Origin of the sequence: Pseudomonas laurylsulfatiphila, from assembly GCF_002934665.1 — a bacterium.
GTDB lineage: Bacteria > Pseudomonadota > Gammaproteobacteria > Pseudomonadales > Pseudomonadaceae > Aquipseudomonas > Aquipseudomonas laurylsulfatiphila.
The window spans coordinates 57,672-286,314 of record NZ_NIRS01000003.1 but is presented as its reverse complement, the minus strand read 5'-3'; the positions used below and the strand labels follow the sequence as shown (position 1 = coordinate 286,314).

Below are 228,643 nucleotides of genomic sequence, written 5' to 3'. Positions count from 1 at the left end.
GGGTGTTGCACCTGCATGCGGCCTTGCGTTGCCCTGAGCTGTATCGCGGGGTGGTGATGCTCGACTCGCCAGTGCTGACCCGAGCCGATCAATGGGTCATACGTGCGGCCAAACGCTTCGGTTTCATCGACCGCCTGACGCCGGCCGGCCGTACCCTGGGCCGCCGTGAAGAGTTCGCCGACCTGGAAAGCGCCCGGAAATACTTTGCCGGTAAAACCCTGTTTCGCGGTTTCGACCCCGAATGCTTCGATGCCTACCTGCAACACGGCTTGCACCAGGTCGGCGACAAACTGCGCCTGCGGTTCGACCCGGCAACCGAAATCAGCATCTATCGCGGCGTGCCGCACACCAGCCCGGGCAGCACCCGCAAGTTGCAAGTGCCGCTGGCGGTGGTTCGCGGGCACAACAGCCGCGTGGTGATGCGCCATCACGCCAGTTCGGTCGACCGCCTGCCGTTGGGTGAGTCGTTGACCATGCCCGGTGGCCACATGTTTCCGCTCGAACGTCCCCTTGATACCGCCCAAATGCTCAAAGGCCTGTTCCATCGCTGGGGCGGCCGTCGACAACAGGATTGCGCATGAGCCACGCCGTCGAAGAAGTTCGCCTGAGCCTGCCGCACATCGAGCTGGCGGCACATCTGTTCGGTCCTGAAGACGGTTTGCCGGTCATTGCCCTGCACGGCTGGCTGGATAACGCCAACAGCTTTGCCCGTCTGGCCCCCAAACTCAAAGGCCTGCGCATCATCGCGTTGGACATGGCCGGTCACGGTCATTCCGGGCATCGCCCGCCGGGAGCCGGTTACGCTATGTGGGACTATGCCCACGATGTGCTGCAGGTCGCCGAACAGCTTGGCCTGAAGAAATTTGCGCTGATGGGACATTCGATGGGCGCCATCGCTTCGCTGATCATCGCCGGGTCGATGCCCGAGCGGGTCACCCACCTGGCGTTGATCGACGGCATCATTCCTCCGACAGACAAGGGTGAAAACGCTGCCGAGCGCATGGGCATGGCCCTGCAGGCGCAACTGGATCTGCGGGAGAAGCGCAAACCGGTTTACGACACCCTCGACCGTGCCATCGAAGCACGCATGAAGGGCCTGGTGGCGGTCAGCCGCGAGGCCGCGGAACTGCTGGCGCAGCGTGGTCTGATGCCGGTATCGGGTGGTTATACCTGGCGCACCGACAATCGCCTCACGTTGCCATCGCCACTGCGCCTGACCACCGAACAGGCTATGGCCTTCGTCCAGCGGGTCAAATGTCCTGCAACGCTGGTGGTCGCTGCCGACGGCATGCTCGCCAAACACCCCGAGTTGCTGGAGCGTCTACCCTTTAGCCGGGAACAGATGCCAGGCGGCCACCATTTGCACCTGAATGACGAGTCCGGTGCCGATCTTGTCGCAGACTGTTTCAATCGGTTTTTCGCCATTCCTTGACTTGCGCCGGGCAACTGTCGAGGCTTGGCGGGTTGAAAAGGGAGACAACCATGATAGATCTCTACACCGCTGCGACCCCGAATGGCCACAAGGTCTCTATCGTGCTCGAGGAACTCGGCCTGCCCTACAGGGTGCATGCCTTGAGTTTCGACAAGAAGGAGCAGAAGTCCGCGGACTTCCTCAAGATCAACCCCAATGGCCGGATTCCGGCGATTGTCGACCGCGCCAACGGCGATTTCGCCGTGTTCGAGTCCGGCGCCATCCTGATTTACCTCGCTGAACTGACCGGCAAACTGATGCCGAGCGACCCAAAGGGACGCTCGCTGGTGTTGCAGTGGCTGATGTTCCAGATGGGGGGCATCGGCCCGATGCAGGGCCAGGCCAACGTGTTCTTCCGCTACTTTCCGGAGAAACTCCAGGGCGCCATCGACCGCTATCAGCACGAGACCCGTCGCCTCTACGAAGTGCTCGACACGCGTTTGCAAGGCGTGGAGTTCCTCGCCGGCGAATACAGCATTGCGGACATCGCCACCTTTCCGTGGGTGCGCGGTTACGAGTGGTCGGGCGTCTCGGTGGAGGGCTTGACGGCGTTGCAACGCTGGATGGCAACCCTGGAGGCACGGCCGGCGGTGCAGCGTGGTCTGCAGGTACCGCAACGCGCCGATGAAGCCAGTGTCATCAAGGGCGCCCAGGCCATGCTGATCCGATGAGTCTATCCATGCGTTCATTCAGTTTGCTGGCGCTGTGCAGTTTCAGTCCCTTGTTGTTCGCCGCCGATGTTCCGGGCAGTCAGGACCTGCCGATAGTGCCGCGCATGGTCGACGCCCAGATTGTCGACTATCGCCCCGCCGCCGAACTGGAGCGGATCTATCCCTTGGGCTCGATCCGCAAGATCAGTGGCCAGTTGCGTTTCGACGGTCAGGTCAGTGCCCGCGGCAACGTCACTTCGGTGACCTACGAGTTGCCAGCGGAGCATTCATCCATCGAGGCGTTCACCGCTGCCCGCGAGGCTTTGCAACAGCAGGACGCCGGGCTGCTCTTTTGGTGCCAGGCACGCGATTGCGGCGAAAGCAGCCTCTGGGCCAATGAAGTCTTCGGCAACGCCAAGCTGTACGGGGCCGACGATCAACAAGCCTATTTGCTGCTGCGACTTGCCGCGCCACGGGATAACACGCTCGTCGCGCTGTACAGCATCACCCGCGGTAATCGCAAAGCCTACCTGCATGTCGAGCAGTTCGACGCTTCGGCACCGCTGGGTGAGTTGTTGCCGACCTCCGCGACTTTGCTACGTGAACTCAAGAGCACGGGCGAGCTTGATTTTTCCAGGCTCAACAGCGCACCTGACGAGACCTGGCTGCGCCTGATTTCTCGCGGACTGAATCTGGACACCACCTTGCGGGTCAGTATTTCCGGAGCGAACGCCGAAGCCTGGCGTCAGGCACTGATTGCCCAGGGCGTGCGTGCCGCGCGAATGGAAACCGGCAGTGCCGAAGGCTCTGGCCTGCACATCGAGCTATTGCGGTAGGCTGTACCGGGCGAGCGTGCACGCTGCGTTCGCCTACTCTTTTGCTGACTGATATTTTCGGGATTTTCGATGATCAATAACGATCGCCTGTTGGTGCAGATCCTGCTCGTGGTGCTGTTCGGCGCGAGCTTCTGGGTGATGGCGCCGTTCTGGTCGGCGATGTTCTGGGGCGCAGTCCTGGCATTCGCCAGTTGGCCGCTGATGCGCTTGCTGACCCGTTGGCTCAATGGCCGCGAGTCTCTGGCGGCGGCATTGCTGACGCTGGGCTGGATGGTGCTGGTCGCGGCACCGCTGGTGTGGCTGGGTTTCAACCTCGCCGATCACGTGCGTGATGCCACCGCATTCATCAAGGATGCACAGGTCGAGGGGCTGCCCGAAGCACCGCTCTGGCTGGGTTCGATTCCCCTGGTGGGCGAGCGGCTGGTCGGACTCTGGAACAGCATCGATGAGCAGGGCGCGGCGATGATGGTGTCGCTCAAGCCTTATCTGGGGCAGATGGGTAACTGGTTGCTGGCGCGCAGCGCGCAGATTGGCGGCGGTATTCTCGAACTGACCCTGAGCATCGTCTTCGTGTTCTTTTTCTATCGTGACGGACCGCGCCTGGCGGCGTTTGTGCACACATTGCTGGAACGGCTGATCGATCAACGGGCCGGCTACTACATTGAACTGGTGGCAGGCACGGTACAGCGGGTGGTGAACGGTGTGATCGGCACAGCAGCGGCTCAGGCGATCCTGGCGCTGATCGGGTTCCTGATTGCCGGCGTACCGGGTGCGCTGGTGCTCGGCATCGTGACCTTCATGCTCAGCCTGATCCCGATGGGCCCGCCGCTGGTGTGGATTCCGGCGACCGCGTGGCTGGCCTGGAAAGGCGAGTACGGAATGGCCATATTCCTCGGCATCTGGGGCACATTCGTTATCAGCGGTGTCGACAACGTGCTCAAGCCATACCTGATCAGCCGTGGCGGTAACCTGCCGCTGGTCATCGTGCTGCTTGGGGTGTTTGGCGGGTTGATTGCCTTTGGCTTTATCGGCCTGTTCATCGGCCCGACATTGCTGGCGGTGGCCTATAGCCTGTTGATTGACTGGAGCAAGACTCAGGCACGGGCTGAGGATCGCCTGCCCTGAAGTTCCAGGGGCCGTCGTCCATTGAACCGCTGAGGGGTAGTGGGCTTTTTTTTGGTCCTTCGCGGAATCCCGGGGGAACACAGATAACGAAACATCTGTAGGAGCGAGCTTGCTCCGGGCGGCGTTCCGACGAAAAAACTGAGAGCACCGCGGGGTGTCATGCTCCCCGCATCATCGTTGACCTCCATCGCGAGCAAGCTCGCTCCTACAGAAGGGCCGGTGGGGGTATCAGGTACGCGGCAGGCGAATCACGGCCGTCAGGCCGCCACCTGGCGTCTCTTCCAACGTTAACTGGCCGCCCATTCGTTGCGCCGCCTCGCGGGCAATGGTCATGCCCAGGCCAACGCCGCCGGAATTGCGATTGCGTGAGCCTTCAAGGCGAAAGAAAGGTTCGAACACCGCTTCACGCTGTTCGGCGGCAATACCCGGCCCATGGTCGATGACCCGGATCACCAGCTGTTCACGATGGTCTTCCAGGGTGATCAGCGCCTGCCCGGCATAGCGCAGGGCGTTGTCCATCAGGTTGTTGATGCAGGAGCGCAGGGCCATCGGCTGCACTTGCAGCGGGGCACAGTGACCGCTGGCCCGGACGTCTGCGCCCTGGTCCTGGGCATTTTCACTCAGGGACTCCACCAGCGCCTGCACGTCCATCCACTGTGGAGCTTCACTGGTACGTTGTTCATGCAGGTAGGTGAGGGTGGCGTCGAGCATGTTGATCATGTCGTCGAGGTCCTGGCGCATCTGGCCTTGCAGCTTGTCGTCGTTGATTTTCTCCAGCCGCAGCTTGAGGCGCGACAGCGGCGTGCGCAGGTCGTGGGACACGGCGCCGAGCATGCGCGAGCGCTGCTTGACCTGTTCAAGGATGCGCCGCTGCATTTTGTTGAAAGTGTGCGCTGCTAGCCGCGCTTCCCGTGGTCCCGATTCTTCCAGCGGCGGGCTGTCGAGGTTTTCGCTCAAGCGCTCGGCTGCGTCGCTCAGGCGCTGGATTGGCCGGCTCAGCAGTTTGGCGCCGTACCAGGCGGCAATGATCAGCGAGACCAATTGAAAGGTCAGCGGCACCAGGGGGCCGCCGAACCACGGCCGTGGCGGCCGCTTCTCGAAGCGTGGGTCCAGTGGCGGGCGTGGTCCTTCCAGGCCTTCGGAAAACTCCGGTGGAGGCGGCGGCGCTGGCGGACCGTAATGATGAAACCAGGCAAAGGCCAGCAGGTGCGCGAGGATAATCGCCAGCAACAACACGCCAAAGAGGCGGCCGAACAGGGTATCGAAGCGCCCGCGCATCAGCCGATGTCTCGGGCATCGAACAGGTAACCCTCGCCACGAACGGTCTTGATCAACTGCGGTGCCTTGGGATCGTCGCCGAGTTTCTGGCGCAGGCGCGACACCAGCAGGTCGATGCTGCGGTCAAAGGCTTCAATCGAACGACCGCGGGCGGCATCCAGCAGTTGTTCACGGCTGAGCACCCGGCGCGGACGTTCGATAAACACCCAGAGCAGGCGGAATTCGGCATTGGACAGCGGTACCACCAGGCCATCGTCGGCAATCAGTTGCCGCAGCACGCTGTTCAGGCGCCAATTGTCGAAGCGAATGTTCGCCCGCTGTTCGCTGCGGTCATCGCGCACCCGACGCAGGATGGTCTGGATTCGTGCCACCAGTTCGCGGGGCTCGAACGGCTTGGCCATGTAGTCGTCGGCACCCAGTTCGAGGCCGATGATCCGGTCGGTGGGTTCACAGCGAGCGGTGAGCATCAGGATCGGGATATCCGACTCGGCGCGCAGCCAGCGGCATAGCGACAGGCCGTCTTCGCCTGGCAGCATCAGGTCGAGTACCACCACGTCGAAATGCTCCGCCTGCATCGCCTGGCGCATCGCGGCGCCATCGGTGACGCCGCTGGCGTGGATGTTGAACCGGGCCAGGTAGTCGATCATCAATTCGCGGATCGGCACGTCATCGTCGACGATCAGGGCGCGAATGCTCCAGCGTTTGTCATCACCGGGCGTCTTTTGGTCGTCATTCACGGGTGCTTGGGTGTTGTGCATGCGTGCGTTCATCTGCCAGGTAGGCTGCCAACCACAAAGATAGGCTGCGAGGTTGTGGTTCCAGCATAGGCGTCCGGCCCAGAGGCGGGAAGTGCTGTTGCAGGGACCTGTTGCGGTTGCCGAGGGTAGCCGCCCCGGGTGTTGCGGGCGTGTCGTGTGTGTATCGAACTCGACACAATGGCCTCGGGGGCTAGTCTTGCTTGAGCCGTCTCGACGATTTACCGATCATCGGGTCCCGCAGCGGCGCTGGTTCCGCTACAATGCGCGCCGATTTCGACTTGCCTGAGAGCCCACTCATGTCCGCCTGCCAGACTCCTATCATCGTCGCCCTGGATTTCCCTACCCGTGACGCCGCACTGAAGCTGGCCGATCAATTGGACCCGAAGCTGTGCCGGGTCAAAGTCGGTAAAGAACTCTTCACCAGCTGCGCTTCGGAAATCGTCGGCACCCTGCGCGACAAGGGTTTCGAAGTGTTCCTGGACCTCAAGTTCCACGACATCCCGAACACCACCGCAATGGCCGTCAAGGCCGCTGCGGAAATGGGCGTGTGGATGGTCAACGTACATTGCTCCGGCGGCCTGCGCATGATGGCCGCGTGCCGTGAAGTGCTGGATCAACGCAACGGTCCCAAACCACTGCTGATTGGCGTGACCGTGTTGACCAGCATGGAGCGTGAAGATCTGGCGGGTATCGGTCTGGACATCGAGCCGCAAGAGCAGGTCCTGCGCCTCGCCGCCCTGGCGGAAAAAGCCGGGATGGACGGCCTGGTATGCTCGGCCCTGGAAGCCCAGGCGCTGAAATCGGCACATCCGTCGCTGCAACTGGTGACCCCAGGGATTCGTCCGGCGGGCAGTGCCCAGGACGATCAGCGTCGTATCCTCACCCCGCGTCAGGCACTGGATGCCGGTTCCGACTATCTGGTGATCGGCCGTCCGATCAGCCAGGCGGCGGATCCAGCGAAGGCGTTGGCCGATGTAGTGGCCGAACTGGTGTAACCGCCCACTCTGTAGGAGCCAGCTTGCCGGCGATTGCATCACCACGGTTTACCTGAGTAACCGCGGTGTCTGCATCGCTGGCAAGCCAGCTCCTACAAGGGCCGCGTCAAACCTTCAGCACCAGCTTCCCGAAATTCTCGCCGTTGAACAATTTCATCAGCGTCTCCGGGAACGTCTCCAGCCCTTCGACGATGTCTTCCTTGCTCTTGAGCTGCCCCTTGGCCATCCAGCCGGCCATTTCCTGGGCGGCGCTGGCGTATTGGGCGGCGTAGTCCATCACCACAAAACCTTCCATGCGTGCGCGGTTGACCAGCAGCGACAGGTAATTGGCCGGCCCCTTGACCGCTTCCTTGTTGTTGTACTGGCTGATGGCACCGCAAATCACCACCCGCGCCTTCATGTTCAGGCGGCTCAACACCGCATCGAGAATGTCGCCACCCACATTATCGAAATACACGTCGACACCTTTCGGGCACTCGCGCTTGAGGCCGGCGAGGACGTCTTCGCTCTTGTAGTCGATAGCACCGTCGAAACCCAGTTCATCGATCAGGAACTTGCACTTGTCCGCGCCGCCGGCGATGCCAACCACCCGGCAGCCTTTGATCTTGGCGATCTGCCCGGCAATGCTGCCCACGGCGCCCGCCGCACCCGAGAGCACCACGGTGTCACCGGCCTTCGGCGCGCCGACGTCGAGCAGGGCGAAGTACGCCGTCATCCCGGTCATGCCCAGTGCTGACAGGTAACGTGGCAGCGGTGCCAGTTTCGGATCGACCTTGTAGAAGCCTCGCGGCTCGCCGAGGAAAAAATCCTGCACCCCGAGGGCGCCGTTTACGTAGTCCCCGACCGCGAAGCCCGGATTGTTCGACGCGATGACTTTGCCCACACCCAAGGCGCGCATGACTTCGCCGAGTCCGACCGGCGGGATGTAGGACTTGCCCTCGTTCATCCAGCCGCGCATGGCCGGGTCCAGGGACAGGTATTGGTTTTCGACCAGGATCTGGCCCGCCGCCGGCTCGCCGACCGGTACTTCCTGGTAGGTGAATGTCTCGCGGGTCGCCGCGCCAACCGGACGTTTGGCGAGCAGGAATTGGCGATTGGTCTGGGAGGTCATGACAGGCACTCAAGATGAATGAAGCTTTGTTGATAGCCGGTCAGCGCCGATGCCGCAAGTTCGGCTGATGCGGCGAATGCAGGTTGATCCAGTGCAGTGATAGTTGGTACGGCAGTTCCATCACTACAACTCATGGGCGCCCAACTGGAGTCCTGATAGTGCTGCCGCGTTCAGCACCTCCATGGCTAGACTGGTCCTGCGCGATTCCCCGCTTACTTCTCTTCGAGGACATAACAATGAGCATGACGTTTTCCGGCCAGGTGGTTGTGGTGACAGGCGGGGCGGCCGGTATTGGCCGCGCGACCGCCCAGGCATTTGCCGCCGAGGGCGTTAAGGTCGTAGTGGCCGATATGGACACGGCGGGCGGCGAGGGCACGGTGGCGCTGATTCGTGCGGCCGGTGGCGAGGCGACCTTCGTGCGCTGCAACGTTACCCTGGAAAGCGATGTTAAAAATCTGATGGAGGAGGTGATCAATACTTACGGTCGCCTCGACTATGCCTTCAACAATGCCGGCATCGAAATCGAGAAAGGCAAGCTGGCCGAAGGTTCGCTCGACGAGTTCGACGCGATCATGGGCGTCAACGTCAAAGGCGTCTGGCTGTGCATGAAATACCAGTTGCCGTTGCTGCTGGCGCAAGGGGGCGGCGCGATCGTCAATACGGCGTCGGTGGCGGGCCTGGGGGCAGCGCCGAAAATGAGCATCTACGCAGCCTCCAAACATGCGGTGATCGGCCTGACCAAATCGGCGGCCATTGAGTACGCCAAGAAAAAGATCCGGGTCAACGCCGTGTGCCCGGCGGTGATCGACACCGACATGTTCCGTCGCGCTTATGAAGCCGACCCGAAAAAAGCCGAATTCGCCAACGCCATGCACCCGGTCGGTCGCATCGGCAAGGTCGAGGAAATCGCCAGCGCGGTGCTGTATCTGTGCAGCGATGGCGCGGCCTTCACCACAGGGCACTCATTGGCCGTGGACGGTGGCGTAACAGCGTTCTGAAGCAATGCATCGCTACCAAGGAAAAGTTGCAACCTGTGGGAGCGAGCCTGCTCGCGAAGAGGGCGTATCAGTCGAAATTAATATCGGCTGACACACCGCTTTCGCGAGCAAGCTCGCTCCCACAGTTTTTGGTTCCGGGCTGGGCAATGTGTTTCAAATAATTAGATCGAATGGTTTTGGCGGCGTTGTCGCACATGCCTTCGAACCCTCCTGTGATTAACTGCTTCCGGCAAAATCAACAGGAGTTTGCTTGCTCATGGAGTTGAGAATCGACCGACAGGCGCTGGTGCCCGTCGTACAGCAAATTGTTGACGCGCTGTCCTGCTGGCTCCATTCCAGCGGGGTATCGCCCGGTACGCGCCTGCCTTCGGTGCGACAGATTGCGCGGATCAATTTGCTCAGTCAGTCAAGCGTCGTTCAGGCCTGTGAACGCCTGGTGACGCAGGGGATGCTGGTGTCAGGTCATGGGGCCGGCTATACAGTCGCCGACCCGGTATTGGTCACGAACGCAAGGCACGAGCCTGCATGGTTTGAGGGGGCCGAACCCGAGTACGGGCCGTGGTCGGGTGAGTTGAGGCTCGGCTGTGGCGGGCTGCCTGAAAGCTGGCGCGAGACCGACGATCTGATCTACGCGATCCGGCAAGTCAGTCGTACCGATACGGCCAGTCTGTTCAACTACAGCACGCCGTTGGGTTTGCCAGCCTTGCGGCAACAGATACTCAAGCGCCTCAGGCAACTGGACATCCCGGTACAGGACAATCGGATCATGACCACCGCGGGTGCCAGTCAGGGACTCGACCTGATTGTGCGGACACTGTTCAAGGCCGGTGATTGTGTGGTCGTGGAGGAGTCCCGGTTATCCGGAGTTGTTCGATCTGCTCAGGCTGCACGGCATCCACATGGTCGAGGTGCCGCGAACACCGCGCGGGCCGGACGTGGACGTGCTCGAATCGGTGTTGGTCAAGCACCGGCCTCAAGGGCTGCTCATCAATAGCTTCTTTCATAACCCGACCGGCAGCAACCTTTCACCCGGGGTGGCGCGTCGCGTGCTGCAACTGGCCAGGGCCTTTGGCGTGCAGGTGATCGAGGACGACGTTTATGCGGATTTGCGCAGCGGTCCCGGTACGCGACTGGCTGCGCTGGACGACAACGTGATCTACGTGGGCAGCTATTCCAAGACCCTCAGCAGTTCCTTGCGGGTCGGTTTCGTGGTGGCCGATTGCGCAGTCATTACGCGTCTGGCCGAGGTCAAGATGATCTCTGGCATGGGCGCCTCACGGTTTTGCGAGTCGGTGCTGGCGTGCCTGTTGGCGAACGGCGCCTACGGCAAAATGGTGCAACGTCAGCGCCAACGCTTGAACAACGACCGGCTGGCGGCGTTGCAAATGCTTGAGGATGCCGAATGGGAAGTCTTCGGCAAACCGGCGGGAGGCCTGTTTATCTGGGCGCGATCACGAATGTCCGACTACGATCAGGTGCTGGCCCGGGCACGGCGTCTGGGTGTGGTGATGTCATCGAAGACCGCCTTTAACGCCTCGGGTGGGGCCAGTGACTGGCAGCGTATCAATGTGGCCTATGCCTGCGACCCACGTGCCCGTGCGTTCTTTCAAGCCACTGCTCGGGATCGACCTCAAGCGTTCTGAAAGCGACGTTGGCGTAGCTTTTTGCCATTATTCCTGCGCCAGAGCCTTGTGTTGCCACTGGCCCGTTGCGAATCTGCGTCTACAGACTTTGGCAGGGGACTAAGTGCAATGAATTCGGCCGTGCAAGGACGTTTTGCCAACCTCGGTATGGCGAAAAAACTGGGTGTCGGGTTTGTCCTGGTGCTGTTGTTGACTGCACTGGTGGCGGGCATTGGCGTGTGGTCCCTGCAAACCATCAGTCAGCGCTTCGACGGGCTCAAGCAAATGTCATCGCTCAACAGCGGTTTGCTCAAGGTACGGCTGCTGGAGCAGGAATATGCCTTGCACGGCAATCCGAAAACCGTCGATGCCTTGCACGAGGGCGTCGATGGCTTGATCGCTCTGGCCGGCCAGCTCAAGGCCGCGTCGGCGGCCAATGTGCCGGTGATGAATGATGTCGAACAGTCTTTGGGTGCCTATCGCAAGGCCTTCGACGAGTTTGTCTCGCTCACCCAGGCCAAGGACCTGGCGCTGGAAATGGCCAGTTGGTCGGTGTCCAGCGTGGCCAATAATCTTGATGTATTGCAATCCGGGCTCGCCGATGACGGCGCTTATACGCTGAAAGATTCCGAAGGCAAGGACGGTGCACAGTTCATCGAGCAGGCCGGTCAGGTCAGCCAGGTTTCACGCTTGATGCTGCAAGCCATGAATGAAGCGCGCGTACGCCTGGATCAAAGCCGCAAAGGCGACGACAGCGCCGGGCAGGGCAAGATCGAACAGGCCAGTCAGGCATTGGCCCAGGCCGAGCAGCTCAAGACCACGGTCAAGGACGAGGGTTACCAGACCGTCCTCAACGAGGTGACGGGTCATATCGCCGGTTTCAGTGACAAGCTCGCCGAGTACACCGGCCTGCTGGAACAGGAAAAAACCGTTTATCAACAGTTGCACCAACGCGCAGCCCAAGTGGTTGAGCGGGTGGATCAGGCTTATGTCGCTGAAGACCAGGCGATGCAGGCCGAACTGAAAAAGAACTCGATGCTGATCTTTGGCTCCTCCGCTCTGGCGTTGCTGGTCGGGCTGGTTGCTGCGTGGTTCATCACCCGGTTGATCGTGGCGCCGCTGCGCAGTGTGATCCAGGTGGCGCAGCAGATTGCCTCAGGGGATTTGAGTGCAACCATTGACGTGACCCGTCGTGACGAAATTGGCCAGTTGATGCAGGCCATGCAACAAATGGCCGCGGGGCTCAGCCATATCGTCAGCGGCTTGCAGTCGGGTATCGAGCAGTTGGCCACTTCCGCACAATCGCTGTCGGCAGTGACTGAACAGACCAATCTCGAAGTCAGTACGCAGAAGGAGGAAACCGAACAGGTCGCCACTGCGATGAATCAGATGACGGCCACGGTGCATGATGTCGCGCGCAACGCAGAGGAAGCAGCCCTGGCGGCGCAAACGGCTGACGGCAAGGTTGAAAGTGGTCAGCAGGTGGTGCGCCAGAGCATGGCGCGGATCGAGCAGTTGGCGGACTCGGCCAACTCGGCCAGTTCGAGCATTGAAAGCCTGAGTGCGGAAATCCAGAACATCGGTACGGTCTTGAGTGTGATCAAAAGCGTGGCGGAGCAGACCAACCTGCTGGCATTGAACGCGGCGATCGAGGCGGCCCGGGCGGGTGAGCAGGGCAGGGGCTTTGCGGTGGTGGCCGATGAAGTGCGTGCGCTGGCCAGGCGAACCCAGCAATCGACCGAGGAAATCGAACGCCTGGTCAGCGCTTTGCGCTCGGCGGCGCAGTCGTCGGTGCAGCAGATCCAGAGCAGTGGTGAGTTGGTGAAGCTGGCGGTCAGCGATGCTTTGCAGACCGAGAGCGCACTGGGAAGTATTGCGGCGGCGGTATCGTTGATCCAGCAGATGAACCAGCAGATCGCCGCGGCGGCCGAGGAACAGAGTTCGGTGGCCGAAGAGATCAACCGCAGTGTCACCAGTATTCGCGCCAGTGCCGATCAATCATCGCTGGCGATGCAGGGCAATGCCGCCTCCAGCATCGAGTTGGCGCAACTGGGGGTTGAGCTGAAGGGGATGGTGGGGCATTTCAGGCTTTGAAGTGATTATCTGGATACACGGATAGCGCAATACCTGTAGGAGCCGGCTTGCCGGCGATGGACTCGAGTGCACCGCGTTTATCCGGTTCATACGCGTTATCGTTAACGACCATCGCCGGCAAGCCGGCTCCTACCGTTTCCCAGGAATGCGTGAAGAACAAAAAAAAGCCACCTTGCGGTGGCTTTTCTGTTTTCGCTGATCAGTCGTAGATCACTTTCTTTTTCCAGTCCGCGTCAGCTTCGACGTCTTTGAGGCCTTCGGTCAATTGGTTGACCTCGCCTTCGACCGGCGCAATGCGATCCATGACCTGGTCATTGGCGCGGGCCAGGAGTTTTTCCAGGTATTGCAGTTGCTCGGCGTAGACCTGTGGTTCCTGTTGCTTGCGCAGGTATTGCACGCCGCGCTCGAATGCCAGTCGAGCCTGCCCCGGCTGATTCTGTTGCAGGGAGTGCTGGCCGAGGTTGTTAAAGAACTCGATGTGCAGCAGCACCAGGATGTGGCGCACTTCACGAATCCAGCGCTTGGCTTCGTTGGGGGGGAGGAAGCCGTCCTGTGCTGCGCGGGTGATTTGCCCGTGCAGGGCTTCGAGCAGGAAACGTACATCCTTGGCCTTGGCTTCGGTCTGGATCGGTGCCGGCGGATTGTTGACCGGGATCGATTCACCCTGGCCGACAAGGGCCTCCAGTTCGGCGATCCGTGCCTTGAGGTTGGCGCTGGATTTTTCCAGGTTGAGCAGGCGCTGGCAGACGTTCAGTTCCAGGCGGGCCAACAACAGTTTGAGTGCCGGGGTCATCAACTGGCCGGGGAAAGTCTCGGTGATTTCTCCGCAGCGACGCAGACGATCATTGAGTTCAATCTTGGTACGGGCCTTTTCCAGCTTGTTGTTTTCCACCACATGGTTCATGTAGCCAATGGCGATCAACAGGGCGATCCCGGCTACAACTAGCAGGGTGATCATGAGTGGCGTCACCGGTAAGACCTCTTTTTAGGGTACGCATGCGAGTCTAGTGGCTTGGCATTTGAGCGCCTAGGCCCGTATGACGGGATGGATCGGACATGCCTGCGCCTATATCGGCCGCAGCCTCGCTTCTATAAATGGTGGCACGCGATATACAGATTGCCATCACTGGAGGACTATAACGTCTTGGCGGGTGCCAGAATATAGGCGTCAAACACCGGGCAGCGGAAAAACCGCAATGGCGTCTAAAAGCAGGGCGAAGTCATTGATTTAAATAAATTTATATCAGGGGGTTGACGACCTCTCAATCCATCCATAGAATGCGCGCCACTTGCAGCGTAAAGCACACAGCGAAACGAAGCAGGGAGTGAATGTTGTAGTGTGTCCCCTTCGTCTAGTGGCCTAGGACACCGCCCTTTCACGGCGGTAACAGGGGTTCGAGTCCCCTAGGGGACGCCAATGCGGGAATAGCTCAGTTGGTAGAGCACGACCTTGCCAAGGTCGGGGTCGCGAGTTCGAGTCTCGTTTCCCGCTCCAATTTTAAACAGCGTTGCCTTCGGGCAGGGCTGAGTGAAACCAGAACCAAGTCTTCGGATGCGGATCTGGGCACCGAAACACACACCATGTGTTCCGGGCAGCGTGTCCCCTTCGTCTAGTGGCCTAGGACACCGCCCTTTCACGGCGGTAACAGGGGTTCGAGTCCCCTAGGGGACGCCATTTGCGGGAATAGCTCAGTTGGTAGAGCACGACCTTGCCAAGGTCGGGGTCGCGAGTTCGAGTCTCGTTTCCCGCTCCATATTTAACGAAAACGCCGCTCATTGAGCGGCGTTTTTGTTTGTCCCTGATTTATGGTCAAAGCAAAAAAGGCCCGCCAGTCTGACGACTGGGCGGGCCTTTTGCGTTCCGGGCAATGCTTGCATCGATAGAGTCAGGCGCCCCTCACGAACGCCCAGTGCTCAGTCCACGTGATAGTGGACGGACAGCGTGCCTTTTTTCTTCGAAAGGGAGGCGATGGTGACCGCGCCCAAATCCTTCAAGCTGCGTACATGGGTACCACCACAACCGTAGGCGGGCAGTTCACCGAAGCCGATTTCCCGGGCGCCTTCGCGCAGTGAGGTCAGGCGCGGCAGGTCGTGGTCGATCCACTGCCCGATGCCATGCTCGATGACCTGGGCCTCGACGTCCTGCGCTGAATTGCCCGGCTGAAATTGCACACGGCCTTCACCGGGCCAGTGATGCGCCTTGATCGGCATCCAGCCCATGGCCTGGACAAAGTGGCCGATCAAATGACCAGCCGAATGCATGCGCGTGTTGAACCGCCGGCGTTGTTCGTCGACGCGGATTGGCGTCATTCCGGTTTTTACCGGCTGGTCGACAAAATGAATGATTCGCTCGGGATCCTGAACCACGCGCAGTACCTGGCTTTCGCCGATCCAGCCAGTGTCGCAAGGCTGTCCACCGCCTTGGGGGTGGAACAGGGTCGCGCGCAAGACCACGGCAAACTCGTTTTCGTGGGGGGTGCATTCCATGACTTCCACGTTGGCCTTGAGCTCATCACTATGGAAAAAAAGGCGCAGCGTCATATTCCGGGCTCGTATTTGGTAATCAGTTACTATTATAGAAAGCCTGTAAATACGTGATAATCCGGGCAAACATCAAAGGACTGTTGCGTTGTGAGCATAAATCTTCCCCTGCCGCTGCTCGGTGAAATGGCGATTTTCGTCAAGGTTGTCGAGACGGGCAGTTTCTCCGAGGCCGCTCGTCAGTTGGGCTCCTCACCCTCGGCGGTCAGTCGGAGCATTTCGCGCCTGGAGAAGGCGCTCGCCACCCGGTTGCTGCAACGAACCACGCGCAAGTTGCGTCTGAGCGACGGTGGCGAGGAGGTGTTCAAGCGGTGCCAGGAAATGGTCAATGCCGCGCGGTCAGTGATGGAAATCAGTGGTCAGTTCACCGATGAACCCGAGGGGCTGGTGCGTATTAGCGTGCCGAAAGCGGTGGGCCGAATCGTGATTCACCCGCACATGCCGGAGTTCTTGCGGCGTTATCCCAAGGTGGATGTGGAGCTGTTGCTTGAGGACCGCCAGGTCGATTTGATCGACGATCATGTCGACCTGGCGATTCGCATCACCGATCGGCCGCCTGCGGGTCTGGTGGGGCGGCAATTGCTGACCATCGATCATATGCTCTGCGCCACTCCGCAGTATCTGGCCGAGCACGGGACGCCGACTCATCCCCATGACTTGCTCAATCACAGTTGCATTTACCTGGGCGAAACACCCAGCGACGCACGCTGGAAATTCAAGAAAGGCAGCAAGACGGTAACCGTGGGTGTGCGCGGGCGATATGCCGCCAATCACACCGGTGTACGTTATGGCGCGGTGTTGCAGCACATCGGCATTGGCAGCCTGCCGTATTTCACGGCGCGCCATGCCCTGGAGAAGGGGTTGATGGTGCAAGTGCTGCCGGACTGGACCTTTCTGGCGTCCTACCACGGCGGCGCCTGGTTGCTGCATTCGCCAACCCGGTACCTGCCGCCCAAGCTACGGGTGTTGATCGATTACCTGGTGGAGTGTCTGGCGAAGGAGCCGACGCTGGGCAACCCGGGTCGGTCGTATGGTCCGGGCTGGTCGCCATCGGAGTATGAACTGCCGGAGAGTGACGGCTTGTTTTGAAGGTCGAAACAAAGGATCGCAGCCTTCGGCAGCTCCTACAGGTACATCCGACACCTTGTAGGAGCGCTGCGATCTTTTGCAGATCAGTGCTTGCTGTCCTGGTTCGACAAGGCCAGCAGCTGCTTTTCCTGGTTCCAGTCGAAAGGCTCGTCGTTCTGTTCGGCTTCGAAGCGACGCTCTTCCAGGGCCTGGTACAGGTCGATTTCATCATCGGGCATGTAATGCAGGCAGTCACCGGCGAAATACCACAGCAGGTCGCGCGGCACCAGGTGCGCGATTTGCGGATAGCGAGTGATGACCTGGCACAGAATGTCCTGGCCCAGGTACTGGCTTTCGATCGGGTCGACAGGCAGTAACGCCAGCAGCTCGTCGAAGCGCTCAAGGAACAAGGCATGGCTTTCGTCGGGAACCTGCTCGGCCTCACCTACGGCGACCAGGATGCTGCGCAGGTGGTCGAGTAAAACGAGATGATCGGCAACGATGTTGGACACGAGATAAGTCCTCAAGAGCAAAACGGGCGCGGGAGTATAAAGCGCCCGCGCCCGTTTTTACATGTTTGAAGGGATCAGCGGACTTTTCCCCCGGCCAGTGCCAAAGCCTCCTGGTCAAAGTCATCGACATCGATCACCTTGCGCCGGGCCGCTTCGGCTTCACGCAGGGTCTGCGCTTCCACCGGCTGCAACACGCCAGCCTCGAGCGCGGCATCGATCAGCGACTCGCCGGCCAGCGGTTTGACCTGGCCGCTCTTGAGTGCCACATGCAGCTTTTTCTGCAGCGGCTGAGCGGCGCTCAACAGGTTGCAGGCGTGTTGCAAGGCGCCGACCGGATCGTCGCTCGCCTGAGGGCGATAGCAACCCAGGAGCAATTCCTCCAGGGCGGGGTCGCCCTTGGCGCGACCAATCAAGGCAGCGACTTCGGCAGCGAGTTTGTCCGAGGGGCCTTTGTGACGGCGACCGAACGGGAACACGATGACCCGCAACAGGCAGGCCACGACTTTGTTCGGGAAGTTGTTCAACAGCTCATCCATGGCCCGTTCCGCCTGCCCCAGGCTTTCTTCCATGGCCCAGCTCACTAGTGGCGTCATGTACTCCGGTGTGTCGAGATCGTGATAGCGCTTGAGTGCGGCAGAGGCCAGGTAAAGGTTGCTCAGTACGTCACCCAGCCGTGCGGACAGGCGTTCCCGGCGTTTCAGTGCGCCGCCCAGCAACATCATGCTGAGGTCGGCGAGCAGGGCGAAAGCAGCTGCCTGACGATTGAGGGCGCGGAAGTATCCCTGGCTGAGTTTGTCGCCCGGGGTGTGTTCAAGGTGCCCGAAACCGAGATTCAGCACCAGCGTACTGGCGGCGTTGCCCACGGCAAAACCGATGTGCTTGAGCAGCAGGCCATCGAACTCTCTGAGCGCCTGATCCTTGTCTTCATGGCCGGCAAGGGCCATTTCCTTGAGCACGAAGGGATGGCAGCGGATCGCGCCCTGGCCGAAGATCATCAGGTTGCGCGAGAGAATGTTCGCACCTTCCACCGTGATAAAAATCGGCGCGCCGTTCCATTTGCGGCCCAGGTAATTGTTCGGCCCCATGATGATTGCCTTGCCGCCGTGGACATCCATGGCATCGCTGATGCAGTCGCGGCCGCGCTCGGTCAGGTGGTACTTGAGAATCGCCGACAGCACCGACGGTTTCTCGCCCAGGTCGACCGCATTGGCGGTCAGCATGCGGGCGGCATCCATCATCCAGGCGTTGCCGCCAATGCGGGCCATGGCTTCCTGGATGCCCTCGAATGCGGCAATCGGTACATTGAACTGCTCACGAATCTGCGCGTATTGGCCCGTCACCAGGCTGGTGAACTTGGCCATGCCGGTGCCCACCGCCGGCAGGGAAATCGAACGCCCCACCGACAGGCAATTCATCAGCATCATCCAGCCCTTGCCGAGCATTTCCTGGCCGCCAATGAGGAACTCCAGCGGGACGAACACGTCCTTGCCCGAGTTCGGGCCATTCATGAACGCGGCACCCAACGGCAGATGCCGGCGGCCGATCTCGACACCGGCGGTGTCGGTCGGAATCAGCGCCAGGCTGATGCCCAGGTCTTCCTTGTCGCCCAGCAGGTGATCCGGGTCATAGGCCTTAAAAGCCAGGCCGAGGAGGGTAGCCACCGGGCCGAGGGTGATGTAACGCTTTTCCCAGTTCAGGCGCAGGCCGAGAACCTCCTGGCCTTCCCATTCACCTTTGCAGATTACCCCGGAGTCCGGCATGCCGCCCGCGTCGGAGCCGGCCAGCGGACCGGTAAGGGCAAAGCACGGGATGTCGTCGCCGCGTGCCAGGCGTGGCAGGTAATGATTGCGTTGTTCGTCGGTGCCGTAGTGCAGCAACAATTCGGCCGGGCCGAGGGAGTTGGGGACCATCACGGTGGAGGCGAGGTCGCCGCTGTGGCTCGCCAGTTTCATCGCCACTTGCGAGTGGGCATAGGCAGAGAAGCCTTTGCCGCCAAACTCCTTGGGGATGATCAGGGCGAAAAAACCGTTGTCCTTGATGAACGCCCAGGCTTCGGGCGGCAGGTCCATGGTTTGACCGAGCTGCCATTCATTGACCATGGCGCAGAGCGTTTCGGTCGGCCCGTCGATGAAAGCCTGTTCTTCTTCGTTCAATTGCGCTTTGGGATAGGACAGCAGTTTGCTCCAGTCCGGACGGCCACTGAACAGCTCTCCGTCCCACCACACCGTACCGGCGTCGATGGCATCGCGTTCGGTTTGCGACATCGGCGGCAGGGTTTTCTGGAACCAGATGAACATCGGCGCGCTGAACAATTTGCGACGCAGGTCGGGCAGCAGCAAGGGCGCGGCGACGGCAGCGATCAATACCCAGAAAACCAGCAGCAACCAGCCCGGTGCGCGGCTGAAAGCGCCCATGGCCACGACATAGGCGGCCACGATGACCAGGGCGGGCAGCGGGGCGATGCGACGGTGGGCCAGAAAAGCAATACCGACCAGCAGAACCAGTATCCACAACAGCAGCATATTTATTCCTCCGTGAAACCAGGGCGAACCAGCCCTCAGAGCTTAGACGGCATCCGCAAAACAGGTGGGTGGTCACCCAGGTTGATTTTCGTGTGCCAGATGGGCCGCACGCGTGGGAAAAACCTTCATTGAACGAGCGGCAAAGCGCCCATATTTGGCCGAAACGTCGTTATCTCTGTGCTGAAGCTCTCGCTAGACTCGGGGCTTCCCCAGGAGATTATTCTCATGCACGAGTACCTGAGTCCCGGCCGCTTCATCGATAGTGACCATCCGTCCGTGGTGGAGTTCGCCGAAAAACACCGTGGTGCCAGTCGCGATCCGCTTGAGCAGGCGATCAGTCTTTATTACGCCGTGCGCGAAGCGGTGCGCTACAACCCGTACACCTTCAGTCGCGATCCGCAGACCCTGCGCGGCAGTCATGCATTGGCGACCGGGGAGAGTTACTGCGTGCCCAAGGCCACGTTGCTGGCAGGTTGCGCGCGGCATTGCGGGATTCCCGCGCGGATCGGCCTGGCGGATGTGCGCAATCATTTGTCGACGCCTCGGCTGCTTGAATTGCTCAAGAGCGACATGTTCGCCATGCACGGCTACACCGAGTTTTACTTGCAGGGTCGCTGGATCAAGGCGACGCCGGCGTTCAACCGCAAACTTTGCGAGCTGTTCAATGTGGCGCCGCTGGAATTCGACGGGATCAACGACAGCGTTTTTCATCCCTTCAACCGCGATGGTGCGAAGCTGATGGAGTACCTCGTCGATCACGGCCAGTTCGCCGACGTCCCTGAAGCGTTCTTTTTCGAACACCTGGAAAAATGCTATCCGCATCTGTTCGGTGAGCAACTGCAACCGCTGTTGGGTGACATGCAGAGCGATTTGAGTCGCACCTGATCCGGCGTATGCTGCCTGCCCACTTACCAAAAAAGAGGCGGTCATGCTGAAGATCTGGGGTCGGAAAAACTCGTCGAATGTGAGAAAGCCATTGTGGGCCGCCGAAGAACTGGGCCTGGCCTACGAGGCTATCGATGCCGGTGGCGCCTTTGGTGTCGTCGATACACCCGAGTACCGCGCGATGAACCCCAACGGTCGGGTGCCGGTGATCGAGGACGATGGTTTCGTGTTGTGGGAATCCAACGCCATCGTGCGTTACCTGATGGCCCGCCACGCCGCCGACACGGCCTGGTACCCCGCGGATCTGCAAGCCCGTGCCAGCGCCGACAAATGGATGGACTGGACCACCTCAAGCTTTGCCGGCCCGTTCCGTACCGTGTTCTGGGGCGTGCTGCGTACCCCGGCAGACCAGCAGGACTGGCCCGCCATCAAGGCGGCGATCAAGGAGTGCGACACGCTGCTGGCGATGGCCGACCAGGCGTTGGCGAACACGCCTTACCTGTCCGGAGACGAGATCGGCATGGGTGATATTCCCCTGGGCAGTTTCATTTATGCCTGGTTCGAGATGCCGATCGAGCGTGCACCACAACCGCATCTGCAGGCCTGGTACGCGCGGCTGAAACAGCGTCCGGCGTATCAAAAGGCGGTCATGACCGCGTTGACTTAATACTCACTATCGACACGCTTGACTGTACTTGTGTGGCGGTGACAAGCACCATTGTGCCAAGTTGTTGCGGTTGTATTGTTCGCCGCCGCCCATACTTATCCCTTTCTTCCCTTCTTGGTGCGTAAATCAGATATGAGTTCCGCTCTGTCCATCCGGCAGCTAACCAAAACCTACGGCAACGGTTTCCAGGCCCTGAGTGGTATCGATCTGGAAGTCGCCGAAGGTGACTTTTTCGCCTTGCTCGGCCCCAACGGCGCCGGCAAATCCACGACCATCGGCATTCTCTCGACCCTGGTGAACAAGACCAGCGGTACGGTGAATATCTTCGGTCACGACCTGGACAAAAATCCTGCGCAGCTCAAGCGCTCCATCGGCGTGGTGCCTCAGGAATTCAACTTCAACCAGTTCGAAAAGACCTTCGACATCGTCGTGACCCAGGCCGGCTACTACGGCATCCCGGCGAAAATCGCCAAGGAACGCGCCGAACAGTACCTGACCCAGCTGGGCCTTTGGGACAAGAAGGACGTGCCGTCGCGTTCACTGTCCGGTGGCATGAAGCGTCGCCTGATGATCGCCCGCGCGCTGGTTCATGAACCGCGCCTGCTGATCCTCGACGAACCGACGGCCGGGGTGGACATCGAGCTGCGTCGCTCGATGTGGAGCTTCCTCACCGAGCTGAACCAGAAAGGCATCACCATCATCCTCACCACCCATTACCTGGAAGAGGCTGAGCAGTTGTGCCGCAACATCGGCATCATCGACCACGGCACCATCGTCGAGAACACCAGCATGCGTCAGTTGCTCAGCCAACTGCATGTCGAAACCTTTCTGCTGGACCTCAAGGGCGACCTGCCCGCCGCGCCTCAGTTGCTCGGCTACCCGTCCCGGCTGATCGACAGCCACACCCTGGAAGTCCAGGTGGAAAAGTCCATGGGCATCACCGCGCTGTTCACCCAGCTGGCGCAGCAGAACATCGAAGTGCTGAGCCTGCGTAACAAAACCAATCGCCTCGAGGAGTTGTTCGTGTCCCTGGTGGAGAAAAATCTGTCGAAGGTGGCGGTATGAGTTCCGAGTTGCGCCCCAACCTCATTGCCCTCAACACCATCGTTTACCGTGAAGTCCGGCGTTTCACCCGGATCTGGCCGCAGACCCTGCTGCCGCCGGCCATCACCATGGTCCTGTACTTCGTGATCTTCGGTAACCTGATCGGCCGGCAAATCGGCGACATGGGTGGCTTCACCTACATGGAGTACATCGTGCCGGGGCTGATCATGATGTCGGTGATCACCAACTCCTACGGCAACGTGGTGTCGAGTTTCTTCGGCAGCAAATTCCAGCGTTCCATCGAAGAGCTGATGGTCTCGCCGCTGTCGCCGCACACCATCCTGATCGGCTACACCCTGGGCGGCGTGCTGCGTGGGTTGATGGTGGGGATCATCGTGACCCTGCTGTCGCTGTTCTTCACCCATTTGCAGGTGCATCACCTGGGTGTGACCATTCTGGTGGTGGTGCTGACGGCGACCATCTTCTCGCTGCTGGGCTTTATCAACGCCGTGTTTGCGCGCAACTTCGATGATATTTCGATCATTCCGACTTTCGTGCTGACGCCACTGACCTACCTGGGCGGGGTCTTCTACTCGATCACCTTGCTGCCGCCGTTCTGGCAGACCGTATCGCTGGCCAACCCGGTGCTGCACATGGTCAACGCATTCCGTTACGGCATTCTTGGTGTATCGGATATCCGCATCAGTGTGGCCATCGCTTTCATGCTGGTGGCGACCGTAGTGCTGTATATCGGTTGTGCACGGTTGCTGGTCAGCGGTCGCGGGATGCGTACCTGAGGGATACCGCGTCGTCTGTATCGCGGGCAAGCCCGCTCCCACACTGGATCTATGTAGCACTGAAAATCCCAGTGGGAGCGGGCTTGCTCCGGGCGGCGTTCCGACGATGGCGTCAGTCCAGGCACCGCATAAAAAACGGCCTCCCACAGTGGAGGCCGTTTTGCATTTTCACATTCGGCTCTTCTTGCGCCGCTTCCATTGCCTGGCCACCCACCAGCGCCAATACGTCATCACCATGAAGTAGGACAGCGCACCGAGTGCCAGCCCCGTCACCACCGAACCCAACAGAAACGGTTGCCACAAGGTCGAGATTTCGCCCCTGATCCATTCCCAGGTCAGTGAGTCCGGCAACTGCCGGGCGGGGACGTCCATCAGCCAGGCGCCGGTCTGGTAGGTGCAAAAGAACACGGCAGGCATGGTGATCGGGTTGGTCAGCCAGACCAGGCTCACGGCGATCGGCATGTTGCCGCGCACGATAATGGCGAGGATGGCCGCCAGGAGCATTTGCAACGGGATTGGCAGGAACGCCGCGAACAAACCCACGGCCATGGCGCGGGCCACGGAGTGGCGATTGAGGTGCCACAGGTTCGGGTCATGCAGCAGCGTGCCGAGAAAGCGTAAGGACTTGTGTTCCCTGATGCTCATCGGGTCTGGCATGTAACGTTTGAATAAGCGCCGGGGCATAAGGCTTCTCGGTCGGTCAGGGTGGCAAGTATGTCTGGATTCTATGAACTGCCCATTCAGACTTTGTGACAATTGATAACGGCGTCCGCGCGACGGACGGGCTAAGCCTTGGAGGGGACTCTCAAGGACGGGCTTATGCGCACAGGGATGATGGCGTTGGCGCTGGGTCTGCTGACTTTGCGTTTTTTACCGGCGTTGCCGCCGGTCTGGTTGTGGCTGGCGATGCCGGTGGCGGGTTTGATGTTGTTGCCATTCAGGACGTATCCGGTGGCGTTTTACCTGTTCGGTTTGAGTTGGGCCTGCGCGAATGCGCAGTGGGCGCTGGATGACCGGTTGCCGCCGGCGCTGGACGGAGAAACCCGCTGGGTCGAAGGACGGGTCACTGGCTTGCCCCGGCATGACGACGGTGTCGTGCGTTTCGAATTGACCGACATCCAGTCCCGGCGTACCCGGCTGCCGCGGCAAATGCGCCTGTCCTGGTACGGCGGGCCGCCGGTGAACAGTGGTGAGCGCTGGCGTCTGGCAGTCAAATTGAAGCGCCCGGTCGGACTCCTCAATCCGCAGGCGTTCGATTACCAGGCCTGGTTGCTGGCACAACACATCGGGGCGACCGGGACGGTCAAGCAGGGCGATCGCCTTGCGCCAGCCCAATGGGCCTGGCGCGATGGCATCCGCCAGCGTTTGCAAGCGGTGGATGCGCAGGGGCGAGGCGGCGCGTTGACGGCGTTGGTGCTCGGGGACGGTGCCGGGCTGAGTCGCGAAGACTGGCAGGTATTGCAGGACACCGGCACGGTGCATCTGTTGGTGATTTCCGGGCAACACATCGGCTTGCTGGCGGGCGTCGTGTATCTGCTGATTGCCGGCCTGGCCCGCCTTGGGTTATGGCCGAACTGGCTGCCATGGTTGCCTTGGGCGTGTAGCCTGGCATTCGCCGCGGCGCTCGGTTACGGGATGCTGGCCGGATTCGGGGTGCCGGTGCGACGAGCCTGCCTGATGCTTGGCCTGGTGTTGTTGTGGCGTCTGCGGTTTCGTCATCTCGGTGCATGGTGGCCTCTATTGCTGGCACTCTGCGGCATTTTGCTGCTGGAGCCGCTGGCGAGTCTCCAACCTGGTTTCTGGCTGTCTTTCGCGGCCGTGGCCGTCTTGATATTGACCTTCGGCGGCCGGTTGGGCCCCTGGCGATGGTGGCAAACCTGGACCCGTGCCCAGTGGCTGATTGCAATCGGACTGTGCCCGTTACTGTTGATATTGGGATTGCCGATCAGCCTAAGCGGTCCGGCAGCCAATTTGCTGGCGGTGCCGTGGATCAGTCTGCTGGTGTTGCCACCGGCCTTGCTCGGGACATTGCTGTTGCCGGTGCCCTACGTGGGCGAGGGCGTGTTGTGGCTGGCGGGCGGTTTGATCGGTGGGTTGTTCCGGGTCCTGGCGGTGTTGGCCGAGGTGCTACCTGCGTGGGTGCCGGAAGCGATTCCTTTGGGGGTATGGAGCCTCGGCGCGCTGGGCGCTTTTCTACTGCTGTTGCCGCGTGGCGTTCCGCTGCGCCCGTTGGGTTGGCCTCTGCTGCTGTTGCTGGTATTCCCGCCCCGGTCAATGGTGCCGGAAGGCATCGCTGAAGTCTGGCAGCTGGACGTGGGGCAGGGGTTGGCTATTCTGGTGCGCACCCGGCATCACACCTTGCTGTATGACGCCGGACCGCGATTCGGTGAGCTCGACCAGGGGGAGCGGGTAGTGCTGCCGGCATTGCGCAAACTGGGGGTGAAGGGCCTGGACCTGATGCTGATCAGTCACGCACATGCCGATCATGCCGGCGGTGCCGGGGCGATTGCCCAGGGCTTGCCGGTGAAACAGGTGGTCAGTGGTGAACCGTCAGACTTGCCTGTGGAGTTGCAGGCCGGGCGTTGTGAGAGTGGCCGACAATGGACCTGGGATGAAGTCGATTTCCAGCTTTGGCACTGGCCATCGGCCAGCGACAGCAACCAGAACTCCTGTGTCTTGCTGATCGAGGCCAATGGCGAACGGTTGCTGTTGAGTGGTGACATCGATGCCGCCGCCGAAAGAGCCCTGCTGGACAGTCCATTGGCCCTGCCCACCGATTGGCTGCAGGCGCCACACCACGGCAGTCGCAGTTCGTCGTCAAACGCCCTGCTGGATGTCCTGCAACCTAAAGGGGCGCTGATCTCCCGCGGCCAGGGCAATTCGTTTGGCCATCCGCATCCCACGGTCATCGCGCGTTATCAAAAACGCGGGATGGCGATCTACGACAGCGTCGAACAGGGTGCCATTCGTCTGCAACTGGGGCGCTTCGAGCCGCCGTGGTCGATGCGCCAGGAACGGCGTTTCTGGCGCGATCCGCCGGCCCCGAACCCATAACCGAGCGTTATCAAAGCCCGACCGGTTGCGACATCACGGTCTTCGGTGCGCCCACCCCCTATGTTAGAGTGGCGCACTTTTTCGAGGGGACTGTCACTGTGTGGGAATTGGTCAAATCCGGCGGCTGGATGATGCTGCCGATCATTCTGAGCTCCATCGTGGCCATGGCCATCGTCGCCGAACGTCTCTGGACACTGCGCGCCAGCCGCGTGACCCCGGAGCACTTGCTCGGGCAGGTCTGGGTCTGGATCAAGGACAAACAGCTCAATAAGGAAAAACTCAAGGAACTGCGCGCCAACTCCCCGTTGGGCGAGATCCTGGCGGCCGGCCTGGCCAACTCAAAACATGGTCGCGAGATCATGAAGGAGTGTATCGAAGAGGCCGCAGCCCGGGTGATCCACGAGCTGGAGCGCTACATCAACGCTCTGGGCACCATCGCCGCCATGGCGCCGTTGCTGGGTCTGCTGGGTACTGTGTTGGGCATGATCGATATCTTCAGTTCGTTCATGGGCACGGGCATGATGACCAACGCCGCCGTGCTGGCCGGCGGTATTTCCAAAGCCTTGATTACCACGGCTTCGGGGTTGATCGTCGGTATCCCGGCGGTGTTCTTTCACCGGTTTCTGCAACGGCGCATCGATGAACTCGTCGTGGGCATGGAACAGGAGGCGATCAAGCTGGTTGAAGTGGTGCAGGGCGACCGTGACGTTGATCTGGCCGAGGGCAAAGCGTGAAATTCCGCCGCAAGCAACGGGAGAACGTGGACATCAACCTCGTGTCGCTGATCGACGTGGTGTTTGTCCTGCTGCTGTTTTTCGTCGTGACTACCACCTTTACCCGTGAGACCCAGCTGCGCGTCGATCTGCCGGAAGCCGTCAGCGGCGCGCCGGCCGATGATCAGAGCAAGCCGCTGGACATCGCCATCAGCGCCGACGGCGTGTTCTCGGTGAACAACCAGATCCTGCCGAAAAGCGACCTGGCCTCGCTGATGGACGCGCTGCAAAAAGAAGCCAACGGCGACACCAACCGGCCGCTGTCCATCAGTGCTGACGGCAAGACTCAGCATCAGTCCGTGGTGACGGCCATGGATGCCGCCGGCAAACTCGGCTTCAGTCACTTGCGCATGACCACCATCGAGGCGGCGCCTCCCGCGCCCTGATGGCCATGTCCGATCGATTGCTCGCCGCGTGGTACGCAGGTCATCCGGCCCTGAAGCTGTTGCAGCCACTGGAATGGCTGTACCGCCGCGTGGTCATGAACAAGCGCAAGCGCTTTCTGGCGGGTGAGGGCGAGATCTATCAGCCGCCGGTGCCGTTGATCGTGGTTGGCAACATCACCGTTGGCGGTACCGGCAAAACGCCGCTGATTCTGTGGATGATCCAGCATTGTCAGCGCAGCGGCCTGCGGGTCGGCGTGGTCAGCCGCGGCTATGGCGCCAAACCGCCGCAGTTGCCGTGGCGGGTCGAGGCCGAGCAGAGCGCCGACGTCGCCGGTGACGAGCCGCTGCTGATTGTCCAGCGCACGGGCGTACCGCTGATGATCGACCCCAATCGCAGCAACGCCGTCAAAGCCTTGCTGGCCAGTGAGCCGCTGGACCTGATCCTGTCGGACGACGGCATGCAGCACTACCGCATGGCTCGCGACCTCGAGCTGGTGCTGATCGACGCCGCCCGCGGCCTGGGCAACCGCCGTTGCCTGCCCGCCGGGCCGTTGCGCGAACCGGTCGAGCGCCTGCAAAGCGTCGACGCGGTCCTCTACAACGGTGCCGCATCCGACCGCGACGATGGCTTTGCCTTTCAATTGCAACCCACCGCGCTGGTCAATCTGCGCAGCGGCGAACGCCGTCCCCTCGATCATTTTCCCGCCGGCCAGGCCCTGCACGCGGTGGCCGGTATCGGCAATCCGCAACGTTTCTTCAAGACCCTCGAAACGCTACACTGGCAGCCTGTTCCACATGCGTTTGCCGACCACGCCGAATACAGCGTGCAGGCTTTGAATTTCACGCCGTCATTGCCGTTGGTGATGACGGAAAAAGACGCGGTGAAATGCCGTGCCTTTGCCGCCGCCGATTGGTGGTATCTGGCGGTCGATGCCGTGCCGTCGCCGGCCTTCGTGGCCTGGTTCGACACACAGTTGATGCGCCTGCTGCCGGATCGTTTGTTGCCTTAACTCCGTTTTTTCCAGGGAATGCTCATGGACACCAAATTGCTCGACATCCTCGCTTGCCCGGTCTGCAAAGGCCCGCTCAAGCTCAGCGCCGACAAGACCGAGCTGATCAGCAAGGGCGCCGGCCTGGCCTACCCGATTCGCGACGGCATCCCGGTGATGCTCGAGTCGGAAGCGCGCACCCTGACCACCGATGAGCGTCTGGATAAATGACCACCGCCTTTACCGTTGTCATTCCATCGCGTTATGCCTCCACCCGCCTGCCAGGCAAGCCGCTGCTGCTGATCGCCGGCAAGCCGATGATCCAGCACGTCTGGGAACAGGCGAGCAAAAGCAGCGCCGGGCGGGTGGTGGTTGCCACTGACGACGCGCGCATCGTCGAGGCCTGCAATGGCTTCGGTGCCGAAGTGGTGCTGACCCGTGAAGATCACAATTCCGGCACCGATCGCCTGGCCGAAGTCGCGATGAAGCTGGGCCTGGCGTCCGATGCCATCGTCGTCAACGTCCAGGGCGACGAGCCGCTGATCCCGCCGAGCGTGATCGATCAGGTGGCCGCCAATCTGGCGGCCCACGCTGAAGCACGCATGGCCACGCTGGCCGAGCCGATTGAAGACGCGGACACCCTGTTCAATCCCAACGTGGTCAAGGTCGTCAGCGACCTCAATGGCCTGGCGCTGACGTTCAGTCGCTCCACCTTGCCCTGGGCGCGGGATGCATTTGCCGTGAACCCTGAGCAGTTGCCGGAAGGTGTGCCGTATCGCCGCCATATCGGCATCTATGCCTACCGTGCCGGTTTCCTGCAGGATTTCGTCAACTGGGGTCCATGCTGGCTGGAAAACACCGAGTGCCTGGAACAGCTGCGTGCCCTGTGGCACGGCGTGCGGATCCACGTGGCCGACGCCTTGATCGCGCCGCCGGCTGGCGTCGATACCGCCGAAGACCTTGAGCGCGTTCGTCGCCTGCTGGAGGCGTGATGCGCGTTTTGTTCGTGTGCCTGGGCAACATCTGCCGTTCTCCCACGGCCGAAGGCGTGCTGCGGCACAAACTGCGCGAAGCGGGACTGGCCGATCAGGTTGAGGTCGCTTCCGCCGGCACCGGTGACTGGCATGTCGGCAAGGCGCCGGACAAGCGCAGCCAGGCCGCGGCAAAGCTGCGCGGTTACGACTTGTCGGCCCAGCGCGCCCGGCAAGTCAGCCGTGCCGATTTTGCCACCTACGATCTGATCCTCGCGATGGACAACAGCAACCTGCGCAACCTCAAGGCCTTGCAGCCCGTGAAGGGCAAGGCCGAGCTGGATCTGTTCCTGCGCCGTTACCAGTCGCCAATCGATGAAGTGCCGGACCCGTACTACGACGGCGAGCAAGGCTTCGAGCAGGTGTTGGACTTGATCGAGCGCGCCAGTGATTTGCTGGTGATTGAATTGAAGGGACGGTTATGAGTTTGCAGGTTCAATCGCAGGTATCGCTCAAGCCGTTCAACAGCTTTGGCGTGGATGTCCAGGCCCGGCTGTTTGCCGAGGCCCATAGCGACGCCGATGTGCGGGAAGCCCTGGCCTACGGGCTGGAACACAAGGTCCCGGTACTGGTAATCGGCGGTGGCAGCAACCTGCTGCTGACGGCGGATATCGATTCGCTGGTGCTGCGCATGGCCACTCGCGGGATTCGCGTGCTGAGCGATGACGGCGGCAAAGTGGTGATCGAGGCCGAGGCGGGCGAACCCTGGCATCCCTTTGTGCAACACACCCTGGCGCTTGGGTTGTCCGGCCTGGAAAACCTCAGCCTGATTCCCGGCACCGTGGGTGCTGCACCGATGCAGAACATCGGCGCCTACGGGGTCGAGATCAAGGACGTGTTCGCGGGCCTGACCGCCCTCGATCGCCAGAGCGGCGAACTGCGCGACTTCAGCCTGGCGCAGTGCAACTTCGCTTACCGCGACAGCCTGTTCAAGCAGGAACCGGGGCGCTGGTTGATCCTGCGTGTGCGTTTCGCCCTCGACCGTGCCGCGCATTTGCATCTGGAGTACGGCCCGGTGCGTCAGCGCTTGACCGAACAAGGTATCGACCATCCGACCGCCAGCGATGTCAGCCGGGCCATTTGCAGCATCCGCAACGAGAAACTCCCGGACCCGGCCGTACTCGGCAATGCCGGCAGTTTCTTCAAGAACCCTTTGGTGTCAGCGGCGCTGGCTGCACGGCTCAAGGGCGAATACCCGGATCTGGTGGCCTATGCGCAACCCGACGGGCAGATGAAACTGGCCGCTGGCTGGTTGATCGAGCGGGCAGGCTGGAAAGGTTTTCGCGATGCCGACGCAGGTGTTCACAAGCTGCAGGCGCTGGTGCTGGTCAACTATGGCGGGGCAACGGGCCTGCAACTGCTGAACCTGGCGCAGCGCATCCAGAAAGACATTTCAGAACGTTTTCATGTCGACCTGGAAATGGAACCGAACCGGTATTGAGCTAAGCTTTCAGGACAGATCAAAAAGCCCTGCACGATGTTTATTGTGCAGGGCTTTTTTGTTAATGCTCGGTTAACTTAGTCAGCTAACGATGCACACTCTTGCTCCACCAAAGGCCCGGTGCAGACCGTTTGCGTCCGCACAAGAGAGCCGATTAGCCTGAGTCGATCTGCGTGCGACCCACCGTGATCCAGTGGCAGATTGCTCGACCCCATCACTCAAGATCCATGCGGGCGTGCCCATGATTACCCTGAAACTCAATGGTCAAGACCATCAACTCGACGTCACCGAGGACATGCCGCTGCTCTGGGCGATCCGCGACGTAGCCGGTTACAACGGCACCAAATTCGGCTGCGGCATGGGCCTGTGCGGGGCCTGCACCATTCATATCGAAGGGGCTCCGGCACGCAGTTGCATCACGCCCATCGGTTCCGTCGTCGGTCAGAATGTCAGCACCATTGACAACTTGCATGCCGATCCAATCGGTAAAGTCGTCCAGCAAGCCTGGCTCGACACGGCGGTCGCCCAGTGCGGTTTCTGCCAGGGTGGGCAAATCATGTCGGCGACAGCGCTGCTCAAGACCCACCCGAACCCCAGCGACGAGCAGATTGAAGAAGCGATGGTCGGCAACATCTGCCGCTGCGGCACCTACAACCGCATCAAGACCGCCATCCGCCAGGCCTCCACTCACCTGAAGGAGGCCAAGGCATGAGCCGCTTACCGAGTGATTTCACCCTGAGCAATCTGAGCCAGCTCAGTCGCCGTGGCTTTCTCAAAGGCGTGGGCGCCACCAGTGCGCTGGTACTGGCGGCGAGTTGGGGCTGGCAAGACGCTTTTGCCGAAGAAAAAGACAAGAAGTTCGGCGCTGACGGCATGCCCCACGGCTGGGTCGACGATCCGAAAGTCTATGTGAGCATCGCCGCCGATGGCACGGTGACTGTGATCTGCAACCGCTCGGAAATGGGGCAGGGCGTGCGTACCAGCCTGACCATGGTGGTGGCTGATGAGCTGGAAGCCGATTGGGCGCGGGTCAAGGTACAGCAGGCCCCGGGCGATGAAGCACGTTTCGGCAACCAGGACACCGACGGCTCACGCAGCATGCGCCACTGGTACGAACCGATGCGTCGTTGCGGGGCTGCTGCACGCGCCATGCTGGAGCAGGCCGCCGCTGACCAGTGGAAAGTGTCGGTGGGCGAGTGCCATGCGCAACTGCATAAAGTCATCCATAAACCCTCGGGCCGCGAACTGGATTATGGTGCGCTCGCCGCCGCTGCAAGCGCTTTGGCCGTACCGGCCCGTGACGGCCTGAGGCTCAAACAGCCTTCGGAATTCCGTTACATCGGCAAGGAGGGCACCAAGGCCATCGACGGTGAAGACATCGTCAACGGCCGTGCGGTGTACGGTGCCGATGTGCATTTCGACGGCATGCTGTACGCGACCATTGCCCGACCCACGGTGTATGGCGGCAAAGTCAAAAGTTTCGACGGTAGCGCGGCGATGAAAGTCCCCGGCGTGGTCAAGGTGCTGCAGATCGAAAGCCGTCCGTTGCCTTCGGAGTTCCAGCCTCTGGGTGGCATCGCCGTGGTGGCGAGCAATACCTGGGCGGCGATCAAGGGCCGCGAGGCACTGAAAATTGAGTGGGATGACGGCCCCAACGCCAGCTACGACTCGATCGCCTATCGCAAGGAGCTCGAAGCAGCCTCGCTCAAGCCTGGCAAGGTGGTGCGCAACACCGGCAACATCGACGAGGCCATGAGCAGCGCCGACAGTACGCTGGAAGCCTCTTACTACTTGCCGCATTTGTCACAGTCGCCGATGGAACCGATGGTCGCCATTGCGCGGTTCAAGGACGGTGCGTGCGAGGCCTGGGGGCCAAGCCAGGCACCGCAGGTCACCCGGGAACGGATTGGTGAACGCCTGGGGCTGCCGTTCGACAGCGTCACGTTCAACGTGACCTTGCTGGGTGGCGGGTTCGGGCGCAAGTCCAAGCCTGACTTCATCATCGAAGCCGCGATCCTCGCCAAGGAATTCCCCGGCAAAGCGGTGCGGGTGCAATGGACCCGCGAAGACGACATTCATTGTTCCTACTTCCACACCGTATCGGCTGAATACCTCAAGGCCGGCCTGAACAAGGACGGTCTGCCGTCCGGCTGGTTGCACCGTACGGTCGCGCCGAGCATCACGGCGTTGTTTGCGCCGGGCATGAACCATGAGGCGGCGTTCGAACTGGGCATGGGCTTCACCAACATGGCGTATGCGATCCCCAACATTCGCCTGGAAAACCCCGAGGCCACGGTGCATACCCGCGTCGGCTGGTATCGCTCGGTGTCGAACATTCCCCATGGCTTCGCGATCCAGAGTTTTATCGATGAGCTGGCGCACAAGGCCGGAGAAGACCCGCTGAAGTACCAGATCAGATTGCTCGGCCCGGACCGTCAGATCGATCCGCGCACCTTGAGCGAAGAGTGGAACTACGGTGAATCCCCCGAGCGCTATCCGATCGACACCGCGCGCCTGCGCACGGTACTGGAGACCGCCGCTAAAGCCGCGGGTTGGGGGCGTGAGCTGCCCAAGGGGCGCGGCCTGGGCCTGGCGGTGCATTACAGCTTCGTGACCTATGTGGCGGCGGTGATCGAGGTAGAGGTCAAAGGCGACGGTACGCTGGTGGTTCACAAGGCCGACATCGCCGTCGATTGCGGACCGCAGATCAATCCCGAGCGGATTCGTGCGCAATTCGAGGGCGCCTGCGTCATGGGCCTGGGTAATGCGGTGCTCGGGGAAATCAGTTTCAAGGACGGCAAGGTCCAGCAGGATAACTTCCACATGTACGAAGTGGCGCGCATGTCCCTGGCGCCGAAAGAGGTGGCGGTGCATCTGGTGACGCCGCCGGGTGAAGTGCCATTGGGCGGAGTCGGTGAACCGGGTGTGCCACCGATTGCGCCGGCCCTGTGCAATGCGATCTTTGCTGCCACCGGCAAACGCATCCGCAACCTGCCGGTTCGTTATCAGTTGTCGGGCTGGCAGCAGGCCGGAGCCTGATGGACAGCGCCGACCTGAACGTCCTGCGCAGTGTGCTGCAATGGCAGCGCGATGGTCAGCGGGTGGTGTTGTACAGCGTGGTCGAAACCTGGGGCACTGCGCCCCGGGCACCCGGCGCCATGCTGGCCCTGCGTGAAGACGGCGTGGTGATTGGTTCGGTTTCCGGCGGGTGTGTCGAGGATGACTTGATCGCCCGGCTGCACGACGGCCGTCTCGCACTGGACGGGCCGCCGGTGCAGCTGATCACGTACGGTGTGACCCGCGAGGAAGCCGCACGTTTCGGCTTGCCCTGCGGCGGCACCTTGCGCTTGACCGAGGAGCGCATCGACGATGGGGATTGGGTCGAGCAACTGCTGGCCCGATGTGAGGCCCATGAAATCGTTGCGCGTGAACTGAACCTGTCCACCGGCGAAGTGCTTTTGCAGCCGGCCAATAAAGCTGACGTCTTGACGTTCGACGGTCAGACCTTGCGGGCGATCTATGGACCGCGCTGGCGCTTGCTGTTGATCGGCGCGGGGCAACTGTCGCGCTATGTCGCGGAAATGGCCCGCCTTCTGGATTTTGAGGTGCTGATTTGCGATCCGCGCAGTGAGTTCGTCTATGGCTGGGAAGAGCAGCACGGACGATTCGTCTCGGGCATGCCGGATGAGGCGGTGTTGAATATCCAGACCGATGAACGCACGGCCATCGTGGCCTTGACCCATGATCCGCGCCTGGACGACATGGCGCTGCTCACGGCCCTGGATTCCAGAGCCTTTTACGTTGGAGCGCTGGGGTCGCGGGTCAACAGCCAGAAGCGCCGGGAAAACCTGGCTCAACTGGGTTTGTCGCAACCGGCGATTGACCGTTTGCATGGTCCGATCGGCTTGCACATCGGCAGTCATAATCCAGCGGAAATTGCCTTGTCGCTCATGGCGGAAATCGTGGCGGTCAAAAATGGCGTCGAACTGAAACAGAAGAAAGTCTTGCGGGAGAAGGTATGAGCGAGTCCATTGGCGTCGTCGTACTGGCGGCGGGGCAGGGCAGCCGGTTTCGTCAGGTGGCGGGCGCCGAAAAGGATAAGTTGGTGGCCGATTGCACCGGGCGTGACGGCGTGGTGCGGTCCGTCATCGAGCACACATTGGTCAACCTGCCGGTCGCCCTGCACGAGCGCGTGCTGGTGACGACCGCTGACCGCCCACAGGTGATTCGCATGGCGCAGGCCTATGGCTGCGAGATTGTGCTGATCGAATCGACTGGCATGGGCGACAGCATTGCCGCCGGGGTCGCTGCCTGCAAACAACTCGATGGCTGGCTGATGGTGCTGGGGGATATGCCGTTCATCCGGCCGTCCAGTATCGAGCAAGTGGTGGCGGGTATTGGCGATGACAGTATCAGTGTGCCCGTACAGGGCGGTAAGTATGGGCATCCGGTCGGGTTTGGGCGGGACTTCGCAGCGGGGTTGATGGCGCTATCGGGGGATCGTGGCGCGAAACCACTGTTTGCCCAAGGGCGGGTGGTTGAAGTGGCTGTGGATGATCCAGGTGTGTTGTGGGATGTGGATGTGCCTGAGGCACTAACCTTCAGGCCAGCATAGGTCCTTGTGGGAGCGAGCTTGCTCGCGATAGCGGTGGATCAGCTAGCACCAATGTTGAATATCATTCCGATATCGCGAGCAAGCTCGCTCCCACAGGGGATTGGGGGATATTCAGGGATATAAAAAAGCCCCGCCTGGGTTCACCAGGCGGGGCTTTTTAGTGGCCGATGGAATCAGGCGAGAGGTTTAGTCTCGTGCTCTTTTTCCAGGGCTTGCTCGTGTTGCTCTACCGCGTCCTGAACGGAGCGTGGCGCTTCGTGGATCACCGACTCAGCCGGCTCGGCAACCACTTCGGCGGCCGGGGCAGGCGCTTCTTCAACCGCTTCAACCGGAGCCGCAGCGGCAGCCAGTTCAGCTTCCTTCTGCAGACGCTCGGCTTCACGCTTGCGACGACGCACTTCACGTGGGTCGTTAGGAGCACGGCCACTTGGCGTCAGGGCGCTGACAGGAGCGGCTTCGACGACCGGCGCAGGTGCTTGGGCAACGACCGGAGCTTCAACAACAGGAGCTTCAACAACAGGAGCTTCAACCTCCGGCGCTGGAGCCGGTTCCGCGGCGGCAACCACCGGCTCGGAAACCATGGCCTCAGCCACTTCGGCTTCAGCGGCTGGTGCAGCTGTTTCAGCGACGGCTGGCTCGGCCACCCAGTTGAACGCCGTTTGCTCTTCACGCACTTCGCGAACGGTTTCAGTCACGGTCTCGACGACAGCTTCTGCAACTACGGCAGGTGCTTCAACCACTGGAGCCGGCTCGGCAGCCGCTTCAACGGCAGGCTGAACTTCTGGTGCTGGCGCCACTTCGACTTCCGGCGAGGCGGTGACTTCAACCGGCGTGGTCGCTTCAACGACTGGCGCTTCAACCGGAGCTGTTTCCAGGGTCGCGGCAGTGGCGCGTTCGGCTTGCACATTGGCTTCAGCTTCGGCTGGAGCGCTGATCACGCTGCTGGCAACGGCTGCGGTGACAGCCAGGCCGGCGGCCAGATCGGCAGTGCTTGGCGCTTCAGCGTTTTCGCCGGACTCGGACTCTTCCGAACCTTCGATCACGTTGCCGTTGGCGTCACGCTGACGCTCGCGACGGTTGCTGCGACGACGCTGGCCACGGGAACGGCGGCGTGGACGATCGCCTTCGGCGTTTTCCTGACCCTCTTCCTGCAGTTGCTCTTCGTTGGTGGTCAGTTCTTCTTCGGCAGCGGCGGCGGCAGCTTGTTCGGCACGAGGCTGACGCTCTTCACGCGGTGGGCGTGGAGCACGCTCTTCACGTGGCGGGCGAGCCGGACGCTCTTCTGCGGTAGCGGCGGCGGCCGGAGCAGTTGGAGCAGCCGGAGCAGCATCCAGAGGCTCGCGCAGTTCACGCACGCGTTCTTCACGCTCGCCACGTGGCTTGCGATCTTCACGCGGAGCGCGCGGCGCACGTTCTTCACGAGGCGCGCGTGGTGCGCGTTCTTCGCGAGCTACTGCCGGCGTTTCTTCACGGGTCTCGCGAGGCTCGCGCACTTCGCGTGGCTGACGCTCTTCACGCGGAGCACGCTCTTCACGAGGCTTGCGCTCTTCATCGCGGCGACCGTTACGGTTGCGGCTCTGCTGGCGACCGTTGCGACGCTCTTCGTTGCGGGCCGGACGCTCGGCGGCTGGCTTTTCAACCACAACCGGCGCGACAGGCTCTTCCTTGGTGGCGAACAGGCTCACCAGCGACTTCACCAGGCCTTTGAACAGGCTTGGCTCAGGCACGGCGGCAGGAGCCGGGGCTGGAGCGGCAACTTCGGTCGGAACCGGAGCGTTGGCGCGGGCCGGAGCGGTCTTGACCGCGGCTTCCTGGCGAACCAGGGTGCGGGTCGCAGCGGCTGGCTGGACTTCTTCGACTTCGGCAGCGGCAGCGGCGATTTCGTAGCTGGACTGGTTGGTCGCCGCTTCCGGGCTGTCATCACGCAGGCGTTGCACTTCGAAGTGCGGCGTCTCGAGGTGATCGTTCGGCAGGATGACGATGCGGGCGCGGGTGCGCAGTTCGATCTTGGTGATCGAGTTGCGTTTTTCGTTGAGCAGGAACGCGGCCACCGGGATCGGCACTTGTGCACGAACTTCGGCGGTACGGTCTTTCAGGGCTTCTTCTTCGATCAGGCGCAGGATCGCCAGGGACAGCGATTCAACGTCACGGATGATGCCGGTGCCGTTGCAACGCGGGCAGACGATGCCGCTGCTTTCGCCCAGGGACGGACGCAGGCGCTGACGGGACATTTCCAGCAGGCCGAAGCGCGAGATGCGACCGACTTGCACGCGAGCGCGGTCGGCTTCCAGGCATTCGCGGACTTTCTCTTCCACGGCGCGCTGGTTCTTGGCAGGGGTCATGTCGATGAAGTCGATGACGATCAGGCCGCCGATGTCGCGCAGGCGCAACTGACGGGCGATTTCTTCGGCCGCTTCAAGGTTGGTCTGCAGTGCGGTTTCTTCGATGTCGCTGCCTTTGGTGGCGCGCGCCGAGTTGATGTCGATGGACACCAGGGCTTCGGTCGGATCGATCACGATGGAGCCGCCGGAAGGCAGTTCGACGACGCGCTGGAAAGCGGTTTCGATCTGGCTTTCGATCTGGAAACGGTTGAACAGCGGAACGCTGTCTTCGTACAGCTTGATCTTGCTGGCGTACTGCGGCATCACCTGGCGGATGAAGGTCAGGGCTTCGTCCTGGGCTTCAACGCTGTCGATCAGCACTTCGCCGATGTCCTGGCGCAGGTAGTCGCGGATCGCGCGGATGATCACGTTGCTTTCCTGGTAGATCAGGAACGGTGCGGCGCGGTCCAGCGAGGCTTCCTTGATGGCGGTCCACAGTTGCAGCAGGTAGTCGAGGTCCCACTGCATTTCTTCGCTGCTGCGGCCAAGGCCGGCAGTGCGCACGATCAGGCCCATGTCGGCCGGGGCAACCAGGCCGTTCAGGGCTTCACGCAGTTCGTTGCGCTCTTCGCCTTCGATGCGACGGGAGATACCGCCGGCACGCGGGTTGTTCGGCATCAGCACCAGGTAACGACCGGCCAGGCTGATGAAGGTGGTCAGGGCGGCGCCCTTGTTGCCACGTTCTTCTTTTTCGACCTGAACGATGACTTCCTGGCCTTCGCTCAGGACGTCCTTGATGTTGACGCGACCTTCCGGGGCTTTCTTGAAGTATTCGCGGGAGATTTCTTTGAGGGGCAGGAAGCCGTGGCGCTCAGAGCCGAAATCGACAAAGGCAGCCTCGAGGCTTGGTTCGATGCGAGTAATCCGGCCTTTATAGATGTTGGCCTTCTTCTGCTCGCGTGCACCGGATTCGATGTCCAGGTCGTAGAGGCGCTGGCCATCTACCAGTGCAACACGCAACTCTTCGGGTTGAGTTGCGTTAATCAGCATTCTTTTCATGTAGTACCGTCGGTTTCCGGGCTGCCGGAAACGGCGTTCGGCACACACGACTTCTCACGGTCGGTGTCAGGTGCGTCGGGAGTGGTTGGCCATTTCCCGTGTCCAGCGAAGTCCGGCCAATGTGGGCCTTCATCGCGACGTACGCGTCCTGCTTGCTGTGGCTACTTAAGCACTCAGTCAGGAGGAGGAATCAACCAGCGGCTGTGGACGAGATGAAGCGTCTTGAGAAAGCCTGTTGCTACACAGTCCGGCGGTTGTGCATCTCCACCCTACACGTATCCCTGATAATTCGGGTGCTGCCGCGCGCAGAATCCGCAGCGGGTTGGCATTTACCGTGAGCTCCGAAAGGGGAGGTCACGCATCATGGCTAATTTAGGCGTTGTTTCCGATGCCTTCGCTCGGGGTCATTCGCAGCTGACTGCACTTTGTGAACTGGCCGTGAATATGGCTCGCAAAACGAGTGGAAAACTCTGCTTTGTGGCGTGATTCAGGCCTCATGTCACCTGCGCTCGTTACACCTGCAAACTCCACCGTTACGTAGCGAAAGCCCCGTAGGACGGCCTCGCGTCCTGGTGAATTGCGTTGGTCAGGGCCGGTTTTTGACCGTTGGTCCGCTGTCCAGGCCGCTTTTGGCGGCGTTCGCGACTATAGCAGCAATGATTAAGTGCTTCAATTCCATAAAAAATTGTTATCATCCGCGGCATGACGACGACTACCCCCCCGACTCCAGGCGTACAACTGCTTGAGGTCTCGCCGGAATATGCCGGCCAACGTATTGATAATTTCCTTCTCGCCCGGCTCAAAGGCGTGCCCAAGACCTTGATTTACCGCATTTTGCGTAAGGGCGAAGTGCGCGTGAACAAGGGTCGGATCAAGCCCGAGTACAAGCTGCAGGCGGGCGATATCGTGCGCGTGCCGCCGGTTCGCGTGCCTGAGCGCGACGAGCCGGTGCCACTGGCACAAGGCCTGCTGCAGCGGCTCGAAGCCTCGATTGTCTTCGAAGACAAGGCCCTGATCGTGATCAACAAGCCCGCCGGCATTGCGGTTCACGGCGGTAGCGGCCTGACGTTCGGGGTGATCGAAGCCTTTCGTCAGTTGCGCCCCGATTGCAAGGAGCTCGAACTGGTTCACCGTCTCGACCGTGACACCTCCGGCCTTTTGATGATTGCCAAGAAGCGCAGCATGTTGCGTCACTTGCACACCGCGTTGCGCGGTGATGGCGTCGACAAGCGCTACATGGCGCTGGTTCGCGGTAACTGGGCGAGCTCGATCAAGCAAGTCCGTGCGTCGCTGGGCAAGAGCAATCTGCGCTCCGGCGAGCGCATGGTCGAGGTCGACGAGGAGGAGGGCAAGGAGTCCGTGACCGTGTTCAAGGTCCTGCGCCGCTTCGGCGACTTTGCCACTCTGATCGAAGCCAAGCCGATTACCGGCCGGACTCACCAGATCCGCGTGCATACCTTGCACGCCGGGCATTGCATCGCTGGCGACACCAAGTACGGCGACGAAGGTTTCAGCAAGGAAATCCGCGATCTGGGCGGCAAACGCCTGTTCCTGCATGCCTACATGCTCACCGTGCCGTTGCCTGATGGCGGCGAGCTGAAGTTGCAGGCGCCGGTCGACGAGATGTGGGCCAAGACTGTGGAGCGATTGAGTGCGCCCATCTGATTACAAGCTGCTGATCTTCGATTGGGACGGCACGCTGGCCGATTCCATTGGCCGGATTGTCGAGGCGATGCATGTTGCCTCCCGGCGCTCCGGTTTTGAACAGCGCGACGATTTTGCCGTCAAGGGCATCATCGGCCTGGGCTTGCCGGAAGCGATCCGCACCCTGTACCCCGAGATCGATGACGCCGAATTGATCGCGTTTCGCGAACACTACGCCGAACATTACATTGCGTCGGAGGCCGTGCCTTCGCCGTTGTTCGAGGGTGTGGTCGAGTCGCTCGAGGCATTTCGTGCCGAGGGTTATCATCTGGCTGTGGCGACCGGCAAGGCCCGTCGCGGGCTGGATCGGGTGCTGAGGTCTCATGGCTGGGAGGATTACTTCGATATCACCCGTGCCGCCGACGAGACCGCCAGCAAGCCCCATCCGCTGATGCTCGAGCAAATTCTCGCGCATTGCGAGGTGCGCCCGGAGCAGGCATTGATGGTTGGTGATTCGTCCTTTGATTTGCAGATGGCACGCAACGCCGGCATGGGGTCGGTGGCCGTAAGCTATGGCGCTCAATCGATTGATGCGTTGAAGTTGTATGAGCCACGACTGGCCATCGACCGTTTTTCAGAATTGCACGCCTGGCTGAGTCAGCAGGCTTAACCAGTTGTTTTTGGGGTGGACGGCATGACCGACGAATGGAAGGCACCTGCCAAGGCGAGCGCAGAGAGCGGTGACGACAAAAGCTGGAAGCTGCTGGAGAAGACGCTGCTGGCCAGTGTGCAGGAGCAGCGTCGATCCCGTCGCTGGGGAATATTCTTCAAGTTGCTGACGTTCTTGTATCTTTTCGGCGCTATTGCACTGTTTTCGCCGCTGATGGATATGGAGAAGGCCGCTACCCTGAGTGCCAATTACACGGCATTGATCGATGTGACAGGCATGATTGCCGACAAGGAGCCGGCCAGCGCAGACAATATCGTTGGCAGCCTGCGCGCGGCTTTCGAGGACAAGAAGGTCAAGGGTGTCATCCTGCGCATCAACAGCCCGGGCGGCAGTCCGGTGCAGTCGGGTTATGTCTATGACGAGATCCGTCGCCTGCGCGGCCTGCACCCGGATACCAAGCTGTATGCGGTCATTTCCGACTTGGGGGCTTCCGGTGCTTACTACATCGCCAGCGCGGCGGATCAGATCTACGCCGACAAGGCGAGCCTGGTCGGCTCCATCGGTGTGACGGCGGCCGGTTACGGCTTTGTCGGCACCATGGAGAAGCTGGGTGTCGAGCGTCGCACTTACACCTCGGGCGAGCACAAGTCGTTCCTCGATCCATTCCAGCCACAGAAGCCGGAAGAAACCGCGTTCTGGCAGGGTGTGCTCGATACGACCCACCAGCAGTTCATCAACAGCGTCAAGCAAGGGCGCGGCGATCGCTTGAAGGACAAGGAGCATCCGGAGCTGTTCTCCGGCCTGGTCTGGTCCGGCGAGCAGGCGCTGCCGCTGGGATTGATCGATGGGCTGGGCAATGCCAGTTCGGTTGCGCGGGATGTGATCGGCGAGAAAGAGCTGGTGGACTTTACCGTTCAGGAGTCGCCATTCGATCGTTTCTCGAAGAAGCTCGGTGCCAGCGTGGCTGAGCATCTGGCGATGTGGATGGGGTTTAACGGTCCGTCGTTGCGTTAAGTCGGCTTTAAGGTCAAAAGATCGCAGCCTGCGGCAGCTCCTACACAGATCGCCTGTAGGAGCTGCCGAAGGCTGCGATCTTTTGCTTTCAGGGTATTTGCAAGCCTTCGGCCAATAGCATGTCGATCAGGCGAATCAACGGCAGGCCGATCAGGCTGGTGGCGTCAGGACCCTCGGTGCTGCGAAACAGGCTGACACCCAGGCCTTCGGCCTTGAAGCTGCCTGCGCAATCGTAGGGCTGCTCGGCGTGCAGGTAGCGCTCGATGCGGGGCGCGTCGAGTGTGCGCATGTGTACGGTGAACGGCACGCAATCGACCTGGCAGCGCCCTGTCTGGCTGTTGAGCAAGGCCAGGCCGGTCAGGAATGTCACGCTGGCGCCGCTGGCGGCCAGCAGTTGTTCGCGGGCTTTTTCGAAGGTGTGGGGCTTGCCGATTATCCGCTCTCCCAGCACGGCGACCTGGTCGGAGCCGATTATCAGATGAGCGGTATGGCTGACGGCCAGGGCGCGTGCTTTCTCTTCAGCAAGGCGCCTGACCAGCGCGATGGCGGATTCGCCGGGGCGATGGCTTTCGTCGATATCCGGTGAACTGCAGGTGAATGGCAGTTGCAGGCGGGCCAGCAATTCCCGGCGATAGACCGAGCCGGAAGCGAGTAATAAAGGCAGCATGCGCATCTCCATAAGGCAGGTGCGAATTCTAGCGAGGCTTCCAAGTGACGGACAGGGCTGAATTTCCTTTGACATGGGCGGGTGCATCCCTATAATGCTGCGCCTATGTTGAATGACCCGATTCCACCTCACGTTGACCCGCGCAAATTGGCTGATCGTGGCACCACCCTTCAAGGTGAAATGCTGCTGGCCGATTTGGAGAGACTCTGCGACCCGCTTTCCGACAATGTCGGTACGGTGCAGGCTAAATTCGTTTTTGAACGAGATGAACGTAAATCTGTGGTCATCCACAGCTTTATCGACACTGAAGTCAAAATGGTTTGCCAGCGTTGTCTTGAGCTGGTCACCCTGCCGATCCATAGCGAATGCAGTTACGCTGTGGTGAAGGAGGGTGCGAATACCCAGTCGTTGCCGAAAGGTTATGACGTGCTGGAACTGGGCGAAGATCCTTTGGATCTGCAGTCACTGATCGAGGAGGAGCTTCTGCTCGCCTTGCCCATTGTGCCTGCTCATCATCCGGAAGAATGCCAGCAGCCGGCGGGAGCAGATGAGCCCGAACCGAGCGAGGACGAGGTAACGCGGTCCAACCCGTTCAGTGTATTGGCGCAGTTAAAGCGTGACCCAAACGTTTAGGAGTTAATCAATTATGGCTGTTCAGCAGAACAAAAAATCCCGCTCTGCCCGTGACATGCGCCGTTCGCACGACGCTCTCGAGGCTAGCACCCTGTCTGTAGAAAAAACCACCGGTGAAGTTCACCTGCGTCACCACGTATCGCCAGAAGGCGTATACCGTGGCCGTAAAGTGATCGACAAGGGCGCTGACGAGTAATCACTTGTCCGCTCAAGTCATCGCGATTGACGCAATGGGCGGGGACTTCGGTCCCCGCAGCATTGTCCAGGCCAGTCTTGCTTGCCTGTCCGCTACACCCTCGCTGCACCTGACCCTCGTCGGTCAACCCTCCCTACTTGAAGAATTGATCGCTGGCCATTCGGCTGTGGATCGCGCGCGCCTGTCGATTACTCCGGCGAGCGAAGTCATCGGCATGGACGAAAAACCCGCCCAGGCCTTGCGAGGCAAGCCCGACTCATCGATGCGCGTGGCCCTTGAGTTGCTGCGCGACGGTAAAGTCCAGGCCTGTGTCAGTGCCGGCAATACCGGGGCGCTGATGGCGTTGTCGCGCTTCGTGCTCAAGACCCTGCCGGGCATTGACCGTCCGGCCATGGTGGCGGCAATCCCGACACAGAAGGGTTACTGCCAATTGCTCGACCTGGGCGCCAACGTCGATTGCAGTGCCGAACATCTGTTGCAGTTTGCCGTGATGGGCTCGGTGGCGGCGGAAACGCTGGGCATTAGCCGTCCACGGGTGGCGTTGCTGAACATCGGCACCGAAGACATCAAGGGCAATCAGCAGGTCAAGCTGGCGGCGACTTTGTTGCAAGGTGCCCGGGGCATCAATTACATCGGCTTTATCGAGGGCGACGGTTTGTACCGTGGCGAAGCGGATGTGGTGGTGTGTGACGGTTTTGTCGGCAACATCCTGCTCAAATCCAGCGAAGGCCTGGCGACCATGATTGCCGGGCGCATCGAGGCGTTGTTCAAGAAGAACCTGGCCTCACGTGCGATCGGCGCACTGGCACTGCCGTTGATGAAGCGTCTGCAGGCCGATCTGGCGCCCGCCCGGCATAACGGCGCGAGCTTTCTCGGCTTGCAGGGGATTGTGGTGAAGAGCCACGGTTCTGCCGGGGTCCAGGGTTTCCAAAGCGCCATTTCGCGCGCCATGATCGAGATTCAGGAGAATCTTCCCGAGCGCCTGCACGGTCGTCTGGAGGATTTGTTGCTTTAGGCGTTTTCGTCGGACAATGCTTAAATGTGACCGCTTGGTTCGATGGGCCATCCAACTGTCAGTTTCTTGCGTCCCCAAAGCGGGGCGCCAATTCTCCGACGACAAGATCATTAGGGGCTTGTTACATGTCTGCTTCCCTCGCATTCGTCTTCCCGGGACAGGGTTCGCAGTCCCTCGGCATGCTGGCCGAGCTGGGCGCACAACACCCGGTTGTCCTTGAAACATTCAAAGAAGCTTCCGATGCACTGGGTTACGACCTGTGGGCACTGACCCAGCAAGGGCCGGAAGAGCAACTCAATCAAACCGATAAAACCCAACCGGCCATTCTGACCGCCTCGATCGCCCTGTGGCGTCTGTGGCTGGCCGATGGTGGTGCGCGTCCGGCCTACGTCGCCGGGCACAGCCTGGGTGAATACAGCGCGCTGGTGGCAGCGGGCAGCCTGAGCCTGGGCGACGCGGTGAAACTCGTCGAGCGTCGTGGCCAGCTGATGCAGGAAGCCGTCCCGGCCGGGCAGGGCGGCATGGCCGCCATCCTCGGCCTGGACGATGCCGACGTACTGGCAGCCTGTGCCGAAGCGGCGCAAGGCGAAGTGGTCAGTGCGGTGAACTTCAACTCCCCGGGCCAGGTGGTCATCGCCGGTGCCAAGGCTGCGGTTGAGCGCGCCATCGAAGGCTGCAAGGCGCGTGGTGCCAAGCGCGCCATGCCGCTGCCGGTCAGCGTACCGTCCCACTGCGAGCTGATGCGTCCGGCTGCCGAGCGTTTCGCCGAATCGATCGCCGCGATCAACTGGCAGGCGCCACAGATTCCTGTGGTCCAGAACGTCAGCGCCGAAGTGCCGGCCGATCTGGAAACCCTCAAGCGTGATCTGCTCGAACAGCTGTACAAGCCCGTACGCTGGGTCGAATCTGTACAGGCGCTGGCTGCCAGAGGCGCGACCAATCTGGTCGAGTGCGGCCCGGGCAAAGTGCTGGCCGGTCTGAACAAGCGTTGCGCCGAAGGCGTATCGACATCCAACCTCAATACCCCAGACGCTTTCGCTGCCGCCCGTGCAGCGTTGGCCTGAATCAGGAGAAGCTTGCATGAGTCTGCAAGGTAAAGTTGCACTGGTCACCGGTGCAAGCCGTGGCATCGGCCAGGCTATCGCCCTGGAACTGGGTCGTCAGGGCGCCATCGTTGTCGGTACCGCGACTTCCGCGTCGGGTGCCGAGCGTATTGCCGCGACCCTGAAGGAAAACGGTATTCAAGGCACCGGCCTGGAACTCAATGTCACCAGTGACGAGTCCGTGGCGGCGGTCCTGGCGAGCATCCAGGAGCAGTTCGGTGCGCCGGCGATCCTGGTCAACAATGCCGGTATCACCCGCGATAACCTGATGATGCGCATGAAAGACGACGAGTGGCACGACGTTGTCGATACCAACCTGAACAGTCTGTTCCGCCTGTCCAAGGGCGTTTTGCGTGGCATGACCAAAGCCCGTTGGGGCCGAATTATCAGTATTGGTTCGGTTGTGGGTGCCATGGGCAACGCAGGCCAAGTAAACTACGCTGCCGCCAAGGCCGGTCTGGAAGGTTTCAGCCGTGCATTGGCGCGTGAAGTCGGTTCGCGTGCGATTACGGTAAACTCGGTGGCCCCAGGGTTCATCGATACTGATATGACCCGTGAACTGCCCGAGGCGCAGCGTGAAGCCTTGCAGTCGCAGATTCCGCTGGGTCGTCTGGGGCAAGCTCAAGAGATCGCGTCCGTGGTCGCTTTTCTTGCGTCGGACGGTGCGGCTTACGTTACCGGAGCTACAATCCCGGTGAACGGCGGGATGTACATGTAATTCAAATGTGACGGATTGCTTCAAAAAAATGTCATACGAGCTGTCTAAAATCCGTTATAAAGCTGCAATCTATTTATAGGCAGAGGGTCACCGGGTTCGAGGAGTGAAGCTTTCAGTTGAAAAGCTGAAAAGCCTTTCTATACACTTACCCACTGGCCAGCTGCCTGAATTTGTCCATTAGGAGTGAAAACAAGGTATGAGCACCATCGAAGAGCGCGTCAAGAAAATCGTTGCTGAGCAACTGGGCGTTAAAGAAGAAGAAGTGGTCAACACTGCTTCCTTCGTTGAAGACCTGGGTGCCGACTCCCTTGACACCGTTGAGCTGGTGATGGCTCTGGAAGAGGAATTCGAGACCGAAATCCCTGACGAAGAAGCCGAGAAGATCACTACTGTACAAGCTGCAATCGACTACGTTACTAGCCACCAGGCGTAATAGTTTGTAATCGTTGCTCGCTGTCATGGAAAAACCGCACTGCCATCATGGCGTGCGGTTTTTTCTTTAGGCCTGATGCAAAGTCGTCATTTGAAAAAAGGAGAGTGCTGTGTCGCGTAGACGCGTCGTAGTCACCGGTATGGGTATGTTGTCGCCACTGGGCACGGATGTGCCGAGCAGCTGGCAGGGCATTCTGGCTGGCCGCAGTGGCATTGGTCTGATCGAACACACCGACCTTTCTGCCTATTCCACCCGTTTTGGCGGCTCGGTAAAGGACTTCAATGTCGAGGAATACCTGTCGGTCAAGGAAGCCCGCAAGCTCGACCTGTTCATTCAATACGGTCTGGCCGCAGGTTTTCAGGCGGTGCGCAACGCCGGTCTGGAAGTCACTGACGCCAACCGCGAACGCATCGGCGTGGCCATGGGATCGGGTATTGGCGGACTGACCAATATCGAAGAAACCAGCCGCACCCTGCACGAGACCGGCCCACGACGGATTTCCCCATTCTTCGTGCCAGGCTCGATCATCAATATGATTTCCGGTTTCCTGTCGATCCATCTGGGGGCACAGGGACCTAACTACGCCATCGCCACGGCCTGTACCACTGGTACCCACTGCATTGGCATGGCAGCCCGCAACATCATGTACGACGAAGCCGACGTGATGATTGCCGGCGGCGCCGAGATGGCGGCCTGCGGCCTGGGCATGGGCGGCTTCGGTGCCTCCCGCGCGCTGTCGACCCGCAACGACGAGCCGACCCGCGCCAGCCGTCCATGGGACAAGGGCCGCGACGGCTTCGTGCTGTCCAATGGTGCCGGTGCGCTGGTTCTGGAAGAACTGGAACACGCCAAGGCCCGTGGTGCGACCATCTACGCCGAGCTGATCGGCTTCGGTACCAGTGGCGACGCCTACCACATGACCTCGCCGCCAGCCGATGGCGCGGGTGCTGCCCGCTGCATCACCAATGCGCTGCGCGATGCGAAGATCAATGGCGATCAAGTGCAGTACATCAACGCCCACGGCACGTCGACTCCCGCAGGCGATCTCGCTGAAGTCAATGCGATCAAGTCGGTGTTCGGCGAGCATGCCTACAAGCTGGCCGTCAGTTCCACCAAGTCCATGACCGGTCACCTGCTGGGTGCGGCGGGCGCGGTCGAGGCGATCTTCAGCGTGCTGGCGATCAACAGCCAGGTAGCGCCGCCGACCATCAACCTTGATGAGCCGGATGAAGGCTGCGATCTCGATTTCGTGCCGCACACCGCGCGCAACATGGATATCGATGTGGTCGTGTCCAACTCCTTCGGTTTTGGCGGTACCAACGGCTCGCTGGTGTTCCGCCGGTTCGCAGGCTGATGGACAGCTGGGTCGACGGTCAGCCGGCTGACGCTCTGTCGCTGAAGGATCGCGGCCTGGCTTATGGCGATGGTCTGTTCGAGACCATCGCCGTGTGCAACGGGCAGCCCGTGTTGCTGGAGCGGCATCTGTCGCGTCTGGCGGATGGTTGTTCGCGTCTGGCGCTTGCTGCCGATCAGGAATTGATCCGCAGCGAACTGCTGGCCTACGCCGCCGCATTGGGTGACGGGGTGCTTAAGCTCATTCTCACCCGCGGCGACGGTCTGCGCGGTTACGCTCCCGATCCTTCGGCCCAGGCCCGACGCATTCTGCAAGGCAATCCACCTGCAACCTATGCTGCCGCGCATGGCGAGCAGGGTGTTCGTCTGTTTCCTTGCTCCACCCGATTGTCCAGGCAGCCATTATTGGCCGGCCTCAAGCACCTCAATCGACTGGAACAAGTCCTCGCCCGTGCCGAATGGCAGGACACCGAGCATGCCGAAGGCTTGATGCTCGATCAGGCCGGACGCGTGATCGAAGGCGTGTTCAGCAATCTGTTCCTGGTGCGTGACGGTGTGCTCATCACGGCTGATCTCAAGCGCTGCGGCGTGGCCGGCGTGATGCGTGCCGAACTATTGTTCCAGGCCAAGTCGCTGGGAATCCCCACGCAAATTACCGATATCCCCCTCGAACAGCTGCAATGGGCCGACGAAGTCTTTGTCTGCAACAGCGTGTATGGTATCTGGCCGGTGCGTGCCTATGCTGCTCTTCACTGGCCGGTTGGGCCGCTCACCCGTAAACTCCAAACCATTGCCCGTGTGCTACTGGATGCTTGATACGTGAGACGTAAACTCTTGCTGCTGCTGGAAACCGGAGTGGTTCTGGCAGGGCTGCTGATGGGTGCTTCAGCCTGGAAAATTCATTCGGCGCTGGTACAGCCGCTGAACATTGCCCAGGAACAATTGCTGGATGTGCCCAAGGGCACCACGCCGACCCGCACCTTCTACCGACTCGAAGCCAATGGCGTCATCAAGGATGCCTTCTGGCTGCGTGTATATTGGCGCTTCAATCTCGCCAAACAACCCCTGCACAGCGGTGAATACCGCATGAAGCCGGGCATGACCGTCGAAGGCCTGATTGACCTGTGGAAACGCGGGGAAATGGTTCAGTACAGCTTGACCCTGGTCGAAGGCTGGAATTTCCGCCAGGTTCGCGCAGCGCTGGCCAAGGAAGAGAAACTCGATCATGGCCTCGACGGTTTGAGCGATAGCCAGGTCATGGACAAGCTCGGCCACACCGGGATTTTTCCGGAAGGGCGCTTCTTCCCTGACACCTATCGTTACGTGCGCGGCATGTCCGATATCGAGCTGCTTAAAACCGCCTACGACCGCCTCGACGAAGTACTCGCCAATGAATGGGAGCAGCGCGCCGCAGATGCGCCGTACACCGAACCCTATCAAGCGCTGATCATGGCCTCGCTGGTCGAGAAGGAGACTGGCGTACCACAGGAGCGCGGGCAAATTGCTGGCGTGTTTGTACGGCGGATGGCGATGGGCATGCTGCTGCAGACCGATCCGACGGTGATCTACGGCCTCGGCGACCGCTACAGCGGCAAGCTGACCCGGGCTCACCTCAAGGAATCGACGCCCTATAACACCTACATGAATGCGGGCCTGCCACCGACGCCGATTTCCATGGTCGGTCGCGAAGCCATCCATGCGGCGCTCAATCCGGTGGAGGGCAACAGCCTCTACTTCGTGGCGCGCGGTGATGGCACTCACGTGTTCTCCGATGACCTGGATGCCCACAACAATGCCGTGAAGGAGTTCCAGCTCAAGCGTCGCGCCGATTACCGCTCCAGCCCGGCGCCCACTGCCACGCCAGAGACTGCGCCGACCCAGACTGAGCAAAACGGTACGCAGGAGGCCAAGGCTTCGCAGGAGTTGGCACCGATCCCGGCCGCTTCACCGAACACCGCTCCCGAGGCGCTGCCGCAAGTGCCGGCGCAAGATCCTGCGCCAGCTCCTGAAACACCGGAACCCGATGCAAGCGCACCGAAAAGCCCGCAATGACTCTGACTAAGGACTGCCTGTGACTGGCTTGTTTATTACTCTGGAAGGCCCGGAAGGCGCCGGCAAGAGCACCAATCGCGAATACCTGGCCGAGCGCCTGCGCGCCGCCGGCATCGAGGTGGTGCTGACCCGCGAGCCTGGGGGCACGCCGTTGGCCGAGCGCATCCGTGAGGTGTTGTTGGCTCCCGTCGACGAAGTCATGAACCCGGATACCGAGTTGCTGTTGGTGTTTGCGGCGCGCGCCCAGCACCTGGCTGAAGTGATTCGCCCGGCGCTGGCCCGCGGTGCCGTGGTCTTGTGTGATCGTTTTACCGATTCGACTTATGCCTACCAGGGCGGCGGCCGTGGCTTGTCGCTTGAGCGCATCGCGGCTCTGGAAACCTTCGTTCAAGGCGATCTGCGCCCGGACCTGACACTGATTTTCGATCTGCCTGTCGAGGTCGGCCTGGCCCGCGCCAGCGCACGTGGCCGCCTGGATCGCTTCGAACTTGAAGGCCGGACCTTTTTCGATGCCGTACGCCATGCGTTCCTCACGCGGGCCAAGGCGGATCCGGCGCGTTATGTGCTGGTCGATGCGGCCCAACCGTTGGCACAGGTTCAGCAATCGCTGGATGCCTTGTTGCCGCGCCTGCTGGAGTTGAACCGTGGCTGAGGCCTATCCGTGGCAGGAAAACCTCTGGCAGCACCTGGCGGGTCGCGCGCAGCATGCGCACGCCTACCTGCTGCATGGCCCGGCCGGGATCGGCAAGCGGGCACTGGCCGAGCGCCTGATGGCCAGCTTGCTGTGCCAGCGCCCGACGGCGCTGGAGGCTTGCGGCGAATGCAAATCCTGTCTGCTGCTGAAGGCTGGCAGCCACCCGGATAACTACATCCTTGAACCGGAGGAAGCCGACAAGGCGATCAAGGTCGATCAGGTTCGCGATCTGGTCGGTTTCGTGGTGCAGACCGCGCAGTTGGGCGGGCGCAAAGTGGTGCTGATCGAGCCGGTCGAGTCGATGAACATCAACGCCGCCAACGCCTTGCTCAAGAGCCTCGAAGAGCCGTCCGGCGATACGGTTTTGTTGCTGGTCAGCCATCAGCCGAGCCGTTTGCTGCCCACCATCAAGAGTCGCTGCGTGCAGCAGGCCTGTCCGCTGCCGGGCGAGGCCATGAGCTTGAAATGGCTTGCCCAGGCGTTGCCGGAATGTTCCGAAGAGGAGCGCGTCGAGTTGCTGACGCTGGCCGCAGGTTCGCCACTGGCGGCGGTCAATCTCCAGGCCCAAGGCGTGCGTGAGCAGCGCATGCAAGTCGTGGAAGGGGTGAAGAAACTCCTCAAGCAACAGCAGTCGCCGACGCAACTGGCCGAAGAATGGAAAAACATTCCGATGTTGCGTCTGTTCGATTGGTTCTGCGACTGGTCGAGCCTGATCCTGCGTTATCAATTGACCCAGGACGAGGCCGGCCTCGGCCTGGCCGACATGCGCAAGGTCGTGCAATACCTGGCGCAGAAAACCGCCCAGGGCAAAGTCCTCGATATTCAGGACTGGATTCTCGCCCAGCGACAGAAAGTCTTGAGCAAGGCCAACCTCAATCCGGCCTTGCTGCTGGAGGCCTTGCTGGTGCAATGGGCGTCGTTGCCTGCCCAAAGATGACTGTCTGCGCCTAGAATCTATCAGTACACCCGACCGTCCCACCCATTCGATGTAAGTTGCAGCCCTTTATGCTCGTAGATTCCCATTGTCACCTCGATCGCCTCGACCTGGCCGCCCACGACGGCTCCTTGGATGCTGCCCTGGATGCCGCCCGGCAGCGCGGGGTAGGGCACTTTCTGTGTATCGGTGTCAGCGCGGACAACGCGGCCGACGTCAAAGCCCTGGCCGAACGTTATGACGACGTCGACTGCTCGGTGGGCGTGCACCCTCTGGATGTACAGCCCGGTGCCGCGCCGGCGTTGGACTGGCTGTTGCAGGAGCTCAATCACCCGCGGGTGGTCGCCATCGGCGAAACCGGCCTCGATTACCACTACGAGCCGGAAGCGGCGCAGTTGCAGCAGGAGTCCTTTCGCCTGCACCTGCAAGCGGCGCAGCAGACTGGAAAGCCGGTGATCATCCACACCCGTGGGGCCCGCACCGATACCCTGGACTTGCTGCGCGAAGCGGCACTGCCCCAGGCGGGCGTATTGCACTGCTTTACCGAAGACTGGGAAATGGCGAAGGCCGCGCTGGACATGGGCTATTACATTTCCTTGTCCGGGATTGTCACTTTTCGCAATGCCGATGCGTTGCGTGACGTGGCCAGCAAGGTGCCGGCCGACCGGTTGCTGGTGGAAACCGATTCGCCCTACCTGGCGCCGATTCCCCATCGCGGCAAGCCAAACCTGCCGCAGTACGTGCGTGAAGTAGCGGAATTTCTGGCAATGTTGCGCGGTGAACCCTACGAGCGGTTTGCCGAGCAGACCACGGCCAATTTCAAGCGGCTGTTCCCGCTGGCGCACGTAAAAGGTTAAATCGCAGGCAAAAAAAACCCGGGTTCTGGGGGGTGAATCCGGGTTAAGACCATTAGGAGTAAAACAATGGCACGCGGTCCGTTGGTACCAATATCGGCGTGACACTTGGGGGAGATGCCCCGCCGACAGTTCAAGTATTGATCAGGATTGCGCCTCGTCCAGTTTGCTGGTCAGGGTTTTTAAACAAATTTGGAATACATGCGCTTCGGAAGAGTTCTCATCAACCGGCAATCGTGCGCGGAATGACCGGAAAGCGCAGATATGGTCGGATGATCCGTGCATTTTTGCGTAAGTTAGGCATAATACGCGGCTTCGAATTTTGACCCCGACAGACCTTTTCTTATGCATAAAGAACCTCGTAAGGTCCGTGAGTTTCGTCGCCGCGAGCAGGAAATTCTCGATACCGCGCTTAAGCTGTTCCTCGAACAAGGTGAAGACAGTGTCACCGTCGAGATGATTGCTGATGCCGTCGGTATCGGCAAAGGCACGATCTACAAGCACTTCAAATCCAAGGCGGAAATCTATCTGCGCCTGATGCTCGACTACGAGCGCGATTTGAACGCACTGCTGCATTCGGCCGATGTCGACAAGGACAAGGAAGCCCTGTCCCGGGCCTACTTCGAATTCCGCATGCGCGATCCGCAACGCTATCGCCTGTTCGACCGCCTCGAAGAGAAAGTGGTCAAGGGCAACCAGGTGCCGGAGATGATCGAGGAGCTGCACAAGATCCGTGCCTCGAACTTCGAACGCCTGACCCTGCTGATCAAGGGCCGGATCAGCGAAGGCAAGCTGGAAGACGTGCCACCTTACTTCCACTACTGCGCGTCCTGGGCACTGGTGCACGGCGCCGTCGCGCTGTATCACTCGCCGTTCTGGAGCAATGTGCTGGAAGATCAGGAAGGTTTCTTCCAGTTCCTGATGGACATCGGCGTGCGCATGGGCAACAAACGCAAGCGCGACACCGACACTTCCGGCAGCTGAGCCATTCAGTTGCCTTATTGCGCCATGATTTCGCTACTTGGCGCAGTACCGCAGGAATATACTCAGGTAGAGGACTTGCTAAAACTTGATTTCTGAGTCAAGTTTTAGCGGCCCGATATTCTTCCGCCGGAGTGACCATGATCGTTGACCGTCAAGGCAGGCGTTTTCGCAACTTGCGAATCAGTCTGACCTCTGCCTGCAATTACGCCTGTACCTACTGCGTGCCCAACGGCAAGCGGCTGGTGGCTGCGCAGGATGAATTGTCGGCCGAAGCGATGGCGCGCGGTGTGGCTTATCTGATTGAAGCGGCCGGGATCGAGCGTCTGCGCATTACTGGCGGCGAGCCGCTGGTCAGCCCGAAACTCGAAGCGTTCATGACAGCGGTCGGGAAGATGGGCCTGGAAGACATCAGCCTGACCACCAATGGCCAGTTGCTGGCGAAGAAACTGCCGCTGCTGGTGAACGCCGGCATTCGGCGCCTCAACGTTTCCCTCGATACCCTCGACGCCAGTGCGTTCCGCGGCATTGCCCGGGGCGGCGACCTGGCCACCGTGCTCGACGGCATGAGCGAGGCCAGTGCGGCCGGCATGAAGATCAAGGTCAACATGGTGCCGCTGCGTGGACAGAACCTTGATCAAGTGATGCCGCTGCTCGACTACTGCCTGGAGCGCGGTTATGAACTGCGCTTCATCGAGCTGATGCGCATGGGCCACCTGGCCAACGATTCCAATGCGTTTTTGCAGCAGTTCGTCAGCCTCCAGCAATTGCTGAGCCTGATCGGCGAGCGCTATGAATATCTGCAGGCCGATGCCCCGGTCGATGCAACGGCGGTTCGTTATGAAATTCCCGGCCAGGGTTACTTCGGCGTGATCGCCAACGAAAGTGTGCCGTTCTGCCGGACCTGCTCGCGACTGCGCTTGTCTTCCACCGGGTGGCTGCATGGCTGCCTGTCGTCGAGCAATCGCCATTACATCGGCGACCTGCTGGACAAACCGCGCCACCAGGCGCTGCCGGCCTTGCAGAGACTCCTGGTGAAAGCCTTGGGGGACAAGCAGGAAGTAGCGTTCTCCGGCGGCGCGACTGTCATGAAGATTATCGGCGGCTGATCCGGCCTCATCGCGGGCAAGCCACGCTTCCACAAGAATGTGCGTAAATCCTGTGGGAGCGTGGCTTGCCCGCGATTGCGTTTGATCAGGCAACGATCAACTTGAGCTGGCGCGGAAGCTGCATCCTACGGCCATTCGCCGGTTTTCCGACACCGGCCTCTGGAGGATAGGATGCGTAGCCTGGTTTTGCTGCTGGCCGTTTTGGCACTTGGTGGCTGCATGAACGTCAGCGATATGGCCGAAGGGACTCGTTACCATATGAGCGATGCGGGGTTGCTCGATCACAGCGACAGCCGTCGCGTAAACAACCTGCGCATTCAACCGGATTCGTTCGTCTACATCGCCCAGGGCGCTTTCATGCCGCCGGGCAGCGCCGTTTACCCACGGCCCAACGTGATTGCCGAAGTCGCGTTCGATGGCTTCATCGAATACTTCCCGATGGTCCGCCGTGCCCGCACGCCGGAAGGCCTCGACCAGGCCATGGGCGAAGCCCGTGCCGCCGGTGCGCACTATCTGCTCTACACCCGATTTGCCAAGTCTGACGACCGTATCGGCAACTCGGACGAATGGCTGGATCAGGAAGCCCTGGATCGCCTCGGCATCGACAGCGGTATGATTCAGATCATGTTGATCGAGACCAGCACCCAATATTTGATTGATACTGCGACCATCAAGAGTCGTGGCGGTTTACTGACGTTCCACGATAAAAAACCCGAAGACCTGATGGGCCCGCCGCTGGAGCAGTATGCGCGCGGCCTGCTGGGGCTCAGCGACCAGTAACTTCAAGGAGAACGCCATGAGTGGCCCGCAAAAAGCCAACGACTTGCTGGGGCAGATCCCCAAGACCAAAGGCTTGCCGCCGGTGCACCTGTGGAACCCCGATTTCTGCGGTGACATCGACATGCGCATCGCCCGGGACGGCACCTGGTATTACCTGGGCACGCCGATCGGGCGCAAGCCGATGGTCAAACTGTTCTCCACCATCATTCGCCGCGACGGCGATGATTATTTCCTGATTACCCCGGTGGAAAAGGTCGGCATCAAAGTCGACGATGCGCCGTTCGTGGCGATTGCGGTGGACGTGGAAGGCGAGGGTGAGGCGCAGGTGTTGCGCTTTACCACCAACGTCGATGAAACCACCGAGGCCGGTGCGGAGCATCCGCTGCGCGTAGTGATCGATCCCCACACGCAGGAGCCAGCCCCTTACGTCCATGTGCGCAGCAATCTTGAGGCGTTGATTCACCGCAATGTGTTCTACCAACTGGTAGAGCTGGCGGTGAGTCGCGAGATCGACGGCCAGCGTTGGTTAGGCGTGTGGAGTGGTGGAGAGTTTTTCCCCATCGGTCTCGAACCCTGACGCAAAACCCTATGGGAGCGGGCTTGCTCGCGAAGGGGCCATTAGCTTCAGTACATTTCTCCTGGCTTCACTATTGGCTGATATTGCTGTCCTCGTCTTCGGTGGTGCTTGAGCCGAGACCACCGCTGGCGGGCGTTTTTTTGTCCGGCAAATCCGCCCCGCCCTGACGCCCCATGTCATTGCCCTGGGTGCGCGGGTCGGTACCGGTGGACGGAGGCAGGTTGTGGTCGATGGTGGTGCCATCGGTGTTCATGCCGGGGGCACTCTGGATGGCCGGCGCCCTGGGCTTTTCCACCGGATTGGTCGGGCCGGTGCTCGAGCCGAGGGTCCCGGCGAACGAGGCACAAGACAGCAGGGCGGTGAGGGCGAGGGCGGTCAACCTGGACAGGATCATGGTGTTGTCTCCAACGGGTAGAGTCCTTACCTGATTAGTCCGTCCTCGACCGGGATAGGTGCGTTGTTAGCGACGGGCGGCTCAGGCCTGCGCCAATGCCCTGACCGCTGCAACCCTTCGCCAGATCAATCGGCCTGCGGTGATCAGCCAGTTGAGCGCAGCAACCGCCAGCACGGTGAGCAGCAGTGTGGCCATCCCTTGCTCGACGATGATTTTCCCGGCCAGCATGGGAAAGCCGAACACTCCGATGAAGTACGACAGGCTGAACAGCAGCAAGGATTGCGCGGTGGTGCCGGTCGGCGCCTCATTGGCGGCCAGGCCGTTGATCACCGAGTAGGTCAGGCCGTAACCGATCCCGAGCATTACCGCTGCGAGCACGTAGCTGAAGCTGCTGTCGACGACAAAACCGAACATGACGATCGACGCCAGCATCAGCCCCGAAAGCAGGCACGAGGCACGCAATGGGTCGCGCTTGACCACGAATCCGGCAACCAGCATCCGGCCACTGATCGCCGCGCTCATGAAGCCGAGGAAGAACAGCGAGTAGTCGAGCGAGTGCGCTGCGGCATAACTGGTTTGAAAGCTCGACAGCCCGCCGAACACGCAGCCGCCAAGACCGACCATGATGATCGGGAAGACAGCCCTGGACGACAGCACCTGACCCGCGGCACGCCACGAAATCCGCGACACGCTGCCCGATTGCAGGGGGGCCTGATTCAATCTCCGCTGCAGCCGCCAGAACAGCAGCACACCGATCAGGCTGGCCAGCGCCGCCAGATAAAACGCAGCGGTCACCGGATACCCGAGGGCACTCGCCGCGCGGCCGAGCAGCGGGCCACTGCCGATCCCGGTCATCATGCTGCCCGACAACAGGGCGAAGTATCTGGCGCGCTGTGCGGGGGTTACCAGGCTTGCCACGATGATCGGCCCGAGGGTGTAGAACACGCCCCAACCCAGGCCCAGCAGCAGACCGAAAAACAACAGTAGATGGCCGAAACCCGGGGTCAGGGCGAAGCCCAGGCTAGCCGCTACCAGCAACACACCGAACAGCGCCACCGACCGGGCGGCACCGAGCAAATCGGACAAATGACCGGAAACGATCACCGCCGCAAAGGTGCTGAGCATCGCCGCCGAAATCACACTGCCAGCGTCGTGTTCGTTGCCGCCACGCGCGCTGATCAACAGCGACAGTAGGAAGGTCGAGCCGTAGGACAACGACAACAGGTAACTGGCGAGGCAAAACAGGCCGAACAACTTGCTTGAGACAGGGGGTGTTGCGGTAGACATGACGCGGTTCCTTGACCGGATGAGTGAGCAGCGCCTCTATCTAACCACGCAGTGCCCGAATGTCAGGTCCAAGGTTATCGATGCCAGGGTTAGTGGCGACCGGAGTGAAGCCTCTGCCCCCTCGCCACAAATATCGCGTCGCCTTAGTATGGCGTTTTCCACTTTTGACAAGGCACGTCCATGACGATCGAAATCCGCCCGGCGACCCCCAGTGATGCACCGCAAATCCTCGCGTTCATCACTGAACTGGCCGACTACGAACGTGCCCGCCATGAAGTCATCGCCAGCGTTGCCGATATCGAGCGCAGCCTGTTCAGCGAAGGCGCCACCGCCCATGGCCTGATCTGCCTGCGCGAAGGTGCAGCCATCGGTTTCGCGGTGTTCTTCTTCAGCTATTCCACCTGGCTGGGTAGCAATTGCCTGTACCTCGAAGACCTTTACATCACGCCGGAACAGCGCGGCGGTGGCGCGGGCAAGACTCTGCTGCGGCATCTTGCGAAAATCGCCTGCGCCAACGACTGCGGCCGTTTCGAGTGGAGCGTGCTGGAGTGGAATACGCCGGCCATCGACTTCTACAAATCCCTGGGGGCGCAGCCGCAGGAGGAGTGGGTTCGGTATCGGATGGATGGGAAAGTATTGCGCGAGTTCGCCGAGGGCCGTTGAGCCGTATCCCCTGTAGGAGCGAGCCTGCTCGCGAAGAAATCGAAAGCACCACGGGGTGTCAGGTTTTCCGCTTTATCGTTGACGACCATCGCTAGCAAGCTAGCTCCTGCAGGGGAATGCATTCCAGGGAGCTACCGTAGGCGGTGGTTTTTTTTGTCTATGTCTCAATATATGGGATGTGTATTTATATATTGAGATTTTCCGGCGTCCGGGTTTATAGTCCTGCTCACTCACTGCCAATAACCAAAACAGGTGAAGCGATGCAGGCGCAATTGATCGCGCTCGACTGGGGGACAACCTCATTACGTGCTTACAAACTGGCTGAAGACGGGCAGGTGCTCGAACAGCGTTCGCTGGCGTCGGGGATCATGCAGTTGCCCAAGACACCGCGAATCATTGGCGGCCGGGAATGCACCAACGGTTTTGAACTGGCTTTCGATGAGGCATGCGGGGACTGGCTTGATGCCCAGCCGCAATTACCGGTGATTGCCTGTGGCATGGTCGGCAGCGCCCAGGGCTGGTGCGAAGCGGCCTACCGCGACACGCCGGCGAACGTCGCCACGCTCGGCACTTCCTTGCAAACCGCGCGCAGCCTGCGCGGCGTCGATGTGCACATCGTGCCCGGCGTCATCGAGCGTTCACGTCTGCCGAACGTGATGCGCGGCGAAGAAACCCAGGTGCTCGGTGTGCTGCAAAACCTGCCGGGCGAGGCGAGCGCGGACCTGCTGATTGGCCTGCCGGGCAGTCATTCGAAATGGGTGGAAGTGGCCGACGGCTGCATTGTGCATTTCGATACCTTCATGACCGGCGAAGTCTTCGCCGTGCTCAGCGAGCACAGCATTCTCGGGCGCACCCAGCAGCGTGGCGGGTCTTTCGATGGCGATGCGTTTGATCGTGGCGTGCAGGTCGCGTTGTCGGCGGACGGTGAAACCGGTCCGCTGTCGACGCTGTTCAGCGTCCGTAGCCTGGGCCTGACCGGCGAATTGAGCGCCACCGCTCAGGCGGACTACCTGTCCGGCCTGCTGATCGGCCACGAGTTGTCGGCCCTGGCCAATGTCCAGCGGCGTCGGCGCAACAGCGTGCACCTGCCGTCGATCATCCTTATCGGCAATACCCAACTTTGTGCCCGCTACCGCCGTGCGCTCGACGCCTGCGGTTTTACCCGGGTGACCCTGGCCGAACAGGCCACCGAACGCGGATTGTGGCAACTGGCGCTCGCCGCCGGTCTGGTCACGTCCACCGCATCCCGTTAAACCTGCCTGGAGGTCTGACATGCTCAAACAAGCGCTGGCGCAAAACGGCCTGATCGCGATCCTGCGCGGCTTGCGTCCACAGGAAGCTGCCGCTATCGGCGAAGTCCTGTACGCCGCCGGATTCCGCGTCATCGAAGTGCCGCTCAATTCCCCTGAACCGTACGACAGTATCCGCATCCTGCGCAGTACCTTGCCTGCCGATTGCCTGATCGGTGCCGGCACGGTGCTGACGCCGGAACAGGTCGAACAGGTGAAAGCGGCGGGGGGCCAGGTGATCGTCATGCCCCACAGCGACCCTAAGGTCCTGCGTGCGGCGAAAGCGGTGGGGCTGTCTCTATCGCCCGGTGTTGCCACGCCGACCGAAGCCTTCGCGGCGTTGGCCGAAGGCGCAGACATCCTCAAGCTGTTCCCGGCCGAGCAAATGGGGCCGGCAGTCGTCAAGGCCTGGCTGGCGGTGCTGCCGGCCGGGACGATCCTGGCGCCGGTCGGTGGCATTACCCCGGACAACATGCAGGAGTTTATCGACGCCGGCGTCAAAGGTTTCGGTCTCGGCTCCGGTCTGTTCAAGCCGGGCATGACCCCGGAGCAGGTGGCGGCCAATGCCAAGGCCTATGTCGCTGCCTGGAAAGCCCTTCGCTAAGACTTTTTGGCGCTGCGAGCGCTGCATCCAATAAGAGAGCCAAAGATGAAAATCACCAAACTGACCACCTTCATCGTTCCGCCACGCTGGTGCTTCCTCAAGGTCGAAACCGACGAGGGTGTAACCGGTTGGGGTGAGCCCGTGGTCGAAGGTCGCGCCCACACCGTTGCCGCTGCCGTCGAAGAATTGTCCGACTACCTGATTGGCAAAGACCCACGCAATATCGAAGACATCTGGACCGTGCTCTATCGCGGCGGCTTCTACCGTGGCGGTGCGATCCACATGAGCGCCCTGGCCGGTATCGACCAGGCCTTGTGGGACATCAAGGGCAAGGCGCTGGGCGTGTCGGTCAGCGACCTGCTCGGTGGTCAGGTGCGGGACAAGATTCGCGTGTATTCGTGGATCGGCGGCGACCGCCCGGCGGACACGGCGCGTGCAGCCAAAGAAGCGGTCGATCGCGGTTTCACTGCGGTGAAAATGAACGGCACCGAAGAACTGCAATTCCTCGACACCTTCGACAAAGTCGACCAGGCCCTGGCCAACGTCGCCGCCGTGCGCGATGCCGTCGGCCCGAACGTCGGCATCGGCGTGGACTTCCATGGCCGGGTGCACAAACCCATGGCCAAGGTGCTGATGAAGGAACTCGATCCGTACAAACTGATGTTCATCGAAGAGCCGGTGCTCAGCGAAAACTACGAAGCGCTGAAAGAGCTGGCACCACTGACCAACACACCGATTGCCCTCGGTGAGCGCCTGTTCTCGCGCTGGGATTTCAAGCGCGTGCTCAGCGAAGGCTACGTCGACATCATCCAGCCGGATGCGTCCCACGCCGGTGGCATCACCGAAACCCGCAAGATCGCCAACATGGCCGAAGCCTACGACGTGGCGCTGGCGCTGCATTGCCCGTTGGGGCCGATTGCCCTGGCGGCTTGCCTGCAACTGGACGCAGCTTGCTACAACGCATTCATCCAGGAGCAGAGCCTGGGCATCCATTACAACGAGAGCAACGACCTGCTCGACTACGTGAAAGACCCACGGGTGTTCGACTACGACCAGGGCTTCGTGAAGATCCCGAACGGCCCGGGCCTGGGCATCGAGATCAACGAGGAATACGTGATCGAACGCGCCGCCATCGGCCACCGCTGGCGCAACCCGATCTGGCGCCATGCCGATGGCAGTTTTGCCGAGTGGTGAGTCACTGACACACCACTGAACCCTGTGGGAGCGGGCCTGCTCGCGAAGACGATGGTGCATTCAACATTGATGTTGCCTGACACACAGCATTCGCGAGCAGGCTCGCTCCCACAGTTTGATCTCCATGCACAGTGAGATCTGCGTTATCCCGGTTTTCGACCTCAATAACCATAAGAAGAGGCACCCCCCATGCAACCGCAAACCCTCACCGGGCAGGCGTCGTTGGTGACGCCCAGCCGCAAGCGTTTTTTCATCATGGTGCTGTTGTTCATCACCGTGGTGATCAACTACCTGGACCGCAGCAACCTGTCGATTGCCGCCCCGGCATTGACCAGTGACCTGGGCATCGACCCGATTCATGTCGGCCTGATCTTCTCTGCCTTCGGCTGGACTTACGCCGCCATGCAGATCCCCGGTGGCTGGCTGGTAGACCGGGTCCCGCCACGCATCCTTTACACGGCAGCGCTGTTGCTGTGGTCGATTGCCACCGTGATGCTCGGCTTCGCTGGCAGCTTCATCGCGCTGTTCGTGCTGCGCATGGCGGTCGGTGCCCTGGAGGCACCGGCCTATCCGATCAACAGCCGCGTGGTCACCACTTGGTTCCCCGAGCGCGAGCGTGCCACGGCCATCGGTTTCTACACCTCCGGGCAATTCGTCGGCCTGGCCTTCCTGACACCGGTGCTGGCTTGGCTGCAGCACGAATTCGGTTGGCACATGGTATTCGTCACCACCGGCGCGGTAGGCATTCTGTGGGCAGTGATCTGGTACGCGGTGTATCGCGAACCACGGGACTTCAAAGGCGCCAATCAGGCGGAGATCGACCTGATCCGCGAGGGCGGCGGGTTGGTGGATATCCAGGCCGAGCAGGCCAAGGTCAAAGCCAAATTCAGCTGGACCGACCTTGGCATTGTCCTGACCAAGCGCAAACTCTGGGGCATCTACCTCGGCCAGTTCTGCCTCAACTCGACCCTGTGGTTTTTCCTGACGTGGTTCCCGACCTACCTGGTGAAATATCGCGGCATGGACTTCATCAAATCCGGCCTGTTGGCGTCGCTGCCGTTTCTCGCCGCGTTTATCGGTGTGCTGTGTTCCGGTTTCTTCTCGGACTTTTTGATCCGTCGCGGTTACACGGTAGGTTTCGCCCGCAAGTTGCCGATCATCAGCGGCTTGCTGATTTCCACCTCGATCATCGGCGCCAATTTCGTTGAGTCGACGCCGCTGGTGATTGCCTTCCTCGCACTGGCATTCTTCGGCAACGGCCTGGCGTCGATCACCTGGTCACTGGTGTCGACGCTCGCCCCGGCGCGTTTGCTCGGGCTGACCGGCGGGGTGTTCAACTTCATCGGCAACCTGTCGGCGATTGCCACGCCGATCGTGATCGGCTTTCTCGCCACGGGTGATTCCTTTGCCCCGGCGATCACCTACATCTCGGTGTTGGCGTTGATCGGTGCACTGTCCTACATCTTGCTGGTGGGCAAGGTCGAGCGCATCAAGTTGTAGTCGTGGCACGCGGGCGACCATAATGCCGCCCGTTCACACGCTCAACGGTAAAGGCTGGATATGCAGGAAGACGCCCCAAAAATCGCCAAGGACGCCGCACCGACCGGCACCCAGACCCTGCTTCGCGGTTTGGGTGTGGTTCATGCCGTGGCCAGCGGCGCCCGCGACCTCAAGGAAATCGCCCGGCTGATCGGCACCACGCGCAGCACCACCCATCGCCTGGCCAGTTGCCTGGTGGATGAGCGTTACCTGCGGGTGGTGCCGCAAGTCGGTTATCTGCTGGGGCCGAAGCTGATCGAGTTGGGCTTTCAGGCCCGTGAAGAATTGCCGTTGGTGACCCTGGCGGGTCCGTATCTGGATGAGTTGTCGGCGTTGACCGGCGACACCATTCATCTGGCGATCCGTGAAGGCGACGAAGTGCTGTACCTGCACAAGAACCCGGGGCGCAATGGTCCGGAAATGCGTTCGCGGGTCGGTCATCGCATGCCGCTGGCGCGCACCGGGATCGGCAAGGCGCTGATGCTCGACGATTCGCCGCAAGAGTGGCAGCGCCTGTACGAAGTCAGCCTGCCGGTGGGTGGGAAAAACCAGTTCTGGCCGCAGCACCCGGAGCAATCCTGGGAGCAGTTCGAGCAGCGCATGGTCGAGTATGTGGCCGGCGGTTATGCCTTCGACCTGGAAGACAACGAGCCGTCGATCCGTTGCGTGGCGGCGCCGGTGCGCGATGCCAGCAAGCGCATCGTTGCCGGCATCAGCATCGCCAGTACCGTGCCGTACATGCCGCTGGAAAAAATGGCCGAGCTGATTCCGTTGATCAAGGGTGTTACTGCTCGATTGTCGGCGGAACTGGGCGCCAAAATCTGACTTCACGCAGCAACCCTTGTGGGAGCGAGCCTGCTCGCGAAAGCAATCTGTCAGTTAATGCCAGTGTCGACTGACGGGACGCTTTCGCGAGCAGGCTCGCTCCCACAGGGGGTTTGTGTTGTTGCATAAATGTCAGGCAACAAAAAGGCCCCCATTCGGGAGCCTTGATGTTCAGCGGTCGGCTTACATGTTCGGGTAAGTCGGGCCGCCAGCGCCTTCCGGCGTCACCCAGGTGATGTTCTGTGCAGGGTCCTTGATGTCGCAGGTCTTGCAGTGAACGCAGTTCTGGGCGTTGATCTGGAAGCGCTTCTCGCCGTCTTCCTTGGTGATCACTTCATACACGCCGGCCGGGCAGTAACGCTGTGCCGGCTCATCGTACAGCGGCAGGTTCTTGCTGATCGGGATGCTCGGATCGGTCAGCTTCAGGTGGCACGGCTGCTCTTCTTCGTGGTTGGTACCGGAGATGAACACCGAACTCAGTTTATCGAAGCTGATCTTGCCGTCCGGTTTCGGGTAGTCGATCTTCTTGCAGTCGGCCGCCAGTTTCAGGCAAGCGTAATCCGGCTTGGTGTCGTGCAGGGTGAACGGCAGTTTGCCGCCGAAGATGTTCTGGTCCAGCCAGTTGAAGCCGCCACCCACGATGGCGCCGAACTTGTGGATCGCCGGGCCGAAGTTGCGGCTGGCGAACAGTTCGTCGTAGAGCCAGCTCTTCTTGAACGCGTCGACGTAAGTGGTCAGCTCTTCGCTGCCGTCCTTTTCAGCGAACAGTGCTTCGGCCACGGATTCAGCGGCGAGCATGCCGGACTTCATCGCGGTGTGGCTGCCCTTGATCTTGGCGAAGTTCAGGGTGCCGAGGTCGCAACCGATCAGCGCGCCGCCCTTGAAGACCATCTTCGGCAGCGAGTTCAGGCCACCCTTGCAGATCGCGCGGGCGCCGTAGCTGATGCGCTTGCCGCCTTCCAGGTACTGCTTGAGCACCGGGTGATGCTTGAGGCGCTGGAACTCGTCGAACGGCGACAGGTAGGTGTTGCTGTAGGACAGGTCGACGATCAGGCCGACGACGACTTGGTTGTTTTCCAGATGATAGAGGAACGAGCCACCGGTGTTCTCGGTGCCCATGATGTCCATCGGCCAACCGGCGGTGTGCACCACCAGGCCTGGCTGGTGTTTGGCCGGGTCGACTTCCCAGATTTCCTTCAGGCCGATGCCGTAGTGCTGGGCGTCGGCATCGCTGTCGAGGTTGAAGCGCTTGATCAGTTGCTTGCCGATGTGGCCACGGCAACCTTCGGCGAACAGTGTGTATTTGCCACGCAGTTCCATGCCCGGGGTGTACAGGCCTTCTTTCGGATGGCCTTCGCGGTCCACGCCCAGGTCACCGGTGATGATCCCGCGCACCACGCCGTTCTCGTCGATCAGCGCTTCCTGAGCGGCGAAGCCCGGGTAGATTTCCACGCCCAGGTTCTCGGCCTGCTGGGCCAGCCAGCGGCACAGGTTGCCCAGGGAGATGATGTAGTTGCCTTCGTTGTGCATGGTCTTGGGCACAAAGAAGTCTGGAACTTTCTGCGCGCTTTCAGCGTTCTTCAGCACGAAGATGTCGTCACGGGTGACGGGGGTGTTCAGCGGCGCGCCGAGTGCTTTCCAGTCCGGGAACAGTTCGTTCAGGGCGCGTGGTTCAAACACGGCACCGGACAGAATGTGAGCACCGACTTCGGAGCCTTTTTCGACCACGCAGACGCTGATTTCCTTACCGGCTTCGGCGGCCTTCTGCTTCAAGCGGCAGGCGGCGGAAAGACCAGCGGGGCCGGCACCGACGATGACCACGTCGAATTCCATGTATTCGCGTTCCACAGGTTATCTCCTACTCAAGGCTCAACAGTTTTTTTTCTAATTTGGAGGTTGGGTGTCGCATCCATGAATTCCGGCGCAACGCCGAAAGCGGACAATCGATTGACCACCTTTCTCTTTGGGTGGCGCATTATATCTACACCACTCTCAGCGTCCAATACAAACGTTTGTTTGAATTGGCTCAAAGCCAGAGAAATCAAAGTCACGCGCCTTATGAACGGCCATTTTGGCGTATTGACCGGAATAGGCGTTCCGGTCAAGATACGGGCGGTTTTGCGCTCGCCGTAGGCTGGCAGTTGGTTTCAAGAGCACCTCTAAAGACAGGGCGATGGCAGTAGAGAGTGATGCGCTGCGCGGGTTTGATGCGCAGTTTACACGCCGCGATGTTGAATGACTCGTCAGTCACTACTGACGAATGGTCATCCAGGTCATGAGCGATGGTCACTTGACACCTTTGCCGGCGTTTTTGGAGGTGCCCTTGCGCCCGATGAGCATCAACCGCCAGGTTCGCCTAGGCGACTTTCTTTTCACCGGAGAGTAACGAGGAATCCATGAAGGTTCTTGTAGCTGTCAAACGCGTTGTGGATTACAACGTCAAGGTTCGCGTCAAGGCGGACAATTCCGGCGTCGATCTTGCCAACGTCAAGATGTCGATGAACCCGTTCTGCGAGATCGCCGTGGAAGAAGCCGTACGCCTGAAAGAAAAAGGTGTTGCGACTGAAATCGTCGTCGTCTCCGTCGGCCCGTCCACCGCTCAAGAGCAACTGCGCACCGCGCTGGCTCTGGGTGCCGACCGCGCCATCCTCGTCGAGTCGGCCGAAGACCTGACTTCCCTGGCCGTTGCCAAGCTGCTGAAGGCCGTTGTCGACAAGGAACAGCCTCAGCTGGTGATCCTTGGCAAACAAGCCATCGACAGCGACAACAACCAGACTGGCCAGATGCTCGCTGCATTGAGCGGCTACGGTCAGGGCACGTTCGCTTCGAAAGTCGAAATCAGCGGCGACAGCGTTGCCGTGACTCGCGAAATCGACGGCGGCGCGCAGACAGTTTCCCTGAAACTGCCGGCCATCGTCACCACCGACCTGCGTTTGAACGAGCCGCGCTACGCGTCTCTGCCAAACATCATGAAAGCCAAGAAGAAGCCTCTCGAAGTGCTGACTCCGGACGCTTTAGGCGTTTCCACCGCCTCCACCAACAAGACCCTGAAAGTCGAAGCGCCGGCTGCACGCAGCGCGGGTATCAAGGTCAAGTCGGTGGCTGAACTGGTCGAGAAACTGAAAAACGAAGCGAAGGTAATCTAAATGACTATCTTGGTTATTGCTGAACACGACAACAAAGTGCTGGCCCCGGCCACGCTGAACACCGTTGCTGCCGCCGCCAAGATTGGTGGTGACATCCACGTTCTGGTTGCAGGCCAGGGCGCTGGCGCCGTGGCTGAAGCCGCTGCGAAAATCGCTGGCGTGAGCAAAGTCCTGAACGCTGACAATGCCGCTTACGCGCACCAGCTGCCGGAAAACGTCGCTCCTCTGGTTGCTGAATTGGGCAAGGGCTACAGCCACATCCTGGCTGCCGCCACTTCCAATGGCAAAAACATCCTGCCGCGCGTTGCCGCTGCACTGGACGTTGACCAGATCTCCGAGATCATCTCGGTAGAAAGCGCTGACACCTTCAAGCGCCCGATCTACGCCGGTAACGCCATCGCTACCGTTCAATCGAACGCTGCAGTGAAAGTGATCACCGTGCGTGCAACCGGTTTCGACCCGGTTGCCGCTGAAGGTGGTTCGGCTGCTGTTGAAGCGGTTGCTGTTGCCCACGACGCTGGCATCTCCAGCTTCGTCGGCGAAGAGCTGGCCAAGTCCGATCGTCCGGAACTGACCGCTGCCAAGATCGTCGTTTCTGGCGGGCGCGGCATGCAGAACGGCGACAACTTCAAACACCTGTACGCCCTGGCCGACAAGCTGGGCGCTGCCGTGGGTGCTTCGCGCGCCGCGGTCGACGCAGGTTTTGTTCCGAACGACATGCAGGTCGGTCAGACCGGCAAGATCGTTGCTCCACAGCTGTACATCGCCGTCGGTATCTCCGGCGCGATCCAGCACCTGGCCGGCATGAAAGACTCCAAAGTGATCGTTGCGATCAACAAGGACGAAGAAGCGCCGATCTTCCAGGTGGCCGATTACGGCCTGGTGGCGGACCTGTTCGAAGCCATCCCTGAGCTGGAGAAGCTGGTCTAAACCGGCTGCTTCACTTATAAAGAGCCCGGCCTTTTGGTCGGGCTTTTTTTTGCTCTCTGTAGGAGCGAGCTCGCTCCTACAGGGGGGCATAACCGGGTATGAGTGGAGTGTGAAGCCATGGATCTGCGCTTTGTGTGGAGCTTGCTGGGATTGACGCTGTTGCCAGTGCTGTCTTTCGCCGCAGGCAAATGCGAACGCCTGGTGGTCACCGGCAGCCCCGACGCGCCGCCGTACCTGTGGCAAGACCCGCAGAATCCCAAACACCTGATCGGTGCCAGTGCCGATTTGTTGCAGCAAGTGGCGGGGGAGTTGGGGCTCAAGGTTGAACTGTTGTATGCCGGCAAACGCGCCCAAGCCCTGGACGAAGTGCGCAGCGGACGCATGGACATGCTGGCGGACGCGACGTTGACCGTCAGTGAGCTGGAAGCCCTTGATTACATCCATCCACCCTTGCTGGAAAACGACTACCTGGTCTGGACGCGCAAGGATTCGACACTGGTCTACAACGAAGCGTCCGATCTGCACGGCCATCCGGGTGCCGTGTCGGAAAAGGCTCGATTGACCCCGCAATTCAGCACCTTTGCCGCACAGCAATTAACCCTCACGCGCACGTCCAACCTGACCCTGGCCTTTCAGAAACTGTTGTTGGGCGAAGTCGAATTTGTCCTGGCCGGACGTTACTCGGGCATGGCGACTGCACAGACACTGGGCATGGCCGGTGATCTGAGCGCGCGTTCGCAACCGGTCGACAAACCTGGCCTGTTCCTGGCGATTTCCCACAACTCGGCCTGCAACGATCCGTGGTTGCGCGGACAGTTGGCCAAAAAGATGACAGAATTGCCCGCGTCCGGACTGACGGAAGCCGTGCTGATGCGCAATATCGAGCGCTGGAAGACACAGCGCTCACAACCGCAGCAACCCCCGCAACAACCCGTCAGTACCCCAAAACAGTAGGGATATTTAGTGAGTATTCGACCTCTTTTCGCTGCCGTGGCCATTGTCGCCCTGGCGGGTTGTGCAACCGATCCGGCGCCGAATGAACAAATGCGCCTGACCGAACAGGCACTCGAACAGGCCAAGGCCGTGGGTGCCACCGCCGACGATGTGCCGGAAATGAAACTGGCCGAGGACAAGTACAACCGCGCCAAGGGCAACATGACTGATCAATCGTTCAAGAACGCGCGCATGCGCGCCGAACAGGCCGAACTGGATGCGCGCCTGGCTGAAGCCAAGGTGCTGACGGCCAAGAGCGAGGAACAGTTGAACGTGCTCAACACCCGCATCGCCCGTCTGCACAAGCAACTGGGAGATGCTCAATGAGCCTCAAGCGCAAAACCCTTGGCGGTTTGATCCTGGCCGCCAGCCTGTCTGGTTGCGTCAGCCAGCACAGCGAGACCGCCTTGCAGCAGGCCGGAACCGACTTTCAGAAGGTCAAGGAAGACTCCAATGTGCTGCGAATCGCCCCCAAGGACGTGATCCGCGCCGGTGAGTCCCTGGCCCGTGCCGATCGCCTTTCCAGCTACTGGGGCAGTGGTTCGGACGTGGTGCATTACGCCTACCTGAGCCAGCGCTATAGCGCCATTGCCCGGGAACACACCAATCAGGCGCTCAACGAAGAACAAGCGGCAAAACTCGAACTGGAACGCCAGCGCCTGCAACTGGCATTGCGTGAGTCCAAACTGTTCAGTGTGCAGCAGCAAGGCAAGTGGCTCGAAGAGCAGATCCTGGCATTGACCACCTCCCAGACCGACCGCGGTCTGGTGATGACGTTGGGCGACATGCTGTTCGACACCGGCGAAGCGGAATTGAAACCTTCGGCCAACCGCGTGGTGTTGAAGATCGTGCAGTTCCTGCAACTCAACCCCAAGCGTGTGGTGCGGATCGAAGGTTACACTGACAGTACCGGGGGCAAGCAGGAAAACCTCAAGCTGTCTCGCGACCGTGCACAATCGGTGGCTGACGTGCTGATGGACCTGGGCATCGATGACAAGCGCATCCAGGTCGAAGGTTATGGCGACGAATACCCCGTGGACGCGAATGCGTCGGAACGGGGCCGTGCGCAGAACCGTCGGGTGGAAATCGTGTTTTCCGACGAAAACGGCCAGCTCGGCGCCGCCCGGTAAAGCTCCTACAGCCCTAAAACCCGGCCTGCCATGCAGCGCCGGGTTTTTTTACGGCTGCCGATTACCGCACAAAACAGTACAGATTTTGCTGACACTGCACTGTACGGTCGACTATTGTGGTAACTGTCCCCGTACACTTCTAAACTGTTCCGGTATTGTTTCATACAAGAATAAAATGCCCGTGAAATCGAGTGCTGCGTCATGACCAATCTTTTGCTCTATCAACGTATTGCTCAACAACTGGCCGAAGACATCCGCCGTGGGGTCTATCAGCCGGGAGAGCGCGTGCCTTCGGTGCGCAAGATGAGCTCGCAGCTCAATGTCAGTCATGCGACGGTGTTGCAGGCGTATGCCAATCTCGAAGATCAGGGGCTGATCCGTGCCCGGCCGCAGTCGGGTTACTACGTGCACCAGACGCCGGCACTCACGGCGCCGACGCCGGATATCGCCCGGGTCGAGCGCCCCGGCCTGGTCACCCGTAGCAGCATCATTCAACAAGTGCTGGTCGAATCCCGTCGTGAAGGTGTCTTCCCGCTGGGCGCTGCGGTGCCGAGTGTCGACTATTTACCGGTGCGGGCGCTGCATCAGCAATTGGCCAAAGTCACCCGTTTCCATAGCCCGCGGGCCTTCAGTTACATGTTCAGCCCCGGTTTCGAGCCGTTGCGCCGGCAGGTGGCGATCCGCATGCGCGATGCCGGCGTGGTGGTCGACCCGTCGGAAGTGGTGATCACCCACGGCTGCGTCGATGCGCTGCAGATGTCCTTGCGCGTGCTGACCCGTCCGGGCGATCTGATCGCAGCCGAGTCGCCGACCTATTACGGGTTGCTGCAACTGGCCGATCTGTTGGGTCTCAAGGTCATCGAGATCCCCAGCGATCCGGCCACGGGCATGAGCCTGGAAGCCCTGCAACTGGCAGCCAACCAATGGTCGATCAAGGCGTTGGTGCTGACCACTCGGCTGAGTAACCCGTTGGGCGGCACCATGCCTGAAGAACGGCAGAAACAACTGCTGCGCCTGGCGTCGGACTTCGATATCCAGATTGTCGAAGACGATATCTACGGTGAGCTGATGTTCGAGCAAGGGCGCACCAAATCCCTCAAGGCCTATGATCGGCTGGACCGGGTGATCTATTGCTCGAGCTTCTCGAAAACCCTATCGCCCGGGGTGCGGATCGGCTGGATGATTGCCGGCAAGTATCAGCAGGAAATCCAGCGCTTGCAGACCTTCAGCACGCATTCAGCGTGCAGCGTGACCCAGATGGGCATTGCCGCTTACCTGGAAAATGGCGGGTACGACCGGCATTTGCGCTTCATCCGTCAGGAGTACCGCAAGAACCTCAGTGCCTTCCAGCTGGCCGTACAGCAGTATTTCCCGGAAGGCACGCAGATGACCCGGCCTACCGGTGGCTTCATTCTGTGGGTGAGTTTGCCGGGGCGGGTCAACACCCAAGAGTTGCACGTGCGGGCATTGCAGCAGGGCATCAGTATTGCGCCCGGGCTGATCTTCAGTAATACCGAGCAATTCAATCACTGCATTCGCCTCAACTGCGGCACGCCCTGGAATCGTGAAGCCGAGCGTGCGTTGATGACCCTGGGCATGCTGGCCACCCAACTCTGCCAGGAGATGGCTGGCGGTTTGTAACAGTCTGCTACTGTGCTTGTCTTGTGGGCTGCAACAGGCGAGCATATGCACCTCTGCCGTTTGCACCCACCGTTGGATACATGAAACCGATTTTTCCTGCCTCCTGGTTTTTGCTCTGCCTGATTGCGAGTATTCAGCCGGTAACCGTGGTTGCGGCCACCGAGCAGGATCAGCAGACCACCGGCAGTTTCCACGTCGCACCGATAGAACCCGCACCAGCAAAAAAAGCCTCGCCGGCCAGGAAAACGACGACGCCGGCGAAAAAACACCCTCCCATTGCTTCCAAATCGAAAGCGGCCAGCGAAGTGGTAAAGACTGAGCTTCCATCCGCCAAGCTGGACCTGAGCTTGCCCAAGGATATGGTTCAGGAACTGAAGCCGGTCGGAACGGTGCCGTTGTCCAAGCGCGAACCGCTGTTACCCCAGATGTTCGGTGACAAAAGCGGCAGCAGCCCGTTCCAGCTCAACGGCCGCCTGCTCACCAATGAAATGCAGCTGCAACTGCGCAATGAAGAGCGCCGCGAGGTTGAAGGCGCGGCACTGGATTTCGAGTTCAAGCAGTAATACCAACAAGATCCGCGAGCCGCAGAACAGACGCTTCATCGGAGACTGGTCGGTCATGCCCGTTTACATCGAAAAACCCGCTCGCAGGTAATTTAAAACAACTGTTTTAGCGGGTACTCTGTGCCCGGTCCTTTTACACATTGCTCGTCGCGAGGAGCTTGTCGTCATGAAATGCCGTGAGGGCTGTGGCGCTTGTTGCATTGCCCCTTCCATCAGTTCACCGATCCCCGGTATGCCTAACGGCAAGGCCGCGGGGCAACGCTGCCTGCAACTTTCCGCCGATAACCTGTGCAATATTTTCGGCCAGCCGGAACGGCCGGCGGTGTGTTCTGCCTTCGAGGCCGACCCCGAGGTGTGCGGAAGCAGCAGCGAAGAGGCCATCCGGCTGATTGGCTGGTGGGAGCAAATGACGGCGGCGTGATGTTTTCAACGAACGGAACTTCAACAATAAGGAATAAGACTATGGGTTCGCTGCATCGTATGGCTGTGCTGTGTGGTTTGACGGTTGTGCTGGTTACCTCGACAGCCCAGGCCGAAGACTGGAAAGTCAAGAAAGACGAAGACGGCATCAAGATCTCCCTGAGTGAAGTGGCCGGGTCCGACTACAAGGCCTACCAGGGCGTTACGCTGATGAAAACCACCATGGCCAAGCTGCGTGCGTTGCAGGATGACGTGTCCGGAGCCTGCGCCTGGATTCACGAATGCAAAACCCAGAAACTGCTCAAGCACGAAGGTAACCAGAGCTGGACCTACACTCAGTTCAACACCCCATGGCCGGTTACTCCGCGTGATTCGGTGCTGCACATCACCACCACCGAAGGTGCCGATGGCAGCCTGACCCGCAAGCTCGAAGGCGTACCGAAATACATTCCTGAAGAAAAGGGCTTCGTCCGGGTCGCCAAGGTCGACGGTTTCTGGAAGTTCGTACCCAAGGGCGACCAGATCGAAGTGACCTATCAGGTGCACACCGAGCCGGGCGGCAGCGTGCCGTCGATGGTGGCCAACAAGTTCGTGGTGGATGCCCCGTTCAATACCTTGAAAGCCCTCAAGGAACGCGCCGAGAAGTAACGGCGTGATGCTTTTAAGGTGACTTCGCAGCGCCCCGACCGGTTCGGGGCGTTTGCGTTTTTGAACGGGCAGGGCGCTTTAATTTGTTTCCGGATATGCGTTGCACGAAATTTTCACCAAGTCTCCAAGACAATTCGCCGGCTCTCCCGCCACACGCAATGTATTCCTGAATGCAGGATGAAACAGTCGGGATGAGGGTAGTTATCAATGGCAATACAGCCGTTGATCGTGCAACATTTGCGCACCGCGCAAACCCCCGGGCCTTGTATGGGCCGAAAAGAGGGCCAGGCGCAGCTGTATTTTTGAAACTTCAACTTCCAATGGGTCCTAAAACGACATGGCAATCCCGGACGCCCTGAATCAGCAGCGAGCTTCTAGTCGCCTGCTGCAACCGACCGTCAAATCGCATCTGGCCTACACGCTGTTGTGTGCCCTGGTCATGATGGTCATGTTCAGCCTGCTGCGCGTCGCGCTGCTGGTCTACAACCGCTCGATGATCCTCGATACACCGGCTTCGACCTTCCTCGAGGCATTCGCCAACGGTCTGCGTTTCGACCTGCGTCTGGTGGTCTATCTCAGTATTCCGTTGCTGCTGGCATTGTTCAGTGCCCGGGCCATGGCCGCACGCGGGCTGTTCCGTCTCTGGCTGACGGTCGTCTCCAGTATTGCGCTGTTCCTGGGCCTGATGGAGATGGACTTCTATCGTGAGTTCCACCAGCGCCTCAATGGCCTGGTCTTCCAGTACGTCAAGGAAGATCCGAAAACCGTGATGAGCATGCTCTGGTACGGTTTCCCCGTGGTCCGCTACCTGCTGGCATGGGCCGTGGGCACATGGATCCTGAGCCTGGCATTCAAGGGCGCCGACCGTGCGACCCGCCCTCGTGGTCCGTTCAGTGGCGGCAGCATCGGCACTCGCCAGGTTGCGCCGTGGTACGCACGTATTGCGGTATTCGTGGTGTGCCTGCTGGTCTGTGTGGTCGCCGCGCGCGGCACGCTGCGCCAGGGCCCGCCGCTACGCTGGGGTGACGTCTATACCACCGACTCGAATTTCGCCAACCAGTTGGGCCTCAACGGCACGCTGTCGCTGGTCGCCGCAGCCAAGAGCCGGATGTCCGAGGATCGCGACAATATCTGGAAGGCGACCCTGCCTCAGCCACAAGCCCAGCAAGTGGTGCGTGACATGCTGGTGGTCCCGGCCGACAAACTGGTGGATGCCGACACCGCAGCGGTACGTCGCGATTACACCCCGCCGGCCGACAAGACCCTGCCGATCAAGAACGTCGTTGTGATCCTGATGGAAAGCATGGCCGGTCACTCGGTGGGAGCGCTGGGCGGGCCGGGCAACATCACGCCGTACCTCGACAAACTGTCAAAGGAGGGCTTGCTGTTCGACCGCTTCTTCTCCAACGGCACCCATACCCACCAGGGTATGTTCGCCACCATGGCCTGCTTCCCGAACCTGCCGGGCTTCGAATACCTGATGCAGACCCCGGAAGGCAGCCACAAGCTGTCTGGTCTGCCGCAGTTGCTCAGTGCCCGTGACTTCGACGACGTGTATGTCTACAACGGCGATTTCGCCTGGGACAACCAGTCGGGTTTCTTCAGCAACCAGGGCATGACCAACTTCATCGGTCGTAACGATTTCGTCAATCCGGTGTTCTCTGATCCGACCTGGGGCGTGTCCGACCAGGACATGTTCGATCGTGGCCTGGTCGAGCTCAAGGCACGGGAAAACGGCAAGCCGTTCTATGCCTTGCTGCAAACCCTGTCCAACCACACGCCTTACGCCTTGCCGACGCCATTGCCGGTCGAGCGCGTAACCGATCGTGGCAGCCTGAACGAACACCTGACCGCCATGCGTTACTCGGACTGGGCACTGGGCCAGTTCTTTGAAAAGGCCCGCAAGGAGCCGTACTTCAAGGAAACCCTGTTTGTCATCGTCGGTGACCACGGTTTTGGTAACGAACAGCAGATCACCGAGATGGATCTGGGCCGCTTCAACGTGCCGATGCTGATGATTGCACCGGGCATCCAGGAAAAATTCGGCCAGCGTGACCACACCGTGGGCACCCAGATCGACATCGTGCCGACCATCATGGGCCGCATCGGTGGCGAAGTGCGCCATCAGTGCTGGGGACGCGACCTGCTCAACCTGCCGCAAGGCGACCTCGGCATTGGTGTGATCAAGCCGTCGGGCAGCGAGCAGACCACGGCCATCCTCACCGCCGACCAGATTCTGGTCCTGCCGAAGGACAAGGACATGGCGCCGAAGTTGTACCAGTATGAATTGGGGGCCACGCCTCGCGCCGAAATCATTGCTGACGCGCCGCGTACCGCCGAGTTGAAACTCAAGCTCGAAGCGTTCCTGCAAACAGCGACCAAGAGCCTGCTGGACAACACCGCAGGTGTCGTTGACGGCAAACCGGACTAAGTTGTGACGCAATAGAAAAGAGGCCCTTCGAGGGCCTCTTTTTTTTTGCCTGGCGGTTTTTATATTCGGCCGAGCAAGAGCAGGATCAACAGCACCACCAACACGACGCCGATGATTCCGGACGGGCCGTAACCCCAACTTCTGGAGTGCGGGAAAACCGGTAAACCACCAATCAGTAACAGGATCAGAATGATGATCAGTATTGTGCCCATGTCTATTTCCTTGTTGAAAATGCAGTGGAATGACCATGCCAATCAGGTCAGCGGGAATGAAGTAAATTCGAGCTGCTTAAAAATTCCGACTCTCGCACCGGCAAGAAAATTCCAAGTTTTTTTGAAGTATTTCGGACAGGTTCTTATTTCTTTTTTGATTGCCTTAGTTGCTTGTGACGCGCCCGCGGTTTGCTCGGGCCATTCAGCAATCTGATGGAGCGTGGGTCGGGCAATTTCCTTCGCTACACTCGATGCATCTTCCGAGAACAACAAGGCTGTTTGCTATGCAAAATCGCATGATGATCACTGGTGCAGGCTCTGGCCTGGGTCGCGAAATCGCGCTGCGCTGGGCGCGTGAAGGTTGGCAACTGGCCTTGTCGGACGTCAGCGAGCCCGGTTTGCAGGAAACCCTGAAGCTGGTCCGTGAAGCCGGTGGCGATGGTTTTATCCAGCGCTGCGACGTGCGCGACTACAGCCAACTGACGGCGTTCGCCCAGGCCTGTGAGGTCAAGCTCGGCGGCATCGATGTCATCGTCAATAACGCGGGTGTAGCCTCTGGCGGCTTCTTCAGTGAGTTGTCCCTGGAGGACTGGGACTGGCAGATCGCGATCAACCTGATGGGCGTGGTCAAGGGCTGCAAGGCTTTCCTGCCGCTGCTGGAACAAAGCAAAGGCAAGATCATCAACATCGCGTCCATGGCCGCACTGATGCAAGGCCCGGCGATGAGCAACTACAACGTGGCCAAGGCGGGCGTGGTGGCGTTGTCCGAAAGCCTGCTGATCGAGTTGGCGCATCAGGAAGTCGGCGTACATGTGGTGTGCCCGTCGTTCTTCCAGACCAACCTGTTGGACTCCTTCCGCGGCCCGACCCCGGCCATGAAAGCCCAGGTCGGCAAGTTGCTGGAAAGTTCGCCGATCAGCGCCGCCGACATTGCCGACTACATCTACCAGCAGGTCGCTGCCGGCGAGTTCATGATCCTGCCCCACGAACAGGGCCGCATGGCCTGGGCGATCAAGCAGAAGAACCCGCAATTGCTCTACAACGAAATGACCGTCATGGCCGACAAAATGCGCGCCAAGGCCAGGCAATCGGCAAGCTGATCTTGCCCGCAGGCAACGCTGTAGTTAGGGTGGCCGCCATCGGCCATCCTTGCGAGACGCTTGCATGCTCAATTACCTGTGGTTTTTCCTCGCCGCGCTGTTCGAAATTGCCGGTTGCTTCGCCTTCTGGATGTGGCTGCGCCAGGGTAAAAGCATGTGGTGGGTGGTGCCGGCGCTCCTCAGCCTGACCCTGTTCGCCCTGCTGCTGACCCGTATCGAGGCCACCTACGCCGGCCGCGCCTACGCTGCCTACGGTGGTATCTACATCATTGCCTCGATTGGTTGGCTGGCCGTGGTCGAGCGGATTCGTCCGCTGGGTTCGGACTGGCTCGGCGTGGCGCTGTGTGTGATTGGCGCAAGTATCATCCTGTTCGGGCCGCGATTCTCCGCGTCCTGACAGCTCGTCCCTACAATCAACCTACTTGTCAGACTTTTCCGTCAGTGGCGTGGCTCAGGGGCTGTCAGTCCGGTCCGGTTTGCTGTCGGAGCATTGTAGGCGTACGGCGGGCCGGGCATCTTCAGGGGCCAATAACCCCTGAAGGACACTCCTTATGCTCGTACTCAGTCGCGTTGTGGGCGAAACCATTTCCATCGGTGACAACATTTGCGTGCGCGTTCTCGCGATCAACGGAAACCACGTTCGCTTTGGCGTCGAGGCGCCTCAGGACGTCAATGTGCACCGCTCCGAAATCTATGAACGCATCCAGAACAAACTGGCGAAAACCAAGGAACGCTGAAGCTTCAGTCAAACAGGTGCTTGGGCACGTCATGCTTGAGCATCAGTTGGCATTGCTCGCTTTCCGGGTCGAAGACAATCAGTGCCTGGCCCTTGGTCAGCGCCTGGCGCACGCGCAGTACGCGGGTTTCCAGCGGCGTGTCGTCACCATTGTCGGTGCCGTCGCGGGTCACGAAATCCTCGATCAGGCGGGTGAGGGTGTCGACTTCAAGTTGGTCGTGGGGGATCAGCATAGGCACCTCGGTTGGATCAATGGCGCGATGCTACGGCGTATGGCCGGTATCGGCTAGCCTGGGATTTGATGTTGTCTGCACTGACGCCATCGCGAGCAAGCTCGCTCCCACAGGGTTCAGCGGCGCACCGAAGATTTGTGTTCACCACCGATCAACTGTGGGAGCGGGCTTGCCCGCGAAGGCGATCTGTCAGGCAATGAAGAGTCTGACTCAGCTCTCCGCCCGCTGCCCCACCAGGCTGTCCACCGACGGCACCCGCGTATCGCTTTCCATCTGGGTGTCATGTTCGAGCTGATGGCTGAACCGGTCCAGTGAGCCCTTGGCCGGTTGCGCATCGCTGGCAAACACCGGCGGGCTGAGGATGTACGCACCGAGCAGGCGGCTCAGGGCAGCGAGGCTGTCGATGTGGGTGCGTTCGTAACCGTGGGTGGCGTCGCAGCCGAAGGCCAGCAGGGCCGTGCGAATGTCGTGGCCGGCGGTGACCGCCGAATGCGCGTCGCTGAAGTAGTAGCGGAACAGGTCGCGGCGTGCCGGCAGCTCGTTGTCGCTGGCCAGGCGCAAGAGGTGGCGCGACAGATGATAGTCATACGGTCCGCCGGAATCCTGCATCGCGATGCTTACCGCATGTTCGCTGGAGTGTTGGCCGGGCGCGACCGGTGCGATGTCGATGCCGACGAATTCACTGACGTCCCAGGGCAACGCCGCCGCGGCACCGCTGCCGGTTTCCTCGGTGATGGTGAACAGTGGATGACAGTCGATCATCAGTTCTTCGCCACTGTCGACGATGGCTTTGAGGGCCGCCAGCAGCGCGGCCACTCCGGCCTTGTCATCGAGGTGGCGAGCGCTGATATGCCCGCTTTCGGTGAACTCCGGCAACGGGTCGAAGGCGACGAAATCGCCGACGCTGATGCCCAGCGATTCGCAGTCGGCGCGGGTGGCGCAGTAGGCGTCCAGGCGCAACTCGATGTGATCCCAACTGATCGGCATTTCATCCACGGCGGTATTGAACGCGTGCCCGGACGCCATCAACGGCAAGACGCTGCCGCGGATCACGCCGTTGTCGGTAAACAGGCTGACGCGGCTGCCTTCGGCAAAGCGGCTGGACCAGCAGCCGACTGGCGCGAGGGTCAGGCGGCCGTTGTCCTTCACCGCACGCACTGCCGCGCCGATGGTGTCCAGGTGGGCGGAAACGGCGCGGTCGGGGCTGTTCTTCTTGCCCTTGAGCGTGGCGCGGATGGTGCCGCGACGGGTCAGCTCGAAGGGAATGCCGAGTTCTTCAAGGCGTTCGGCGACGTAACGCACGATGGTGTCGGTAAACCCGGTGGGGCTGGGAATGGCGAGCATTTCCAGCAGGACTTTTTGCAGGTAACCGAGGTCCGGTTCGGGGATTTTGCTGGTCATGGAAACTCCTGATGAGTTGAGGTGCCTGGACTGGCCCTTTCGCGAGCAGGCTCGCTCCCACAGGGGAATGCGATCACATGTGGGAGCGAGCCTGCTCGCGATGGGGCCGGTCTAGACAACGCATAGCTAAGAGACCGCCGGCTGGCTGTGCGGAAACAACAAATCCACAAAACGCTCCGCCGTGGGCTGTGGTTCGTGGTTGGCCAGCCCGGCCCGTTCGTTGGCTTCGATAAACACGTAGCCCGGCTGGTCAGCGGCGGACACCATCAGGTCGAGGCCGACCACGGGAATGTCCAGCGCCCGGGCGGCCCGTACAGCCGCATCCAGCAGTGTCGGATGCAGGATCGCCGTGACGTCCTCGAGAATGCCGCCGGTGTGAAGATTCGCCGTACGTCGTACGAACAGATGCTCGCCGGCCGGCAGAATGCTGCCATAGTCGTATCCGGCCGCCTGCAAGGTGCGAAGGGTTTCCGCATCCAGCGGGATCTTGCTTTCGCCACCCGTGGCCGCTTGTCGGCGTCGGCTCTGGGCTTCGATCAACTCGCCGATGGAGTGCTGGCCATCGCCGACCACTTCGGCCGGCCGGCGGATCGCGGCCGCGACCACTTCAAAGCCGATCACCAGGATTCGCAGGTCGAGGCCCTGGTGGAAGCTTTCCAGCAGCACGCGACTATCAAACTGGCGGGCCGCCTCGATGGCGTGCTGTACCTCTTCGATGGTCTGCAGGTCGACCGCCACGCCTTGGCCCTGTTCGCCGTCCAGCGGTTTGACCACCACGCGCCGGTGCTCATCAAGGAACGCCAGATTGTCATCGGCGTTGCCGGCCAGTTGCTGCACGGGCAGGTTCAGCCCGGCAGCCTTGAGCGCCTTGTGGGTCAGGCTCTTGTCCTGGCACAGGGTCATGCTGATGGCGCTGGTCAGGTCACTCAGGGATTCGCGGCAGCGTACCCGGCGCCCGCCATGGCTGAGCGTGAACATTCCGGCATCGGCGTCATCGACTTGCACATCGATGCCGCGACGGTGTGCTTCTTCGACGATGATCCGGGCGTACGGATTAAAGGCGGCTTCGGGGCCCGGCCCGAGAAACAGCGACTGGTTGATACCGTTCTTGCGCTTGATGGCGAAGGTCGACAGGTTGCGAAAACCGAGCTTGGCGTACAGGTTCTTCGCCTGGCGGTTGTCGTGCAGCACGGACAGGTCGAGGTAAGCGAGACCGCGACTCATGAAGTGTTCGATCAGATGCCGCACCAGCACCTCGCCGACGCCCGGCCGCGCACAATGTGGGTCGACCGCCAGGCACCAGAGACTGCAGCCGTGTTCCGGATCGTTGAAGGCCTTTGCATGATTGAGGCCCATGACGCTGCCGATGACCGCGCCGCTGTCATCGTCTTCCGCCAGCCAGTACACCGGGCCGCCCAGGTGGCGCGCAGTGAGCAGGGTGGCATCGATCGGCAGCATGCCGCGCGCCTGATACAGCTGATTGATGGCGTGCCAGTCGGCGTCGCTCTGCGCGCGTCGAATGCGAAATCCACGAAACACCCGGGTCGCCTGGCGGTAGTCGCTGAACCACAAGCGCAAGGTGTCGGACGGGTCGAGAAACAGCTGCGCCGGCTCCAGCCCCAACACCTGCTGGGGCGCGGCGACGTACAGCGCGATGTCCCGTTCGCCGGGCTGCTCGTTGAGCAACTCCGCGGCGAGGCTCGCCGCATCGGCAAAGGTGTGGCCGATCAACAAGCGGCCCCAACCGCAATGCACGGCAATCGGCGCGGCGCCGAGTTCACTGCCATCCTCGGCCAGACGTGCCTGCAAACGTTCGTAGGAAGGCGACTGGCCGCGCAACAGGCGTTGGCTGAAAGCCGTGGCGTGAGGTTTCATCGGTCAGATTCCTTGTTCGCTGAGCCACAGGTTGAGGGCCGCCAGTTGCCACAGCTTGGAGCCGCGCAACGGCGTCAATTGTCCCTGCGGATCGGTCAGCAGACGGTCGAGCATTGCCGGGTTGAACAAGCCGCGATCCTGGCTCGGATCGAGCAGCAACTCACGCACCCACTCCAGCGTATCGCCCTGCAAATGCTTGAGACCCGGCACTGGGAAGTAACCTTTCTTGCGGTCGATCACTTCACTGGGAATCACTTGGCGCGCGGCTTCTTTCAAGACTTGCTTGCCGCCGTCCGGCAGTTTGAAACGCCCCGGAATCCGGGCCGACAGCTCGACCAGGCGGTAGTCGAGAAACGGCGTGCGCGCTTCCAGACCCCAGGCCATGGTCATGTTGTCGACGCGTTTGACCGGGTCGTCCACCAGCATCACCGTACTGTCCAGACGCAAGGCCTTGTCCACCGCCGCATCGGCACCGGGCTGGGCGAAATGGGCTTTGACGAAGTCACCGGCGGCGTCATTGGCGGTCAGCCATTTTGGCTGCACGGTCGCCGCGTAGTCGTCGTAACTGCGGTCGAAAAATGCGTCGCGGTACGCGGCATAGGGATCGCTTGCACCGTCCACTTGCGGATACCAGTGGTAGCCGGCGAACAGTTCGTCGGCACCCTGGCCGCTCTGGACGACCTTGCAGTGTTTGGCCACTTCACGGGACAACAGGTAGAACGCGATGCAGTCGTGGCTGACCATCGGTTCGCTCATGGCACGGAATGCGGCGGGCAGTTGTTCGATGATCTCTTTTTCATCGATGCGCAATTGGTGATGCTGCGTGCCGTAGTGCCGGGCGATCAGGTCGGAGTACTGGAACTCGTCACCGCGTTCGCCGCCGGCATCCTGGAAACCGATGGAGAAGGTCGACAGATTGTCCACGCCGACTTCCCGCAACAGGCCCACCAGCAAGCTCGAGTCGACCCCACCGGACAGCAGCACGCCAACATCGACCGCCGCACGCTGACGAATCGCGACGGCTTCGCGGGTGCTGTCAAGCACCCGGTCGCGCCAGTCTTCAAGGGTCAGGTTTTTCTCGTCGTCGTGGGGGCCATAGGCCAGGGACCACCAGGTTTTCTGCTCGGAGCGACCATCGGCTTCGATGCGCATCCAGGTGGCAGGCGGCAGTTTTTCGATGCCCGCCAGCAACGTGCGCGGTGCCGGGACCACGGCATGGAAATTCAGGTAGTGATTGAGCGCCACCGGATCGAGGACCGGATTGATGTCGCCGCCCTTGAGCAATGCCGGCAGCGCTGAGGCAAAGCGCAAACGCTGGCGGGTGCGCGACAGGTACAAGGGTTTTACGCCAAGACGGTCGCGGGCGATGAACAGGCGTTGGGCATCGCGCTCCCAGACGGCAAAGGCAAACATGCCGTTGAGTTTCGGCAGCAAGGCTTCGCCCCAGGCGTGATAGCCCTTGAGCAAGACTTCAGTGTCGCCACCGGAATAGAAGGAGTAACCCAGGCTTTCAAGCTCGGCGCGCAGTTCCGGAAAATTGTAGATAGCGCCGTTGAAGGCCAGGGACAAGCCCAATTGCGGGTCGATCATCGGCTGCGCCGAGCCGTCCGACAGGTCCATGATTTTCAGGCGCCGATGGCCCAGGGCAACCGGCCCCTGGCTATGAAATCCCCAGGCGTCGGGGCCGCGAGGGGCCAGGTGATGGGTGATTCGTTCAACGGCTGCAAGGTCTGCAGGTTGATGATCAAAACGTAACTCGCCAGCTAATCCGCACATAAATTCCTTACCGGTTTTTCCGTTGGGGAGGGTCAATCGATACCGCGCCAAAATGGCGGGTACTCAGAAACTGACCCGCCTCGGCAAGGGGAGTTTTATATCGATCAGTTATAAGCGGGCGAAGCCCAGGCCGAGAGCCGCTGTGCGGGCGCTCTCGACGGCGGTATCGACTATTTGCCCCGGATCAGGCGCCGTAACGCAAACCGGTTGGGATGACAGGCTTCGGCCACGCTTCTGGGCAACGGCAGGGGCTCGTTGTCCAGCCAGGCCGCCAGCAGTTCTCCGGACAGCGGCGCGGTAATCAGGCCGCGCGAGCCGTGGCCGCTGTTGACGTACAAACCGTCGAGCCACGGGCATTCGACGTCCGGCACCTGCCGGGCGTCCTTGCCCAGCGCGGCATAGGCCTGAGCGAAGGCCTGGGTGTCGGCCAACGGGCCGACGATTGGCAGGTAGTCGGGGCTGGTACAGCGAAACGCGGCGCGCCCCTGGAGGCTCTCGGGATCGAGGCGGTCGATCTCCAGGCGCTCTACCAGATCATGGGAAATTTCGTCGAGCATGGCCAGGTTGCCCAGGTGTTCAGCCGTGGTCGGCGTCAGGTCATCGCTGTTGAAATCGAAACTGGCCCCCAGGGTGTGTTCGCCCAAGCGTGCGGGAGCGACATAGCCTTCGGCGCACACCACAGTGCTCAGGGCCTGGCTTTGTGGCGTTTGCGCCAGGCGGGTGATTTGCCCGCGAATGCGTTTGAGCGGCAACCCGGCACTCTCGGGGAAACGCCGGATTTCCGCAGCACCGGCGAGGACCACCACGGGGGCGCAGGCAAGCAATTGCTCGCCGTTCCAGGCTTGCCACTGACCCTCGACCTTGCGCAGTTCCAGCGCATCGCAATGCGTGAGCAGTTGAACCTGCGGATGCCCGGCCTGCCACTGGCATAGCGCCGGTGGGTGGACCCAGCCGCCTTGCGGATAGAACAGGCCCCCGTGTGCCAGCCCGATCCCGGCCACGGCCTGGGCCCCGGATTGATCCAGCAGGTGCAACAGGTCCGGCGCAAACGCCGCCGCCAATTGCGCCTGGCGTTCGGCTTCCTTGGCATTGAAGGCCAGTTGCAACACGCCGCAATCGTCCCAGTCGCGGCCCCGTTGCAAGTGTTCGAGCTGTCGCCGGGTGTAGCCGAATCCGCTGACGATCATTTGCGACAGCGTCGTGCCATGCGCCGATAACTTCAGGTAGAGCACGCCCTGCGGATTGCCCGAAGCTTCCCGGGCGATGTCGTCGTGACGCTCCAGCAACGTCACTTGCCAGCCCCGTGCGGCCAGGCTGGCGGCGCTGGCACAACCGGCCAGCCCTGCGCCGATCACCAGTGCGCGGCGCTCGCCGCTCGGCGGTGCAGGTCGGGCAAACCAGGGTTTGTCGGGCGCCGGGGCGGGTACGTCGTGGGGCCAGCCGAGGAACTCACCGCGCAGGATTTCCCATTTATGGCCGATGCCCGGGGTGCGTTTCATCTTGAAACCGGCGGCGTTGAGCAGGCGCCGTACCCAACCGGTGCTGGTGAAGGTGCTGATGGACGCACCGGGCGCGGCCAGGCGCGCCAGTTCGGCAAACAGTTCGGCGGTCCACATGTCAGGGTTTTTCGCCGGAGCGAAACCGTCGAGGAACCAGGCGTCGATCCGGGCGTCGAGTTGGGGCAGTTGTTCCAGCGCGTCGCCGATCAGCAGGGTCAGGGTGACGCGGCCGTGGTCCAGTGTCAGGCGCTGAAAGCCCTGATGGATGGCTACGTACTGCTCAAGCAGTTGATCGGCAAACACCTTGAGTTCCGGCCACAGCGCCAGGGCACGTTGCAAGTCGGCCGGGCTCAACGGGTACTTTTCGACGCTGACAAAATGCAACAGCGCATCGGCCGCGGCGTGTTGCTCGAACACCTGCCAGGCGCACAGGAAATTCAGCCCGGTGCCGAACCCCGTTTCACCGATGACCAGCCGCCCGCCCTCGGGCAAGGCCGCAAAGCGCTCCGCCAAACGGTTCTGTTCGATGAACACGTAGCGGGTTTCGTCCAGCCCCGATTTGTCGGAGAAATACACATCGTCGAACACTCGCGAATACGGGCGACCTTGGTCGTCCCAGTCGAGTTGGGCGTGGGGCAATACAGGTTTCATGGCAGGCTCGGCAACGGCAAGGTCGCCATTCTAGCTGATCGCTAAAGGATCGCAGCCTTCGGCAGCTCCTACAGGATTACGCCGACCCATGCAGGAGCTGCAGAAGGCTGCGATCTTTTGATCCAGGCAGCATCGCTCGACATCAACTTCCGCTAGTCTTGCTCACATCTGGAAGGGAGCCATCCATGTTCGAATCCGCCGAAATCGATCACGCCATCGACAAAGAAACCTACGACGCCGAAGAACCGGCCCTGCGCGAAGCGTTGCTCGAAGCGCAGTTCGAACTGCAGCAGCAACGCCGCTTTCCGGTGATCATTTTGATCAATGGCATCGAAGGTGCCGGCAAGGGCGAGACGATCAAGTTGCTCAACGAGTGGATGGACCCGCGCCTGATCGAGGTCCGTACCTTCGATCAGCAAACCGACGAAGAACTGGCGCGGCCACCGGCCTGGCGCTACTGGCGGATGCTCCCGGCCAAGGGCCGCATGGGAATTTTCTTCGGCAACTGGTATAGCCAGATGCTGCAGGGGCGGGTCCATGGCGAGTTCAAGGACCCGCGCCTCGACCAGGCGATCAATGGCGCCGAGCGCCTGGAAAAGATGCTCTGCGATGAAGGTGCGCTGATCTTCAAGTTCTGGTTTCACCTTTCCAAGAAGCAAATGAAGGCACGCCTCAAGGCGCTGGCCGACGACCCGCTGCACAGTTGGCGCATCAGCCCGCTGGACTGGCAGCAATCGGAAACCTACGACAGGTTCGTCAAGTATGGCGAGCGGGTGCTGCGTCGTACCAGTCGCGACTATGCACCTTGGCATGTGATCGCTGGGGCGGATGCCCATTATCGCAGTCTGGCCGTGGGGCGGATTCTGCTGGCGGGCCTGCAGGGCGCATTGCAGCGGCCGACGATCCATCCGGAAAAGGTCAGCGCGGCGCCAGTGTTCCCCAGTGTCGATCAAGTGAACCTGCTCGACAGCCTGGACCTGAGCCTGCACCTGGAGAAGGAGGATTACGAAGAGCAACTGATCACCGAGCAGGCGCGTTTTTCCGGGTTGATGCGTGACAAACGCATGCGTCGCCATGCGCTGGTGGCGGTGTTCGAGGGCAACGACGCGGCAGGCAAGGGCGGGGCGATTCGCCGGGTGGCGGCGGCGCTTGATCCGCGCCAATACAGCATCGTGCCGATTGCCGCGCCCACCGAAGAGGAGCGGGCGCAACCCTATCTGTGGCGCTTCTGGCGACACCTTCCGGCCCGGGGCAAGTTCACCGTGTTCGACCGCTCCTGGTATGGCCGGGTATTGGTGGAGCGCATCGAAGGGTTTTGCAGCCCGGCAGACTGGCTGCGTGCCTACGGTGAAATCAACGACTTCGAGGAACAACTCACTGACGCCGGTGTGATCGTGGTCAAGTTCTGGCTGTCCATCGACAAACAGACGCAACTGGAGCGTTTTGAGGAACGCGAAAAGATTTCCTTCAAGCGCTTCAAGATCACTGAAGATGACTGGCGCAACCGTGAAAAATGGGATGACTATCGCGCGGCGGTTGGCGACATGGTCGACCGGACCAGCACCGAGATTGCGCCATGGACCCTGGTGGAGGCCAACGACAAGCGCTGGGCGCGAGTCAAAGTCTTGCGCACCATCAACCGGGCACTGGAGGAGGCTTTCGAAAAATCCGACCGGCATGAGCGCAAGAAGCAGAAGGACAAGGATTGAGGCGATGGTTGCGCATACGCGGGGTGAATGATTGTCGCGGTCGGTGAAGGGCTGGACTTATGCTCGGTCCACTCTCAACCGACAACAACAATGAGGTATGCCATGCGTGAAGTGGTGATCGTCGACAGCGTGCGGACCGGCCTGGCCAAATCCTTTCGCGGCAAATTCAACATGACCCGTCCGGACAACATGGCGGCACACTGTGTCGATGCCCTGTTGGCGCGCACCGGTATCGATCCGGCAAGTGTCGAGGACTGTATCGTTGGCGCCGGCTCCAACGAAGGCGCCCAGGGTTTCAATATCGGGCGTAATGTCGCGGTGCTGTCGCGCCTGGGCATCGGCACGGCCGGCATGACCCTCAACCGCTTCTGTTCCTCGGGCTTGCAGGCGATCGCCATCGCCGCCAACCAGATCGCTTCGGGTTGCAGCGACATCATCGTCGCCGGTGGCGTCGAGTCCATCAGCCTGACCATGAAAAGCGTCAACACCGACAACCTGATCAACCCGCTGCTCAAGGAGCAGGTGCCGGGCATCTACTTCCCGATGGGCCAGACGGCTGAAATCGTCGCGCGTCGGTACAACGTCAGCCGCGAAGAGCAGGACCTGTATGCACTGCAAAGCCAGCAGCGTACCGCCGAGGCTCAGGCCGCCGGGCTGTTCACTGATGAAATCGTGCCGATGGCGGTGAAGTACCGTGTCGAAGACAAGGCGACCGGCCAGGCACAGATCCTCGACGGCATCGTCGACCGCGACGACTGCAACCGCCCCGATACCACTCTGGAAAGCCTGGCCGGCTTGAAGCCGGTGTTCGCCGAAGATGGTTCGGTCACGGCCGGCAACTCTTCGCAGCTGTCGGACGGCGCGTCCATGACGCTGGTGATGAGCCTGGAGAAGGCACTGGAACTGGGGCTTAAGCCGAAAGCGTTCTTCCGCGGTTTTACCGTGGCCGGTTGCGCGCCGGACGAGATGGGCATCGGCCCGGTATTTTCGGTGCCGAAACTGCTCAAGGCCAAAGGCTTGCAAGTTGCCGATATCGATCTGTGGGAACTCAACGAGGCGTTCGCTTCGCAGTGCCTCTATAGCCGTAATCGCCTGGAAATCGACAACGCCCGGTACAACGTCAACGGCGGCTCGATTTCCATCGGCCACCCGTTCGGCATGACCGGTTCGCGTCAGGTCGGGCACCTTGTGCGTGAATTGCAGCGGCGCAATCTGCGTTACGGCATCGTCACCATGTGCGTGGGTGGCGGGATGGGGGCTACCGGGTTGTTTGAAGCGGTGCGCTAGGCCTCGATATTTCTCGTTGTCAGTTAGATAGCCATCGCGAGCAAGCTCGCTCCCACAGGTTTTGTGGTGACCAAAGAACCTGTGGGAGCGAGCTTGCTCGCGATGGGCGCGCCACGGTCAAAAAACATCCCCCGAAGATTGCGACCTGCACAGTTTCATTCGCGGCCAGGCCGTAACTGTCCCTGTGTGCGTCACCGCTGTGCGCCTAGAATGACGGCTCCTGTCAGTTGGCTTCGGGGTTCACATGCACATTTCATCGGGTCGCTGGGTTTACGGTCTGTTCCTGGCCTTGCTGACCGCGTTGTTGTGGGGAATCCTGCCGATCAAGCTCAAGCAAGTGTTGCTGGTGATGGACCCGGTGACGGTGACCTGGTTTCGCCTGCTGGTGTCCGGCGGTTGCCTGTTCATTTACCTGGCGGCCACCAGGCGCCTGCCCAGCCGCAAAGTGCTCGGTCCGCGCGGTGGCTGGCTGGTGCTGATGGCCGTGCTCGGCCTGGTGGGCAACTATGTCTTGTATTTGATGGGCCTGAATCTGCTCAGCCCCGGCACCGCGCAACTGGTGGTGCAGATGGGGCCGATCATGCTGCTGATCGCCAGTCTGTTTGTGTTCAAGGAACGCTTCAGCCTGGGGCAGGGGATCGGCCTGCTGGTGCTGCTGATCGGCTTTGCGCTGTTCTTCAACCAGCGCTTGAGTGAATTGCTCACGTCGCTGACCGACTACACCGCCGGCGTGCTGCTGGTGCTGCTGGCGTCCACGGTCTGGACCTTCTATGCCCTGGGGCAGAAGCAATTGCTGACGGTGTGGAACTCGCTGCAGGTGATGATGGTGATCTACCTGTTTTGCGCGGCGTTGCTGACGCCCTGGGTGCATCCGCTTGAAGCACTGCAATTGAACCCCTTGCAGGGGTGGTTGCTGCTGGCGTGCTGCCTCAACACCCTGATTGCCTATGGCGCGTTTGCCGAGGCCCTGGCCCACTGGGAAGCTTCCCGGGTCAGCGCGACGCTGGCCATTACGCCGCTGGTGACTTTTGCGGCGGTTGCCATGGCGGCATGGCTGTGGCCCGAGTATGTGCATGCCGAGACGATCAATGGGTTGGGTTATGGCGGTGCGGTGCTGGTGGTGCTGGGGTCGGCGCTGGTGGCGTTGGGGCCGTCGTTGATTGCCGGGCTCAAGGCCAGAAAATCCAAAATGGTCGTTGGCTAAAAATCTTCATCGCGCCCTTCGCGAGCAGGCTCGCTCCCACAGAGATCCAGTGTGGGAGCGAGCCTACTCGCGAAGACGGACTTTCAATCACCGCAAAGCTCAGCCCTTGGCCCCCGCCTCCAGCATATTCTCCGGCCTTACCCAGGCATCGAACTGCTCATCGGTCAGGTACCCCAACTGCAACGCCGCCTCACGTAAGGTCAGCCCTTCGCTGTAGGCCTTCTTGGCGATCTCCGCCGATTTGTCGTAACCAATGTGCGGGTTCAGCGCCGTCACCAGCATCAGGCCTTGTTCCAGGTGTTCAGCCATTTTTTCCGCATCCGGCTCCAGGCCGGCCACGCAATGCTGCTGGAAGTTGCTGCAGCCATCACCGAGCAATCGGATCGATTGCAGCAGGTTATGGATGATCACCGGCTTGAACACGTTCAACTGCAAGTGGCCCTGACTGGCCGCAAAGCCGATAGCGACGTCGTTGCCCAGCACCTGGCAGGCAAGCATCGACAATGCTTCGCACTGGGTCGGGTTGACCTTGCCTGGCATGATCGAACTGCCCGGTTCATTGGCCGGTAGCCTGACTTCGGCGAAGCCGGCGCGGGGACCGGAGCCCAGCAGGCGCAGGTCGTTGGCGATTTTCATCAGGGTCACGGCGAGGGTTTTCAGCGCGCCGGACAGCGTGGTCAGCGGCTCATGGCCGGCCAATGCGGCGAATTTGTTCGGCGCGGTGATAAACGGCAAGCCGGAGAGGGCGGCCAGTTCGGCGGCGATGGCTTCACCGAAACCGTGGGGCGAATTCAGCCCGGTGCCGACTGCTGTGCCGCCCTGGGCCAGCTCGCAGACCGCGGGCAATGCGCTGCGGATCGCCCGCTCGGCATAATCGAGTTGCGCGATGAAAGCCGAGATTTCCTGACCGAAGCTGATCGGTGTGGCATCCATCATGTGGGTACGGCCGGTCTTGACCAGCTTCATATGGCGAGCCGCCAGCTCTGCCAACCCACCGGACAGCTCGTTGATCGCTGGCATCAAGTGCTGCTGCACCGCCTGGACGGCCGCGATGTGCATGGCGGTGGGGAAGCAGTCGTTGGAACTCTGGGAGCGGTTGACGTGATCGTTGGGGTGCACCGGGGATTTGCCGCCACGGGGGTTGCCCGCCAGCTCGTTGGCGCGACCGGCGATCACTTCGTTGACGTTCATGTTGCTCTGGGTGCCACTGCCGGTTTGCCAGACCACCAGCGGAAACTGGTCGTCGTGGTCGCCGGCGAGCACCTCGTCGGCGGCCTGCTCGATCAGACGGGCGATATCGGCGGGCAGGTCGCCGTTGCGATCATTGACCCGCGCCGCGGCTTTCTTGATCAGCGCCAAGGCATGCAACACCGCCAGCGGCATGCGTTCGTTGCCGATGGCGAAGTTGATCAGCGAGCGTTGCGTCTGAGCTCCCCAATAGGCTTCATCCGGGACTTCAACCTGGCCGAGGCTGTCGGTTTCGATACGGCTCATCTTGCTCACTCCTGTAGGTCCGATTGCGCAGTTTAGGCCGTGATCGACGGCCGTGGTTCCATCAGTCTGTATTTGACCATTCAACCCCTCTAAATCAGGTGCGACAAGGCTTGGGGTTGAGCGACACACTTTTTTAGGCGCAGAATGGAGGCCCTTGGGGTCTTACCTCGCCAGCTAGAAAAGGAAACTCGATGACTCGTCTTCGTGCCATCTGTACCGCCGTTGCTTTGGTCTGCGCCAGCGGCCAGGTTCTCGCCGACACCGCCAGCCATAACGCCAGTGCCGAGGCTTTCCTGACCATGGCGCACGCTGACAAACTGGGCACCCCGGTGTACATGCAAGTACAGCAGATGTTTGCCCAGCGTTTCGAACAGACCAAAGCCCCTGAATCGAAAAAAGCCGTACTGGAAACCTACCAGGCCAAGGCTAACGCCGCTCTGGACCAGGCCATTGGCTGGAACAAGCTGAAGCCGGACATGGTCAAGCTGTACACCAGCAATTTCAGCGAATCCGAGCTCAAGGACCTGGTTGCGTTCTATCAGTCGCCACTGGGCAAGAAAGTCATGGAAAAAATGCCCCAGCTGACCCAGCAATCGGCCCAGATGACCCAGTCCAAGCTGGAAAGCGCGGTGCCGGTGGTCAACAAGCTGCTGGCCGACATGACGGCCGAGCTGACCCCGAAAGATGCGGCTACACCCGCCAAGAAAAAGCCTTAAGCGGAGTTCGGTATGACCATGCAACAACGCATCGAATCGACGCTGGCCCTGCTTCAACCCGAGCATCTGCAAGTGCTGGATGAGAGCCACATGCACAGCCGGGGGTTGCAGACCCACTTCAAGGCCGTGGTGGTCAGCGCGCAGTTCGATGGCCTGAACCGGGTCAAGCGTCACCAGAAAGTCTACGGCACGCTTGGCGAGCTGATGGGCGAGTTCCATGCGTTGGCGCTGCATACCTACACGCCGGAGGAATGGGCACAGATCGACGCGGCTCCGGCCTCGCCGACCTGTGCCGGCGGCAGCAAGCATTAAGATCAAAAGATCGCAGCCTGCGGCAGCTCCTACATGGGGATACATTCTCCTGTAGGAGCTGCCGCAGGCTGCGATCTTTTTTGTTAGAATGCCCAACGCGCCGCTCACCCGGCGCGTTTTTTTTTCGCATCCGGTTCACCCCTTACGAGGGTAGCCACCTGGAGATTTACCCATGACACAACAGATTGTCGTGGCGGCACTGTATAAGTTCGTCACCCTGGAAGATTACGTCGCCTTGCGCGAGCCCCTGCTGCAAGCAATGGTCGACAACGGCATCAAAGGCACCCTGCTGATTGCCGAAGAAGGCATCAACGGCACCGTGTCCGGTAGCCGCGAAGGCATCGACGGGCTGATGGCCTGGCTCAAGAACGATCCGCGCATGGACGACATCGACCATAAAGAGTCGTACTGCGACGAGCAGCCGTTCTACCGCACCAAAGTCAAACTCAAGAAAGAAATCGTCACCCTTGGCGTGGAAGGCGTGGACCCGAACAAAAAGGTCGGTACCTACGTCGACCCGCAAGACTGGAACGCGCTGATCAGCGACCCGGAAGTGCTGTTGATCGACACCCGTAACGATTACGAAGTCTCGATTGGCACCTTCGAAGGCGCCATCGACCCGAAAACCACCAGTTTTCGCGAATTTCCTGACTACATCAAAGCCAACTTCGACCCGGCCGTACACAAGAAGGTCGCAATGTTCTGCACCGGCGGCATCCGCTGCGAGAAGGCGTCGAGCTACATGCTCAGCGAGGGCTTCGGCGAGGTCTACCACCTCAAGGGCGGCATCCTGAAGTACCTCGAAGAGGTGCCGCAGGAAGAAACCAAGTGGCAGGGCGACTGCTTCGTGTTCGACAACCGCGTGACCGTGCGTCACGACCTGAGCGAAGGTGACTACGATCAATGTCATGCCTGCCGCACTCCGGTCAGCATCGAAGACCGCGCGTCCGAGCATTACGTGGCCGGCATCAGTTGCCCGCATTGCTGGGATAAGCTGAGTGAGAAGACCCGTCGCAGCGCCATCGACCGGCAGAAGCAGATCGAACTGGCCAAGGCTCGTAACCAGCCTCATCCGATCGGCTACAACTACAAGCAAGCATCCACCGAGGCCTGAACCATGTCTGCGCGCCTGCTCTATGTGATGGACCCGATGTGTTCCTGGTGCTGGGGGTTTGCCCCGGTGGCCAACGCACTGGTCGAGCAGGCGCAAGCCGCGGGTGTGGATGTGCATCTGATCGTGGGTGGTTTGCGCACCGGTAGCGGTGCGGCGCTGGAGCCGACCACCCGACGCTATATTTTTGAGCATTGGCAGGCGGTCACCGAGGCCACCGGCCAGCCGTTCAAGTTCGAAGGCGCGCTGCCCGACGGTTTTGTCTACGATACCGAACCTGCCTGCCGGGCCTTGGTGACGGCGCGCAGCCTGGCGCCGGATTGCGCGTTGAAACTGCTCGGGCTGATTCAGCACGCATTTTATGCTGAAGGCCGTGATGTCACCCAGGCCAGCGTGTTGGTCGAGTTGGCGGAACAGGCCGGTCTGCCGCGCATTGAGTTCGCCGGCGCTTTCGATCGGGCTGACATGCACGCCGCCACCGCCGCCGATTTCACCTGGGTCCAGGACCTGGGCATCGCCGGTTTTCCTACATTGCTCGCTGAGCGCAAGGGTCAATTGGCATTGCTGACCAACGGCTATCAGCCTCTGAGTGTGCTGTCCCCGCTGCTCGGCCGCTGGCTGGAGCGCGCTGCCTGTGCATGACCTGCCCGATGACGTCGCTACCGCTAAACGTGTCGACCGTCTGAGCTGGGCGGAAATCCGTCGTCTGGCCCTGCATCACAAGAAGTCCCTGTGGATCGCCAACGGCGTGGCCGTGCTGGCGACTTTGTGCAGCGTGCCGATTCCCTTGCTTCTGCCGTTGCTGGTGGACGAGGTGTTGCTGGGGCACGGTGACGCCGCGCTGAAGATCATGAACCACGCGCTACCCGAAGGCTGGCAAAAAGCGGCGGGTTATATCGGCCTGATGCTTTTGGTGACCTTGACCCTGAGGTGTACGGCGTTGCTGTTCAACGTGGTGCAGGCGAAATTGTTCGCCGGGTTGGCCAAGGACATCGTCTACCGCATTCGCATACGCCTGATCGAACGGCTCAAGCGTATCTCGCTGGGTGAATACGAAAGCCTGGGCAGCGGCACGGTGACCACGCATCTGGTCACCGACCTGGATACGCTGGACAAATTCGTCGGTGAAACCCTCAGCCGTTTCCTCGTGGCCATGCTGACCCTGGTCGGTACGGCGGGCATTCTGATGTGGATGCACTGGAAACTGGCATTGCTGATCCTGCTGTTCAACCCGCTGGTGATCTACGCCACGGTGCAGTTGGGCAAACGGGTCAAGCATCTAAAGAAACTCGAGAACGACAGCACTTCGCGCTTTACCCAGGCGCTGACCGAAACCCTGGATGCCATCCAGGAAGTTCGCGCCGGCAACCGTCAGGGGTTCTTCCTCGGTCGCTTGGGGCAACGCGCCCGTGACGTGCGCGACTATGCGGTGAATTCGCAATGGAAAACCGATGCGTCGAACCGGGCCAGCGGTTTGTTGTTCCAGTTCGGCATCGATATTTTCCGCGCCGCGGCCATGCTCACGGTGTTGTTCTCCGACCTGTCCATCGGCCAGATGCTCGCGGTGTTCAGCTACCTGTGGTTCATGATCGGTCCGGTCGAACAGTTGCTGAACCTGCAATATGCCTACTACGCTGCCGGCGGTGCGCTGTCGCGGATCAATGAGCTGCTGTCGCGCGCTGATGAGCCTGAATACCCGGGCGGTGTCGACCCGTTCATCGGGCGCGAGACGGTCGGGCTGGAAGTACAAGGGTTGAGCTTCGGTTACGGCGATGAACTGGTCCTGAACCAGATGAACCTGTCCATCGCCCCCGGCGAAAAGGTCGCGATTGTCGGCGCCAGTGGTGGGGGCAAGAGCACGCTGGTGCAACTGCTGCTGGGCTTGTACACGCCGTCGGCCGGAACCATTCGCTTTGGCGGTTCGACCCAGCAGGAGATCGGCCTGGAAACCGTGCGGGAAAATGTTGCCGTGGTCCTGCAACATCCGGCGCTGTTCAATGACACCATCCGGGCCAACCTGACCATGGGCCGTGAGCGCAGTGACGAGGCCTGCTGGCATGCACTGGAAATCGCCCAATTGCACGGCACGGTGCGGGATTTGCCCAATGGCCTGGACAGTGTAGTCGGGCGCTCCGGCGTGCGTTTGTCCGGCGGACAGCGCCAACGCCTGGCCATCGCCCGGATGGTGCTGGCCGAGCCCAAGGTGGTGATCCTCGACGAAGCCACCTCTGCGCTGGATGCCGCCACCGAATACAATCTGCACCAGGCCCTGGCGCGGTTTCTGAGCAACCGCACCACGTTGATCATTGCCCACCGCCTTTCGGCGGTGAAACAGGCCGACCGAGTGCTGGTATTCGACGGCGGCCAGATCGCAGAAGATGGCGATCATCAGCAACTGATTGCCGACGGTGGTCTGTACGCCAAGCTTTACGGTCATTTGCAGCGGTTGTAGCCGGATGTCATCAATATTATAAAAAACATTATTCGCGACCGAATTCAGTGGCCGCGATACACCCTCCGGGCATAGCTTGTCGCTTGCCGGGATCGGAATCGCAACCTAGTCTAGCTTGAGCGATTTCGTCCGGAAGGCGAGCAAGCAGTGCTAATGCAAGGGACCTCATGAATCAAACGCGGACTCTCGGAACGCCACGGTTGTTGGGCATTGTCTGGCCATTTATCGCCGTTGTGTTGTTTCAAGCCTTGCTGGGCGGTGTGAGCCTTTATGTGCTGTCGGCTGTTCGCGGCTATGTTGCCGGGGAAAGCCTTTGGTCCAAGGGCCAGAAAGATGCCATCTATTACCTCAATCTCTACGCCGACAGCGGCGACGAAGGGACATTTCACAAGTACCAGAACGCCATTTCCGTGCCCCAAGGCGGGCATGAATTGCGTGTGGCGCTGGATCAGCATCCGCCGAACATCGAAGCGGCGCGCGTGGCGATTCTCAAGGGGGGCAACCACCCGGACGACGTTTCCAGCCTGATCTGGCTGTACCTCAACTTTCGTCACTTCAGTTACCTCGAAAAAGCCATCGACCTGTGGACCGTGGGTGATGGCTATCTGGCCAAGCTCGATGACGTTGCCAGGGACATGCGTCAGCACATCAATACCAGCCCTGCCTCTGTTGCGGATATCCAGCGCTGGAAGGAGCAGATTTTCGCGATCAATGAGGAAGTGACCCCGGCTGCGAGAGCCTTCAGTGATGCACTGGGGGAAGGGTCGCGGGTCATTCTTCGTCTGCTGCTGCTGACTAACCTCGCCACAGCGCTTGGATTGATTGCACTGGCGCTGATGCGCACCCACAAGCTGCTCAAGCAGCGCCATGCCTTCGCGGATGCGCTGCAAGTGGAGAAAGAACGGGCGCAGATCACCCTGCAATCGATTGGCGACGGCGTGATCACCACGGATGTTTCCGGTGCGATTGCCTACATGAACCCAGCGGCCGAGGCGTTGACCCACTGGAAGGCCGAGCAGGCGACAGGCTTGCCGCTGGCAGCGCTGTTCAACCTGCTGGACGAAGAGGCCCAGACCGAGGGCTTCACCCTTATCGAGCATATTCTCAGCGGCCAGCTCAGTGGTGGCAGCGAGCACTCCAGGCTGATTCAACGTCTGGACGGCAGCACGGTGTCGGTCACACTGGTGGGCGCGCCCATCCGCAATGCCGGTAAAGTCAGCGGGACGGTGCTGGTGCTGCATGACATGACCCAGGAGCGGCAATACATCGCCAATCTGTCATGGCAGGCGACCCACGATGCCTTGACCGGACTCGCCAACCGCCGTGAATTCGAATATCGCCTGGAACAGGCACTGCACAACCTGACCCGCTACTCGGGGCGCCATGCCCTGATGTTCCTTGATCTGGATCAGTTCAAGCTGGTCAACGATACCTGCGGTCATGCGGCGGGCGACGAACTGTTGCGGCATATCTGCGCCTTGCTGCAATCGGGGTTGCGCGAAGGCGATACCCTGGCGCGCCTTGGAGGCGACGAGTTCGGCATCCTGCTGGAAAACTGCGCGCCGGAAGCGGCGGAGAAAATTGCCGAGAGCCTGCGCCAGACTGTGCAGAATCTGCATTTTGTCTGGAAGGGGCGACCTTTCGTAACCACTGTCAGTATCGGGCTGGTTCATGTCGCGCAGAATCCGACGACGCTCGAAGTCTCGCTGCGTGCCGCTGACATGGCGTGCTACATGGCCAAGGAAAAGGGCCGCAATCGGGTCCAGGTCTATCATCCGGATGACTCGGAACTGTCCCTGCGTTTCGGTGAAATGGCCTGGGTGCAACGTTTGCACATGGCGCTGGAGGAAGACCGCTTCTGCCTGTACGCCCAGGAAATCGTCCCCTTGGGTCATGTCGAGCAGGACGGCGGGCATATTGAAATTCTGCTGCGATTGCATGATGAAGCCGGGCGGATGATCTTGCCCGACAGCTTCATTCCGGCTGCCGAGCGTTATGGCCTGATGAGCTCGCTTGATCGTTGGGTGGTGCAGAACGTGTTCAAGATCATTGCCCAATGCCGGGCCGAGCAAGAACAAGGCCCGCTGGCCATGTGTGCGATCAATCTGTCAGGCACGACGATTGGGGATGAGGCGTTCCTGGACTTCCTGCGTGAACAGTTTGTGACGTATTCGATTCCGCCTGAAATGATTTGTTTTGAAATTACTGAAACCAGTGCCATTTCAAATCTTGGCAGCGCCATTAGATTCATCAATGAACTCAAAGGCTTAGGATGCCATTTTTCACTGGACGATTTTTGTGCCGGAATGTCCTCATTCGCGTACCTGAAACATTTGCCTGTAGACTTCCTGAAGATCGACGGGAGTTTCGTAAAGGATATGCTGGACGACCCGATTAACCGCGCCATGGTCGAAGTGATCAATCACATCGGCCATGTCATGGGTAAGCGCACGATTGCCGAGTTTGTCGAAACACCCCAGATCGAGCAGGCATTGCTGGAGATCGGGGTTGATTACGCTCAAGGGTATGTGATTGAACGCCCGCATCTGTTTACCAGCGATAGCTTGTTGAGTCGTCCTGCCAGGCCCCAACCGATGTTGTTCAAGGCCCCGGGCACGTTCCGTTGAAATTCCTGCCGGTCTTAAAATCACAATCAAAAGGAGCTCGACAGTGATCGACACATTCAACCGAACCGGACCGCTCATGGAAGCTGCAAGTTACCCTGCCTGGGCCCAGCGCCTGATCCAGGATTGCAGCGAGAGCAAGCGCCGGGTTGTCGAACACGAACTGTACCAACGCATGCGAGACAACAAACTCAGTGCGAAGACCATGCGCCAATACCTGATCGGTGGCTGGCCGGTGGTCGAACAGTTCGCGTTGTATATGGCACAAAACCTGACCAAGACCCGCTTCGCCCGTCATCCCGGCGAAGACATGGCCCGTCGCTGGCTGATGCGCAACATTCGCGTCGAATTGAACCACGCCGATTACTGGGTGCACTGGAGTCGCGCGCACGGTGTCAGCCTGGAGGACCTGCAGGCACAGCAGGTTGCACCGGAGCTTCACGCGTTGAGCCATTGGTGCTGGCACACCAGTTCGGCCGACTCGCTGATCGTTGCGATTGCCGCCACCAACTACGCCATCGAAGGAGCCACCGGGGAATGGTCGGCGGTCGTTTGTTCCAACGGTATCTACGCCGCCTCGTTCCCCGAGGAGGATCGCAAGCGGGCGATGAAGTGGCTGAAGATGCATGCCCAGTACGACGATGCCCATCCGTGGGAAGCCCTGGAAATCATCTGCACATTGGCGGGCACCAACCCGAGCAAATCCCTGCAGGTGGAGCTGCGTCAGGCCGTTTGCAAGAGTTACGACTACATGTACCTGTTTCTCGAGCGTTGCATGCAATTGGAGCACGCAGAGCGGGTGCCGGTCGTGCGTGAGCGGATGGCGCTGGCTGAAGGCTGATTCAGCTATCACGCAATAAAAACTGTGGGAGCGAGCCTGCTCGCGAATGCGGAGTGTCAGTCAACATCATTGTTGAAGGTCAGATCCTTTTCGCGAGCAGGCTCGCTCCCACATTGGTTTATGTGGTGGCTGAAAAATCAGCCCGCCATCTCCAGCCGGTTACGCCCTTCGCGTTTGGCCACATACAGCGCGCTGTCTGCCCGTCGCAACAGGCTGTCGGCGGACTCGCCGGGCAACAGGGTCGAACAGCCGAGGCTGACTGTCAGCAAGATCGTATGACCGTCGGCCAGGTACTCTTCGGACTGCACCGCAAACCGCAGCCGTTCACCTACCATGGCCGCGGGTTCGCGGCTGGTATTGGACAGCAGTATCAGGAACTCTTCACCGCCATAGCGAAACACCATGTCGACGTTGCGCAGCTGGTTTTTGATCGAGGCGGCGACCGCCTTGAGCACGTCATCGCCAGTGCTGTGGCCATGGGTGTCATTGACCAGCTTGAAATGATCGATGTCCAGCATCAACACCGATAACGGTTGCAGATGGCGCCGGGACAGCTCGATTTCCCTTTGCAGGGTCTGGTCCATGGCGATGCGGTTACCGGTGCCCGTCAGCGGGTCGCGCAGTGCGCTTTGGGTGGCGGTACGGTAAAGCAGCGCGTTACGCATCGGAAACAGCAGCGCGGCCAGCAGTGATTCGAGATTGCCCTGTTCCTGTTCGCTGAAACGCTGATTGCGGCGGAAAATCAGTTCACCCAGGTGTTCGCCATCGTGGCTGAGGCTGTAACTGATGGAATGGTGGCCACGCTGGCCGAACTCCAGGCGCAGATCACTGATCTTGTGCAGGTAACACAAGGCGTCCAACGGCACCAATCGCTGAATCTCGCGATAGAAAGTCCCAAGAATGCGTTGCGGCTCCAGACTGGTTTGCAGTTGCAGGCCCAGTTGCTGGCGCATTTGCGCAAGGCTGACGGGCCGTTCCAGAAGAGGCGGTTGCTGACCAAAGCCCAGGCGCTGCAATTTGGCGCTATCGAAGTCAATTGCGTTGGTCTGGGAAGGTGGTTTCATTAGGCGTGCGCCCCTAAGCAGTAAGGCTGTCTTACAAGCAGGGTGAGAGCGGCTTAGGGCTGCGCGTCGTACTGGTCCGTCAGTCCCGTAGGACATTTCGTACAAGTTTAATCTGCTTTCTGGAAGATGAGTAACTTCTACACTCATGCTTCACCCCGTCTGCTTTCACGTTGCGTGTCTGAGCAAACTTAGAGCGAAAGTCGTGCCATTCGGTTCATCCGAATAAAATTCGTATTAAATCAAATAGTTGTGTTTCGTCTACTACCCGCATGGCGCAGCGTGTGACGGTTGTTTGACAGGTGCATGGCGTGACTTCGAGTGCCGCGGCGGGAAGCCGGCGCGGCATCGAAAAAGCGACGTACGGTCGTTATTGGGCGTCGAACGCCTGACCATTGATACCGGTGCTGTCCGGGCCCATCAGGTACAGGTAGACCGGCATGATCTCCTCGGGCGTCGGGTTGTTCAGCGGATTTTCACCCGGGTAAGCCTGGGCGCGCATGCTGGTGCGGGTAGCGCCCGGGTTGATGCTGTTGGAGCGTACCGGGGCCACGGTATCGACTTCGTCAGCCAGGGTTTGCATCAGGCCCTCGGTGGCGAATTTGGAGACGCCGTAAGCGCCCCAGTACGCACGCCCCTTGCGGCCGACGCTGCTGGACGTGAACACCACAGAGGCGTCCTGCGACAGCTTGAGCAGCGGCAGCAATGTGCTGGTGAGCATGAACATGGCATTGACGTTGACTTGCATGACCCGCATGAAGTTATCGCCGGAAAGCTGCTCGATCGGCGTGCGCGGGCCGATGATCGAGGCGTTGTGCAGCAGGCCGTCGAGATGCCCGAATTCGTTTTCGATCATCGCCGCCAGCTCATCGTACTGATGGGGCAGGGCGGTTTCGAGGTTGAACGGGATCACCGCCGGTTGTGGATGGCCGGCGGCTTCGATTTCGTCGTAGACCTGGGTCAGGTTGGCTTCGGTCTTGCCCAGCAGCAACACGGTTGCGCCGTGGGCTGCGTAAGTCTTTGCCGCTGCGGCGCCGATGCCGCGTCCGGCGCCGGTGACGAGGATGACCCGATCCTTGAGCAGTTCGGGGCGGGCGGAATAATCAAACATAAAAAACCTCTACATAATCCATCAATAGAGCTGAAAAGATCGCAGCCTGCGGCAGCTCCTACAGGGGATCGACGTGCATCCTGTAGGAGCTGCCGGCTGCGATCTTTTGACGTTAATCAGCAGCCACAGAGGGCGCTATCCAAAACCTTGCGCAACTCCAGCGGATGATCGACCACCACGTCCGCACCCCAGTGACGCGGGTTATCGTCAGGGTGGATGTAGCCGAATGTCACCGCTGCCGTCCTGGTGCCGGCATCACGGCCCGACTCGATGTCGCGCAAGTCGTCGCCGACGAACAGCACGCTGGCCGGGTCCAGGTCGAGCATCTTGCACGCCAGGATCAGCGGCTCTGGATCCGGCTTGCTGTTCTTCACGTGATCCGGGCAGATCAGCAGCGCCGAACGCTCGGACAGCCCCAGTTGTTGCATGATCGGTTCGGCGAAGCGCAGTGGCTTGTTGGTGACCACACCCCAGATCAGGTTGGCTTTCTCGATATCGGCGAGCAACTCGGCCATGCCGTCGAACAGCTTGCTGTGTACCGCACAACCGACGAGGTAGCGCTCCAGGAACTCCAGGCGCAACGCTTCGAAACCCGGCGATTCCGGATCCATGGCGAAGGTCACGGCGACCATTGCCCTGGCGCCGCCGGAAATCTCGTCGCGGATGTGCTTGTCGTTCATCGGGGGCAAGCCGCGGTCGGCACGCATCGCCTGACAGATCGCAATGAAGTCTGGCGCGGTGTCGAGCAGGGTGCCGTCCATGTCGAAAAGAACTGCTCTGATTGGCATCGGCTTATTCCTCGCGCAGGGTCTGGATCATGTAGTTGACGTCCACGTCGGCGGCCAGCTTGTAGTGCTTGGTCAGCGGGTTGTAGGTCAGGCCGATGATGTCCTTGACGGTCAGGCCGGCCATGCGGCTCCAGGCACCAAGCTCTGAAGGGCGGATGAATTTCTTGAAGTCGTGGGTGCCGCGCGGCAGCAGCTTCATGATGTATTCGGCGCCGACGATGGCGAACAGGTACGCCTTGGGGTTGCGGTTGATGGTCGAGAAGAACACCTGGCCGCCGGGCTTGACCATGCGGAAGCAGGCGCGGATGACCGACGATGGGTCTGGCACGTGCTCAAGCATTTCCAGGCAGGTGACCACGTCGAACTGCTCGGGCATTTCCTCGGCCAGGGCTTCGGCGGTGATCTGCCGGTATTCGACGTTGACGCCCGATTCCAGCTGATGCAACTGGGCAACCGCCAGCGGCGCTTCGCCCATGTCGATACCCATCACGGTTGCGCCGCGCTGGGCCATGGCTTCGCTGAGGATGCCGCCGCCGCAACCGACGTCGAGGACTTTCTTGCCGGCCAGATTGACTCGCTCGTCAATCCAGTTGACCCGCAGCGGGTTGATGTCGTGCAGCGGTTTGAATTCGCTTTCGCGGTCCCACCAGCGATGGGCCAGGGCTTCGAATTTGGCGATTTCGGCGTAGTCGACGTTGCTCATGGTTTAAGTCCTCTAAAACTTGAAAAATCCTGTTGCCCTGGATGTGTTCCGGGGTGCTTACAATTCGATACGGCCGCTGATGCGCTGGCCCCAGGCCTTCGCGACAGCGCCAAGCTGTTGTTCATCCAGGCGAGTCAGGCGACGGTCGTCGAGCAGTTGCTTGCCGGCCACCCAAAGGTGTTTCACGCAGTCCCGGCCGGTGGCGTATATAAGCTGCGAAACCGGGTCGTAGACCGGTTGCTGGGCCAGGCCGGAGAGGTCGAACGCCACCATGTCCGCCGCTTTGCCGATTTCCAGTGAGCCGGTTTCGGCCTCGATACCCAAGGCCCGGGCGCCATTTAGGGTGGCCATGCGCAAGGCGCGATGGGCATCCAGCGCGGTGGCCGAGCCGGCGACAGCCTTGGCCAGCAGGGCCGCGGTGCGGGTTTCGCCGAGCAGGTCCAGGTCATTGTTGCTCGCGGCGCCATCGGTGCCGACCGCGACATTGACCCCGGCCTCCCACAAGCGCTCGACCGGGCAGAACCCGCTGGCCAGCTTCAGGTTCGACTCCGGGCAATGAATCACACTGCTGTTGCTTTCTACCAGTAGTGCCAGGTCTTCATCGCTGATCTGGGTCATGTGAACCGCCTGGAAGCGCGGCCCCAGCAAGCCCAGGCGCGCCAGGCGGGCCAGCGGGCGTTCACCGCGCTGCTCGACCGATTGCTGCACTTCGAATGCGGTTTCATGCACGTGCATGTGGATCGAGGCGTCCAGTTCCTCGGCGATCACCCGGATTTTTTCCAGGTTTTCGTCGCCCACGGTGTAGGGTGCGTGGGGGCCGAAGGTGATTTTGATGCGCTCGTGATGCTTGAGATCGCCAAACAGTTCAACGCCCTGACGAATGGCTTCATCCGCCGTAGCGGCGCCCGGAATCGGGAAATCGAGGATCGGAATCGCGATCTGCGCGCGAATGCCGCTGTTGTGCACGCGCTCGCTGGCAACCTTCGGGAAGAAGTACATGTCAGAGAAACAGGTGATGCCACCTTTGATTTGCTCGGCGATGGCAAGGTCGGTGCCGTCGCGCACGAAGTCCTCGTCGACCCACTTGGCTTCGGCGGGCCAGATGTGGTTTTCCAGCCAGGTCATCAATGGCAGGTCGTCGGCCAGGCCGCGGAACAGCGTCATCGCCGCGTGCCCGTGGGCATTGATCAGGCCGGGGCTGAGCAGCATGTCCGGCAATTCGCGGATTTCGGTTGCGTTAAGCTTCAGTGCGGCGGAACGTGGGCCGATAAACACGATGCGTCCATCACGGATGCCCACGCCATGTTCCTTGAGGACGACACCAGCGGGTTCGACGGGTACCAGCCAGGTCGGCAGCAATAACAGGTCGAGCGCAGCGGCAGTGTTCGGCATCGAGGGTCGGTTCCAGTGCTTTTGTAAAGGATGGCGAAGTATACCCGAGCGTCTTCGCGGGGGGATCGCTATAATCGGCGGCTTTTGTTCATGAGTGCGGGGTGAGGGATGCGCGATCGACTGTTGGCTGCGGAAAAAGTAAAGGCCATCGATTGGCGTGATGGCGCTCTCCATCTGCTGGATCAGCGTATTTTGCCGTTCGAGGAAACCTGGATCGCCTACACCAGTGCAGCCGGTGTGGCCGAGGCCATTCGCTCGATGGTGGTGCGTGGCGCGCCGGCCATCGGCATCAGTGCCGCTTATGGCATCGTGCTGGCGGCCCGTGCCCGGATTGCCGAAGGTGGCGACTGGTATGCGGCGCTGGAAGAGGATTTCATGCTGCTGGCCGATTCCCGTCCTACTGCGGTCAACCTGTTCTGGGCGCTGGGCCGCATGCACGACCGGCTTGATCGCCTGAAAGGCAATGCCGATCCGCTGGAGGTGCTGGAGGCCGAGGCCATTGCCATTCACGAAAGTGATCGCGAAGCCAACCTGACCATGGCGCAATTGGGTGTCGACCTGATTCGCAAGCATCAGGGCAACGCCCAGGCGATCCTGACCCACTGCAACACTGGCGCACTGGCCACGGGCGGCTTTGGCACGGCGCTGGGCGTGATTCGCGCTGCATTCATCGAGGGGATGGTCGAGCAGGTCTATGTCGACGAAACCCGCCCATGGCTGCAGGGTTCGCGGCTGACCGCATGGGAACTGGCCAATGAAGGCATTCCCGTGACCCTCAATGTCGACTCCGCCGCTGCGCATATCATGAAGACCAAAGGCCCTACCTGGGTCATCGTCGGGGCTGACCGGATCACCGCCAATGGCGATGTGGCCAACAAGATCGGCACCTATCAGCTGGCCGTCAATGCCATGCACCACGGCGTGCGCTTCATGGTGGTGGCGCCGAGTTCGACCATCGACATGAACCTGGCCAGCGGCGACGACATTCCGATTGAAGAGCGTGATGGTCGTGAGTTGCTGGAGGTCGGTGGCAAGCGCGTCGGGGCCGATGTCGATGCCTTCAACCCGGTGTTCGACGTGACGCCGGCGGATCTGATCGATGCGATCGTCACCGAAAAAGGCATCGTCGAACGCCCGGACACGGCGAAGATGGCGCAGTTGATGTGCCGCAAGCGCCTGCACTAGGTCAAGGCAAATCCCTGTAGGAGCTGCCGAAGGCTGCGATCTTTTGACTTTGATTTTAAAAAAAACAAATCAAAAGATCGCAGCCTTCGGCAGCTCCTACAGGTCCGTGTTTGCAAGTGAAAAATGCGCTTGATTGCCTGCTGATCGAAGCTCTAAGCCTCTCTCGTCCCCTTCAAGCCTGTCACCGGTCAACTAACTACTCTCCATGCGCATCTGGGGGATAGGTGCGTGGCGGCTCTTGTGATAACATCCGGCGGTTTCCATGGTTACCCTTCGGGGTGACCTTTACTGCGCAGATCCATGGCATAACTCGTTGATTTGTCGTAAGCCAATGCATGGCGCCGAGCCTGCAGCGGCGAGCTTCGTTGGTCCTGACGAAGTTTCACCAGAAAAAGGAATCAGGCTTCTCATGGGCGAACTGGCCAAAGAAATCCTCCCGGTCAATATCGAAGACGAGCTGAAGCAGTCCTATCTCGACTACGCGATGAGCGTAATTGTCGGGCGGGCACTGCCGGATGCGCGCGATGGCTTGAAGCCCGTGCACCGGCGCGTGCTGTTCGCGATGAGCGAGTTGGGCAACGACTTCAACAAGCCGTACAAGAAATCTGCCCGTGTTGTCGGTGACGTGATCGGTAAGTATCACCCGCACGGTGATACCGCGGTGTACGACACCATCGTTCGGATGGCACAGCCATTCTCCCTGCGCTACCTGCTGGTAGATGGCCAGGGCAACTTCGGCTCGGTGGACGGCGACAACGCCGCGGCCATGCGATACACCGAAGTGCGCATGACCAAGCTGGCGCACGAGCTGCTGGCCGACCTGCATAAGGAAACCGTGGACTGGGTGCCGAACTACGACGGCACCGAAATGATCCCGGCGGTCATGCCGACCCGTATTCCCAACCTGCTGGTCAACGGCTCCAGCGGTATCGCCGTGGGCATGGCGACCAACATTCCGCCACACAACCTCGGTGAAGTCATCGACGGTTGCCTGGCGCTCATCGACAATCCCGAGCTGACTGTCGACGAGCTGATGCAATACATCCCCGGTCCGGACTTCCCGACCGCTGCGATCATCAACGGTCGCGCCGGCATCATCGAAGCCTACCGCACTGGCCGTGGCCGCATTTACATGCGCGCCCGCTCGATGATCGAAGACATCGACAAGGTCGGTGGCCGCCAGCAGATCGTCATCACCGAACTCCCTTACCAGTTGAACAAGGCGCGTCTGATCGAGAAGATCGCCGAGCTGGTAAAAGAGAAGAAGCTCGAAGGCATCACCGAACTGCGCGACGAGTCCGACAAGGACGGTATGCGCGTCGTGATCGAGCTGCGTCGTGGCGAAGTGCCTGAGGTGATCCTCAACAACCTCTACGCCCAGACCCAGCTGCAAGCGGTGTTCGGCATCAACATCGTCGCACTGATCGACGGCCGTCCGCGGATCCTGAACCTCAAGGACCTGCTGGAAGCCTTCGTTCGTCACCGTCGCGAAGTCGTCACTCGCCGTACCGTGTTCGAACTGCGCAAGGCCCGAGAGCGTGGTCACATTCTTGAAGGTCAAGCGGTTGCCCTGTCGAACATCGACCCGGTCATCGCCCTGATCAAGGCGTCGCCAACACCGTCGGAAGCCAAGGAAGCGCTGGTCAGCACCCCTTGGGAATCCTCGGCCGTGGTGGCGATGGTCGAGCGTGCCGGCGCCGATTCGTGCCGTCCGGAAAACCTCGATCCGCAATACGGCCTGCGCGACGGCAAGTACTTCCTGTCGCCGGAACAGGCGCAAGCCATCCTGGAACTGCGTCTGCACCGCCTGACCGGTCTGGAACACGAAAAACTGCTGGCCGAGTATCAAGAGATCCTCAACCAGATCGGCGAGCTGATCCGCATCCTCAACAGCGCCACGCGCCTGATGGAAGTGATCCGCGAAGAGCTGGAAGTGATTCGCGCCGAGTACGGCGACGTGCGTCGCACCGAGATTCTCGATGCCCGTCTCGACCTGACCCTGGGTGACATGATCCCGGAAGAAGAGCGTGTCGTGACCATTTCCCACGGCGGCTATGCCAAGACCCAGCCATTGGCTGCATACCAGGCCCAGCGTCGTGGCGGTAAAGGCAAGTCGGCGACCGGCGTCAAGGATGAGGACTACATCGCTCACCTGCTGGTTGCCAACAGCCACACCACGCTGCTGCTGTTCTCGAGCAAGGGCAAGGTGTACTGGCTGAAAACCTATGAAATCCCTGAGGCGTCCCGCGCTGCCCGTGGTCGTCCGCTGGTCAACCTGCTGCCGTTGGATGATGGTGAATACATCACCACCATGCTGCCGGTCGAGGAATACACCGAAGGTCACTACATCTTCATGGCCACTGCCAACGGCACCGTGAAGAAGACCCCGCTGGAATCCTTCAGCCGTCAGCGCAGCGTCGGCCTGATCGCGCTGGAGCTGGATGAAGGCGACGTGCTGATTTCTGCCGCCATTACCGATGGCGAGCGTGAAGTGATGCTGTTCTCCGACGGCGGCAAGGTCACCCGCTTCAAGGAATCCGACGTTCGCGCCATGGGCCGTACCGCCCGCGGTGTGCGCGGCATGCGTCTGCCGGAAGGCCAGAAGCTGATTTCCATGCTGATCCCGGAAGAAGGCAGCCAGATCCTCACTGCTTCCGAGCGTGGTTTTGGCAAGCGCACCGCGATCACCGAGTTCCCTGAGTACAAGCGTGGCGGTCAGGGCGTTATCGCCATGGTCAGCAACGAGCGTAACGGCCGCCTGGTAGGCGCTGTCCAGGTGCTCGACGGCGAGGAAATCATGCTGATTTCGGACCAGGGCACCCTGGTGCGTACTCGTGTCGATGAAGTGTCCAGCCTGGGTCGTAACACCCAGGGCGTGACCCTGATCAAACTGGCCAAGGATGAAACCCTGGTCGGGCTGGAGCGGGTTCAGGAACCTTCGGAAATCGAAGGTGAAGAGCTGGAAGGTGAAGAGGGTGCGGAGTTCGAGGGTGAAGTCGTGATCGACGATGCCGTTGAAGACCAGCAACTCGACGCCGCTGCTGACGAAGAGCCACAAGAATAAGTGGACATGAGGGGGCGGATGAGAATTCGCCCCCTTGTTGTTTGTCCCTTTGGAAATGATGATGCACCCCTGTAGGAGCGAGCCTGCTCGCGATGGTCGTCAACGATGACACGGGTTTTCTGATTAAGCGCGGTGTTTTCACGTCCATCGCGAGCAGGCTCGCTCCTACAGTTGATCTCCCACGCCATTGCGCGGGAATGATCACACCGTATTTATTGCGTGATACCACCAAATCAGAGCGAGATTGGATGTGAGCAAGAGAGCCTATAACTTCTGTGCCGGTCCTGCGGCGCTTCCCGAAGCTGTCCTGCAGCGCGCCCAGGGTGAACTCCTCGACTGGCACGGCAAGGGTTTGTCGGTCATGGAAATGAGCCATCGCAGTGATGAGTTCGTGTCCATTGCCACCAAGGCCGAGCAGGATCTGCGTGATCTGCTGAATATCCCCTCGAACTATAAAGTGCTGTTCCTGCAAGGTGGCGCCAGCCAGCAATTCGCGCAGATTCCTCTGAACCTGCTGCCGGAAAATGGCTCGGCCGACTATATCGACACCGGTATCTGGTCGCAGAAAGCCATCGAAGAAGCTTCGCGCTACGGCCACGTAAACGTTGCCGGCACCGCCAAACCCTACGACTATTTCGCCATTCCCGGTCAGAACGAGTGGAAACTGTCGAAAGACGCGGCCTACGTTCACTACGCGCCGAACGAAACCATCGGTGGCCTGGAGTTTCAGTGGATTCCGGAAACCGGTGACGTTCCGCTGGTGGCCGACATGTCTTCGGACATCCTGTCGCGTCCGGTGGATGTTTCGCGTTTCGGCATGATCTACGCCGGTGCCCAGAAAAATATCGGCCCGAGCGGTATCGTCGTCAACATCGTTCGCGAAGACCTGCTCGGCAATGCCCGCTCCCTGTGCCCGACCATGCTCGATTACAAGGTCGCGGCGGACAACGGTTCGATGTACAACACCCCGCCGACCCTGGCCTGGTACTTGTCCGGCCTGGTGTTCGAGTGGCTGAAAGAGCAGGGCGGCGTCGAGGCCATCGGCAAGCTCAACGAAGTCAAGCAGCGCACGCTGTACAGCTTCATCGATGCCAGCGGCCTGTACAGCAACCCGATCAACAAGTCGGACCGCTCGTGGATGAACGTGCCGTTCCGCCTGGCTGACGATCGTCTGGACAAGCCGTTCCTGGTTGGTGCCGACGAGCGCGGCCTGTTGAACCTCAAGGGGCACCGCTCCGTGGGCGGCATGCGCGCCTCCATCTATAACGCCGTCGACATCAACGCCGTCAACGCGCTGGTTTCGTACATGGCAGAGTTCGAGAAGGAACACGGCTAATGTCTGAGCAAGAACTCAAGGCACTGCGCCTGCGCATTGATGCCCTGGACGAAAAGGTCCTGGAGCTGATCAGTGAGCGTGCGCGCTGCGCCCAGGAAGTCGCGCGAGTAAAGATGGCCTCGCTGGCCGAAGGCGAAGTGCCGGTGTTCTATCGTCCTGAGCGTGAGGCTCAGGTGCTCAAGCGTGTCATGGAGCGTAACCAGGGGCCGCTGGGCAACGAAGAGATGGCGCGGCTGTTCCGCGAAATCATGTCTTCCTGCCTGGCACTCGAGCAGCCGTTGAAAGTGGCTTATCTTGGCCCTGAGGGTACCTTCACCCAGGCGGCGGCCATGAAGCACTTTGGTCACGCGGTGATCAGTAAGCCGATGGCGGCGATCGACGAAGTGTTCCGTGAAGTGGCGGCCGGGGCGGTGAACTTTGGCGTGGTGCCGGTGGAAAACTCCACCGAAGGCGCGGTCAACCACACCCTCGACAGCTTCCTCGAGCATGACATGGTGATCTGCGGCGAAGTCGAGCTGCGTATCCACCATCACCTGTTGGTCGGTGAAAACACCAAGACCGACAGCATCAGCCGCATCTACTCCCACGCCCAGTCCCTGGCCCAGTGCCGCAAGTGGCTGGACGCCCATTACCCGAATGTCGAGCGCGTGGCGGTGTCCAGCAACGCCGAAGCGGCCAAGCGGGTCAAGGGTGAGTGGAACTCGGCGGCGATTGCCGGTGACATGGCGGCCGGCCTGTACGGCTTGACCCGTCTGGCCGAAAAAATCGAGGACCGCCCGGATAACTCCACGCGCTTCCTCATGATCGGTAACCAGGAAGTGCCGCCGACCGGCGACGACAAGACCTCGATCATCGTCTCGATGAGCAACAAGCCGGGTGCGCTTCATGAGTTGCTGGTGCCGTTCCACGACAACGGCATCGACCTGACGCGTATCGAGACCCGTCCGTCGCGCAGCGGCAAATGGACCTACGTGTTCTTCATCGATTTTGTCGGCCACCACCGCGATCCGCTGGTAAAAGGTGTGCTGGAAAAAATCAGTCAGGAAGCAGTAGCACTCAAAGTGCTGGGTTCCTACCCGAAAGCAGTTCTCTAAGGGCGGTAGCAAATGAGTGGCAATTTCCTCGCTCTGGCACAGCCGGGCGTGCAACAACTTTCGCCTTACGTTCCGGGCAAGCCCGTGGACGAACTGGCTCGCGAGCTGAACCTCGATCCAGCCAGCATCATCAAGCTGGCGAGCAACGAAAACCCGCTGGGCCCTGGCCCCAAGGCGCTGGCGGCCATCCGCGATGCGCTGGCCGAGCTGACCCGCTATCCGGACGGCAACGGCTTTGCCCTCAAGAGCCTGTTGGCCGAGCAGTGCCGCGTGGAACTTGATCAGGTTACGCTGGGCAATGGTTCCAACGACATCCTCGAACTGGTCGCGCGTGCCTATCTGGCGCCGGGCCTGAACGCCGTGTTCAGCGAGCATGCTTTCGCTGTCTACCCGATTGCCACTCAGGCGGTCGGTGCGCAGGCCAAGGTGGTTCCGGCCAAGGATTGGGGGCATGACCTGCCTGCAATGCTGGCAGCCATCGACGCCAATACCCGCGTGGTTTTCATTGCCAACCCGAACAACCCGACCGGGACCTGGTTCGACGCCGAGGCGCTGGACGAATTCCTGCAGGATGTTCCTGAGCATGTGCTGGTCGTACTGGACGAGGCCTATATCGAGTACGCCGAAGGCAGCGATCTGCCGGATGGCCTGGACTTCCTGGCGGCCTATCCGAACCTTCTGGTTTCCCGCACCTTCTCCAAGGCCTATGGCCTGGCAGCGCTGCGCGTGGGTTATGGCTTGTCCACGGCAGTAGTCGCAGACGTGCTGAACCGTGTGCGCCAACCGTTCAACGTCAACAGCCTGGCCCTGGCCGCGGCCTGTGCGGCGTTGAAGGACGACGAGTATTTGGCGCAAAGCCGTCAGTTGAACGAGTCCGGCATGCAGCAGCTGCAAGCCGGTTTCCGTGAGCTTGGGTTGAGCTGGATTGCGTCCAAGGGCAATTTCATTTGCGTCGATCTCGGTCAAGTCGCGGCCCCGGTGTTCCAGGGCTTGCTGCGTGAAGGTGTGATCGTGCGCCCGGTGGCCAACTACGGCATGCCGAATCACCTGCGCGTCACCATTGGTCTGCCGGCAGAGAACAGCCGCTTCCTGGAAGCGCTGACCAAGGTTCTGGCTCGTGGTTGATGTCACTGCACTGCAATCTGCTGAACCTATGATCGGTCGCCTGGTGGTGGTCGGTCTGGGGTTGATCGGCGGTTCGTTTGCCAAGGGGTTGCGCGAAAGCGGGATGTGCCGCGAAGTGGTAGGGGTCGATCTCGATCCACAATCGCGCAAGCTCGCGGTCGAGTTGGGGGTGGTGGATCGCTGCGAAGAAGACTTGGGCGTTGCTTGTCAGGGCGCCGACGTCATTCAGTTGGCGGTGCCGATCCTGGCCATGGAGAAAGTGCTCGCGCGTCTGGCTGGCATGGACCTGGGGCAGGCGATCCTGACCGATGTCGGTAGCGCCAAGGGCAACGTGGTGCGCGCTGCCACCGAAGCATTTGGCAAGATGCCGCCATGCTTCGTGCCGGGGCATCCGATTGCCGGTTCCGAGCAGAGTGGGGTCGAGGCCTCCAACGCCGAGCTGTTCCGTCGGCACAAGGTGATCCTGACGCCGCTGGATCAGACCGATCCGGCAGCCTTGGCCGTGGTCGACCGTTTGTGGCGCGCGCTGGGTGCCGATGTCGAGCACATGCAGGTCGAACGTCACGACGAAGTATTGGCCGCGACCAGTCATCTGCCGCACTTGCTGGCGTTCGGCCTGGTCGATTCGTTGGCCAAGCGCAATGAAAATCTTGAGATCTTCCGTTACGCTGCGGGCGGTTTCCGCGATTTCACAAGAATCGCCGGTAGCGACCCGGTCATGTGGCACGACATCTTCCTCGCCAACCGCGAAGCTGTCCTGCGCACACTCGATACATTTCGCAGCGATCTCGACGCCTTGCGCGACGCGGTCGATGCAGGGGATGGGCACCAATTGTTGGGCGTTTTCACTCGCGCCCGGGTTGCCCGCGAGCATTTCAGTAAAATCCTGGCCCGCAGGGCCTATGTGGACGCTATGAATTCCAATGATCTGATTTTCCTGGCTCAACCTGGTGGCCGCCTGTCCGGTCGGATTCGCGTACCGGGTGACAAATCGATTTCCCACCGTTCGATCATGCTCGGTTCCCTCGCTGAAGGCGTCACCGAAGTCGAAGGCTTCCTCGAGGGTGAGGATGCCCTGGCGACCTTGCAGGCGTTCCGTGACATGGGCGTGGTCATCGAAGGCCCGCACCACGGTCGCGTGACCATTCACGGCGTTGGCCTGCATGGCCTGAAGCCGGCACCGGGCCCGATCTACCTGGGCAATTCCGGTACTTCGATGCGTCTGCTGTCCGGCCTGCTGGCTGCGCAGAACTTCGACAGCACCCTGACCGGCGACGCCTCGCTGTCCAAGCGCCCGATGAATCGCGTGGCCAATCCGCTGCGTGAAATGGGCGCGGTGATCGAGACCGCCGCCGAAGGTCGTCCACCGATGACCATCCGTGGTGGCAACAAGCTCAAGGGCCTGACCTACACCATGCCGATGGCCAGCGCCCAGGTTAAGTCCTGCCTGCTGCTGGCCGGTCTGTACGCAGAAGGCAAGACCACCGTGACCGAGCCGGCTCCGACTCGCGACCATACCGAGCGCATGCTGCGCGGTTTCGGCTACCCGGTGAGCGTTGACGGTGCCACGGCATCGGTTGAGTCCGGTGGCAAGCTGGCCGCGACCCACATCGAGGTGCCGGGCGACATTTCGTCGTCGGCGTTCTTCCTGGTGGCGGCATCGATCGCCGAAGGTTCGGACCTGGTGCTCGAGCATGTCGGCATCAATCCGACCCGTACCGGTGTGATCGACATCCTGCGCCTGATGGGTGCGGACATCACGCTGGAAAACCAGCGTGAAGTCGGCGGCGAGCCCGTGGCTGACCTGCGTGTGCGGGCAGCTAAACTCAAAGGTATCGAGATTCCCGAAGAGCTGGTTCCATTGGCCATCGACGAATTCCCGGTGCTGTTCGTGGCCGCTGCCTGTGCCGAAGGGCGCACCGTGCTGACCGGCGCCGAAGAGCTGCGGGTCAAGGAATCGGATCGCATCCAGGTCATGGCGGATGGTCTGCTGGCACTGGGCGTCAAATGCGAACCGACCCCGGACGGCATCATCATCGACGGCGGCCAGATCGGCGGCGGTGAAGTGCACGGTCATGGTGATCACCGTATCGCCATGGCGTTCAGCGTTGCTTCGCTGCGCGCCAGTGCGCCGATCCGCATTCATGATTGCGCCAACGTCGCGACGTCGTTCCCGAACTTCCTGGCGCTGTGCGCGCAGGTCGGCATTCGTGTGGCACAAGAGGCGCAGTCGTGAACAACATTGCACCGGTCATCACCATCGATGGGCCAAGCGGTTCGGGCAAGGGCACGGTAGCCGGGATTCTGGCCAAGCGCCTGGGCTGGAACCTGCTGGATTCCGGTGCGTTGTACCGCCTGCTGGCTTTCGCCGCGCATAACCATGGTGTCGACCTGACCAACGAGGAACTGCTGAAGAAACTTGCCGCTCATCTGGACGTGCAGTTCATCGCGGCGACGGACGGTCAGTTGCAACGCATCATCCTGGAGGGTGATGAAGTCAGCGATGTCATTCGCACCGAAAGCGTCGGTTCCGGCGCTTCCCAGGTGGCTGCGTTGCCCGCTGTGCGCGAGGCGCTGCTGCAGCGCCAGCGTGCTTTTCAGGAAGCACCGGGCCTGGTGGCGGATGGGCGCGACATGGGAACGGTGGTTTTTCCTGATGCGCCGCTGAAGATTTTTCTGACCGCCAGTGCCGAGGAGAGGGCGCGCCGCCGATATTTGCAGTTGAAGGGCAAAGTCGAGGGTGTTAGTCTGTCGAGTCTGCTAGATGAGATACGTGCACGCGATGAGCGTGACACCCAGCGAGCGGTAGCCCCGCTCAAGCCGGCGGCTGACGCCATACAGCTGGATTCCACGGAATTGTCCATCGACCAGGTGCTGGAACGCATCATGAGCGAGATCGCCATTCGCGATATCGCCGGGTGACCAAGAGGGCCGCAGGGGACCAGTCATAGTCCTGCGGTGGCTTCTTTTAAATGAAACTAACCCACACCGTCTGGGGTGTGGAGATGGGCGTTTTCTTCGCCCTCATCAACAGGAATTAAAATGAGCGAAAGCTTTGCGGAACTCTTTGAAGAAAGCCTAAAAACCCTGAACCTTCAGGCAGGCTCCATCATCACCGGTGTTATCGTTGATATCGATTACCAAGCTCGCTGGGTAACCGTTCACGCTGGCCTGAAGTCTGAAGCACTCATCCCGCTTGAGCAGTTCTACAACGACGCTGGCGAACTGAACATCAACGTCGGTGACGAAGTTCACGTTGCTCTGGACTCGGTTGAAGACGGCTTTGGTGAAACCAAGCTGTCCCGTGAAAAAGCCAAGCGCGCTGAATGCTGGATTGTTCTGGAAGCAGCCTTCGCAGCCGAAGAAGTGGTCAAGGGCGTTATCAACGGTAAGGTTAAAGGCGGCTTCACTGTCGACGTTAACGGCATCCGTGCGTTCCTGCCAGGTTCTCTGGTTGACGTCCGTCCAGTGCGCGACACCACGCACCTGGAAGGCAAAGAGCTGGAATTCAAGGTCATCAAGCTGGACCAGAAGCGCAACAACGTTGTCGTTTCCCGTCGCAGCGTCCTGGAAGCCGAGAACTCCGCCGAGCGCGAAGCTCTGCTGGAATCCCTGCAGGAAGGCCAACAAGTCAAAGGTATCGTCAAGAACCTCACCGATTACGGCGCATTCGTCGATTTGGGTGGCGTCGATGGCCTGCTGCACATTACCGACATGGCTTGGAAGCGTATCAAGCATCCTTCCGAAATCGTCAACGTTGGCGACGAGATCGATGTCAAGGTTCTGAAGTACGATCGCGAGCGCAATCGTGTTTCCCTGGGCCTGAAGCAGCTGGGCGAAGATCCATGGGTTGCTATCAAAGCCCGTTACCCAGAAAGCACTCGCGTTACCGCGCGTGTAACCAACCTGACCGACTACGGCTGCTTCGCTGAGCTGGAAGAAGGCGTTGAAGGTCTGGTACACGTTTCCGAAATGGACTGGACCAACAAGAACATCCACCCTTCGAAAGTCGTACAAGTCGGCGACGAAGTGGAAGTTATGGTTCTGGACATCGACGAAGAGCGTCGTCGTATCTCCCTGGGCATCAAGCAGTGCAAATCTAACCCATGGGAAGATTTCTCTGGCCAGTTCAACAAGGGCGATAAAATCTCCGGCACCATCAAGTCGATCACCGATTTCGGTATCTTCATTGGTCTGGACGGCGGCATCGACGGTCTGGTTCACCTGTCCGACATCTCCTGGAACGAAGTGGGCGAAGAAGCCGTACGCCGCTTCAAGAAGGGCGACGAGCTGGACACCGTTATCCTGTCGGTTGACCCAGAGCGCGAGCGCATCTCCCTGGGTATCAAGCAACTGGAAAGCGATCCGTTCTCCGAGTACGTTCAAGAGAACGACAAAGGCGCCATCGTTAAAGGCATCGTGAAGGAAGTTGACGCTAAAGGCGCCATCATCACTCTGGCCGACGATATCGAAGCGACTCTGAAAGCCTCCGAAATCAGTCGTGACCGCGTTGAAGACGCGCGCAACGTTCTGAAAGAGGGCGAAGAAGTAGAAGCCAAGATCATCAGCGTTGACCGCAAGAGCCGTGTAATCCAGCTCTCGATCAAGTCGAAAGACGTTGAAGACGAGAAAGAAGCAATCCAGAGCCTGCGCGACAAGCCAGTAGCTACTGATGCTCCTGTGGCCACCACTCTGGGTGACCTGCTGCGTGCACAAATGGAAAAGCAGAACTAAGTTCTGACTTTCTGTAAAAAAGGGCGACTTCGGTCGCCCTTTTTTTGTCTGGAATTTGGTGGGGGGGCCGACCTTTGGCTGCTTGAGTCGTGAACCAAAGACGCTGAAAAAATGTCTGATTGTTTAGTCGGATCAAGTGCTTATTTGCGGCTAGTCTTTAGCCTGAGACTAATGATCGCCCATTGGGCTATCTGGCAAAAGGACGTGAATGAACAAGCTAATTGTCGCAGTAGCAGTGCTGGCGCTAGCGGGTTGTACCACCAATGCCAAAACCCACGTAGTACGCGGGGTGAGCGGCATTGAGGTTGATTGTTCGGGGCTCGGTTCGAAATGGGACAAATGTTACAAACGCGCGGCCAAGGAGTGCGGGGGGGCGGGCTATAAAGTTGTGGTGAGGTCTGACGATGTCAAGGAAGAGGAAGATGGCTTCCCCTTCGGCTTCAATCCCGCAGGTTTCCTGACGCGCACGATGCTGGTGATTTGCCGATGAGGCAGTGATGGCTCAGAAGCCACTCCCGTCCAGGAATCAGGCATTCCGGGATGGTGGGATGTATGGCAAAACTCGGGCTGTTCAAAATCATGCCGGCGTGCTAAAACCTTTGGAGCGCTGATCTAGCTGCTTGAAAAAGAAGGGAAAAATATGACGAAGTCGGAGTTGATCGAACGAATTGTCACCCATCAAGGGCTGCTCTCATCCAAGGATGTGGAGCTGGCCATCAAGACCATGCTTGAGCAAATGTCCCAATGTCTGGCTACCGGAGATCGTATCGAGATTCGGGGGTTTGGCAGCTTCTCTCTGCACTACCGCGCTCCACGGGTTGGTCGTAATCCGAAAACCGGGCAGTCTGTCAGTCTCGACGGCAAATTCGTCCCGCATTTCAAGCCGGGTAAAGAATTGCGTGATCGTGTAAATGAGGAAGAGGAGGGTTTAGGTGGCGATGAGTTGGCGAGATAAGAGTCGCATCAAACGATTCATGATCACTGGGCTAGTCTTGTTAATATCAATTACAAGCCTGCTCTTCGTGCTGGAAAACCAGCAGCTTGTCGTTGTTTCCTTCTTCGGTTTTTCGTCACCCCAGCTAAAGATCTCGATGTTCGGAGTTGCTTCTTTCCTGATGGGGATGATTTTTGGTGGAGGGGTCGTGGTGGCTCATTTCCTGGGGAGGAGGCGTGGACGATAGGTTGGGCATTGATTTTGCCTGGTGTTTTTAATCTCCGCGTCCGTAGATGTAATAAGGTATTTAGTAGCGTGAGTTGAGAAAAGGGGGGGGGCTCCTCTTCTGTCTGGTTTACGTTGATCCATCTCTAGTGATCTGGTTTATGTATTTAACGCAAGCGCTTAAGTGAATAAGGCTAACAATATATGCGTGTTGATTCAAAAAAAGATAATGGGCTGGAATATTTTGAATTTCAAAGATTTGTTCGTGCGATTTTAAGGCAGAAACTTGTTGTTGTAGTTTTTGTTGTTTTGGGGGCTGCTCTGGCAGCGAGCTATGCTTTCCTGGCTGCTCCGGTCTATGAGGCGAAAGCTTTTGTAATGCCGCCGTCGAAGAGTGATATATCTAACTTTAACTACGGTCGAATGAAAGAGTCAGAGTTGGTTCCTTACACGGTTAAGGATGTCTATGATATTTACACTCGATATTTGCAGGCAGAGTCTCTTCGTCTAGATTTTTTCAGCAAGATTTATGTGCCAAGTTTGTCCTTGGAGGAGCAAAAAAAGTCCCGGGATGTCCTGTATTCGAAATTTTCCGAGGTGTTGCGTGTGGTTCCGCCGCTCAGGGAAAACTCTGACAGGTATTCGGTTGTCGTGCAGACCACCAATCCAGTGAAGGCCAAAGAGTGGGTTGCTGAGTATGTGGCTCAGGCTGGTGAATTGGCCAAGAACGAAATGATCAAGAACGTTTCAATTGAGTCTGAGGTCCGGGCTCGTAATTTGGAGCAGCAGATAAGTTCCGCCAGGGAGAAAAGCAGCAAGGCCAGAGAAGATTCGATTGCCAGGTTGAGCGAGGCGCTGCGGATTGCCGAGTCAATCGGTCTGGAGAAACCACCGGCGATCACTGTGAGTCAGTCGGTCATTGCGGGTGGGGAGGCTGGTCAGCTTACGTATATGCGTGGCTCGAAAGCGCTAAGGGCGGAAATTGAAAATTTACAGGCGCGCGAGTCCGATGACCCTTTTACGGATAACTTGCGTGATCTTCAGGATCGATACAACTTCTTCAAGGGGCTGAAAACAGAGCCGGCGGTGGTGTCCGTCTATCGGCAAGACGGGGTAGTGGAGTTGCCTGATAACCCGGTGAAACCTCGCAAGGCTCTGATCCTTGTATTGGGTGTTATTGCTGGCTTGATCACAGGCATTACTTTTGTATTGCTTCGCGGGCTGTTTGTCGTGAGGCAGGAATAGCTGAGTTTGTAGGAAATCACCTGGGGAAGGGGATTTCTATCTTTGGGCCGGGAGCAGGCTGTCTGCCCGTTTAGTCGAAACGGATCGGGTTTTGGTTGGAGTATTGATCCCGGTGACCTTGCTGCTGTCAGTTCCGACAGGAATTTTGACAGGCTGGACACCGCTTTCGGGGTTTTGCATATTTTTCATGTGCGGGGTTGAGTGTATGCCCGGCACCATGCTAGACGGGGTGCGATCAACGACTGGTAATTGCGTTGCGGCGGCTTGCGTTGCAGTCGTGGCTTTGCGTGTGTGCAGGCGGAAAGGAGGGCGTTCGAGCTCTTCGTTGGCTTTCTGAAAATTCTTATGGCTCCCATAGGCGCTTTCGGTATAATTTCTAATTTACGCAGCCGTGATGTTTGTTTTAAAGCGCAAGATTTGGCGCGCTTTTTACGATCGACTTAATATTGATGAATGGCAAGGGAAAACAATGCTTAAACTCGAAGATGTGAAGTTGGCCATAGTGGGTCTCGGTTATGTGGGCTTGCCGCTGGCGGTTGAGTTTGGCAAAAAAATGCAAGTCGTCGGATTTGATATCAGTCAGCGTCGAATCGAAGCGCTCAAAGCAGGGCATGACGCTACTCTCGAAGTGTCTGATTCTGAATTGCGTTCTGCGTCGGGTTTAAGTTTTAGTTCTGTGCTGGAAGAGTTGTCCGCCTGCAATATATATATTGTTACTGTCCCAACCCCGATTGATGAGCATAAGAGACCGGATCTGACTCCTTTGGTTAAAGCCAGTGAGTCGATTGGGCGTGTTTTGAAAAAGGGCGATATCGTTATTTATGAGTCAACGGTCTATCCTGGCGCTACTGAGGAAGACTGTGTTCCAGTGCTGGAGAAAGTATCCGGACTGAAGTTCAATGTCGATTTCTATGCAGGCTATAGCCCGGAGCGGATAAATCCTGGCGATAAAGAGCATCGTGTTACTACCATCAAGAAAGTAACTGCCGGGTCCACTCCAGAGGTCGCTGATCTGGTTGATGCTTTGTATAATACAATAATTGTCGCCGGAACTCATAAGGCCAAGAGTATCAAGGTTGCCGAGGCGGCAAAGGTTATCGAGAATACACAGCGCGACTTGAACATTGCCCTGATCAATGAGTTGGCACTTATTTTTAATAAGATGGGTATCGATACTCAGGCGGTTCTGGAGGCAGCGGGGACCAAGTGGAACTTCTTGCCTTTCCGTCCGGGACTGGTTGGCGGTCACTGCATCGGTGTAGATCCCTATTACTTGACTCACAAGGCACAGTCCATCGGTTATCATCCCGAGATCATTTTGGCGGGTCGTCGCTTGAATGACAGCATGGGAGCCTATGTGGTATCTCAACTTGTCAAGGCGATGCTCAAGCGCAAAATTCATGTTGATGGTGCTCGCGTCTTGATCATGGGGCTGACGTTCAAAGAGAACTGCCCGGACCTGCGTAACACTAAAATCATCGACATTGTGAATGAACTCGCTGAATTCAATATTGTTGTTGACGTTTATGATCCGTGGGTAGATGCGGCGGAAGCAATGCACGAGTATTCAATTACTCCTATCGCTCAACCGCAGGTTGATTCTTATGACGGTATCATTCTGGCTGTCGCACACAATGAATTCTCTGCGATGGGGGCTGAACAAATTCGCAGCTTGGGTAAGGCAGAACATGTTCTCTATGATCTCAAGTACCTGCTGGATGCCTCTCAATCAGATTTGCGTCTCTGAATATCAGGGTCTGTAAAGACCCTGATTCGTTACCGCCGGAAAAAACAAGTCGAGAATCAAATGACCCGTTTCGAAGAAGTTAAAGCTGGAATTCAACAATCCCCAAAGGTTTGGCTGGTTACGGGGGTGGCCGGATTTATTGGCTCCAATTTATTGGAGACACTGCTGCAATTAGATCAGCGGGTTGTAGGCCTCGATAACTTTGCAACAGGGCACCAGCGTAATCTCGATGAAGTGCAATCAGTCGTGAGTCCTGAGCAATGGGCGCGCTTCGTGCTGGTAAAAGGTGATATCAGAAATATTGACGATTGCAGAACCGCGATGACTTTCCCGGCGGCCACCGATATTCCGGTAGATTACGTTTTGCACCAGGCAGCATTGGGCTCTGTTCCGCGTTCCATCAATGATCCTGTTACAACGAACAGTACCAATATCGACGGTTTCCTGAATATGTTGGTTGCGGCGAAGGATGCGGAAGTAAAAAGTTTTACTTATGCCGCATCGAGCTCTACCTACGGCGATCATCCTGGACTTCCAAAGGTTGAAGGTGTGATTGGCAAGCCGCTGTCCCCTTATGCGGTCACAAAGTATGTAAACGAACTGTATGCTGAGGTTTTTTCCAGTACATACGGGTTCAATACCATTGGGCTTCGCTATTTTAACGTCTTTGGCAAGCGTCAGGATCCGAATGGCGCCTATGCAGCCGTGATTCCTAAGTGGACGGCGGCCATGATCAATAACGAAGAGGTTTTCGTCAATGGTGATGGTGAAACAAGTCGGGACTTTTGCTTCGTAGAAAACGCAGTTCAAGCCAATATACTGGCTGCCTGTGCCAGTCCTGAAGCAAAGAATAATGTTTACAACGTCGCCGTCGGTGACAGGACAACATTGAATCAGGTTTTTTCATGCATCAAGGACGCTTTGGCTCGCGTTGATGTCAAGTCTACATCGGATATGGTTTATCGAGATTTCCGGGCTGGTGACGTAAGGCACTCGCAGGCGAATATTGATAAGGCTAAGAGTTTGTTGGGCTACAAGCCGCTTTTTACTGTTGGTGAAGGTATGCTGAAAGCAGCAAGTTGGTATGTCTCGTTCTTTGCAAGAAGTTAAGGCTAGTGATTAAAGAGATCTGCGCAATCACGGTTCTTGCAAACAAACTTTGCATGTTTGTATTGTTGTTCAGTTTGGCAAGAATTCTAGGCGTCGAACAATACGGTGTGTTCTCTTACCATTACGCGATAGTCACAGGTATCGCAACGGTGGTAGGGGAGTGCTTGAGCGTCGCGCTGAGTCGTTATGCGGTCCTGAATGCCGAGGACGTAAATTACAAGACTTCCTTGGGCCTCATGTCATGGGGCGGCATCATTGTAGGTGCCCTCTGTGTCATCGTGTTTTTGATTTTTCCGGCGCCAGCTTCCTCTTACGAAATGAATCCTGGTTACTTGCTGATCGGAGCATTTTTTCTAGGTTTCGCTTGTGTTTGCAATTTGACTATAACCGGATTGATGTTCTCCCTTAACACCTCGGGGAAATGGGCTGCTGCACTGGCGGCCCATGGTCTTCTAGGATTGCTGCTGGTAGTTTCCATTGCGAAGATTGCTGGGCAAATAGAGGGGGTCATTCTTACCCTCGCGATTTGTACGCTAATCGCGCCTGCATATGGATTCTTTACAATTAAGAAAAACCAGTTCAGCCATGGTGGCAAGGGGGAGCGAGAACCTCCCTTTTTTCGACAAATGGCGGCGTTACTTTCGCGCTCAGGGGCTCCGACCATTGCCGGTAGTATGCTTCTCGGGGCACCTGTTCATATTGTTTGTCTGATGATATTTGCCAACTCGAGCTTGAACGTGTCGGAGATTGGCTATTTCAATCTGTTTTTCCTTTTTTATATTCTGGTAACTGTGTTGCCAAGCTCGTTGACATCCTATGCCATTGTAAAGCTGGCAGGACGCGGGAATAGTGCCAGTAAGTTGTACTTGATGCTCGGGCTATCAATTTCGGTTTGTTTGCCTGTATTCCTGGTCTTGTCACAGAGCTACTGGCTGTGCCTGCTCGGCAGTAGTTTTTGCAGCAAAAATGATCTTCTGGCTTACGCAGTACTGGCGGGTGGCATTGGGCTTACAACTACAATCGTTACTCAAATATTGCACAGTAAAAACATGACTAGGGTTGTTTTTCTTGGTAGCTGTGTTTATGCGTTTGTTTATTTGTCGCTGACGGTAGTGGCAGGGTTAAAAGGCGATATGTTGGCGGTCGATCTTTTCAGATCCTTTGTTTTGGCACTGGCAGCTCAAATTGCCGTGCTTGCGGTCCTGGGCGGCCGTAAGTTGGTGCAGTGATGAATATGTTGAGCATGTGCGTTGGTTACACAGGGTGCATGGCTGAAAGTAATATTGGGGCCAGTATTGAGTCTGGTTTACGGTTCAGTTGCTTTGTTTTTGTTGGTCAAGGTTAATGGTTATATTACTGGTTTCGACGTGCTTGCTGGTGTTGCTCGTGCAATGCGTTCTGTGCCTGATATCAAAAAAATATCTCGTTGCGTTGTACGCCGTTTGCTATTCGGTGCCTTTTTTGGGGCTTGTCAGTTGCTTGTGGGGCGAAACCATTACGCTTTGGCCTATCGGAGACTATGACTTTTATCTGGATGACTTATTAGTATTCCGGCTTTCGCTGGTCTGGTTTCTTGGTGTTGCTGGTGGACTCGCTGGTTATCTATTGTCATTGGCGGTGCCGCCCAGAAGTTTGCACGCGGAGCGGGAAACTTTTTTTTCTGCGTTGGACTTCAAGTTGGCAGGTGTCATTTTTCTTGCGCTGTCCATTTTCTTTATCAGCTTCAGGCTTGTAAACGCGAACGCACTGCTTGAAATGTTCGCGGGTATCGAGTCAGTAGTGGTTTTTTCCATCATCGCGATCATTGCATTGGCATTTTCCTACCCATCCAGATCGATGTTTTTTGTGTCTGCAGCTCTGGTGGTTTCTTATAGTGTTGCCAACGCTATGACGGGGGATCGTGATTTTGTTGTCCTGGTTGTCGCTTCGATTCTAGGGCTGTTGTTTCGCTATAATAAATTTATCAAGCTTAAAGCTCTGTTGTCCGTTGCTGTATTCATGGCTCTTCTACTCGTCAGCGGTGTTGTTGTTTCAATGAGCCGGATGGATGTGGACTTAACGTCGGATAACATTACGCAGTATTTATTGTTCAACTCCTGGAATGCGATCATTTTACCGCTTGTTCAGCAGTTAACCAATTTCTGGGATGGGGAGCATCTGCGTTATGGCCAGACCTATCTCGATATGTTCCTTTCGTTGGCACCGTCACCTTTCTATTCGGCTTTTGGCATGGAAAAACCCATTATGGTGGATAATCCAGCCCTCTGGTATTACATTACCGGGCTCGGTGGGATCCACGTTGCCGGCGTGGCTTTTGAGAATTTCGGCCTGTTTGGTGTTTTCCTCAATGGATTCATCAGTGTCTGCTTCTTGCGGTTGATCGACTCGCGCTGCCGCGAGGATGACTTTCTGCGAATTTTCTTGTACATGCTGTGTGCTGCATCGGTTATGCACTGGGTTTGGTACGGCGAAATATATTTGCTGAACTCATTGGTTTTTTATGTGATGGCATTAGGATTATTCTTCACGATGAAACTCGTTCGGGTTTTGAAGTGAGTTTCAATATTTTCATTGGATTGAGAGAGTAGGTATGTGCGGAATTGCGGGAGTTGTCGGGTGGAAGCTGGATCAGCAAGGCTCCGTTGCCGTTGGCAAGATGGTGGACGCGCTGATACATCGTGGGCCCGACGATGGAGCAGTTTGGTCAGATGCCGATAGTGGAGTGTCACTGGGGCACCGACGGCTTTCGATCCTGGAACTCTCGGTACACGGAAGTCAGCCGATGGTTTCCGATGATGAACGGTATGTTATTGTTTTTAATGGTGAAATCTACAATTTTAATGAGTTGCGCGAGAAGTTGATTACGTCAGGTTTGACGCGTGTCTGGCGCGGGCACTCTGATACAGAAGTGTTGCTGGCAGCGCTCGGTGCGTGGGGGGTACAAAAAACCCTTGAAAACCTGGTGGGCATGTTTGCATTTGCTGTTTGGGATAAAGTTTCCAAGACGATTACATTGGCACGAGACAGAATGGGAGAGAAACCACTTTACTACGGTATTGTGGGTAACCGTTTTGTCTTCTCCTCCGAGTTGAAAGCGATCAAGGCTGCATTTGGCAGCGATCTGCGAATTGATCGTCATGCGCTGGCCAAGTTCGTAAGATATGGATATGTTCCGGCTCCGGAATCCATCTATGAAGGCATTAAAAAGTTGGAGCCGGCACACTATTTGAATGTCGGCTCGTTATCTAGTGCGCAGGAACCCGTTTCCTACTGGTCGTTACCGCCGGCTGGCGAGTTAAAGCACGAACTTTCGCAGGCCAGCGATAAGGAAGTTGTGGATGTTGTCGGTCAAAGATTGTCTGCTGCAGTAAAGTCGCAAATGATTGCCGATGTTCCACTTGGAGCGTTTTTGTCCGGTGGTGTCGATTCAAGCTTGATAGTGTCCTTGATGCAATCACAAAGCTCTACCAGTATCAATACTTACACGATCGGGTTTAATGAACCTGAGTTTGATGAAGCACCTTACGCCAAAGCTATCGCCAAGCACTTGGGGACTAACCACACTGAGTTTTATCTGAGTGCCGATGATGCTGTTTCAATAATCCCGCACCTGCCGGAAATATACGACGAGCCTTTTGCTGACTCCTCTCAAATACCTACAATCCTGGTCTCCAGGATGACAAAGCAGCATGTGTCCGTTGCCCTGTCCGGTGATGGTGGCGATGAGCTTTTTGCCGGATATCCCCGTTACCAGATTACTGCCGGGCTATGGGAGCGTATAAAAAAGCTGCCGTTGCCTGCACGCCAGGTCATGGCTTATTCACTTCGTTCGCTCTCGTCCAAGGGTTGGGACAACGTCTGCTCGATTCTGCCGGGCAGCCTTCGAACCAAAGTCAATGGTCGACGTATCTACAGAATGTCCGAGCTGTTGGGTTCTGAAAATCTGGCGCAGATGTATACCGGTTTGATGTCTCAGTGGCAGTCGACCGACAATGTGGTGCTGGGTGTCGATGCTCAACGGCAAGACGTAGTTTCCTGGGAGTCGGCAGTGGATTACGTCGAGGAAATGCGTCGCTGGGACGTCTCTCAGTATTTGCCTGACGATTTGCTGGTTAAAGTGGATCGTGGTGCGATGAGCGCAAGCCTGGAAACCCGCGCTCCATTGCTTGATCATCGGGTTGCAGAACTCGCGTTTTCGTTGTCGTCAGACCAACTGATAAAAAATGGTGTGGGGAAGTGGCCGCTTCGCGAGCTTCTTAAGCGATATGTTCCTACTTCATTTTTTGACAGGCCGAAGGCGGGGTTCTCTATTCCATTGGCGCAATGGTTGCGTGGGCCGCTGAAAGAGTGGGCAGAGGACCTGCTGACGGAGGAGCGTCTCAAGAGAGAGGGCTACTTCGATTCTCAGAAAATTCGCTCGGCATGGCTCCAGCATCAGAACGGAACATACGATCGCAGTCTTCATTTGTGGAATATTCTAATGTTCCAATCCTGGCTCGATAAAAATAGCCACTAATCCAGATTGAGCAAAAGGTTTTCCATGAAGATAGTTTTCAATGCACTCTCTGCCCGTCTGGGTGGAGGTCAGACATATCTGATTAATCTTTTTCAGTTCGTACCTGACAATGCGGATCTTGAGATTCTGGTTTTCGCCCCGGCGTCACTCAAGCTGCCTGATCACCCGAGAATCAAGCGGGTCGAACCAGCCTGGCCAACTGAAAACCCGATTGTGAGAGCCGTGTGGGAGCGGTGGGTGCTGCCCGGTATTTTGAAGGCTGAGAAAGCTGACGTTCTGTTTTGTCCCGGTGGCGTAGTTGGCACCTCTGCTCCAACAGGTTGCAAAGTTGCGACAATGTTTCGGAACATGATTCCATTCGATTTGCGAGTACGCAAAAGCATTCCACTTGGATTGCAGCGCCTGAGAAATTGGTTGTTGAATCGCATTATGCTCAAGAGCATGCGTGACGCGGATCTGACAATATTCATCTCAAATTACGCACGAAGTGTCATTGAGTCGCTGACCCATATCAAGAATCCAGTTACGATTCCTCACGGAATCGGCTCGGTATTCAGGACGCATGGCGATTCTGCCGTTCTTCGGCCGGACTTTTTGCCCGCTGGAGAATATGTTTTATACGTGTCGCGATTTGATGTTTACAAACATCATTATGAAGTCGTTAGCGCTTATGCGGAGCTGCCAAAGGAACTTCGTGAAAAATTTCCATTGGTTCTTGTGGGTGAAACAAACCTGCCGGAGGCCGATCGGGTCAAGTCTCTCATTGCAACGCTAGGCCTTGAAGGCCAAGTGCTTTTATTGGGCGCTATTCCCTATCAGACGCTTCCTCCACTTTATCATCACGCCTATCTGAATCTCTTTGCATCGTCGTGCGAGAACTGCCCTAATATTCTGCTCGAAGCGCTCGCTTCTGGAAGGCCGATGATTTGCTCAAACGTAATGCCGATGCCGGAGTTTGGAGCGGATGCAGCACTGTATTTTTCTCCGTTTGATTCAAAAGATATAAGAAATGTGCTGTCTGAGGCGCTGACAAGCCCTGATACGTTGAAGGCGTTGTCCGTTGCGGCGGTGACCCAAAGCGATAAATTTGACTGGGAAAAAACCTCAAGAAAAACATGGTCAGAGTTGCTGGCGTTGGCCGTGAGCCCCAAAAAAGGTGTTTGATAAATGAAGGTTCTTGTGGTGTCGCAATACTTTTGGCCAGAGTCTTTTATTATCAATGACCTGGTTAAAACTTTATCTGCCCAGGGCCATGTTGTAAAAATTCTTACCGGAAAGCCCAATTACCCGGATGGTGTAGTCTTTAACGGTTACAGTGCCTCCGGAGCTCAGGAAGAAAAGTTCGAGTCTTCTGTCAGTGTTTTCCGTGCACCGCTCAGACCTCGTGGTACTTCCGGTGCAAAAAACCTCGTATTGAACTATTTGTCATTTATCTTGAATGGCTTGAAACACTACCCACGCGCAGTGAAAGGGGAGGCCTATGATGCGATTTTCGTATTTGCGCCATCTCCCATTACGTCGGTTATTCCGGCGATTTACTTGAAGTGGAAACTCAAAAGCCATCTGGTTGTATGGGTTCAGGATCTCTGGCCAGAGAGTTTGAGTGCGACCGGGTTCATCAAGAACAAGGCAATATTGCGCATTGTGGGCTGGTTGGTGAAAGGCATTTACGCCTTTGTCGATACGTTGCTTGTTCAATCGAGGGCGTTTCGAGACCCGGTCGCCCGTTATGCCAATCCAGGCAAGGTCGTGTATTACCCCAACTCCTATCAGGACGTGCCGCCGAGTGTAGAAGAGACCCGGATCCCTGCGCCTTTGCTTGCAGAGCTCGACAGTCATTTCTGTCTTGTTTTTGCCGGAAACCTGGGGACCGCGCAGTCGGTCGAGACCCTCGTTGAGGTAGCTGACAAGCTCCGCCATTTGTCGCAGATCAGGATTGTACTGGTCGGTAGCGGCAGCATGTTGAACTGGATCGAAAGCCAGAAGAAGTCCCGCGGTTTGGACAACCTTGTTCTTGCCGGACGCTTTGCGGCCACTGAAATGCCGCATTTTTTCAGCCGTGCGCAGGGATTGTTGGTGACGTTGAAGCAGGATGAGGCGTTCTCCTATACCATCCCCAGTAAAGTCCAGGCTTACCTGGCTGCGGGGAGGCCGATTATCGCTGCGCTGGATGGCGAGGGTGCGCGCGTCATTCTGGAGGCCGGAGCCGGTTTGACCACCGCGGCGCAGGACGCCGAAGGTATGGCCAACTGCATTGAGCAACTTTTCCGCATGACTTCGGATGAGCGGGAATCGTTGGGACAGGCGGGTCGGGCGTACTACCTCGAGCATTTCGAGATGGAGCGGCAAAGCCAGCGTTTGGTCGAAATCCTCAGTAGCAGGATCAATGAATTAAAAGGTAGCTCAAAATGAAAGTTCTTGTGTTAGGGGTCACCGGAATGCTGGGTAGCACAGTGTTCAGGCAATTCCATGGAAACCCGCACGTCGAGGTGTGGGGCACTTTGCGCAATCCGGGTGGCGCAAAATACTTTTCTGAGGACATGCACAGTTCGTTGATCAGTAATGTCGACGTGCTCGACCAGGACTCACTGGTCTCGGTTCTGGCACGGGTCAAGCCGGATGTCGTCGTCAACTGCGTCGGGCTGATCAAGCAATTGGCCGATGCCAAGGACCCACTTTCTGCGCTCCCCATCAATGCCATGTTGCCGCATCGCATTGCCAAATTGTGCGCGTTGTCCGGTGCTCGCCTGATTCACATCAGCACCGATTGCGTGTTTTCCGGCCGTAAAGGCATGTACACCGAGGAAGATATCTCCGATGCGGAGGATCTCTACGGAAAGTCCAAGTACATCGGCGAGCTTCACACGGACCTGAATGCCGTCACGTTGCGGACCTCCATCATCGGTCACGAACTGGGGAGCCAGTACTCGTTGGTGGACTGGTTCCTGTCCCAGAACGGGCCGGTCAAGGGCTATGAGAAGGCAATTTTCTCGGGGCTGCCTACCGTTGAGCTGGCACGTGTCATTCGCGACTATGTGATCCCGAATCCACAGCTTCACGGCCTGTATCATGTTTCGGTGGCACCGATTGACAAGTTTTCTCTTCTGAAGCTGGTGGCGGAAGTTTACGAAAAGGAAATCGAGATCATCGCGGACAGTCAAGTTGCTATAGATCGCTCGCTGAACTCCTCGAAGTTTCAGGCGGCAACCGGTTACGTTCCACCGTCGTGGTTGGAATTGGTTAAGTCGATGCGCGCGTTGCGTTGATCATTAAATTCAATCAGGTTTGGGAAGGTAGTTATGTTCGATAATAAAGTTTTGATGATCACGGGCGGTACGGGCTCGTTTGGCCATACGGTGTTGAAGCGTTTTCTGGATACCGATGTAAAAGAGATTCGCGTATTCAGCCGTGACGAGAAGAAGCAGGAAGATATGCGCATTGCCTTGTCGAATGACAAGGTGAAGTTCTACATCGGTGACGTGCGTGATCGCGACAGCCTGGATCAGGCGATGGTGGGTGTAGATTACATTTTCCACGCCGCCGCCCTGAAACAGGTGCCTTCCTGCGAGTTTTACCCGATGGAAGCCGTGCGTACCAACGTCATGGGTACCGAGAACGTTTTGAATGCGGCCATCGCTTCGGGTGTGCAACGCGTTGTCGTACTCAGTACCGACAAGGCGGTATACCCGATCAATGCCATGGGTATTTCCAAGGCCATGGCTGAAAAGCTGATGGTTGCCAAATCGCGGATGATTCCGGCGACAGGCCCGGTGATTTGCGCAACCCGCTACGGTAACGTCATGGCATCGCGTGGTTCGGTGATCCCGTTGTTCATCAATCAACTGCAGAGTGGCGAGCCGCTGACCGTCACTGACCCGAACATGACACGTTTCCTGATGTCGCTCGAGGATTCCGTTGACCTGGTTCTGCACGCGTTCGAGCATGCCGAGCAAGGTGATATTTTCGTCCAGAAAGCACCAGCCTCGACAGTGGCGGACCTGGCCCAGGCACTCAAGGAACTGTTTGTTCGCGACAATGCCGTCAAGGTCATCGGTACTCGCCACGGCGAAAAACTCTACGAGTCGCTGATCTCCCGAGAAGAAATGGCCAAGGCCGAAGACATGGGGCGCTACTACCGTATCCCTTCGGACAATCGCGACCTTAACTACAAGAAGTTTTTTGTCGAGGGCGAGCAGGAAATTTCCGATCTCGACGATTACACCTCCCACAACACCGAGCGTCTCGATGTAGAAGGCGTGAAGAAAGTTCTGTTGAATCTGGAATACATTCAGGAGCAACTTGATGCTTAAGGTCATGACGCTGGTCGGGACGCGACCAGAACTTATCAAGATGAGCCGCGTTATTGCCGAGCTTGATAAGCAGGTTAATCATGTGTTGGTTCACTCGGGTCAAAATTACGACTTCGAATTGAATCAGGTCTTTTTCGATGATCTCGAAATTCGCAAGCCTGATTATTTCCTGGGCGCTGCCGGCGATACCGCAGCCAAGACCATCGCCGAAGTCATTTCGAAGGCGGACGAAGTATTTGAGGCTGAAAAGCCTGATGCACTTCTGCTCTACGGCGATACCAATACCTGTCTGGCCGTCATTGCCGCCAAGCGCCGCAAGATTCCGGTGTTCCATATGGAAGCCGGCAACCGCTGTTTTGACCAGCGCGTCCCTGAAGAATTGAACCGCAAGGTGCTCGATCACCTCAGCGATATCAATATGGTCCTGACCGAGCATGCCCGGCGTTACCTGATCGCTGAAGGTATTCGTCCTGAAACCATCATCAAGACCGGGTCGCATATGGAGGAGGTGCTCGACTATTACATGCCGAAAATCCTCACTTCCGACGTGCTGGCGCGAGAAGGCCTGGAGCAGGACAAGTTCTTCATCATCAGCGCTCACCGTGAGGAAAACGTCGATACGCCGGAAAACCTTCGCGACTTGCTCAAAACGCTGCGCGCACTGGCCGACAAGTACCAGTACCCGATTATCGTTTCCACGCATCCTCGTACGCGCAAACGTCTGGAAGCGATAGGCGAATCGCTGGACCATCCCCTGATTCGCTTCTCGAAACCATTCGGTCTGCTCGACTACATCAAGTTGCAGATGTCGGCGTTCTGCGTGCTGTCCGATAGCGGCACCATCACCGAAGAAGCCTCTCTTCTGAATCTGCCCGCCATTACCATTCGTAATGCGCACGAGCGTCCGGAAGGGATGGATGAAGGCACTCTCATCATGAGCGGCCTGAAAGTGGAAGGCGTTCTGGATGCCGTACGTGTCGTTACCAGCCAGCATGATCGTAGCCAGCGTGTTATCCCGGTCGTCAGGGATTACCAGGCAGGTCCTGTGTCTAAGCAGGTCGTTCGGGTCGTGCTGAGTTACACCGACTACATCAATCGTACTGTCTGGTCGAAATCCTGAGCGTCGTCGAGGTTTGAAAAATGCGTGTTTTATTGACAGGTGCTACGGGTTTCGTTGGTCGCGCAGTATTGGGTCGCTTGGCGGCCTCTGACGATCTGGAACCGGTGGCAGCCATTCGTGGGCACGCCCTGCCTGACTGTCCGTCGCGCGTTATGACCGTTCGAACCGCCGGGCTCAGTGCTGATACCGATTGGTCTCAGGCGCTGGATCAAGTGGAGGTTGTCATTCATGGCGCGGCTCGGGTTCACGTCATGAATGACACCGAATCCGATCCGCTGGAGGCGTTTCGCAAGGTGAATGTCGAGGGCACGCTAAGCCTCGCTCGACAGGCAGCCTCGTCGGGTGTTCGTCGCTTTGTGTTCATCAGTTCGATCAAGGTGAATGGCGAAGGTACGCCGCTCAATCAACCTTACTTCGCCGACGCGACGCCCGCGCCTGGTGATCCGTACGGCGTTTCGAAAATGGAGGCCGAGCAAGGGTTGCGTGAAATTGCGAGCACTTGCGCGATGGAAGTGGTGATCATCCGGCCGGTACTGGTTTACGGCCCGGGCGTGAGAGCCAACTTTCTCAACATGATGCGCTGGCTGGACAAGGGAATACCCTTGCCATTCGGGGCTATCCATAATCGACGCAGCCTGGTCGCGCTGGAAAATCTTGCGGATTTGATCGTGACCTGCATCCGTCATCCGGCCGCCGCCAACCAGACCTTTCTCGTCAGCGACGGGGAGGATCTGTCAACGACACAACTGTTGACGCGTATGGCAAAGGCATTGGGTAAACCTGCACGCCTGTTGCCTGTGCCAAGCGTGTTGCTAGAACGAGGGGCGCAGATGCTCGGCAAGAAGGCTTTGTCGCAACGTCTGTGCGGTTCGTTGCAAGTCGATATCAGCAAAACCCGAGAGTTGCTGGGCTGGATTCCGCCGGTCAGCGTCGATGAGGCGCTTGTCTCGGCTGCCAACTACTACAAGGAAAGGCAGCGCTAAGCTGGCTTATGACAATGCCGGTTCAATTGCAGAATTGATTTTGGCTGTTTCAGGAAGTTGACCTTTGAACACGATTTGGTTGTTGGCGTTGGTGGTGGGTGTTTCATTCTTGGGCACCGGTGCATTGCGCAAATACGCGCTGGCACGCAGCTTGATAGATATTCCCAATGCGCGTAGCTCACACTCGGTCCCGACCCCTCGGGGTGGTGGTGTGGCTATCGTCCTGAGTTTTCTGATCGCATTGCCAGTCCTGGCCTGGACAGATGCCGTCACCTGGCCGATGGCGCTGGCTCTGCTGGGGGCCGGCGGCTGGATCGCGATCATCGGGTTTCTCGACGATCATGGGCATATTGCCGCGCGTTGGCGCCTGCTTGCGCATTTCGCAGGTGCCATCTGGGCATTGATCTGGATTGGCGGGATGGCGCCGATCAACCTGTTTGGCTACGAGTTCAGTCTCGGCTGGTTCGGATATGTCATCGGTGCGTTCTATCTGGTCTGGATGCTCAACCTCTACAACTTCATGGATGGCATTGATGGCCTGGCCAGCGTCGAGGCGATTTGTGCCTGTGTCGGTGCTTGCCTGGTCTACTGGTTCGCAGGCCACACCAGCCTTGCGATTGCTCCGCTGGTGCTGGCGATGGCCGTATCGGGTTTCCTGGCCTGGAATTTCCCGCCAGCGAAGATTTTCATGGGCGATGCCGGCAGTGGTTTTCTGGGCATCGTGCTGGCGGTGATGTCGCTCTATGCAGCATGGACGAATCCACTGTTTCTTTGGGCCTGGCTCATTTTGTTGGGCGTCTTCATTGTTGATGCCACCTTTACCCTCATTCGTCGGCTGTTGCGTGGGGATAAGGTTTATGAGGCCCATCGCAGCCATGGATACCAGTATGCTTCACGACAATATGGCAGCCATCGGGCGGTCACGCTGACAATTGCTGCGATCAATTTGTTGTGGTTAGTGCCATTGGCTATATTGGTCGTCATGCAATATATCGATGGCGTGGCAGGCGTGGTCCTGGCCTACGTGCCTCTGGTGTTGCTGGCTTTCAAGTTTCACGCGGGCGAGTTGGAAATCGCTGGCAAGGCGTGATGAACGCATTGGTTTTTGAGTATTGCTTTGTCGGTAAGTGAGTTACCGAAAGCTGCAGTTGCTGTATCAATGCTAGGAGCTTCGACAGGTGTTTAGAGGGGTTATGGATAAGATTCGGGCAAAGTTGTTAAGTCTGCCAAGACGACATAAACGCATTCTGCAGGTCCTGACTGATATTTCGCTGGTCTGGTGTGCCCTGTGGATGGCGTTTGTCGTGCGACTTGGGCTGGACGAACTGGTCAACCCGTTCACTCAGCACGTCTGGCTTTTTGTCAGTGCACCTGTCATCGCCATTCCTCTTTTCGTTCGCTTTGGCATGTACCGTGCGGTCATGCGCTACTTTGGAAATGACGCGCTCATTGCCATTATCAAGGCGGTGACACTATCGTCCCTGATACTTGGCGTCGTGGTGTACTGGTACAGCAATCATCAAAACGTCGTTCCGCGCTCGATCATTTTCAACTACTGGTGGTTGAGCCTGATCATGATCGGCGGTTTGCGCCTGGCCATGCGTCAGTACTTTATGGGCGACTGGTTCAGCGCCGCCCAGCACGTCCCGTTCACCAGCCGGGATGACGGTCTACCGAAAGTGGCAATCTACGGCGCAGGGGCGGCGGGTAATCAACTTGTTGCAGCCTTGCGGATGGGGCGCGCCATGCGGCCTGTAGCCTTTATCGATGACGATAGCGGGATCGCCGACCGGGTGATTTCCGGATTGCAGGTGTACAAGCCCAAGCACATCCAGCAGATGATCGATAACACTGGTGCCCAGGAAATTCTCCTCGCTATCCCTTCGTCAAACCGTGGACGCCGTCGCGAGATTCTCGGGTTTCTCGAAGGCTTTCCGCTGCACGTTCGAAGCGTCCCGGGTTTCATGGATCTGGCCAGTGGCCGGGTCAAGGTCGACGATATCCAGGAAGTAGACATTGCCGACCTGCTCGGGCGTGACGCCGTCCCGGCCCAGGCTGATTTACTCGAACATTGCATCACGGGGCAGTCCGTGTTGGTCACGGGCGCCGGGGGCTCCATTGGCTCCGAGCTTTGCCGGCAGATTCTGGCGCTGCGCCCGACAACGCTTCTTCTGTTTGAACACAGCGAGTTCAATCTTTACTCCATCTTGTCCGAGCTGGAGCAGCGGGTCGCTCGAGAGTCGCTGTCCATCCGTCTCTTGCCGATTCTCGGATCGGTTCGCAACCCGGACAAGTTGCTGGATGTCATGAAAACCTGGCGAGTAGACACGGTGTATCACGCCGCCGCCTACAAGCATGTGCCCATGGTCGAGCACAACATAGCCGAAGGTGTGCTCAATAATGTGATAGGCACGCTTAATACGGCCCAGGCCGCACTCCAGGCAGGAGTGGCCAACTTCGTCCTGATTTCGACGGACAAGGCCGTGCGGCCTACCAATGTCATGGGTAGCACCAAGCGCCTTGCCGAGTTGACGTTGCAAGCGCTGAGTCGTGAGTTGGCTCCGGTTTTGTTCGGCGATACGAGCAATGTCTCCCGTGTGAACAAAACGCGCTTCACGATGGTGCGGTTTGGTAACGTCCTGGGGTCGTCGGGTTCGGTCATTCCGTTGTTTCACAAGCAGATCAAGTCGGGCGGCCCGCTGACGGTCACGCATCCGAAGATCACTCGATACTTCATGACCATCCCGGAAGCGGCGCAGTTGGTGATTCAGGCGGGTTCCATGGGGCAGGGTGGTGATGTGTTTGTCCTCGACATGGGTGAACCTGTGAGGATCGTCGAGCTGGCCGAGAAGATGATCCATTTGTCCGGCCTGAGTGTCCGTTCGGAAAAGAACCTGCATGGCGACATCGCTATCGAGTTCACCGGGCTGCGTCCGGGTGAAAAGCTTTACGAAGAGCTGCTGATTGGTGACAACGTGGCGGCCACCCAGCATCCGATGATCATGACGGCCAACGAGGATCATCTGTCCTGGGATGTGCTGAAGGTCAAACTGACCGAGTTGCTTGCTGCGGTGGATCAGGACGACTATGCGCGCGTCCGTCAATTGTTGCGCGACACCGTCAGTGGCTACACCCCGGACGGTGAGATCGTCGACTGGATCTACCAACAGCGCCGCCTGGAACCCTGATTGTTTCATATCTGGTAACGTACACATTTTTGACAGCTCGATGTCATGGCCTAAGTTTGGAGAGCAGCTTCGGAAAAGCTGCTTTCTCAAACGACGGCATGGAGCTTTACTAATGCGTACAAGCAGTTTCCATTCTCTGGTTTTCGCCCTTCTCGCCAGCACCTCTCTTACGGCAATCGCCGCCCCTGTCAGCGCACCCGAGGTCATGAATGCGCCGTTGGTGCAGGATGTCACCGCCAAGGCGCAATCCGGCAAAGTCGATCTCAATAGTGCTGATGCACCTACGCTGCAGCGTGAGTTGACTGGAGTGGGCGAGGCCAAAGCCAAAGCGATTGTTGCTTATCGTGAAAGCAATGGTGCGTTTGCGTCAGTTGACGAATTACTGGAAGTGACGGGTATCGGCAAAGCGATTCTGGATAGAAACCGCGACAGGATCGAAGTGAACTGAGGTGTGATTGAAACGAAAAAGGCCGATCATTGATCGGCCTTTTTCTGTAGCGAGACTTATACCCGGCGGGCTAGCTCCTTTTTACTTGTGCGGTGCGTTGCTGTCGCTCATCCGAACTCAGGCAAAGAGCAGGTCCGCATTGTTCAGCAAGGTGGTCTGGCCAAGTAGCGTGATACTACCTCCGTGAGCACCGTCACCGGCGGTGTCGAAAGTTACAACCAGCCCATTGTCCTGCAGCGTCTGCGTCACGGCCTTGGTAGTCGTCCAGCCGTAGACGTACAGGGTGTCTTCACCTTGTTTGAAATCCTGGATGGTGTCTGAGCCCGAGCCTGTGGTGAATGCGAAGACGTCCCGCCCTTTTCCACCAATCAGCAGGTCGTTGCCGGTGCCGCCGACGATGAAGTCGCTGCCGTTTCCTCCAACCAATACATCGTTGCCATCGTGACCGTACAGCGCGCAGCTCGCATCCGAGTGAGACTGGATGATGTCATTGCCGCTGTTCACTCCGGTGATGCTGCCAGCCAGTTCTGCGCCAAGCGTGCCGGTGTAGAGGATTTTGTCTGCCGCACTGCCACCGTAGATTTTTTCGGCGAGCCCCGAACCAGGATTGCTAGCGACGGCAGTCGTATTGAAGTCTTTGAGTGGGTCAGCGTTGAAAATAAATGTAGCGTCGTTGGCGGTGAGCAGTGTCGTACGGCCTTCGATCAACATCCCGCCATCAAAACGTGCGTCACCATCGGTGTCATAGCGAAGATAGACACCGTCCGAGGTCAGTTTCTGGTCAATCCTGAAGTTGAACTCTTTTTCCGAAATTTGCGTACGACCGGTACCACCGGTACCGCTGACGCCCAGGAAAACAAGCTGGTCGGCACCTACACCGAAACTGTCGATGGTGTCGTTGAAACCGTCGCCTTTGGAAAACGCATACTGGTCGGCACCGTAACCGCCAGACAGGTAGTCATCACCCGTACCGCCAACCAGTAGATCTGAAGACTGCCCGCCAATCAGGATGTCATTGCCATCATTGCCGTAAAGTTGGCCGCCGGAAAAACGTAGCGCGAGCGTGTCATCGCCCGCGCCACCGATGAGCGTGGCGAACACCGGGCTGAGTGAACTGCCATCATATGAAATGAAGTCAGCGCTCGAACTGCCGGTGACCGTGGCTCTGCCGTTGTTGGTGACGGCGTCGCTATCTGTCAGATGCGTGGCGGTCAGGCTGGCGATACCGCTATCTACTGTATAGTCAAAGACTCCGCTAAGAGTATTGGAAATACTGTCCAGCAAGGTATCACTGAGACTGTCGTTACTGGTATAGAGCTTATGCTCCGTAGTGATCATTTGCGCTGCATAGAGATTGGCCAGGCGCAAGGCTTCTGCGCCTGTCTCTGACCATCCGGATTCACTGGCATTATGCGGGATGAAATTTTCAATATCGTCCGCGTTCATCATGTCCTTTACACCGACACGCTCGCCCGTGCGAACGTCGGTGTAATAGACGTTATAGTCCGCGTCCTGAATTTCCCACTTGTTGGTTGTGGTATTAAAAACTTCAAGGTACGTATGTCCCTGAAAGAACCCTTGGGTGTCTGAATACGTCCAGATGGTGCGTTTTTGCAGGCCAAGCTCCGAGCAGAGGCCGCTGAATACGTTAACTATATTGCCGCACAGAAGTTCTGCGCGCTCGGCAGTCGGGTCACCTGTGACGGTTTTGTAAATTTGCTCTGCGGTATAGAAAGGGTCATTGCCGTGGGCAGCCCACCAGTCACCCATCGCGTGAGTTGTATTGGTGGACAATAGTTCGCGGGCGACGTCTTGCAACAACGCGCCGGTTGCAGCCGCTTCTTCCCGGACGATATCGGCGAGTAAAGAAAAATAATTGGTCAAGAGTGACTCCATACTGATTGGGTAGCCGCTCCCGATATCCAAATCGTTCTGTAAACGGCGTTGCTGGTCAAAATTTCATATATGTTACAGTTCTTTGGTCGGTATGTTAAAGAACCATTATCAACAATATTGGAATTATAAATCTTCAGAGAGTAAGAGCCAGCGCTGTTCGTCGATTGCAGGGCAAAGCCGGGATACTGGCGATTTCATTCTGCAATCGTTGTTCAGGTGATACACTCGCGCGCCCCGCAATCCCCGATCAACACGCCAGGTTGTCAGCTCCGAGATGATACGCAGTACGCCCGAAAACAGCTTGCAGGAAGCCCTGAGGGCCTGCAGGAGCAGTTTCATGTCAGTGGGTTTTTTCAGCCTGTTCATCAACGCACTGATGTTGGTCCCGACCTTCTACATGCTTCAGGTCTATGGGCGGGTCGTCACGGGCGGCAGCCTGACGACGTTGGCCATGTTGACCCTTATTCTGACCTTTCTGCTCGTGACGATGGGCCTGCTGGAGTGGGTACGCTCGCGGATCATGGTTCGTGTCAGCACCAGGCTCGACGTGTTGCTGGGCCGGGATGTCTACAGGGCCAGTTTCAAACGGGCCCTGGAGAGCGGTGGCCAGGACGCGTCGGCCCAACCGCTCAGCGATCTGACCGGGCTGCGCCAATTCATGTCCGGGAACGGACTGTTCGCTTTTTTCGATGCGCCGTGGCTGCCGATCTATGTCGCGGTGCTGTTCCTGTTTCACCCCTGGTATGGCTGGACGGCAATCGGTTGTGCGGTGATCCTGCTGGCGCTGGCCTGGATCAATGAGCAATCCACGGGCAAGGTTCTGGCAGAGGCCAATAAAGAGAGCATTGGTGCAACGCTGCAAACCAACAAGAATTTGCGCAATGCCGAAGTCATCGAATCCATGGGCATGCTTGACTCACTCATGTCACGCTGGAGTCTGCGGCACAAGAAAGTGCTGCTGCTGCAATCCCGAGCCAGCGATCGCAGCGGGATCATCACGTCGATATCCAAGACTTTCCGTCTGCTTGTTCAATCACTGATTCTTGGCCTCGGCGCTTATCTGGCGGTTAGTCATGAGATTAATCCCGGGCTGGTAATCGCAGGTTCAGTGCTGTTGGGGCGAGCGTTGGCCCCCCTGGACTTGATGATCGGCAGTTGGAAAGGATTCATCGCTGCCCGTTCACAATACGCACGACTGAACGGCATTCTCGACCAGCAAAAAGCCGAACCCGAGCGTATGCAATTGCCCGCTCCAATCGGTCATGTGACGGTGGAGAACCTTACCCTGGGTGCTCCCGGAGCAAAGACCCCGATCATCAAAGGCATCGGTTTCAACGCACCGGCAGGTGCAATGATCGGTGTCGTCGGGCCAAGCGCCTCGGGCAAGTCGACGCTTGCCAAGGCCTTGGTGGGCGTATGGAAGCCACAGCATGGCGTCGTCCGTCTGGATGCTGCCGATATTGCCAATTGGGACAAAAGCCAATTGGGACCGCACCTCGGGTATTTGCCGCAAGACATTGAATTGTTCGAAGGCACTATCAGCGACAACATCGCGCGTTTTGGTGTCGTGGACCCGGATAAAGTCGTGCTGGCGGCCAGGACCGCGAGTGTCCACGAAATGATTCTGATGCTGCCTGATGGCTACGATACGGTCATCGGCGAGGGCGGCATCAATCTGTCGGGTGGGCAACGGCAACGTATCGGGTTGGCCCGGGCAATCTATGGCAGCCCGCGGCTTATCGTGCTGGATGAGCCGAACGCTCACCTGGACGAGGTCGGTGAGCGGGCGCTGGCGTTGGCGCTGCAACAGATAAAACTCACCGGGGCAACGGTTTTCGTGATCGCCCACCGGACCTCGATTCTGGCCCAGCTTGACCGCTTGCTGGTGATGAACGCCGGCACGATCAGTTTGTACGGCCCACGGGATCAGGTCCTCGCGCAACTCAACGCGAATCAATTGGCCGCCCAGCAAAAGCCTGGCGCACGGGCAGGCACAGAAGTCGCTTCGACCGAAGTTTGACAGGAAGTTATCGATGAACCGCACGCTCACTACTCCTGCCGATACTTTCGCAGATCTGCCCATGTCCGACAGATCAGTACGCCGTAAAGGATTTCTCATTGTATTCGTGACGTTCGGCCTGTTTGGCGGATGGGCGGCGTTTGCTCCGCTGGACGGGGCGGCTTACGCGCCGGGTGTCGTCACCGTGCAAACGTATCGCAAGACGGTGCAGCATCTGGAGGGCGGTATCGTCAAGGACCTGCTTGCCCATGATGGCGATGTCGTGAAAAAAGGCGACCCGATCATCGTGCTCGACGACGCTCAACTGCGCTCCGAATACGAAATGACCCGCAGCCAGTTGATCGCTACCAGGGCAATGGAGGCGCGCTTGCTGGCCGAGCGGGATGGCCTGCCGATGATCGCGTTCCCCAATGACCTCAATTCCGACAATCAGCGCAGTTCCGAATCGCGTTACGGCGAGACTCAGGTGTTCAACGCACGGCGCAGCTCGCGACTTGGACAAATATCGGTCCTGCAAGAGCGTATTGGTCAGTTGAATCAGCAAATCAAGGGAACCGACACCATGATCGGTACCAAGACCAGCTTGCAGGAATCCTATAGCGGTGAAATTGCCGAATTGAAAGAATTGCTGGCCCAGGGTTTTGTCGACAAGCAGCGCATGCTCGAACAGGCACGCAAGCTGGACTTGCTCAAGTCTGAAGTGGCGGATCACCGCTCGACCAACATCAAGACCAGGTTGCAGATCAACGAAACCCAGTTGCAGATCCTGCAGATCGACAAGGACTTCAGCGCCGACGTTACCAAGCAGTTGGCAGAGACCCAGACCAAGGCCTATGACTTGCAGGAAAAAGCCTCGGCGCTGGAGGATCGCCTGAGCAGGGTGGTTATCCGCGCTCCGGATGACGGGATGGTGATCGGCATGACGGTTCACACCATCGGTGGCGTCGTGCGACCCGCGACGCCCTTGCTGGATATCGTTCCATCGGTTTCCGATCTGGTGGTCGAGGCGCAGGTCTCGCCCAATGACATCGATCGGATCGCTGTCGGCAAGTTGGCGGACATTCGCTTCAATGCCTTCAACACGGCCACGACTCCTGTCATCGAAGGTCGAGTGACGAGTGTTTCCGGCGACCGGCTGATCAACGAGAAAACCAGTGCGCCGTATTACCTGGCCCGGATCAGTGTGACTCGGGAAGGGGCGCGCAAACTGGGTGATCGCAAGTTGTTGGCGGGCATGCCGGCAGACGTATTGATCAACACCGGAGAGCGCACCATGCTGCAGTACTTGATGCAGCCGGCACGTAACGTTATCGCCCAGTCGATGATCGAGGAGTGATCGTGCGTCTGTTTCCCTGCCTGGTGTTGGGTTCGATGGCATTGCCTGTCCACGCCGCCGAAGCGCCCGCCGCCCGGTCCTCTATCACGACACCGCCAACGGCTTCGGTCAGCAAGCAGAACTACTCGGTTGACTTGATGCAGCTGTACCGTGAGTCACGCTTGGAAGACCCGCGGGTGATCGCTTCTTACTCCAAGGCTCAATCCGGGGTCGAACAGCAAAACCAGGCATTTGGCAGCCTGTTGCCCTCGGTAACGGCTAACGCCGGTTACAACCGGATCAAACAGACCAACCTTCAAGTCGACGAGGCCTACAACAGTCGCAACTATTCGGTGGGGTTGACCCAGCCTTTGTATAACAAGGCTGCCTGGGAAAACTACCAGCACTTCAAAAGCCTGGCAAAGCAGGCAGACTCCGAATCAAAGGAGGCTCAGGCCGAGGCCACGGTGGATCTTGCGCAGCGTTACTTTGCTGCATTGGCTGCCGATGATGAACTTGAACTGGTGCAGGCCGAGCGCAGGGCTACCCAGAAAAACCTCGACAGGGTCAGTGCGCTCTACAGCAAACAGTTGGCAATGGTGACCGATTTGCTGGATCTCCAGGCGCGAGTCGATTCGCTGGCCGCCCAGGAAGTCAATGCGCGTAACCAGTCCAGCCTGAGCCGGGTCGCGTTGTCGGAGATTATCGGACGGCCGGTCAAAGAGAAGCTGAGCCGTGTGCGTAATGACGTCGAATTGAAGGTGTCCGCCGAAAGCCTGGAGAGTTGGGTGAATTTGGCGATCGCCGACAATCCGGCGATCAAGGCCAGTGAAAATGCGCAGGAGGCTGCCGAGGCTGCCCTGCGCGCCGGTAAGGGCGGGCACTATCCCACGGTCAATCTGAACCTGAGCGCACAACAGACCAACGAGGGTTACAACAACTCGTTGGCGCCGCAGACCGACAGCTATGTCGCGGGTGTGGGAGTGCAGATTCCGATCTATAGCGGTGGTACGACGTCCGCTCGGGTAAGGCAGTTGTATCAGGATCAGCTCACCGCAGAACAGCAATTGGTGGCGACACGTCGTCAGGTAGTCAAGGAAACGACTAACGCATATTTGACTGCAGATTCAAGCGTGGAAAAGATTCATGCCAATCGCAATGCACTGGCTTCGGCCGAGCAGTCGCGCATTGCAGCAGAAAAGGCTTTCACCTACGGCGTGGTTAATGCCGTGGATGTATTGACGGCGGTGCAGAACGAGTTCACGGCACGTCGCGATTTGCTCAAGACTCAGTACGACTTTATAACCAACCTTTTTATCCTGAATCGCTGGGCTGGAAAGTTGTCGCAGGAAAGTGTCGAGAACGTCAATGTCTGGTTGAGTGGGAATGATCAAACGATCACTTCACCAGAGACACTGCGCGAATAAGTTGTCGCCCGTTAACCGCGCTTGGCGGATCGCGTTGGGCAAGATGGGGCGTCGAAAAAACGATGTTGGTTTTTACGGCGATAAAGGCGGGCATTAAAGCAATAGGTCAAGTCGGGCTGCGCCTGCAGAACAAGCGCAGCCCTCGACAATCAACGACGAGATGGATGCATTGAAAGCAGGGCGCGACGCAGAATGGCGACACCCACGCCGAGTATGAATCCGAAGATCAGGCCAAATCCGACGATCAGGGCTTTCTTCGGTTTTATAGGCGCTTGAGGTGCCGTCGCATCTTTATCAATCTGTACCAGGTTGAATTGATCGAAGTTAACATTCAGTTGTTTCAAGTGAGTCAACTCTCCGCGAATGTCTGCGAAGTCCTTGAGAAATAGCTCAGGATTATCCCGCTCTTTGAGAAGTGCCGCTTCGCGGTTTGTAGCCAGCAGGCTGAGCTCTTTTTGAATCTCATCAATACGCGGCTCGGTGAAGTCATCGGAATTACGGGTTACCAGGGTGGCGCGTTCTGCTTCCAGTGCAGCCTGTCCCAGGAAGTACAGCGGTATTTTCTGATTGTTGACTTCCGTTCGGATCATGTTGCCCTGATGTGCCTGCTCTCCGTCTCCCAGCGCCGAGGGCGTGGTGGGTTTTACAATGCCGAGTTTCTTGGCGATGACGATGGCTTCATCAAGCTCTTTGATGCGGTTTTGTCTGCGGCTTTGCAGTTGTTGACGCAGTGCTTTGAGTTCGTCTTGAAGTGTTTGTTTTTTTAACTTGTCTTTTTCCAACAAGTGGGCGATTTTTGAATCTCTTTCCGCCTCATAGACGGATTTTTTTGACTCCAGCTTCTTTTCCACGTTGTCGATACGGTTGGCAACGAGTGTTTTCAAGTTTGCGGCGGCTTTTTCTTTCTCGGTTTTAACGACGTACTCGGTAAAGGCTTTCAAGATGCCTACGCCATCTACACCCTGAGGATACCTGAGACTAAGGCCAACGGCTTCGGTAAGGCTGGAGCTCTTTTTAGGGTCGATTTTCTCAAGCAAAAATGCTTTTTCGTTGAATTTTTCAAATGTTTCTTCAATGGATTGCCCTGGTGCCTGCAAGGGCGCAAGGAACTGCGGGTTGGCCTGGAAGAACTTCAGGCGGACATCATAAGACTGCATTGATGAGCCAACGTTATTCAGCGCATCATTTGGCCGGATTTTGTAGAGTCCGGATTCGTTCAACTCGTCCAGGTCAGCCAGTGGAACGGGGCGAACAGTAGTTTCCGCCTCATATTCCGGAGTTGCCAATTGTGCATAAGCAATAGCGACGGTAACAGTCAGTGCAGTAAACAGTAAAACAATCGCCCGTTGGCTCCAGAGGCTACCAATAAGCTCCTTTACTTCAGCAACTTCGTGTCGGGGGGTATCAATTGTATTTACTGGAATGTTCATCACGCGCTCTGAAAGTTTGGACAGACGCTCCAAAAGTGTTTCTGGAAAATTATCGTCATCCAGGTTGAAAAAATTTACATCTGGTTAAATTTTTTTGGATTTTCCTGCATTTGATAACAAACAGCAAGGGTGAGAAACAGTCGCAAATACGTGTACAGGGCTGATCTGGTATCGCTTCGGTGGCTTCAAGGACTGGTTCTACGCATGCGCCCCCTGTCCCCAAGGTACCCTTAAAGCGCTTTGTTCATCCCCCACCATTTATCGGTCAGCCCGCAATACCATTCATTCCATCGCACAGGGCCGGCGCGGTTTCATGTTCATTCAGGGTCTACTCTCATTCTGGCAGGGTCACCGACGAGAGCCGAGCGTTTCTCGAGAAATAAAATTACGACTATCATATTGCGTTTGAATTATGACTATAATGAATACCGCTTGCGCCAGTGTGTGTTGGTGTCAGGCGTCCCTCAGCATCCTTCAGGAGCACTGTCATGAATTCAGTTCAGTCCCAAGGTACGGCCCTTGTCACCGGTGCTTCCTCAGGTATCGGGGCGGTTTACGCCGAGCGGTTGGCGGCCCGCGGTTTTGATTTGTTGCTGGTGGCTCGCGACGAGCAGCGACTGGAGGCGGCGGCGAGCAAACTGCGCTCGGAGCATGGGATTAAGGTTGAAGTGCTGAAGGCGGACTTGACTCAAAAAGCAGACGTGCTGCAGCTCGAACAGCGGTTACGCAGCGATTCGAGTATCAGTCTGTTGCTCAATAACGCCGGCGTGGCGGCGGACGGGCTTTTGGCCAATGCCGATATCGATCAACTGGAGCGAATGATTCAGTTGAACATCACCGCTGTCACGCGATTGGCCGCGGCGGCTGCAGCCGGTTTTACCAAGGCCGGGCGCGGCACAATCATCAATATTGCGTCGGTGGTGGCCTTGTTTCCCGAGCGATTCAACGCGACCTACAGCGCCAGCAAGGCCTATGTATTGAGCCTGACTCAATCGTTGAACGCCGAACTGGACGGCACCGGGGTGAAGATCCAGGCGGTGCTGCCCGGTGTGACCCGAACCGAGATCTGGGAGCGCTCCGGCATCGATGCGTCGCAAATTCCTGCGGACATGGTGATGGAGGCGGGTGAGATGGTCGATGCTGCATTGTCGGGTCTGGATCAGGGTGAATTGATCACTATTCCTTCATTGCCCGATGCGGCGGATTGGAATGCGTTCGTGGCGGCGCGTCTTGTGATGGCGCCTAACCTGTCGAAAAGCAAGGCTGCTGCCCGTTATCGGTAAGTGGCATCAACCAGATCGAGGTGTGAGAGGTATGAGTGATCGTCGTGTGGTTGTAACAGGCATGGGCCTGGTGTCGCCGCTGGGGAGCGGTGTCGAAGTGGTCTGGGAGCGGCTGTTGGCCGGGGGTTCCGGGCTGCGTAATCTGCCAGATGAGGTGGTTGCCGATCTGCCGGCCAAGGTCGGCGGTGCGGTGCCGACGCTGGCTGATGATCCCCAGGCGGGTTTCGATCCGGACCGGGCGACCCCACCCAAGGAACAGAAGAAGATGGACCGCTTCATTCTGTTCGCCATGGAAGCCGCGCGTCAGGCACTGGAGCAAGCCGGCTGGCAAGCGCTGGATGCCAATGCCCAGGAGCGCACGGCCACCATCATCGGTTCAGGCGTGGGTGGTTTCGGCGCGATTGCCGACGCGGTGCGTACTACCGATAGCCGTGGTCCGAGGCGTTTGTCTCCATTCACTATTCCTTCATTTCTGGTCAACCTTGCGGCCGGTCATGTGTCGATCCAGCATGGCTTCAAGGGGCCATTGGGCGCGCCGGTCACGGCATGCGCCGCCGGGGTTCAGGCGATTGGCGACGCGGCGCGAATGATTCGCGCGGGTGAGGCGGATATCGCGGTGTGCGGCGGTGCGGAAGCGGCGATTGATCGGGTCAGCCTTGCCGGGTTCGCGGCTGCTCGCGCCTTGTCCAGTGCTTACAACGACACGCCTGAGCGCGCTTCACGACCTTTCGACAATGGTCGCGATGGCTTTGTCATGGGTGAAGGGGCCGGGCTGCTGGTCATCGAGTCTCTGGACCATGCGCTGGCCCGGGGCGCCAAGCCCCTGGCTGAGCTGGTCGGCTACGGCACCAGCGCCGATGCCTATCACCTGACCGCCGGTCCCGAGGACGGCAGCGGTGCGCGGCGAGCGATGTCGTTGGCATTGGCACAGGCCGGTGTTTCACCGGCTCAGGTCCAGCATCTGAATGCTCATGCGACCTCGACTCCGGTGGGGGATCTGGGCGAGCTGGCGGCGATCAAGGCATTGTTCGGGGCGCAAAATGGCATTGCCGTGACATCCACCAAGTCGGCGACCGGGCATTTGCTCGGTGCTGCGGGTGGACTAGAAGCGATCTTTACGCTGCTGGCAATCCGCGACCAGGTCGTGCCGGCCACCCTCAATTTCGAAAACCCGGACCCTGCCACTGAAGGCGTGGACATTGTTCATGGCAGCGCACGGCCGATGGCCATCGAATATGCGTTGTCCAACGGCTTCGGATTTGGCGGGGTCAATGCCAGTGTGCTGTTCAAGCGTTGGCAGGGTTAATCCTGCGGGTGTTTGAGGTGTTCGCGTGCGACGTCGAGAATCCGTTGGGCAAACCCGGCGTCGGCCACGCTGCGCGATAACAGCAAGGCGCCGACCAGCGTAGACATGATGACGATGCTGCGGTCGGCGGTGTGCTCTCCGTCAAGGGCGTGCCGGATCTGATCGAGTCGCGCCTGGAGTACGACGTCGCTGGTCGGACTCGGTTGACCACGCAGCCCCAGTTCCGAAGAAATGGTCAACAGCGGGCAGCCTTCGTGGGGTGAGGTTTGATGCCATTCGGAAAGGTAAGCGTCGATGAAGGCTTCGAGAGGATGCTCCTCGGCGAAGATTTGCGCGCACAATTCGTCGACTTGTGCACCAGCCTCTTGCAAGGCTTTTTCTACCAGTTCGTCTTTGGACTTGAAGTGCGAGTAAAAGCCACCGTGAGTCAGGCCCAGTGCTTTCATCAGGGGTTGCAGCCCGGTCGCGCCGATACCGTCGCGTCGAAATCGCGCTGAAGCTTCCTTGATTATGCGTTGGTGGGTCTGGGCTTTATGGTCCTGCGAGTAACGCATCTGATATCTCCGCATCAATGCGACCCATATTAACCAATGAAAATTGCATGGTGACTGTACTTCTACGTCTAAAAAGCATACAGATGCTTCGATATGGATACAAAGCGGCATGATTTCAGGGGATACCACACCAAAACAAACCCCGCCGTGGAAGGCGGGGTTTTCATTCAGCGGTCCTGCGCTTCCTTGGCGTCCATTTCCGCATTGCGTTCGGCGACGCGCTTACGTTGCTCTTCGGTCAGTTCGACCTTGTTGGCGGTGTCGCGCAGCATCATCAGACCACCAACGATCGAGCCGATGGCAACGACCAGAATCAACCAGGCATACCAGGGCATAGGACTCTCCTTGAAAGCAGGCGGGTCGACGAGGGTTCGCCAACCAATCGCGTATAGCACTTTGAGTGACGGGGTTTCATCGCAGTTCCATCGCTATCACCCTCATTCTATGCTTGTTGTCCAAGGTTCACTTGAACGCTTTCAAAGTCCGGTCAGCATCGCGTCCGCCGGTGCGTCGGCGCGCAATTGCGCGGTGAGCGTGAAGTACACGAAACCTACGGCCATGAAGCCCAGGAAGATCAGGCCGATCAAGGTGTTGAACCAGGCCATCGCCACCAGGCACACCACCGCCAGCAGCAGTGCAATGAAGGGCACCAACGGGTAGCACGGGGCGCGGAAGGTGCGCTCCAGGTTCGGCTCGGTTTTGCGCAGCTTGAACAGGCTGAGCATGCTCATGATGTACATGACGATGGCGCCGAACACCGCCATGGTGATCATCGCCGCCGTCAGCGTCATGCCGCCGAGGTTGATCAAACCGTCGCTGTAGATCGCCGCGATGCCGATTACGCCGCCGGCGATGATCGCCCGGTGCGGTGTCTGGAAGCGCGACAATCTGGCCAGGGACGCTGGCAGGTAGCCGGCGCGGGCGAGGGCGAAGAACTGGCGCGAATAGCCAAGGATGATCCCGTGGAAACTCGCCACCAGGCCGAACAGGCCGATCCACACCAGCATGTGCAGCCAGCCCGAGCTTTCGCCGACCACAGTTTTCATCGCCTGGGGCAGCGGGTCGTTGATGTTCGACAGGGTGCGCCAGTCGCCGACGCCACCGGCGAAGAACATCACGCCCATCGCCAGCAGCACCAGGGTCAAAATACCGCTGATGTAGGCCTTGGGAATGGTGCGTTTCGGGTCCTTGGCTTCTTCGGCGGCCATGGCGGCGCCTTCGATGGCCAGGAAGAACCAGATGGCAAAGGGGATCGCCGCGAACATTCCGGCAATCGCCGGAGCGCCGAACACGTCGCTGCCGGCCCAGCCATTGAGGGCGAAGTTGCTGAAGCTGAACGCCGGCGCGACCACGCCCATGAACACCAGCAATTCAGCGACCGCCAACACGCAGACCACCAGCTCGAAGGTCGCCGCCAGTTTCACGCCGAGGATGTTGAGACCCATGAACAGGATGTAGGCACCGACTGCCGCGTGTTTCGGGTCCAGGGCTGGAAACTGGACATTGAGATAGGCGCCGATGGCCAGGGCAATCGCCGGTGGGGCGAAGACGAATTCGATCAATGTCGCCAGGCCGGCGATCAATCCGCCTTTTTCCCCAAACGCGCGACGACTGTAGGCAAACGGACCTCCAGCGTGAGGAATGGCGGTGGTCAGCTCGGTGAAACTGAAGATGAAGCACGTGTACATGGTGGCGACCATGAAAGAGGTCACCAGAAAGCCCAAGGTCCCGGCCACGCCCCAGCCATAACTCCAGCCGAAATACTCCCCGGAAATCACCAGCCCGACGGCAATACCCCACAGATGCAACGTGCCCAGCGTGGGTTTGAGTTGTGTGTTCATGCGCTTGCTCCCTGAGTGGTTTGGAACGCTCGGGGGAGGTCAGTGCAGTGGGCGTGCCATTTCGCGAGGGTGCGTCGTAATGGGCTGAAAGGCGTCGTATCGGAGATGTTCGCCACTGATTGTGCGAACTTTGTGCGTCAGTCGGGGGCGTCGTTGTTGCAAATGCCGCTTTCGCGAGCAAGCCCGCCTGTCTGCTACACGACGCCGCTGCGAAGCGGATACGTCGTATTTCAAAGCAGGTGCGGGCTGCCGTTGATGTTCAGGTTTGTTCGGTAAGGCACTCGCGCAACGCCGTCTGCCAGTCAGGTTGACTGACGCCCCAATCGCGTTGCAAGCGACTGCAATCCAGGCGCGAGTTAAGCGGCCGGGCGGCGGGCGTCGGGTAGTCGCTGGACGGGATCGGTAACAGGGCGGCGCAGGGCTTGCCCTGTTGTCGCAATGCTTCGCCGATTGCCTGGGCGAAGCCGAACCAGGAGGTCTCACCTTGAGCGCTCAGGTGATAAGTACCCCAGTTGGCCTCTTCGTTCGCCTGCCAGTGTTCAATCAGGGCAAGGGTGCTGTTGGCGATTGTGCCGGCCCAGGTAGGGGCCCCGATTTGATCGGCGACTACACGCAACTCCGGTTTCTCTTGCAGTAGGCGCTGCATCGTCAGCAGAAAGTTGCGGCCATGGGTTGAATAGACCCAACTGGTACGCAGGATCAGGTGTTTGTCTTGCACGTCCCTGATGGCCTGTTCGCCGGCCAGCTTGCTCTTGCCGTATACCCCGAGCGGATTGGGCCTGTCGTCCTCGTTGTAAGGTCCGGCTTTCAACCCGTCGAAAACATAGTCCGTGGAGTAATGTATCAACGGGATGTCCAGAGCCAGCGCCTCTTCGGCGAGGATGCCGGGAGCGATCGCGTTGATGGCGAAGGCTGCTTGCGGCTCGCTTTCTGCCAGGTCAACGGCGGTATGGGCCGCCGCGTTGATGATCAGATCGGGCCTGATGTTTTGCACCTGGCGGCGAATCTGATCGGGTTGCGCGAGATCGAGCTGATCGCGACCCAATACGATCAGTTCGCCGACACCCCCCAGTCGCCGTTGCAGCTCATGGGAGACCTGACCGTTGCGGCCGTTGATGAGTACTTTCATGGCAGCAGCCCAGTCTCTTCACGAGGCAAATCGGGCTGACACAGGTTCATGGCTCTTCCCCTGCCAGTTTGGCCAGGTACTGGCCATAACCCGTCTTGCCAAAGTACCGGGCGCGCTCCAGCAGCTGTTCGCGGTCGATCCAGCCATTTTCATAGGCTATTTCTTCGAGACAGGCGACTTTGAGGCCTTGGCGGTGTTCGATGGTCTGCACGTATTGAGAGGCTTCGAGTAAGCTGTCGTGGGTACCGGTGTCGAGCCAGGCGAAACCCCGACCAAAACGCTCGACCTGCAGGTCGCCGCGTTGCAGATAGGCGTTGTTGACGTCGGTGATTTCCAGCTCGCCGCGAGGCGAAGGTTTCACCGCCTTGGCGATCTCGATCACGTCGTTGTCGTAGAAATACAGGCCGGTAACGGCATAGCTGGATTTCGGTTTTTTCGGTTTTTCCTCGATCGAAAGCGCACGGCCATCGCTGTCGAAGTCGATCACACCGAAGCGCTCGGGGTCCTTGACCCAGTAACCGAACACGGTGGCGCCGGAGCAGCGTTTTGCCGCGTTCTGCAACTGTTCGCCAAAGTGCTGACCGTGGAAGATGTTGTCGCCCAGGATCAGGCACACAGGGTCATCGCCGATGAACTCCTCGCCAATCAGGAAAGCCTGGGCCAGACCGTCCGGTGAGGGCTGCTCGGCAAAGCTGAAGTTCACCCCGAACTGGCTGCCGTCACCCAGCAGATTGCGATACTGCGGCAGATCCTGCGGGGTGGAGATCAGCAGGATGTCCTTGATGCCGGCCAGCATCAGCACCGAGATCGGATAGTAGATCATGGGCTTGTCGTAGACCGGCAACAGCTGCTTCGACACGCCGAGCGTAATCGGGTGCAGGCGCGTGCCTGAGCCACCCGCCAAAACGATGCCTTTCATCATGCGAGCAGCTCCTTGGGATTGATGGCGCCAAGGCGTTCACCTTGATAGCTGCCGTCCTGGACACGGCGGCACCACTCCAGGTTGTCCAGGTACCATTGAACGGTTTTGCGCAGCCCGGTTTCGAAGGTCTCTTCGGGCACCCAGCCCAGTTCGCGTTCAATCTTGCCGGCATCGATTGCGTAGCGTAAGTCATGACCAGGACGGTCCTGGACGAACGTGATCAGGTCGGCGTAATGCGCAATGCCTTCCGGTTTATGCGGTGCCAGTTCTTCGAGCAGGGCGCAGATTCCGCGCACCACGTCGATGTTCTTTTGTTCGTTGTGCCCGCCGATGTTGTAGGTCTCGCCGACGGTGCCGGTGGTCACCACCTTGAGCAGTGCCCGGGCGTGATCTTCGACGAACAGCCAGTCGCGCACTTGCAGGCCATTGCCATAGACCGGCAGCGGCTTGCCGGCCAGGGCATTGAGGATGACCAGCGGAATCAGTTTCTCGGGGAAGTGGAAAGGCCCGTAATTGTTCGAGCAATTGGTCAGCAGCACTGGCAGGCCATAGGTTCGCTGCCAGGCGCGGACCAGATGGTCGGACGCGGCCTTGCTGGCGGAGTAGGGCGAGCTGGGTGCGTAGGGCGTCGTTTCCGTAAACAGGTCGTCGACACCGTGCAGGTCGCCGTAAACCTCGTCAGTGGAAATGTGATGAAAGCGGAACGCGCTTTTCTCGGGCGCCGGGAGGGCTTGCCAATAGGCACGGGCAGCTTCGAGCAGGCTGTAGGTGCCGACGATGTTGGTCTGGATGAATTCCGATGGCCCGTCGATGGAACGATCGACGTGGGACTCCGCTGCCAGGTGCATGATCGCGTGAGGCTGGAAACGGGCCAGCACTGCACTGACGGTGGCCTGGTCGACAATATCGGCCTGAACGAACTCGTAGCGCGTGTCGTTGGCGATGCTGGTCAGCGATTCGAGATTACCGGCATACGTCAGTTTGTCCAGGTTGAGCACTTCATGCCCGGTGTGTTGAATCAGCTCGCGAACAAGGGCCGAGCCGATGAAGCCGGCTCCGCCGGTAATGAGGATACGCACGTTGGGCCAGCCTTTTTCAGTAATGCGAATGGCGGTAGCTTGCAGGCGCGAGCGGGGAGGTGCAAGAGTTCTTGATCCATTTGGTTGCGTCGCGCCAATCAGCTTCGATTATCCATGAGTTGCCGCCGTCACTCACTACTCTTGCGCACAATTTGGAGTTCCGGGTACGACTCTCGTGGTTTTTTCCGTATCGGAAGGCCTTCGCTCTCCCCGTAACTCCAGCGTAAACCCACTCTTTACGCTTTCTTTATGCCCGGCCCGCACCCTCGGTCTCGTTCCTTTACAGCCTCCTTTCCGACAATGACTCCACACGCGGCAATACGCCGTAAAACGGAGAACTTCCATGAGCGTTCTGGACGGGGTGTCACTGCTGTTGGCAGTGGGGCTGTTCATTTATCTGTTGGTTGCGCTGTTGCGCGCGGACCGGAACTAGGAGCGGCTATGCACAGTTATGACTATTGGCTGATCCTCGGGTTTTTCGCCCTGGTATTGGTCCCGGCGCCGTTTCTCGGGCGCTTCTACTACAAGGTAATGGAGGGGCAGCGCACGTGGCTGTCGCCGGTCCTTGGCCCGGTCGAACGCGGTTGCTATCGCCTGGCGGGCGTCGATCCGCACGCCGAACAGAGCTGGCAGAAGTACACGCTGGCCTTGCTCGCCTTCAACCTTGCGGGTTTCCTGCTGCTGTTCGCGATCCTGTTGTTCCAGGACCATTTGCCGCTGAACCCGCAAAACCTGCCGGGCCAGGAGTGGACGCTGGCGTTCAACACCGCCGTCAGTTTCATGACCAACACCAACTGGCAGGCTTACAGCGGCGAAGCGTCCCTGAGCTACTTGAGCCAGATGGCCGGCCTCACCGTGCAGAACTTCGTCAGCGCCGCCACTGGCCTGGCCGTACTGGTTGCGCTGTGCCGCGGCATCGGGCGCAAATCCACTGCATCGCTGGGCAACTTCTGGGTCGACATGACCCGCGCCACCCTCTACGGCCTGCTCCCGCTGTGCCTGTTGCTGGCGCTGTATCTGGTCTGGCAGGGCGTGCCGCAAACCTTCGCGCAGTATGTGAACGCGGTGACGGTGCAAGGCGTCGATCAGGTCATTCCACTGGGCCCGGCTGCCAGCCAGATTGCGATCAAGCAATTGGGTACCAACGGTGGCGGCTTCTTCGGCGTCAACTCGGCGCATCCGTTCGAAAACCCGACGGCTTGGGCCAACCTGTTCGAACTGGCGTCGATCATTCTGATCCCCGTCGCGTTGGTGTTCACTTTCGGCCACTACGTGAAGGACCTGCGTCAGAGTCGCGCAATCATTGCCTGCATGCTGGCGCTGTTCCTGATCGGCGGCGCGACCTCGCTATGGGCTGAATACCAGCCGAACCCGACCCTGAACAATGTAGCCGTCGAGCAGACTGCGCCGCTGGAAGGCAAGGAAGCGCGTTTCGGTACTACCGCCACGGTGCTCTGGTCGGTGACCACCACGGCCGCGTCCAACGGTTCGGTCAACGGCATGCACGACAGCCTCAACCCGCTGAGCGGGATGGTCGCGCTGGTCAACATGATGGTCGGCGAGGTGATCTTCGGCGGCGTTGGTGCCGGGCTCTACGGCATGTTGCTCAACGTGCTGATCGCGGTGTTCCTCGCCGGCCTGATGATCGGTCGTACGCCGGAGTACCTCGGCAAGAAGCTGCAAGCCAGGGAAGTGCAATTGCTGGTGCTGACCCTGATGGTCATGCCGATTGGCGTATTGGTGCTCGGCGCGATTGCCGCCAGCCTGCCAGGCCCGGTGGCCTCGGTGAGCAACCCCGGCGCCCACGGTTTCAGTCAGTTGCTCTACGCCTACACCTCGGCCAGTGCCAACAACGGTTCGGCGTTCGGTGGCTTCGGTGCCAACACGCCGTTTCACAACCTGATGCTGGGCATGGGCATGTTGATTGGTCGCTTCGGATACATCCTCCCCGTTCTGGCCCTGGCCGGCAGCCTGGCGATGAAGAAAACCGCACCGATTGGCCAGAACAGCTTCCCGACCCACGGCCCCCTGTTCGTGACCTTGCTGACTGTGACCATTTTGCTGGTGGGCGGCCTGACATTCCTGCCGACCCTGGCGCTGGGCCCGATTGCTGAACATCTGAGCATGGCCTTCTGAGGAAGTTGAAGATGAATATGCCCGTATCCAAAACCGTCGCCGTCAAGGCGCCGGAACAACCGAAAACCGCGATCTCGGCCCTGTGGCGCCCGGCGCTGGTGCAAGCCTTCGTCAAGCTCGACCCACGGCAATTGCAACGTGCGCCGGTGATGCTGGTGGTCGAACTGACCGCGATCCTGACCACGGTGCTGTGCTTCATTCCCGATACGGCCGTACCGACCTTCGTCGCCGCGCAAATTGCCGTGTGGCTGTGGTTCACCGTGCTGTTCGCCAACTTCGCCGAAGCTTTGGCTGAAGGTCGTGGCAAGGCCCGCGCCGACAGCCTCAAGGCCGGTAGCGAAGGCCTCAGCGCCCGGCGCAAAACCAGCAATGGCACGTTCCAGGTGGTGCCGGCCACGAGTCTGCGCAAGGGCGATGTCGTACGTGTCGAAGCCGGGGAGATGATCCCCGGTGACGGCGAAGTGATCGAAGGCATCGCAGCGGTCAACGAAGCGGCGATTACCGGTGAATCGGCCCCGGTGATTCGCGAGTCCGGCGGCGACCGCTCGGCCGTCACCGGCAATACACGGCTGGTGTCCGACTGGCTGTTGGTGAAGATCACCGCCAACCCTGGCGAGTCGACCCTGGACCGCATGATCGCCCTGGTCGAAGGCGCCAAACGCCAGAAAACCCCGAACGAAGTGGCGCTCGACATCCTGCTGATCGGCCTGACCCTGATCTTCCTGCTGGTGGTCGTCACCCTGCAACCGTTCGCCCACTTCGCCAACGGCAGCCTGCCGCTGGTGTTCCTGGTGGCGCTGTTGGTCACCTTGATTCCGACCACCATCGGCGGTTTGCTGTCGGCCATCGGTATCGCCGGCATGGATCGTCTGGTGCGGCTGAACGTGATCGCCAAGTCCGGGCGTGCGGTGGAAGCGGCGGGGGACGTGCACGTCCTGCTGCTGGACAAGACCGGCACCATCACCTTTGGTAACCGTCGTTGCTCGGCGGTGTATGCCGCGCCAGGCGTGTCGGCCATGGAATTGGCCGAAGGCGCGTTGCTGGCGTCGCTGGCCGACGACACCGCTGAAGGCAAGTCGATCGTCGAGTACCTGCGTGGCACTCATCCGCAACCGGAACCGTCCGCCGACGTGCTGACAGCCGTGCCATTCAGTGCCGAAACCCGCTTGTCCGGTGTCGACTATCAAGGGCGCGTGTACCGCAAGGGGGCGGTGGATTCATTGCTGGCCTTCGTCGGCCTGAAACGTGCTGACCTGGCACCGGCCTTGTCCCGCGAAATCGACAAGATCGCCCAAAGCGGTGGCACCCCCTTGCTGGTCTGCGCCGACGGCAAGTTGCTCGGCGCGATCCACCTGAAGGACGTGGTCAAGCCCGGTATCCGCGAGCGTTTCGCCGAGTTGCGCAAGCTGGGTATTCGCACGGTCATGGTCACCGGCGACAACCCGTTGACTGCAGCCGCCATCGCCGCTGAGGCCGGCGTGGACGATGTGCTGGCGGAAGCCACGCCGGAGAAAAAACTGGCGCGCATTCGTCACGAGCAAAACGACGGTCGCCTGGTCGCCATGTGCGGCGACGGCGCCAACGATGCCCCGGCACTGGCCCAGGCGGACGTCGGCATGGCGATGAACGACGGTACGCAAGCGGCACGTGAAGCGGCCAACATGGTCGACCTCGACAGCGACCCGACCAAGTTGCTGGACGTGGTGCAGATCGGCAAGGAATTGCTGGTCACCCGCGGTGCGCTGACGACCTTTTCCATCGCCAACGACGTGGCCAAATACTTCGCGATCCTGCCGGCGCTGTTCGCCGCGATCTACCCGCAACTGGGCGTGCTCAACGTGATGCACCTGAGCAGTCCACAGAGCGCGATTCTGTCGGCGATCGTTTTCAACGCGTTGATCATCGTGGTGCTGATTCCCCTGGCATTGCGCGGCGTGCGCGTGCAGGCGGCGAGTGCGGCGGCGCTGTTGCGACGCAATTTGCTGATCTATGGCCTGGGCGGGATTTTGGTGCCGTTCGTGGGCATCAAGGCGATCGACATGCTGTTGACGGCGTTGCATCTGGTTTGACCTGCGCGGGGTGCCAGATGCACCGCCTTCGCGAGCAGGCTCGCTCCCACATTTGAAATGCTTTCGCCCTGTGGGAGCGAGCCCGCTCGCGAAGAATGCGACACGGTCCAATTGATTGAATTACGAATTCGAGGATTTTGAAATGTCCACATTGGTACGCCCGGCCCTGAGCCTGCTGGTCCTGATGACGCTGATCACCGGCGTCGCCTATCCACTGGTGGTTACCGGCGTGGCCCAGGTCGCGTTCCCGGATCAGGCCAACGGCAGCCTGGTGCGCGATGCCGAAGGCAAGGTCCGCGGTTCCTCGCTGATCGCCCAGGATTTCGTCGGCGACGCCTGGTTCCACCCGCGTCCTTCGGCCGGTGCCTTTGCCACCGTATCGAGCAGCGCCAGCAACCTGTCGCCGAGCAACCCGGCCCTGGCCACGCGGGTGATCGACGAAGCCGGCAAGCTGCTTGTGCCCGGCCAGGGGCCGGTGCCGTTGGCGTTGGTCACGACGTCGGGCAGCGGTCTCGATCCGCACTTGCCACCGGCGGCGATTGCCTATCAACTGGCGCGTGTCGCGGCGGCGCGCAACCTGCCGGTCGCGTCACTCCAACAGCTGCTGGACGCGCACATCGAGCAGCCATTGGTAGGCCCGCCGGTGGTTAATGTGCTTGAGTTGAATCTGGCGCTGGAAAAGCTGTAGTCAAAAGATCGCAGGCTTCGCCAGCTCCTACGCCAACCCCTGTAGGAGCTGCCGAAGGCTGCGATCTTTCAAGGCAACCCCCCCCCCCAATTTAAAGTCGAACAAGGCAATTACAGATGAGCAACTCCGGCCGCGCCGACGCGCTGTTAGCAGACCTGCCCCGCGATGGCCGTGGCCGGCTCAAGGTATTTCTCGGCGCCGCCCCCGGGGTCGGCAAGACCTACGCCATGCTCCAGGCCGCCCACACTCAGCTGCGCCAAGGCGTGAAGGTCATTGCCGGCGTCGTCGAAACCCACGGCCGAGCCGAAACTGAGGTACTGCTCAGCGGCTTGCCGCAGCAGCCGTTGGTGCGCTCGGAATACCGCGGTGTGTTGCTCGAAGAAATGGACCTGGACGGGCTGATCAAAGCCAAACCGAAGCTGGTGCTGGTCGATGAACTGGCGCACACCAACGCACCCGGCAGCCGTCACGAAAAGCGCTGGCAGGACATTCAGGAACTGCTCGCCGCCGGCATTGATGTCTACACAACGGTCAACGTCCAGCACCTGGAAAGCCTCAACGATCAGGTGCGTGGCATCACCGGTGTGCAGGTCCGTGAAACCTTGCCGGACTGGGTGCTGCAAGAAGCCTACGAACTGCTGCTGATCGACTTGCCGCCACGGGAACTGCTCGAGCGCCTGCGCGACGGCAAAGTCTATGTGCCGGAGCAGGCGCGGGCGGCCATCGACGCGTTCTTTTCCCAGACCAACCTGACAGCCCTGCGCGAACTGGCGATGCAAACCGCAGCGGCTCAGGTCGATAACGATCTGGCCCTGGGCTATCGCCAACTCGGACAAGCGGCGCCAGCGGTGCGCGGGCGTTTGCTGGTAGGGGTGGACGGCGATGCCCAGGCCGAGCGTCTGGTACGGCATGCCAGTCGCGTGGCCCAACGGCGGCACCTGCCCTGGAGCCTGGTGCACGTGGACAACGGTCGCGTGCGTGACGAGCAGTCACGCCTGCGCCTGCAGAGCGCCCAGCAACTGGCCGAACGCCTGGGCGGTGAAGTGGTGTTGCTGCGCGCCGGTGAGGTGGCGAAAACCCTGATCCAGCATGCCGCCGAACGTCGCGCCAGCCTGGTGCTGGTCGGCCAGTCCCGGCCGAGATTGCGCCGACGCCTGTTCGGTGGCGGGTTGGCGGCGCGACTGTTGCGCAATGCGCGCGGACTGGAAATCAACGTTCTCGATAGCGATCACGAACAGCATCAACCCCATCAACGGTCGATGGGGCCACTGGTCTGGTTCGACTACGCGTTGGCCGTGGTCGCGACGGTTCTGGCCAGCGCCCTGGCCTGGGCCGTGGCGAGCGTTCTGCCACTGCCCAATATTTCACTGGTGTTCCTCGCCGCCGTGTTGCTGGTGGCGGTGCGCAGCAGTCTCGGGCCGGCGCTGGCCTGTGCGGCGCTGTCGTTCCTGACCTATGACTTCCTGTTCATTCCACCGACTTTCTCTTTCAGCATCCAGCGCGAAGAAGACGTGCTGACCTTGCTGTTTTTCCTGCTGATGGCAGCCCTCACCGGCAACCTCGCGGCGCGCCAGCGCAGGCAATTGCAGGCACTGCGCGATACCCAGGAAGAGACCACTGAATTGCTCGACCTGTCACGCAAGCTGACGGCCGCCACCGACCGCCAGGCCGTGGTCAGTGCGGCCGCCCAGCACCTCAACGGTTGGAGCGACGTGCAACTGTGTCTGCTCAACCGCGACGGGCAGAGCGGCTGGAAAGTCGAAACCGGTGGCCCGCTGGAGTTTACCGAAGCTGAGCGCGCCGCCGCCGATTGGGCCTGGCAGCATGATCAACCGGCAGGTGCGGGCACCGGCACCTTGCCGTTCGGCCGCTGGTGGTGGTGGCCGTTATCGGTCGAGGACGGCCCGCTCGCGCTGCTTGGCGTGTGCGCCAAGGAAGGCCAGACCCTGAGCGGCCAGCGCCGTCGTTTATTGACCGCGCTAAGCCAGCCGCTGGCCCAGGCGCTGGCCCGGGCGCAACTGGCCGATGATCTGGAAGCGGCGCGGCTGCACGGTGAAACCGAGCAGTTGCGCAGTGCCTTGCTGGCTTCGGTGTCCCACGATTTGCGCACACCCTTGACGTCCATGCGCGGCAGTATCGATAGCCTGCTGGCCCTGGGTGAAGCGATCCCGCTGGAGGACCGGCGTGAACTGCTCGAAGGCACCCGCGATGAAGCCGAGCGCCTTGATCGTTATATCCAGAATCTGCTCGACATGACCCGCCTCGGCCACGGCGCCCTGAAGCTGGCGCGGGACTGGGTGTCACCGGCCGATATCGTCGGCAGCGCGCTCAATCGCCTGCGCGCAGTCCTTGCGCCGCTGCAAGTCAGCACCGACGTGCCGGCCGAGTTACCGCTGTTGTATGTGCACGCCGCGCTGATCGAACAGGCATTGGTCAACGTGCTGGAAAACGCCGCGCGCTTTTCGCCGCCCCACGGGCGTTTGCAATTGCGCGCCGGGGCCGACGACGGTGAGCTGTTTTTTTCGGTCAGCGATGAAGGCCCGGGGATTCCGGAGGAGGATCGGGCGAAGATTTTCGACATGTTCTACACCGCGGCGCGAGGTGATCGTGGCGGACAGGGCACCGGACTGGGGCTGGCGATCTGTCAGGGCATGGTCGGTGCCCATGGCGGGCGCATCAGCGTCGCCGACGGCATCGAGGGGCGCGGCACCTGCATCACGTTGCACCTGCCGCTACAGGCTCAGCCGGGATACGAGAGTGAAGCCTGATCGTGCTTGCGCTACTCTCTTGCCACTTCTTTGTGTTGATGTGAACTCATGAGCCAGACCGCGACCATCCTGGTCATCGACGACGAACCGCAGATCCGCAAATTCCTGCGCATCAGCCTCGCTTCCCAAGGCTACAAAGTGCTGGAGGCCGGCACGGGCAGTGAAGGCTTGGCCCAAGCTGCATTGAACAAACCGGACTTGCTGGTGCTCGACCTCGGCTTGCCGGACATGGACGGCCAGCAGGTATTGCGCGATTTTCGCGAGTGGTCGACGGTGCCGGTGCTGGTGCTCTCCGTGCGCGCCGGTGAAGGGCAGAAAGTCGAGGCCCTGGATGGCGGCGCCAATGACTACGTGACCAAGCCGTTCGGCATCCAGGAATTCCTGGCGCGGATTCGTGTGTTGCTGCGTCAGGCGTCCGTCGGCGAAGCCCAGCCAGCGGCGCTGAGCTTCGGTCCATTGACGGTCGACCTGGCGTATCGCCGGGTGCTGCTCGACGGTATCGAGGTCGCCTTGACTCGCAAGGAATACGCCGTGCTGGCTCAACTGGCGCGGCATCCCGGGCGGGTGATCACCCAGCAGCAATTGCTCAAGGACATCTGGGGGCCGACGCACACCGAAGACACTCACTACCTGCGCATCGTGGTCGGGCACTTGCGCCAGAAACTGGCGGATGACCCGACCCAGCCAAGGTTCATCGTTACCGAGGCGGGGGTGGGGTATCGGTTGTTGAGTGAGGACAGCCTTTAGTGTTGCGTTGAATGATCCGGCCCCTTCGCGAGCAGGCTCGCTCCCACATGGGATCCTGGTCAGACACAAACCTTGTGTACACCAAAGATTCACTGTGGGAGCGAGCCTGCTCGCGATGAGGGCCTTACATTCAATAAAGAGTTTTCAGACGTTCAGTTCTGCTCATTCTCATACCGATCCAGCGTATCCCGCGCAATCTCCCGTCCCAGCGCGATCAGCTCCGGCGCCTTGTAGAACTCGAAAAACCGGCACACGCGCTTGGGCACGTTGATCAGGATGTCCGGCGGATACCCGGCAATCTTGTACTGCGCCAGCGACGTCTGCATCACCTCGAAACTCTGGTTGATCAAGTCGAGCAAGGACGCCGGTCCAACGTTGTCGATGATGAACGAACCGGTGGCGGAGCGGGGCGCGCCACTGGCTTCCGGAGCAGCAGCGGGTTGCTGTGCTTCGGGCTCGGCGGACTCGATCCACGGGTTGAAATCAGCACCTTCGGCTTTCAACGCTTCCTGCTCCAGGATCAACAATTGTTCCGCCTGTTTACGCCGGAACGGCAATTTCGAGCCGACAGAGCTCATCAGGTTGTCGAAGCGGGTCTTGAACGCGGCGGGGCGCTGGATCACCGGCAATTGGTAGTGGCGTTGGTTGGTGGAGTTGAGGTTGACCGCGATGATCAGGTCGCAATGGCTCGACACCACCGGCACGATCGGCAGCGGGTTGAGAATGCCGCCATCGACCAGCATGCGGTTGCCCTGCATCACCGGGGTGAACAGGCTGGGAATCGCTGCCGAGGCGCGCATCGCCTGGTGCAGGCAACCTTCCTGGAACCAGATTTCCTGCTGGTTGGTCAGGTCGGCGGCGACGGCGGTATAGGGGATGCGCAAGTCTTCGATGTTGATCTCGCCGACGATCTTGCGAATCTGCCCGAACACCTTCTCGCCACGAATCGCCCCCAGACGGAAACTGACGTCCACCAGACGCAACACGTCGAGGTAATCCAGGCTCTCGATCCAGTCGCGGTATTCATTGAGTTTGCCGGCGGCGTAGATCCCGCCCACCACCGCACCCATGGAGCAACCGGCGATACAGGCAATGTCATAGCCGCGCCGTTCGATCTCTTCAATGACCCCAATATGTGCGTAACCCCGGGCTCCACCCGAGCCCAATACCAGTGCGACACGCTTTTTCATGAATCGCCCTCGTTTGAATGCTTCAACAATGCACCCATCGAGGGTCATGCTTCAATCGTCATGGTCGTTCGAGGGGGCACGAGCGTCGTATTTTCGACACTCGATGGCGGCACAGGGTTGTTCTGGTCAGCGCTATAGTTCGCACAGCGGACCAACGGCACTTTTCAGCTGCCACACCGTCTTACCTGCATGACTGTTGACCTATTTTTGAGGAGTAAGTGATGAAAGCCTGGATCTGCGTGCCATTGATTGCCCTGGCGCTCGCCGGTTGTGCCGGCAAAACCGCCTATCGCGACAGTTGCGGAAGTAACCTGGATGCGGCATGGCATGAACTGGACCTGGCTAAAGCCGAAGGTTTCGCCGGGACCGTCAGCTACTCCAAGGCCCTGTCGCTGTTAACCGCGGCCAAGACCCAGCAGCAATTCGAGGGGTTCGAAGGCTGCACCCACAAGGCCGAGAAGGCCCGCTTCTATATTCGTGAGTCGCGCGCGGGGCGTTGAAAACTCTGCTAGTCCTGTAGGAGCCGGCTTGCCGGCGATAGGCCGTTGAACATTATGCGACCTGATGTCGCCATCGCTGGCAAGCCAGCTCCTACAGATGTATGGCGTTGTCTACGGAGTAACCCCCATGATCGATCGGCTGGTGGCTCATGTCCTGGGCCTGGAAGTTCGTCTGCTGGCCTGTCAGGCCCGCTTGAAAGAGCGTACTGACCCTGAAGCTTTACACGATCTGCGCACCACCATGCGTCGGTTACGCAGCCTGTTGCGGCCTTTGCGCGGGTTGCCTGGTGTCGAACAACTGGAAGCGGCCGCCTCACGGGTGGGCGACCTGACCACGCCGTTGCGTGATCGCGAAGTGCTGGCGGCGTACCTGCTTCAGCACGGTCAACCTCACGCTGCACAGTGGCGCATGGCGCAAATGGCCGAAGCCTATCCGGCCGTGGCGGCCAGTCCCGAGCTCGCGCAGTTGCTGATCGTCCTCGATGCGTTTCCGCGTTTTCTGCGCGCTGCCCAGCGCCAGGGATTGCTCAAGGGCCTGCGCAAGCGCATCGAAAAACGCTTGGGCAAACAGTGGAAAAAACTCGACGAAGCACTGCACGACCCGGCCCACGACCGTCATCGGCTACGCCTGCTGATCAAGCGCGTACGCTATGGCATCGACGCTTACCCCGAGCTGGACCGTTTGCCGAAAGCGGCCATGCCCCGATTGAAATCGGCCCAGGGCGCGCTGGGTGACTGGCACGATTGCGTGCAATGGCTGGCGATGGCTGAGCAGGAAGCGGATTTGCAGCCCTGTGTCGAGGTCTGGACAACCACCATGGCCGAGGCTGAACAGCGTGCGGACCGTGTTCTGGAAAAACTCAGCAAGGCCTGTTTCAAATCCTGAGACCTCCCCAGATCCATTGTAGGAGCGAGCCTGCTCGCGATAGCGGATTAACATTCAGCACACATCGTGACTGTTACACCGTTTTCGCGAGCAGGCTCGCTCCCACATGGGCTCAATGTTGGCCATGGATTTTGTGTTCGAGCCGAGCACGACTTATCTGTCAGTCAATTTGTCCGGAATAGGCGATGTATCCACCTCGCCAGATGGTTAAGATCCCCTCATCTTTTTCCGATCCCTTGAGGTATTCATGCGTTTTTCCGAACTGCTTGACGCTGTCCGTAGCCAGCCAACGGAACTGTCTATTCCGGCCTCCTGGGCGCAGGGGCGGGCCAGTTTCGGTGGTCTGGTTGCCGCTTTGCAGTACGAAGCCATGCGTGCCCGGGTGCCAGCGGATCGCCCGGTGCGCTCATTGGCGATCACCTTTGTCGGCCCGGTTGAGCCCGAGGTTCCAGTCAGCTTTGAAGTCGACGTATTGCGTGAAGGCAAGGCGGTCAGCCAGGTGTTGGGCCGGGTGATACAGAAGGGCCAGGTGGTGACGTTGATCCAGGGGAGCTTCGGCGCTTCACGCCCTTCGGTGGTGGCCGTGGCCGCTGAACCGGCACCTGAAATGAAGCACTGGGACGAGTGCCAGGAATTGCCTTTTATCGAAGGCGTCATCCCGGAGTTCATGCGGCACCTGGCGATGCGCTGGAGTGTTGGCGGGCTGCCGTTCAGCGGTAGCACATCGCGGCAAATGGGTGGTTGGGTGCGCTTGCGCGGCGATGACAAGGAAGAGGCCATCGGCGAGGCGCATATCCTCGCACTGGTGGACGCTTGGCCGCCGGCCCTGATGCCGTTTTTGAAGACGCCGGCGATGGGCAGCACGCTGACCTGGACCATCGAGTTCGTGCAACCGCTGCTGGAATTGACCACCCTGGACTGGTGCAAATACCTCGTCGAGACCGAGCATGCCGCGGACGGTTACGGGCATGCTGCCGCGAAAATGTGGAGCGCCGATGGCCGGTTGATCGCCATGAGCCGGCAGACGGTGACGGTGTTCGCCTGATCAATGACGGCGGTGGCGCTCACGCCAGGCGCGCCACCAGCCACCGCTGAGGAAGAACCGCGGAAAGGTCAGAAACTGCTCGACCAACAGGCGCGATATTGCATCCTTGCGGTCACTGAACGGCTCGGCGGCTTGCGTTTCCATGCTGTGGCCGTGGCGTTGCAGGGCCAGCGCCGCAATCACGCCGATCACGCCAATGGCGATGTTGGCCAGGCTCAGGCTGAACACCCCGGATACGATCAGCAGAAACGCCACGATGAACAGCGGCACCGCGATCAGGTGCAACACCAGATTGGTCGGGTGCTGATGATTGTTCGGGTACGCTCGCCATTGCCAGGCGGGAAGGTTGGGGTGACGTTTGCCCATGATGTTGATCCTCGATCCATGTTGAACACATGTGATGAAGAATAGGCCCGGTCAATGCTGGCGGCGAATCAAGGCTGGCTATTGGCTTGATAGGCGTCATGTTCAAGTTTGATGTGGGGTCGACTGACGCCTTCGCGAGCAGGCTCGCTCCCACATTGATCCTCGGTGACCATCAAATTCTGGGCATACATAGATCCCTTGTGGGAGCGAGCCTGCTCGCGAAAGGGCCCTCAGAGTTTCAGTTGACCTATCGCCTTGCTCAACTCCCCGGCCAGCGCCGCCAGTTCATTGCTGGTAGTCGCCGAAGACACCGTCTGCTGCACCGTATTCTCAGTCACGTCACGGATGCTCACCACCGCCCGGTTCATCTCTTCCGCCACCTGGCTCTGCTGCTCGGCCGCCACGGCGATCTGCGTGTTGCTTTCACGCATCTGTGCCACTGCGCCGGTGATTTCGGCCAGGGCCGCGCCGGCCTCTTGCGCTTGTCGTACGCAGTCATCGGCCTTGAACGAGCTCTCTTGCATGAAATCCACGGCGTCCCGTGTCCCGGCCTGCAACGCCGAGACCATGATCGTGATTTCGTCCGTGGACGCTTGCACGCGTTTGGCGAGGTTACGTACTTCATCGGCGACGACCGCAAAGCCGCGCCCCATCTCGCCGGCCCGCGCCGCTTCGATGGCGGCGTTGAGCGCCAGCAGGTTGGTCTGTTCGGCGATGCTGTGAATCACGTTGACCACGCCGTTGATCTTCTGGCTGTCCTCGGCCAGGCGTTGAATCATCTCGGCGGTCTGCTGCACGCCGGTGGACAGCCCGGCAATCGAGCGCTGCACCCGCGTCACCACTTCCTGCCCACTACCGGCCAGGGTATCGGCCGATTGCGAAAGGTCACGGGTGGCGCCCGCGTGCTGGGCGATGTGATAGACCGTAGCGGTCATTTCATTGATCGCCGTGGCGGCCTGGTCGGTTTCGCTTTGCTGACCGAGCATGCCGTGGCGCACTTCATTCATGCTCGCCGCCAGCCGCGCAGCGCCGGTGTCCAGTTGCCGGGCGGTGCTGGCGACGGTGTTGACTACCCGTTGATATCCGGCCTGCATGGCGTTGAAGGCGTTGGCCATCTGGCCGACTTCGTCGCTGCAAGCCAATGGCACGCGGGCCGACAGGTCGCCGGTTTTCTCCACGTGCAACATGACGTCTTTCAAGGTGTTGAGCTGGCTGAGCAGGAAACGGATCAACAACTGCGATGCGCCGAGCATGGCCAGCATCAGGATGAACACCGCCACCGCGTAGTGAGCGAAGCGCTCGCTGAACACCTGGCCCAGGCTTGGGCCGTGGGCGATCACGGCGACCCGCTGCCCGTCGGCGCGCGCGAACACTTCGGCGCCCATCAACGGGTTGTCACCGAACAACGGCATTGAGTTGATCTCGACCCAGCCATTGGCGTCGGCCAGTTCTTGCACGGGGCGCTCATTGAGCATGGGGGCTTGCCCGTGGTTGAACGCCAGCAGGTTGTCGGCATGGGGCAGCGATTGCCCGGCGGGCCAGGCTTCGAGCAATCGCGCCTGGGCCTGGGCCGAAGCCTGGGACGCGTGACTGCGGGCCTGCTGTTCAAGCTGCACCGCGTACAGCACCAACAACAGGGTGGTGACGAACGCGACGGCGTTGACCGCCCAGAATTTGTATTTCAGCGAGATATTGCTAAGCCAGGCACCCATGGAGGTCTTCTCTGATAGCGGAAACAGTTTTGGCAAGGTGCCAGCATTGTGCCGCTACTCAGGTGACTGGTTCTTGATGCAGATCAAGGGCCAGCTCCACAGGGGAATTGTGGTTACAGGGGGATTGATGGCAAGCCGTAGAACGAGCGTGCGCACGCAGTGGTGTGCGCCGCCAGATCCTCCTGGCTTTCCCCGCGATGCAGTGCCACTTCGCGCAATACTTCGGTCAGGTACGCCGGCTCGTTTCGCCCGTTTTTCGGCTTGGGGCGCAGGCTGCGCGGCAGCAGGTACGGTGCATCGCTTTCGAGCATCAGGCGTCCGCGCTTGATCTCCTTGACCAGCGGATGCAAATGCGTGCCCCGGCGCTCGTCGCAGATCCAGCCGGTAATGCCGATGTGCAGGTCCAGGTCGAGGTAGCTGAACAGCGCCTTCTGCTCCCCGGTGAAGCAGTGCACCACCGCGGCCGGCAATTGGTCGCGGAAGTCGCGCAGTATCTCCAGCAAACGCTGGCTGGCGTCACGTTCGTGCAGAAAAACCGGCAGCTGCAATTCGACGGCCAAGGCCAGATGTTCTTCGAGGACCTTTTCCTGCTGCGGGCGTGGCGAGAAATCACGGTTGAAATCCAGTCCGCATTCACCGACGGCCACCACATTCGGCTCGTTGAGCAAGCTGCGCAGACGGCGGGCGCTGTCGGCGTTCCAGTCGCTGGCGCAGTGAGGGTGAATACCGGCGGTGGCGAACAGGCGCTGATTGCTTGCGTCCAGTTGTTGGCACAGCTCAAGGGCTTGTTCACTGCCCTCGACACTGGTGCCGGTCAGCACCAGTTGGCACACGCCGGCCGCGTAGGCGCGGTCGAGTACGGCCTGGTGTTTGTCGGCAAAACTGGCGTTGGTCAGGTTGACGCCGATATCGATGAGTTGCATGGTGCTACCTCGGCCCAAAGGCCGGAAAGCATATCAGAGCCGTGGATTTATAAGAAAAGCCAAGAACTACAACGGGTTAACGCTGTCTCTTGAGCCGCGGGCCTGGCTGGGTTGGTAGTTTTGCCATCATTGTGCCAGTCTTTCGCACGTTGTCAGCGCCCTGAGCGCCCTGTTTTTGTCGCCGCGCTTCATTGAAGCGGTCTCATATTCTTTCCGGAGAGTGGATGATTCGTCCCTCGGTTTTGCTACTGCTGTGTTGTTCGCTGCTACTGCCGATGACGGCGGTTGCGCGTCTGCCCGGGCCGCTGCAAGCCGTACCGGCCAGCGAGGTGCGCGACCTGGCGCAGATCCGCAGCAGTCGTGTGCTGCGGGTGCTGGTCAACCAGAGCCGCAACAGTTCCGGCGAAGTCCAGGGGCAGGCGATCGGGGTTGAATACCATCGCCTGAGAGCGTTCGAGCAATACCTCAACGGCCACGCCCGTGACGGTCAGGAAATCACCCTCAAGATCATTCCCAAGGCCAAGGATCAACTGCTTGGCGCATTGCAGCGCGGGGAGGGCGATCTGGTGGCGCCAGGCGAGTTGCTTGACCTGCAACCGGGCTTCGCCGTCAGCACCAGTGAGCCGATTGCCAGCAACATCCCGTTGGTCCTGGTGGGCATCAAGGGCGAACGTCGCTACACCCGGCTTGAACAGCTCTCCGGCAAGACCCTGGCGCTACCCGCCGGCAGCGCCGCCGGGGATGCCATCAGCCAGATCAATCAAAAGCTCGCCCTGCACAAACTGCCACCGGTCAACATCGAGTGGGTCGATCCGAGCCTTGCCGTCGAGGACGTACTGGAGATGGTCCAGGGCGGAATCTTTCACCTGACCATCGTCGAGCAGCCGATTGCCGAACGCTGGGGCAAGATCCTGCCCAAGCTGCGTTTCGACAAGCAGGTCGTCATCAGGGAGCCGGGCGAAGAGTTCTGGTTCGTGCGCCGCGATGCGTCGATGCTGCGGGCCAGCATTGATCGCTTCCTCACCGTCTACAAAAAACCGTCGGATCAGGATGCTGCATTCCTGCGCATCTATCGTCGTCTCTATCAAGTGCACTATCCACTGGCCAAGGCGGACCGGCAGCGCCTGGAAAAACTGCGTCCGGTGCTGCAGAAACATGCGGATGCCCAGGGTATGGACTGGCTGAACCTGGCGGCACTGGCCTTCAAGGAGTCAGCGTTGCAGCCCACCACCCGCAGTGGCGGCAGCCCGACCGGCCTTATGCAGATCACGCCTTCTGCGGCGCAGCGGGTGGGGGTCAGCAATATTCAGGACGTAGACGGCAATGTGCAGGCCGGGGCCAAGTACCTGGCGATGATCCGGCGCAAGTTCTTTGCCAGCCCGAAACTCAACGAGCGCGAACGCATGGCCTTCGTGCTGGCGGCCTACAACATCGGGCCGGAGCGGGTTCAGGGCATGCGCACCGAAGCCCGGCGGCGAGGACTGAATCCCAACCAGTGGTTTTTCCAGGTCGAACGCGTGGCCATGGAGCAGGTGGGGATGGGGCCTGTCAGCTATGTTAATAGCGTGAACAAGTATTACCTGGCGTTCGACCGGGAGCGGGAGTCGTTGGAGCCTCAGGGACAAAAGGTTGTCTCTCGCAAATGATCAACTAATCTGATTGTAATGGTGGGTTTTTTCCGCTTTTAACATGTGATTTGTTGATTAATATGGCGCCCAATCAACACACACTGACAAGGATTGAACAGCATGAGCACTCTGATCAACAAGGTACTGTTTACCCGCGCCGGCTACGGCCTGACCGTTCTGCGCATCGTGGTCGGCATCGTTTTCGCCGCTCACGGCTCGCAAAAACTCTTCGGGGCATTCGGTGGTTATGGTCTGGCCGGAACCGCGCAGTACATGGAAAGCCTCGGGCTGACGCCGGGTTACCTGATGGCGGCACTGGCGGGCGGCACCGAATTCTTCGCCGGCCTGGCGCTGATCATCGGCTTGCTGGTTCGCCCGGCTGCATTGGGCCTGATCTTCCTGTCGCTGGTCGCGATTTTCACGGTGCACATCAGCAACGGACTGTTCATGGCCAACAACGGTTATGAATTCGCCCTGGCCCTGCTCGGTGGCAGTATCGCGGTATTGATCGAAGGTGCGGGCAAACTCTCGGCGGACCGTGTCATCGCCGGTTGACCGCTCTGGCTCAACAAAAAAAGGCCCGCATCGTGCGGGCTTTTTTGTTGAGCGTCATTCTTGACACTGTCCAGTCAGCTTCTCTAGGATGTTGCTCATGCGCCGATTTAAACAGCTACTTGCGGGGCGCCAGGTGACTCATCCAGTTGCCGATAGAAGCCGGAACAGGCTTCGAAATACCGCTAAAGCGCTGGTTCGGTGTTGCCTCTCACCTGCCATGCAGACTTTTGAGGCAGAGACACGACACAATGAATGCACTAAACCCGGTTGTACGTCCCGCGCCGATCACGGCACATCTCACCCAGCGCAATCCAAAAATCCTGCTTGGCGGCAAACATCAGCCGACGCTCTTGCGTTATCTCGATGGTTGGCCACGTCGTACCGGTGGTCCCGCTGCCTTTCTGATCCAGTTTGTCGAAGACGGTGAGTCGCTCGCGCGTTTCGCCGACGACAGTTTTGATCTGGCAGTGATTCAATCCCCCAGCCTCGAAGACGCTCCCGAGGTGATCAGGCAACTGACCCGCGTTGCCCGGCAAGGGCTGATCACCCGCCGTTAAACTTCACGGGTAGTCGATCGCCACGATATAAACACACTGCTCACCGGTCGGTGTCTGGACCCGGACCTCGGCGTCCAGTGCCTTGCCGATCAGGGCTCGGGCCAACGGCGAGTCAATGCTGATCAGACCTTGTTTGAGGTCCAGTTCATCCGGTCCGACAATGCGGTAGCGCGACTCTTTGCCATCCTCGTCCTCGATCGTGACCCAGGCGCCGAAATAGACCTTGTTCGGATCGCTGGGTTTTTCGCTGACAACCTTGAGCGCTTCCAGGCGTTTGGTGAGAAAACGCACGCGGCTGTCGATCTCGCGCAGCATCTTTTTGCCGTAGGTGTATTCGGCGTTCTCCGAGCGATCACCCTGTGCCGCGGCTTCGCTGACCGCCTGGGTCACCTGGGGCCGACGCACATGCCACAGTTCATGGAATTCGGCGCGCATCCGTGCTTCACCCTCGGGGGTGATCAGCGCGGTGCCGGCGGTGCGGGGAGGGCGGTAACGGCTCATGGCAACTTCTTGTGGTGGAGACGGCTGGAGTCTATCAACCCTCGCGCAGGACTGTCAGCGGGCTGGCGTTCAATGCCCGACGGGTGCCGAACACCCCGGCACCGCCGATCAGCACCGCGCCCAGCAGTGGCAGCAGCAACAGCCAGGGATGTGGATGCCACGGCAGGTCAAAGGCATAGCGGTAGAGCACCAGGCTCACCAGTTCCGACCCCAATGCCGCCAGCAAACCGCTGACCGCCCCCAGCAATCCGAACTCGATGCGTCGGGCCTTGACCAGCAATTGCCGTTCGGCCCCCAGCGCCCGCAGCAACGCGCCCTGGCGAATGCGTTCGTCCAGTGTCGCCTGCAGGCCGGAAAACAGCACCGCCATCCCCGCCGCCAACACAAACAACAATACGTACTCCACCGCCAGGGTGACCTGGGCGAGGATACTGCGCAATTGTTCCAGCAAGGCTTCGACCTGCAGGATCGTCACCGCCGGGAAAGCTCTGGACAGGTCGACGATCTGTTGGTCATGTCCCGATGCCAGATAGAAACTGGTCAGGTAAGTCGCCGGCAGATCCTTGAGGGTGCCGGGCTGGAAGATCATGAAAAAGTTCGGTTGGAAGTTGTCCCAGTTGATCTCCCGCAGGCTGGTAACTTTCGCCTCGCGATTGACCCCGCCAACGCTGAAAACCAGGTGGTCGCCGAGCCTGAGTTTCAGGCTTTCAGCGACCTTGCCTTCCACCGACACGCCGGGAACATCGTCTGGCGTTTGTTCGCTCCACCAATTGCCCGCGGTGAGCTTGTTGCCTGCCGGCAGGTCCGCCGCCCAGGTCAGGCTCAGGTCGCGCTGGATTGCCCGATCACCGGCCGATTCTTTGGTGACGATCTGCTGCACCGGTTCGCCGTTGATGCTGATCAAGCGCCCCGGCACAACCGGGTACAAGGGGGCCGATTTTGCCGACACGGCGATCAGGTGATCGGTGAAGGCCTGTTTATCCGCAGGCAGGATGTTCAGGGCGAAGTAATTGGGGGCGTTTTTCGGCAACTGGTTCTGCCAGGTATCCAGCAATTCACCGCGCAGCAGCGCAATCAGCGCCATCGACAGCAGGATCAGGCCGAACGCCAGGGACTGGCCTGCGGCAGCGAGCGGATGACGCAGCAATTGCCCGAGTCCCAGGCGCCAGGGCAAGGACGCACGCGCGAGCAAGCGCCGCAGACTCTTCAATAGCAGCAGCAACAAACCGCCCAGCACCAGCGCTGCAATCACGCCACCGCCGAGCAGGGCAAAGGTCAGCACTAGGTCCAGGCTCAGGCGCCACATGATCAGGGCGAGGGCGCCCAGCGCTGCACCGTAGACCATCCAGGTGCTGGAAGGGATCGGCAGCATGTCTCGGCGCAGCACGCGCAATGGCGGAACCCGGCCCAGAGCCGCCAGTGGCGGCAAGGCGAAACCGGCCAGGGCCACCAGTCCGGTGCCGATCCCGGCGACGGCTGGAAACAGTCCACCCGGAGGTACGTCGGTCGGCAGCAAGTCGTGCAGCAGGCCAAACAACCCTAGTTGTGCGAGCCAGCCGAGGAGGGCACCGCTGATGCTGGCCAGCAGCCCGAGTACAGTCAGTTGCAGGCTGAACAACACCAGGGTTTCCCGACGTGACAGCCCGAGGCAGCGCAGCAAGGCACTGGCATCGAAGCGGCGGGTGGCGAAGCGGGTCGCCGACAGCGCCACCGCCACGCCGGACAGCAACACCGCCACCAGGCTGGCCATGTTCAGGTAGCGTTCGGCCTTGCCCAGGGCGCCGCCGATCTGCCGATTGCCATCCCGGGCGTCCTGCAAGCGCTGGTTGGCGGCGAGTCCCGGTTTGATCAGTTGCCGATACGTCTCGAGTGCTTGGGCATTGCCTCGCCATAATTCGCGATAGCTGACCCGGCTGCCGGGTTGCACCACGCCGGTTGCCGCAAGGTCGCCGAGATTGATCAGCACCCGCGGCGTCAGGCTGTAGAAATTGCCGGCGCGGTCGGGTTCGTACGTCAGCACTCGCGCCAGTTTCAGGGTTTTCATGCCGACATCGATGCTGTCCCCGATTTTCAGGTCCAGGGCGGTCAGCAGGCGGGCTTCGACCCAGGCTTCACCGGGTTGCGGTCCGCCACCGGCGCTTTCCGTGGCGAACGGGGCGGGCGCGCTTTTCAGTTCGCCGCGTAGTGGGTAGGTGTCATCGGCCGCCTTGATGCTGGACAACTGGATGCCGTTGTCTGTGGCGATGACGCTGGAAAACTCCACCACTTGCGCATGTTGCAGTCCCAGGTCTGTGCCGCTTCTTATCTGTTCGGGGCGCGCGGGCGAACTGCCTTCGAGGAGCAGGTCAGCACCGAGAAATTCAGTTGCGCGCAGCATCATGGCGCCATTCAGGCGGGCGCCGAAATAGCCAATGGCAGTGCTCGCGGCCACGGCCACCAGCAAGGCAAAAAACAATACGCGCAATTCACCGGCGCGGGCGTCGCGCAGCAATTGGCGGATGGCGAGACTGAACAGGCGCAACAGCGGCAGGCGTGCCATCAAGGCTCCACAGGGGCGACCAGCAGGCCGGCTTCAAGACGGATCAGGCGCCGGCACCGATGGGCCAGGCGTTCATCGTGGGTCACCAGCACCAGGGTCGTGCCGCGTTCCTTGTTGAGTTCGAACAGCAAGTCGCTGATGCGCTCGCCGGTGTGGCTGTCGAGGTTGCCGGTCGGTTCGTCGGCGAATAGCACATCGGGTTCGGCGGCAAACGCGCGGGCAATCGCCACGCGTTGTTGCTCGCCGCCGGAGAGCTGGCGCGGCGAATGCGTCAGGCGCTGGCCGAGTCCTACACGCTGGAGTAACTCGGTGGCGCGTTCGCGGGCGTCTTTGCGGCCATCTAGCTCCAGCGGCAGCATGACGTTTTCCAGGGCATTGAGACTGTCGAGCAACTGAAACGATTGAAAAACAAAACCCACGTGCTCGGCGCGGATGCGCGCACGCTGGTCTTCATCGAGGTTGCTCAGGCCCTGCCCGGCGAGGGTGACTTCGCCACTACTCGGCAGGTCGAGACCGGCGAGCAGGCCCAGCAGTGTGGATTTGCCGGAACCGGAGGCGCCGACGATGGCCAGACTGTCGCCCTTGTTCAGTTCCAGGCTGAGTTCGTGCAGGATGGTCAGTTCACCTTCCGCGCTGGGAACCACTTTGCTAAGGTCCTTCGCGATGAGAATGCTTGCGCCCATGGAGAGTCCGATGCGTGTCTGGTTTTTGAGTGCTGGCCTGGCCTTGATGTGCATGGCCCAAAACGCAGCGGCGGGTACAGTCCTGATCGTTGGCGATAGTATCAGCGCCGGTTTCGGGATGGATACCCGGCTGGGGTGGGTGTCGCTGCTTGAACAGCGGCTCAGGCGCGAAGGTTTCGACGACAAAGTGATCAATGCGTCCATCAGTGGCGACACCAGTGCCGGAGGCCAGGCGCGCCTGCCCGCGCTGCTTGCAGAGCATAAACCGGAACTGGTGATCCTCGAGTTGGGGGGTAATGACGGCCTGCGCGGTTTGCTGCCAACTCAATTGCAACAAAATCTTGCCTCGATGATCGACAGCTCCCGGGCCAGCGGTGCCAAGGTGCTGTTGCTCGGCATGCAATTGCCACCTAATTACGGTGCGCGTTACACCAAGGCGTTCGCCGAGGTCTACAGCAACCTGGCCGATGAGAAAAAGATCCCGCTGGTGCCGTTTTTCCTCGATGGTGTGGGTGGTCATCCGGAGTTGATGCAGGCCGACGGCATACACCCGGCCGCCGGGGCCCAGGACAAGTTGCTGGAAAATGTCTGGCCTACTCTAAAACCGCTGTTATGACACTTTTCTAGACGCAGGCTTTCGGCTAAGGTGGCGCCCCCGATTTGGAGCCCCCGATGCCGCGTCCCGCCTGGTCACTATTTGCCTATCAACTGATCGAGCCTGACGAGCAGCTGGATCTGTTCGCCTGCCAGGAAGTGCGGGTGCATCTGGTGACCCGTCAGCTGGAGTTGGGCGGTTCGGCGGACCGGACCCTGTGCGGCAGCCTGTTGCCGGCGCAACCGCGCTGGTCGAGTGTTGATCGCCGGGTGTTTCAGGATCAGCGGCTGTGTTCGTTGTGCAGGGCCATTCTTGAGTCGCAGAAGCGGGGGACGTCGCCGATCTGGCCTGAATTGCGGTTTGAGCTTTGATCCTTAGTTGTGCGCTTATCTTTTGCTGACTGGGTACATATCCGTTTTTTAGGTAACGGCGGCTTATGGTTTCGCCCTTACGGCGAGTCACTTTTAACAAGCGCCTTAAAAGTAACCAAAAGCGCTCGCCCCTTACGTACGGCCCCTCGCTGAGGCTCGGGGTTCCTTCGCTCCGGCATTCATCCGGGGGCATTGCCCTCCGGTCGGCTTCGCTTCGACCTGCATGCAATGAGTTCGACTGCGTCGAACGGCGCTGCGCGCCCATCCCCGGATGAACACCTCCGCTCAGCCTGCCGAGGGGGCGGGTGGATCAAGATCAAGAGCGGCAGGCGAGCTAACGCTCGGCCTGTTGAGTGGTGGGGAGCGTTTGTGTACGCAGATCTGCTTTTGCCCTTCTGTGGGAGCGAGCCTGCTCGCGAAGGCGGCCTGACAGCCGACCTGGTTTTTGCAGATGTCCCCAATCCCTGTGGGAGCGGGCGTGCCCGCGAAGGCGGCCTGCCAGCCGACCAATCTCTCACAGGTATACCCAATCCCCTGTGGGAGCGAGCTTGCTCGCGATGGCGGCCTGACAGGCGCAGGTACATCACAGACAAACGAACCCCGCAAACAGGCCGGGCGGTAGGCCGCCTTGCTTTGCTTTTGCGGTGTACGCCCCCTCGTGAGGCCAAGCGCAGGTTCTGCGCAGTGGGCAACCCGGCATGGATGCCGGGTTAGCCGCCGCGGGCCATGGATGGCCGATGGCGGCGGGCTCTGTAGGGGCGAGCTTGCTCCGGGCGGCGTTCCGACGAAAAACCTGAGAGCACCGCGGGGTGCCAGGCATCCCGCATCATCGTTGACCTCCATCGCGAGCAAGCTCGCTCCTACAGGCCGGGCGGCGTTCCGTTTTTCCAAGTTACCCGCTGTAAGAGCGGAACCGCCAGAGGCCGTTACCGCAGCAACGGATATGTACACCCTCAAAAATTCTCGTCGCCTGTAAGGCCGTCATCGCGAGGGAGCTCCCACGCCGGATCGAGGACAATCGCAAAATCGCCTTGCATTGCCTGCAATCGGGCCATCTCCCCGAAATAACGGACGGCAGTGTACAATCGCGTCCTTATACCCTCTGTTGATCATGCGAAGGATTTTCCGGATGTTGCCGCGCTTTCCTGCCGTCACCCGCTGCCTGACTCTTGCCGCCCTTTTTGTGGCCGGTCCTGTTGCAGCATTGGAGTTTCCCCTGCCACCGCCCGGTGAGGACATCATCGGCCAGGTGCAGGTGATCAAGGCCAAGTACGAAGACACGTTCGCCGACCTGGGTACTGCCTATGACCTGGGCTACACGGAAATGGTCGCGGCCAACCCGGGTGTCGATGCATGGTTGCCGGGCGCCGGCACGGAAATCATTCTGCCGACCCGCTTCATCCTGCCACCAGGCCCGCGTGAAGGCATTGTGATCAACCTGGCCGAGTACCGTCTCTACTACTACCCGAAAGGCAAGAACGTGGTGTACACGTTCCCGCTGGGTATCGGTCGTGAAGGCTGGGGCTCGCCGATTGCCCACACCAGCATCACCGCCAAGACGCCGAACCCGACCTGGACGCCTCCGGCGTCGATCAAGGCCGAGCACGCGGCAGACGGTGATCCGCTGCCCAACGTCGTGCCGGCAGGCCCAGACAACCCGCTGGGCCCGTTCAAGTTCACCCTGGGCACACCGGGCTACCTGATCCACGGTTCGAACAAGAAGTTCGGTATCGGCATGCGCACCAGCCACGGTTGCTTCCGCATGTTCAACAACAACGTGCTGGAAATGGCAGGCATGGTGCCGGTCGGTACCTCGGTACGGATCATCAACGACCCGTACAAGTTCGGCATGAGTGGCGGCAAGGTCTATCTGGAGGCGCACACGCCGCTGGACGACAAGGGCAACCCGTCGGTGGTCGACAAGCACACCGCGGTCATCAATGCGATGCTCAAGCGTGAAGACATCACCAACAACCTGCGCATGAACTGGGATGTGGTGCGGGACGTGGTGGCCGCTGAAGACGGCCTGCCGGTAGAGATCGCGGTGCCGGGCAACGGCGTCGCGCCGATGGTGTCGAGCACGCCGATCGATCCGCTGCAGTAACGCTTGCAAAGAGCCCGTCGACGCAGACCGCGTCGACGGGTTTTTTATTGCCTGGAGAAACGCCGGGCAATAAAAAAGCCGACCCAAAAAATGGGTCGGCTTGATAACAATCCCGAAGGACTATTACTTGCGGCTAGCTTTGTCCAGCATGCGCAGAGCACGCTCGTTAGCTTCGTCAGCAGTCTGTTGTGCTTTTTGAGCAGCAGCCAGAGCTTCATCAGCTTTACGGTAAGCTTCGTCTGCACGAGCCTGGGAGCGAGCAGCTGCGTCTTCAGTAGCGGTCAGACGTGCTTCGGTTTCTTTCGATGCGCTGCTGCAACCGGTAGCCAGAACTGCGGCCAGAGCCAGAGCAGAGAATTTCAGAACGTTGTTCATCGTGTTCCCCTTCAAGGACTTTCTATTAAGTAGCTATCTCCTCCGATTGAGGAAATAGCCGGCGTACATACTACCCATTACTTGTAGTAAGTAAAACTGACGTGAAGCAAGAAGCAAAAAAAATTGTAGGCGTTGATTCTTTTTCGAGCAACTTTTAACTGAACTGTTTAAAAAATATCCAGCTGCAAGGCCCGTGGCTGAGCGAACTGCCGAGAAAAAGTTCCTTCGGCACAGCGCTCTTTTTCCGCGGTTGGCTAAAGTCCGCCTATATGGATTCGTCTACACTTTTGTTCGGCTTTTGCGTAGCGCCTCTCACTATCTTTCTCGATGTTCAGGTGACTTTAACAACGGGCGCTCGTCTTAAGTCTCAACATCCGGCAATGTTCAGGCTATCGACCCGGAGTGACCTTCGGTCGAGCCATTCCTGCGTGATTACGGAGCAGCACCCGCCAACCGGCATGATGACGAGCGTACCTTGAGCATTTCTGTCAATGGTGCCTACTATTTGTACGTGCTCGGTAGCGCGAGATCGGTGCAGCTCTTCTCGGTGTCCATTCAGGCACGGGGTGGCGTAGATGTTCCTTCGCCGGAAAAACATCGGTAAGGTAGGGGTCGGAATTCCAGACCCGCGAGGAGTAGTGATGAGCGAGGCGTTGTCCATCCACCATGACCAGGCTGGTCATCAGTTCGAGACCAATGTGGACGGTCATCGTGCCTATCTGACCTATATGGATCTGGGGAAACAGACCCTGGATATCTATCGCACCTTCGTGCCCAACGCATTGCGTGGTCGCGGTATTGCGGCAGCCTTGACCGAGAAGGCGCTGGAGTACGCTGACGAAATGGGCTACACCGTCATTCCATCGTGCTCCTACGTCGAGCGCTACATGGAGCGTCACCAGCGGCATGCGGCCAAGCTGAGTCAGTGACTTTCAGTCAAACGAATGCACAAAAAAACGCCGGGTTCTACCCGGCGTTTTTTTGTGTGCGCTTTTTGATCAGGCCGTCAGGCGATCAGCTGCGATCGCGTTTAGGCAGCACATCCTTGAGCTTGGCATGCATGCTGCGCAAGGTGTTTTCGGTCGCGGTCCAGTCGATGCAGGCGTCGGTGATCGACACGCCGTATTGCAGGTCGGCGAGGTCTTTCGGGATCGCCTGGGCGCCCCAGTTCAGGTGGCTTTCAACCATCAGACCGATGATCGACTTGTTGCCTTCGAGGATCTGGTTGGCGACGTTTTCCATCACCAGCGGTTGCAGCGCCGGATCCTTGTTGGAGTTGGCGTGGCTGCAATCGACCATGATGTTCGGCTTGATCTTCGCCTTGTTCAGCGCCTGCTCGCAAAGCGCAACGCTGACCGAATCGTAGTTCGGCTTGCCGTTGCCGCCGCGCAGCACTACGTGACCGTAGGCATTGCCCTTGGTCGTCACGATGGAGACGCCACCTTCCTGGTTGATGCCCAGGAAGCGGTGCGGGCTGGAAACCGACTGCAGGGCGTTGATCGCCACGGTCAGGCCGCCGTCGGTACCGTTCTTGAAGCCGACGGCCGAGGACAGGCCGGACGCCATTTCACGGTGAGTCTGGGATTCGGTGGTGCGCGCGCCGATGGCCGACCAGCTGATCAGGTCCTGCAGGTACTGCGGGGAGATCGGGTCGAGGGCTTCGGTGGCGGTTGGCAGGCCTTTTTCGGCCAGGTCCAGCAGCAACTGGCGACCGATGTGCAAGCCATCCTGGATCTTGAACGAGTCGTCCAGGTACGGGTCGTTGATCAAGCCTTTCCAGCCGACAGTGGTACGTGGCTTCTCGAAATACACACGCATGACCAGATACAGGGTATCGGACACTTCGGCAGCGAGAACCTTCAGGCGCTCGGCATATTCGTGGGCGGCCTTGATGTCGTGGATCGAGCAAGGCCCGATGACGACGAACAGGCGGTGGTCGGTGCCATCCAGAATGTTGCGAATGACTTCGCGGCCCTTGGTGACGGTGCGCAGTGCGGCGTCGCTCAGGGGAATATCGCGCTTGAGCTGGTCGGGAGTGATCAGCGTCTCGTTGGAGGCGACGTTTAGGTCGTTGATCGGTAAATCAGCCATCGTTTACTCGTCAGGTCACGGGTGCCGGCCGCCAGCGAACCCGCGCGGCGGAGCACAGCAAATTAAGCGCGTCGGGGAGCCGAACCTTAGCGCGTTACACCGTGGCTCGACAATGGGCAGACGCCGGTTTGGTGGGCTTTCGCAGTCAGTTTCCCTGCCGTGAGGGCCAAACCGATCAAGTACGCCCCTATTCCGGCACAGGTTGCGCAAAAGCCTTGCGCACCGATTCGTGCGAGAACTCGTCGGCATGCTCCTGGACCCATTCGAGCGCCAGGGCCTGAACATCCTGCAAGTCTTCGTGGGTCTCATGCAGGCGGCAGTAGCGTTCGATCTGGCACACCTGCTCACCCATTCGGGCGCTGAACAGCGTTTGTTCGTCGACGAAGGCGATGCCCACCAGATAACCGCGTTTGCGCCGCAGGCACCAGGCGACATAGCCCAGGTAGCGCATGTCCGGGTTCACGGTCGGCATGCGCACTTCCAGCGCCGTGCCGTAGCGCCACGCGCGGTGATAATTGCAAGCCATGCCCCCGAGGCTGATAGTGTGCAGCTGCCGTCGCGAAATACACTCAGGTTTGAGCAAGGTTAATTCGACAGGCACATCGTCAGGGTGAGGAATGAATCGTCCCATGAACACAGACTCCATGTGTCGGCCATCTGACATTGTTCTCCCCAGTATAGTGGTCGAATTGGAACTGACCGATTTTGACGCCGACCAACGGCTGCTGGCGATGAGCGGTGTTTCGCTGGTTATTTTCACCAGTGTCGGCTGCGCCAGCTGCCGTTTTGCCCGCGAGCAATTGCCGACACTCGATCTGGCCGTCGATCGACTGTGCTGGATCGATGCCGGCAATAACGGCGGGGTGGTCGAGCGTTATCAGGTCTTTCATTTGCCGGCGCTGTTTGTCGTTCGCGACGGCGAGTTTTTCGGTGCACTGAAATCGCGCCTGACCGACACAGAGCTCAATCGAGCCGTACGCCAGGCGTTGAGTCGAACAGCAGAGGAGTTGCCATGATGGGGACAGTTGCCAGGCCGACAATCGGCATTATCGGGACCGGCGCAATCGGCGGGTTCTACGGGGTGATGCTGGCGCGTGCCGGTTTTGATGTGCATTTTCTGCTGCGCAGCGAGTTTTCCGCCGTAGCCGAGCACGGGTTGCAAGTCGATAGCGCGCCCCACGGTGCGCTGAAACTGAACCCGGTACAGGCTTACTCGAAGGCTGAAGACATGCCGCCCTGCGACTGGCTGCTGGTGGGCGCGAAAACTACCAGCAACGCAGATCTGGCACCGGCCATCCTGCAGGTTGCGGCCCCGGATGCCAAAGTGCTGCTGCTGCAAAATGGCCTGGACGTGGAAGACAGCCTGCGCGAGTTGCTCCCCGATTCGCTGCATGTGCTCGGCGGACTCTGCTACATCTGCGTCCATCGCGAGGCGCCGGGCGTCATCACCCATCAGGCGCTGGGCGCGGTGCACGTGGGTTACCACAGCGGTCCCGCCGATGGGCCGACACGCACTGCGATAGTCGAGGAGGGCGTCGGCCTGTTCCGCAGCGCCTGCCTCGATTCCCAGGCCATGGCGAATCTGCATCAGGCGCGCTGGCAAAAACTGGTCTGGAATATCCCTTACAACGGTCTCTCGGTTTTGCTCGGGGCGAGTACCACGCCGTTGATGGCCGATGCCGACAGTCGCGAACTGATCAAGGCGCTGATGGCAGAAGTGGTGCAAGGCGCAATTGCCTGCGGGCACGACGTACCGGCAGGGTATGCCGAGCACCTGTTCATGGTGACCGAAAAAATGCCCGACTACTGGCCGAGCATGTACCACGACTTTCTGCACAAGCGACCGCTGGAGCTGGCGGCGATCTACGCCCGACCACTGGCGGCCGCCAGGGCCGCGGGATGTGAAATGCCGCGCATCGAGGCCTTGTATCGCAGCTTGAGTTTCATTGATCGACGCAACACCTGAGTCGATCGACCTGAGGGGGAAGGGCATGCCAAAGGCAATTGACGACAAGCTGGTGCTGGCGATTTCTTCGCGGGCGCTGTTTGATTTGAGCGAAAGCCACAAGGTCTATCTGTCGAGCGGCGTCGAAGCCTACCGGCAGTATCAGATCGAACACGAAGACGAGATCCTTGAGCCCGGCGATGCTTTTCCGTTGGTGCAGAAACTCCTGAACCTCAACAATAGCCTGGGCCGCGCCCGGGTCGAGGTGATACTGGTGTCGCGCAATAGCGCCGACACCGGGCTGCGGGTGTTCAACTCGATCGACCACTACGGACTGGCGATTTCCCGTGCGGCATTCGTCGGCGGGCGTAGTCCGTATCCCTACCTCAAGGCCTTTGGCTGCGATCTGTTTCTCTCGACCCACGCCGAAGACGTACGCAATGCCCTGGACGCCGGATTCGCCGCGGCGACCATTCTGTCTGGCGGTGCCAGCCGGGCGGCCAGCGACGAGTTGCGCATTGCCTTCGACGGAGACGCGGTGCTGTTTTCCGATGAGTCGGAGCGCATTTATCAGGCCGGTGGTCTGGAGGCGTTCCAGGCCAGCGAGCGTGAGTCCGCTCGCGAGCCGTTGCGCGGTGGGCCGTTCAAGGGCTTTCTCGCGGCACTGAACCTGTTGCAGCGTGAGTTCCCGGAGGACGCCTGTCCGATTCGTACCGCGCTGGTCACGGCGCGATCGGCGCCCGCCCATGAGCGGGTCATCCGCACGTTACGCGAGTGGGACATCCGTCTCGACGAATCGTTGTTCCTTGGCGGCCTGACCAAGTCCGCCTTTCTCGAAGCCTTCGCCGCCGATGTGTTTTTCGACGATCAGGCCGGCCACTGCGAATTGGCCCGTGAAGTCGTCGCCACCGGTCATGTGCCCCACGGCATAAGCAACGAGCAAAAGGTTTAAGCCCGCCGTTCAATGTGTTGCGCCGGACGTCGTAGTCGCCAAGGCACTGCTAAGCTGAATCAAATGTCCGCCATGTTGGCAGTCGAGGAGGTCATATGATTCGTTCGATGCTGTACGCCACTGACCTTGGCCTGTACGCGCCCGTGGTGATGCAGCATGCCCTGGAGCTGGCCCGGACCTTCAATGCCAGTTTGTACGTTGTGCATGCGGTAGAGCCCATGGGGTTGTTTGCCGAATCGGTGCTGCAAAGTTATCTCGATGAACAGGCGCTGAACGAGTTTCACAGCCAGGGCCTGAGCACAGTGATTGCCAGTATTGAGCAGCGTGTGCTCGACAGTTTTCGTGAGGAACTGGGGGATGAAGGGGAGCACGACCTGGAGCGGATTCAGGCGGTAAGGGTGCTGCAGGGCGACCCATCGCAGGTGATTCTGGACCAGGCGCAGAAACTCTCCGTGGATTTGTTGATCGTAGGAAGTCACAGCCACGGTGCGGGTGCGGAAACGCCTTTGGGCCGCACCGCCGCCCGTGTGTTGCAACTGTCCAAGGTGCCGGTCTATCTGGTGCCGCTGGTGCAACGTCGTCGTCAAGGGGACCTCTAGGACCCGAATAATGGCAATCTGATAAAAAAGTTCTAGATTTATTCTTCGAACCATTAATATAGTTATATATCGTCGCTGATGCCCGTGGCGTCTACCTGCTTTGAGGGATTCATATGAAGCTTCAACAATTGCGCTACATCTGGGAAGTGGCGCACCACGACCTCAACGTTTCCGCTACAGCCCAAAGCCTTTACACCTCTCAACCGGGCATCAGCAAACAGATCCGTCTGCTGGAAGATGAACTGGGCGTCGAAGTCTTTGCCCGCAGCGGCAAGCACTTGACCCGGGTCACCCCGGCCGGTGAGCGCATCATCACCACCGCTGGCGAGATTCTGCGCAAGGTTGAAAGCATCAAGCAGATCGCCCAGGAATTCTCCAACGAGAAGAAAGGCACCCTGTCGATTGCCACCACTCACACCCAGGCGCGTTATGCGTTGCCGCCGGTGATCAGCAATTTCATCAAGCAATACCCGGACGTTGCCCTGCATATGCACCAGGGATCGCCGATGCAAATTGCCGAAATGGCTGCTGACGGCACCGTGGATTTCGCCATTGCCACCGAAGCGCTCGAACTGTTCGGTGATCTGGTGATGATGCCGTGCTACCGCTGGAACCGCTGCGTGGTCGTGCCTCAGGGCCACCCGCTGACCAAACTGTCGAAACTGACCCTCGAAGCGCTGGCCGAATACCCGATCGTGACCTACGTGTTCGGTTTTACCGGCCGATCGAAACTCGACGAAGCGTTCAGCCATCGAGGCCTGACGCCGAAAGTGGTGTTCACCGCCGCCGACGCCGACGTGATCAAGACTTATGTTCGCCTGGGTCTGGGCGTGGGCATCGTGGCGAAAATGGCGGTCGACACCAAACTCGACAGCGACCTGGTCGTTCTCGATGCCAGCGAACTGTTCGAGTCCAGCGTGACCAAGATCGGCTTCCGTCGCGGCACCTTCCTGCGTGGCTTCATGTGCGACTTTATCGAGAAATTCGCGCCGCACCTGACCCGCGAAGTCATGGCCAAGGCCATTCAATGCCACAACAAGCAGGAACTGGAAGAGCTGTTCGAAGGTGTCGAACTGCCAGTCCATTAAGCCCGTTTAAACGACCTCGGTGACAGCGAACTGTTGCCGAGCGCCCGCCACCGTAATTTCCACCTCGTCGCCCTCGAACTTGCCCAGCAGGCTTTTGCCCAGCGGTGAGCGCGGGGTGATGACGGTGATCAGTTGCCCCACCAGGTCGACTTTCAACCCGGCTGCATCAGGGGCGAGGAACAGCCATTGTTCGCGCCCCTTTTCGTCTTCGAGCCCGAGCAGCGCGCCGACTTCGATGCCCCGCTGTTCGTCATACGGGCGCAGGGCCAGGTTCTGGCAGAGGCTCAGTGACTGGCGGATTTCCTCGACCCTCTTGGCTTGCCCGGCCGCGAGATAGGACGCTTCGAGCCCCAGGGTGTCGTATTTGTTCTCGGCGATGTTTTCTTCATGGGTCGCCGTTTCGTAGGCGGTTTGCGCGGCCCGTTCGGCGATGTCGAGATCGATTTGCAGCTTGTCGAGAATCAGTTGGTGGACGGTGTGCTTATTCATGATCAATCGCAGAATTGCAGGACGTTGGCGCGGCTTTTTTCGCTGGGTGCAGTCCGGTCCTGTTGCAGCCAGAACTGACAGTTCGGGTTGGCCAGGTTGCGAGTGCTGCTGCGTGCCTGATCGAGCCGTTGTGCCTGCTCGTTTTTGCGCAGGTTTTCTTCATACTGCTCGAACAGCGGACTCTGTGGCGGGATGTCCGGCACCGGTTGAGTCACCACCGGTGGTTTGGCCAATTGCTCCACAGCTGCCGCCACGGGTGCCAATTGCTCGCTGAAAAGCAGGCGTGAAGCGAGCCAGCAGGTCAGCACAATGGCAATGAATCCTAGCCACATGCCGAGGGCGATGCTGCCGGTCAGTTGCAGGGCATTGAGGCTGATCGGGAAGGATCGGCGCGGAGCGGGGCGGTGGGGCATGGTTGCCTCCTGGCGAAAGGTCACTGGCGAGTGGCGATTGTCGCATGAAGAATAATCGTCGTCGGCTCTTCTGCGCGGGGTAATTTATGCGGACAATCGGCGCCTTTGCCAACGGGAGCCTGGAATGCCTGAACTGAAAACCCGCTGGGATATTTTTTGCACCGTGGTCGACAACTTCGGCGACATCGGCGTGACCTGGCGACTGGCCCGGCAACTGGTGGCCGAACATGGACTGGCGGTGCGTCTATGGGTCGATGATCTGCGAGCGTTCGAGCGCCTGTGTCCGCCAATCGACATCCACGCTGCGCAGCAATGGCAGCAAGGCGTCGAAGTGCGCCAATGGCCAGCCCAGTGGCAACGGGCCGAAGCCGCCGATGTGGTGATTGCTGCATTTGCCTGCCAATTGCCGAGCGCCTATATGGATGCCATGGCCGAACGGGAAAAGACCCCGCTGTGGATGAACCTCGACTACCTGAGTGCCGAGGACTGGGTGATCGGCTGTCACGGTTTGCCCTCGGTGAAGTACAAGAACGTCCAGAAGTTCTTTTTCTTCCCGGGTTTCCAGAAGGGCACTGGCGGATTGTTGCGTGAGCGCGGGTTGCTTGAGCGTCGCCGGCAATTTCAGCAGGACCCGCAAGCTCAGAGAGAATTCCTGCACGGTTTAGGGATTGATCCTGCACCCGGTGCACAGTTGATCTCATTGTTTGCCTACGAAAACACCGGGCTGGCCAGTTGGCTCGATGCCATGGCTGGCGATTCGACGGCCACTCACCTGCTGGTGCCGGAAGGGCGGGTTCTCGGCGACGTCGAGCATTGGCTCGGTGTGCAGGGCTTGGCGGCCGGTGCCGTGCATGTGCGTGACGCCTTGACCGTGCAAGTGCTGCCATTCGTCCGCCAGGACCAATACGACGGGTTGCTGTGGTGCTGCGATTTCAATGCCGTGCGTGGCGAAGATTCCTTTGTGCGCGCTCAATGGGCGGGCCGGCCATTTCTCTGGCACATCTACCGGCAGGAAGAAGATATCCATCTGGACAAGCTCGAAGCCTTCCTCGAACTCTATGTGAAGGGGTTATCGGACCCTGCGCGGGAGGCGATCAGCGGTCTCTGGCGGGCCTGGAACGCCGGTGAAAAAATGCCCGACCACTGGCAATCCACCCGTAAACACTGGCCAGAGCTGGAAAAACACGCCGAGGCGTGGTGTCTGGAACAGGCCTTGCAGGCCGATCTTGCCACGGCGCTGGTACAGTTTTATGGAAATTGGATATGATACGCGGCCTAGATTTTTGTAAATCCCATCCAAATTCGGATATTCGCAATGAAAACTGGTAAAGAACTGAAACCCGGTACCGTGATCCGTCTCGAAAACGATCCTTGGCTGGTTCAGAAAGCTGAATTCACCAAGTCGGGTCGTAACAGCGCGATCATGAAGACCAAGCTGAAAAACCTGCTGACCGGCTACAAGACCGAGATCGTTTACAGCGCCGACGACAAACTGGACGACGTAATCCTCGACCGCAAAGAAGCGACCCTGTCCTTCATCAGCGGCGACACCTACACGTTCATGGACACCACCGACTACACCATGTACGAGCTGAACGCCGAAGACATCGAAGCCGTTCTGCCTTTCGTTGAAGAAGGCATGACCGATGTTTGCGAAGCAATCTTCTTCGAAGAGCGTCTGGTTTCCGTAGAACTGCCGACCACCATCGTGCGTCAGGTTGACTACACCGAAGGTTCCGCTCGCGGTGACACTTCCGGCAAGGTCATGAAGCCTGCCAAACTGAAGAACGGTACCGAGCTGTCGGTTGCTGACTTCATCGAAATCGGCGACATGATCGAGATCGATACCCGCGAAGGCGGTTCCTACAAAGGCCGTGCCAAATAAGCACTGCTTGAGGAATGAAAAAGCCCGACCATTGAGTCGGGCTTTTTTGTGCCGGGTAGAAATGTGCGGGTTGACGCTGAGCCCTGTAGGAGCCCGGCTTGCCGGCGATGGCGTACTCGAGGCCGCCATCGCCGGCAAGCCGGGCTCCTACAGAAGAAGGTGTTATTTCTTTAGGTGTTGTTTCAACTCTTCAGACGCCTGCAACATCGCCGAACGCACCGCTGGCACCTGGCTCACCACGTTGAGCAAACCGTAGTCGTGGATCATGCCGTTGTAGCGCACCGAGGTCACCGGCACTCCGGCTTCATCGAGTTTGCGGGCGTAGGCTTCGCCTTCGTCGCGCAACACGTCGGCACCGGCGGTCTGTACCAAGGCTGGCGGCAACCCTTTCAACTGGGCAGTGGTGGCGCGTAGAGGTGAGGCGTAGATCTCGTTACGCTGGTTGGCGTCGGTGGTGTAGTTGTCCCAGAACCACTTCATCGCATTTTTACTGAGGAAGTACCCTTCGGAAAACTGGTTGTAGGACGCGGTTTCGAAGTTGGCATCCGTTACCGGCCACAGCAACACCTGGAACTTGATCGCCGGGGTTCCCTTGTCCTTGGCCATCAGTGCAACCACCGCCGCCATGTTGCCGCCGACACTGTTGCCGGCAACCGCCAGCCGCTTGCCATCGACGTTGATCTCCTTACCGTGCTCGGCCACCCATTTTGTCGCGGCGTAAGCCTGGTTGATCGCCACCGGGTAATGGGCTTCCGGCGACGGCGTGTAGTTCACGAACACGGCCGCTGCCCCCGAACCTGTCACCAGGTCACGCACCAGCCGCTCGTGGGTCGGGAAGTCCCCCAGTACCCAGCCGCCGCCGTGGAAGAACATGAACACCGGCAGCTCACCCTTGACCCCGGCCGGCCGGACGATGGTCAGGTTCAGCGGTTGGCCGTCGACTTGAATGGTCTTCTGGCTGACATCGGCTTTTGGCAGTGTCAGTTTCACCCCGGCCTGCACGCCCGTCAGTACGGCGCGGGCGTCTTTCGGGCTGAGTTGTTCAAGCGGCTTGCCGGTACCGGCATTCAGCACATCGAGGAATGCCTGGGTGTTGTGTTCAACCCCATCACTTGCGAACGCACCGTTGATCGACAGAGCGAGAAGGGTACCGGTCAAGACTTTGCTGAAAGTGTTCATGTTCGTTTCCTGTTCGGGCCTGGGTAGTCGGCGCTTAGACGGTTACGTGCAGGCGCACATCGACGTTGCCGCGGGTGGCATTGGAGTACGGGCAGACCTGGTGGGCGGCGTCGACCAGTGCCTGGGCATCGGCTTGTTCAAGACCCGGCAGGCTGATGTGCAGGTCGATGTCCAGGCCGAAACCGCCAGGGATCTGGCCGATGCCGACATGGGCAGTGATCGAAGCGTCGCTCGGAATGCTGCGCTTGGTCTGGCTGGCGACGAATTTCAGGGCGCCGATGAAGCAGGCGGAGTAACCGGCGGCGAACAGTTGCTCAGGGTTGGTGGCTGCACCGCCAGCACCGCCGAGTTCTTTCGGCGTGGCGAGTTTGACGTCGAGGATGTTGTCGCTGGAAACCGCACGACCGTCACGGCCACCGGTGGAAGTTGCGATTGCGGTGTAGAGAGTTTGCATGGTGAAAGCCTCGTTCAGGGGTATGGTTATTTGCGCTAAATGTTTGCGCGCTAAGTAAGTGCGAAATAAATGTATCGCGCCAATGTTTAGCGCGCAAGATAATTTTTCAAAGAAATTTGAAAAAACGAAAGGGCAGCGAGACGGTTATGCTCGGAAGTGTTGACTTAGAGCTATCGGCTGGGGGCAATCTTTTTTTCAGGAGGAGGTGACGAGCCCGAGTTTCTGGTGGGCCGCAAAGCTACTGTGGGAGCGAGCCTGCTCGCGATTGCGGTGTGTCAGTCACCATCTATGTTGAATGTGACATTGCATTCGCGAGCAGGCTCGCTCCCACAGAGGGGGGCTTGAAATTACAGGCTGTCTTGCAGGTGGCGACGCAGCGCTTGCAGCTCCGCTTGCAGGTTTTGCAGGCGCTCCAGTGTCATCCCGCTGGCGCCGAGGATGCATTGGGGAATATCACGTGCCTTGTCGCGCAACGCCCGGCCCTGTTCGGTGAGCTCGACAATCACCACGCGTTCATCTTCGCGGCTGCGGGTTCGGCTGAGCAGGCCTTCGGCTTCCAGGCGCTTGAGCAGCGGCGTCAAGGATCCAGGGTCGGTCAGCAATCGAGTGCTGATTTCGCCTACCGTCAAACCGTCCCTTTCCCACAACACCATCATCGCCAGGTATTGCGGGTAGGTCAGGTCCAGCGCCTGCAGCAGGGGCTTGTAGACCTTGGTCATCATCAGCGAAGTGGAGTGCAGGGCGAAGCAGGCCTGGTTATCCAGCAGCAGGTTGTCGCAGTTGTCCGGGGTGTTGCGCTCGGTGCTCATGTCGAAGCCTTGATCTGTGATCTTTGGAATCTAGCGGGCGAATCTTTAATGCGCCAGATAATTTTGATCAGTGCCGTTGCAAATGGGTTTGCAACAGCAGATCCCAGGGCGGCACCGGGCTGAAGCGGGTTTTCAGGTACTCCAGCAACAAGCGGCTACGGGAGTTGGGTTGTTGTTCCAGACGCAAGGCATAGATGCCGGCGTTTTCCGGTTTCGGCAGGTCGCTGTCGCAGAACAGCGGCAGCAACTCACCCCGCAACAGGTACTCGCTGGCCAGCCAGGTCGGTAGGTGCGCAATACCTAATCCGGCCAATGCGCCGCATACCAGCGCCTCGGCATTGTTGGCGCTCATGCGCACCCGCGCCGGCCGATGCAATTGCATTTGCCCGTCCCGTTCGAAACGCCAGGCGAAGGGCGGGGCCAGGCCATCCCAATCGAGTCCGTCGTGTTCAATCAGCTGTGACGGATCGGTCGGCACGCCGCGTCGGCGCAAATAGTCAGGGCTGGCGCAGGCAATACGCACCATGCTCGCCAGTGGCGTGGCCACCAGCCGGGTGTCGGCCAATTGCCCGGCGCGCAGCACCAGATCGACCTTGCCGAGGTTCTGGCCCTGCATGTCGACGAAACTGTCGATCAGGTGCAGTTGCACATCGAGTCCCGGATAGAGCATGAGGAAATCGGCAATCACCGGTGCCAGGTGCCGGCGCCCAAAGGCTGCTGGCGCATCGATACGAATCAGGCCTTCCGGCGCGCTGCTCAAGGACACGGCCTCGGCCCGGGCCAGGCGCAACTCGGCGACGATCCGCCGTGCTCGCTCGGCGAAGGCCAATCCTGCCGGGGTAGCGCGCACCGCATGCGTGCTGCGGATGAACAGCTGACTGCCGACCGCGTTTTCCAGGCTGTCGATACGCCGTGCCACGGCCGAAGGGGTCATCGGATGACGGCGCGAGGCGGCGGAAAAACTGCCGGTTTCCAGTACATCGAGGAATAAAGCCAGTTGGTCGGTCAGTTGGTTGGGGTTCATGGCAGTCTGCGCTTGTGCGAATTTGGCACAGCCATTGTGCGTCGCTGTGCGTTTCCGTGCCATAAGCAACTGCGTAGGATCAATGGCGTGATGTGAGGAGAAATCGGCCGTGATTGAGTTTCTGATGTACCTGGTGTTCGGTGCCGCCCTGGGCACGCTTGGCGGTTTGTTCGGCATCGGTGGTGGCCTGATTGCCATTCCGCTGTTGGGCGTGCTGTTCGGGCTCGATCAGCAGATCGCCCAAGGCACGGCATTGGTGATGGTCGTGCCGAACGTGATGCTGGCGCTGTGGCGCTACCATCAGCGCAACCGGATCGAGCTGCGCCACGCGCTACCGTTGGCCCTCATGGGGTTCTGCTTCGCCTGGCTCGGGTCGATCTGGGCGGTGGGCATCGATGCGCGAACCATGCGCATAGGTTTTGTCGCGTTTCTGATCGCACTGTCGGCGTACAACCTTGTTCGCATGTTCGCCGCACGCACCACGGCGGCGTCACAGATGAACTACTCATGGCCCTGGCTGGGCGTGCTGGGCGCTGCATCAGGCACAATGGGCGGATTGTTCGGCGTGGGTGGCGCGGTGGTGGCGACGCCGGTGTTGACCAGTCTGTTCGGCACCAGCCAGGTGGTTGCGCAGGGATTGTCGTTGGCGCTGGCCCTGCCGAGCACGGGGGTGACGCTGGTGACTTATGCCGTGCACCATCAGGTCAACTGGGGGATCGGCTTACCCTTGGCGGTCGGTGGGTTGATGAGCATCAGTTGGGGCGTGAAGGTTGCCCACGCCTTGCCGGAGCGGTTGCTGCGCGGGCTGTTTTGCGGGTTCCTGGTGTTCTGTGCGGTGACGCTCGCCTTCAAAGTTTGAAGCCATCAATGATGTGTTCGGCCAGGCACTCGGTGATCGGTGACGGGTTATGCAGGTTGCGCACGAGCATGATACTGGCCTCGGGCAGCAACGGTAGATCCTCGGCTTCACCCAGAATGCGCATGTCCGCGGTGATCAGGCTTTCAAGCTGCGCGGTCACTGCCAGGCCGGCGCTGACCACGGCCATGATCGCCGACAGGCTGTCGCTGTTGTACGCCACCCGGTAATCGCGCCCCCGGGCATCCAGGGCATTGCAGGCCCACTGGCGGCAGAAGCAATCGCTGTTGAACATCGCCAGTGGTAGCGGCGTTTGTTCGTGGGCGCTGTAGCATTGCGCCTCGGCCCAGACAAAACGTTCCTTGCGCAACAACTGGCCGATTTCGCTGCCCGGTTCGCGGGTCACGATGGACAGGTCCAGGTCCTGGCGCATCAACAGCTGTTTCGATGATTCGCAGTGCACTTCGATCTGGATCAGCGGATAGGACTGGGCAAACCGGCGCAGAATCCCTGGGAGAAATCGCATCACATAATCGTCCGGCGTACCGATGCGCACCGTGCCGACCATGTCGGGCTCACGCAGGGTATTGAAGACCTCGCTGTGCAGCTTGAGGATCCGCCGCGCATAGCCCAGCAGCACCTGGCCTTCGGCCGTCAGCCGCACCTGCCGTCCGTCGCGCTGGAACAGTTGGCGCTGCAGCACGTCTTCTTCCAGTCGTTTCATCTGCATGCTGACGGCTGACTGGGTACGGTTGACCATTTCACCGGCGCGGGTAAAGCCGCCCTGGTCGGCGATGGCGACGAAGGTGCGCAGCACTTCGGTATCGATACTCGGGTAGGCCGACATTCATCAATCTCCGAGATATGTGACATCAGAAACATTCGTTGGATTGATCTTAGACCCGGCGCGAGACTGGAGCCATCCAAACGGAGGGCAACAAGATGAAAGGTCAACATGAGTTCCACGGTGCGGAAAAACACTCCATTCACCTGATATCCGATCTGCTGCACAAGGTCGGCCGCTGGTATGAACTGCATCGCGAGCGCGAACTGCTGGCGAGCTTGAGCGACGAAGCACTCAAGGACATCGGCATGAGTCGTGCGGATGTGGAGAACGAGTCGATCAAACCGTTCTGGAGCGACCCGATGCATAAATGATCCGATTAATAAATGATGAATCCCACGCTACACAAACCCCTTACCGGTGAGGTAGGTTGCGAGCAGACAAGGAGATGCCCATGCCCGCAACATTGTCCTTTAACCTCAAACAGGCTCGGCGTCTGGCGCTGGCCGCCCAAGGGTTCAACGGGCGGCAGTCGCCAGCGGCGATCAAGGCTGTTGCGCTCAACCGTCTGATCGAACGGCTGGGCATTTTGCAGATCGACTCGGTCAATGCAGTGGTGCGTTCGCACTACCTTCCGCTGTTTTCCCGCCTTGGCCATTATTCCTCGGACTTGCTCGACCAGGCTGCCTGGAGCCAGGGCCGGCGTCGAACACTCTTTGAGTATTGGGGCCATGAAGCCTCGTTGTTGCCTCTTTCCCTGTACCCGCTGATGCGTTGGCGCATGCAGCGAGCGAGCCGTGGCGAAGATATCTATCAGCAATTGGCGCGTTTTGGGCGTGAGCAGCAAGACACGATTCGTCGCGTGCTGGCTTCGGTCGAGCAGCAGGGCGCGCTGGGTGCCGGGAGTCTGTCGACCCGTCAGGAGCGTGCCGGGCCCTGGTGGGACTGGAGTGCGGAAAAGCATGCGCTGGAATGGTTGTTCGCTGCCGGTAAAGTGACCGTTGCCGGACGGCGCGGGTTCGAAAGGCTCTACGATTTGCCGGAGCGGGTGATTCCCTCGGCGGTTCTTGCGCAGCCCGTCCTGGATGAAACTGACGCCCAGCGCGGCCTGTTACGGCATGCGGCAACGGCCTTGGGTGTCGCTACGGAGAAGGACTTGCGTGACTATTTCCGCCTGAACCCTGCGGACAGTCGTCCACGTTTGGCCGAGTTGGTCGAGGCCGGTGAATTGCTGGCCTGCGAAGTCCAGGGCTGGCGACAACCGGCCTATTGTCTGCCCGAGCCGAAGGTGCCGCGCAAAGTCGCGGCCAGTGCCTTGCTCTCGCCGTTCGATTCGCTGATCTGGGAGCGCAGCCGTACGGAGCGGCTGTTTGATTTCCGTTATCGGCTGGAAATCTACACGCCGCAGGACAAGCGCGTTTACGGCTATTACGTGCTGCCGTTTCTGCACAACGAACGGATTGCCGCACGGGTCGATCTGCGTGCCGAGCGGGCGGCGGGTCGTTTGGCTGTGCATGCGGTGCATGAAGAAGAAACGGGGCTGGATGACGAGGGGATGTTGGCGTTGGCGGTCAATCTGCGGCAAATGGCGGATTGGCTGGGGCTGGCGCAGGTTCAGTTGAATTGCCCGCGGGCGAGTGCGGCAAGATTGCGGGTGGCATTGGCACAAATTGGCGGTGACTGAGCTGGTCCCTTCGCGAGCAGGCTCGCTCCCACAGGGGAACGCGGTCCAATGTGGGAGCGAGCCTGCTCGCGATGAGGGCGCCGCGATTTAGCGCCGAACCTGCTTCAGCGTTTCAGCAATCAAAAACGCCAGTTCCAGCGACTGATCGGCATTCATCCGCGGGTCGCAATGGGTGTGGTAGCGATCCGACAAACCGTCCTCGGTAATCGGCCGCGCACCACCGATGCACTCGGTAACGTTCTGCCCGGTCATTTCGATATGGATACCACCGGCATAACTGCCTTCGGCTTCGTGCACCTGGAAGAACTGCTTCACCTCGCCAAGGATCTGCGCGAAGTCGCGGGTCTTGTAGCCGCTGCTGGCCTTGATGGTGTTGCCGTGCATCGGGTCGGAACTCCACAGCACCTGCTTGCCTTCACGCTGGACGGCACGGATCAGTTGCGGCAAGTGATCGCCGACCTTGTTCGCGCCCATCCGTGCGATCAGGTTCAGGCGGCCCGGATCATTGTCCGGGTTGAGCACGTCGATCAGGCGAATCAGGTCGTCGGGGTTCATGCTCGGGCCGACCTTGACCCCGATCGGGTTGTTCACCCCGCGCAGGAATTCGACGTGGGCGCCGTCGAGCTGGCGGGTGCGGTCGCCGATCCACAGCATGTGCGCCGAGCAATCGTAGTAATCGTTGGTCAGGCTGTCGCGACGCACGAAAGCTTCTTCGTAGTTCAGCAGCAGCGCTTCGTGGGCGGTGAAGAAACTGGTTTCGCGCAGCTGCGGCGAACTGTCCATGCCGCAGGCGCGCATGAACGCCAGGGTTTCATCGATGCGATCGGCCAGGTGGCTGTATTTTTCCGCCAGCGCCGAGTTGGCGATGAAGTCCAGATTCCACTTGTGCACCTGATGCAGATCGGCAAAACCGCCCTGGGCGAACGCGCGCAGCAGGTTCAGGGTGGCGGTGGACTGGTGATAGGACTGCAACAGGCGCTCGGGGTCCGGCACGCGGCTTTTTTCGTCGAAACCGATGCCGTTGACGATGTCGCCACGGTAGGCGGGCAGTGTCACGCCATCGATGGTTTCGTCGTTGGCCGAACGCGGCTTGGCGAACTGCCCGGCCATGCGCCCGACCTTGACCACCGGACAGCCGGCGGCAAAAGTCATCACGATGGCCATCTGCAGCAACACCTTGAAGGTGTCGCGGATTTTCGCCGCGGAGAATTCGGCGAAGCTTTCGGCGCAGTCGCCACCCTGCAGCAGAAACGCGCGGCCCTGGGTCACCTCGGCAAACTGACGGCGCAACTCACGGGCTTCACCGGCAAACACCAGCGGCGGATAGCTGGCCAGGGTCTGCTCGACCTGCTGCAAATGCGCGGCGTCGGGGTATCGGGGTTGTTGCTGGATCGGCAGGGCGCGCCAGCTGTCAGGGCTCCAGGGTTGGCTCATCACGGTCTCTAGTGTTTTCGCTCGGACGTCCATGTTATCAGCAAATTAGTGCGTGACCTGTTCCCGTCGCATCGCTGACAATCTCGCCTTTGCCGCTCTCTACACGCGGTGTTATTGCGTTGCCGGCCCCGGTGACGGTCAGGAGATGAAATGACTGAGGAACGCGTCGAGCATCTGCTCGCCGAGGTACAGGACGAATTCGGTGTGATTCGTGTGCTGGAAGTGGCCGATTACCGTTTTCTCGAGTTCGGTGATGCCATCGAGCAAAGCTGCGTGTTCACCGCCGATCCGAGCTGGCTCGAGTATGACTATACCCGGGCGATGCTGATCGGCGCGCTGTGCCATGAACTACCCGAAAGCGCACTGTTTCTCGGTCTCGGCGCCGGTACGCTGACCCAGGCCTGCCTCAAGTTCCTGCCGCTGGAAGATGTCGAAGCCATCGAGCTGCGCCCGGACGTGCCGCGCCTGGCCATTGAATATCTGGGGCTGGATGACGATCCGCGCCTGTACATCCGCGTTGGCGATGCGCTGGAGTTGCTGGATTCCGCAGAGTCGGCGGACCTGATTTTCGTCGACCTTTATACCGATGTCGGCCCGGGTGTCGGGCATCTGGCCTGGAGCTTTCTGGAAAACTGCCAGAAGCGATTGAATCCGGGTGGCTGGCTGGTCATCAATCAGTGGGCTACCGACGATGGCAAACCCCTGGGCGCCGCCTTGTTGCGCGGTTTGTATCACCGCCACTATTGGGAGCTGCCGGTGAAGGAGGGCAATGTGATCCTGATCGTGCCTTCGGAGCTGGATCAGGCGCTGGACATGGACGGCCTGATCGCCCGCGCCGAAGCGCTGGCGCCGCGGCTGGGGTATTCGTTGCAGTCGTTGATCAAGGCGATTCGCCCGGCGACCTGAGGAACGCGGATCCCCCTGTAGGAGCTGCCGAACCTTCGGGAGCTTCTACACGGATTTTCAGCAACCTTTGAAAATACCGGGCCGCCGTTCCACCATCGACCGCACACCTTCCTTGACATCCTCGCTCGCCATCAACTTCTTCACCAGCTGCGGCAACGCCTGTGCCGCTGCGGTTTCCCCTTCATAGCGGGCTTGTCGCGCAGACATCAGTGTCGCTTGAACGCCGAGCGGCGCCTGACGGGCGATCCGTTCGGCCAGTTCAATCGCCCGGGGCAGCAAGTCCTCGCTGGCCATGACCTCCTGCACCAGACCCAGGTGCAAGGCGTCACGGGCGTCGAACTCATCCCCGGTCAACAGCCAGCGCATGGCATTGCCCCAGCCGGCCACCTGATGCAGGCGCAGGGTGGCACCGCCGAACGGGAAGATCCCGCGTTGCACTTCCATCTGCGCGAACCGGGTGTTGCTGGCGCACAGGTTGATGTCGGCGGCCAGCATCAGCTCGATGCCGATGGTCAGGCAATAACCCTGGGCGGCGACAATCACCGGTTTGCTGACCCTGGGACCGGCAAACACCGCCCACGGATCACAGCCGCCGGGTGGAACCTGCCAGCCATCTGACAGGGTGACGCTGGCATTGACCAGATCGAGCCCGGCGGTAAAGTGCTCGCCATGAGCGAACACCACCGCCACGCGCGCCTCGCTGTCGGCCTCGAATTCGCCATAGGCCAGACTCAGCGCGTTGAGCAGGTCGAGATCGAAGGCGTTGCGCTTGGCCACCCGATCCAGACCGATCAGGAACACATGGCCGCGCCGTTCGCGGCTGACTCGACTGGAGCTGGGCTGATTCATGGAGTGGTCCTCGGGGGTGGGAAAGGCGTGCCGGACCTGCGGTCTGCACGGTATAGGGTGAACCGTTTTAGCGCCATCACCCGCAAGGCCGGGCCTTTGAAAAATAGACGGCTGACCGATTATTCGCAAAGCCTGTGACACAACGGTGTATCCGGTGGATTTCCGATAAAAAAAGCTCCCTTTTTTAACGAATTCCGGTATAGTGCGCGCCGGCCTTTAACCGGGCCGCGTTTAGGTAGCGCAATTCCCCGAAGCCAGCTTCGGCTGCACGTCCGCCCAGCGGACTCTTCCTTGACGATTCTTTTCATTCATTCGTTTTCGCAAATCCCCGCCGACAAAGCTGCCAGGGCGACTCTTGAGTCTCAACACGGCATGTGCAGCTTTGGAGCATGGGTCTTTGCGGATGCACTTAGAGGCAGACCCATGACCCAGGAAATCGGCGGCTTCGCCGCTCTTGAACTTCATCCAAATATTGTCGCTGCAGTAGTCGCTACCGGCTATGAAGAGCCTTCGGCCATTCAGCAGCAGTCGATCCCGATCATTCTCGCCGGTCACGATATGATTGGTCAGGCGCAAACCGGTACCGGTAAAACCGCTGCCTTTGCCCTACCAATTCTGCACCGCATTGATCCGTCCAAGCGCGAGCCGCAAGCTCTGATCCTGGCCCCAACTCGTGAGTTGGCGCTACAAGTTGCAACCGCTTTCGAAACCTACGCCAAGCAAATGCCGGGCGTGACTGTTGTGGCTGTCTACGGCGGCGCGCCGATGGGCCCACAACTGAAAGCAATCCGTAATGGCGCACAAATCGTTGTCGCCACTCCGGGCCGTCTGTGCGACCACCTGCGTCGCGACGAAAAAGTACTGGCGACCGTGAACCACCTGGTTCTCGACGAAGCCGACGAAATGCTCAAGCTGGGCTTCATGGACGACCTGGAAGTCATCTTCAAGGCCATGCCGGAAACCCGTCAGACCGTGCTGTTCTCGGCAACCTTGCCTCAGTCGATCCGTGCCATCGCCGAACGCCACCTGCGCGATCCGAAGCACGTCAAGATTCAGAGCAAGACCCAGACCGTTACCGCGATCGAGCAGGCTCACCTGCTGGTTCACGCTGACCAGAAGACTTCGGCCGTTCTCAGCTTGCTGGAAGTGGAAGATTTCGACGCCCTGATCATGTTCGTGCGCACCAAGCAAGCGACCCTGGACCTGGCCAGTGCCCTGGAAGCCAAAGGCTACAAAGCCGCTGCGCTGAACGGTGACATCGCCCAGAACCAGCGCGAGCGCGTGATCGACTCCCTCAAGGATGGCCGTCTGGACATCGTTGTGGCGACCGACGTTGCCGCTCGTGGCCTGGACGTTCCGCGCATCACTCACGTGTTCAACGTTGACATGCCGTACGATCCAGAGTCCTACGTTCACCGTATCGGCCGTACCGGCCGTGCCGGTCGCGAAGGTCGTGCACTGCTGCTGGTGACTCCGCGTGAGCGCCGCATGCTGCAAGTGATCGAGCGTGTAACCGGTCAGAAGGTTGCTGAGGTTCGCCTGCCGGACGCTCAAGCCGTTCTGGATGCGCGCATCAAGAAACTGACCAACAGCCTGTCGCCGCTGGTGGCTGAAGCCGAATCGACCCACGGTGATCTGCTCGATCGCCTGACCGCCGACATCGGTTGCAGCCCGCGTGCCCTGGCCGCAGCCCTGCTGCGCAAGGCAACCAACGGTCAAGCGCTGAACCTGGCCGCTATCGAGAAGGAGCGTCCACTGGTGCCGAACAATGCACCGCGTGGCGATCGTCCAGAGCGTTCCGGTGATCGTCCTGAGCGTGGCGACCGCGAGCGTCGCGCTCCGATGCCACTGGGCGAAGGCCGTGCACGTTGCCGTACCGCGCTGGGCGCGCGTGACGGTATCGCTGCCAAGAACCTGCTGGGCGCCATCCTCAACGAAGGTGGTCTGGCGCGTGAAGCGATCGGCCGCATCCAGGTGCGTGACAGCTTCAGCCTCGTCGAGCTGCCGGAAGATGGTCTGGAGAAGTTGCTGACCAAGCTGAAGGACACTCGCGTTGCCGGCAAGCAGTTGAAGCTGCGTCGCTACCGCGAAGATTGATCCGCTCTCGGGCTGATTGATCGAACATGAAAAATCCCCGACTGGTTCGGGGATTTTTTTTGCCTGTAAAAAAGATCGCAGCCTGCGGCAGCTCCTACAGGGGATCGCATTTCTTCTGTAGGAGCTGCCGCAGGCTGCGATCTTTGATTTTTGGGTTAGCCGAAACGATAGATGTCCATGCCCAGTGCACCCATGGTGAACCCCTGATGGGCAATGCTGAACGGCCCACCGGCGGCGCGGGCAAAGTACAGCGGCAAGAGGTGTTCGTCGCTGGGGTGGTTGCGCACGGCATGGGGTGCCTGCGCGCGATAGTCATGCAGTGCGGCTTCGTCGTTCGCTGCGAGTTTCTCGATCATCCAGTCGCGAAACGCCAGCGCCCAGGGCTCCACACTCTCGGGGCCGGCGTGCCAGTCCAGCTCCCGCAGGTTATGAGTGATGCTGCCGGAGCCAATCAGCAGGACGCCGTGCTCGCGCAGGCTGGCCAGCGCGTGACCAACGCGGGTCTGCAGAGTGGGGCCGGCCCGGGTGGGCAGCGAAACCTGGACAATCGGGATGTCTGCTTGCGGGTACATCAGCGATAAAGGCACCCAGACGCCATGGTCGAAAGGCCGATTGCTGTCGATGCGCGCAGGAAAACCAGCGGTTTTCAGTAGCTCGGTAACCTCGGCGGCGAGTCGCGGGTCGCCGGGTGCCGGGTACTGGACCTCGAACAGGGCTTTGGGGAATCCACCGAAGTCATGCCAGGTTTCAGGCTGCGGATTGCCGCTGACCAGCAGCTCATTGCTTTCCCAGTGCGCAGACACAATCACGATGCCTTTGGGCTTGGGGATCTCGGCGGCCAGGCGGGCGAGTGCCGGTCCGCTGGCACCGGGTTCCAGGGCGAGCATGGGGGAGCCGTGGGATATGTACAGGCTGGGGAACATGAATGAGCTCCTGAGAGTTAAGATGCAACATCTTCAGTCAGATCATTAATCTAAATCTAATATAAGTTTTAGGGTGTTTTGATCGAATTTTCGGGGTTATTTATGCAGCCGGAGTTTTGGCACAAGAAATGGGCAGCGAATCAGATCGGCTTTCACCTGCCGCAGGTGAACCCTTATCTGAAACGGTTCTGGCCAGCGTTAAGCCTTGAAGAGGGGGCACGCGTGTTGGTGCCGTTATGTGGAAAAAGCCTGGATTTGCTTTGGCTCGCCCATCAGGGCCATGAGGTCCTGGGAGTCGAACTGTCGGAAAAAGCCATCGAGGAGTTTTTCAGCGAGCATGGCTTTGATCCGGCCGTCAGTGAGCAGGGGCCTTTCAAGGTCTATCGGGCAGGTTCCATCGAGCTTTGGTGTGGCAATTTCTTTGAGCTGACGGCCGGTGACACGGCTGATTGCTCCGCGCTCTATGATCGTGCCGCGTTGATTGCGTTGCCGGCGGAAATGCGAGAGCGCTATGCCGCTCATTTGAAGCGGATACTGCCGAAGGAGTCCCATGGTCTGGTGATTACCCTGGACTATGACCAGGCGCAGATGCCCGGCCCGCCGTTTGCCGTACTCGATGATGAGGTGCGGAAGTTGTTTGGGGACTCATGGTCGCTGAAGATCCTGGAAGATCAGGATGTGTTGAGCGAAAGCGGGAAGTTTCTTGAGGCAGGTGTCACGCGGCTGGAGGAGCGGGTGTATCGGGTTACCAGTCGGTAATAGTGGCTGTCTGCACCGGCCTCTTCGCGGGCAAGCCCGCTCCCACAGGGATCGCGGTCCAATGTGGGAGCGGGCTTGCCCGCGAAGAGGCCCTGAAAAACACCGAAGTATTCAAGCAGACAAAAAAGGCCCGCATCGCTGCGGGCCTTTTCATTTGCGGTGGAACCTCTTAGCCGCGACGTCGAGCCAGGGCGTCGATGCGTTCTTCCAGTGGCGGGTGGCTCATGAACATGCGAGCGAACCCTTGCTTGATGCCACCATTGATGCCGAAGGCGTTCAGGGTGTCGGGCATGTGCACCGGCAGGCCTTGTTCCGCCCGCAGGCGTTGCAGGGCGCCGATCATTGCGGCAGTGCCGGCCAGGTTTGCACCGGCTTCGTCGGCACGGAATTCACGCTTGCGCGAGAACCACATGACGATGGCGCTGGCCAGGATGCCCAGAACCAGTTCGGCGAAGATGGTCGCCACGTAGTAGGCAATGCCCTGGCCTTCTTCGTTCTTGAAGATCACCTTGTCGACGAAATTGCCGATGATCCGGGCGAAGAACATCACGAAGGTGTTCACCACGCCCTGGATCAGCGCCAGGGTAACCATGTCGCCATTGGCCACGTGGCCGATTTCGTGGGCCAGGACGGCTTTTACTTCATCGGGCGAAAAGCGCTCGAGCAAGCCCTGGCTCACGGCGACCAGTGCGTCGTTCTTGTTCCAGCCAGTGGCGAAGGCGTTCGCCTCGTAGGCGGGGAAAATGCCGACTTCGGGCATCTTGATCCCGGCTTCGCGGGACAGTTGCTCGACGGTTTGCAGCAGCCATTGCTCGTGACGGGTGCGTGGCTGGGTGATGATCTGGGTGCTGGTGCTCATTTTCGCCATCCACTTGGAGATGAACAGCGAGAACAGTGAACCGGCGAAACCAAAGACCGCACAGAAAATCAGCAGCTGATTGAGGTTGAGGTCAACCCCATTGGCCGCCATGAACCCGTTGAAGCCGAAAAGGCTCAGGGTGATGCTGGCAATCAGCACGACCGCCAGGTTAGTGGCCAAGAACAGCAGGATGCGCATCATGGTTGTAGAAATCTCCTCATGCTAAAGATGTAGCGTACTGCGGGGTATATAAGGTGCTGCACCGGGGTATTCAACCGGGTGACTATTTCAAACTGTGTCCTACGGCAATAGTTTAGCTGCTTGCAGGGCGTTTCCGACGCGAGTGCAGGAAGTGTTTGTCAGTCAATTCATGTCGAAGGCCCCGCCTTTGTTAGGCGCGAGCAGGCACGGCGTTATCCGGCAGCGAGCCAAACGACTGCCAGTGAAGCAATGCAAACAAATGTTGCCGGATGAAAATCACCGTGCGACGCGCAGGCGTGTCGCACGGTGACGGCTCGCTTACTGGCGGTAGGACTTGAGGAAGCCGCCGATGCGTCCGATGGCCATCTCCAGGTCATCGACACGTGGCAGGGTCACGACGCGGAAGTGGTCTGGCCATGGCCAGTTGAATGCGGTGCCTTGAACCACCAGCAGCTTTTCGGAGAGCAGCAGGTCGAGGACGAATTTCTCGTCGTTGTGGATCGGGCAGACTTTCGGGTCGATGCGCGGGAATGCGTACAGCGCGCCCATCGGCTTGACGCAGCTCACGCCCGGAATGTCATTGAGCAATTCCCAGGTGCGGTTGCGCTGTTCGAGCAAGCGACCTTGCGGCAGTACCAGGTCATTGATGCTCTGGTAGCCACCCAGGGCGGTCTGGATCGCATGCTGGCTCGGCACGTTGGCGCACAGGCGCATGTTCGCCAGCATGTCGATGCCTTCGATGTAGCTCTGGGCGTGGTGTTTCGGACCGGAAATGGCGATCCAGCCGGAGCGGAAACCGGCGACGCGATAGGACTTGGACAGACCGTTGAAAGTCAGGCAGAGCAGGTCCGGCGCCAGGGAGGCGGTGCAGATGTGCACGGCATCGTCGTAGAGGATCTTGTCGTAGATCTCGTCGGAGAACACCACCAGGTTGTGCTGGCGGGCCAGTTCCAGCATGCCCAGCAGCACTTCCTTCGAATACACCGCGCCGGTCGGGTTGTTCGGGTTGATGATCACCAGGGCCTTGGTGTTCGGGGTGATCTTGGCCTTGATGTCGGCCAGGTCTGGCCACCAGTTGGCTTGCTCGTCGCACAGGTAATGCACCGGATTGCCGCCGGACAGGCTCACGGCGGCGGTCCAAAGCGGGTAGTCAGGCGCAGGTACCAGCACTTCGTCGCCATTGTTGAGCAGGGCCTGCATCGACATCACGATCAGTTCGGAAACACCATTGCCCAGGTAGATGTCTTCAATGCCGACGCCTTCTACCTGCTTTTGCTGGTAATACTGCATCACGGCCTTGCGCGCACTGAACAGGCCCTTGGAGTCGCTATAGCCCTGGGCGGTCGGCAGGTTGCGGATCACGTCCTGGAGGATTTCATCCGGCGCTTCGAAACCAAAAGGCGCCGGATTGCCGATGTTCAGCTTGAGGATGCGATGGCCTTCCTCTTCCAGGCGCTTGGCGTGCTTGAGCACCGGGCCGCGAATGTCGTAGCAGACGTTGGCGAGCTTGTTCGATTTGCTGACCTGCATGGCGATGTGTTCCCGAAAATGAACGATCCAGACGGCGTTTGGACAGCCGTGCTGGGAATCCTGCGTATTCACACAGGCCCGGCGCCTTGAGATGCAGCACCCATATTTCCGTTTGAATGCGCGTGGTCTGGCTGCCAGACTGGCGTTTGACGAGGCGCAATCATACGTGCCGCCCGATCCGTGGAAAAGGTACAGATCGGGCTTTTTCAGCCGCTGAGGTGTGATGATGGAAAAGTTGGAAAAAACCCTGGAAGAATGGAAGGCGATGCTCGATCCAGAGCAGTACAACGTGTGCCGCCTCAAAGGCACCGAACGTCCGTTTTCCGGTAAATACAACGCCACCAAAACCGACGGTGTCTACCACTGCATCTGCTGTAGCGAACCGCTGTTCGACTCCACGACCAAATTCGATTCCGGCTGCGGCTGGCCGAGTTTCTACGCGCCGATCGGCGACAGCGCCATGACCGAGATCCGTGATGTCAGCCACGGCATGATCCGCACCGAAGTGGTCTGCGCCAAATGCGACGCGCACCTGGGGCATGTTTTCCCAGATGGTCCGCCGCCGACTGGCCTGCGTTATTGCATCAACTCGGTGTGCCTGGACCTGGTTCCCCGCGACTGATCCGAAGCGAGCGGACCATGCGCTGAACCTGTAGGAGCTGCCGCAGGCTGCGATCCTTTGATCTTGATCTTCTGGGATCCAGAAAAAACAAAATCAAAAGATCGCAGCCTGCGGCAGCTCCTACAGGTTGTGTGCCGGATAGCTGGCCCGACTTGATTATTTAAATTGCACACAATTCAATTGCTCGCTATTTTGTTGTCTCTGGCATTCACTCGGAACCTCAAACATGAGCGACAACCTGCTGAGCATCCCTTGCACCACGATCAAGGGAGAGCAAAAGACCCTGGCGGATTTCGCCGGCAAGGCCGTGCTGGTGGTCAACACGGCCAGCAAGTGCGGGTTCACCCCGCAATACAAAGGCCTGGAAGAGTTGTGGCAGACCTACAAGGACCAGGGCCTGGTGGTGCTCGGTTTTCCCTGCAATCAGTTCGGCAAGCAAGAGCCGGGCAATGAAGGGGCGATCTCCGAATTCTGCGAGCTGAACTTTGGTGTCAGCTTCCCGTTGTTCAAAAAGATCGAAGTCAACGGCGCCGGCACCCATCCCTTGTTCGTGCAGTTGAAAAAGCGCGCTCCGGGTGTGCTGGGTTCCCAGGGCATCAAGTGGAACTTCACCAAGTTCCTGATCGGCAAGGACGGGCAACTGGTCAAGCGCTTCGCCCCGGCGACCAAGCCGCAGGACCTGACCCGCGAGATCGAAGCCCTGCTCAAATGAACACCTTGTCCGTCGATTCCCTGAAGCTCGACAGCCAGCTGTGTTTCAAGCTGTACGCAGCTTCCCGTGCGGTCATTCGCGCCTACAAGCCAATGCTCGATCAGTTGGGCCTGACTTACCCTCAGTACCTGGCGATGCTGGTGCTGTGGGAGTGGCAGGAAGCAGCCCCCGAGCAACCGACCGTGAAGGCACTGGGTGAGCGTCTGGCCCTGGATTCCGGCACGTTGACCCCCTTGCTCAAGCGCCTCGAACAACTGCAACTGGTGCAGCGTCAGCGTTCGGCGCGCGATGAGCGTGAAGTGCACCTGAGCCTGTCGCCAGCCGGAACGGCCTTGCGCGATCAGGTCGGGCCACTCAAGGCGCGGTTGTTGTGCGACAGTGGGGTCGACCTGAATCGTCTCAACGACTTGCGCGATGGTCTCGACCACCTGTTGGGACAGATCAGGGCGCTGTCGTAGCGGGAATCCACAAGTCCAGCAGGGCGGCCAGTTCTTCGCGCCGGAAGGGTTTGGCCAGGTAGTCGCTCATGCCCGCGGCACGACAGCGTTCGCGCTCCTCCGACATGGCGTTGGCCGTCAGGGCGACGATGGGCAGTTGGGGCCAGCGTCCGCTGCGGCGGATCTGCCGGCTGGCTTCATAGCCATCCATCACCGGCATGTTGCAGTCCATCAGCACCAGGTCGAACTCCCGTTGTTCGAGTTGATCCAGGGCCTCGGCACCATGGGCCGCGGTGGTGACCTCGCAGCCGAGTTTGCCGAGCATGCCCTTGGCCACCAGTTGGTTCACCGGATTATCTTCCACCAGCAGCACGCGCCCGCGACGTAGCGGGCTTTGCGTTTCGTGCCGGACATCGTTGATCGGGTGGATTTCCGGTTGCAGGATCCGCCGCAAGCTCTGATACAGCGTACTGCGGGCCAGGGGGCGTGCCTGTTGTTGCAAGGGGGCGAGGGCGTTTACCTCTTCGCCGGGCATGAAATTGCCATACGCGGTGATCAGCAGGATCGGCGCGCTGAGGGCGGGGCGCAAATTGAACAGGCATTCGGGGCAGTCGGTGATGAGCACGTCGGCTGCCAGGCCAAGCAGTGAGTCATCCATGGAACGCCGTTCATAGTCCAGCCCCCAGCCAGGCAACAGGCTGTTCAGCAGTTCGCCCAGCCCGCTGCTGGCGGCCGTGATGGCGACGACTTTGCCATTGAGCGAAACAGCAGGCATTGCGCGGGTATGGCTGGGTAATGGCAGATCGGCGCAGAACTGACTGCCAAAACCCGCTTCGGAACTGATCGTCAGGCGCCCTTGCATGGCTTCGCAAAGGTTGTAGGTCAGCGCCAGGCCCAGCCCGGTGCCGCCAAATTGGCGGGTAATACCGGCACCGGCCTGGGTGAAAGGCTGGAAGATCCTGGCCTGGGCTTCCTGAGGGATGCCGATGCCGGTGTCGCACACTTCGATTCTGACGCCGTCCCCGAACGTCGACAGGCGTACGTCGACACGCCCAAAACGGGTGAACTTGAGGGCGTTGGACAGCAGGTTACTGACGATCTGCCGCACCCGGGTCGGATCGCCGAGCACCAGTGCCGGGAAATGCGGATCGATCAGACAGGTCAGTTCGACGCTGGGGGCGGCGTTCTGCGACAGCAGGTTGGCGGTGTCCTCGATCAGCGAACCGAGGTCGAAGGGGATGTGTTCGAGTTCAAGTTGACCGGCATCGAACTTCGACAAATCGAGGATATCGTTGAGCAGTTCCACCAGTACCTTGCCCGAGTCATGGGCAATCGACAGTTGTTGCTGTTGTTCGGCATTCAGCGGTCCGTCGAGGGACAGCGCGATCATCCCGAGCAAGCCATTGAGGGGCGTGCGGATTTCATGGCTCATGTTGGCCAGGAACACCGAGCGGGCTTCGGCCATGTCGAGGGCGGTACTGCGCGCGGCTTCCAGTTCCTCGTTGGATTGGCTCAGCCGGGCGTTGATTGCCTTGAGTTCCGCGGTGCGGGCCGAGACGATGTTTTCCAGTTGGCCAAGATAATCGGTCAGGCGGTTTTCCGCGTTGCGCCGCTGCTGGATTTCGGTGGCGATGTTTTTGAATTGCTGGTTGGCAACCTTGACCAGTACACCGATCTCATCGTTGGCGTGCCCGGCAGGACACTCCAGCGACGTCGGTTCGGTGTTGCCCGGGTCGCGACCGCTGAGTTCACGGATCACTCGCACCAAGGGTTTGGTCAGCATCACATAGAACAGCGCCAGCAGGATGCCGGACAGCAGCAGGCTGCGGGCGAAGCCATTGATCAGGGTCACTTCGGCCCGGCGCAGGAACCGGTTGCCGAAGGCGTAAGTATCGACCTTCAGCCGCAGCGTACCCAGGGATTCGTTGGGTAAATGATCCAGGTAAAGCCGGTCTTCGAACTGTCGGCTGGCACCGAACAGGAAGTCACTGAGCATCCGGTAGCCGTTTTGCGCCTCGGATCGCTTGGAGTTGGCCAGCACGGTGCCGTTGTTGTCGGTCAGTTTCGCGCCGATGATCGCCGGCGAGCGCAGCAGGCCCTGGGTCAGTTCCTTGGCGAGTTCGGCGTCGATGTTGTAGGCGATTCGCGAGGCCGGGTTGTGGCTGATTTCCAGTAATGAAAGGATTTCACGATTGATGGAGGCGTCTTCACTGGCATAATCGATGCCTATTTGCAGCAGGCTGAGCAGCGTGCCCAGAATGAAACCGACCAGCACGGTCAGCCGGGCTTGCTTGAATGACAGCCGGTTGGTGAATTTGATGTCCATGGGGGGGTGAACCACTTCCGTTTCCTTTCGCTGCTCAAGCATAGTCGATCATGCCTGCCTGTTGATGTTCTCGCGAGGCCTGTACCGCGGGGGCAGCCGCTTGTGTGACGCTGTGTTTGGTCGCTGTATCACCATCATTACTGTGAACGTGCCCGAGGAGAAGTCGTGGATTCCCGATTGAATGCTTTTCTTGAACGCGCCGATGCCGTTCTGGCCCGTATCGAGCCGTTGCTGCCGGCACCCCGGCCAGCCATCGACTGGACTCAATGCCTGGCCGCGCGCTGGCAGCGTGAGTCTCGCGGCGGTTATCTGATGCCGCTGCAGGTCAGCCTCGACATGCGCCTGTCGGACCTGATCGGCGTCGACCGGCAAGTTGAGCAGCTGGGGCGCAACACCCAACAGTTCCTCGATGGCATGCCCGCCAACCACGCCTTGCTCTGGGGCTCGCGCGGCACCGGCAAGTCGTCGCTGGTGCGCGCCTTGTTGGCCGAGCACGCTCAAGCCGGTTTGCGTCTGATCGAGATTGAACGCGATCACCTGGCAGACCTGCCGCGCGTGGTCGAACAGATCGGCAAACTGCCCCAGCGTTTCGTGCTGTTTTGCGATGACCTCTCGTTCGAGTCGGGCGAGGGCGATTACCGAGTGCTCAAAAGCGTACTCGATGGCTCTCTGGAACAGGCGCCGGACAACGTCTTGCTGTACGCCACGTCGAACCGTCGCCACCTGGTGCCGGAAAAGGAAAGTGACAACGAGAACTGGAAGCGGGTCGACGGCGAGCTGCATCCGAGCGAGGCGGTGGAAGACAAGATTGCGTTGTCTGACCGCTTCGGCCTGTGGCTGTCGTTCTATCCGTTTACCCAGGAACACTTCCTCAACGTCGTCGAACACTGGATCGGCCAATTGGCCGCCAAGGCCGGACTGGCATGGCAGCGCAGCGAAGAGCTGGACATCCTGGCGGTACGCTGGGCCACCGGCAGAGGCAATCGCAATGGACGTTGCGCTTATCAATTTGCCCGTTACTGGGTCGGGCTGAAACTGTTGGAGCACAAGGCATGATCGATTTACAAAAGAGCGGCCAGGGCCTCGAAGGCTACGGCATGCTGCACGCGCAGCTGGAGTCCTTGCTGGCGGACGAGCGGGATTTCATCGCCAATGCCGCGCAGTTCTCGGCGTTTCTGTTCAATCAGCTCGATGACCTGAACTGGGCGGGCTTCTACCTCAACTGCAATGAGGAGCTGGTGCTGGGCCCGTTTCAGGGGCAGATCGCTTGCGTGCGGATTCCGTTCGGGCGTGGCGTCTGCGGAACGGCAGCCGCTACCTTGCAGACCCAGTTGGTCGAAGATGTGCACGCGTTCCCCGGTCACATTGCCTGTGACAGCGCCTCGAACAGCGAACTGGTGGTGCCGCTGGTCAAGGACGGCCGATTGATCGGCGTGCTCGACCTCGACAGCCCGAAACTGGCACGGTTCACCCCGCAGGACCAGGCCGGTATCGAGCAACTGGCGGCGATTTTCCTGCGCCTGACCGACTGCTGATCAAGACGCCAGGCCCGCCTTGACCAGCAAGCCCGATGCGTCCACCGCATCGATCTGCGCAGGGTCGAGGAAGCGCCTGGCGTACTGCAAATAGATCTGTGCCCTGATGAACAGCCCGAACAGTTCCGGGTCGATGTGGGCATCACGGCACATGAACGCCATGATGCCGAGCGCCTCGCTCAAGGTCTTGGCTTTTTTGTAGGGACGGTCGGCGGCCGTCAGCGCTTCGAAAATATCGGCAATCGCCATCATTCGCGCCGGCAGGCTCATGTCTTCTCGCTTCAAGCGTTTCGGATAACCACTGCCATCCATTTTTTCGTGATGCCCGCCGGCTATTTCCGCGACGCTGCGCAGGTGCCCGGGAAACGGCAGATGGTTGAGCATCAGGATCGTCTGAACGATGTGGTTATTGATGACATAACGCTCCTCGCTCGTCAGGGTGCCCCGGACAATGCTCAGGTTGTACAGCTCGCCCCGATTGTATTTGTGGGGCGGAACGTCGAGTTTGAAACCCAGGGGGTTATCTTGCGGTATCACTTCGTTTTCGCTGCGTTCGAACAGGTGCTCGGGTTTGTCCGCCAGTAAGGGTTCGCTGACGGGCAGGGTGGGGGCGGGTGTTCGGGCCTGACGCCGGTTCTCTTCCCAGGACACGCCCAGCCGGTCATCCAGGGTCCGGGTCCAGGTGCGTTCAGCCACGCTGCGCAGGCGTTGCAGATCAGCGTCGGCCATGGCTTCGCCACCCAGATTGCAACGGGCAATGAAGGCGAAATCATCATCCAGCCCGGCCAGGCTGGCATCACGCAGTTCTGCCAGCGCTTGCTCGTCACCGCCCAGGGCAATGGCCTGCCAGTAGCTGATCCAGGCATCGCGCTTGAGTACCTCGAAGCGGGTGCGGATTTCGTGGATGCGATCGGTCAGGGTTTCCAGCTTCGTGGCTTTGTCGACGACGTATTCAGGCGTGGTGATCTTGCCGCAATCGTGCAGCCAGGCAGCGATGTACAGTGCCTCCCATTCATCTTCGGTCGGCCGATAGGCGCTGAAGGCGGGGTCCTGGCTGGCCGCCGCCGCCCGGGCAAGCATCAGGGTCAGTTCGGGCACGCGCTGGCAATGGCCGCCGGTATAGGGGCTTTTGGCGTCGATGGCACCGGCCAGCAGTTGAATGAAGGCGTCCAGCAGCTGTTTTTGCCGGGCTTGCAGGCGCTGGCTTTCAATACACACGGCCGCCGCGCCGGACACCGCCTGGAGAAATGCAATGCGGTCTGGCCGCAGTTTGTCCAGATCGCTTTGCTCGCCGCTGTCGGCCAATAGCAACACCAGCAGGCCCACGGTTTCGTTGTGACGATTATGCAGGCGGATTCCAATCAGATGGACCCGGGGACTTTCCAGCGCGAGCAGGATTTTCTGCAGATCGCCTGCTTGCTCGAACCCCAGGTTACTGACGACGTTGTCGACGTTTGCCAGCTGCTGCAGCCATGGGGGGCTTTGCGGGTTTTCCAGTGAGTGTCCGCGGATGTCGAAGGATTGCAGGTTTTCGGCGGTGTCATTGATGACCAGACCGTGGGGATCCATGTGCCCGCCATCACCTTCACGCAGATAGATCAGGCCGGCCTGGGCCTGAGCGATTTTCACGGTTTCAAATAACACCCGTTCCAGCAGCGGGGCGAAACGGGTTTCGGCGCTGAGGCTGTCAGTGATCTGGAAGAAGCTCGCCAGCGTGTCTTTCATCCGTGCCATCGACACGCTCAGTTGGTCGACTTCGAGCACCGGCGAGCGACGGGAAAGCGGAAAATTGAAATCGAAACTGCGAATCGCATCGGCCTCCTGCACCAGGGCGCGCAAGGGTTTGACCAGGACTCTGGAGGTCAGCCAACCCAGCGGTACGCATAACAGCAGCGTTGCCAGAGTAATGAGTGCACCTTGCCAGCGCATCCGGTAAGCATCGACGAGCAACTCGTCTTCCGGTACCAGCAGCGCCAGTTGCAGGCCTTGGGGGCCGCCTTCCTGCATGCCGCTGCGGGCCACGATCCACTGCCGGCCATTGGCATCCAGGCGACTGCCTTGAGAGGGGGTGTTGAGCAACGCACCCAGGCTGGGGCTCAGGTCCGCGGCCTTGATCAGGCGCAATGTCTGATCATCGATGATCAGCCTGCGGCTGTCGGGGTAGGCAATGGCATTGCCTTCGGCATCGAACAGCACGATTTCGGTATGAGGGGTCACGACGTGCTTGGCCAAGGTCGCGCTGAGTTCGGCCAGGGTCAGGTCGGCGGCCATGATTGCCTTGTCGCCACTGCGTCGCGCCAGCGTCGTGCCAATGTCATGGGTGGAAAAAAAGATATAGGGCTCGGTCGTGATCTGGTCATTGTCGCTACGGGCACTGGTAAACCAGGCACGGCTGCGAGGGTCGTAGGTGTCGTTCAGGTTGTCCTGGCGGCTGACGAGAGCCAGGTTCCGGTCGAAAAACAAAGACTGGGAACGAGCCTGGCCGCTGCTGTCGTGCTCAATGCTCCAGACCTGGTAAGCCGCCATGTCCGGGGCCTTGACCAGGGCTTTGACCTCTGGGGTATGCAGCGGGCGGACCATGAAAAAGTCGCCGTTGTCGTAGCCCAGGTACAGCGACGCCAGATTGGGGTTGTCCTCGAGTGACTGGCTGAACGGTTCGAGCAGTGCCAGGCGGTGTTCCAGATCAGCGGACTGGCCCGCCGGATTGAGTGCCAGCAGGCTCAACAGGTGGCGAATGGGTTCATAAGTTGCGTGCAGGTCCAGCCGGACATCCTGCTCGATACGGTTGAAGAGTTTTTCACTGCTGGACAGTATGATCTGGGTCGTTTGCCGGTAGTTGAATAGACCCAGCAGCACTCCGGTCAGCAACAACAGAAAGGTGAACATCACACTGATATGGACATGCAGTGGAAACCGGCGTGGATCCGTGCGCAGTGGGTCAGGCATTGCGGGTTTCTCCATGAGGGTCAACACACTGCTGAGGGTCCAAGCATAGTTAAGGCTCTGTCATTTTGCCTTCGTCGTAATGCTTGATCTGACGTAGTAACGCGTCCTCCAGCTCAAGCATGGTGCGCTCCATGGATTGGCAGCATCCGGCCATTTTTTCGCGATCGAAATCCTCATGGCAGGCTGCTTCGAGCGCCTCGCAGCGATCGATCAGGGGGGAGGCTTGCACTATCCGGGCTGCGCCTTTGATTTTGTGGGCAATGTCCTGCAGCGCCTGCGTATCCCCGGAGCTGGATAGCGACATCAGCGTTTGCAGATCCTGGCGGTTGCTGTTGACCAACTCGTTGAGCAATCTGCGGTTCAACATGGGGTTGCCCCCGGTCAGCAGTTTCAACCCGTGCAGGCTGAACGCCGGGGCAACATGGGTGGGTTCAATGTTTTCCATCCACTGGCTCAAGGCTCCGAGGCTAAGGGGTTTGAACAGGCAGTCATCCATTCCGGCCTGTTTGCAGCGTTGTATTTCTTCCGGTTGAGCGTTGGCGGTAAAGCCGAGCACAGTGCAGGGAGGGCGATGGTTTTGGCTTTCATGCTGGCGAATGGCACGGGCCAGCTCGTATCCGTTCATGACCGGCATGTTGCAATCGGCGATCACCAGATCAAACGGTTGGTCTTTCCATGCCTCCAATCCCTCCTGGCCATCGGCCGCGACGGTGAATCGATGGCCTAGAAACTCCAGTTGCTGGCAGGTGAGCAAACGATTGGCCGAGTGATCGTCGACGACCAGAACATTCAATGGGGTTGTGGCGACGACAATTTGCGTTTCGGCCACCTGGGCAGATTGCTGCAGCGGCAACGTTTCCAGGTGCAGCAATATCTCCACTTGAGTGCCGACACCCGGCTCGCTGCGCAATTGCAGACTACCGCCCATCATCTCGCAGAGATTGCGGCTGATGACCAGCCCCAGCCCTGCCCCCCCCCTGGCCGATTGAATGGCGTTGTCGGCCTGGGCGAAGGGTTCGAACAGCCGGTATTGATCCTGTTCGCTGATTCCGATGCCACTGTCGTGAACCTGCACCCGCATTTGCACACGATCTGGCTGCATTGCCGGGTGCAGGTCGACAATGACCCGGACCTGGCCTTGCTCGGTAAACTTGATGGCATTGCTGATCAGGTTGGACAGCACCTGCTTGAAGCGCAAAGGGTCCAGCAACACATCGAAGGCCGGGTTGGCCGAAGAAAACTCCAGCTTCAGTTCGAGTTCCTTCTGTCGGGCAAGGCCATCGAAAATCCGTACGACCGAGGCCACGAGTTCACCCGGATTCACGCGCTCCGGGCTAAGGCTCAAGCGCCCGGATTCGATTCTGGCAATGTCGAGGATGTCGCCAATCAGTTCCAGCAACCCTTTCGCCGAGTTGTACGCGACATCGATGGCCGGACGTTCCGGGTGCCGATGATCAAGACGCTTGAGTGTCAGTTCAAGCATGCCGATGATTGCATTCATCGGCGTGCGGATCTCATGGCTCATCGTGGCCAGAAACGTGCTTTTGGCCCGGTTGGCGTTATCGGCGTGTTCTTTCGCGCAACGCAGATCATCGAGCAGTTGCCGGCGTTCGCTGATGTCGATCCAGCCACCGATAATGCCTTGCACTTTCGCGCTGGAATCGCGGTAGGGAAGAATCCAGTGATAGATCGTCAGCCGCCGGCCACCAATGTGCAGTTCGCGATCGACGATCAACGGTCTGCCTTCGGTCACCACGCGCTGGTAGTCAGCCTGGTACTCCCGGGCTTCGAATACGTTGCTCATCGCCCCCTGCATGACGCTTTTGCCGATGACATCTTCACGCCTGGCGCAGAACGCTTGCAGGTAACTGTCGTTGCAACTTTGCAGCAGCCCCTGGCGATCACGTACGTAGATCGGATGGGGCGTGCCATTGACCAGCGATCGCATGAACTCGAACTGATCGTTCAATGCGCGCTCGGCGGCCTTGCGCTGCTTGATTTGGCGTCGCATGTAGTCGTTCCACGCAATGGAAATCAGCAATAGCGCACCGGCACCGATGGCGATTTGGTAGAACAGTCTTTGATAGTTGCGCCAGGTGCTTTGCGAGGACGCCGAATAGCCGCGCCAGCGACTGTTGATGATGCCCAGTTCCTCCGGCGAGATGCTCAGCAGCGCCTTGTTCAGAATGGCGTTGAGCTCTTTGGCGTCCCGTGCCGTGGCCAGGGAGAACGCTGCCTGCTCGGTGCCGATGGTGGTGCTGATTTGCAAGGTGTGTTCGAACAGCCGCGAGGAAATGAAATAATTGGCAATGACCAGTGAGTTCACCACGCCCTCGGCCTGACCTTCGGCGAGCATCTCTACGGCGCTGAAGGTGTCCGGGGTTTCGATCAGCTTGATCCGGGGAAACTCTCTGCGCAGGTAGTCCTTGAGTGGATTGCCGCGGGCAATGGCCAGGCGCTTGTCCTGCAACTGCACGAGGTTGGTCGGGCTGTCGGCGGCTTTACGGGTCAGCAGGACGTAGGAATTTTCCAGAAAGGGGCGGGTAAAGTTCAGCTGGGACTGACGTTTGGCGCTGGGGAGCAACGCGGCGATCACATCGGCCTGGTTGTTTTTGATCTGTTTGATCATCTCGTCATCGTTTCGACTGCGCTGGATGTCAAAGCGCAAGCCGGTGCGCAGCCTGATCAGCTCAAGCAAATCCGCGCTGACCCCGCGAAAGTTGCCATTGCTATCGAAAAACGTCAGTGGCGCAAAGGCTTCGTTGACGACGACGCGCACTATCGGGTGATGTGCCAGCCAGCGTTCCTCCCGGTCAGTGAGTTGCAGTTTTTGATCGGTCAGCAGAATGTCGCTGCCGGCGCTCCAGCGTTTGGCGATGTTTTCTCGCTCGCTGGAGGGGATGGCCTTGATCATCGCGTTGATGATGCCGAGCAGCTCGGGGTTGTTCCTGTTGACGGCAAAGCTGAAGCCATGGGCTTCATGTTTGCCGAAGTTGGCCATCCGGATGTTGTTCAAGTACCCCTTGTTGATCATGTAGTGAGTTGAAATCGTGTCACCGAGAAACACGTCCGCCTGATCGAAGGCAACGGCATTGATCGCATTCTGGTAGGACGGATAGGACGTGATGATCGCCTTTGGGTACAACGCCTTGACTTCCGCCAGCGGCAAATAGTGATACACCATGCTCAGGCGCAATCCGGCCAGGCCATCGGTGAGGGATCGGGTTTCCCCTTCGCGGGTCACCAATACGGGTTGGTCGACGGCATAGGGTATGGACAGGGCAATATCGGCAATGCCAGCTTCGAATCCATTGGCGGTGCCAAGCAGGTCGACATCGCCGTTCTGCAGCGCGGTGATCGCGGCCCCTCGGGATTCGAAACGCTGAACCTTGACGGGCAACCCGGTGGCTTTTTCCAGAAGACCAGCGTAATCGGCGGTAAAGCCTTCATAGTCCTGGCCACTGGTGGTCAGGTCGAAAGGGGGGTAGTCCGGGGCCGACGTGCCGAGTGTCAGTTGATTTTTGTTGTTTATCCATTGTCGCTGGGATTCATCCAGTCGAATCTCCAGCGCCCCGACCTTCGAGCGACTGAGCAGCGTGTAGAGCTCATTGCCCGGTGCTCCGAACAACGAGGTGCTCACGCATAGACCTGCGGTCACTTGAATCAGATAGACCTTCAAACGGCTGGGCATCCAGGTTCTCACACGAGTGCGTTACGTTTTGCCATCTCGATCAGTTCAACCAGGGATTTGGCTTTGAGTTTCTGCATGAGGCGCTTTTTGTAGGTGCTGACGGTCTTGTTGCTCAGAAACATTCCCTTGGCGATTTCCTTGTTTGTGCGACCTTGGGCAAAAAGTTGCAGGACCATCAGTTCCCGGTCGTTTACGGACTTGAACAGTTCCAATTCGATGCAGCGTGTTTCATCTCCGTGGATGGGGTTCAAGGCTTCACTCGGGAAATAGTTGTAACCTGAAAATACCGCTTTTATAGAACTCACCAGTTCACTGATGTCCTCTTGTTTGCAAACATAACCCGAGGCTCCGGATTGCATGCAACGAATACCGAAGAGTGTTGGACATTGCGCGGTCAGTACTAGTGTTTTAGGGGGATTACTCATTGCGTTGAACCGGGACAGCACTTCCAGGCCGTCCAGCTTTGGAATGCTGATATCGAGAATGACCAGGTCCGGCATGCATTCGCGAACCATTTGCATGGCGTCGACCCCATTGTCAGTTTCGCCGACGACTTTGTAACCTTCGTGTTCCAGTAACATTCGAACGGCAAGGCGGATAACCGGGTGATCGTCGACAATAAAAACGGAGTTCATAATCAAGTCCCATGCGAGCTCAAATAAAGCGCGCACCTTAGCTCAGATACTTGAAGGGACGCATGAACGGACCGGGCTATGGCAGCAATATAGGAGAAATCCTACAAATTAAAAGGAATGGGACTACGTATTAACTAGGTTTCATATTAGGAAGTCCGGGAAAGTCCAGCGCTTTGGTGCACTTTTTCAGGAAGTTGTTTGTAGGTTTTACGCTGTGCATTTGTCGGTTTTTATATGTGCTTTTTGTTTATGTTGGTGCCAGGGTCAACAGGTCTCTAAATTCAGGTTGTTTCAATGGTTTTATCAAGTAACCCAACAATGGCAACCCGTGTTCAGTGGCCGTTTTTACAAGTTCATCCAGTTCAGACGTCGTCAGGCTGCTCAGTATGATCGCCTGCCTGATCAGCCCTCGCTCACTGGCGAACCCGACCAGATCGAGTCCTTTCAGATCGGGCAGGCATTGATCGCATAAAAGGATGTCGAATGGCTGGTCGACCCCGAGCATTTGCTGCATGGCGCTTTTGGCGCTGTCGGCGGTAGTCAGTCGGGTGAAGCCATAACTTTCCAGCAGGCATTGAGTGGCTATCAGTTGGAAGGGGTGGTCCTCCACCACGAGGATGCGTAGATCGTCTTCGGCCATGGTGCACACTTCATCTGTCGAACAGAGGGAGGCAGATTGTTTCGCGAGAGTGCCGGACAGGCGATCAGTTCGCTCGCCATGTGTTGTAGGGCGATTCGACGAGACTTGAGTGCTGTTGGAGGTTGAAGGGGGATCAGCCAAAACGAACGCCGTAATGGCTGATCAAACGAAGCACCTCAGTGGCTGGCACGGCCCGTCATTTCCAGGGCCATGTCACTGGCATAGCTGTCGGTCATGCCGGCGATGAAATCAATCATGCGCAAAAACGACGTGTGCAACGGGCCGTGAGGATCGGGTGCATTGTTACCCAGCAGATCAAGGATGCGGCGGCTTTTGAATGACGGGGTCCGACCGTTGTGCTGCTCCAGTGCTGCGCCGCAAAAGGCGTTGAGGAGGATTTCCAGCGTGGTGTAGGCGCCGATCTCGTGCAGGGTCTTGCGCTTGTCCTGGAAGATTTTCTTGCGGGCCATGTCCTTGGCGTTCAGCACGCAACGCTTGGCGGGTCCGTGCATGTGCTCCACCAGGTCGCCGGGCAATGTGCCGGCCAGCAGCGCGTCCTGTTGCTCGACGAAGGCGCGGGCCGCGGCATTGGTCAAGTGTTCGATGGCCTTGCCGCGCAGGATCGCCAGTTTACGTCGGCGCGAATCGCCTGGACCGAGCTGGCGGTAGGTCTCCGGCAAGTCGTCGCCCACCAGGTCCAGAAGCAGGGACTCGACTTCGGCGTATTCCAGCAACTCCATTTCCAGGCCGTCTTCCAGGTCGATCAGCGCATAGCAGATGTCGTCGGCGGCCTCCATCAGGTACACCAGCGGATGCCGCGCCCAGCGTTGCTCTTCAAGTTGCGGCAGGCCGAGTTTATGGGCGATCTGCTCCAATAGTGGCAGCTCGCTCTGATAACAGCCGAACTTGTGTTTCTTGTAGCCCAGCGAATCGGCGTGCCTGGCCGTCCATGGATACTTCAGGTAGGTACCCAGGGTTGCATAGGTCAGTCGGGTGCCGCCGTCGAACTGGTGATATTCCAGTTGCGTGAGTACCCGAAAGCCCTGGGCGTTGCCTTCGAAATTCAGGAAGTCATTGCGCTCTGCTTCACTCATCGCATCCAGCCAGCCACGGCCGGCGGCTTGCTGGAACCAGTGACGGATCGCATCTTCACCGGAATGGCCGAAAGGCGGGTTGCCGATGTCGTGTGCCAGGCAGGCCGATTGCACCACCATTCCCAGGTCGCTGGGTTCGCACCAGTCGGGCAGGGCGCTGCGGATGGTTTCGCCGACCCGCATGCCCAGCGAGCGCCCCACGCAACTGACTTCCAGCGAGTGGGTCAGACGCGTATGAATGTGATCATTGCTGGACACCGGATGGACCTGGGTCTTGCGCCCGAGGCGGCGGAAAGCCCCCGAGAAAATGATGCGGTCGTGGTCTTTGTGAAAAGGGCTGCGGCCGAGTTCTTCAGGGCTGTGCAGAGGCTTTCCGAGGCGTTCGCGGGTAAGCAGGGTGTGCCAATCCAAGGCGGGACTCTCCGTCAGGTGACTGATGGCCTAGCTTCCCGTTTCGCGTCATCACCTGCAAGCGGAACTACAACCCGGCGGCGTCGATATCGAGGCCACCTTGCAAGAACTTTTTTCGCCGGGGGCAATTGACCGGACAGGCGCACAGGATTGCCCCCTCGAAAGAGGGGGCATCCCGTCGACACTGCAAGAGCGTAGCCAGAAGGAAACTGATCAGTCTTTGCGCGAAGAGCCCTGCATGATCAGTTTGATCAGCGGCCCCAGTGTGGTGCCGAGGCGGATCAGCCGGGTCAGGCTGCTGAGGCCGCCACCGTTCTTGGCGCCCTTGCCGGTCAGAAAGCCCAGCAAGGTGACGGCGGCCACGCCCCAGAGTGGAGCGTGCTTGATGCCGAAACCGTCCTGCAGGTTCTGCGTCATACCGCGCACGCGTTGCAAAGGTTGCAGCAGTTGCGCGGATTCGTGGCGGATTTCCTGGCGGTGCATTTCCATGCGCAGGCGAATCAGCGCCTTGCGCATTTCCGTGCGTGAGCTGTTGTGTGGCAATTCAGGCAGGTTCATGGCAGCAGGCGCTCCCGATCGTTGGCCAGCTCTTCCAGCGTACCGTGGAAGGGCGAGGACTCATCGAAAATCGCTGCCCTCAAACGCATCGCGCAGAATATGGCGGCGAGGGTATAGAACACGCAGAGCCCGATGATGGCGGTCAGGCGATAGGTGTCCCAGAACACGATCAGCACCAGCGTCGACAGCCCTACCAACAGCAGCAACGCAAACACCAGCGCCAGACCGGCAAACAGCAACAGACTGACGGTGCGGGCTTTCTGTTCCTGCAACTCGATGCCGAACAGTTCGACATGGCTGTGCAGCAAACCCAGGAAGGCAGCACCCAGGCGCCGCGATGAGGAGCTTGTTCCCGTCGCAGACGGGCCGGATTCACCGATCGACATATCAGCGCCGGCTGGCCAGCAGGCCGATCAGGAAACCCACGCCGGCCGCGATCCCGACCGATTGCCAAGGGTTGGCCTGGACATAGTCTTCGGTGGCGGTGACAGCCGCCTTGCCGCGTTCGCGCAGGGAGTCTTCGGTGAGCTTCAGGGTTTCACGGGCACGCAAGAGACTGTCGTGAATCTGCTCGCGCAACTCGTCGGCCTGGTCGCCGGCCAGGGTCGCGGTGTGCTCCAGCAACCGTTCGGTGTCACTGACCAGTGTCTGAAAGTCGTTCATCAGGATTTCTTGAGCAGTCTTTGCCTGGATGCGGGCCATGGTGGATCTCCATAAGTGGCTTTCTGATGTGTTCGAGTATGAGCCTTTGGTGAAGGTTCAGTACAAATGACTGGTACAACTTTTGCTGTGTCGTGGTGCGCCGGTCCGCACCATTGCGCTATAGCCGGGCATGATTTCAGTAAAACCGTAGGACCAACAATCAAAAACTCGCGCAAACGTCCGGGTCACGTTTTTCCCGGACGGTGCCTGTGCACCAAGGCGGTTCAACGAGATCAGTCCTCTGATGCTTCGAAGCCGCAACTTGGTGCATGGGCGGTGATCGCGAACTGCTTTGGTGCTTTTTTCTGCCATAAGGTCTGCCCATCCCATGGAAAATCTGCAAAGCGCCGTGGACACCCTGGTCCATAGCTCCAACACGCTGTTCATTCTGATCGGTGCGGTCATGGTCCTGGCCATGCACGCCGGTTTTGCCTTTCTCGAAGTCGGAACCGTGCGACAGAAAAACCAGGTCAACGCCTTGTCGAAAATCCTCAGCGACTTCGCGGTATCGACACTGGCCTACTTCTTTATAGGCTATTGGATTTCTTATGGCGTGACGTTCATGCAACCGGCGGCCGTGCTCAATGCCGATCATGGTTATGGACTGGTGAAGTTTTTCTTCCTGCTGACCTTTGCCGCGGCGATTCCCGCGATCATTTCCGGAGGAATCGCCGAGCGCGCCCGGTTTGTCCCGCAGCTGTGTGCAACCGCGTTGATTGTCGCGTTCATCTATCCGTTCTTCGAAGGCATGGTCTGGAATGGCAACCTGGGTTTGCAAGCCTGGCTGCTGGAGCGCTTTGGCGCCGGTTTCCATGATTTCGCAGGTTCGGTGGTGGTACATGCCATGGGCGGTTGGCTGGCACTGGCGGCGGTGCTGTTGCTCGGGCCGCGTAATGGCCGCTATCGCGAAGGTCGGCTGGTTGCGTTCGCGCCTTCGAGCATCCCGTTTCTGGCATTGGGCTCGTGGATCCTGATTGTTGGCTGGTTCGGCTTCAACGTCATGAGCGCGCAAACCCTGCAAGGTGTCAGTGGACTGGTGGCGGTGAACTCGTTGATGGCCATGGTGGGCGGTACGGTGGCCGCGTTGATCGTCGGGCGCAACGACCCCGGCTTTCTGCACAACGGCCCATTGGCGGGGCTGGTGGCGATCTGCGCCGGTTCCGACCTGATGCATCCGGTGGGGGCGCTGGTGACCGGCGCCGTCGCGGGGGCGTTGTTTGTCTGGTGCTTTACCGCCGCTCAGGTCAAATGGCGCATCGACGATGTACTGGGTGTCTGGCCGCTGCATGGCTTGTGCGGCGTGTGGGGCGGTATTGCCTGCGGCATTTTCGGCCAGAGTGCTTTGGGCGGGCTGGGTGGGGTCAGCCTGATCAGCCAGTTGATCGGCACGGCACTGGGCGTCACCGTTGCACTGGCCGGCGGGTTCGCCGTGTATGGCGTGATCAAGGCGCTGCATGGATTGCGCCTGAGTCAGGAGCAGGAGTATTACGGCGCGGACCTGTCGATCCACAAGATCGGTGCCGTGAGCCAGGACTGACACAGGTCTGATCATCGTCGCTGGCATCGGGGCAGGAGACTCAATGGCTCGACGGTTTTTCGGAGCAAGCCTAGAATGGTCACTTAATTTTCTGGTTGAGCGCTCATGCTTCCCGAATGTCAGCTGTTCGGCACCCTTGGATGCCATCTCTGTGAAGTAGCCGAAGCCATGTTGATGGAGTTTGTCGAGCGCGGTCTTCTGGTGGAGCTGGTGGATATCGCCGACGATGAAACCTGGTTCGCCGCCTACAGCCTGCGTATTCCGGTGTTGCGGCGGGTCGACACTGGCGCTGAACTGGGCTGGCCGTTCAGTGCCGATGAGGTGGTGGCGTTCCTGGGTTGAGCGGTTTTTGCGCTGGCGGTATTTCCCGTCTGTCGAACTTTGCGATTGATCCCCTTGGCTTATCTGGCATTGATCGGATACTGTATGTGCATACAGTTATTCGTGATACCTGTGTTGCCGCTGCTGATTTTCGGCAGCGAGCAGACAAGCCCGGGCGTGAGAGGGATGAATCGTGGTCAATGTCGAACAGTTGAAGAACAGCGTGAACCGGATGTCCGCAGACATCGTGCGTGAAGCCGTTCTTGAGTTGCGTCTGGATGGTCTGGTGACCGAGGGCAAGACGCCCTTCAACAAAACGCATTTCAATACCTGTTTCGCAGAAATCGAAGCCTTGTTTCAACGCGCGGGATATCACCGGCAACTCGATGTCGTGGGTTATCAGGGGTTGTTGTACGCCCTCTATGACCCCGCTCGCTGGGAGGCGGTCGATGTATTGCGCTGGCTCAAGGAATACACCGAAGCGGCGGCGCGCACGCAGATTCCGGCTTGAGGAATCTTAGGGGGCGTTCTCAATTAGTTTTCACGCCGCGCCGGGCCTGCTGTTGTGCAGGGCAAGGCGCGAGAAGCGTGGTTTGGTCATTCCAAATAAGCTTCGAGCAACGCAGCCCTGCACAACAGCAGGCCCGGCCCTTCGGGTTGTGCCTTAAAACGGGCCAGGCTGCGTTGCAGGCCTTGGAAAGGGAACAACCATTTCCAGCGGCCTGCGCCTTGCCTGGCCCGCTTTAAGGCGACAACGCGACGGGAAAACTAATTGAGAACGCCCCCTAGGTTCATTCCCCTTGCTGTTGGATAATGCCGCCCTGCACTGAGGTTAGAGCTTTCGTATGTCCACTTCTTCTTTTTCCGCGGCACACAGCCAGGCCAGTACGCTGTACTTGCCACCTGGCCCGTGGCAGACCGTTGTCGATTGCCTGTGCGAGCATTTCAGCGCCATCGGTCGTGAACAATGGCTGGACAGGATCGCCCGTGGCCGGGTCCTCGATGGGCAGGGCATGCCGATTGCCCTCGATCTGGCCTACAGGGAAGGTTTGCGGATTCATTATTTTCGTGAAGTGCCGGATGAAAAGCCGATCCCGGTGATCGAGTCGATTCTGTATGCGGACGAGCATCTGGTGGTGGCCGACAAACCGCACTTTCTGCCGGTGACGCCGGCTGGCGAATACGTCGAACAGACGCTGCTCAGGCGCTTGATCCGTCGCCTGGACAATCCGCATCTGGTGCCATTGCATCGCATCGACCGGCATACCGCAGGGCTGGTACTGTTTTCCGCCAATCCGCAGAGTCGTTCGGCTTATCAGTCGTTGTTTCCAACCCGGCAGATCGAAAAGCGCTACGAGGCCATCGCAGCGGCATTGCCTGAACTTGCTTTCCCGCGGGTTCATAAAAGCCGGCTGGTCGATGGCGAGCCGTTCTTCCGCATGCAGGAAGGGCCTGGGGCCTGCAACACCGAGACGGCGATCGAAGTCAGGGAGAAGCAGGAGAAACTCTGGCGCTATGGTCTTTACCCGGTGACGGGCAAGAAGCATCAGCTGCGGGTACACATGGCGGCGTTGGGCGCCGCTATCTGCAACGACCCGTTTTACCCCGAGGTGCTCAAGGATGCGCAGGATGACTACGCCAATCCTTTGAAACTGCTGGCCCAGGGGCTGAAATTCATCGACCCGGTCACAGGCCAGGCGCGCGAGTTCGAGAGTGAAATCACCCTGCAATGGTGATCCTGAACGGCACCCCTGAAGTGCTGTTCTTCAGGCATGAAAAAGCCCGCATCAAGCGGGCTTTTCTGTATCCGGCGGCACCCGATTACAGCTCCTTGACGGTACGCACCTGATCTTTGTTGATGCGGGTCTGTTTGCCATCGAGCTGTTCGAATTCGTAGAAGCCGGAATCCTTGTCGAACTCTGGCGTGTCGACGGCCTGGATTTCGCGACCGTCATTCAAGGTGATCACCGTAGGCGACGCGCAACCGGCGAGGGTGGCGAGGCCCAGTGCGAGCATGAAAGTGGCGAGGGTCCGTTGCATCATGAGTGTGTCTCCGAATAAGAGTTCTTTGGTTAGTGAACTTGAGACGTGAACCGTCCGCGCAAGTTCCTGATCAATGTCAGTCTGACACAGTGTCATGACCGCTTACATGACCGCTTAATAGTTCCGGCGTGTTGAGGTTGGCCAGCCGAGGGTCCTTGTCGGGGCATTGCAGCGCGGTCGCGCCGAGCTTGCGCATCAACCGGCCAGGGCTGCGCTCACCCTCGTTCCAGGCCTTTTCAAAGGCTGCCCGGTGCAGCACCGGAATCACACACAACAACGGCTCCCAGTGGTCATCGTGCCGCACCATCAGCGGCTTGTCCGGATTCAGGTTGGCGGTCTCGCGCATGGTGCCGATCAGCGCCGCATCGATGCCTGGAACGTCACAGGGCAGGACCAGCATATGAGTATGGCGAGCGGCTTCCAGGCCCGCCCGAATTCCCGCCAGGGGGCCGGGGAAGTCACCTTCATCGTCGTGGACCAACTGGTCGGCGTAGGGCGCATACTTCTCAAGGTTACGGTTGCAGGAGATGATCAGGTCATCGGTCAGCGGGCGGGTCTTGCGATGCAAGTGAGCAATCAGCGGTTCGCCGCGCCAGTCCAGCAACCCTTTGTCCCGCCCCCCCATGCGTTGGCCGCGACCGCCCGCCAGGAGCAGAATGGAGCAGGGTGGCAATTGTGAATTCATGGTCATGGCAGGTCTCCATGGGAGCGGCGAAAAAACGGAGCGCTGTGATATAACACCGGGCTGTTTCTCCTACAACTGGACGAGCCTATGAAAGCCAAGGCTGATGTACCTTTCGCACCGCTGAACATTGCAGTGCTGACTGTCAGCGATACCCGCACGCTGGACACCGACACCTCGGGCCAGCTCTTTGTCGACCGCTTGACCGCTGCCGGTCATTACCTGGCCGCCCGGGTGTTGCTCAAAGATGATCTCTACAAAATTCGTGCGCAAGTCGCCAACTGGATTGCCGACGATGTCGTTCAGGTGGTGCTGATCACCGGCGGAACCGGTTTTACCGGGCGTGACAGCACACCGGAAGCCGTCAGCTGCCTGCTGGACAAACAGGTCGATGGATTCGGTGAGCTGTTCCGCCAGATCTCGGTTGCCGATATCGGCACCTCGACCGTTCAGTCCCGGACGTTGGCCGGTCTGGCCAATGGCACGCTGGTTTGCTGCTTGCCGGGTTCGACCAATGCCGTGCGCACCGGTTGGGACGGCATTCTGGCCGAACAGCTGGATTCGCGACATCGCCCGTGCAATTTCGTGCCTCACCTGAAACAGGCAGAGCCTTGTGAATCCCGTGGGTAAGCCGGGCAAGACCGGCAGCCTGATGCCCGTCGAGGAGGCATTGGCACGCTTGCTGGAAATGGCCGAGGCCACGCGGATTGTCGAGCGTGAACGCTTGCCGTTGGCGCAGGTGCAGGGGCGTGTACTGGCTGAAGACCTGCTGTCGACCCTTGACCTGCCGCCCTGGCCCAACAGTGCCATGGACGGGTATGCCTTGCGCACGGCTGACTGGACGGGAGAGCCGTTGGTGGTCAGCCAGAAGGTGTTTGCCGGCCAGGCCCCCGATCCGTTGCAGCCAGGCACCTGTGCGCGCATTTTCACCGGAGCGCCTGTTCCCGCTGGTGCCGATTGCGTCGAGATGCAGGAAAACGCCGAGGTCCAGGCGGATGAGCGAGTGTCTTTCACGCAAGCCTTGACCCAGGGCCAGAACATCCGTCCGCAAGGCCAGGAAACGACCGTCGGCGAGCTGGTTCTGCCGGCAGGCACGCGGCTGGGGCCGATCGAGCAAGGATTGGCTGCCTCATTGGGCTGCGCCGAGCTGGAGGTGGTTCGCAAAGTCCGTGTGGCGGTGCTGTCAACCGGCGACGAATTGATTGAGCCGGGCCAGCCGCTGGGTCCGGGACAGATCTACAACAGCAACCGGGTGTTGTTGTGCAGCTGGTTGCAGCGTCTGGGCTGTGAGGTCGTCGACGCGGGCATTCTTCCGGACGATCTGCAAACCACTCGTTTCCGATTGGGTGAGTTGAAGGATGTCGACCTGATCCTCTCGACCGGTGGCGTATCGGTGGGAGAAGCTGATTTTCTGGGTATCGCCTTGCGCGAAGAGGGCGAATTGACGCTGTGGAAACTCGCCATCAAGCCCGGTAAGCCGCTGACGTTCGGACATTTCCGCGGTGTACCCGTGATCGGCTTGCCGGGCAATCCGGCATCGACCCTCGTGACCTTTGCCTTGTTGACCAGGCCCTATCTCCTGCGTCGTCAGGGTGTAAAGGAAGTCGAGCCGCTGAAGGTGCAGGTGCCGGCAGGGTTCGACTGGCCCCAACCTGGCAATCGACGGGAGTATTTGCGTGGGCGGCTGGAAAACGGCAGGGCAACGATCTACAAAAACCAGAGTTCCGGCGTACTGCGCAGCGCTGCCTGGGCTGATGGACTGGTAGAAGTCCTGGAAGGTCGCACGCTGGTTCAGGGCGATAGCGTTTTCTTCATACCGTTGAGCGAAGTCCTGAGCTGACCGCTTCAGCGGATTGGCCTGGCAAAAACCCGGTTGATTGAACCGGGTTTTTGCTTGATGGCCATTCAATGTGCCAGGAACAATGAAATGACCTGCTCGAAACGGCTATTGGCGATCCAGCCAAGGAGACCGAGGATCACGACCGTTCCGCAGGCGGAGTAGGCGAGCCTGTGCTTGATGGATTTGACGTCACCGCGGATTTCGTCCAGGTCCCTGCGTATGTGCTTGAGGTGTGTTTCCAGCTCGGTGACGCGAGGTTCCATATCATTTTCTCCCGTGGCTTTTGTGCTGGCCGGTGATCCAGGGTTTTGGCCTTGCATGGCACGTCCCTGTGGTGTCCTGCTGAAGCCCCAAGGTCTACCCATTCGGATTTCCGGTCAATTGAGCAAATTCCTCATGTTTTGTAAGAAAAATCCTGCCGTAGGGGATCAAGTTGCCTGACTGGAAATAATTGGTTTTCAGGCGACCTTTACCGGCGCCTGCGCGGTCAACATCTCCCAGATGCCATCCAAACCGGGAGTGAAGTAATGAGCGATCGCAAGGCACTGTTGATTCTGCATGGCAAACAGGCACTCAACGAGGCGGTTCGCGCCGCCGTCGAAAGCCGGCGTGAGCAAGGCTGGGAGCTGGCTGTTCGATTGACCTGGGAAGCCGGCGATGCGCAGAGACTGGTGGGTGAAGCGTTGGCGGCCGGTTATCGACAGATCATTGCCGGTGGCGGTGATGGCACCTTGCGCGATATCGCCGAGGCCATGGCGGAGCACTCGAAAAAAGCCAGCCTGGTACTGATGCCGCTGGGAACCGCCAACGATTTTGCGCGTGCGGCGGGTGTGCCCCTGCAGCCTGATCAGGCACTGGCCTTACTTGATACCGCGCCGACCGCCATTGATCTGGGGGAAGTCGACGGGCAGATATTCCTGAACATGGCGACCGGTGGGTTTGGCAGCCATGTCACGGCGAACACCCCGGAAGACTTGAAGAAAATCCTCGGCGGTGCGGCGTACCTGTTCACCGGCCTGTCACGCTTCAATGAGCTGCATACCGCCTACGGTGAGTTGCAGGGACCGGATTTCCACTGGAGCGGCGATCTGCTGGCGCTGGGCATCGGCAATGGCCGGCAGGCCGGTGGTGGGCGGGAATTGTGCCCACAGGCCCTGGTCGATGATGGTTTGCTCGACATCAGTATCCTGCCGGCACCGCAGGAGGTGGTCGGTACATTGAAAAACCTGCTGACCGAAGGTTTTGGCATCGACAACATGTTTGTCCGTGCGCGCCTGCCCTGGGTCGAGATCAAGGTTTCGGAAGGCTTGTACATCAACCTGGATGGTGAACCGCTGGAAGGGGACAACCTGCGTTTTTCGGTGCGTCCAGCGGCGTTGCTCGTGCATCTGCCTGAAGATTCGCCGCTGCTACGGGCCAGTGAAGTGGCTAGTCATCCAGGCTGATGATGTGTTCACGCACGGCGAACAGCACCAGGCCGGCCACATCGTAGATCTGCAATCGCTTCATGATCTGCGAGCGGTGGGTTTCGACGGTCTTGACGCTCAACCCCAGGCCGTTGGCGATTTCTCGGGTGGATTTGCCGCGAACGATCAACCGCAGGATTTCCAGCTGGCGTGCCGTCAGGTTGTGCGAGTCGGCAGGTTCGGGCTGGTGCTTCTGATTTCGGGTCAGGGCCTGAGTGATCACCGTGTGGGCAATGGCCGGGCTCAGATAGCGCTCGTTGTTGCGCAAGGCGTCCAGCGCGTGCTCGAGTTCGGTCGCCGTGGTGTCCTTGAGCAGGTAGCCGTGGGCGCCGGACTCCAGGGCCTGCATGATGAGGGCCGGGTCGGTGTGCATCGACAGGATCAGGACCTTGCTCTGCGGGCGCACCTGCTTGAGCTGTTGCAAGGCTTCGAGGCCGCCGGTCTGGCGCATCGAAATATCCAGCAGGACAATATCCGGGGACAGATGCCCGACCATTTCGAGCAACTGCGAGCCGTCATTGGCCTCACCGATGACGGCGTAGCCGGGCAGGTCCATTACCAGGGCGCGCACGCCAGCCCTGATCAGCGAGTGGTCATCCACCAGTAGTAAATTACAAGTCAATGCATAACCTTATTCGAACTGGCCCGTTCGAGCGCACGGGGCGCCCAGGGAAATAGAGCTTCAATTTGCGTGCCTTTGCCCGGCTCGCTGATAACGGTCAACGTGCCGCCCAGTTGATCGATCCGTTCCGACATCCCGGCCATACCCCGTTGCCCTTCGCGACCTGGGTCTGTTGCGGGGGCGAAGCCCTGACCATCATCGCTGATCTGCAACCTCAGGCCTTGGGGCTGGCGCTGCAGGCATACCAGCAGGTTTTTGGCCTGGGCATGTCGCAGGATGTTGGTGACCGCTTCCTGGGTAATGCGAAAAGCCGCCACGGCCATTTCCTCCGGTATGCCGGTCAGACGCTGCTGGCATTCCAGGCTCCAGTGCACCGGGGTGTTGGCCAGGGTCTTGAGCAGGTGTGCCCGCAGACTGGCTTCCAGTCCGAGGCTGGTCAACTGCCGGGGATTGA

General features: G+C 59.5%; 211 protein-coding genes, 4 tRNA genes and 4 pseudogenes (2 of these 219 only partly in view). 150 read left to right on the top strand and 69 right to left on the bottom strand.

The features are described from left to right. The 5 genes from CD175_RS11770 to CD175_RS11750 all read left to right on the top strand — a co-directional run. On the top strand, window positions 1-581 hold the 3' portion of the coding sequence (locus CD175_RS11770) for an alpha/beta fold hydrolase (protein WP_104449044.1). 226 nt of this gene lie to the left of the window's left edge; only the last 581 of its 807 coding nucleotides appear in the window; its start codon lies off the left edge, out of view; the stop codon is at window positions 579-581. Continuing rightward, on the top strand, window positions 578-1,432 hold the full coding sequence (locus CD175_RS11765; protein WP_104449043.1) for an alpha/beta hydrolase: 855 nt from the start codon (window positions 578-580) through the stop codon (window positions 1,430-1,432). Before CD175_RS11770 ends, CD175_RS11765 begins: the two co-directional genes overlap by 4 nt. A 50-nt stretch (window positions 1,433-1,482) precedes the next feature. Continuing rightward, complete coding sequence (locus CD175_RS11760) at window positions 1,483-2,142, top strand: glutathione S-transferase family protein (RefSeq protein WP_104449042.1); 660 nt, start codon at window positions 1,483-1,485, stop codon at window positions 2,140-2,142. An 8-nt stretch (window positions 2,143-2,150) separates the two neighbouring features. Next, window positions 2,151-2,957 (top strand): DUF4892 domain-containing protein, encoded by an 807-nt coding sequence (locus CD175_RS11755; RefSeq protein ID WP_104449041.1) that lies wholly within the window; start codon window positions 2,151-2,153, stop codon window positions 2,955-2,957. Window positions 2,958-3,026: 69 nt separating this feature from the next. Further along, a complete protein-coding gene (locus CD175_RS11750) occupies window positions 3,027-4,082 on the top strand; it encodes an AI-2E family transporter (protein ID WP_104449040.1) in 1,056 nt (351 codons plus the stop codon). A gap of 228 nt (window positions 4,083-4,310) precedes the next feature. Here CD175_RS11750 and CD175_RS11740 read toward each other — a convergent pair whose 3' ends face one another. Together CD175_RS11740 and CD175_RS11735 are read right to left on the bottom strand one after the other, a co-directional pair. Next, complete coding sequence (locus CD175_RS11740; RefSeq protein ID WP_104449038.1) at window positions 4,311-5,360, bottom strand: sensor histidine kinase; 1,050 nt, start codon at window positions 5,358-5,360, stop codon at window positions 4,311-4,313. Further along, window positions 5,360-6,118 (bottom strand): response regulator, encoded by a 759-nt coding sequence (locus tag CD175_RS11735; RefSeq protein WP_104449037.1) that lies wholly within the window; start codon window positions 6,116-6,118, stop codon window positions 5,360-5,362. The genes CD175_RS11740 and CD175_RS11735 overlap by 1 nt, the downstream gene beginning before the upstream one ends. 296 nt (window positions 6,119-6,414) lie before the next feature. Between CD175_RS11735 and pyrF the strand changes: the two genes are divergently transcribed. Further along, a complete protein-coding gene (gene pyrF / locus CD175_RS11730) occupies window positions 6,415-7,113 on the top strand; it encodes an orotidine-5'-phosphate decarboxylase (RefSeq protein ID WP_167399521.1) in 699 nt (232 codons plus the stop codon). A gap of 106 nt (window positions 7,114-7,219) precedes the next feature. Here the strand turns inward: pyrF and CD175_RS11725 are convergent, their stop codons facing one another. Continuing rightward, window positions 7,220-8,224 carry an NADP-dependent oxidoreductase gene (locus tag CD175_RS11725; protein WP_104449035.1) on the bottom strand — a complete coding sequence of 335 codons (1,005 nt, stop codon included), beginning with the start codon at window positions 8,222-8,224 and terminating at the stop codon, window positions 7,220-7,222. Between the two features lie 236 nt (window positions 8,225-8,460). Between CD175_RS11725 and CD175_RS11720 the strand changes: the two genes are divergently transcribed. From CD175_RS11720 to CD175_RS32085, 4 genes and pseudogenes are all read left to right on the top strand, one after another. After that, window positions 8,461-9,222, top strand: coding sequence for an SDR family oxidoreductase (locus CD175_RS11720; protein WP_104449034.1), 762 nt, complete (start codon window positions 8,461-8,463; stop codon window positions 9,220-9,222). 256 nt (window positions 9,223-9,478) lie between these two features. After that, window positions 9,479-10,865 (top strand): annotated as a pseudogene (locus CD175_RS11715) (aminotransferase-like domain-containing protein). 108 nt (window positions 10,866-10,973) lie between these two features. Then, window positions 10,974-12,080: pseudogene (locus CD175_RS32090) on the top strand (HAMP domain-containing protein); the annotation flags it as partial. After that, window positions 12,057-12,938 carry a methyl-accepting chemotaxis protein gene (locus CD175_RS32085; protein WP_420832670.1) on the top strand — a complete coding sequence of 294 codons (882 nt, stop codon included), beginning with the start codon at window positions 12,057-12,059 and terminating at the stop codon, window positions 12,936-12,938. The pseudogene CD175_RS32090 and the gene CD175_RS32085, both read left to right, overlap by 24 nt. 199 nt (window positions 12,939-13,137) lie before the next feature. On the opposite strand, the gene CD175_RS11705 is transcribed toward CD175_RS32085, so the two are convergent. Then, window positions 13,138-13,896: a hypothetical protein gene (locus tag CD175_RS11705; RefSeq protein ID WP_205886331.1), complete on the bottom strand. Its 759-nt coding sequence runs from the start codon at window positions 13,894-13,896 to the stop codon at window positions 13,138-13,140. A 383-nt stretch (window positions 13,897-14,279) separates the two neighbouring features. Between CD175_RS11705 and CD175_RS11700 the strand changes: the two genes are divergently transcribed. The 4 genes from CD175_RS11700 (at window position 14,280) to CD175_RS11685 (ending at window position 14,692) form a co-directional block, all read left to right on the top strand. Next, window positions 14,280-14,355 (top strand) — tRNA-Glu (locus CD175_RS11700). A 2-nt stretch (window positions 14,356-14,357) separates the two neighbouring features. Further along, window positions 14,358-14,433, top strand: a tRNA-Gly gene (locus CD175_RS11695). A 104-nt stretch (window positions 14,434-14,537) separates the two neighbouring features. Continuing rightward, window positions 14,538-14,613 (top strand) — tRNA-Glu (locus CD175_RS11690). A 3-nt stretch (window positions 14,614-14,616) separates the two neighbouring features. Next, window positions 14,617-14,692, top strand: a tRNA-Gly gene (locus CD175_RS11685). Between the two features lie 160 nt (window positions 14,693-14,852). Here the strand turns inward: CD175_RS11685 and CD175_RS11680 are convergent. Beyond that, a complete protein-coding gene (locus tag CD175_RS11680) occupies window positions 14,853-15,479 on the bottom strand; it encodes an alanyl-tRNA editing protein (RefSeq protein ID WP_104449031.1) in 627 nt (208 codons plus the stop codon). A 90-nt stretch (window positions 15,480-15,569) separates the two neighbouring features. On the opposite strand from CD175_RS11680, the gene CD175_RS11675 reads away from it, so the two are divergent. Further along, window positions 15,570-16,568 carry a LysR family transcriptional regulator gene (locus CD175_RS11675; RefSeq protein ID WP_104449030.1) on the top strand — a complete coding sequence of 333 codons (999 nt, stop codon included), beginning with the start codon at window positions 15,570-15,572 and terminating at the stop codon, window positions 16,566-16,568. A gap of 83 nt (window positions 16,569-16,651) precedes the next feature. Here the strand turns inward: CD175_RS11675 and CD175_RS11670 are convergent, their stop codons facing one another. Together CD175_RS11670 and CD175_RS11665 are read right to left on the bottom strand one after the other, a co-directional pair. Further along, on the bottom strand, window positions 16,652-17,059 hold the full coding sequence (locus tag CD175_RS11670) for a PA2817 family protein (RefSeq protein WP_007972361.1): 408 nt from the start codon (window positions 17,057-17,059) through the stop codon (window positions 16,652-16,654). A 74-nt stretch (window positions 17,060-17,133) separates the two neighbouring features. Continuing rightward, on the bottom strand, window positions 17,134-19,581 hold the full coding sequence (locus CD175_RS11665; RefSeq protein WP_104449029.1) for an acyl-CoA dehydrogenase: 2,448 nt from the start codon (window positions 19,579-19,581) through the stop codon (window positions 17,134-17,136). Between the two features lie 225 nt (window positions 19,582-19,806). Between CD175_RS11665 and CD175_RS11660 the strand changes: the two genes are divergently transcribed. The 4 genes from CD175_RS11660 to CD175_RS11645 all read left to right on the top strand — a co-directional run bounded on the left by CD175_RS11660 (window position 19,807) and on the right by CD175_RS11645 (window position 22,974). Then, complete coding sequence (locus CD175_RS11660) at window positions 19,807-20,466, top strand: transglutaminase-like domain-containing protein (protein WP_104449028.1); 660 nt, start codon at window positions 19,807-19,809, stop codon at window positions 20,464-20,466. A 43-nt stretch (window positions 20,467-20,509) separates the two neighbouring features. Further along, entirely contained in the window at window positions 20,510-21,133 is a 624-nt protein-coding gene (locus tag CD175_RS11655) for a glutathione S-transferase family protein (protein ID WP_104449027.1), read from the top strand. A 132-nt stretch (window positions 21,134-21,265) separates the two neighbouring features. After that, window positions 21,266-22,198, top strand: coding sequence for an ABC transporter ATP-binding protein (locus tag CD175_RS11650; RefSeq protein ID WP_104449026.1), 933 nt, complete (start codon window positions 21,266-21,268; stop codon window positions 22,196-22,198). Beyond that, on the top strand, window positions 22,195-22,974 hold the full coding sequence (locus tag CD175_RS11645) for an ABC transporter permease (protein ID WP_007972352.1): 780 nt from the start codon (window positions 22,195-22,197) through the stop codon (window positions 22,972-22,974). Before CD175_RS11650 ends, CD175_RS11645 begins: the two co-directional genes overlap by 4 nt. Before the next feature lie 168 nt (window positions 22,975-23,142). On the opposite strand, the gene CD175_RS11640 is transcribed toward CD175_RS11645, so the two are convergent. Further along, window positions 23,143-23,658, bottom strand: a complete 516-nt coding sequence (locus CD175_RS11640) for a DUF2062 domain-containing protein (protein ID WP_104449025.1) — start codon at window positions 23,656-23,658, stop codon at window positions 23,143-23,145. A gap of 135 nt (window positions 23,659-23,793) precedes the next feature. Here CD175_RS11640 and CD175_RS11635 point away from each other — a divergent pair, with 135 nt between their 5' ends. The 12 genes from CD175_RS11635 to CD175_RS11580 all read left to right on the top strand — a co-directional run bounded on the left by CD175_RS11635 (window position 23,794) and on the right by CD175_RS11580 (window position 35,263). Next, window positions 23,794-26,028 (top strand): DNA internalization-related competence protein ComEC/Rec2, encoded by a 2,235-nt coding sequence (locus tag CD175_RS11635; protein WP_104449024.1) that lies wholly within the window; start codon window positions 23,794-23,796, stop codon window positions 26,026-26,028. A 98-nt stretch (window positions 26,029-26,126) separates the two neighbouring features. Beyond that, on the top strand, window positions 26,127-26,762 hold the full coding sequence (locus CD175_RS11630; RefSeq protein WP_032829396.1) for a flagellar polar localization protein PocA: 636 nt from the start codon (window positions 26,127-26,129) through the stop codon (window positions 26,760-26,762). Further along, window positions 26,759-27,187: a flagellar polar localization protein PocB gene (locus CD175_RS11625; RefSeq protein ID WP_104449023.1), complete on the top strand. Its 429-nt coding sequence runs from the start codon at window positions 26,759-26,761 to the stop codon at window positions 27,185-27,187. Before CD175_RS11630 ends, CD175_RS11625 begins: the two co-directional genes overlap by 4 nt. Beyond that, complete coding sequence (lpxK, locus tag CD175_RS11620) at window positions 27,187-28,197, top strand: tetraacyldisaccharide 4'-kinase (RefSeq protein ID WP_104449022.1); 1,011 nt, start codon at window positions 27,187-27,189, stop codon at window positions 28,195-28,197. The genes CD175_RS11625 and lpxK overlap by 1 nt, the downstream gene beginning before the upstream one ends. A 24-nt stretch (window positions 28,198-28,221) precedes the next feature. Continuing rightward, window positions 28,222-28,407 (top strand): Trm112 family protein, encoded by a 186-nt coding sequence (locus CD175_RS11615; RefSeq protein ID WP_003179363.1) that lies wholly within the window; start codon window positions 28,222-28,224, stop codon window positions 28,405-28,407. After that, window positions 28,404-29,168: a 3-deoxy-manno-octulosonate cytidylyltransferase gene (kdsB, locus tag CD175_RS11610; RefSeq protein WP_104449021.1), complete on the top strand. Its 765-nt coding sequence runs from the start codon at window positions 28,404-28,406 to the stop codon at window positions 29,166-29,168. Before CD175_RS11615 ends, kdsB begins: the two co-directional genes overlap by 4 nt. Next, on the top strand, window positions 29,168-29,632 hold the full coding sequence (locus CD175_RS11605) for a low molecular weight protein-tyrosine-phosphatase (protein WP_104449020.1): 465 nt from the start codon (window positions 29,168-29,170) through the stop codon (window positions 29,630-29,632). The genes kdsB and CD175_RS11605 overlap by 1 nt, the downstream gene beginning before the upstream one ends. After that, window positions 29,629-30,648, top strand: coding sequence for a UDP-N-acetylmuramate dehydrogenase (gene murB, locus CD175_RS11600; protein ID WP_104449019.1), 1,020 nt, complete (start codon window positions 29,629-29,631; stop codon window positions 30,646-30,648). The genes CD175_RS11605 and murB overlap by 4 nt, the downstream gene beginning before the upstream one ends. Window positions 30,649-30,889: 241 nt before the next feature. Further along, window positions 30,890-31,360 (top strand): (2Fe-2S)-binding protein, encoded by a 471-nt coding sequence (locus CD175_RS11595; RefSeq protein WP_015096391.1) that lies wholly within the window; start codon window positions 30,890-30,892, stop codon window positions 31,358-31,360. Next, window positions 31,357-33,687 (top strand): xanthine dehydrogenase family protein molybdopterin-binding subunit, encoded by a 2,331-nt coding sequence (locus CD175_RS11590; RefSeq protein ID WP_104449018.1) that lies wholly within the window; start codon window positions 31,357-31,359, stop codon window positions 33,685-33,687. The genes CD175_RS11595 and CD175_RS11590 overlap by 4 nt, the downstream gene beginning before the upstream one ends. Next, window positions 33,687-34,670, top strand: coding sequence for an XdhC family protein (locus CD175_RS11585; RefSeq protein WP_104449017.1), 984 nt, complete (start codon window positions 33,687-33,689; stop codon window positions 34,668-34,670). Before CD175_RS11590 ends, CD175_RS11585 begins: the two co-directional genes overlap by 1 nt. After that, entirely contained in the window at window positions 34,667-35,263 is a 597-nt protein-coding gene (locus CD175_RS11580; RefSeq protein WP_104449016.1) for a nucleotidyltransferase family protein, read from the top strand. The genes CD175_RS11585 and CD175_RS11580 overlap by 4 nt, the downstream gene beginning before the upstream one ends. Window positions 35,264-35,436: 173 nt before the next feature. Here CD175_RS11580 and rne read toward each other — a convergent pair whose 3' ends face one another. Then, a complete protein-coding gene (rne, locus tag CD175_RS11575; RefSeq protein WP_104449015.1) occupies window positions 35,437-38,643 on the bottom strand; it encodes a ribonuclease E in 3,207 nt (1,068 codons plus the stop codon). 702 nt (window positions 38,644-39,345) lie between these two features. Between rne and rluC the strand changes: the two genes are divergently transcribed. From rluC to CD175_RS11555, 3 genes are read left to right on the top strand one after another with little or no spacing between them, the layout of a single operon-like run. Continuing rightward, window positions 39,346-40,308, top strand: a complete 963-nt coding sequence (rluC, locus tag CD175_RS11565; protein WP_007977058.1) for a 23S rRNA pseudouridine(955/2504/2580) synthase RluC — start codon at window positions 39,346-39,348, stop codon at window positions 40,306-40,308. Continuing rightward, the gene (locus CD175_RS11560; RefSeq protein WP_104449014.1) at window positions 40,295-40,957 is read left to right on the top strand and encodes an HAD-IA family hydrolase; all 663 of its coding nucleotides are present in this window, start codon (window positions 40,295-40,297) and stop codon (window positions 40,955-40,957) included. The genes rluC and CD175_RS11560 overlap by 14 nt, the downstream gene beginning before the upstream one ends. A gap of 24 nt (window positions 40,958-40,981) precedes the next feature. Continuing rightward, on the top strand, window positions 40,982-41,971 hold the full coding sequence (locus tag CD175_RS11555) for a S49 family peptidase (protein ID WP_104449013.1): 990 nt from the start codon (window positions 40,982-40,984) through the stop codon (window positions 41,969-41,971). 88 nt (window positions 41,972-42,059) lie between these two features. Here the strand turns inward: CD175_RS11555 and CD175_RS11550 are convergent, their stop codons facing one another. After that, window positions 42,060-42,638: a Maf family protein gene (locus CD175_RS11550; RefSeq protein ID WP_104449012.1), complete on the bottom strand. Its 579-nt coding sequence runs from the start codon at window positions 42,636-42,638 to the stop codon at window positions 42,060-42,062. A gap of 105 nt (window positions 42,639-42,743) precedes the next feature. Here CD175_RS11550 and CD175_RS11545 point away from each other — a divergent pair, with 105 nt between their 5' ends. The 16 genes from CD175_RS11545 to CD175_RS11470 all read left to right on the top strand — a co-directional run bounded on the left by CD175_RS11545 (window position 42,744) and on the right by CD175_RS11470 (window position 56,070). Beyond that, window positions 42,744-43,271, top strand: a complete 528-nt coding sequence (locus tag CD175_RS11545; protein WP_007942001.1) for a YceD family protein — start codon at window positions 42,744-42,746, stop codon at window positions 43,269-43,271. A 13-nt stretch (window positions 43,272-43,284) separates the two neighbouring features. Then, the gene (rpmF, locus tag CD175_RS11540) at window positions 43,285-43,467 is read left to right on the top strand and encodes a 50S ribosomal protein L32 (protein ID WP_003179396.1); all 183 of its coding nucleotides are present in this window, start codon (window positions 43,285-43,287) and stop codon (window positions 43,465-43,467) included. A gap of 4 nt (window positions 43,468-43,471) precedes the next feature. Beyond that, the gene (plsX, locus tag CD175_RS11535; protein WP_104449011.1) at window positions 43,472-44,482 is read left to right on the top strand and encodes a phosphate acyltransferase PlsX; all 1,011 of its coding nucleotides are present in this window, start codon (window positions 43,472-43,474) and stop codon (window positions 44,480-44,482) included. 125 nt (window positions 44,483-44,607) lie between these two features. Next, entirely contained in the window at window positions 44,608-45,546 is a 939-nt protein-coding gene (gene fabD, locus CD175_RS11530; protein WP_104449010.1) for an ACP S-malonyltransferase, read from the top strand. 16 nt (window positions 45,547-45,562) lie between these two features. Beyond that, window positions 45,563-46,303, top strand: coding sequence for a 3-oxoacyl-ACP reductase FabG (gene fabG, locus CD175_RS11525; RefSeq protein WP_102700897.1), 741 nt, complete (start codon window positions 45,563-45,565; stop codon window positions 46,301-46,303). A 196-nt stretch (window positions 46,304-46,499) separates the two neighbouring features. Next, window positions 46,500-46,736, top strand: coding sequence for an acyl carrier protein (gene acpP, locus CD175_RS11520; RefSeq protein ID WP_003175607.1), 237 nt, complete (start codon window positions 46,500-46,502; stop codon window positions 46,734-46,736). Window positions 46,737-46,845: 109 nt separating this feature from the next. Continuing rightward, entirely contained in the window at window positions 46,846-48,090 is a 1,245-nt protein-coding gene (gene fabF / locus CD175_RS11515) for a beta-ketoacyl-ACP synthase II (protein ID WP_015096381.1), read from the top strand. Further along, complete coding sequence (gene pabC / locus CD175_RS11510; protein WP_104449009.1) at window positions 48,090-48,905, top strand: aminodeoxychorismate lyase; 816 nt, start codon at window positions 48,090-48,092, stop codon at window positions 48,903-48,905. Before fabF (CD175_RS11515) ends, pabC begins: the two co-directional genes overlap by 1 nt. Window positions 48,906-48,908: 3 nt before the next feature. Further along, window positions 48,909-50,141, top strand: coding sequence for an endolytic transglycosylase MltG (gene mltG / locus CD175_RS11505; RefSeq protein WP_104449008.1), 1,233 nt, complete (start codon window positions 48,909-48,911; stop codon window positions 50,139-50,141). 19 nt (window positions 50,142-50,160) lie between these two features. Further along, window positions 50,161-50,793: a dTMP kinase gene (gene tmk, locus CD175_RS11500; RefSeq protein WP_104449007.1), complete on the top strand. Its 633-nt coding sequence runs from the start codon at window positions 50,161-50,163 to the stop codon at window positions 50,791-50,793. Then, window positions 50,786-51,772 carry a DNA polymerase III subunit delta' gene (locus CD175_RS11495; protein WP_007977044.1) on the top strand — a complete coding sequence of 329 codons (987 nt, stop codon included), beginning with the start codon at window positions 50,786-50,788 and terminating at the stop codon, window positions 51,770-51,772. The genes tmk and CD175_RS11495 overlap by 8 nt, the downstream gene beginning before the upstream one ends. Before the next feature lie 68 nt (window positions 51,773-51,840). Further along, window positions 51,841-52,626, top strand: coding sequence for a TatD family hydrolase (locus CD175_RS11490; RefSeq protein ID WP_007977042.1), 786 nt, complete (start codon window positions 51,841-51,843; stop codon window positions 52,624-52,626). Window positions 52,627-52,968: 342 nt separating this feature from the next. Then, entirely contained in the window at window positions 52,969-53,607 is a 639-nt protein-coding gene (locus CD175_RS11485) for a TetR/AcrR family transcriptional regulator (RefSeq protein ID WP_007977040.1), read from the top strand. A gap of 137 nt (window positions 53,608-53,744) precedes the next feature. Then, window positions 53,745-54,713 (top strand): GTP 3',8-cyclase MoaA, encoded by a 969-nt coding sequence (locus CD175_RS11480; RefSeq protein WP_104449006.1) that lies wholly within the window; start codon window positions 53,745-53,747, stop codon window positions 54,711-54,713. 171 nt (window positions 54,714-54,884) lie between these two features. After that, window positions 54,885-55,493, top strand: a complete 609-nt coding sequence (locus CD175_RS11475) for a DUF4823 domain-containing protein (RefSeq protein ID WP_104449005.1) — start codon at window positions 54,885-54,887, stop codon at window positions 55,491-55,493. A gap of 16 nt (window positions 55,494-55,509) precedes the next feature. Next, the gene (locus tag CD175_RS11470) at window positions 55,510-56,070 is read left to right on the top strand and encodes a DUF1285 domain-containing protein (protein ID WP_104449004.1); all 561 of its coding nucleotides are present in this window, start codon (window positions 55,510-55,512) and stop codon (window positions 56,068-56,070) included. A gap of 70 nt (window positions 56,071-56,140) precedes the next feature. Here the strand turns inward: CD175_RS11470 and CD175_RS11465 are convergent, their stop codons facing one another. Together CD175_RS11465 and CD175_RS11460 are read right to left on the bottom strand one after the other, a co-directional pair. Further along, the gene (locus tag CD175_RS11465; RefSeq protein ID WP_104449003.1) at window positions 56,141-56,464 is read right to left on the bottom strand and encodes a hypothetical protein; all 324 of its coding nucleotides are present in this window, start codon (window positions 56,462-56,464) and stop codon (window positions 56,141-56,143) included. Between the two features lie 81 nt (window positions 56,465-56,545). Continuing rightward, window positions 56,546-57,751: an MFS transporter gene (locus tag CD175_RS11460; protein WP_104449002.1), complete on the bottom strand. Its 1,206-nt coding sequence runs from the start codon at window positions 57,749-57,751 to the stop codon at window positions 56,546-56,548. A 180-nt stretch (window positions 57,752-57,931) separates the two neighbouring features. Between CD175_RS11460 and CD175_RS11455 the strand changes: the two genes are divergently transcribed. From CD175_RS11455 to CD175_RS11425, 6 genes are all read left to right on the top strand, one after another. Next, window positions 57,932-58,414: a GNAT family N-acetyltransferase gene (locus CD175_RS11455; protein ID WP_104449001.1), complete on the top strand. Its 483-nt coding sequence runs from the start codon at window positions 57,932-57,934 to the stop codon at window positions 58,412-58,414. Between the two features lie 260 nt (window positions 58,415-58,674). Then, window positions 58,675-59,667, top strand: a complete 993-nt coding sequence (locus CD175_RS11445) for a 2-dehydro-3-deoxygalactonokinase (protein ID WP_104448999.1) — start codon at window positions 58,675-58,677, stop codon at window positions 59,665-59,667. Window positions 59,668-59,686: 19 nt separating this feature from the next. Further along, window positions 59,687-60,307 (top strand): 2-dehydro-3-deoxy-6-phosphogalactonate aldolase, encoded by a 621-nt coding sequence (locus tag CD175_RS11440; RefSeq protein WP_104448998.1) that lies wholly within the window; start codon window positions 59,687-59,689, stop codon window positions 60,305-60,307. A 45-nt stretch (window positions 60,308-60,352) separates the two neighbouring features. Continuing rightward, window positions 60,353-61,501, top strand: a complete 1,149-nt coding sequence (gene dgoD / locus CD175_RS11435; protein ID WP_104448997.1) for a galactonate dehydratase — start codon at window positions 60,353-60,355, stop codon at window positions 61,499-61,501. A 189-nt stretch (window positions 61,502-61,690) separates the two neighbouring features. Then, entirely contained in the window at window positions 61,691-63,001 is a 1,311-nt protein-coding gene (locus CD175_RS11430; RefSeq protein WP_104448996.1) for an MFS transporter, read from the top strand. 60 nt (window positions 63,002-63,061) lie between these two features. Continuing rightward, window positions 63,062-63,865: an IclR family transcriptional regulator gene (locus tag CD175_RS11425; protein ID WP_015093944.1), complete on the top strand. Its 804-nt coding sequence runs from the start codon at window positions 63,062-63,064 to the stop codon at window positions 63,863-63,865. A gap of 183 nt (window positions 63,866-64,048) precedes the next feature. On the opposite strand, the gene CD175_RS11420 is transcribed toward CD175_RS11425, so the two are convergent. After that, a complete protein-coding gene (locus CD175_RS11420) occupies window positions 64,049-65,713 on the bottom strand; it encodes an electron transfer flavoprotein-ubiquinone oxidoreductase (RefSeq protein ID WP_104448995.1) in 1,665 nt (554 codons plus the stop codon). 548 nt (window positions 65,714-66,261) lie between these two features. On the opposite strand from CD175_RS11420, the gene CD175_RS11415 reads away from it, so the two are divergent. From CD175_RS11415 to CD175_RS11370, 10 genes are all read left to right on the top strand, one after another. Next, entirely contained in the window at window positions 66,262-67,011 is a 750-nt protein-coding gene (locus CD175_RS11415) for an electron transfer flavoprotein subunit beta/FixA family protein (protein WP_015093946.1), read from the top strand. After that, a complete protein-coding gene (locus tag CD175_RS11410; RefSeq protein WP_104448994.1) occupies window positions 67,012-67,941 on the top strand; it encodes an electron transfer flavoprotein subunit alpha/FixB family protein in 930 nt (309 codons plus the stop codon). A 117-nt stretch (window positions 67,942-68,058) separates the two neighbouring features. Further along, the gene (locus CD175_RS11405; RefSeq protein ID WP_104448993.1) at window positions 68,059-68,895 is read left to right on the top strand and encodes a substrate-binding periplasmic protein; all 837 of its coding nucleotides are present in this window, start codon (window positions 68,059-68,061) and stop codon (window positions 68,893-68,895) included. 9 nt (window positions 68,896-68,904) lie between these two features. Continuing rightward, window positions 68,905-69,261, top strand: coding sequence for a DUF4398 domain-containing protein (locus tag CD175_RS11400; RefSeq protein ID WP_165824753.1), 357 nt, complete (start codon window positions 68,905-68,907; stop codon window positions 69,259-69,261). Next, window positions 69,258-70,064 carry an OmpA family protein gene (locus CD175_RS11395; RefSeq protein ID WP_104448991.1) on the top strand — a complete coding sequence of 269 codons (807 nt, stop codon included), beginning with the start codon at window positions 69,258-69,260 and terminating at the stop codon, window positions 70,062-70,064. Before CD175_RS11400 ends, CD175_RS11395 begins: the two co-directional genes overlap by 4 nt. 201 nt (window positions 70,065-70,265) lie before the next feature. Then, window positions 70,266-71,705: an aminotransferase-like domain-containing protein gene (locus CD175_RS11390; protein ID WP_007973699.1), complete on the top strand. Its 1,440-nt coding sequence runs from the start codon at window positions 70,266-70,268 to the stop codon at window positions 71,703-71,705. A gap of 80 nt (window positions 71,706-71,785) precedes the next feature. Then, on the top strand, window positions 71,786-72,268 hold the full coding sequence (locus tag CD175_RS11385; RefSeq protein WP_104448990.1) for a translation initiation factor 2: 483 nt from the start codon (window positions 71,786-71,788) through the stop codon (window positions 72,266-72,268). 166 nt (window positions 72,269-72,434) lie between these two features. Continuing rightward, entirely contained in the window at window positions 72,435-72,689 is a 255-nt protein-coding gene (locus CD175_RS11380; RefSeq protein ID WP_007973695.1) for a YkgJ family cysteine cluster protein, read from the top strand. A 41-nt stretch (window positions 72,690-72,730) separates the two neighbouring features. Next, a complete protein-coding gene (locus tag CD175_RS11375; RefSeq protein ID WP_104448989.1) occupies window positions 72,731-73,336 on the top strand; it encodes an START domain-containing protein in 606 nt (201 codons plus the stop codon). A 337-nt stretch (window positions 73,337-73,673) separates the two neighbouring features. Further along, the gene (locus tag CD175_RS11370; protein WP_104448988.1) at window positions 73,674-75,767 is read left to right on the top strand and encodes an LTA synthase family protein; all 2,094 of its coding nucleotides are present in this window, start codon (window positions 73,674-73,676) and stop codon (window positions 75,765-75,767) included. Between the two features lie 59 nt (window positions 75,768-75,826). On the opposite strand, the gene CD175_RS11365 is transcribed toward CD175_RS11370, so the two are convergent. Continuing rightward, window positions 75,827-75,985, bottom strand: a complete 159-nt coding sequence (locus CD175_RS11365; protein WP_172435350.1) for a DUF3309 family protein — start codon at window positions 75,983-75,985, stop codon at window positions 75,827-75,829. Window positions 75,986-76,263: 278 nt separating this feature from the next. On the opposite strand from CD175_RS11365, the gene CD175_RS11360 reads away from it, so the two are divergent. The 3 genes from CD175_RS11360 (at window position 76,264) to csrA (ending at window position 77,816) form a co-directional block, all read left to right on the top strand. Continuing rightward, window positions 76,264-77,079: an SDR family oxidoreductase gene (locus tag CD175_RS11360; protein ID WP_095966328.1), complete on the top strand. Its 816-nt coding sequence runs from the start codon at window positions 76,264-76,266 to the stop codon at window positions 77,077-77,079. A gap of 64 nt (window positions 77,080-77,143) precedes the next feature. Next, the gene (locus CD175_RS11355; protein ID WP_008004345.1) at window positions 77,144-77,476 is read left to right on the top strand and encodes a YnfA family protein; all 333 of its coding nucleotides are present in this window, start codon (window positions 77,144-77,146) and stop codon (window positions 77,474-77,476) included. 154 nt (window positions 77,477-77,630) lie between these two features. Beyond that, entirely contained in the window at window positions 77,631-77,816 is a 186-nt protein-coding gene (gene csrA / locus CD175_RS11350; RefSeq protein ID WP_104448987.1) for a carbon storage regulator CsrA, read from the top strand. Window positions 77,817-77,820: 4 nt separating this feature from the next. On the opposite strand, the gene CD175_RS11345 is transcribed toward csrA, so the two are convergent. The 5 genes from CD175_RS11345 to mnmC all read right to left on the bottom strand — a co-directional run bounded on the left by CD175_RS11345 (window position 77,821) and on the right by mnmC (window position 85,250). Continuing rightward, on the bottom strand, window positions 77,821-78,048 hold the full coding sequence (locus CD175_RS11345) for a YheU family protein (RefSeq protein WP_003199186.1): 228 nt from the start codon (window positions 78,046-78,048) through the stop codon (window positions 77,821-77,823). Window positions 78,049-78,258: 210 nt separating this feature from the next. After that, entirely contained in the window at window positions 78,259-79,449 is a 1,191-nt protein-coding gene (locus CD175_RS11340; protein ID WP_104448986.1) for an osmoprotectant NAGGN system M42 family peptidase, read from the bottom strand. A gap of 126 nt (window positions 79,450-79,575) precedes the next feature. Next, complete coding sequence (ngg, locus tag CD175_RS11335; RefSeq protein WP_104448985.1) at window positions 79,576-81,324, bottom strand: N-acetylglutaminylglutamine synthetase; 1,749 nt, start codon at window positions 81,322-81,324, stop codon at window positions 79,576-79,578. A 3-nt stretch (window positions 81,325-81,327) separates the two neighbouring features. Continuing rightward, the gene (locus CD175_RS11330; RefSeq protein ID WP_104448984.1) at window positions 81,328-83,100 is read right to left on the bottom strand and encodes an N-acetylglutaminylglutamine amidotransferase; all 1,773 of its coding nucleotides are present in this window, start codon (window positions 83,098-83,100) and stop codon (window positions 81,328-81,330) included. A gap of 170 nt (window positions 83,101-83,270) precedes the next feature. Beyond that, window positions 83,271-85,250 (bottom strand): bifunctional tRNA (5-methylaminomethyl-2-thiouridine)(34)-methyltransferase MnmC2/FAD-dependent 5-carboxymethylaminomethyl-2-thiouridine(34) oxidoreductase MnmC1, encoded by a 1,980-nt coding sequence (gene mnmC / locus CD175_RS11325; protein WP_104448983.1) that lies wholly within the window; start codon window positions 85,248-85,250, stop codon window positions 83,271-83,273. 185 nt (window positions 85,251-85,435) lie between these two features. Between mnmC and pap the strand changes: the two genes are divergently transcribed. The 3 genes from pap to CD175_RS11310 all read left to right on the top strand — a co-directional run bounded on the left by pap (window position 85,436) and on the right by CD175_RS11310 (window position 89,450). Then, complete coding sequence (pap, locus tag CD175_RS11320; protein WP_104448982.1) at window positions 85,436-86,959, top strand: polyphosphate:AMP phosphotransferase; 1,524 nt, start codon at window positions 85,436-85,438, stop codon at window positions 86,957-86,959. A 102-nt stretch (window positions 86,960-87,061) separates the two neighbouring features. Beyond that, complete coding sequence (locus CD175_RS11315; RefSeq protein ID WP_104448981.1) at window positions 87,062-88,246, top strand: thiolase family protein; 1,185 nt, start codon at window positions 87,062-87,064, stop codon at window positions 88,244-88,246. Between the two features lie 244 nt (window positions 88,247-88,490). Next, window positions 88,491-89,450 carry a DMT family transporter gene (locus CD175_RS11310; protein ID WP_104448980.1) on the top strand — a complete coding sequence of 320 codons (960 nt, stop codon included), beginning with the start codon at window positions 88,491-88,493 and terminating at the stop codon, window positions 89,448-89,450. A gap of 99 nt (window positions 89,451-89,549) precedes the next feature. Here the strand turns inward: CD175_RS11310 and CD175_RS11305 are convergent, their stop codons facing one another. After that, on the bottom strand, window positions 89,550-90,944 hold the full coding sequence (locus tag CD175_RS11305; protein ID WP_104448979.1) for a class II fumarate hydratase: 1,395 nt from the start codon (window positions 90,942-90,944) through the stop codon (window positions 89,550-89,552). Window positions 90,945-91,135: 191 nt separating this feature from the next. Here CD175_RS11305 and CD175_RS11300 point away from each other — a divergent pair, with 191 nt between their 5' ends. From CD175_RS11300 to CD175_RS11270, 7 genes are all read left to right on the top strand, one after another. Further along, window positions 91,136-91,660, top strand: coding sequence for a DUF2059 domain-containing protein (locus CD175_RS11300; protein WP_104448978.1), 525 nt, complete (start codon window positions 91,136-91,138; stop codon window positions 91,658-91,660). 12 nt (window positions 91,661-91,672) lie between these two features. Further along, entirely contained in the window at window positions 91,673-91,972 is a 300-nt protein-coding gene (locus CD175_RS11295; RefSeq protein WP_007973667.1) for a BolA family protein, read from the top strand. A 172-nt stretch (window positions 91,973-92,144) separates the two neighbouring features. Next, the gene (trhO, locus tag CD175_RS11290) at window positions 92,145-93,086 is read left to right on the top strand and encodes an oxygen-dependent tRNA uridine(34) hydroxylase TrhO (protein ID WP_015093968.1); all 942 of its coding nucleotides are present in this window, start codon (window positions 92,145-92,147) and stop codon (window positions 93,084-93,086) included. A gap of 3 nt (window positions 93,087-93,089) precedes the next feature. After that, window positions 93,090-93,725, top strand: a complete 636-nt coding sequence (locus tag CD175_RS11285) for a DsbA family protein (RefSeq protein WP_104448977.1) — start codon at window positions 93,090-93,092, stop codon at window positions 93,723-93,725. Continuing rightward, window positions 93,718-95,535, top strand: coding sequence for an ABC transporter ATP-binding protein (locus CD175_RS11280; protein WP_104448976.1), 1,818 nt, complete (start codon window positions 93,718-93,720; stop codon window positions 95,533-95,535). Before CD175_RS11285 ends, CD175_RS11280 begins: the two co-directional genes overlap by 8 nt. A gap of 167 nt (window positions 95,536-95,702) precedes the next feature. Beyond that, complete coding sequence (locus CD175_RS11275; protein ID WP_104448975.1) at window positions 95,703-98,162, top strand: EAL domain-containing protein; 2,460 nt, start codon at window positions 95,703-95,705, stop codon at window positions 98,160-98,162. Window positions 98,163-98,238: 76 nt separating this feature from the next. After that, on the top strand, window positions 98,239-99,000 hold the full coding sequence (locus CD175_RS11270) for an iron-containing redox enzyme family protein (protein WP_420849102.1): 762 nt from the start codon (window positions 98,239-98,241) through the stop codon (window positions 98,998-99,000). Between the two features lie 137 nt (window positions 99,001-99,137). On the opposite strand, the gene CD175_RS11265 is transcribed toward CD175_RS11270, so the two are convergent. From CD175_RS11265 to CD175_RS11245, 5 genes are all read right to left on the bottom strand, one after another. Then, entirely contained in the window at window positions 99,138-100,064 is a 927-nt protein-coding gene (locus CD175_RS11265) for a GGDEF domain-containing protein (RefSeq protein ID WP_104448973.1), read from the bottom strand. Between the two features lie 367 nt (window positions 100,065-100,431). Then, window positions 100,432-101,172: a YciK family oxidoreductase gene (locus CD175_RS11260; protein WP_104448972.1), complete on the bottom strand. Its 741-nt coding sequence runs from the start codon at window positions 101,170-101,172 to the stop codon at window positions 100,432-100,434. A gap of 116 nt (window positions 101,173-101,288) precedes the next feature. Further along, window positions 101,289-101,960, bottom strand: a complete 672-nt coding sequence (mupP, locus tag CD175_RS11255; RefSeq protein WP_102702340.1) for an N-acetylmuramic acid 6-phosphate phosphatase MupP — start codon at window positions 101,958-101,960, stop codon at window positions 101,289-101,291. A 4-nt stretch (window positions 101,961-101,964) separates the two neighbouring features. Further along, window positions 101,965-102,663, bottom strand: a complete 699-nt coding sequence (gene ubiG / locus CD175_RS11250) for a bifunctional 2-polyprenyl-6-hydroxyphenol methylase/3-demethylubiquinol 3-O-methyltransferase UbiG (RefSeq protein WP_007985381.1) — start codon at window positions 102,661-102,663, stop codon at window positions 101,965-101,967. Window positions 102,664-102,720: 57 nt separating this feature from the next. Continuing rightward, complete coding sequence (locus CD175_RS11245) at window positions 102,721-104,055, bottom strand: TRZ/ATZ family hydrolase (RefSeq protein ID WP_104448971.1); 1,335 nt, start codon at window positions 104,053-104,055, stop codon at window positions 102,721-102,723. A gap of 108 nt (window positions 104,056-104,163) precedes the next feature. On the opposite strand from CD175_RS11245, the gene mtnA reads away from it, so the two are divergent. From mtnA to CD175_RS11115, 25 genes are all read left to right on the top strand, one after another. Further along, window positions 104,164-105,240: an S-methyl-5-thioribose-1-phosphate isomerase gene (gene mtnA, locus CD175_RS11240; RefSeq protein WP_104448970.1), complete on the top strand. Its 1,077-nt coding sequence runs from the start codon at window positions 104,164-104,166 to the stop codon at window positions 105,238-105,240. A gap of 409 nt (window positions 105,241-105,649) precedes the next feature. Further along, complete coding sequence (gene gyrA, locus CD175_RS11235; RefSeq protein ID WP_104448969.1) at window positions 105,650-108,304, top strand: DNA gyrase subunit A; 2,655 nt, start codon at window positions 105,650-105,652, stop codon at window positions 108,302-108,304. A 250-nt stretch (window positions 108,305-108,554) separates the two neighbouring features. Then, entirely contained in the window at window positions 108,555-109,640 is a 1,086-nt protein-coding gene (gene serC / locus CD175_RS11230) for a 3-phosphoserine/phosphohydroxythreonine transaminase (protein ID WP_104448968.1), read from the top strand. Then, window positions 109,640-110,734, top strand: a complete 1,095-nt coding sequence (pheA, locus tag CD175_RS11225) for a prephenate dehydratase (RefSeq protein ID WP_007939916.1) — start codon at window positions 109,640-109,642, stop codon at window positions 110,732-110,734. The genes serC and pheA overlap by 1 nt, the downstream gene beginning before the upstream one ends. Window positions 110,735-110,746: 12 nt before the next feature. Beyond that, window positions 110,747-111,859 carry a histidinol-phosphate transaminase gene (gene hisC / locus CD175_RS11220; protein ID WP_104448967.1) on the top strand — a complete coding sequence of 371 codons (1,113 nt, stop codon included), beginning with the start codon at window positions 110,747-110,749 and terminating at the stop codon, window positions 111,857-111,859. 28 nt (window positions 111,860-111,887) lie between these two features. Then, window positions 111,888-114,095, top strand: a complete 2,208-nt coding sequence (locus tag CD175_RS11215; protein WP_240628981.1) for a bifunctional prephenate dehydrogenase/3-phosphoshikimate 1-carboxyvinyltransferase — start codon at window positions 111,888-111,890, stop codon at window positions 114,093-114,095. After that, on the top strand, window positions 114,092-114,781 hold the full coding sequence (cmk, locus tag CD175_RS11210; protein WP_007973641.1) for a (d)CMP kinase: 690 nt from the start codon (window positions 114,092-114,094) through the stop codon (window positions 114,779-114,781). The genes CD175_RS11215 and cmk overlap by 4 nt, the downstream gene beginning before the upstream one ends. Window positions 114,782-114,901: 120 nt before the next feature. After that, window positions 114,902-116,593 (top strand): 30S ribosomal protein S1, encoded by a 1,692-nt coding sequence (rpsA, locus tag CD175_RS11205; protein WP_007973639.1) that lies wholly within the window; start codon window positions 114,902-114,904, stop codon window positions 116,591-116,593. A 208-nt stretch (window positions 116,594-116,801) separates the two neighbouring features. Next, window positions 116,802-117,083 (top strand): hypothetical protein, encoded by a 282-nt coding sequence (locus CD175_RS11200; RefSeq protein WP_007973637.1) that lies wholly within the window; start codon window positions 116,802-116,804, stop codon window positions 117,081-117,083. A 150-nt stretch (window positions 117,084-117,233) separates the two neighbouring features. Continuing rightward, window positions 117,234-117,548: an integration host factor subunit beta gene (gene ihfB / locus CD175_RS11195; RefSeq protein ID WP_104448966.1), complete on the top strand. Its 315-nt coding sequence runs from the start codon at window positions 117,234-117,236 to the stop codon at window positions 117,546-117,548. A gap of 408 nt (window positions 117,549-117,956) precedes the next feature. After that, complete coding sequence (locus CD175_RS11185; RefSeq protein ID WP_104448964.1) at window positions 117,957-118,997, top strand: LPS O-antigen chain length determinant protein WzzB; 1,041 nt, start codon at window positions 117,957-117,959, stop codon at window positions 118,995-118,997. A 469-nt stretch (window positions 118,998-119,466) separates the two neighbouring features. Beyond that, window positions 119,467-120,744 carry a Vi polysaccharide biosynthesis UDP-N-acetylglucosamine C-6 dehydrogenase TviB gene (gene tviB / locus CD175_RS11180; RefSeq protein ID WP_104449429.1) on the top strand — a complete coding sequence of 426 codons (1,278 nt, stop codon included), beginning with the start codon at window positions 119,467-119,469 and terminating at the stop codon, window positions 120,742-120,744. 60 nt (window positions 120,745-120,804) lie between these two features. Next, on the top strand, window positions 120,805-121,854 hold the full coding sequence (locus tag CD175_RS11175) for an NAD-dependent epimerase/dehydratase family protein (RefSeq protein WP_104448963.1): 1,050 nt from the start codon (window positions 120,805-120,807) through the stop codon (window positions 121,852-121,854). A gap of 5 nt (window positions 121,855-121,859) precedes the next feature. Continuing rightward, window positions 121,860-123,083 (top strand): oligosaccharide flippase family protein, encoded by a 1,224-nt coding sequence (locus CD175_RS11170; RefSeq protein WP_104448962.1) that lies wholly within the window; start codon window positions 121,860-121,862, stop codon window positions 123,081-123,083. Window positions 123,084-123,225: 142 nt separating this feature from the next. Next, window positions 123,226-124,410 carry a hypothetical protein gene (locus tag CD175_RS11165; protein WP_146094570.1) on the top strand — a complete coding sequence of 395 codons (1,185 nt, stop codon included), beginning with the start codon at window positions 123,226-123,228 and terminating at the stop codon, window positions 124,408-124,410. Between the two features lie 34 nt (window positions 124,411-124,444). Continuing rightward, the gene (gene asnB, locus CD175_RS11160; RefSeq protein ID WP_104448960.1) at window positions 124,445-126,370 is read left to right on the top strand and encodes an asparagine synthase (glutamine-hydrolyzing); all 1,926 of its coding nucleotides are present in this window, start codon (window positions 124,445-124,447) and stop codon (window positions 126,368-126,370) included. Between the two features lie 24 nt (window positions 126,371-126,394). Further along, on the top strand, window positions 126,395-127,534 hold the full coding sequence (locus tag CD175_RS11155; RefSeq protein ID WP_104448959.1) for a glycosyltransferase family 4 protein: 1,140 nt from the start codon (window positions 126,395-126,397) through the stop codon (window positions 127,532-127,534). A 3-nt stretch (window positions 127,535-127,537) separates the two neighbouring features. After that, window positions 127,538-128,782, top strand: coding sequence for a glycosyltransferase family 4 protein (locus CD175_RS11150; protein WP_104448958.1), 1,245 nt, complete (start codon window positions 127,538-127,540; stop codon window positions 128,780-128,782). Then, window positions 128,779-129,636 carry a dTDP-4-dehydrorhamnose reductase family protein gene (locus CD175_RS11145; protein ID WP_104448957.1) on the top strand — a complete coding sequence of 286 codons (858 nt, stop codon included), beginning with the start codon at window positions 128,779-128,781 and terminating at the stop codon, window positions 129,634-129,636. The genes CD175_RS11150 and CD175_RS11145 overlap by 4 nt, the downstream gene beginning before the upstream one ends. 33 nt (window positions 129,637-129,669) lie before the next feature. Then, on the top strand, window positions 129,670-130,680 hold the full coding sequence (locus CD175_RS11140; RefSeq protein WP_015093995.1) for a polysaccharide biosynthesis protein: 1,011 nt from the start codon (window positions 129,670-129,672) through the stop codon (window positions 130,678-130,680). Then, a complete protein-coding gene (gene wecB, locus CD175_RS11135) occupies window positions 130,673-131,800 on the top strand; it encodes a non-hydrolyzing UDP-N-acetylglucosamine 2-epimerase (RefSeq protein WP_015093996.1) in 1,128 nt (375 codons plus the stop codon). The genes CD175_RS11140 and wecB overlap by 8 nt, the downstream gene beginning before the upstream one ends. A gap of 20 nt (window positions 131,801-131,820) precedes the next feature. Further along, a complete protein-coding gene (locus CD175_RS11130) occupies window positions 131,821-132,783 on the top strand; it encodes a UDP-glucose 4-epimerase family protein (protein ID WP_104448956.1) in 963 nt (320 codons plus the stop codon). 64 nt (window positions 132,784-132,847) lie between these two features. Then, complete coding sequence (locus CD175_RS11125; RefSeq protein WP_104448955.1) at window positions 132,848-133,873, top strand: MraY family glycosyltransferase; 1,026 nt, start codon at window positions 132,848-132,850, stop codon at window positions 133,871-133,873. 103 nt (window positions 133,874-133,976) lie between these two features. Next, window positions 133,977-135,971, top strand: a complete 1,995-nt coding sequence (locus tag CD175_RS11120) for a polysaccharide biosynthesis protein (protein ID WP_104448954.1) — start codon at window positions 133,977-133,979, stop codon at window positions 135,969-135,971. 112 nt (window positions 135,972-136,083) lie between these two features. Continuing rightward, complete coding sequence (locus CD175_RS11115) at window positions 136,084-136,419, top strand: ComEA family DNA-binding protein (protein WP_104448953.1); 336 nt, start codon at window positions 136,084-136,086, stop codon at window positions 136,417-136,419. A gap of 117 nt (window positions 136,420-136,536) precedes the next feature. Here CD175_RS11115 and CD175_RS31890 read toward each other — a convergent pair whose 3' ends face one another. Next, window positions 136,537-138,303: a calcium-binding protein gene (locus tag CD175_RS31890; protein WP_104448952.1), complete on the bottom strand. Its 1,767-nt coding sequence runs from the start codon at window positions 138,301-138,303 to the stop codon at window positions 136,537-136,539. Window positions 138,304-138,592: 289 nt separating this feature from the next. On the opposite strand from CD175_RS31890, the gene CD175_RS11105 reads away from it, so the two are divergent. Genes CD175_RS11105 through CD175_RS11095 form a run of 3 tightly spaced genes read left to right on the top strand, consistent with a single transcriptional unit; the run spans window position 138,593 to window position 143,077 of the window. After that, window positions 138,593-140,335, top strand: a complete 1,743-nt coding sequence (locus tag CD175_RS11105) for a type I secretion system permease/ATPase (protein ID WP_104449428.1) — start codon at window positions 138,593-138,595, stop codon at window positions 140,333-140,335. Window positions 140,336-140,348: 13 nt separating this feature from the next. Next, window positions 140,349-141,671 carry an HlyD family type I secretion periplasmic adaptor subunit gene (locus CD175_RS11100; RefSeq protein ID WP_104448951.1) on the top strand — a complete coding sequence of 441 codons (1,323 nt, stop codon included), beginning with the start codon at window positions 140,349-140,351 and terminating at the stop codon, window positions 141,669-141,671. Window positions 141,672-141,706: 35 nt separating this feature from the next. Next, window positions 141,707-143,077 carry a TolC family outer membrane protein gene (locus CD175_RS11095; RefSeq protein WP_104449427.1) on the top strand — a complete coding sequence of 457 codons (1,371 nt, stop codon included), beginning with the start codon at window positions 141,707-141,709 and terminating at the stop codon, window positions 143,075-143,077. Window positions 143,078-143,226: 149 nt separating this feature from the next. Here CD175_RS11095 and CD175_RS11090 read toward each other — a convergent pair whose 3' ends face one another. Further along, window positions 143,227-144,507, bottom strand: coding sequence for a Wzz/FepE/Etk N-terminal domain-containing protein (locus tag CD175_RS11090; RefSeq protein ID WP_104448950.1), 1,281 nt, complete (start codon window positions 144,505-144,507; stop codon window positions 143,227-143,229). Between the two features lie 488 nt (window positions 144,508-144,995). On the opposite strand from CD175_RS11090, the gene CD175_RS11085 reads away from it, so the two are divergent. Next, window positions 144,996-145,790 (top strand): SDR family NAD(P)-dependent oxidoreductase, encoded by a 795-nt coding sequence (locus CD175_RS11085; protein ID WP_104448949.1) that lies wholly within the window; start codon window positions 144,996-144,998, stop codon window positions 145,788-145,790. Between the two features lie 31 nt (window positions 145,791-145,821). Then, complete coding sequence (fabF, locus tag CD175_RS11080) at window positions 145,822-147,096, top strand: beta-ketoacyl-ACP synthase II (protein WP_104448948.1); 1,275 nt, start codon at window positions 145,822-145,824, stop codon at window positions 147,094-147,096. On the opposite strand, the gene CD175_RS11075 is transcribed toward fabF (CD175_RS11080), so the two are convergent. The 6 genes from CD175_RS11075 to rfbB all read right to left on the bottom strand — a co-directional run bounded on the left by CD175_RS11075 (window position 147,093) and on the right by rfbB (window position 152,621). Further along, window positions 147,093-147,650: a TetR/AcrR family transcriptional regulator gene (locus tag CD175_RS11075; protein ID WP_104448947.1), complete on the bottom strand. Its 558-nt coding sequence runs from the start codon at window positions 147,648-147,650 to the stop codon at window positions 147,093-147,095. The two genes, fabF (CD175_RS11080) and CD175_RS11075, sit on opposite strands and share 4 nt — an antisense overlap. Before the next feature lie 167 nt (window positions 147,651-147,817). Beyond that, window positions 147,818-147,985 (bottom strand): DUF2897 family protein, encoded by a 168-nt coding sequence (locus CD175_RS11070; RefSeq protein ID WP_079246726.1) that lies wholly within the window; start codon window positions 147,983-147,985, stop codon window positions 147,818-147,820. A 141-nt stretch (window positions 147,986-148,126) separates the two neighbouring features. Then, entirely contained in the window at window positions 148,127-149,491 is a 1,365-nt protein-coding gene (gene eat, locus CD175_RS11065; protein WP_104448946.1) for an ethanolamine permease, read from the bottom strand. 259 nt (window positions 149,492-149,750) lie between these two features. Next, complete coding sequence (gene rfbD / locus CD175_RS11060; RefSeq protein ID WP_104448945.1) at window positions 149,751-150,620, bottom strand: dTDP-4-dehydrorhamnose reductase; 870 nt, start codon at window positions 150,618-150,620, stop codon at window positions 149,751-149,753. A 46-nt stretch (window positions 150,621-150,666) separates the two neighbouring features. Next, complete coding sequence (gene rfbA / locus CD175_RS11055) at window positions 150,667-151,542, bottom strand: glucose-1-phosphate thymidylyltransferase RfbA (protein ID WP_104448944.1); 876 nt, start codon at window positions 151,540-151,542, stop codon at window positions 150,667-150,669. Beyond that, window positions 151,539-152,621, bottom strand: coding sequence for a dTDP-glucose 4,6-dehydratase (rfbB, locus tag CD175_RS11050; RefSeq protein WP_104448943.1), 1,083 nt, complete (start codon window positions 152,619-152,621; stop codon window positions 151,539-151,541). The genes rfbA and rfbB overlap by 4 nt, the downstream gene beginning before the upstream one ends. Window positions 152,622-152,964: 343 nt before the next feature. On the opposite strand from rfbB, the gene kdpF reads away from it, so the two are divergent. From kdpF to CD175_RS11020, 6 genes are all read left to right on the top strand, one after another. Beyond that, a complete protein-coding gene (gene kdpF, locus CD175_RS11045) occupies window positions 152,965-153,054 on the top strand; it encodes a K(+)-transporting ATPase subunit F (RefSeq protein WP_007899818.1) in 90 nt (29 codons plus the stop codon). A gap of 8 nt (window positions 153,055-153,062) precedes the next feature. Then, window positions 153,063-154,757: a potassium-transporting ATPase subunit KdpA gene (gene kdpA / locus CD175_RS11040; protein WP_104448942.1), complete on the top strand. Its 1,695-nt coding sequence runs from the start codon at window positions 153,063-153,065 to the stop codon at window positions 154,755-154,757. Between the two features lie 11 nt (window positions 154,758-154,768). Beyond that, a complete protein-coding gene (gene kdpB, locus CD175_RS11035; protein ID WP_104448941.1) occupies window positions 154,769-156,826 on the top strand; it encodes a potassium-transporting ATPase subunit KdpB in 2,058 nt (685 codons plus the stop codon). Between the two features lie 142 nt (window positions 156,827-156,968). Beyond that, window positions 156,969-157,514: a potassium-transporting ATPase subunit KdpC gene (gene kdpC, locus CD175_RS11030; protein WP_104448940.1), complete on the top strand. Its 546-nt coding sequence runs from the start codon at window positions 156,969-156,971 to the stop codon at window positions 157,512-157,514. A gap of 116 nt (window positions 157,515-157,630) precedes the next feature. Further along, on the top strand, window positions 157,631-160,282 hold the full coding sequence (locus CD175_RS11025; protein WP_104448939.1) for a DUF4118 domain-containing protein: 2,652 nt from the start codon (window positions 157,631-157,633) through the stop codon (window positions 160,280-160,282). Between the two features lie 48 nt (window positions 160,283-160,330). Beyond that, entirely contained in the window at window positions 160,331-161,029 is a 699-nt protein-coding gene (locus tag CD175_RS11020) for a response regulator (protein ID WP_104448938.1), read from the top strand. 152 nt (window positions 161,030-161,181) lie between these two features. On the opposite strand, the gene CD175_RS11015 is transcribed toward CD175_RS11020, so the two are convergent. Beyond that, window positions 161,182-162,219 carry a patatin-like phospholipase family protein gene (locus CD175_RS11015; protein WP_007973589.1) on the bottom strand — a complete coding sequence of 346 codons (1,038 nt, stop codon included), beginning with the start codon at window positions 162,217-162,219 and terminating at the stop codon, window positions 161,182-161,184. 221 nt (window positions 162,220-162,440) lie between these two features. Between CD175_RS11015 and CD175_RS11010 the strand changes: the two genes are divergently transcribed. From CD175_RS11010 to CD175_RS11000, 3 genes are all read left to right on the top strand, one after another. Next, window positions 162,441-162,719 (top strand): hypothetical protein, encoded by a 279-nt coding sequence (locus CD175_RS11010; RefSeq protein ID WP_104448937.1) that lies wholly within the window; start codon window positions 162,441-162,443, stop codon window positions 162,717-162,719. Between the two features lie 127 nt (window positions 162,720-162,846). After that, window positions 162,847-163,605: a CHAD domain-containing protein gene (locus tag CD175_RS11005; protein ID WP_104448936.1), complete on the top strand. Its 759-nt coding sequence runs from the start codon at window positions 162,847-162,849 to the stop codon at window positions 163,603-163,605. A 247-nt stretch (window positions 163,606-163,852) separates the two neighbouring features. Beyond that, window positions 163,853-164,650 (top strand): acyl-CoA thioesterase, encoded by a 798-nt coding sequence (locus tag CD175_RS11000; RefSeq protein WP_104448935.1) that lies wholly within the window; start codon window positions 163,853-163,855, stop codon window positions 164,648-164,650. Here CD175_RS11000 and CD175_RS10995 read toward each other — a convergent pair whose 3' ends face one another. The 3 genes from CD175_RS10995 to CD175_RS10985 form a co-directional block, all read right to left on the bottom strand. Continuing rightward, window positions 164,651-165,016: an Mpo1-like protein gene (locus CD175_RS10995; protein WP_007973582.1), complete on the bottom strand. Its 366-nt coding sequence runs from the start codon at window positions 165,014-165,016 to the stop codon at window positions 164,651-164,653. 230 nt (window positions 165,017-165,246) lie between these two features. Next, a complete protein-coding gene (locus tag CD175_RS10990) occupies window positions 165,247-166,728 on the bottom strand; it encodes a methyl-accepting chemotaxis protein (protein WP_104448934.1) in 1,482 nt (493 codons plus the stop codon). Between the two features lie 113 nt (window positions 166,729-166,841). After that, window positions 166,842-167,651, bottom strand: a complete 810-nt coding sequence (locus tag CD175_RS10985) for a TatD family hydrolase (RefSeq protein ID WP_104448933.1) — start codon at window positions 167,649-167,651, stop codon at window positions 166,842-166,844. A 224-nt stretch (window positions 167,652-167,875) separates the two neighbouring features. On the opposite strand from CD175_RS10985, the gene CD175_RS10980 reads away from it, so the two are divergent. The 3 genes from CD175_RS10980 to CD175_RS10970 all read left to right on the top strand — a co-directional run bounded on the left by CD175_RS10980 (window position 167,876) and on the right by CD175_RS10970 (window position 170,391). After that, window positions 167,876-169,297 carry an MltF family protein gene (locus CD175_RS10980; RefSeq protein WP_104448932.1) on the top strand — a complete coding sequence of 474 codons (1,422 nt, stop codon included), beginning with the start codon at window positions 167,876-167,878 and terminating at the stop codon, window positions 169,295-169,297. A 102-nt stretch (window positions 169,298-169,399) separates the two neighbouring features. Continuing rightward, window positions 169,400-169,834 carry a DoxX family protein gene (locus CD175_RS10975; RefSeq protein ID WP_104448931.1) on the top strand — a complete coding sequence of 145 codons (435 nt, stop codon included), beginning with the start codon at window positions 169,400-169,402 and terminating at the stop codon, window positions 169,832-169,834. Between the two features lie 248 nt (window positions 169,835-170,082). Beyond that, window positions 170,083-170,391: a hypothetical protein gene (locus CD175_RS10970; protein ID WP_008001428.1), complete on the top strand. Its 309-nt coding sequence runs from the start codon at window positions 170,083-170,085 to the stop codon at window positions 170,389-170,391. A gap of 3 nt (window positions 170,392-170,394) precedes the next feature. Here CD175_RS10970 and greB read toward each other — a convergent pair whose 3' ends face one another. The 3 genes from greB to CD175_RS10955 are packed head-to-tail and all read right to left on the bottom strand — an operon-like array spanning window position 170,395 to window position 174,114. Then, window positions 170,395-170,892 carry a transcription elongation factor GreB gene (greB, locus tag CD175_RS10965; RefSeq protein ID WP_007973570.1) on the bottom strand — a complete coding sequence of 166 codons (498 nt, stop codon included), beginning with the start codon at window positions 170,890-170,892 and terminating at the stop codon, window positions 170,395-170,397. 34 nt (window positions 170,893-170,926) lie between these two features. After that, a complete protein-coding gene (locus tag CD175_RS10960) occupies window positions 170,927-173,431 on the bottom strand; it encodes an ABC transporter permease (RefSeq protein ID WP_104448930.1) in 2,505 nt (834 codons plus the stop codon). Beyond that, window positions 173,431-174,114: an ABC transporter ATP-binding protein gene (locus tag CD175_RS10955; protein ID WP_102700327.1), complete on the bottom strand. Its 684-nt coding sequence runs from the start codon at window positions 174,112-174,114 to the stop codon at window positions 173,431-173,433. Before CD175_RS10955 ends, CD175_RS10960 begins: the two co-directional genes overlap by 1 nt. Before the next feature lie 10 nt (window positions 174,115-174,124). On the opposite strand from CD175_RS10955, the gene CD175_RS10950 reads away from it, so the two are divergent. From CD175_RS10950 to CD175_RS10930, 3 genes are all read left to right on the top strand, one after another. Further along, window positions 174,125-174,730 (top strand): arylesterase, encoded by a 606-nt coding sequence (locus CD175_RS10950; protein WP_104448929.1) that lies wholly within the window; start codon window positions 174,125-174,127, stop codon window positions 174,728-174,730. A gap of 56 nt (window positions 174,731-174,786) precedes the next feature. Further along, a complete protein-coding gene (locus CD175_RS10945) occupies window positions 174,787-175,080 on the top strand; it encodes a hypothetical protein (protein ID WP_003226812.1) in 294 nt (97 codons plus the stop codon). Window positions 175,081-176,209: 1,129 nt separating this feature from the next. Next, window positions 176,210-177,184, top strand: coding sequence for a L,D-transpeptidase family protein (locus CD175_RS10930; protein WP_007973563.1), 975 nt, complete (start codon window positions 176,210-176,212; stop codon window positions 177,182-177,184). A gap of 123 nt (window positions 177,185-177,307) precedes the next feature. On the opposite strand, the gene oprI is transcribed toward CD175_RS10930, so the two are convergent. Next, a complete protein-coding gene (gene oprI / locus CD175_RS10925; protein ID WP_003199355.1) occupies window positions 177,308-177,559 on the bottom strand; it encodes an outer membrane lipoprotei OprI in 252 nt (83 codons plus the stop codon). Between the two features lie 641 nt (window positions 177,560-178,200). Here oprI and CD175_RS10920 point away from each other — a divergent pair. Beyond that, on the top strand, window positions 178,201-178,488 hold the full coding sequence (locus tag CD175_RS10920; RefSeq protein WP_007973562.1) for a GNAT family N-acetyltransferase: 288 nt from the start codon (window positions 178,201-178,203) through the stop codon (window positions 178,486-178,488). Window positions 178,489-178,573: 85 nt separating this feature from the next. Here the strand turns inward: CD175_RS10920 and CD175_RS10915 are convergent, their stop codons facing one another. Continuing rightward, entirely contained in the window at window positions 178,574-179,650 is a 1,077-nt protein-coding gene (locus tag CD175_RS10915; RefSeq protein WP_007973561.1) for a 3-deoxy-7-phosphoheptulonate synthase, read from the bottom strand. A 187-nt stretch (window positions 179,651-179,837) separates the two neighbouring features. Next, window positions 179,838-180,281: a PilZ domain-containing protein gene (locus CD175_RS10910; protein WP_104448928.1), complete on the bottom strand. Its 444-nt coding sequence runs from the start codon at window positions 180,279-180,281 to the stop codon at window positions 179,838-179,840. Here CD175_RS10910 and CD175_RS10905 point away from each other — a divergent pair. The 5 genes from CD175_RS10905 (at window position 180,280) to cysB (ending at window position 184,234) form a co-directional block, all read left to right on the top strand. Continuing rightward, entirely contained in the window at window positions 180,280-180,666 is a 387-nt protein-coding gene (locus CD175_RS10905; protein WP_033052386.1) for a thioredoxin family protein, read from the top strand. The genes CD175_RS10910 and CD175_RS10905 overlap by 2 nt on opposite strands. Then, complete coding sequence (locus CD175_RS10900; RefSeq protein WP_104448927.1) at window positions 180,663-181,616, top strand: putative 2-dehydropantoate 2-reductase; 954 nt, start codon at window positions 180,663-180,665, stop codon at window positions 181,614-181,616. The genes CD175_RS10905 and CD175_RS10900 overlap by 4 nt, the downstream gene beginning before the upstream one ends. A gap of 25 nt (window positions 181,617-181,641) precedes the next feature. Beyond that, on the top strand, window positions 181,642-182,547 hold the full coding sequence (locus tag CD175_RS10895; protein ID WP_104448926.1) for a 5'-nucleotidase: 906 nt from the start codon (window positions 181,642-181,644) through the stop codon (window positions 182,545-182,547). A gap of 95 nt (window positions 182,548-182,642) precedes the next feature. Then, the gene (locus CD175_RS10890; RefSeq protein WP_104448925.1) at window positions 182,643-183,146 is read left to right on the top strand and encodes a universal stress protein; all 504 of its coding nucleotides are present in this window, start codon (window positions 182,643-182,645) and stop codon (window positions 183,144-183,146) included. Window positions 183,147-183,259: 113 nt separating this feature from the next. Beyond that, a complete protein-coding gene (gene cysB, locus CD175_RS10885) occupies window positions 183,260-184,234 on the top strand; it encodes an HTH-type transcriptional regulator CysB (protein WP_015094029.1) in 975 nt (324 codons plus the stop codon). 6 nt (window positions 184,235-184,240) lie between these two features. Here the strand turns inward: cysB and CD175_RS10880 are convergent, their stop codons facing one another. Next, window positions 184,241-184,723, bottom strand: coding sequence for a GreA/GreB family elongation factor (locus CD175_RS10880; protein WP_015094030.1), 483 nt, complete (start codon window positions 184,721-184,723; stop codon window positions 184,241-184,243). Between the two features lie 2 nt (window positions 184,724-184,725). Continuing rightward, a complete protein-coding gene (locus CD175_RS10875; RefSeq protein ID WP_104448924.1) occupies window positions 184,726-185,136 on the bottom strand; it encodes a hypothetical protein in 411 nt (136 codons plus the stop codon). A gap of 124 nt (window positions 185,137-185,260) precedes the next feature. On the opposite strand from CD175_RS10875, the gene earP reads away from it, so the two are divergent. Both earP and CD175_RS10865 read left to right on the top strand, forming a co-directional pair. Next, a complete protein-coding gene (gene earP / locus CD175_RS10870) occupies window positions 185,261-186,403 on the top strand; it encodes an elongation factor P maturation arginine rhamnosyltransferase EarP (RefSeq protein ID WP_104448923.1) in 1,143 nt (380 codons plus the stop codon). A gap of 48 nt (window positions 186,404-186,451) precedes the next feature. After that, window positions 186,452-187,021 carry an elongation factor P gene (locus CD175_RS10865; RefSeq protein ID WP_007943632.1) on the top strand — a complete coding sequence of 190 codons (570 nt, stop codon included), beginning with the start codon at window positions 186,452-186,454 and terminating at the stop codon, window positions 187,019-187,021. A gap of 162 nt (window positions 187,022-187,183) precedes the next feature. Here CD175_RS10865 and CD175_RS10860 read toward each other — a convergent pair whose 3' ends face one another. The 4 genes from CD175_RS10860 to CD175_RS10845 form a co-directional block, all read right to left on the bottom strand. After that, window positions 187,184-188,200 (bottom strand): alpha/beta hydrolase, encoded by a 1,017-nt coding sequence (locus CD175_RS10860; protein WP_104448922.1) that lies wholly within the window; start codon window positions 188,198-188,200, stop codon window positions 187,184-187,186. Between the two features lie 34 nt (window positions 188,201-188,234). Next, window positions 188,235-188,654: an organic hydroperoxide resistance protein gene (locus tag CD175_RS10855; RefSeq protein WP_007973539.1), complete on the bottom strand. Its 420-nt coding sequence runs from the start codon at window positions 188,652-188,654 to the stop codon at window positions 188,235-188,237. 347 nt (window positions 188,655-189,001) lie between these two features. Next, window positions 189,002-189,463: a MarR family winged helix-turn-helix transcriptional regulator gene (locus CD175_RS10850; RefSeq protein ID WP_104448921.1), complete on the bottom strand. Its 462-nt coding sequence runs from the start codon at window positions 189,461-189,463 to the stop codon at window positions 189,002-189,004. 67 nt (window positions 189,464-189,530) lie between these two features. After that, window positions 189,531-190,487, bottom strand: coding sequence for a LysR family transcriptional regulator (locus CD175_RS10845; protein ID WP_104448920.1), 957 nt, complete (start codon window positions 190,485-190,487; stop codon window positions 189,531-189,533). A gap of 124 nt (window positions 190,488-190,611) precedes the next feature. Between CD175_RS10845 and CD175_RS10840 the strand changes: the two genes are divergently transcribed. Next, the gene (locus tag CD175_RS10840) at window positions 190,612-191,346 is read left to right on the top strand and encodes a sulfite exporter TauE/SafE family protein (RefSeq protein WP_104449426.1); all 735 of its coding nucleotides are present in this window, start codon (window positions 190,612-190,614) and stop codon (window positions 191,344-191,346) included. Here CD175_RS10840 and CD175_RS10835 read toward each other — a convergent pair. Next, window positions 191,336-192,190, bottom strand: coding sequence for a LysR substrate-binding domain-containing protein (locus CD175_RS10835; protein WP_104448919.1), 855 nt, complete (start codon window positions 192,188-192,190; stop codon window positions 191,336-191,338). The two genes, CD175_RS10840 and CD175_RS10835, sit on opposite strands and share 11 nt — an antisense overlap. Window positions 192,191-192,285: 95 nt before the next feature. On the opposite strand from CD175_RS10835, the gene CD175_RS10830 reads away from it, so the two are divergent. Further along, a complete protein-coding gene (locus tag CD175_RS10830; protein ID WP_007973532.1) occupies window positions 192,286-192,501 on the top strand; it encodes a DUF1127 domain-containing protein in 216 nt (71 codons plus the stop codon). Window positions 192,502-192,581: 80 nt separating this feature from the next. After that, entirely contained in the window at window positions 192,582-193,811 is a 1,230-nt protein-coding gene (locus tag CD175_RS10825) for a winged helix-turn-helix domain-containing protein (RefSeq protein ID WP_104448918.1), read from the top strand. An 87-nt stretch (window positions 193,812-193,898) separates the two neighbouring features. On the opposite strand, the gene CD175_RS10820 is transcribed toward CD175_RS10825, so the two are convergent. Continuing rightward, the gene (locus CD175_RS10820; RefSeq protein ID WP_007973530.1) at window positions 193,899-195,245 is read right to left on the bottom strand and encodes a class II 3-deoxy-7-phosphoheptulonate synthase; all 1,347 of its coding nucleotides are present in this window, start codon (window positions 195,243-195,245) and stop codon (window positions 193,899-193,901) included. Between the two features lie 150 nt (window positions 195,246-195,395). Between CD175_RS10820 and CD175_RS10815 the strand changes: the two genes are divergently transcribed. Next, entirely contained in the window at window positions 195,396-196,151 is a 756-nt protein-coding gene (locus tag CD175_RS10815; RefSeq protein ID WP_104448917.1) for a spermidine synthase, read from the top strand. A 57-nt stretch (window positions 196,152-196,208) separates the two neighbouring features. Here the strand turns inward: CD175_RS10815 and CD175_RS10810 are convergent, their stop codons facing one another. Continuing rightward, window positions 196,209-197,000 (bottom strand): crotonase/enoyl-CoA hydratase family protein, encoded by a 792-nt coding sequence (locus CD175_RS10810; RefSeq protein WP_104448916.1) that lies wholly within the window; start codon window positions 196,998-197,000, stop codon window positions 196,209-196,211. Between the two features lie 423 nt (window positions 197,001-197,423). On the opposite strand from CD175_RS10810, the gene CD175_RS10800 reads away from it, so the two are divergent. Further along, window positions 197,424-199,097 carry a DEAD/DEAH box helicase gene (locus CD175_RS10800; RefSeq protein ID WP_007973525.1) on the top strand — a complete coding sequence of 558 codons (1,674 nt, stop codon included), beginning with the start codon at window positions 197,424-197,426 and terminating at the stop codon, window positions 199,095-199,097. 155 nt (window positions 199,098-199,252) lie between these two features. Here CD175_RS10800 and CD175_RS10795 read toward each other — a convergent pair whose 3' ends face one another. Beyond that, a complete protein-coding gene (locus tag CD175_RS10795; RefSeq protein ID WP_104448915.1) occupies window positions 199,253-200,020 on the bottom strand; it encodes a DODA-type extradiol aromatic ring-opening family dioxygenase in 768 nt (255 codons plus the stop codon). A gap of 102 nt (window positions 200,021-200,122) precedes the next feature. On the opposite strand from CD175_RS10795, the gene CD175_RS10790 reads away from it, so the two are divergent. Beyond that, the gene (locus CD175_RS10790; protein WP_104448914.1) at window positions 200,123-200,779 is read left to right on the top strand and encodes a thiopurine S-methyltransferase; all 657 of its coding nucleotides are present in this window, start codon (window positions 200,123-200,125) and stop codon (window positions 200,777-200,779) included. A 169-nt stretch (window positions 200,780-200,948) separates the two neighbouring features. Here CD175_RS10790 and htpX read toward each other — a convergent pair whose 3' ends face one another. Both htpX and CD175_RS10780 read right to left on the bottom strand, forming a co-directional pair. Next, window positions 200,949-201,839: a protease HtpX gene (htpX, locus tag CD175_RS10785; protein WP_007973520.1), complete on the bottom strand. Its 891-nt coding sequence runs from the start codon at window positions 201,837-201,839 to the stop codon at window positions 200,949-200,951. 318 nt (window positions 201,840-202,157) lie between these two features. Beyond that, window positions 202,158-203,369: a pyridoxal phosphate-dependent aminotransferase gene (locus CD175_RS10780; RefSeq protein ID WP_007973513.1), complete on the bottom strand. Its 1,212-nt coding sequence runs from the start codon at window positions 203,367-203,369 to the stop codon at window positions 202,158-202,160. Between the two features lie 226 nt (window positions 203,370-203,595). On the opposite strand from CD175_RS10780, the gene msrB reads away from it, so the two are divergent. From msrB to CD175_RS10765, 3 genes are all read left to right on the top strand, one after another. After that, window positions 203,596-203,991, top strand: coding sequence for a peptide-methionine (R)-S-oxide reductase MsrB (msrB, locus tag CD175_RS10775; protein WP_104448913.1), 396 nt, complete (start codon window positions 203,596-203,598; stop codon window positions 203,989-203,991). Between the two features lie 226 nt (window positions 203,992-204,217). Continuing rightward, entirely contained in the window at window positions 204,218-204,703 is a 486-nt protein-coding gene (locus CD175_RS10770) for a glutathione peroxidase (RefSeq protein WP_104448912.1), read from the top strand. Then, a complete protein-coding gene (locus tag CD175_RS10765) occupies window positions 204,700-205,161 on the top strand; it encodes a MarR family winged helix-turn-helix transcriptional regulator (RefSeq protein ID WP_007973507.1) in 462 nt (153 codons plus the stop codon). Before CD175_RS10770 ends, CD175_RS10765 begins: the two co-directional genes overlap by 4 nt. Here the strand turns inward: CD175_RS10765 and CD175_RS10760 are convergent. Then, window positions 205,145-207,466 (bottom strand): hybrid sensor histidine kinase/response regulator, encoded by a 2,322-nt coding sequence (locus CD175_RS10760; RefSeq protein WP_104448911.1) that lies wholly within the window; start codon window positions 207,464-207,466, stop codon window positions 205,145-205,147. The genes CD175_RS10765 and CD175_RS10760 overlap by 17 nt on opposite strands. Before the next feature lie 165 nt (window positions 207,467-207,631). Here CD175_RS10760 and CD175_RS10755 point away from each other — a divergent pair, with 165 nt between their 5' ends. Both CD175_RS10755 and CD175_RS10750 read left to right on the top strand, forming a co-directional pair. Further along, window positions 207,632-208,522, top strand: coding sequence for an ATP-binding protein (locus CD175_RS10755; RefSeq protein ID WP_104448910.1), 891 nt, complete (start codon window positions 207,632-207,634; stop codon window positions 208,520-208,522). After that, the gene (locus CD175_RS10750; protein ID WP_104448909.1) at window positions 208,519-209,001 is read left to right on the top strand and encodes a free L-methionine (R)-S-oxide reductase MsrC; all 483 of its coding nucleotides are present in this window, start codon (window positions 208,519-208,521) and stop codon (window positions 208,999-209,001) included. Before CD175_RS10755 ends, CD175_RS10750 begins: the two co-directional genes overlap by 4 nt. On the opposite strand, the gene CD175_RS10745 is transcribed toward CD175_RS10750, so the two are convergent. The 8 genes from CD175_RS10745 to CD175_RS10710 all read right to left on the bottom strand — a co-directional run bounded on the left by CD175_RS10745 (window position 209,002) and on the right by CD175_RS10710 (window position 219,678). Next, on the bottom strand, window positions 209,002-211,947 hold the full coding sequence (locus CD175_RS10745) for an HD domain-containing phosphohydrolase (RefSeq protein ID WP_104448908.1): 2,946 nt from the start codon (window positions 211,945-211,947) through the stop codon (window positions 209,002-209,004). A 49-nt stretch (window positions 211,948-211,996) separates the two neighbouring features. Further along, window positions 211,997-215,638, bottom strand: a complete 3,642-nt coding sequence (locus tag CD175_RS10740) for a transporter substrate-binding domain-containing protein (RefSeq protein WP_104448907.1) — start codon at window positions 215,636-215,638, stop codon at window positions 211,997-211,999. Window positions 215,639-215,646: 8 nt separating this feature from the next. Next, complete coding sequence (locus CD175_RS10735) at window positions 215,647-216,273, bottom strand: response regulator transcription factor (protein ID WP_007973494.1); 627 nt, start codon at window positions 216,271-216,273, stop codon at window positions 215,647-215,649. A gap of 247 nt (window positions 216,274-216,520) precedes the next feature. Next, window positions 216,521-216,913 carry a response regulator gene (locus CD175_RS10730; RefSeq protein ID WP_104448906.1) on the bottom strand — a complete coding sequence of 131 codons (393 nt, stop codon included), beginning with the start codon at window positions 216,911-216,913 and terminating at the stop codon, window positions 216,521-216,523. A 176-nt stretch (window positions 216,914-217,089) separates the two neighbouring features. After that, on the bottom strand, window positions 217,090-218,418 hold the full coding sequence (locus CD175_RS10725; protein WP_104448905.1) for a deoxyguanosinetriphosphate triphosphohydrolase: 1,329 nt from the start codon (window positions 218,416-218,418) through the stop codon (window positions 217,090-217,092). A 213-nt stretch (window positions 218,419-218,631) separates the two neighbouring features. After that, window positions 218,632-218,976 (bottom strand): hypothetical protein, encoded by a 345-nt coding sequence (locus CD175_RS10720; RefSeq protein WP_104448904.1) that lies wholly within the window; start codon window positions 218,974-218,976, stop codon window positions 218,632-218,634. Continuing rightward, a complete protein-coding gene (locus CD175_RS10715) occupies window positions 218,973-219,362 on the bottom strand; it encodes a phage holin family protein (RefSeq protein WP_015094055.1) in 390 nt (129 codons plus the stop codon). The genes CD175_RS10720 and CD175_RS10715 overlap by 4 nt, the downstream gene beginning before the upstream one ends. Before the next feature lies 1 nt (window position 219,363). Beyond that, window positions 219,364-219,678, bottom strand: coding sequence for an ElaB/YgaM/YqjD family protein (locus CD175_RS10710; RefSeq protein ID WP_007973485.1), 315 nt, complete (start codon window positions 219,676-219,678; stop codon window positions 219,364-219,366). Between the two features lie 328 nt (window positions 219,679-220,006). Here CD175_RS10710 and CD175_RS10705 point away from each other — a divergent pair, with 328 nt between their 5' ends. From CD175_RS10705 to CD175_RS10690, 4 genes are all read left to right on the top strand, one after another. Further along, window positions 220,007-221,215, top strand: a complete 1,209-nt coding sequence (locus tag CD175_RS10705; protein ID WP_007973484.1) for an ammonium transporter — start codon at window positions 220,007-220,009, stop codon at window positions 221,213-221,215. A 105-nt stretch (window positions 221,216-221,320) separates the two neighbouring features. Further along, window positions 221,321-221,557: a glutaredoxin family protein gene (locus CD175_RS10700; protein WP_104448903.1), complete on the top strand. Its 237-nt coding sequence runs from the start codon at window positions 221,321-221,323 to the stop codon at window positions 221,555-221,557. A 172-nt stretch (window positions 221,558-221,729) separates the two neighbouring features. Then, window positions 221,730-222,047, top strand: coding sequence for a transcriptional regulator (locus tag CD175_RS10695; RefSeq protein WP_104448902.1), 318 nt, complete (start codon window positions 221,730-221,732; stop codon window positions 222,045-222,047). Window positions 222,048-222,381: 334 nt separating this feature from the next. Next, entirely contained in the window at window positions 222,382-223,272 is an 891-nt protein-coding gene (locus CD175_RS10690) for a pseudouridine synthase (RefSeq protein ID WP_104448901.1), read from the top strand. An 85-nt stretch (window positions 223,273-223,357) separates the two neighbouring features. Here the strand turns inward: CD175_RS10690 and CD175_RS10685 are convergent, their stop codons facing one another. Further along, window positions 223,358-223,579: a YgdI/YgdR family lipoprotein gene (locus CD175_RS10685; protein WP_007973479.1), complete on the bottom strand. Its 222-nt coding sequence runs from the start codon at window positions 223,577-223,579 to the stop codon at window positions 223,358-223,360. Window positions 223,580-223,655: 76 nt separating this feature from the next. Beyond that, entirely contained in the window at window positions 223,656-224,270 is a 615-nt protein-coding gene (gene mobA / locus CD175_RS10680; protein ID WP_007973477.1) for a molybdenum cofactor guanylyltransferase MobA, read from the bottom strand. Between the two features lie 81 nt (window positions 224,271-224,351). Between mobA and moaB the strand changes: the two genes are divergently transcribed. Next, entirely contained in the window at window positions 224,352-224,891 is a 540-nt protein-coding gene (gene moaB / locus CD175_RS10675) for a molybdenum cofactor biosynthesis protein B (protein ID WP_104448900.1), read from the top strand. A 22-nt stretch (window positions 224,892-224,913) separates the two neighbouring features. Beyond that, complete coding sequence (locus tag CD175_RS10670; protein WP_167399526.1) at window positions 224,914-226,101, top strand: molybdopterin molybdotransferase MoeA; 1,188 nt, start codon at window positions 224,914-224,916, stop codon at window positions 226,099-226,101. Between the two features lie 65 nt (window positions 226,102-226,166). On the opposite strand, the pseudogene CD175_RS10665 reads toward CD175_RS10670, so the two are convergent. After that, a pseudogene (locus CD175_RS10665) lies at window positions 226,167-226,391 on the bottom strand (hypothetical protein); the annotation flags it as partial. A gap of 237 nt (window positions 226,392-226,628) precedes the next feature. Between CD175_RS10665 and yegS the strand changes: the two are divergent. Continuing rightward, the gene (gene yegS, locus CD175_RS10660; protein WP_104448897.1) at window positions 226,629-227,546 is read left to right on the top strand and encodes a lipid kinase YegS; all 918 of its coding nucleotides are present in this window, start codon (window positions 226,629-226,631) and stop codon (window positions 227,544-227,546) included. Here the strand turns inward: yegS and CD175_RS10655 are convergent. Both CD175_RS10655 and CD175_RS10650 read right to left on the bottom strand, forming a co-directional pair. After that, window positions 227,530-228,189, bottom strand: coding sequence for a response regulator (locus CD175_RS10655; RefSeq protein WP_104448896.1), 660 nt, complete (start codon window positions 228,187-228,189; stop codon window positions 227,530-227,532). The two genes, yegS and CD175_RS10655, sit on opposite strands and share 17 nt — an antisense overlap. Continuing rightward, window positions 228,186-228,643 (bottom strand): annotated as a pseudogene (locus CD175_RS10650) (sensor histidine kinase); it runs 436 nt beyond the window's last position. Before CD175_RS10650 ends, CD175_RS10655 begins: the two are co-directional and overlap by 4 nt.

Excerpts from the sequence above, each read along its gene's own strand:
- CD175_RS11765 (WP_104449043.1), top strand. The coding sequence starts at position 578 with ATGAGCCACGCCGTCGAAGAAGTTCGCCTGAGCCTGCCGCACATCGAG.
- CD175_RS11760 (WP_104449042.1), top strand. The coding sequence starts at position 1,483 with ATGATAGATCTCTACACCGCTGCGACCCCGAATGGCCACAAGGTCTCT.
- CD175_RS11755 (WP_104449041.1), top strand. The coding sequence starts at position 2,151 with ATGCGTTCATTCAGTTTGCTGGCGCTGTGCAGTTTCAGTCCCTTGTTG.
- CD175_RS11750 (WP_104449040.1), top strand. The coding sequence starts at position 3,027 with ATGATCAATAACGATCGCCTGTTGGTGCAGATCCTGCTCGTGGTGCTG.
- CD175_RS11740 (WP_104449038.1), bottom strand. The coding sequence starts at position 5,360 with ATGCGCGGGCGCTTCGATACCCTGTTCGGCCGCCTCTTTGGCGTGTTG.
- CD175_RS11735 (WP_104449037.1), bottom strand. The coding sequence starts at position 6,118 with ATGCACAACACCCAAGCACCCGTGAATGACGACCAAAAGACGCCCGGT.
- pyrF (WP_167399521.1), top strand. The coding sequence starts at position 6,415 with ATGTCCGCCTGCCAGACTCCTATCATCGTCGCCCTGGATTTCCCTACC.
- CD175_RS11725 (WP_104449035.1), bottom strand. The coding sequence starts at position 8,224 with ATGACCTCCCAGACCAATCGCCAATTCCTGCTCGCCAAACGTCCGGTT.
- CD175_RS11720 (WP_104449034.1), top strand. The coding sequence starts at position 8,461 with ATGAGCATGACGTTTTCCGGCCAGGTGGTTGTGGTGACAGGCGGGGCG.
- CD175_RS32085 (WP_420832670.1), top strand. The coding sequence starts at position 12,057 with ATGCAGGCCATGCAACAAATGGCCGCGGGGCTCAGCCATATCGTCAGC.
- CD175_RS11705 (WP_205886331.1), bottom strand. The coding sequence starts at position 13,896 with ATGATCACCCTGCTAGTTGTAGCCGGGATCGCCCTGTTGATCGCCATT.
- CD175_RS11680 (WP_104449031.1), bottom strand. The coding sequence starts at position 15,479 with ATGACGCTGCGCCTTTTTTTCCATAGTGATGAGCTCAAGGCCAACGTG.
- CD175_RS11665 (WP_104449029.1), bottom strand. The coding sequence starts at position 19,581 with ATGCTGCTGTTGTGGATACTGGTTCTGCTGGTCGGTATTGCTTTTCTG.
- CD175_RS11660 (WP_104449028.1), top strand. The coding sequence starts at position 19,807 with ATGCACGAGTACCTGAGTCCCGGCCGCTTCATCGATAGTGACCATCCG.
- CD175_RS11655 (WP_104449027.1), top strand. The coding sequence starts at position 20,510 with ATGCTGAAGATCTGGGGTCGGAAAAACTCGTCGAATGTGAGAAAGCCA.
- CD175_RS11650 (WP_104449026.1), top strand. The coding sequence starts at position 21,266 with ATGAGTTCCGCTCTGTCCATCCGGCAGCTAACCAAAACCTACGGCAAC.
- CD175_RS11645 (WP_007972352.1), top strand. The coding sequence starts at position 22,195 with ATGAGTTCCGAGTTGCGCCCCAACCTCATTGCCCTCAACACCATCGTT.
- CD175_RS11640 (WP_104449025.1), bottom strand. The coding sequence starts at position 23,658 with ATGCCCCGGCGCTTATTCAAACGTTACATGCCAGACCCGATGAGCATC.
- CD175_RS11635 (WP_104449024.1), top strand. The coding sequence starts at position 23,794 with ATGCGCACAGGGATGATGGCGTTGGCGCTGGGTCTGCTGACTTTGCGT.
- lpxK (WP_104449022.1), top strand. The coding sequence starts at position 27,187 with ATGGCCATGTCCGATCGATTGCTCGCCGCGTGGTACGCAGGTCATCCG.
- CD175_RS11615 (WP_003179363.1), top strand. The coding sequence starts at position 28,222 with ATGGACACCAAATTGCTCGACATCCTCGCTTGCCCGGTCTGCAAAGGC.
- kdsB (WP_104449021.1), top strand. The coding sequence starts at position 28,404 with ATGACCACCGCCTTTACCGTTGTCATTCCATCGCGTTATGCCTCCACC.
- CD175_RS11605 (WP_104449020.1), top strand. The coding sequence starts at position 29,168 with ATGCGCGTTTTGTTCGTGTGCCTGGGCAACATCTGCCGTTCTCCCACG.
- murB (WP_104449019.1), top strand. The coding sequence starts at position 29,629 with ATGAGTTTGCAGGTTCAATCGCAGGTATCGCTCAAGCCGTTCAACAGC.
- CD175_RS11595 (WP_015096391.1), top strand. The coding sequence starts at position 30,890 with ATGATTACCCTGAAACTCAATGGTCAAGACCATCAACTCGACGTCACC.
- CD175_RS11590 (WP_104449018.1), top strand. The coding sequence starts at position 31,357 with ATGAGCCGCTTACCGAGTGATTTCACCCTGAGCAATCTGAGCCAGCTC.
- CD175_RS11585 (WP_104449017.1), top strand. The coding sequence starts at position 33,687 with ATGGACAGCGCCGACCTGAACGTCCTGCGCAGTGTGCTGCAATGGCAG.
- CD175_RS11580 (WP_104449016.1), top strand. The coding sequence starts at position 34,667 with ATGAGCGAGTCCATTGGCGTCGTCGTACTGGCGGCGGGGCAGGGCAGC.
- rne (WP_104449015.1), bottom strand. The coding sequence starts at position 38,643 with ATGAAAAGAATGCTGATTAACGCAACTCAACCCGAAGAGTTGCGTGTT.
- rluC (WP_007977058.1), top strand. The coding sequence starts at position 39,346 with ATGACGACGACTACCCCCCCGACTCCAGGCGTACAACTGCTTGAGGTC.
- CD175_RS11555 (WP_104449013.1), top strand. The coding sequence starts at position 40,982 with ATGACCGACGAATGGAAGGCACCTGCCAAGGCGAGCGCAGAGAGCGGT.
- CD175_RS11550 (WP_104449012.1), bottom strand. The coding sequence starts at position 42,638 with ATGCTGCCTTTATTACTCGCTTCCGGCTCGGTCTATCGCCGGGAATTG.
- CD175_RS11545 (WP_007942001.1), top strand. The coding sequence starts at position 42,744 with ATGTTGAATGACCCGATTCCACCTCACGTTGACCCGCGCAAATTGGCT.
- rpmF (WP_003179396.1), top strand. The coding sequence starts at position 43,285 with ATGGCTGTTCAGCAGAACAAAAAATCCCGCTCTGCCCGTGACATGCGC.
- fabD (WP_104449010.1), top strand. The coding sequence starts at position 44,608 with ATGTCTGCTTCCCTCGCATTCGTCTTCCCGGGACAGGGTTCGCAGTCC.
- fabG (WP_102700897.1), top strand. The coding sequence starts at position 45,563 with ATGAGTCTGCAAGGTAAAGTTGCACTGGTCACCGGTGCAAGCCGTGGC.
- acpP (WP_003175607.1), top strand. The coding sequence starts at position 46,500 with ATGAGCACCATCGAAGAGCGCGTCAAGAAAATCGTTGCTGAGCAACTG.
- pabC (WP_104449009.1), top strand. The coding sequence starts at position 48,090 with ATGGACAGCTGGGTCGACGGTCAGCCGGCTGACGCTCTGTCGCTGAAG.
- CD175_RS11490 (WP_007977042.1), top strand. The coding sequence starts at position 51,841 with ATGCTCGTAGATTCCCATTGTCACCTCGATCGCCTCGACCTGGCCGCC.
- CD175_RS11485 (WP_007977040.1), top strand. The coding sequence starts at position 52,969 with ATGCATAAAGAACCTCGTAAGGTCCGTGAGTTTCGTCGCCGCGAGCAG.
- CD175_RS11480 (WP_104449006.1), top strand. The coding sequence starts at position 53,745 with ATGATCGTTGACCGTCAAGGCAGGCGTTTTCGCAACTTGCGAATCAGT.
- CD175_RS11475 (WP_104449005.1), top strand. The coding sequence starts at position 54,885 with ATGCGTAGCCTGGTTTTGCTGCTGGCCGTTTTGGCACTTGGTGGCTGC.
- CD175_RS11470 (WP_104449004.1), top strand. The coding sequence starts at position 55,510 with ATGAGTGGCCCGCAAAAAGCCAACGACTTGCTGGGGCAGATCCCCAAG.
- CD175_RS11465 (WP_104449003.1), bottom strand. The coding sequence starts at position 56,464 with ATGATCCTGTCCAGGTTGACCGCCCTCGCCCTCACCGCCCTGCTGTCT.
- CD175_RS11460 (WP_104449002.1), bottom strand. The coding sequence starts at position 57,751 with ATGTCTACCGCAACACCCCCTGTCTCAAGCAAGTTGTTCGGCCTGTTT.
- CD175_RS11455 (WP_104449001.1), top strand. The coding sequence starts at position 57,932 with ATGACGATCGAAATCCGCCCGGCGACCCCCAGTGATGCACCGCAAATC.
- CD175_RS11445 (WP_104448999.1), top strand. The coding sequence starts at position 58,675 with ATGCAGGCGCAATTGATCGCGCTCGACTGGGGGACAACCTCATTACGT.
- CD175_RS11440 (WP_104448998.1), top strand. The coding sequence starts at position 59,687 with ATGCTCAAACAAGCGCTGGCGCAAAACGGCCTGATCGCGATCCTGCGC.
- dgoD (WP_104448997.1), top strand. The coding sequence starts at position 60,353 with ATGAAAATCACCAAACTGACCACCTTCATCGTTCCGCCACGCTGGTGC.
- CD175_RS11430 (WP_104448996.1), top strand. The coding sequence starts at position 61,691 with ATGCAACCGCAAACCCTCACCGGGCAGGCGTCGTTGGTGACGCCCAGC.
- CD175_RS11425 (WP_015093944.1), top strand. The coding sequence starts at position 63,062 with ATGCAGGAAGACGCCCCAAAAATCGCCAAGGACGCCGCACCGACCGGC.
- CD175_RS11415 (WP_015093946.1), top strand. The coding sequence starts at position 66,262 with ATGAAGGTTCTTGTAGCTGTCAAACGCGTTGTGGATTACAACGTCAAG.
- CD175_RS11410 (WP_104448994.1), top strand. The coding sequence starts at position 67,012 with ATGACTATCTTGGTTATTGCTGAACACGACAACAAAGTGCTGGCCCCG.
- CD175_RS11405 (WP_104448993.1), top strand. The coding sequence starts at position 68,059 with ATGGATCTGCGCTTTGTGTGGAGCTTGCTGGGATTGACGCTGTTGCCA.
- CD175_RS11395 (WP_104448991.1), top strand. The coding sequence starts at position 69,258 with ATGAGCCTCAAGCGCAAAACCCTTGGCGGTTTGATCCTGGCCGCCAGC.
- CD175_RS11390 (WP_007973699.1), top strand. The coding sequence starts at position 70,266 with ATGACCAATCTTTTGCTCTATCAACGTATTGCTCAACAACTGGCCGAA.
- CD175_RS11385 (WP_104448990.1), top strand. The coding sequence starts at position 71,786 with ATGAAACCGATTTTTCCTGCCTCCTGGTTTTTGCTCTGCCTGATTGCG.
- CD175_RS11380 (WP_007973695.1), top strand. The coding sequence starts at position 72,435 with ATGAAATGCCGTGAGGGCTGTGGCGCTTGTTGCATTGCCCCTTCCATC.
- CD175_RS11375 (WP_104448989.1), top strand. The coding sequence starts at position 72,731 with ATGGGTTCGCTGCATCGTATGGCTGTGCTGTGTGGTTTGACGGTTGTG.
- CD175_RS11370 (WP_104448988.1), top strand. The coding sequence starts at position 73,674 with ATGGCAATCCCGGACGCCCTGAATCAGCAGCGAGCTTCTAGTCGCCTG.
- CD175_RS11360 (WP_095966328.1), top strand. The coding sequence starts at position 76,264 with ATGCAAAATCGCATGATGATCACTGGTGCAGGCTCTGGCCTGGGTCGC.
- CD175_RS11355 (WP_008004345.1), top strand. The coding sequence starts at position 77,144 with ATGCTCAATTACCTGTGGTTTTTCCTCGCCGCGCTGTTCGAAATTGCC.
- csrA (WP_104448987.1), top strand. The coding sequence starts at position 77,631 with ATGCTCGTACTCAGTCGCGTTGTGGGCGAAACCATTTCCATCGGTGAC.
- CD175_RS11345 (WP_003199186.1), bottom strand. The coding sequence starts at position 78,048 with ATGCTGATCCCCCACGACCAACTTGAAGTCGACACCCTCACCCGCCTG.
- CD175_RS11340 (WP_104448986.1), bottom strand. The coding sequence starts at position 79,449 with ATGACCAGCAAAATCCCCGAACCGGACCTCGGTTACCTGCAAAAAGTC.
- ngg (WP_104448985.1), bottom strand. The coding sequence starts at position 81,324 with ATGAAACCTCACGCCACGGCTTTCAGCCAACGCCTGTTGCGCGGCCAG.
- CD175_RS11330 (WP_104448984.1), bottom strand. The coding sequence starts at position 83,100 with ATGTGCGGATTAGCTGGCGAGTTACGTTTTGATCATCAACCTGCAGAC.
- mnmC (WP_104448983.1), bottom strand. The coding sequence starts at position 85,250 with ATGAAACCTGTATTGCCCCACGCCCAACTCGACTGGGACGACCAAGGT.
- pap (WP_104448982.1), top strand. The coding sequence starts at position 85,436 with ATGTTCGAATCCGCCGAAATCGATCACGCCATCGACAAAGAAACCTAC.
- CD175_RS11315 (WP_104448981.1), top strand. The coding sequence starts at position 87,062 with ATGCGTGAAGTGGTGATCGTCGACAGCGTGCGGACCGGCCTGGCCAAA.
- CD175_RS11310 (WP_104448980.1), top strand. The coding sequence starts at position 88,491 with ATGCACATTTCATCGGGTCGCTGGGTTTACGGTCTGTTCCTGGCCTTG.
- CD175_RS11305 (WP_104448979.1), bottom strand. The coding sequence starts at position 90,944 with ATGAGCCGTATCGAAACCGACAGCCTCGGCCAGGTTGAAGTCCCGGAT.
- CD175_RS11300 (WP_104448978.1), top strand. The coding sequence starts at position 91,136 with ATGACTCGTCTTCGTGCCATCTGTACCGCCGTTGCTTTGGTCTGCGCC.
- CD175_RS11295 (WP_007973667.1), top strand. The coding sequence starts at position 91,673 with ATGACCATGCAACAACGCATCGAATCGACGCTGGCCCTGCTTCAACCC.
- trhO (WP_015093968.1), top strand. The coding sequence starts at position 92,145 with ATGACACAACAGATTGTCGTGGCGGCACTGTATAAGTTCGTCACCCTG.
- CD175_RS11285 (WP_104448977.1), top strand. The coding sequence starts at position 93,090 with ATGTCTGCGCGCCTGCTCTATGTGATGGACCCGATGTGTTCCTGGTGC.
- CD175_RS11275 (WP_104448975.1), top strand. The coding sequence starts at position 95,703 with ATGAATCAAACGCGGACTCTCGGAACGCCACGGTTGTTGGGCATTGTC.
- CD175_RS11270 (WP_420849102.1), top strand. The coding sequence starts at position 98,239 with ATGGAAGCTGCAAGTTACCCTGCCTGGGCCCAGCGCCTGATCCAGGAT.
- CD175_RS11265 (WP_104448973.1), bottom strand. The coding sequence starts at position 100,064 with ATGAAACCACCTTCCCAGACCAACGCAATTGACTTCGATAGCGCCAAA.
- CD175_RS11260 (WP_104448972.1), bottom strand. The coding sequence starts at position 101,172 with ATGTTTGATTATTCCGCCCGCCCCGAACTGCTCAAGGATCGGGTCATC.
- mupP (WP_102702340.1), bottom strand. The coding sequence starts at position 101,960 with ATGCCAATCAGAGCAGTTCTTTTCGACATGGACGGCACCCTGCTCGAC.
- ubiG (WP_007985381.1), bottom strand. The coding sequence starts at position 102,663 with ATGAGCAACGTCGACTACGCCGAAATCGCCAAATTCGAAGCCCTGGCC.
- CD175_RS11245 (WP_104448971.1), bottom strand. The coding sequence starts at position 104,055 with ATGCCGAACACTGCCGCTGCGCTCGACCTGTTATTGCTGCCGACCTGG.
- mtnA (WP_104448970.1), top strand. The coding sequence starts at position 104,164 with ATGCGCGATCGACTGTTGGCTGCGGAAAAAGTAAAGGCCATCGATTGG.
- gyrA (WP_104448969.1), top strand. The coding sequence starts at position 105,650 with ATGGGCGAACTGGCCAAAGAAATCCTCCCGGTCAATATCGAAGACGAG.
- pheA (WP_007939916.1), top strand. The coding sequence starts at position 109,640 with ATGTCTGAGCAAGAACTCAAGGCACTGCGCCTGCGCATTGATGCCCTG.
- hisC (WP_104448967.1), top strand. The coding sequence starts at position 110,747 with ATGAGTGGCAATTTCCTCGCTCTGGCACAGCCGGGCGTGCAACAACTT.
- CD175_RS11215 (WP_240628981.1), top strand. The coding sequence starts at position 111,888 with ATGATCGGTCGCCTGGTGGTGGTCGGTCTGGGGTTGATCGGCGGTTCG.
- rpsA (WP_007973639.1), top strand. The coding sequence starts at position 114,902 with ATGAGCGAAAGCTTTGCGGAACTCTTTGAAGAAAGCCTAAAAACCCTG.
- CD175_RS11200 (WP_007973637.1), top strand. The coding sequence starts at position 116,802 with ATGAACAAGCTAATTGTCGCAGTAGCAGTGCTGGCGCTAGCGGGTTGT.
- ihfB (WP_104448966.1), top strand. The coding sequence starts at position 117,234 with ATGACGAAGTCGGAGTTGATCGAACGAATTGTCACCCATCAAGGGCTG.
- CD175_RS11185 (WP_104448964.1), top strand. The coding sequence starts at position 117,957 with ATGCGTGTTGATTCAAAAAAAGATAATGGGCTGGAATATTTTGAATTT.
- tviB (WP_104449429.1), top strand. The coding sequence starts at position 119,467 with ATGCTTAAACTCGAAGATGTGAAGTTGGCCATAGTGGGTCTCGGTTAT.
- CD175_RS11175 (WP_104448963.1), top strand. The coding sequence starts at position 120,805 with ATGACCCGTTTCGAAGAAGTTAAAGCTGGAATTCAACAATCCCCAAAG.
- asnB (WP_104448960.1), top strand. The coding sequence starts at position 124,445 with ATGTGCGGAATTGCGGGAGTTGTCGGGTGGAAGCTGGATCAGCAAGGC.
- CD175_RS11155 (WP_104448959.1), top strand. The coding sequence starts at position 126,395 with ATGAAGATAGTTTTCAATGCACTCTCTGCCCGTCTGGGTGGAGGTCAG.
- CD175_RS11150 (WP_104448958.1), top strand. The coding sequence starts at position 127,538 with ATGAAGGTTCTTGTGGTGTCGCAATACTTTTGGCCAGAGTCTTTTATT.
- CD175_RS11145 (WP_104448957.1), top strand. The coding sequence starts at position 128,779 with ATGAAAGTTCTTGTGTTAGGGGTCACCGGAATGCTGGGTAGCACAGTG.
- CD175_RS11140 (WP_015093995.1), top strand. The coding sequence starts at position 129,670 with ATGTTCGATAATAAAGTTTTGATGATCACGGGCGGTACGGGCTCGTTT.
- wecB (WP_015093996.1), top strand. The coding sequence starts at position 130,673 with ATGCTTAAGGTCATGACGCTGGTCGGGACGCGACCAGAACTTATCAAG.
- CD175_RS11130 (WP_104448956.1), top strand. The coding sequence starts at position 131,821 with ATGCGTGTTTTATTGACAGGTGCTACGGGTTTCGTTGGTCGCGCAGTA.
- CD175_RS11120 (WP_104448954.1), top strand. The coding sequence starts at position 133,977 with ATGGATAAGATTCGGGCAAAGTTGTTAAGTCTGCCAAGACGACATAAA.
- CD175_RS11115 (WP_104448953.1), top strand. The coding sequence starts at position 136,084 with ATGCGTACAAGCAGTTTCCATTCTCTGGTTTTCGCCCTTCTCGCCAGC.
- CD175_RS11100 (WP_104448951.1), top strand. The coding sequence starts at position 140,349 with ATGAACCGCACGCTCACTACTCCTGCCGATACTTTCGCAGATCTGCCC.
- CD175_RS11095 (WP_104449427.1), top strand. The coding sequence starts at position 141,707 with ATGGCATTGCCTGTCCACGCCGCCGAAGCGCCCGCCGCCCGGTCCTCT.
- CD175_RS11090 (WP_104448950.1), bottom strand. The coding sequence starts at position 144,507 with ATGAACATTCCAGTAAATACAATTGATACCCCCCGACACGAAGTTGCT.
- CD175_RS11085 (WP_104448949.1), top strand. The coding sequence starts at position 144,996 with ATGAATTCAGTTCAGTCCCAAGGTACGGCCCTTGTCACCGGTGCTTCC.
- fabF (WP_104448948.1), top strand. The coding sequence starts at position 145,822 with ATGAGTGATCGTCGTGTGGTTGTAACAGGCATGGGCCTGGTGTCGCCG.
- CD175_RS11075 (WP_104448947.1), bottom strand. The coding sequence starts at position 147,650 with ATGCGTTACTCGCAGGACCATAAAGCCCAGACCCACCAACGCATAATC.
- CD175_RS11070 (WP_079246726.1), bottom strand. The coding sequence starts at position 147,985 with ATGCCCTGGTATGCCTGGTTGATTCTGGTCGTTGCCATCGGCTCGATC.
- eat (WP_104448946.1), bottom strand. The coding sequence starts at position 149,491 with ATGAACACACAACTCAAACCCACGCTGGGCACGTTGCATCTGTGGGGT.
- rfbD (WP_104448945.1), bottom strand. The coding sequence starts at position 150,620 with ATGAAAGTACTCATCAACGGCCGCAACGGTCAGGTCTCCCATGAGCTG.
- rfbA (WP_104448944.1), bottom strand. The coding sequence starts at position 151,542 with ATGATGAAAGGCATCGTTTTGGCGGGTGGCTCAGGCACGCGCCTGCAC.
- kdpF (WP_007899818.1), top strand. The coding sequence starts at position 152,965 with ATGAGCGTTCTGGACGGGGTGTCACTGCTGTTGGCAGTGGGGCTGTTC.
- kdpA (WP_104448942.1), top strand. The coding sequence starts at position 153,063 with ATGCACAGTTATGACTATTGGCTGATCCTCGGGTTTTTCGCCCTGGTA.
- kdpB (WP_104448941.1), top strand. The coding sequence starts at position 154,769 with ATGAATATGCCCGTATCCAAAACCGTCGCCGTCAAGGCGCCGGAACAA.
- kdpC (WP_104448940.1), top strand. The coding sequence starts at position 156,969 with ATGTCCACATTGGTACGCCCGGCCCTGAGCCTGCTGGTCCTGATGACG.
- CD175_RS11025 (WP_104448939.1), top strand. The coding sequence starts at position 157,631 with ATGAGCAACTCCGGCCGCGCCGACGCGCTGTTAGCAGACCTGCCCCGC.
- CD175_RS11020 (WP_104448938.1), top strand. The coding sequence starts at position 160,331 with ATGAGCCAGACCGCGACCATCCTGGTCATCGACGACGAACCGCAGATC.
- CD175_RS11015 (WP_007973589.1), bottom strand. The coding sequence starts at position 162,219 with ATGAAAAAGCGTGTCGCACTGGTATTGGGCTCGGGTGGAGCCCGGGGT.
- CD175_RS11010 (WP_104448937.1), top strand. The coding sequence starts at position 162,441 with ATGAAAGCCTGGATCTGCGTGCCATTGATTGCCCTGGCGCTCGCCGGT.
- CD175_RS11005 (WP_104448936.1), top strand. The coding sequence starts at position 162,847 with ATGATCGATCGGCTGGTGGCTCATGTCCTGGGCCTGGAAGTTCGTCTG.
- CD175_RS11000 (WP_104448935.1), top strand. The coding sequence starts at position 163,853 with ATGCGTTTTTCCGAACTGCTTGACGCTGTCCGTAGCCAGCCAACGGAA.
- CD175_RS10995 (WP_007973582.1), bottom strand. The coding sequence starts at position 165,016 with ATGGGCAAACGTCACCCCAACCTTCCCGCCTGGCAATGGCGAGCGTAC.
- CD175_RS10990 (WP_104448934.1), bottom strand. The coding sequence starts at position 166,728 with ATGGGTGCCTGGCTTAGCAATATCTCGCTGAAATACAAATTCTGGGCG.
- CD175_RS10985 (WP_104448933.1), bottom strand. The coding sequence starts at position 167,651 with ATGCAACTCATCGATATCGGCGTCAACCTGACCAACGCCAGTTTTGCC.
- CD175_RS10980 (WP_104448932.1), top strand. The coding sequence starts at position 167,876 with ATGATTCGTCCCTCGGTTTTGCTACTGCTGTGTTGTTCGCTGCTACTG.
- CD175_RS10975 (WP_104448931.1), top strand. The coding sequence starts at position 169,400 with ATGAGCACTCTGATCAACAAGGTACTGTTTACCCGCGCCGGCTACGGC.
- CD175_RS10970 (WP_008001428.1), top strand. The coding sequence starts at position 170,083 with ATGAATGCACTAAACCCGGTTGTACGTCCCGCGCCGATCACGGCACAT.
- greB (WP_007973570.1), bottom strand. The coding sequence starts at position 170,892 with ATGAGCCGTTACCGCCCTCCCCGCACCGCCGGCACCGCGCTGATCACC.
- CD175_RS10960 (WP_104448930.1), bottom strand. The coding sequence starts at position 173,431 with ATGGCACGCCTGCCGCTGTTGCGCCTGTTCAGTCTCGCCATCCGCCAA.
- CD175_RS10955 (WP_102700327.1), bottom strand. The coding sequence starts at position 174,114 with ATGGGCGCAAGCATTCTCATCGCGAAGGACCTTAGCAAAGTGGTTCCC.
- CD175_RS10950 (WP_104448929.1), top strand. The coding sequence starts at position 174,125 with ATGCGTGTCTGGTTTTTGAGTGCTGGCCTGGCCTTGATGTGCATGGCC.
- CD175_RS10945 (WP_003226812.1), top strand. The coding sequence starts at position 174,787 with ATGCCGCGTCCCGCCTGGTCACTATTTGCCTATCAACTGATCGAGCCT.
- CD175_RS10930 (WP_007973563.1), top strand. The coding sequence starts at position 176,210 with ATGTTGCCGCGCTTTCCTGCCGTCACCCGCTGCCTGACTCTTGCCGCC.
- oprI (WP_003199355.1), bottom strand. The coding sequence starts at position 177,559 with ATGAACAACGTTCTGAAATTCTCTGCTCTGGCTCTGGCCGCAGTTCTG.
- CD175_RS10920 (WP_007973562.1), top strand. The coding sequence starts at position 178,201 with ATGAGCGAGGCGTTGTCCATCCACCATGACCAGGCTGGTCATCAGTTC.
- CD175_RS10915 (WP_007973561.1), bottom strand. The coding sequence starts at position 179,650 with ATGGCTGATTTACCGATCAACGACCTAAACGTCGCCTCCAACGAGACG.
- CD175_RS10905 (WP_033052386.1), top strand. The coding sequence starts at position 180,280 with ATGAACACAGACTCCATGTGTCGGCCATCTGACATTGTTCTCCCCAGT.
- CD175_RS10910 (WP_104448928.1), bottom strand. The coding sequence starts at position 180,281 with ATGGGACGATTCATTCCTCACCCTGACGATGTGCCTGTCGAATTAACC.
- CD175_RS10900 (WP_104448927.1), top strand. The coding sequence starts at position 180,663 with ATGATGGGGACAGTTGCCAGGCCGACAATCGGCATTATCGGGACCGGC.
- CD175_RS10895 (WP_104448926.1), top strand. The coding sequence starts at position 181,642 with ATGCCAAAGGCAATTGACGACAAGCTGGTGCTGGCGATTTCTTCGCGG.
- CD175_RS10890 (WP_104448925.1), top strand. The coding sequence starts at position 182,643 with ATGATTCGTTCGATGCTGTACGCCACTGACCTTGGCCTGTACGCGCCC.
- cysB (WP_015094029.1), top strand. The coding sequence starts at position 183,260 with ATGAAGCTTCAACAATTGCGCTACATCTGGGAAGTGGCGCACCACGAC.
- CD175_RS10880 (WP_015094030.1), bottom strand. The coding sequence starts at position 184,723 with ATGAATAAGCACACCGTCCACCAACTGATTCTCGACAAGCTGCAAATC.
- CD175_RS10875 (WP_104448924.1), bottom strand. The coding sequence starts at position 185,136 with ATGCCCCACCGCCCCGCTCCGCGCCGATCCTTCCCGATCAGCCTCAAT.
- earP (WP_104448923.1), top strand. The coding sequence starts at position 185,261 with ATGCCTGAACTGAAAACCCGCTGGGATATTTTTTGCACCGTGGTCGAC.
- CD175_RS10865 (WP_007943632.1), top strand. The coding sequence starts at position 186,452 with ATGAAAACTGGTAAAGAACTGAAACCCGGTACCGTGATCCGTCTCGAA.
- CD175_RS10860 (WP_104448922.1), bottom strand. The coding sequence starts at position 188,200 with ATGAACACTTTCAGCAAAGTCTTGACCGGTACCCTTCTCGCTCTGTCG.
- CD175_RS10855 (WP_007973539.1), bottom strand. The coding sequence starts at position 188,654 with ATGCAAACTCTCTACACCGCAATCGCAACTTCCACCGGTGGCCGTGAC.
- CD175_RS10850 (WP_104448921.1), bottom strand. The coding sequence starts at position 189,463 with ATGAGCACCGAGCGCAACACCCCGGACAACTGCGACAACCTGCTGCTG.
- CD175_RS10845 (WP_104448920.1), bottom strand. The coding sequence starts at position 190,487 with ATGAACCCCAACCAACTGACCGACCAACTGGCTTTATTCCTCGATGTA.
- CD175_RS10840 (WP_104449426.1), top strand. The coding sequence starts at position 190,612 with ATGTACCTGGTGTTCGGTGCCGCCCTGGGCACGCTTGGCGGTTTGTTC.
- CD175_RS10835 (WP_104448919.1), bottom strand. The coding sequence starts at position 192,190 with ATGTCGGCCTACCCGAGTATCGATACCGAAGTGCTGCGCACCTTCGTC.
- CD175_RS10830 (WP_007973532.1), top strand. The coding sequence starts at position 192,286 with ATGAAAGGTCAACATGAGTTCCACGGTGCGGAAAAACACTCCATTCAC.
- CD175_RS10825 (WP_104448918.1), top strand. The coding sequence starts at position 192,582 with ATGCCCGCAACATTGTCCTTTAACCTCAAACAGGCTCGGCGTCTGGCG.
- CD175_RS10820 (WP_007973530.1), bottom strand. The coding sequence starts at position 195,245 with ATGAGCCAACCCTGGAGCCCTGACAGCTGGCGCGCCCTGCCGATCCAG.
- CD175_RS10815 (WP_104448917.1), top strand. The coding sequence starts at position 195,396 with ATGACTGAGGAACGCGTCGAGCATCTGCTCGCCGAGGTACAGGACGAA.
- CD175_RS10810 (WP_104448916.1), bottom strand. The coding sequence starts at position 197,000 with ATGAATCAGCCCAGCTCCAGTCGAGTCAGCCGCGAACGGCGCGGCCAT.
- CD175_RS10800 (WP_007973525.1), top strand. The coding sequence starts at position 197,424 with ATGACCCAGGAAATCGGCGGCTTCGCCGCTCTTGAACTTCATCCAAAT.
- CD175_RS10795 (WP_104448915.1), bottom strand. The coding sequence starts at position 200,020 with ATGTTCCCCAGCCTGTACATATCCCACGGCTCCCCCATGCTCGCCCTG.
- CD175_RS10790 (WP_104448914.1), top strand. The coding sequence starts at position 200,123 with ATGCAGCCGGAGTTTTGGCACAAGAAATGGGCAGCGAATCAGATCGGC.
- htpX (WP_007973520.1), bottom strand. The coding sequence starts at position 201,839 with ATGATGCGCATCCTGCTGTTCTTGGCCACTAACCTGGCGGTCGTGCTG.
- CD175_RS10780 (WP_007973513.1), bottom strand. The coding sequence starts at position 203,369 with ATGCAGGTCAGCAAATCGAACAAGCTCGCCAACGTCTGCTACGACATT.
- msrB (WP_104448913.1), top strand. The coding sequence starts at position 203,596 with ATGGAAAAGTTGGAAAAAACCCTGGAAGAATGGAAGGCGATGCTCGAT.
- CD175_RS10770 (WP_104448912.1), top strand. The coding sequence starts at position 204,218 with ATGAGCGACAACCTGCTGAGCATCCCTTGCACCACGATCAAGGGAGAG.
- CD175_RS10765 (WP_007973507.1), top strand. The coding sequence starts at position 204,700 with ATGAACACCTTGTCCGTCGATTCCCTGAAGCTCGACAGCCAGCTGTGT.
- CD175_RS10760 (WP_104448911.1), bottom strand. The coding sequence starts at position 207,466 with ATGGACATCAAATTCACCAACCGGCTGTCATTCAAGCAAGCCCGGCTG.
- CD175_RS10750 (WP_104448909.1), top strand. The coding sequence starts at position 208,519 with ATGATCGATTTACAAAAGAGCGGCCAGGGCCTCGAAGGCTACGGCATG.
- CD175_RS10745 (WP_104448908.1), bottom strand. The coding sequence starts at position 211,947 with ATGCCTGACCCACTGCGCACGGATCCACGCCGGTTTCCACTGCATGTC.
- CD175_RS10740 (WP_104448907.1), bottom strand. The coding sequence starts at position 215,638 with ATGCCCAGCCGTTTGAAGGTCTATCTGATTCAAGTGACCGCAGGTCTA.
- CD175_RS10735 (WP_007973494.1), bottom strand. The coding sequence starts at position 216,273 with ATGAACTCCGTTTTTATTGTCGACGATCACCCGGTTATCCGCCTTGCC.
- CD175_RS10730 (WP_104448906.1), bottom strand. The coding sequence starts at position 216,913 with ATGGCCGAAGACGATCTACGCATCCTCGTGGTGGAGGACCACCCCTTC.
- CD175_RS10720 (WP_104448904.1), bottom strand. The coding sequence starts at position 218,976 with ATGAACCTGCCTGAATTGCCACACAACAGCTCACGCACGGAAATGCGC.
- CD175_RS10715 (WP_015094055.1), bottom strand. The coding sequence starts at position 219,362 with ATGTCGATCGGTGAATCCGGCCCGTCTGCGACGGGAACAAGCTCCTCA.
- CD175_RS10710 (WP_007973485.1), bottom strand. The coding sequence starts at position 219,678 with ATGGCCCGCATCCAGGCAAAGACTGCTCAAGAAATCCTGATGAACGAC.
- CD175_RS10705 (WP_007973484.1), top strand. The coding sequence starts at position 220,007 with ATGGAAAATCTGCAAAGCGCCGTGGACACCCTGGTCCATAGCTCCAAC.
- CD175_RS10700 (WP_104448903.1), top strand. The coding sequence starts at position 221,321 with ATGCTTCCCGAATGTCAGCTGTTCGGCACCCTTGGATGCCATCTCTGT.
- CD175_RS10690 (WP_104448901.1), top strand. The coding sequence starts at position 222,382 with ATGTCCACTTCTTCTTTTTCCGCGGCACACAGCCAGGCCAGTACGCTG.
- CD175_RS10685 (WP_007973479.1), bottom strand. The coding sequence starts at position 223,579 with ATGATGCAACGGACCCTCGCCACTTTCATGCTCGCACTGGGCCTCGCC.
- mobA (WP_007973477.1), bottom strand. The coding sequence starts at position 224,270 with ATGACCATGAATTCACAATTGCCACCCTGCTCCATTCTGCTCCTGGCG.
- moaB (WP_104448900.1), top strand. The coding sequence starts at position 224,352 with ATGAAAGCCAAGGCTGATGTACCTTTCGCACCGCTGAACATTGCAGTG.
- CD175_RS10670 (WP_167399526.1), top strand. The coding sequence starts at position 224,914 with ATGCCCGTCGAGGAGGCATTGGCACGCTTGCTGGAAATGGCCGAGGCC.
- yegS (WP_104448897.1), top strand. The coding sequence starts at position 226,629 with ATGAGCGATCGCAAGGCACTGTTGATTCTGCATGGCAAACAGGCACTC.